Genomic DNA, 223240 nt, shown 5'->3' with positions numbered 1-223240 from the left:
TACATGCCCGACAGCGATTGTTCGCCTGACAGCAAGAGCGCGACGACTTTCGCGGTGTCCATCGGGCTGCCGCCGCCAAAGCCGATCACGGCTTCTGCGCCAAACTCCTGGCCTTCCTGCACCGCTTCAAAGACCGTGCTTTCGGGCGGGTCGGCGACCACCTTGTCATAGACATGCACCTTGAGCCCGGCGTCTTTGAGCCCCGCCAGCGCCGCGTCCGCCAACCCGGCCTTGCGCACGCCGGCGTCGGTGACGAACAGGATGCGTGTCGCTCCTTTTAGCGCAGGGGAAGCAGTTTCGGCGAGCCGCGCGCTGGAGCCGGCTTCAAAGAGGGTTTTGGGGACGGTCGTGAAGGTGAAAGCGGTGGTCATGAGGGGCTGAACTCCCGTCTGCGTGCCGGAACTGCGCGGATGCGCCGCGACTGATATATAAAGGGTCTCTTTATGCGGACCCATGAAACAGGCACAGTATGCCTGTTCTTTCCGCACAGACCAGCCTGACCGGCCAGCCAGAGGAGGCGACGATGCTCGACGAAGTTTCCACATCCATTCCGGATATGGGTCGCGCCTATTATGACCCTCTCGTGCAGGACGCCGGCAATGGTCTGACGGGGCCGGGCGGGGCGCTCTATCGTTATGCCATCCGGCCTGAAGGCTATCGTCTGGATGATGAGGATTTCATCGCCGAGAGCTGGCAGCTCAAGCGCCAGCCCGATTACACGCCCGCTGAGCATGCGCGCTGGCGCCTCCTGTTTGAGAACCAGCGCAAGATGCTGCCCGGCCGCGCCTGCAAGGACTTCATGGAGGGGTTCGAGCAGCTCGAGCACCTGTTCAAGGACGGCATCCCCAGCTTTGACGACATCAACGCCATCCTGAAACCCGCCACGGGCTGGACGGTGGTGCCGGTGCCTGAGCTGATCCCGGACAACATCTTCTTCTGGCACTTGGAAAATCGCCGCTTCCCGGCAGGCGTCTTCATACGCGGCGGCGATCCGAAGACGAAAAAGGTCAAGGAGGCCAATCAGGGCCGCGCGCCGGAGTTCGTCGAATACACGGCGGTGGAAGACGATCTCTTCTACCTGCAGGAGCCGGACACCTTCCACGACATTTTCGGTCATGTGCCGATGCTGATGAACCCGTTCTTCGCCGACTACATTCAGGCCTATGGCGCGGGCGGCCGTCGGGCGATCGAATATAACCGCCTGAAGAATTTCGGCTCGGTCTATTGGTATACGGTGGAGTTCGGCCTGATCGAGGAAGAGGGCGAGTTGCGCGTGTATGGCGCGGGCATTCTGTCGAGCCCGGACGAGACCTTGTTCTCGCTGTACTCAGACAGCCCGCACCGGATCAAGATGGTGCCTGAGCGAGTCATGCGCACGGACTATGTGATCAGCGATTTTCAGGAAACCTACTTCGTCGTGGACTCCATCAAGGCGCTCTATGAGAGCACGGCGGGCCGGGATTTCACGCCGATCTACAAGAAGCTCCCCGCGGGCTTCACCTACGCCACCACCGCTGCGCTCGACACCGATGTCATCGTCACCGAGGGCACGCAGGAATACAAATTCTGCGGCGGCAAGGGCAAACCCCGCGCGGTGGCGCACATGGAAGCCATTCGTGAGGCGCATAAGCGGTAGAGCGAGGACCGTTCTGATGGAATGTCGTTTACGGCGCTACGGAACGGTCATCGGTCGTCACTGACCAGGACCAGATAATGGCGGAAGACAGAGAGACCCGTATTCTTCAGCAAGAGTACGATCATATGTGGAGCTACTATAATAAGATCCACGAAAACAATCAGAAGCTCTATGATAATTTCTTCAGGGCCGTGTCAGTCTTCGGCGCTCTGATTGCGGTGTCTGCCGCCATCCTGAATTTTGAAGCTATTGATCTTGGCTTGCCTTTCCAGATGCTTCTGGTGGGTGTCGTCTCCTTTGGGGTGATCGGCCTGGGGCTGGTGGGTCACAATTCCCTGATCACCTTTGCCAGGGAAGTCGGGAACAGCCAGATCTATCTGGAAAACATGAAGCAAATCCGTAAGCATCTCTGGGAATCAACACCCGCCATAAAGTCCTCCGGCATAGAGCCGATACATGAGATGCGGGTTGTGAAGGCGCCGGAGCACACGGGGCGTGTCTCTGATTCTCGCATTCTCATATTTGTGGCCTTGAATTCGATCATCTTCACATCTGGAGTTTTCACGTTCTGCTATGCAGCGCTCTACTCTGCGATGCTGATCTTTGGCGATGATTCCGCTAGCGCTGCCAGTGTGGGTCGCGCCTCTCTCGGCTCCCTGGCCACCAGCGCACTCTTTTTTCCGGTCGTCTTTCTCGTGGAGCGAAACGCAACCTTCCGTGCGCGTGATGTGTATTTCCGCGAACGCATGCCTGACGCCGCTGGTCGCTAGAAGCATCGTCGCCGCGCTCCAGTTTCTGCGTGGGGAGGCGGATGTCTCAAGGCGTTTCCAAGAAAAAGCCCCGGCGGAGACGCCGGGGCTTTCGTGTTTTGGAGAGTGGGTGAACCCTACTCCATCGTCGGGATGATGAAGGCCTGGTCGGACACTTCGCCGGTGGGCCAGCGCTGGGTCACCGTCTTGATCTTGGTGAAGAAGCGCACGCCTTCCATGCCGTGCTGGTTGGCGTCGCCGAAGGAGGACCGCTTCCAGCCGCCAAAGGTGTGATAGGCGACCGGAACCGGGATCGGCACATTCACGCCGACCATGCCCACATTGACCTTGGACGCGAATTCGCGGGCGGCCAGGCCGTTGCGGGTGAAGATCGCCACGCCATTGCCGTACTGGTGTTCGCTGGGCAGCTTGGCCGCTTCTTCGAGATCCTTGGCGCGCACGATCTGCAGCACCGGGCCGAAGATTTCTTCCTGATAGGTCTTCATGTCTGCTTTGACATGGTCAAACAGCGACGGGCCGATGAAATAGCCGTTCTCATGGCCTTGCAGCTTGAAATTCCGGCCGTCGATCAACAGCTTCGCGCCTTCGTCGACGCCCATCTGGATATAGCCTTCGACCTTGTCCTTGTGCGCCTGTGAGACGACCGGGCCGTACTGGGCGTCGGGATCGGTGGAGGCGCCGGGGGTCAGCTTCTCGATCTCGGGGATCAGCTTTTCCAGCAAGCGGTCGGCGGTGTCGTCGCCCACCGGAACCGCGACGGGCAGCGCCATGCAGCGCTCGCCGGCCGAGCCATAGGCGGAGCCCACCAGATCCTGAACGACCTGATCGAGATCGGCGTCCGGCAGGATGATGCCATGGTTCTTGGCGCCGCCCATGGCCTGCACGCGCTTGGCGTTCGCGGTGCCCCGCGAATAGACGTATTGGGCGATGTCGGAGCTGCCCACAAAGCTGACCGCCTTGATATCGGGGTGATCGAGGATCGCGTCGACCGCTTCCTTGTCGCCATGTACGACGTTGAGGATGCCGTCAGGCAGGCCCGCTTCGGTCATGAGTTCGGCCAGACGCACCGGCACGGAGGGGTCTTTTTCCGACGGCTTGAGGATGAAGGCGTTGCCGCAGGCGATCGCCACGCCGAACATCCACATCGGGATCATGGCGGGGAAGTTGAACGGGGTGATGCCCGCCACCACGCCCAAAGCCTGACGCATGGAATAGACGTCGATGCCGGGGCCGGCGCCTTCGGTGTATTCGCCCTTCATCAGATGGGGTACGCCGCACGCGAACTCGATCACTTCCAGGCCGCGCTGCACGTCGCCCTTGGCGTCGGCGACGACCTTGCCGTGTTCGGTGGACAGCAGCAGCGCCAGCTCGTCCATGTTCTCTTCAAGCAATTGCTTGAACTTGAACATGACGCGCGCACGGCGTTGCGGGTTCACCGCGGCCCAGGCGGGTTGGGCCGCCTTGGCGATGGCGACCGCCTCATCCATTTCCTTGACGCTGGCGAGCGCGACCTTGGCCTGAACCTCGCCGGTATTGGGATCATAGACATCGCCAAAACGGTTTGAGCCGCCAGGTACGGCCTTGCCATTGATGAAATGGTGGATATCGCGGTGTGCGGACATAAGGCTTCCTCCATCGGCCGGTCTTGGGTGGACGCCGGCGCGTGTGGTTATGATCTGAGGCGGGTTTAACGCCCGGCGGGGGCGCTTGTCGAGCGCCCAGCAGAGGATGTGAGCGCTAGCGGGCCGAGAGGTTGGCGGGCTGGCCTTGAGCGGTCTGCCCGCTCCAGCCATCGTCGCTGAAGGCGCCTGAGAACACGCTGGCCCCGCTGGGGTCAAACAGGCTCAGGGTCTGGTCCGCATCGCGATAACTCCAGAACGCGGCGCTTGAAACGCTGGCCGGACAACTGGGCATGGCGGTCGCAAACCCGGACGCGTCGCGATGATCGAGATTGGTTTCCGGCAGGGGCGCGGCGGTGGCGTCCAGCAAGATCTCGCAGCTTTGTGACGGCGTGCTGAGCGTATAGACGCCGCCTTCGGGCGGCTCTGAGACCGCGAATGCAAGAGCAAGAAGCCCGATCTGGAGTGAAAGCATGGCGTGTTATGTCCTTCAGGGCTGAACCCAGCCGGGATGAGGGCCGTCTTCCGCCCAGTATAAACGCACCAGCGCGCCATCGCCACTCCAGCCGGCGATGGCGGTCGGCTGAATGGCGCCTGCCCGCCAAAGGACGCGGTCTTCGGCGTTGACCAAATCCAGGAGTGCGCGCCCGTCTTCCGGACGCCGCCAGCGCACGATCTCTGACCACGGGGCGTCGCATTGGTCTGGATGCACCGGCCCTTCCACAAGGCTCGCTCCATCTCGATCAAGCCGCAACGTGCACGGGGTGTCTTGCACACGCCAGGCGCCGATGAACCAGGTGGCGTCCAGTCCCTGATCGGAACGCGGCAGAACGGGCGCGGCACGGTTCGGCGGCGGTCCGGCCTGTGCCTGAAACGCCTGCGCTTGAGGCGCGGCGCAACTGCTCAACAGGCCGAGGCATGAGACAAAAATGCAACGTAAGCGCATGAAATTCCCCTCTTGCGTGTGCAAGGTGAAGGCGCGGCGTTTCCTGATGTGCCGGTCGATGTAGATTAACCTCAATAGCGACGGCGTAAAATCGCCGCCAGACGATATGTTCGGGGAACTCACATGAAAACGATCAAGGGGCCGCTGCTAGCGGCGACGTCAGCCGTCATGCTCGCCATGGCTATGGGGTCTGCAGCGCAGGCCATCCCGTTCCGCGATGATGTCGGGGATGAAGGGGCGCAGGAGTTCGCCCAGGGCTGGGACGGCGTGGTCCAGATTTACCTGTGGAACCGTGTGTCTGGCGGCATCACCTTCAATTGCACCGGTTCCATGATCAATGCTCGCACCGTGATTTCGGCCGCGCACTGTTTCGACGCCAATCCTGAGCAAGTCTACGCCAATGGTCCGGGTTCGCTGACGCCGATCATCGCTTTTGGTCCCGATACCTTCGTGCCGCTCTTTAACTGGCTCGACAACGACATCCAGTTCACCGACGATCTGAACGGCCTGACCTTCGGTGTGGATTTGATGATGCACCCCGACAGCGAAGTGAACGGCGTCAACACCTTCCCCGCCGCCGATGTGGCGATGATCGCGCTGGCCAATCCGCTCTACACCCTGCCGACTTATGGCATGCTGTTCAGCCCGATCCCCGAGGACGTCTTCAACGAAGGCGTTCTGGTCAATCAGATCGGTTACGGCACCTTCCATCCCGGTTCTGATACATCGGTGGGGTCCATCAATGGTCGCCGTCGCGCCGGTGAAAACATGCTGGGCCTGATGGCGTCCCAGAGCGATTTCTTCCAGGCGCTCGCGGGCGAAAACGCCGGCTCGCCCCTTCCAAGCAACAACCAGCTTTTGTACTGGACCGATTTCGACCTTCCGGGCCGGACGGGGACATGCGTGCGCGCTGATCTGGGCGCGACGGCGGAAGACAGCATTATCTGTGACGACAATACGCCCGGCGACGGCGTGCGTCTGGATGGCGACACCATCATTCTGCCCGGGCCGTCCATTGATTACTTCCCAGGGGGCGCCCTGCCCAATGAAGTTGCGACCGGCGGCGGGGATTCGGGCGGGCCGCTGATGGCCATGAACCTCTTCAACAACCCGCTGCTGCTCGGGGTTCTGTCCGGCGGATTTGTTGACGGATTTTTCCACCCCTCGGGCCAAAGCTATGGCGAGGTGAGCTATTACAATCCGCTGTTCACCTATCACCAGTGGATCAGTGAAAATAACCCCTACAAATACGTCAGCGCCATGGCGGGCGACGGAGTGTGGTCGGACCCTGATCACTGGGTTCAGGGCCTCGACCCGAACTATTTCATCTACAATGAGGACGGGGAGATCGTGAACGGTCTTCCTGACGGGGATGAAGGCGGGCTGGGTCAACGCCGCCCGATCAATGGCGTTGTGTTTGACACCCCGGTGGCGGACACAGACACCTCAGACAATCCTGCTGGCGCAGGCGCCGCCGACCTCATCAACTTTTCTGCTGACGGCCTGGTGGCGACCCTGCCTGAACATTTGCGCGAGGCTTTCGCCGGGTATGACTGGTCTGAAGGCGAGGCTCTAGCGCCGCAAACCGTGTCGGGCCTGATCCAGACGCTGACGGGGCCGGGTTATACCGGGTTTGTGCCTGACAATTATTATGGCGGGCTCAATGCGCCTGCGTTTGAAGATCCGGCGCAATTTTTTGACGTCACCTTGGCGGCGGCCGGCACGACCACGCTCGATCTGGACAATGTCGAGATCGACAATCTGACCCTGGCGGGCGGCGCGGCGCGCCTTGTGATCAACGAGGACGCCTTCCTGGCCAGCCTGATCGGCGTGAACGTGATTGCGGGCGAGCTTGAGGTGAATGGCGGCCTGTTCTCCCGCGAATTGATGCTCTGGAGCGGTCTGTTGAGCGGGTCGGGCGAGATCTCCCTGTTTGATCCCAACTCTTTCCTGGGCAATGGCGTTTTTCTGGACGGCGCGCTTTACAATGTGGGCGGCGTCGTAACCGCGGGCGCAATCGGCGCAACAGGAACGCTCACCCTCAACGGCGATTACATCCAGTCCGCCGGCGGCGTGCTGGGCGTTGATTGGAGCGCTTCTGGCGCGGACCTGCTTCAGGTCAACGGCGACGTGTCCCTGAATGGCGTCATCGCCGTCAATTCTGTCGGCGGGTCTCTGCCTGCTTATGGCGACACGCGCCGCATCCTGAATTTCACGGGCGAGCGCGTGGGCGAGTTCAGCGGCGACAATCTTCCGGGCGTCCTCTTCCTCACCTCCACCTATGGCGCAGACTTTGTCAGCGTCACGGTGGACGCGGCGGATTTCGGGTCGGTCACGACGTTCCAGAACCCGGCGCAATCGGGATTGGCGACGTATCTGGACGCTGTGCGGGGCGCGGACTATGGCGCTCTGTCCGAGCTTTATGGCGGTCTTGATGTGTTGTCGGGGACTGCGCTGTCAGACTCCTTTGAAGCTCTGGTCCCCCATGAGGCGTATCAGAGCCGCCGGGCCAGCCGGGCGCATCTTGAGACCTTTAACGCACAAATGCGCGACATCGCCCTCACACGGGGCGCGTCTTCAGGCTCGGCGCTGGATAACGCCGCATTCACGGCGCGTCTTATGGATGCCGACATGCGCCCCGGCCTGAGTGAAGCCTCACTGGCCCTTCAAGCCGAAGACGCCGCATCAGGTCCGGTGATGAACGACGCCGGCCGGGGTGTTCGCATCTTCGCCGCAGGCGGTCAGCTGGATGGCGATGTGCAGACCACTTCCGTCTCTGAAAGCGATCTGGAAGGGCATTTCGGCATGGTGGGCGCGGATATCCAGACCCGGGACTGGCTGCGTCTGGGCGGGGCGCTGGGTTATGCGAATTCCGAAGTGGAGTCCGTCGCCGCAGCGAACGGCGTCACCAAGACGGACGTCGATACGGTGCAAATTTCCGCTTACGCTCTGGCCGAACAGGGCCGTCTGCTCGGTATGGCGCGCGTCTCCGCCGCGTCGCACTCGGCGGATAGCCGTCGGTCGCTGGCGGTCGCCGGGCAGCCTTTGGCCGTCAACGGGTCTGAGGATGCAGACAGCCTGGAGGCTCAGATCATGGCGGCGTATCGCCTGGGGGATCTGCAGGGCCGGTTTGAGGTCACGCCGGTCGCAAGCCTGACCTGGTCGGAAACCGAGTTTGACGCCGTTCAGCAGGCGGGCTCGGTCGCTGCGCTCACCCTGTCTGACTCCATCAGCACTGAGCTGGTGGCGCGGGCCGGCCTCAAGCTGGGTGCAGGCCTTGATGTGGGTCAGGCGCGTATCACTCCGCACGCATATTTGGGGTATGCCAGTGATCTGCGTGATAGCTCGGATACGCTTTACGGGTCTTTCTCGGGCGCGTCGGGTCTGTTCGCGATCAATCCGGGTATTCGCGGCGGTGACGACTGGACGGAAATCCGCGCCGGTATGACCGTTGCTCTGCCTAACAACCTCACCCTCGCAGTGAGCTATGATGTAGTTGAAGATCGCAAGGATGTGCTGAGCACGCAGACCTTGTCAGTGGGCGCACGGCTGCGCTTCTGATCCAAAGCGAAGCGCCAGGACGAAAGGCCGCGCCGGTTTCGCCGGTGCGGCCTTCTTTTACCGGTTAGCGAACCAGGCCTGGCTGCGGTTCGCGAAGGCGACCAGCGACAGCATGACCGGCACCTCCACCAGCACGCCCACCACGGTGGCGAGCGCCGCCCCGGAGTTCAGGCCGAACAGCGAAATCGCCACCGCGACCGCCAGCTCAAAGAAGTTCGACGTACCGATCAGCGCGCATGGCGCGGCGATGCTGAACGGGACGCGGGCGACATAGGCAGCGGCGTAGGCCAGAGCGAAGACGCCATAGGACTGGATCAGCAACGGAACCGCGATCATGGCGATCACGACGGGGTGCGCGAGCAAGGTCTGCCCCTGAAAACCGAACAGGATCACCACTGTGGCGATCAGCCCTATAATGGAGAGCGGCTTGACGCGGGTTGTGAAAGCGCGGACCGCCGCATCGCCTTCCAGGGGCGGCAGAGCTCGGGTCAGGACGTGTCGCACCAGCGCGCCTGCGACCAAGGGCGCGACCACATACAGCCCGACCGAAAGCAGCAGCGTGTTCCAGGGCACGCTGACCTCGGTCACGCCCAGCAAGAGCGCCACGATAGGCGCGAAGGCGAACACCATGATCACGTCATTGGCGGCGACTTGCACCAGGGTGTAATTGGCGTCGCCCTTGGTCAGCTGCGACCAGACGAACACCATCGCCGTGCAGGGCGCCGCGCCTAGCAAGATCAGCCCGGCGATATAGGCCTGGGCGTCGGCGGGGTTGAGAAAGGGCGCGAAAACAAACTCAAAGAACACCACCGCCAGCCCGGCCATGGTGAAAGGCTTGATCAGCCAGTTCACGATCAAGGTGATGACGAGGCCTTTGGGGCGGTCGCCGATCTGACGCAAGCGCGCCAGATCGATATTCACCATCATCGGAAAGACCATCAGCCAGATCAGCACCGCCACAGGCAGGTTCACATTGGCGATCTGAAGGCTGGCGAGCCAGGCGAACCCTTCAGGAAACACGACGCCGAGACCGACGCCGCAGACAATGGCGGCGCCGACCCAGACCGATAGCCAGGCTTCGAAAAATCCGATGCCGCCCGGAGCGATTTCGGCGTGAGTCTCATCGGTGCTCATTGAGAGGCTCCGTCATGGGCGGCGTGCAAAATGGCGAGACGGTCTTTGGGTTCAACCTCTATGAGGCCGGCTTTCAGACAGGCCTGGATGCGGGATTTGAGCGCCTGGAACGTCGCTTCGAAGGCGGCTTCCGCCTGAGGGCCGTCAGGAATTGCAGCGGGGTCAGGCAACCCCCAGTGCGCTCGCACCGGCGCGCCGGGCCAGATGGGACAGGTTTCAGAGGCGGCGCTGTCACAGACGGTGATCACCACATCAATCCGGGGCGCATCCTCGCCTTCAAACTCAGACCAGCTCTTGGAGCGCAGCCCTTTCACACTGAGACCATGGTTGCGCAGGGTCGATATCGCATACGGATTTGGGGCGCCTGCGGGTTTCGAGCCGGCGGAAAATGCTGTTAGCTTTCCATGGCCAAGATGAGTCCACAGAACTTCCGCAAGGATCGAACGCGCGGAGTTGCCGGTGCAGAGGACGAGCAGATTCATGGCAGGGTCCGATTTGCGTGACGCTGGAGAGGCTTTATGATCGTCCTTCATATATTTCAGGATTGGTTGAAATGAAAGAGTCTGCCGTGAACTCAAAGGTCGCCGCCAGCCAGTTCGCCGCCCTGGCGCATGAAACGCGCCTGACAGTCTTCCGTACTGTGATGAATGCGGGGCCGGAAGGCGTGTCTGCGGGCGATCTGGCGGTCAAGGCGCAGGTGACTCCCAGCAATCTGTCCGCGCATTTGACGGTTCTGGTCTCTGCAGGTCTGCTCGATGTCCGGCGGGACGGGCGACGGCGGTACTATTTCGCGGCGGTGCCGGCGGTGCGCGGCTTGCTCAACTTCCTGATCATGGAATGCTGCGATGGCGATCCGGCCCTGTGCGGCTTGCAGGTGTCTGAACTGACGGGCTTGCACAAAGAGGCCTGCTAGACCTCCATGTCCAGATGACCGGGACTGACCTGACCCAAACCCATGTGGTGGACCAGCTGATTGAAGAGCGGGCTGTGCGCCTGTCGGCCAATCAATGGTTATGGCCATGGATCCGGCGCGTCTTCTATCCCTTGCTGGGGTATCAAAGGGCGCGCTCGATCGCCGACGCTCTGGTCGCCAAAACGGGCGAAGAGGCGATGGACTGGGCGCAGGATTTCCTCAGCATGAGCGCCAGTGTGGACGGGCTCGAACATGTCCCCGAATCCGGTCCCTGCGTGATCACGGCGAACCATCCCGGCGGTATTTCAGATGGGATCGCCGTGTGGCAGGCGCTGAAAGCGCGCCGTCCGGACATGGTGTTTTTCGCCAACCGCGATGCGATCCGGGTCTGCGAAGGCCTGGCGGATGTGGTGATCCCGGTGGAGTGGCGCGAAGGCTATCGCAACCGCGAGAAAACCCGCGACACCCTGAAACGCGCCATCACCGCCTTTCAGGAGGGGCGCTGCGTGGTGGTGTTTCCGGCGGGGCGGATGTCGATGTGGGACTGGCGCAGCCTGTCATTGCGTGATGATAGCTGGCAGCCCACCGCCGTCAGCCTGGCGCGGAAATTCAACGCGCCGATCATCTCGCTGGGCGTCAAACAGCGCATGTCGCTATGGTTTTACGGCCTGGGGTTGATCCACGAAGAACTGCGCCATATGACCGTGTTTCACGAGCTTCTGGCCAAGAAAGGCGCGCATTACCGGCTCAGATTCGGTGCGCCTCTGGATCCGCTGACACTGGCCGGTGACGAACAAGTGGCGAGCGAGACCTTGCGGCTGTGCAGCCAGGGCCTCGCGCGGCAGGCCTGAAACCCCGTTCTTTTTTGACGTGATTGGTCTAAACTCTGGCCACGAGGGGGACGGTCATGCGTGACGATAGCTATCTCAAGCGTTTGATGGCGGACCTTGATCTATGGGTCAGGGAAGGTCTCATTGATGAGACGACCGCCAAGGCGCTCTCCGCGCGCGCCCGTGAACAATCACCGTCTCCCAGCTCTTCACCCATACTGGCCAGTCTGGCCGGACTGGTCATTGGTCTCGGCGTCATCACGATCATCGCGGCGAACTGGTCGGCGCTGAACGGTGTGGTGCGGCTCGGGCTGGCGGGCCTCTTGATCAGCGCCGCCATGCTGTCAGCCGGTTATTTGCGCGACCGCGCCTTGTACCTGGCGTCCAACATCACCGCCGCCATCGCCGTCTTGCTGGCGGGCGGGGGCGTGATCGTGATCGGCCAGCTCTATCACGCCAGTTCCACCGGCTCGGCGTTTCTGAGCCTGTGGACCCTGATCGGCCTGTTGATCACACTCGTGCTGCGCGCGCCCCTGGCTGGCGCCGGGGCAGCGCTTCTGGCCTTGCTGTGGAGCCTGTTTCACTTTGGTGAAGCCGGTGAACTCACGCGCCTGCCTGAACCGATCTGGGTGATCCCTGTGCTGGCTGGTCTTGGCGGGCTGGGGTGGAAATGGCGATCTCTGGGTCTACTCAATATCATCTTCCTGACGGTGATTGTCTGGGTCAGCTGGAATGTGGTTGAGCTGTTTCTGGATGAGTTCAAAGGAGAAGACGATATCCGGGTGGCCTATGCCCTGGCGGCCCTGTGGGCGGTTTTCGCGCTCGTGGCTGAGCTGATCGCTCGCTCTACAACGGTCTTCGCCCTGAGAAGTTTCGCCGGATGGTCCGCCTGGACGGCCATGGCGGCGCTCCTGGCCGGGCTGGCGACAGAGCGGGTGCTCAACAGTGATTATATGATGGTCATCGCAGCGTTGAGCCTGGCGATCTTTTCGGGGCTGACAGCCTATGGCGCGGCCCCCGGGCGGCGCTGGTTGCGCGGCGCCGGCGTGTTCGGCTTCATCGGCGCCGCGATCATTATCTTCACCTATTCCACGAACCTGGTCACGGCCGGCTTCACCCTGATCGTGTTTGGCGGCGCGCTGGCCGCCTTGCTGATCGTCACCAACCGCATGCTCGTGAAAGCCCGGGAGCAAGCCTCATGATCAAGGTCTCTTTCCTTGCGCGCGGCGCGATTGGTCTGGCTGTGATCCTGCTGGGTCTGGGCTGGATGACCTTCAATCATGAAACGGCTCGGTCGTCAGGACGTGAAGTGGTCCTGCAGACCAATCCGGTGGACCCGCGCGACGTTTTCTTTGGCCATTACGCCATCCTGAACTATCGCGAGTTTGGGCCGCGTGATGTTCAGGTCGCCGTGTCCGATGACCCAGACCTCGCGGTGGGCGACACTGTTTATGTTCCGCTGATTCAGTCCGGCGCTTTCTATACGCCCGGCGAGGTGTTCGCAGCGCGCGAAGACGCTGCTGCGACGGGCGCGCCCATTCTCAAGGCGGAACTGATTGAAGGGTATGTCATTCGCGATGAGGACGATGACGCGCTCTGGGTTCGTTTTGACCTGCCCAGTCAGTATTTCGCTGACCCCGAAACGGCGATCGCGCTGCAGTCAGACTTTCAAACGGCGAACGCCATTCAAGGTCGACGGGATCGGTGGGAAACCTGCCGGGGTCTGCAGCAAACCGCGCCTGATCAGTTCGAGCAGTCCTGGATGTGCGAGGATTTTGACCTTGCTGATGAACCCACGTCGGACATTCCTGAATACGGCGTGATCCTGTCCGTCTCTGATCGGGGCGACGCCGTGATCAAGGGGCTCTATCTGGATGGTCAGCGTCTTTATGACAGCCTGACCGGTCCCCGACTGACGCTAGAGCGTCGTGAGTGAACGCTCCGGCCTGAGGCTGGGGTGATATCTGATCATGATGATGGTTCCTGCGGGGATCTTGTCTTCCGCCAGTAGAGCCACAATCCGGCTACGGCGAGGATAATCACCAGAAGCGTGATGACGGATTCCTCCGGTCCCGCCGCGCCGCCGCTGAGCCAGTCCGGTCCGTGAAACTCGCTGCGCAAGGGCGCGTGTTCGCGCCATTCCTCGATGCCGGTGAGCGGCAGACCGCTCAGAACGATCGTGAAGTTCCAAAGTGCATGGTTCAGCGTCGCCGCCCAGACATTGCGGGTGATCAGATAGACCAGCGTCCACAAAATCCCCAGCAGCACGCCGGTGACGAGCGAGACCCAGCCCGCCCAGTTCGGGTTGAAGAAGTGCAGCACCGAGAACAGGAGGCTGGGGAGGAGGAGCGCCGTATAGGCCCCGAAGGCGTCTTCCACTTCCGGAACGATGATGCCGCGGAACAGAACTTCCTCAAAGGCGGCGGCGGCGAGAATGGTGAGCGCGACGCTCGCCATCGGCCAGATCTGCCCTGTCCCGACCAGTTGATAGCTGCCCGTGAGAAAGAGGAGTCCCATAGGCAGTGCGATCAGCGCCGATCCCAGCCCGCCCCAGATGAGAAGCTGCGCGGGCCGTATCGCCAGCGGGCGAGCCGGGCGTCTGGCCACAAAGCGCAGATACAGCCAGAAGCTCAGCGCGAAACTCGCGAGCATGAACAGGCGGCGGATGATGGAAATCAGGGCGTCATCAAGTGCGAAGACATGCTCAAGGCCCGGGATCAGCGCCAACCGGACCACAGCCATGCCAAGCCCGACCAGAAGCGCGCCCGCCAGAATGCGGCCCGCCATGAGGGGAAGCGATTTCAGGGACATTGGGCGTCCCCCTTCAGGCGATCGGAAAGCGATCGCGCGCTCAGGGCGGCCTGAGCACGCGGGATCAAGGCATCAAGATCCGCGCCCAGCTCTTCAAAAAGCTCGAGATAGACCCGGTCCAGCTGGTCGAGGAACGCCTGAAGGGCTTGCGCTTCTTGTTTGCCGGAGTCTGTCAGGCTGACGCGCTTGCGCCGCCCATCTTCAGGGTCGGGCTCCAACTCGACCAGCCCCGCTTGCAACAGGGGCGACAGGCGCTGGGAAACAAGCTGGTGGGAGACGCCCATGCCGCCCGACAGGGCGGTGATCGTGGCGGGGCCGCTATGGTGGAGCAGGTTCAGAACGCCCGTTGTGTGCGTCTTCAGATCATGACCGGAGTCCGTCAGCGCCGTCTGAAGTTGAACGGTGAGCAGATCATGGAGCCGGCTCAATCGCAGCAGGAAGGCGGCGGGACGCTGAAAAGGGGCGGCTTCTGTCATGGGAGACCTTTTATACAAGCGATTGCGCAATTACTTGTATAAAAGCTGGGGGCTGTCAATCCACCTTGGCTTCGGACCCAAGAAAAACGCCCCGGCAAGAGACCGGGGCGTTCTGCGTCTGGCGATTGAGAGGCAACGCAAGACCAGCAGAGCACCTATCTCAGGACACGCTGGTCTGGGGATAGCGTCTTTATTGCCGGGCGCGACCAAGCCGGTTGATCGCAACGAAATTAGCGCCCTGTGAGACCGCGTAAACGATGTCGGGGCGGCCGTCCTGATCGAGATCGCCAATGCTGAGATTATAGACATCGACGGGGTCTGCGCTGATTTCGATCGTCTCAAAGGCGTCGCCGCGATTGAGGTAGACCCGATTGCGAACCTCGGAATTGGCCACGGCGATATCGAGGCGTCCATCCAGATCGAAATCAGCGATGCCGACGCCATAGACGATGTCGTCTGAAGATCCGAAGCGGCGGGCGTCTTCAAATCCTCCCTGACCATCATTCACGAACAGGACGCTTTGAGCCTGCATGCCGCCCGCGACAAGGTCTGGAAAACCGTCGCCATTCACGTCACCCATGGCCAGGGCCCGGATTTCAAGGTCGAGATCGGATCCGATCATTTCCGGTTCCGCGAAACCGCCCTCAGCACGCCCGCGATAGACGGGCAGGCCTTCGCCGCCCCGGTTCGAAAAGGCAAGGTCAAGATGGCCATCGCCATCAAGGTCGCCGACAACGACCTGAATGGTTTGATATTCGCCAGGAAGCTCGACCGGCTCCAGAAAACCGTCCGCCCCGTCGTTCAGGAAATAGCGGTTCGCCCGGCCACGTTCAGAGAGAACGAGGTCGGGATGTCCATCGCCATTCAGATCGGCCGCATCGATGTCGCGCGCTTGCGCGACAGGTCCAAGCTCGCGTGTGTCCGGGAAGCGCCCTGCGCCGTCGTTCAGCAGGAGGCGTACGGGTAAGAGGTCGCGAGCGATCGCGGCGTCCAGATCGCCATCGCCATCGAAATCAGCGAGCGCGGCCGCATAGCCGGTGTCGCGCAGCGAGCCTGCATCGTGGGCGGAGCGGAAGAAACCTCCGCCATTGTTCAGGAAGACTTCGTTTTGTTGAATCCAGTGCCGTCCGTTGACCGCGAACCCATCCAGGTCGCCGTCACCGTCGAGGTCGCCGAGGCTGATAGACGCTGTCAGCGCCGCTTCAGGGCCGAAATAATTATAGGGATGAATCCAGAAGGCTTCGTTCTGCTGCGCGGCGGCGCCGGCTGCCAGCACAGTGATCAAGGCGACCAAGGTCATGATGCGATCTTTCCCATGGCGCGGGACGGACGCGCCAGCGCTCTGCGCGTCAATCCTAGAGCACCCCTTTGAAAACAAAACCCCGCTGGCGATCACCAGCGGGGTTTGCAGTCTGGAGGCCGGCTTTTGGCCGGGCGTCTGATCGTCAGCGATGGCGCAGGCCTTAGGCCTGACGCTCGACCATCAATTCCTTGATCTTGCCGATGGCTTTGGCCGGGTTCAGGCCTTTCGGGCAGACATTGGTGCAGTTCATGATGGTGTGGCAGCGATAGAGCTTGAACGGGTCTTCAAGATCATCGAGACGCTCACCGGTCGCTTCATCGCGGCTGTCGGCGATCCAGCGATAGGCCTGCAACAGGGCGGCTGGACCCAGATACTTGTCCGAGTTCCACCAGTAGGACGGGCAGGAAGTCGAGCATGAGGCGCACAGAATGCACTCATACAGACCATCAAGCTCTTCGCGGTCTTCCTGGCTCTGCTTCCATTCCTTCTCAGGTTCCGGCGTATCGGTCTTGAGGTAGGGATTGATGGATTCAAGCTGGGCGTAGAATTGCGTCAGATCCGGGATCAGGTCGCGGACCACCGGCTGGTGCGGCAGCGGGGCGATGGTGATGGCGCCCTTGTGCTCGTCAATGCCGTTGGTGCAGGCGATGGTGTTGCGCCCGCCGATATTCATGGCGCAGGAGCCGCAAATGCCCTCGCGGCAGGAGCGCCGGAAGGCCAAAGTGGTGTCGATCTCGTTCTTGATGAAGAACAAGGCGTCCAGGATCATCGGGCCGCACTTGGAGGTGTCGACGTAATACGTGTCCCAGGACGGATTATCACCGGTCTCGGGATCGTAGCGATACACCTTGAAGGCGCGCAGGTTCTTCGGGTCGGCGTCGTCGGGCTTCGGCCACACCTTGCCCTTTTTCACCTGAGAATTTTTCGGCAGCGTCAGTTGGACCATGGGGTCGTTCCTTTACTGAGTGACATAGCGACCACCCCATGGGTCGCCGTATTTCGCATGCATAGATTTAACTTGTGTGGCGAGACGATTCCACAATTTCGACCCGCGGAATTTACGTAATATAATAGGCATACTTGCCTGATCATTTAAATAAAGTCCGTTCCAAGGGCTTGGGAAAGGGCGGTCATCCGTTTTGATTAAAAATTCATACGCTCCAAAAACCATATGCCATGTGTTCACTCCATCAAGTCGATACCTAGTTGGTGTTACTATTGCGACATGTTCTTCATCAATAAATCGAGCCCCAACAACAGAATATATATGGTCTTTTGGTGCTTCCCTGTTGCGCAGATGGCTGGCAATTCGTTCTAGGTGTGGGCCCAAATTTACTGCACGAGCCTCTGGTCTTTCCGAAGCTCCGAATCTCCAGAGAACAGACATAAAGAACAACTTTAGAAGGTTTGGGTCGTAGTCTTTAAGTTCGTAACCAAGTGGGATTTTGTCATTCCCGTAATATATTTTGCCGTTCCATCGGAGCAAGCTCTCATCTTTAACAGGCTGCTTCAGTACTTTGGCTGCATGATCGTCAAGAGTGGCAAACCAGTTTTCAGTTTCTGCTATGATGAGATTTGGGTCGTAGGTTCCGATGATTGCTGGCTTTGGGCGTTCGTCGGTATTTGAGGATATAGCTCTCAACGGAGCATCTTGTCGTATCCTATAAAAAGACTTCGGGTATAGGTGAGCTTTCCTAAGCTCACCTAATTTTCCGGTCAATTTGCAAGTACCCTCAGCCAATACTACCTCAATAGACCCGCGCCTTGGGCTCGATATAGGCGATGTCGTTGGACAGGGTGTGTTCGTGAACCGGACGGTCATCAAGTTTGACCGAGCCGTCTTCATTGATCCACGCCAGGGTGTGCTTCATCCAGTTCTCATCGTCGCGATCCGGGAAGTCCTCTCGCGCATGGGCGCCGCGGCTTTCCGGACGCGCCGCCGCGGAGTTCACCGTGACGGAGGCCTGGGCGATGAGGTTTTCAAACTCCAGCGCTTCAACGAGATCGGTGTTCCAGATCATGGAGCGGTCATTGATGCGGATGTCGCTTGCGCCTTGATAGACGTCGGCGATGCGCTTGACGCCCTCATCCAGGATGTCCTGGGTGCGGAACACGGCGCAGTTTTCCTGCATGGCGCGCTGCATGTCGAGGCGCAGGGTCGCGGTCTTGGTGCCGCCATCGGCGTGACGCATCTTGTCAAACCGCGACAGGGTGTCGGCGCCGGCGTTTTCAGACAGCTCAGGCTGGCTCGCGCCGGCTTCCACCGTCTCGCCGCAGCGCAGACCGGCGGCCCGGCCGAACACCACGAGGTCGATCAGCGAGTTCGAGCCCAGACGGTTGGCGCCGTGCACGGACACGCAAGCGGCTTCGCCCACCGCCATCAGGCCTTTGACGACCTTGTCGGGATCGCCGCCGACCTTGGTCAGCACTTCGCCATGATAATTGGTCGGGATGCCGCCCATATTATAGTGGACGGTCGGGATCACCGGGATCGGCTCCTTGGTCACGTCCACGCCTGCGAAGATTTTCGCGCTTTCTGAAATGCCCGGCAGACGCTGGGCCAGAATGGCGGGGTCAAGGTGATCGAGGTGCAGGTGGATATGGTCGCCATGCTCGCCCACGCCGCGGCCTTCGCGGATCTCCATGGTCATGGAGCGCGAAACCACGTCACGGCTGGCGAGATCCTTGGCGCTGGGCGCATAGCGCTCCATGAAGCGCTCGCCCTTGGAGTTGGTCAGATAGCCGCCCTCGCCGCGTGCGCCTTCGGTGATCAGGCAGCCTGCGCCGTAAATGCCGGTGGGGTGGAACTGGACAAACTCCATGTCCTGCAGCGGCAGGCCCGCGCGCAGAACCATGGCGTTGCCGTCGCCCGTGCAGGTGTGCGCGGAGGTGGCGGAGAAATAGGCCCGGCCATAGCCGCCGGTCGCCAGAATGGTCTTCTGGGCGCGGAAGCGGTGCAGCGTGCCGTCGTCGAGTTTCCAGGCGGTGACGCCGACGCAAGCGCCGTCATCATCCATGATCAGGTCGAGCACGAAATACTCGATGAAGAACTCGGTCGCGTGACGCAGGGACTGACCATACAGCGTGTGCAGGATGGCGTGACCGGTGCGGTCGGCGGCGGCGCAGGTGCGCTGCACCGGGCCTTCGCCGAAATTCTTGGTCATGCCGCCAAAGGCGCGCTGATAGATCTTGCCGTCTTCGGTGCGCGAGAACGGCACGCCCCAGTGCTCAAGCTCGTACACGGCTTTCGGCGCGTGGCGGCACAGATATTCGATGGAATCCTGATCGCCCAGCCAGTCTGACCCCTTGACGGTGTCGTACATGTGCCAGCGCCAGTCATCCTCCCCCATATTGCCGAGCGAGGCGGAGATGCCGCCCTGGGCCGCCACGGTGTGCGAGCGGGTGGGGAACACCTTTGAGATGCAGGCGGTCTTCAGACCTTCCTGCGCGGCGCCGAGCGCCGCGCGCAGGCCAGACCCGCCCGCGCCGACCACGACGACGTCAAAGGTATGATCAATCCATTCATATGCGGACATTGACTATCGTCCTTCTTAACTTGCGATCGCCAGCACGGCGTAAAGGGCGGCGATCCACAGGCCGGCTGCGATCAGCGTGTTCGCGCTCAGCAGAAGGGCCTTGGTCACCGGTTTATGGATGTAGTCCTCGATCAGCGTCTGCAGACCCAGGCGCATGTGGTAGAATGTCGCAGTCAGGGTCAGAAGCGTCAGGATGGCGCCGAGAGGCGAGCCGACGAAGCCGCGGGCGGTTTCATAATCAGCGCTGGGCAGGCTGGCGACGGACCAGACGAACAGCGGGATCAGAACAACCAGCGCCAGAGCGGAGACGCGTTGGGCGATGAAGTGGCCGACGCCGGATTTGGCGGAGCCAAGACCGCGAGCGCGGGCGAGCGGGGTGCGAAAATCGCTCATTAGACAATCCCTCCAGCCAGGATCCAGATGCCCACCGTCACCACGATGGCGGCGACGATGATGATCATCGAGCGCTGATTGGAGCCCTTGGGGTCAAAGCCCTTGCCCAGATCCCAGACCAGGTGACGAATGCCGTTAAACAGGTGGTAGGTCAGCGACAGGGTGAAGCCGAACAGCGCCAGCTTGACCAGAAGACCCACAGGGCCGGCCATCAGGTTTTCAAAGACGGCGTAGGCGTCGGGCCCGGCGGCCAGAAGCACCAGCCAGACCGTGACGAGAATGGCGCCGATATAATTGATGGACCCGCTGGCGCGGTGAAAGATCGAGGACGCCATGGTGGCGTGCCAGCGCCAGACTTGCAGGTGCGGCGACAAGGGTCGTGGATCGACGGATTGATTGGCCATGAAAAGGGCCCCCACTAATTTAAAGCATTAGCCCCGTCAGCTCGGAACTCGAGCGTGACAATAATCCGCACCGGGTTAACGTCAACGCACACCAAAGTGTGGAATGCTGCTGTGTTTGCAAACGGTTCTTAGTTGCGCGCCCTGTGCGTGAACTGAACTTGCCCTGCAGACCCGGCGATTGGGGAGAGAGCATGTCTGAAAACCGCAGCGTCCTGATTACAGGCGCTTCCACCGGCATTGGCTATTCTAGTGCTAAGTTCCTGATTGACCGGGGCTGGCGGGTTTATGCCGGGGTGCGCAAGCCTGAGGATTCTGCGCGTCTGAGCGCTGAGTTGGGCGATGGCGTCCATCCGGTGATCTGCGACGTCACGGATGCAGACATAATAAAATCAGCCGCTGAGCAGGTGCGGCAAGATTTGGCGGGGCAGACGCTCTCCGGCCTCGTCAACAATGCCGGAATCGCCGTCGCCGGCCCGCTTTTGCATCTGCCGCCTGAAGAGATGACGCGCCAGCTCGATGTGAACGTCACCGGGCAATTGCGCGCGACCCAGGCTTTCGCGCCGCTTCTGGGGGCAGAGAAGGGTTTCACCGGCGAGCCGGGCCGGATCGTCAACATCTCCTCGGTGGCGGGGTTTCACGCCATGCCGATCCTGACGCCCTATGCGTGTTCGAAGTTCGCGCTGGAAGCCTTCACAGAAGGGCTGCGCCGCGAAATGATGCTGTACGGGATCGACGTGGTGGCGATCAATCCAGGCCCCATCAAGACCCCGATCTGGGACAAGGCGCAGGAGCTGGATCCCGAACAATACGGTCAGACCGACTTTATCAAGGCCATCCACAGGCTGTTGAAGTTCACGCTCAACAGCGCCGAAAACGGGTTGCCGCCCGAACGGGTGGCTCAGGCGATCCATGCCGCGCTGACCGATAAAAAGCCCAAGCTCAACACGGTGGTGACCCCGACGCCGCTTCAAGGTCTGATGCTGAAGCTGATGCCCAGACGCATGGCGGACAAGATGATCACCTCGCAATTGGGCCTGAAGCGCTTGAACTGATCGCCAAGGAGCGACACTCTGCCTGCATCAATTCGGGGAGAGGTTTCACTTATGCGCCTTGTATTTGCGTCTATCGCAGCGTTGGCCCTGGCCGCGCCGGCCTTCGCCACGCCGACAGAAGACTTCCGAGAGCTGATCGCGGACTATGAGGCGTTCACCGCCGAGCGTGATCTGGGCGCTCGGGCGCGGCAGGGCGATCTGGAGGCCGCCGCCTCCTGGCCGGATATGAGCCCTGAGGCGATTGAAGCCTGGGATTCGGGCATGGCCGGGTTTGATGAACGCATCGACGCCATCGACCCTGCGGACCTGCCTGCGGATGAGCAGGCGAATTATGCTGTGCTCTCTTATGAGCTGGATAGTGCGGTCGCGGTTCCCTGGACCACTACGGCGATGATCCCGTTCACCAATGATAGCGGGTTTCATACAAACGCCAGCTTTGCAGCGCTGACCACGCGCGTGCGCTCAGTGGAAGAAGCCGAAGCCTGGATCGCCAAGCTGAACGCCTTGCCCGAATATCTCGCCGAGCAGCAAGCCTGGCTCACGCGCGGGATCGAGACCGGCTTCACCCAGCCGCGCGCCATTCTGCAAGGCGTCGCCGATCAGATCGAGGCTCAGATCACGCCTGTCGGCGAGAGCGAGCTTCTGACGCCGATCCGGAATCTGCCCGAGGCAATCCCGGCGTCTGAGCGCGAGCGCCTGATGGCGGAAGCGAGCGAGGCGGTTGAAACCAGCGCCCTGCCGGCCTTGCGTGACCTGCATGCCTTTTTCACCGAGGTCTACATGCCTGCCGCTCGTGAGAGCCTTGGCGCGCGCGATCTTCCGGGTGGTGAAGACCTTTATCGGGCGCTCGTACAGCAGCACACCACGCTCGATCTGACGCCTGAAGAGGTGCATGCGCGCGGCCAGGCCGAAGTGGCCCGCATTCGCGCCGAGATGGACGCGGTGATCGCCGAAACCGGGTTTGACGGCGACTTCGCTGAATTTCTCGATTTCCTGCGCACCGATCCGCAGTTTTACGCCCAGTCCGAGCGTGAGCTGATGATGGCGGCGTCTTATCTGGCCAAAAAGGCCGATGACGCCATGCCGGCCTTTTTCCACCATTTGCCGCGGCTGAGCTATGGCGTGCGGCCGGTGCCGGCGGCCATTGCGCCCAACTACACCACGGGCCGGTATTGGCCCGGCGATGCGGAGAGCGGCCAGGCGGGCGGCTATATGGTCAACACCTACCGGCTAGACCAGCGCCCGCTCTATGAATTGCCGGCTTTGACCGTGCACGAGGCGGTGCCGGGCCATCACCACCAGATCGCCATCGCGCAAGAACTTGAAAACGTGCCCGAGTTTCGAAAGCAGGGCTATATCACCGCGTTCGGTGAAGGCTGGGGGCTCTACACCGAGTTTCTGGGCGTCGATATGGGCATGTATGAAACGCCCTATGAGCATTTCGGTCGCCTGACCTATGAGATGTGGCGCGCTTGCCGGCTCGTCGCCGACACCGGCATCCATTGGTATGGCTGGAGCCGGGATGAGGCCGAGGCGTGCTTTCTTGAGAATTCGGCGCTGGCTCCGCTCAACATCACCAATGAAGTCAGCCGCTATATCAGCTGGCCCGGCCAGGCTTTGGCCTACAAGACCGGCGAATTGCTGATCCGCGAACTGCGCTCTGACGCTGAAAGCCAGCTGGGCGAAGACTTCGACCTCGCCGCCTTCCATGACCGCATTCTGGATGAAGGCGGCGTGCCGCTGGGCTATCTCGAAGACAAGATGCGCACCTGGATCGCGGATCAGGAGGCCTAGTCCGCCTCAGGGGGCGTTGTCGCTCGGGTCATCCGGGGTGACGCCCCCTACGCTTCCGGTTCCTTTCGGATCTGGAGGCGTTCATGCATCACCCCAAAACTCATCCCCTGAAGGCGTCGGTCATCGAGGTGACGGACGCGTCCGAATATGTCTCCGCCATCAAGACCGTGAACCGGGGTGAGGGAACGGCCATCAATGTGGTGGAGTCCTTTGCGCTGACGGCGTCCGCGCCGTCATTCACGCGGTCGGCCAAGCTCTATTCCAGCACGGGCGCCAGCATTGACGCCAAGGGCTATAGCGCTGTCGAAGTGATTGGAGAGGGCGTCAACCTCGACCTCAGCCTGACCATTGAAGGGACTGGTTTCACCCAGATTTTTCAAGGGCAGCTGACAGGCCTTGGGTGCGGACAGATCCATGACGCCCTGCTGGTCCAGGGCGGCGCTCTGAACGTGCCCAGCGGGGAAAGCTTCACCGTCACCGGGCAATTGGAAGCGGTCTCCAAGGGCGCGGTCGGGGTCGGCGGCGTGTTGAACGCGACGAACCCGCTGACGATCTCGAACGGCGGACTGCTCGTCACCCAGACGGGTCAGCAGCCGTGCGCCATCACTCAGACCATCGTCGCCGATCAAGGCACGATCGTGGGCCTGAACCCCAACTCCACCCTGACCGTGGAGGGGCTCAGCCTCAGCGATGACTGTCGGATCGAAGCGGTGGACACCAGCTCCACCATCCTGTCGACCACGCCGATTCTGCTGAAACCTGAAAACCCCTCGAAGATTGCTTGCATGGTCGCGGTCAACGCCTCGTCGGTGACCTTGAAACCGGGCGGGGTCTATCAAGGCTGCGGCGCGACGCCAGGCGGCGGCGCAGGTAAGCAGGTTGGCGTCGACACGCTCTCCAATGAGGGCGGCGTCGTTGAACTGGGCGGGCATGGCGCGCTGAAATGTAAGCAATTTGACCAGACGGATGGCCTGATATCCGTGACGCTGACCGATTGTCAGGGCGAGGGGCCGACGCTGGTCGTGGATGAGGGCGGCTCTGTCACCGGCGGCGCGTTCATCATCAAGGGGCCGGGCGCGCGGGCGGACCCGCCGGCCCAGACCGTCAAGCTGCCGCTGGTGGTGACCGTTTCGGGCAATAGCCTGCCTGACCAGCTCAAAGCCATCGCTCAGCTCAAGGCCTTTCCGACGGCTGTGACGGCGTCTTTGTCGGTTGAGTCTGAAAATGCTCTTGTGCTCACCCTCACCCCGGTCTGATCGACCTCTCCTCGGCGTTCGCCTGAGGCTGAAACAAGGGCAGAGCATCGAAATCGAACGGGCGGCGATCGAGCCAGACCAGCGCGTCATCCATCGTGTCAAAGAAGCGGATGGATAGATTGCCCTGTGAAGCCGGGAAGAATAGCGGCCAGAGTTCCAGCATGGGTTTGAGCCCAGCGGGCACATCTACAAAGGCGGACTTGATCGCGTGTTCCGGCGTGCGCTCCTGCAAGGTGCGCTGTCGCTCAATGGCGTGATCGACAAGCGCTGTATGATCGATATCCGCGCTGACGTCCGCGTCAAACAGGGTCACCAGATCATAGCTGGCTGGAAATTGAGGGTCTCGGAACAGCGTCAGCACGCTGTTGAGATCATCGCGAAACAGCTGCCCTGTGTTGTGAAACACAATCAGGTGCTGGGGATGATCTATGCGCGTCGTAAAAGGCATGGCCGTCTCATCAGCTGGGAAGTCGCTCAATTGAACGCGTATAATGATATAACCTGAGGCGGCGGGATTTGTATGCCGGCGCCAATAAAAAACCCCGGCGGATCGCTCCGCCGGGGTTTGTCGTGCTCGCGATGTAAGATCGCTTACGCCATGGCGCGCTGGCGCAGGACGTAGTGCAGGATGCCGCCATTGTTGACGTAATCGAGCTCGTTCTCGGTATCGATCCGGGCCAGCAGCTCGGTGGACTTCTTCGACCCGTCTTCAAACGTGATCTCGAGGGTCACCTTGCTGCGCGGCTTGATGCCTTCAATGCCCTTCAACGAGATGGTCTCCTTGCCGGTCAGGCCCAGCGAGGACCAGCTTTCGCCGTTCTGGAACTGAAGCGGAACCACGCCCATGCCGACGAGGTTGGAGCGGTGGATGCGCTCGAAGCTCTCGCAGATCACGGCCTTGACGCCCAGAAGGCGGGTGCCTTTGGCCGCCCAGTCGCGCGACGAACCGGTGCCGTATTCCTTGCCGCCGAAGACGACGAGCGGGGTGTCCGCCTCGGCGTACTTCATGGCTGCGTCATAGATCGGCATTTCCTCGCCGGACGGCTGCAGCTTGGTGACGCCGCCTTCCACGCCGGGAACCATCTGGTTCTTGATGCGGATATTGGCGAAGGTGCCGCGCATCATCACATCGTGATTGCCGCGGCGCGCGCCATAGGAGTTAAACTCGCGCGGTTCGACGCCTTTTTCCTGCAGGTAGAGACCTGCCGGGCTGTCCGCCTTGATCGAGCCGGCCGGGGAAATGTGGTCGGTGGTGATCGAGTCGCCGAACAGGCCCAGAATGCGGGCGCCGTCGATGTCTTTCGGCGGGGTCACTTCGGTGGTCATGCCGGTGAAGAAGGGCGGGTTGGCCACGTAAGTGGATTCCGGCCAGTCATAGGTCAGGCCGCCAGACGTCTCGATGCCCTGCCACATGGCGTCGCCCTTGAAGACGTCGGCATAGCGCTTGGCGAACATGTCCGGCGTCACCGCAGAGCGCACCACTTCGGCGATCTCGGCGGAGGTCGGCCAGATGTCCTTGAGGTAGACCGGATTGCCGTCGGCGTCTTCGCCCAGCGGATCGGTCGCCACATTGATGTTCATGGTGCCGGCGATGGCGTAGGCGACCACCAGCGGCGGGCTGGCCAGATAGTTGGCGCGGACATCCGGGCTCACCCGGCCTTCAAAGTTGCGGTTGCCCGACAGCACGGAGGTCGCGACCAGATCGCCGTCCTTGATGGCTTTGGAGATCGGCGCCGGCAGCGGGCCGGAATTGCCGATGCAGGTGGTGCAGCCATAGCCCACCAGGTTAAAGCCCAGCGCGTCCAGATCGTCCTGGAGGTTGGCTTTTTCCAGATAGTCGGTGACGACCTGGGAGCCCGGCGCCAGCGAGGTTTTCACCCACGGCTTGACCTTCAGGCCCTTCTTCAGGGCATTGCGCGCCACAAGGCCGGCGCCCAGCATCACGGACGGGTTGGACGTGTTGGTGCACGAGGTGATCGCAGCGATCACCACATCGCCATGACCGATGGAGAAGTCTTCACCTTCGACAGTGACGCGCTTGGCGGCTTCATCAGCCTTCTTGAACTCGTCCTTGAGGACATTGGCGAAGGCGTCAGCCGCGACGTCGAGCGCCACACGGTCCTGCGGGCGTTTCGGACCGGCCAGCGACGGCACGACGGTGGAAAGATCGAGCTCCAGCGTATCGGTGTAGACCGGGTCGTCCTTGCGCTCGGGGCGGAACATGCCTTGAGCTTTGGAATAGGCTTCGACCAGCTGAACGCGGTCTTCGTCGCGGCCAGTGGCGCGCAGATAGTCCAGCGCCTCGTTGTCGACCGGGAAGAAGCCGCAGGTCGCGCCATATTCGGGCGCCATGTTGGCGATGGTCGCAGCGTCTTCCAGAGACAGGGTGTCGATGCCGGCGCCGAAGAATTCCACGAACTTGCCGACCACGCCTTTTTTGCGGAGCATTTCCACGACGGTCAGCACCAGGTCGGTGGCGGTCGCGCCTTCCGGCAGCTTGCCGGTCAGCTTGAAGCCGACGACTTCGGGGATCAGCATGGAGATCGGCTGGCCCAGCATGGCGGCTTCGGCCTCGATGCCGCCCACGCCCCAGCCGAGAACGGCCAGGCCGTTGACCATGGTGGTGTGGCTGTCGGTGCCGACCAGCGTGTCGGGATAGGCGTAGGTGACGCCGTCTTCATCCTTGGTCCAGACCGTCTGGGCCAGGTTTTCAAGGTTCACCTGGTGGCAGATGCCGGTGCCCGGCGGGACGACGCGGAAATTGTCAAACGCGCTGGAGCCCCATTTCAGGAACTCATAGCGTTCGCCATTGCGCTCGTATTCACGCTCGACGTTTTTCTCGAAACTGTCGCCATGGCCGAAATAATCCACCATCACCGAGTGGTCGATGACGAGGTCGACAGGCACCAGCGGGTTCACCGATTTCGGGTCGCCGCCCAGAGAGGTGGTGGCGTCGCGCATGGCGGCGAGATCCACAACAGCCGGAACGCCGGTGAAGTCCTGCATCAGCACGCGGGCCGGGCGGTAGGCGATCTCATGGCTGGACTTGCCGGTCTTTGTCCACGCAGCGACGGCTTGGATGTCTTCCTTGGTGACGGTGCGACCGTCTTCAAAACGCAGAAGGTTTTCCAAGAGGACCTTCAGCGTGTAGGGCAGCTTGGAGGCGCCGTCGAGGCCGTTCTTCTCGGCCTCTTTCAGATCGAAATAGGTGTAGGTCTTGCCTGCGACCGTCATTTCGCGACGGCACTTGAAGCTGTCCAATGAAGCCATGTTTGGTCCTCGTTGTCGGGCCGGGCCGCCGCGAGTGAGAGGGTGCGGGCGGGCCGGGCGGAGTGTCATGCGCGATCACATGACGGAAAGGGTTTCGCGCGGGTTTTAATACTGTCTGCGCTGCGCTGCAATGCGGGCGAATGTCGGAGACGCGTCAATCTCCTTTATCGCAACGCATTCTCAATTTGCGACGGGCTGGAAACACGGTGGTGAGACGTGTGTGATGAGCTGCGACATCTCAGCCTTGGACCCATGGGCGAAGTGCGGCTAAGTCTCTCCTCATGAGTTCCACCGCCGCGGCCCCTGCACGCATTACCGTTTCTGATCTGCGCCTTGAGCGCGGAGGGAAAACCGTGCTGACCGGGTTTTCGCTCACGGTCGAGCCGGGCGAGGCGCTGGTGCTGCTGGGCCCGAACGGGTCGGGCAAGACCACGCTCTTGCGCGCGCTGGGCGGACTGGTGCGGCCGGTGAGCGGCGAAATCGGGCTCGACCCTCAGTCGGTCGCCTTTCTGGGCCATGCCGATGCGCTCAAGCCTTCTGAAACCGTCGAGCAAGCGCTTGCGTTCTGGGCGGGGCTATATGGCGGCGACGCCAGCCAGCTTGACGCCGTCATGGTGCAAATGGCGCTGGCGCATCTGGCGCGGCGCACCTGCGGCACGCTGTCGGCGGGGCAAAAGCGGCGCACGGCGCTGGCGCGGATCGCGCTGTCAAACCGCCCCGTCTGGTTGCTGGATGAACCGGCGGCGCCGTTGGATGCGCGGTCCCGCGAACGGTTGGCGGCTCTGGTCAAAACCCATTGTCAGGCCGGCGGGGTCGTGATCGCCGCCACCCATGTGGACCTGGGCTGGGCGGGCGCCCGGGTGCAGGATTTGCGCACCGCCCCCACGCAGACCGGGGCGGGCGTGGGATGAGCGCGATGGGAGCGATCTTTGCGCGCGAATTGCGTCTCGCTTTTGCGGGCGGCGGCGGGCCGGCGGGGCCGGCGGCGTTCAATCTCGCCGCTCTGGCGTTGGCGCCGCTGGCGATTGGACCGGATGCCGAGACCTTGCGCGCAGCGGGGCCGGGCGTCATCGCCTTCGCAGCTTTGCTCGCCACCCTTCAGCCTGCCGAACGGATTTTCAGCGAGGACGCCTCTGACGGCACGCTGGAGCTTTATGCGCTCTCGCCGGTCGGGTTGGCGCTCGCGGTCTTCATGAAAACCTTGGCGTTCATTCTGGCGGTGTTCTGGACCACGCCGTTGCTCGCTTTCATTGGAGGGCTCGCCTATGGGCTCGACGTCTCTTCAGCCTTCGTGCTGGCGCTGGGGCTGGCTTTCGCCGCGCCGGGCCTGGCCTTCATCGCCGCCTTTGCGGGGGCTCTGGCGGCGGGGCTGAAGCGCGCCGGACTGCTGATCGCGCTGATCGCGGCGCCTCTGCAGGTGCCGCTCTTGGTGTTCGCGTCGGGCGCGGGCCGGGCGGCGATGGACGGGACGGGGCTTGAAGGCCCCAATCTCATGATGGCGCTGGCGGGTTCGCTCGCCGCTCTGGCGCTGGCGCCGTTTGGCGCGGCGGCGGCGCTGAAAGCCCGTCTGGAATGATAATGCTTGCGGCCCAGCGCCGCATCGGCTTGCCCGACCGGGCCGGCCCGGCTAGGTGATCGGATCATGTGGAGCTATTTCGCCAATCCTGAACGGTTTGACCGTCTCGCGCGCGCTGTCCTTCCCTGGTGCTGGGGGATTGCTGCGATCCTGTTCGTCATCGGTCTGCCCTGGGCGCTGTATTTCTCTCCAGGCGACTACCAGCAGTCTGACACCGTGCGGATCATGTATGTGCACGTGCCGGCCGCCTGGCTCGCCATGTTCGCCTATGCGGGGCTGGGCGGGGCGAGCTTCATCTATTTCATCTGGCGCCATAACCTGGCCGATCTCGCCGCCCGCGCCATCGCGCCGGCGGGCGCAGTATTCGCCTTCATCTGTCTGGCCACAGGCGCGCTTTGGGGCCGACCCATGTGGGGCGCCTGGTGGGTCTGGGATGCGCGCCTGACCTCGATGCTCGTGCTGTTCTTGCTGTATCTGGGGTATATGGCGTTGCGCGCCGCGATTGAAGACGAGAAGCTCTCGGCCCGCGCGGGCGCGATCCTCGCCATGGCGGGCCTGATCAACCTGCCGATCATCAAGTTCTCGGTGGATTGGTGGAACACGCTGCACCAGGGCGCGAGCGTGTTCCGCTTTGACGGGCCGACGATCGACCCCGCTCAGCTCTGGCCGCTGGCGATCATGGCGCTGGCCTTCACCATTCTGTATCTCGCCCTCGTGCTCACCCAGATGCGCGCCATGTTGATGGAGCGCCGCGCCGATGCGCTGGAGCGCCGTCGCGAGCGGCGTCTGGAACTGGAGGCGGAGCTATGAACGCGCTCGCCGAATTCTTCGCCATGGACGGATACGCCGTATACGTCTGGGTGTCGTATGGACTGAGCTTTCTGGGCAGCATCGCGCTGGTCTGGATGACGATCGCGCGTCGCCGCGCTGCGGCAGCGCGTCTGAGACGCCTTGAAGCGCTGGAGGCGTCGGCCGCCGGGGCGCCGGCTGCAACGGTATCGGATGAGGATGCGGCATGAAAAACCTGATGACCTGGTTCCCGGTGATCGGGGTGGGGCTGCTTCTGACCCTGTTCGCGATCGCGCTGCTTCGTCCCAGCGAGGGCGGCGGCGATCCGATCATCGGTCAGCGCGTCAGTGATCTGGATCTGCCGCTGGAGGCGGTCAGCTTTACAGAAGCCGGATTTGTTCCCGGCGCCATTGATGAGGGGCCTTATCTTCTGAACGTCTGGGCGTCCTGGTGTCCGCCGTGCCGCATCGAGCATCCGTATTTTGAATACCTGTCAGATCAGGGCGTTCCGATTTATGGGATTATCTACAAGGATGAAGAGGCGGACGCCGCCCGGTTTCTGAACCAGCTGGGCGATCCGTTCGCCGGACTGGCGGCGGACCGAGACGGCCGCGCAGGGTTTGAGCTGGGCGTCACGGGCCCGCCTGAAACCTTCATCGTGGATGCAGATGGCGTTATTCGGGCGCGCTGGCGTGGGGCGGTGACCGATATTGTCTGGATACAACGCTTCGCCGGGCCCTGGGCCGAGGCGGGCGGACAGCCGATCAGCTGGACAGACGCTCAGTAAGCCGCAGAACGGCTGGCTGAGGCTTACTCGGCGGCGGCGGCTTTTTTCTTCTTCTTCTTTTTCTTCTTGTCGCCGCCCTTGGACTTGGCCTTGGCGGCCTTCTCGGCGAGCTTGGCCTTCTTGGCCTCTTCCCGCGCGGCTTCAGCGCCCAGCTCGGACGCGCGGGCGATGCGGTTGAGCGCTTCAACAAAGCTGGCGCGCTTGTTTTTGGGCAAAGCCGTCAGGATGGCGTCATCTGCGGCTCTCGCCCCGGCGATGACGGTGGCGTGCAGCTGGCGCCCTTCATCCGTGAACCGCACGGAATTGGCGCGCGCATCGCCGGGCGCCTTTTCGCGCACCAGAAGCCCTTTGGCGGCCATGCGTGAAACCAGCTCCGCGAGGGTGGAGCGGTCGATCCCGGTCGCCTGGACAAGTTGGGTCTGGGTCAGACCTTCCGCGTCATGCACCGCGCAGAGCACGGCGAACTGACGTTGTGTGATCTGTACGCCGCCCGTTGCTTCTGAAAACTGCTCCGCAGCAAATTGCTGCGCGCGGTGCATCAGATGACCGGGCGAGATATTGAGGTCGAAATCCAGTGCGTCAGCCATATTTCACCCTCCGGCGACGGAACAAAGCAACCATACCCCGGTTTAGCGACGTTTCAATAACAAGTCCTTCTTGATACGGAATGACCTCAATAAAATCTAATGCTGCAAGGGTTTTGACATGGACGCGCAAGAGCCTGATTTCCATCATGCCACACCCGAGGGTGAGGATCGTGAACGCCGGATTTGCCGGACTTGCGGCTTCATCGACTACGTGAACCCCAAGATTGTCGCCGGCGTCGTCGCGACCCATGCGGATGGACGCGTCCTGATGTGCCGCCGTGCGATCGAGCCGCGGTCGGGATACTGGACCCTGCCCGCCGGCTATATGGAGGAAGGGGAAAGCGTGGAGCAGGCGGCCCTGCGCGAAGCGCGCGAAGAGGCCTGCGCTTCATTGGAGCTTGATGGCGTTCTGGGCATTTATTCCGTGCCGCGCATCTCACAGGTGCAAATTTTCTTCCGGGCGCGTTTTGCGGCGCCGGATATCGCCGCCGGCCCTGAAAGTGAAGAAGTGGCCTTGTTTGAATGGGATCGCTTGCCGCTGAGCGAACTGGCTTTCCCCAGCGTCAAATGGGCGCTGGATGATTATCAGGCCGGGCATGGACGCGCGCTGCCGCCCTCCATGCGAACCCAGACGCCGGACATGCGCCCTGATTAGGTCGCTCCGGTTTCTCCAGGCGCTGTGATCCGGTCCAGCGTTTCGCCCAACTCGGTCAGATTGACCGGCTTTGCGAAATAGCCAAAAGCGCCCTTCGCGCGCATGCGTTCAGACGTGCCGTTTGTGGCGTCAGCCGTGACGATGACGACCGGCGTCTTGGGATAGGTGTCGCGCAAATGCGTCAGTAGATCTTCACCCGACATTCCAGGCATGTGCAGATCGAGCAAGAGGACATCCGGATCCTGAAGGGAGAGGTCGAGGATTTCCAGCGCATGCTCGGCGTTGACGGCCTGGAGGACCGACCAGCCTGCGCCTTCCAGATATTCGGTGAGCAGTTTGCGGTTGATGGTGTTGTTCTCGACGACCAGGGCGGTGAGCGCATGAGCGCGTTCTGGTGACTGAGCTTTGGAGTGTGACGGGGAGGCGGTGAGCGCCTGGACCGCGCCAGGCTTGGCCGCGGTATGGGGGAGACGCACCCAGAACCGGCTGCCGGCGCCCAGCTCGCTCTCGACGCCGATTTCACCGCCCGCCAAATTCGCAATTTCCTGCGCGATAGTCAGGCCGAGCCCGGTTCCCTCATGCCGCCGGCCTGGACTGTCATCGACCTGGTGGAAGCGTTCGAAAATGCTTGTGACGGCTTTTGGCGCGATACCGGGTCCGGTGTCGGAGACGCTCAGCTCCATCCAGCCGGGCTTGATCATGCGGCCGCTGATCGCGATGACGCCGGTTTCGGTGAACTTGACGGCGTTGCCGGCGAAGTTTGTCAGAATCTGCAAAATCCGGGTCGCATCGCCCATGGCCAGGGTTTGCAGGGCGGGCGCGACATCGAGCTCCAGGGCGAGGCCCTTCTGGGCCGCCTGACCGCTGATGGTGTCAGCCGCAGCATGCAACAGGTCGGACGGCGCATATGGAGCGTTTTCAAGCGCCAGCTCGCCCGCCTCGATGCGGGAAATGTCGAGCACATCGTCGATGAGCCCGCGCAGGGCGTTTCCCGATGAGTTCAGCGTGCGGACATAATCATGCTGCTTTGCCGTCAGGCCAGTGTGTTCCAGAAGCTGCGCCATCCCCATCACCCCATTGAGAGGCGTGCGGATTTCATGGCTCATATTGGCCAGGAAGCGTGTCTTCGCCGCATTGGCGAGCTCGGCCTTCTGTTGCGCGACGCGAATACGAAGGCTGGCGTCGCCGAACCGGCGTGCGGCCACGATGAAATGCATCAGGAACAGCAGGCCCGCGATCAGCACCAGGCCGTACTCCATATGCGGGCCGTCCGGGCCGAACATCGCCAATACCGGCAAACTGATCAGATAAGCGGCGTGGGGAAGCCCGCCCGACAGGGTCAGCGCCATATCCTGATTGGAATGAACGGCGATATGAAAAAGCGCGCCGCACAGGAATAACAGCGCGACCGCCTCGCCGGTCGCGCCCCAGGAATTCCATAACCCGATGCTGATCAGCGAATAGATCGTCGTGGCCTGCAGCATGGACAGGTTCGCAGCGAGCATCTCGCCCCTGGAGACAGGTCTTGTCCGCGAGGCCGAGAAGAAGCGGGAGAAGATCCAGCGGTCAATCAGTTGAGAGGTCAGGGAGAGAATGGCGTAGATCAGGGCGAAGCGCGGCATGCCGCCCAGATACAGAACCCCCGAGCCCAGCAAAGACAGGCCGATTCGGGTCGGCAGCTCTTTCGCGCGACTTAGCGCTACGGTCCGATAGGCGTCCAGAGTGGCGGCAGACTGCGGCATGCGAGCTCCGAAAGCGTGATGTGGCCAATCTGGATTTTAAAGCGTTTCGATATGGTGAGACGTCATGACGCTCAGGGTTCAGACTGCATCCAAAATCTGTTCAACCGGGCGCCCCAGCGCAGCGCGCGAGTCATGGATCAGAACCGGCCGCTCGATCAGCTTGGGATTGTCGGCCATGGCCTTGATCAGCTGGTCTTCATCGCTGACGTCTTTCAGCCCGAGCTCTTTATAGAGCGCGTCCTTGGTGCGCATCAGGTCGCGGGCGCTGGTCAGGCGCAACTTTGAGACAACGGAGGCGATTTCGTCAGCGCTGGGCGTGTCCTTGAGGTATTCGCGAATCGTCGGGCGGTAGCCATGCTGTTCAAGCAGCGCCAGGGCTTCGCGTGATTTCGAGCAGCGCGGATTGTGCCAGTATTCCATGTGATCGTTCCTTATTCGTCGGTCAGCGCAGCGGCCAGCAGGGCTTGGGCGGTGCGCAAATGCATATACTCCACCATCCGTCCCTTGAGCGGCACGGCGCCCTTGTTCGCGTTGGCGGGGTCTTCGAACGCGTCAACGACGCTTCGCGCCCAGTCCAGTTCAGCCGCGCTCGGAGCGTAGGCTTTATGGACAGGATAGATCTGGGCGGGATGAATCAAAGTCTTGCCGTCAAAGCCAAGCTGTCGGCCCTGGCGCGCTTCGGCCTCAAGCCCGGCCTCATCGGCATAGGCGTTGAAGACCGCATCAAGCACAACCAGCCCCATGGCGCGCGCGGCCAGCACGAGCCGCGCCAGATGGGGCTGCAGCGTATTGCGTCGCATCTCCCCCTCGGGCAGACGCAAACCCTCCGCCAGATCATTGGCGCCGGCCACCAGCGCTTCAAGCCGGTTGAGCGGCGCCTGACGGGCGATCGCCTCGACATTGAAGACGCCGCGCGGCGTTTCGATCATCGCCCAGAGCGGACCGTCATACCCGGCGTCATCAAGGCGTTTGCGCACCGCGCTCAGCTGTTCGGGGTCTTCAAGCTTGGCGATCAGGACCGCATCCGGCTTGCTCTGCGCTGCGATTGGAATGTCCGCCGCCAGATCAGGCGATCCGGGTTCGGCGATCCTTAACACCGTGAACAGATGATGGCGTTTGTATCGAACCAGCGCGTCCAGTGCATTGCGCCGGGCTTCAGGTTTGCGTTCGGGCGCGACCGCGTCTTCCAGGTCGATGATCAGGGCGTCCGCGCCCAGATCTTGCGCCTTGTCCAGCGCGCGCGGCTTGTCGCCGGGCACGAACAGGACCGAGCGGAACAGGCGGGCGTTCGCGTTTGCATGTGAGGAATCGTCTGTCATGGCGGAAAGGCTTACATAAGGCTCATGTCCAACACCACACCTCAGACCTCCGTTCTGGTGATCAGTTCGCTTGTGGCGTCCAGCCAGGTCGGCGGTCGGGTCACCAATCAGGTGCTTAACGCGGCCTCGATCCGACCGGTTTTTGTCCCGACCGTGGTTCTGGGGCGGCATCCGGGGCTGGGGGCTCCGGGGGGCGGGCCGGCGCCGACCGATCTGATGGCCTCCACGCTGGACGGGGTGAAGGCCAATGGCGTGCTTGACCGGGCGGACGCGATCTTCACGGGCTATTTTCACAATCCAGACCAGGTCCGGCTGGCTGCGGGCCTGATCGCTGAAACGCGCGCCCAACGCCCTGAGTGTCTGGTGATGGTGGATCCGATCATTGGAGACGGGGCGGCGGATGGCGGTGATGACGGGCTGTATGTGAGCGCTGAAACCGCCCGCGCCATACGCGATGAACTGATCCCGCTCGCCAGCGTCATCACGCCCAACAGGTTTGAACTCGCCTGGCTCAGCCGGTCTGAGATCAAGACGTCTGAAGACGCTGTCAAGGCGGCGCGCGGTCTGGCGCCTGTGGTGTTGTGCACGTCTGCGCCCGCCGCGCTGAATGAAGTCTCGGTGATCTGCGTCACCCCGGATGACGCCTTCAGCGCGTACATGCCCCGTATTGATCCCGCGCCGTATGGAACCGGTGACGTGTTCGCCGCCAGCGCGCTGGTGGAGCGTTTGTCGGGCGCTCGCTGGCGGGACGCGGCGGCGCGGGGCATGGCGCGGATCTCCCATGTTCTGGACGAAACGCGATTGGCGGGCGATGCGCGCGACCTGTTGCTGACTGCCCAAACCCTCCAGACGCCATTGCGCGCTCCGGCGCTACGCCGGGTCGGGGCGCAGAGACCCGCCTGGGTGATGGGACTGGACGGCTGCAAGGCGGGCTGGGCGGCGGTGATGGTCGATCTGAACGGGATCGAGGCGCCGCGGCGGGCGGTCTTCGAGCAATTCCGGGACGCTTATGACTGGGGCGCGCAAGTCATTGCGGTGGATATGCCCATCGGGTTTGAAGCGGCGCCCTCGGACCCGCCGGGGCGCGCGTGTGAGCGTCTGGCGCGACAGCGTCTGGGACCGCGGCGCAGCAGTATCTTCCCGTCGCCCCTGCGCATCGCCCTGTCGGCGTCAGATTATGAACACGCCAATCAGCTCAATCGCGCTGCGGGCGGGCCGGGCCTGTCCAAACAGGCCTATCATCTGTTTGCGAAGATCCGTGAGATTGATGACGTCATGACCCCGGACCTGTCACGCGGGGTGGTGTTTGAAACCCATCCGGAGCTGACATTCGCCGAGCTTTCCGGCGAGCCGGCTGTGCATCGCAAGAAAACCCGAGAGGGCCGTGAAGAGCGTCTGGCGCTGCTGGTCGCGCAGGGGCTGCCTGAAGCGCTGTTCGAGCCCCATCCTTTCAAGGCCGGGCTGTGCGCGCCCGACGACCTCGTTGACGCCGGGCTGTGTGTCGTGACCGCGATGCGTATTGCGGGCGGGGAGGCGTTGCGTCTGCCTGAAGACCCGCCGGAAGATGGGCAAGGCTTGCTCATGGCGCTTCATGCCTGATCGCGCTCGATGGTGCTTGAAACCCCAGGCGCGGCCCTGTACCTGAAAAGCCATGAGCATTGATATCCAGGGACATCTCGCACCCGGTTTCGAGCCGGTGGCCGAGGCATTTGAGCAAAACTTCACGGACCGCGAAGAGCTGGGCGCAGCCTTTACCCTGATCCGGAACGGTGAGGTTCTCGTTGATATTCACGCCGGTCATGCGGACCGCAAGGCGAGCCGTCCGTGGACGGAGCAGACGATTGCGCCGGTCTTTTCGACCGGCAAGGCTGTGACAGCGCTGGTCGTCGCCTGGCTGGTGGATAACGGTCGGCTCGACTATGACGCGCCCATCGCGGATGTCTGGCCCGAGTTTGCGCAAGCGGGCAAAGACGCCGTGACCCTGGCGCAGGCCTTGTCGCACCAGGCGGGACTGTCTGGCTATCCTGACGAGATGGAGCCGTCTGACTGGTTTGACCGCGATCTGATGGAAGACCGGTTCGCCGCCATGGCGCCCATGTGGCCGCTGGGAGAGGGCTCGGGCTATCACCCGATCAGCTATGGCGTCATCGCAGACGCCGTGGTGCGCCGCGCCGACGCCAAACGCCGTACGGTCGGCGCGATTCTGCGTGACGAGATCTGCGGTCCGCGCGGCATTGATTTTCACATTGGCGTGCCGGAAAGCGAGCATGATCGCGCGGCGGAGCATGTTCTGCCTCCGCGCCCGCCGCATCTGGGCTCCATGACGCCTGAGAAGGCGGCGGCCTTTCTCAAGCCCTGGTCCTCGCCTGGCCGGCGGGGCACGGCGACCTGGCGCTCGGCGGAGCTGCCGGCGGCGAACGGACATGGCACGGCGAACGCCATCGCCCGACTGATGGCGCCTTTCGCGACGCAAGGACGTCTGGATGACGAGGCGTTTGTGTCCGCTGAGGTCATAGCGGACGCGCTGAAAGAACGCGTGCATGGCCCCGATCGGGTCCTGCCCTTTGACCTGGCGTTTGCGGCCGGCGTGATGATCAACCGCGACTCCGAAGCCTTTGGCCCGGAACCGAAGGCGGTAGGCCATTACGGCTTTGGCGGGTCTTGCGGGTTCGCGGATCCCGAGCGCGGCGTGTCGGGCGCCTATGTGATGAACCGGCAGATGGATGTGCTGGTGGGCGACGCGCGCGCCAAGGCGCTGATCGAGGCCTCGTATCGCTGTCTTTGAGCGCAATGGCGGACTCTGAAACAGAAAGCGCCGCGCGATAGCTTCGCGCGGCGCTTCAGAGCAGGCATATTGAGGATGTCTAGTCCATCGCCTTGAGGTTTACGGCTTTTGGGCCTTTGCCGCGGCGATCCGGTTCGGTTTCGAACTCAATGCGTTGGCCGTCACGCAGATCTTCCAGGCCGGCGTCTTTCACAGCGGTGATGTGCACGAACACATCCTTGTCGCCTTCATCGGGCGTGATGAAGCCGAAACCCTTTTCCGTGTTAAAGAATTTAACGGTACCCGTAGTCATGGGTAGAAGTCCTTTCCCGTCAGTCCGCGCAGCGTCCCACGCCAATAGGATGTGTGCACGGCGTCCCGCGCACGGCATGCGGATTGCGGTCGGGGAAGGCAAAGGCAGAGGCGTTAGGCGCTCGGGTCTTCCATACTCTTCACCGGGCCTTGTTCAAGCCGCTCGTGCAAGGAATACTATGCCTGAAAATTCTATACTCGACAAGCAAAGCCTAGGCGTGCGCGCGCAAGTTCAAGAGGCCTGACACGTGAGTCGCCGAACCCGAAGATTCATAAGCGCAAAGTCCCGCGAGCCCCGTTCTGGCGGCGTGGATCCGGGCGGATTGATGCGCGTGTCGGGCTTTGGCGCGGCGCTGTTGGTCTTTGTGGCTGTCGGGGCGGGCTTTCATGGCGAGCGCATCACAGGGGCGGTCGCGCGCGCCCTGTCCGGGCTCGCGCCATTGGTGGAGCCTTTGATATGGGGCGTCAGCCTGCTCGAGTTCGGCGCCGGCATTCTCGTTCTGGGCGTGTTTGGCGTGACGGTCTGGCGCGGGTTCAGACGTTAAGCCGCCAGGTGCTCCATGAGAGCGCCAGGGCGAAGATCAGCCAGCCGACAAGCGGAACCATCAGAACGCCCGCGAGGCGCGAGGCGCGAAAGGCCAGAGCCGTCACCGGCAAGGACAAAATGAGTGCGGCCACGGTGACGTAAAACCCGTTGGCGACGTTCTGCAGGCCGAAATACCCCCAGGTCCAGCCCATGCAGACCAGATACTGGGCGATGACGCCTGTCCGGGCGAGATCCTTGTGGCGGTCATCGCCATAGCGGTCGATGCACCACGCCGCGATCGCCATCAGGGTGAACAATCCCACCCAGACTGCGCCGATCACCGCGCCCGAGGGCGCCCAGTCGGGATTGTCCAGCGTGCGCGACCATAAAATGCCGGGACCGGAAAAAATCCACGCGTTCAACGCCAGAGCAGCGCCGACAAAAGTGAATAGATAAAGGGCCAGGCGTCCAAGAGCGGGACGGGTTTTGCGGAAGATGTTCGTCGCCACGAATCGACTCCTCTACGCCAGGCTCTTCAGGCCTTGAGTGGACATTAACACGGTTTGCGCATCCGACCAGAGCACCCCTTTCGAGGCGGGTTTCCGGGTCACAATCGCTTGAGCGGGCGGCTTTTCGGGCGGCCAGCGCTTTCCCGGTTCGCCTCAAACGGTCATTGTCACGCTTTGCAGCCTGCAGGCAGGCGCTGCTCCAAGGATATTCGTTATGTTGCGCACGTTCCTCGTCATCCTGGCGGTCTTCAGTCTCGCCCCCATCGGCGCGTCCGCCCATGCGCAAGGCGCGCTCGAGACAGCGGCCGACGCTGCGAGCCGCTTCGGTCCCGAGGTCGGGCAAGTCGCGCCTGCTCTGGATGTGACGGATGCGGCTGGTGCGCCTCGCACTCTCGAAAGCCTGATGGGGGAACAGGGGATGGTGGTCTATTTCAACCGTTCCCTGGACTGGTGCCCGATCTGCCTGCGGCAAACCCTGGAGCTCGAACCCCACGCAGAGGCGTTCGCAGACGCGGGCTGGCCGGTGGCGGTGCTGACCTATGACGCGGCGGAGACACTGGGCCAGGTGGCTGAGCGCCGCGGCCTGAGCATGGCCTTGTTGTCTGATCCGGAAAGCCGGACCATCGACGCCTTTGGCGTCCGCGATCCGATTTATGATGATCCCGATCATCTGGCGTATGGCGTGCCTTATCCGATCACGTTCGTCATTGATCGCGACGGCGTCGTGGTCGCCAAGTTCTGGCATGAGGCGGGGCTGGGCGACCAGCGCGGCTACGCCACGCGGATTTCCGCCGAAGATGTCCTGGCGGCTGTACAGTCGCGCTAGCGCTTGTCCGTTGAACCGGTTTGCCTGACTTTCAGGCGCTAGAACCAGCCCGCTTCGCGCAAAGCGGGATAGGAGCTGCGGCTGACCGGGGCGGTGATCCCGCCTTTCAGCTCCGCCTGCCCGGACCCGCGCGAATAAGCGACCGCGGATATCGCGTCGGCGGGCGCCCACCAGGATCTGTGCAGGCGATGTCCCGGTCTTGTGGTTTCCGCCAGCACGATCGCATCCGCAAAGCGCATCAGCACCAAATGGGACCCGGCGTCGGTGTGGATCCGCACATAATGGTCTTCCGCCTGGAGAGCGACAATGTCGGCGTCGCGTAGCTGGGCCGGCAGGTGCTGCGCCAACAGGTCAGGTTCCGTCTCTTCCGGCTCCAGCTCCGATGCGGGACTGTCAGCGGACGCGGGGCGCGACAAGGCTGTCCGGGTAAGCAACATGACGCTGAGCGCTGCTATGCTGATGATGAGAACGGCGGGCAACAGGCGTACGTACAACAAAAGGGAGACAGGGTTGTTGAACACCAGCACTTCCGCTGCGATGACGACGCCGGTTTGAGGCGCGGTGATCACCGCCGCCGTCGCCAGCGCCCGCCGCCAGAGCGCCATATGCGGCAGGAGATGAGAGAAGAGCCGTTCGGCCAGTGCCAGCAATCCGCCGCCGGCGACCATCACCCCGATCCAGTACACCAGCCTCAAGGGCAGACTTTCCTGAATGGTGGCGAACGGGCCGACCAACGCCAGGAACAGCCCGGCCAGCGCCATGACGCCCAGATCGACAACGATCTGATACCCTTGGGCGTTGAGCATGCGTATGGGCGAAGCCATCTCGGTCATGCCGAACTCTATCCGCATCCGGTCGCACGGTGTCAATTCCGGCGCCGTTCGCGCATCGCCAATGGTGCGGGCGGCGCCAGTGACGTAGCCGCAGGACGGCTGGCGAAACGGCGTCTGGTCGGGGCGCGCCGACCGCGATTGAACTCCAACTCGTTCATTCCGCGGAGGTCGCCATGTCAACTTTATCGTCATCAGCCCTGAGCCGCACCAGCCATGTGATCATGGCGGTGCTGACCTTGCCGGTCGCAGCCTACGCCTCGCTCTACGTGTTTCCTGATATGCCCGGCTTGCCTGATAACATCCTGGCCAACCGGTGGGGCGCATACGGCTTGCCCCTGCACGCCGGTCTGGGGGCGGTGGCGCTGTTGATCGGCCCGCTTCAGTTCATGCAAAGCCTCCGGTCCAGGGCGCCGGGCGTTCATCGCGCCATGGGCATGATCTATGTGACGGCGTGTCTGGTGTCGGCGCTGGCGGGGTTCGTCCTGGCGACCGGCACTACAAACGGGGTCGTGGCCGGAGTCGGCTTTGCGCTGGCCGCCATCGTCTGGACGCTGTGCACGGCGCGGGGGCTGAGCTGCGTGGTCACCGGGCAGTACGCCGCGCATCGCCGCTGGATGATCCGCAGTTATGCGATGACCTTTTCCGCCGTGACCCTGCGCATCCAGCTGGGGCTGGGCACAGCGGCGGGACTGGATTTCGCCGAGTTCTATCCGATCCTGGCCTTTAGCGCCTGGATCCCCAATCTGATTGTCGCCGAGCTGTGGTTGCTGCTGCGCAACCCCTCCCGTGGCGCTCAGAACCAGCCGGCGTCCCTGAGAGCGGGGTAATAGGTGCGGCTGACCGGGGCTTCAACGCCGTCCTTGAGGACCAGAACGCCCCGGCCATCGCTTTTCCTGATGTCTTCAACGGCGTCTCTTGCGACCCACCACGACCTGTGGGTCCGTGCGCCGTCCAGTCCGTCACAGGCGGCGACGGCGTCCGACAGGCGCATGAGGATCAGGGCCTCGCCCCGGTCTGTGCGGACGCGCAGATAATGATCCTCTGCGCTCATCGAGCAGATCCGGGCGGTCTTGAGTTTGACGGGGAGCTTGTCGATCAACGCGGCGCCCGCCTGTGGGGGACGGGCGCCTTCGCCCGCTGCGTCCTCGGTCAAACGGTCGACCACATAGACGACGGCGGTTGTGAAGCCCGAGATCACCAGCACCAGGCCATAGACAAACACGACATTCACAGGAGCGCCCTGGTCGCTGGCCATGACATTGACCCAGGACACGGCCGCTGTGATCGGAATCGAGACCACGGTCGCGCTCGCCACATAGACGAGCCATTTGGGGGCCTGGGGCAGCCATACGGGCATGAAATGTCCGACGGCGTATCCGATCAGGCCGCCCAGCGCGATGAACCCGGTCCAGTAGAGCCACACCATCGGCCAGCCGAACGTGTAGCTGCCGAACGGCCCCAGAACCGCCAGGAACGTGCCGATTCCCAGCACCATTCCGACAGGTCGAGCGCAATTGCGGGCCAGTGTCAGGAGGGTTTGCCTCATCGTGCTGGTCTGCATCCCCCGTTCGCGAAGCGTGAACGGCAGGTTGGCCGCAACTCACGTACAGGTCCAGTCCGATCGCGCAGAGCCGCTTTTCTCTCCTGAATGTGGCGGGCAGAGGTGTTTCGGCGATCCCGCGCCGCCAGAGGGGTGGAAAGCGGGTCGCCAGACACCGGGAGATGACGACATGCAAGACCGTTCCTTCAAAGCCGCTGCTCTCGCGAGCGCCGCGCTGTTCGCTTTGGCCTTCATGCCTGTGGCGGAAAGCCAGGACGCCGTGGCCGCCGCCGAGCTTGAGATCACGATTGACGGACTGCGCACCAATGAGGGGCGAGTCTGGGTCGGGCTTTACGCCTCGGAAGACGATTGGGACGAACAGATCGAGTCGGCGCAAGGCTGGGCGGACGTGGACGACGGCGTGGCGCGTGTGCGACTCGCTGAGCTGTCATCGGGCGCGGTCGCGATCCAGGTCTTTCACGACGCTAACGGCAATAACGACTTTGACACCAACTTCATGGGCATTCCGTCAGAACGCTATGGCTTCTCCAATAATCCGCGCCCCAAGTTTCGCGGTGCGAACTGGGATGAAGCCGTGTTTGAGTTGAGCCCCGGCGAAACCCAGGAACTGACGATCACCTTGCACGGAGCGCGGGGATGAATATCGACGCCTTCTTGCAAGCACCCCTCCATATCCAGATACACGCCATTGCGGCGCTCAGCGCGCTGGGTCTGGGCGTCGTGCAGTTCGCCGCCCCCAAGGGTACGATCCCGCACCGCAGTCTGGGCTATGTCTGGGTCGGCTTGATGGTGCTGGTCGCAGGGACGGCCTATTTCATCCGCACCCATGAAGGACAGTTCAGCTGGATCCACCTTCTGATCCCGGTCACGCTTGTCGGCGTCGTCTGGCTCAGTTGCCTGGCGCGAAGCGGGAAGGTGAAACGTCATCGCACCTCCGCTTATGTCTTGTTTTTCGCAGCTTTGATCACGCCAGGTCTGTTCACGCTCATTCCAGGACGCCTGATGCATGCCGTGGTGTTCGGCGGATGAGGGCTGAATGCGCGGCCTGTCATTGACCTGACGCAAGGCCGCGCTACACCTGAAGCCATGAAATCCGGGCTTGGCCGGAGGGCTATTTCAGGGGGTTCTGATGACGATGCCATGGCTCAAACTTGCAGCAGCCGGGTTCAGCCTCGCCGCGCTGAGCGCCTGTTCCGAACCTGTGCCGGCGGACGTCACAGAGCCTGTGGCCCAGCCCAACCTTGTCTCCACCGACGCCCCGCGTACGCCGGTGCAAGCGTTGGCGCCGTATTACGCCCAGCTTGACTATGCGGTTCCGGTCGCGCCTGAAGGTCCGGCCTTGCCCGGGCAGGATGCGGTTCTCAGCTCCATCGCGTTTGGATCGTGCAACACCGCTCAACGAGAGATCCCGATCCTGACGACCATCGCTGACGAGCCCCACGACCTGTTCATGTATGTGGGCGACAATGTGTATGGCGATGCGCGGTCCTATAACGCTGATCTGCCAGAGCTGCGCGAGAACTACGCCGCGCTCGCCGCCCGCCCGGAGTTCCGCCTGCTTCGCTCGGCGCTGCCCATGCTCGCCACCTGGGACGATCATGATTACGGCATGAACGATATGGGCCGTGATTTCCCGTTCAAAGGGTTCGCCGAACAGCTGTTCCTGGATTTCTGGCGCGCGGCGGAGACCGATCCGCGCCGCCAGCGCGAGGGGATTTACGACTCCCATGTCTATGGCCCGGACGGTCAGCGCGTGCAGATCATCTTGCTCGACACGCGCTATTTCCGCTCCGAACTCACACCGACCGATGAACGAGGCGCGGTGGGGCGTGAACGCTATGTTCCCAGCGATAATCCGGATCAGGACATGCTGGGCGCCGCGCAATGGGCCTGGCTGGCGGATCAGTTGCGCGAACCGGCGGATCTGCGCCTGATCGTGTCGTCCATTCAGGTTCTGGCGGACGGGCATGGCTGGGAAGCGTGGCGCACCATGCCGATGGAGCGCGATCGTCTGTTCCGTCTGATCAATGACACGGGCGCGCAAGGCGTGGTGTTCGTCTCTGGCGACCGGCACTCCGCCGGGCTGTACCGCCGCGACAATGTCGCGAGCTATCCGCTCTACGAGATCACCTCCTCGGCGTTGAACATGTCCTATGCTGACGAGAATAATGAACCCGGCCCCAATCGTCTGGGGGATATGTACGCCCCGGCCAATTACGGCGTCGTCGGCATTGACTGGGATGCGGGCCAGCTCAGCCTGCAGATCAGGGACATGGACGGCGATCCCGTGCGCGAGCAACGCATCCGCCTCGACGAAATCGGGGCGGACTGACACCGTGTCCTGACGGTCACGCCTGCCTGAGACAGCGAAGCCCGGAACATTCAGGGTTTGCCTCTGGATGGACGGGCGGCGAGGATGACGGCGGGGGACGAGATGAAAGACGCAAGCACATTCGAACGCCTGTTCGTGGGCGCAGGCGAAGCCGCCGGCCCTGGCGACGGGGCTGAACCGCCAGTCGTGACCCGGGGGCTGGCGCAACGCGCCGGCTCTGGCCTGATGGATGCTGTCCTGGGTGTGGCGGTCCGGTTTGTGCTGATCGTTCAGGTGTGGAGCTGGTCGCGGGCGAACGCCGCCGCTGTGGAGGACCCCTTGTCCTGGCGATCCTGGGTGACGCCCACGGACGGTTTGGAAAACGCGGCCCGGCTGTGGACCATGGGACAGGTCGACGCCGGACTGGCTGCGGTCTTGTTATTGGCGGTCGCCAGTCTTGTCAGTCTCAGCCTCGCCGTCGGTTTTCTGACGCGGCTCACAGGCCTTGCCGTGATTCTCGGCGCGGGCTGGCACATGATGTTCATTCTGCCTGAAGCGTTCACCTCCACCGTGGCGTATCTGGCGCTGGGGCTATATCTCACGGCGCGCGGCGCGGGGCCGTTATCGCTGGACTGGGCGCTCGCCCGGCTGGCGCGACTGGCCTGATCCTGTGATCGCGGCGGTTTGCTGAGGGGCGCGGGTTGCCTTGCGCCGCCCCGCGTGATGATTTCGCAGTCCAATGTCCGCCCCGATCCGCAAAGGCCGATCCATGCTGATCTATCGCAATGTCGCCATGGTGATGGTGGCCACTTTGTTCCTGCAGGCCGCCATGGGCGCGCTGGGCGTCGCCCTGCCGCTGGCGATGAGCGGTGCGGGCTGGGGGCGTCCGGCGATCGGCGCCGTGATCGCCGCTTTTGGCGCGGGCTTCGCCATCGGCGCCTGGCTGTCGCCGGGCATGATCCGGTCTGTGGGCCATATTCGCGCCTATGCCGGATACGCCGGCGGTGCGGCTGCGCTGACGCTGCTCCTGGCGCTGGGCGATCATTTCATCTGGTGGCTGATCACCCGTTTCGGATTTGGCATGTGCGCGGCGGGCCTGTTTGCGGTGGCGGAAAGCTGGATCGCCGACGCCACGCCGAGCGAACGCCGCGGCGCCGTGATCTCGGTCTATCAGATTGTCGGTCGCGCCGGCCTGATCGCAGGGCCGTTCCTGATCGCATTGCCCGGCTTTGATGCGCGCGACGGCTTCATCATGGCGGGCGCCGCCATGGCGCTGGCCCTGACCCCTATCGTTTTCACCCGGCGCGCCCAGCCCAGCCTGCCCTCAGGCGAAACGGTTCCGGTCACGCGCCTGTTCTCCATCGCGCCTGCCGCGGCCGCCGCGGCGTTCACAGCGGGCCTTCTCAATTCAGGCGTGCTGGGCTTCATGCCGATCTGGGCGCAATCGCTCGATCCTGAATACGGCGCGGGCAGCGCGGCGTTGTTGATGGCGGTGATCTATGCGGGGTCGATGATCACGCAATGGCCCGCCGGGATGATTTCAGACCAGATGGACCGGCGCCTGGTTATCGCGGCCCTGTCGATCGTGGGCGGGCTCTTCGCTTTGATTCTGGTGGTGATGCCCAGCCCGTCGCTGGGCATGGCGGCGCTTCTGGTGGGACTGTGGGGTGCGGCGAGCCTGTCGTATTTCGCTGTCGCGGTCGCCCATGCCGCAGACCGGTCGCGGGTCGAGGAGCTGCCCGCCATCGCGTCAGGCATGTTGCTCGTCTGGGCGATCGGCTCGACGCTGGGTCCGATCGTGGCGGGCGTCGCCTATTCCGGGCCGCTGGGGCCAAGAGGACTATTTTTATTCGCCGCGATCGTCAGCTGCATTCTTGCGGCGGGCATGTTCTGGCGCCGCCGCGCCCGTGAAGCGGTGAGCGAGGATGAACGGTCTCACTTCGTCAACTTGCAGGCCACCTCTGCAGAGCTGGCCGAAATCGAGGCGCCGGAAGACGAGCTGGACCGCGTATGATGCTGGCGCTGATCGTCGCTGTGCCTGCCCTGATCGGGGCGCTGGCCGCCTTCGCCTTGCGTGGCAGGCTGCGCAGATTGGGGCTGATGGCCTGGCTGGGCTGGCTGATGATCGGGACCGGCGCGCCGGTATTGCTGGGTCAGCTGGTCGCGCTGGGTCTAACAGACGTCGCGGCGTCCATGGCGGAGGGGTGCCGGCAAGGCGGCCCGGACGCCTGTCATCGCGCCGGATTGTATCTGGTATTGCCCTTGGCGGCCGGGTTGTGCGGGGGGCTGGGATGGATCGCCGGCGCCCTGACCACGCGCTTTGCTAAGGTAAAAGACACGAACTCCCCCTTATGATAGGGGAATGGCGCGTTGCACCGGCCTCAACGGGTGTTATAACGCGCGCTGTCCGCCTAGGTGCGGGTGTTTCTCGCCCGTACTCCCCTCAGCTCTGTGCGAGAGATATTGCTCCATGAACATTCACGAGCACCAGGCGAAAGCCCTGTTGAAATCTTACGGCGCTCCGGTCGCCGAAGGTATCGCCGTGTTTTCCGTCGAAGAAGCTTCCAAAGCCGCTGACCAGCTGCCCGGTCCGCTCTGGGTTGTGAAATCCCAGATCCATGCCGGCGGCCGCGGCAAGGGCAAGTTCAAGGAACTGCCCGCCGACGCCAAAGGCGGCGTGCGCCTCGCCTTCTCCAAGGAAGATGTGGCCAAGCACGCCAAGGAAATGCTGGGCAACACCCTGGTGACCCACCAGACCGGCCCCGAGGGCAAGCAGGTCAACCGGCTGTACATTGAAGACGGCGCGGATATCGAATCCGAGCTCTATCTGTCGCTTCTGGTGAACCGCGAAACCGGCCAGGTGGCCTTTGTGGTCTCCACCGAAGGCGGCATGGATATCGAGCAAGTCGCCGAAGACACGCCCGAGAAGATCCTGACCGTCAATATCGACCCGCTGACCGGCGTCACCGCTGACGATGCGTCCGAGATCGCGAAAGCGCTCAAGCTTGAAGGTCAGGCGCGCGACGACATGCTGTCGCTGGCGCCGATCCTCTACAAGGCGTTCACCGAGAAGGATATGGCCCTTCTGGAAGTGAACCCGCTGATCGTCATGGAAAACGGCCGCCTGCGCGTGCTGGACGCCAAGGTGTCCTTCGACGGCAACGCCCTGTTCCGCCACGACGACGTGCGTGAACTGCGCGATCTGTCTGAAGAAGACGAAAAAGAGATCGAAGCGTCCAAATACGACCTCGCCTACATCGCCCTCGACGGCGATATCGGCTGCATGGTGAACGGCGCGGGCCTGGCGATGGCCACCATGGACATCATCAAGCTCTACGGCGCCGAGCCGGCGAACTTCCTGGATGTGGGCGGCGGCGCTTCGAAAGAGAAAGTGACGGCGGCGTTCAAGATCATCACGGCCGATCCGAACGTCAAAGGCATCCTCGTGAACATCTTCGGCGGCATCATGCGCTGCGACGTCATCGCCGAGGGCGTGGTCGCCGCGGTGAAGGAAGTCGGCCTGAAGGTTCCGCTGGTGGTCCGTCTTGAGGGCACCAATGTGGACCTCGGCAAGAAGATCCTCAACGAAAGTGGTCTCGACATCACCTCGGCTGACGATCTCGACGACGCCGCGAAGAAAATCACCGCTGCTGTGAAAAAGGCCTAAGCCATGTCTGTACTCGTCAATAAAGACACCAAAGTCATCGTTCAGGGCCTGACCGGCAAGACCGGCACCTTTCACACCGAACAGGCGCTGAACTATTACGGCACCAAGATGGTCGCCGGCGTGCACCCCAAGAAGGGCGGCGAAAGCTGGACGTCAGGGCTGGACGGCTCGGCCACCCTGCCGATCTTCGCCTCCGTGGGTGAAGCCAAGGAAGCCACCGGCGCCACCGCATCCGTGATCTACGTGCCGCCGGCCGGCGCCGGCGCCGCGATCATCGAGGCGATTGATGCGGGCATCGATCTGATCACCTGCATCACCGAAGGCATTCCGGTGATGGACATGGTCAAGGTGAAAGCCCGCCTTGCGAAGTCCAACTCCCGCCTTCTGGGGCCGAACTGCCCCGGCGTTCTGACCCCGGAAGAGTGCAAGATCGGCATCATGCCGGGCTCCATCTTCAAGAAGGGCTCGGTCGGCGTCGTCTCTCGCTCCGGCACCCTGACCTATGAAGCCGTGTTCCAGACCTCCAATGCGGGCCTGGGTCAGACCACGGCTGTGGGCATTGGCGGCGACCCGGTCAAAGGCACCGAGTTCATCGACGTGCTGGAGATGTTCCTGGCCGACGACGAGACCAAGTCGATCATCATGATCGGCGAGATCGGCGGCTCTGCGGAAGAAGAAGCGGCGCAGTTCCTGAAAGACGAAGCCAAGAAAGGCCGTAAAAAGCCGATGGTCGGCTTCATCGCAGGCCGCACCGCGCCTCCGGGCCGCACCATGGGCCATGCCGGCGCCATCGTGTCCGGCGGCAAGGGCGGCGCTGAAGACAAGATCGAGGCCATGAAGGCGGCGGGCATCACCGTCTCCGACAGCCCGGCCCGTCTCGGCGACACCCTGGTCGAAGTCCTCAAGGGCTAAGGCCTGCGCCAGATCTGAAAAAGCCCCCGTCCGGCGATCCGGGCGGGGGTTTTTGTATCGGTGTGGAAATCAGCGCGGCTCAGCCTAAAGTCTGATGCGATGGGGCGGTCGCCCCTGAATGTCTGAACCGCAAGGACTGAAATGCTCTGATTGCAGTAAAAAGCGGGCGCTTTTTCCGATTTGCGGCGCTTCGGTCTTCTATTTCTTAACTAACAGGCATAAATGTCGGGTCAAACCACATGCGCGCGTCCGAGACGGCGCGCGTCCCCTCAGATGCCGATTGAATGGCGCCATGGCTGACGAACGCTCCCCCCAAAATCAGACTTTCCTGGACACCTCGTTCCTGTTTGGCGGCAATGCCGTCTATCTCGAGCAAATGGCGGCGAAATACGCGGCTGATCCGGCCTCGGTGCCAGACAGCTGGCGCGCCTTCTTTGCCGAAGTAGGCGATGCGCCCGCCGACGCCAGCCAGGCCGCCAAGGGCCCGGCGTGGAAACGCAAGGACTGGCCGCGCCCCGCCAATGGCGAACTGGTGACCGCGCTCGGCGATATCGAGAGCGCGACCATGGCGCTGCCCGACGCGGTGGCTGAGCACAAAGGCGCCGGCGCGTCTGCTGAGGACGTGCACAAGGCGGTCAAGGATTCCATCGCCGCGATCATGCTGATCCGCGCCTACCGCATGCGCGGCCATTTGGCGGCGGATCTCGATCCGCTCAAGCTCACCAGCTTTGGCGAGCAGCCCGAGCTGAGCCCGGCGACCTATGGCTTTGCCGAGGATGATCTGGATCGCGAGATCTTCATCAACGGCTATCTGGGTCTTGAGACGGCGACCGTGCGCCAGATGCTCGACATCTTGAAGCGTACCTATTGCTCCACCTTCGGCGTGGAGTTCCAGCACATCTCAAACCCCGAAGAGAAAGCCTGGCTGCAAGAGCGCATCGAGGGTCCGGACAAGGAGATCGCCTTCTCCAAGGAAGGCAAGATCGCCATCCTCAAGAAGATCATCGAGACCGGCGCGTTCGAGAACTTCCTGCACAAGCGCTATCCGGGCACCAAGCGCTTCGGCATTGATGGCGGCGAGAGCCTGATCCCGGCGCTGGAGCAGATCATCAAGCGCGGCGGCGCGCTGGGCGTCAAAGACATCATTCTGGGCATGCCGCACCGGGGCCGCCTGAACGTGCTGGCCGCCGTGATGGGCAAGCCCTATCACGTGATCTTCCACGAGTTTCAGGGCGGCGACACGCTCGGTCAGGTGGATTACGCCTCGGGCGATGTGAAATACCATCTGGGCTCGTCGTCTGATCGCGAGTTTGACGGCAACAAGGTCCACCTGTCGCTCACCCCGAACCCGTCGCACCTGGAAGCGGTGAACCCGGTGGTGCTGGGCAAGGCCCGCGCCAAACAGACCCAGTTCCGCCGTGATGACGGTGACGGCTCCAATTATGTCGAGAAAGTCCTGCCGCTCCTGCTGCATGGCGACGCCGCCTTCGCCGGTCAGGGCGTTGTGACGGAATGTTTCGGTCTGTCGGGGCTGCGCGGTCACCGCACCGGCGGCGCGATCCATTTTGTGGTGAACAACCAGATCGGCTTCACCACCGACCCCAAGGACAGCCGCTCTTCGCCTTATCCCTCTGACGTGGCGCTGATGGTTCAATCGCCGATCTTCCACGTGAACGGCGATGATCCGGAAGCTGTGACCTTCGCCACCAAAGTCGCGGCGGAATATCGCCAGCGCTTTGGCAAGGACGTGGTCGTGGACATGTTCTGCTACCGCCGCTACGGCCATAACGAGGGTGATGATCCCAGCTTCACCCAGCCGATCATGTACAAGACCATCTCCAAGCATCCCACCACGCTGGAGCTCTATACCAAGCGCCTGATCCAGGAAGGCGTGACCACCCAGAAAGAGGTCGACGGCTGGGTCGAGGAGTTTGCGCAATTCCTCGATGACGAGTTTGAGAAAGCCAAATCCTACAGCCCCAACCGGGCGGACTGGCTGGACGGCGTCTGGCAGGGCCTGGGCCTGCCTGAAGAGGATGATCGTCGCGGTCAGACCGCGGTCGAGGCGAGCGTGCTCACCGACATCGCTGACAAGATGACGACGGTGCCTGAAGACATCGCCATCCACAAAACCCTCAAGCGCGTGATTGCGAACCGTCGCAAGGCGGTTCTGGACGATCAGAACGGCATTGACTGGGCGACGGCGGAGCATCTGGCTTTCGGGTCGCTTCTCAAGGAAGGCTTCCCGGTGCGCCTGTCCGGTCAGGATTGCGGCCGCGGGACCTTCTCCCAGCGTCACTCCCATGTGATCGATCAGAACACGGAAGAACGCTATACGCCGCTCAACAATCTGGGCGGTGACCAGGCGCGCTATGAAGTCATCGACTCCATGCTGTCTGAGGAAGCGGTGCTCGGCTATGAGTATGGCTACACCCTGTCCGCGCCCAATTCGCTGGTGATGTGGGAAGCCCAATTCGGCGACTTCACCAATGGCGCGCAGGTGATCATCGACCAGTTCATCTCCTCGTCCGAGCGCAAATGGCTGCGCATGTCGGGTCTGGTGATGCTGTTGCCGCACGGCTATGAGGGTCAGGGCCCCGAGCACTCCTCCGCCCGCCTCGAGCGTTATCTGCAGCAGTGCGCCGAAGACAACATGCAGGTCGCCAACTGTTCGACGCCGGCCAACTATTTCCACATCCTGCGTCGCCAGATCCATCGGGGTTTCCGTAAACCGCTGGTGATCATGACGCCGAAATCCCTGCTGCGTCACAAGCGCTGCATCAGCCCGCTCGCAGAATTCGCGGAAGGCTCAAGCTTCCACCGCGTGCTGTGGGATGATGCGGACATGACCGTGCGCGAAGGCCGCTCGGACGTGGCCACCGGCCGTGCTGAAATCCCGCTGACCTCTGACGACAAGATCCGCCGCGTGGTTCTGTGCTCGGGTAAGGTCTATTACGACCTGCTTGAAGCGCGTGAAGAGCGTAAGATCGACGACGTCTATCTGTTGCGGGTGGAGCAGTTCTACCCCTTCCCGGCCAAATCGGTGATCGACGAGCTCAAGCGCTTTGACAACGCCGATGTGGTCTGGTGTCAGGAAGAGCCCAAGAATATGGGCGCCTGGAGCTTTGTGGAGCCCTATCTGGAATTCTGTCTTGAGAAGTCCAACACCAAGAGTTCGCGCGCCCGCTATGTGGGCCGAGCGGCCTCGGCCTCCACGGCGACGGGCCTCCTGTCCAAGCACCAGGCCCAGCAAGCCGCCCTCATTGACGAAGCCCTCTCGTAAGCCGTCGCCCGCACGAAGACCTTTCTAGGAAAGAGCTAAAAATGACCGAGATCACCGTCCCCACCCTCGGCGAATCCGTGACCGAAGCCACTGTCGGCGAATGGCAGGTTTCCGAAGGCGACGCCGTGAAGAAAGACGACATCCTGGTGGAGCTGGAAACCGACAAGGTGTCGGTTGAAGTGCGCGCCGAGGAAGATGGTGTCCTCTCCAAGATCGTCGCCCAGGAAGGCGACACCGTGGAGATCGGCGCGACGTTGGCGGAGCTGGGCGCAGGCGGCGGGGCATCCGCCTCCAAAGCCTCTGACGACAAGCCGGCGAAGAAATCCGAAGCCAAGTCTGGCGACTCCAACGGGACGTCTGGCGGCGGCGATCTGATCGACGCCAAGGTCCCGGTGATGGGCGAAAGCGTCGCTGAAGGCCAGGTCGGCCAGTGGCTGGTGCAGCCCGGCGAGGCCGTCGAGCAGGACCAGGCGCTGTTAGAGATCGAAACCGACAAGGTGGCCGTGGAAGTGCCGGCTCCGGCGGCGGGTGTTCTTGAAGAACAGCTTGTGGCGGAAGGCGACACCGTCACCCCTGACCAGGTGATCGGCAAGATTCGCGCGGGCGCGTCCGCGTCTGCTGCGCCGAAGTCCGAGGATGCGCCGAAAGCGGCGGCGTCTTCGTCCTCTTCGGGCGGTGACGCCAAGGCCATGCCGTCCGCCAATCGCGTGGCGTCTGAAAACAATCTGGACCTGTCCAAGGTCGAAGGCACCGGCAAGGATGGCCGCGTCACCAAGGGTGATGCGCTGAAAGCCGTGCAGTCTGGCGGCGCGGCGCCTGCCCCGGCTGCGGAGAAATCCTCCAAGCCGCGTGACACCGGCCCGCGCGAAGAGCGCGTGAAGATGACCCGCCTGCGTCAGACCATCGCCCGCCGTCTGAAAGACGCGCAGAACTCTGCGGCGATGCTCACCACCTATAACGAAGCGGATATGAGCGCGATCATGTCCCTGCGTAAGGAAATCCAGGACGATTTCGTCGCCAAGCACGGCGTCAAGCTGGGCTTCATGAGCTTCTTCGTGAAGGCTTGCGTCGCGGCGCTCAAAGACGTCCCGGCGGTCAATGCCGAGATCGACGGCACGGACATCATCTACAAGAACTATTACGACATGGGCGTGGCCGTCGGCACCGATCGCGGCCTTGTGGTGCCTGTGGTCCGCGATGCGGACGACCTGTCGCTGGCCGGCGTCGAGAAATCCATCATGGATCTGGGCAAGCGCGCCCGCGACGGCAAGCTCGGCATTGACGACATGCAGGGCGCCAGCTTCACGATCTCCAATGGCGGCGTGTACGGCTCGCTGCTGTCGAGCCCGATCCTGAACGCGCCGCAGTCGGGCATTCTGGGCATGCACAAGATCCAGGAGCGCCCGGTCGCCATCAATGGCGAAGTGAAGATCCGTCCGATGATGTATCTGGCGCTCAGCTATGACCACCGCATCGTGGACGGCAAGGAAGCGGTGACCTTCCTCGTGCGCGTCAAGGAAAGCCTTGAGAACCCGCAGCGCCTGCTGCTCGACATCTAGTCGATCTCATAAGGTTCAAACGATCAGCCCCGGCCCGATGCGGCCGGGGTTTTTCGTTTGGGGCTGGGCGCGAGAGCCGTTTTTAGCTTAGAATACGGCCATAACCTTGGGGGAGGCACTCTGATGGCCGATGACATTGAAATTGCAACCGAGCGTCCGAAGACGCCGGTCTGGTTCTGGATCGTGGGCGTTGTGGCGTTGATCTGGAACGGCTTCGGGGCGGTGGATTATACGCTGACGCAAATGGGCAATGAGGCGTATCTGTCCGCCTTCACCGAGGAACAGCTCGCCTTCTATCTGGGCTTTCCGCTCTGGTATGAGGCGGTCTGGGCCATCGCGGTGTGGAGCGCAATGCTGGGCAGTGCGGCGCTCCTGATCCGCACACGCTTCGCCGCGCCGCTGTTTCTGGTCTCCATCGCCTTCTACATCATCAGTGCGGCCTATCTGTTCGGCTTCACCGCCGCCTATGACCTGATGGGCGGGATCGGCGGAGTGATCTTCTCGCTCGTGATCTTCTTGAGCCTGGTCGCTTTCTGGCGGGTCGCAAGCTGGGGCGTGAAAGCGGGCGTGCTTCGGTAACGGGCTTGAAAGCGTTCGGGGTTACACCGACCTGTAAACGCATAGCCGCTCTGCATCCTTCGCCGCATTGACGCGGGGGAGGGCAGGAGTAGGGTGCGGCTAACCCCTCCTTAGCGCGCTTCATGGCGCGCGTTTACCGATGACGGTGTACCCCATGGCAGATCAATATGATGTGGTGATTATCGGCGGCGGCCCCGGCGGCTATAACTGCGCCATCCGCGCAGGCCAGCTGGGTCTGAAGACGGCCTGTATCGAGTCGCGCAAGACGTTGGGCGGCACCTGCCTGAATGTGGGCTGCATTCCGTCCAAGGCGATGCTGCACGCGTCAGAGCTTTACGAGGAAGCCAACAAGAATTTCGCCGATATGGGCATCGAGGTCGGCAAGTTGTCGCTGAACCTCAAGAAAATGATGGGTCAGAAGGATGACGCCGTCGACGGTCTGACCAAGGGCGTGGAATTCCTGTTCAAGAAGAACAAGGTCGACCATGTCCGCGGCAAAGGCCGCATCGCCGGCAAGGGCAAGGTGATTGTCACCGGCGAGGACGGCAAGGAAACCGAGCTCAGCGCCAAGAACATCGTCATCGCGACAGGCTCTGAAGTCACCCCGCTGCCGGGCGTCGAGATTGATGAGGAGCGCATTGTCTCCTCCACCGGCGCGCTGGAGCTCAAGGAAGTCCCCAAAAAGCTGATCGTCATCGGCGCAGGCGTGATCGGGCTTGAGCTCGGCTCGGTCTGGCGTCGTCTGGGCGCGGACGTGACCGTGGTGGAATTCCTCGATCGCGCGCTGCCGGGCATGGATGGCGAGGTCTCCAAACAGGCCAAGCGTCTGTTTGAAAAGCAGGGCATGAGCTTCAAGCTGTCGCGCAAGGTGACCGGCATCGAAAAGCTCAAGACCAAGCTCAAGGTCACCACCGAAGCGGCCAAAGGCGGCTCTGAAGAGGTGCTGGACGCGGACGTGGTGCTGGTCTGCATTGGTCGCCGTCCGTACACGGAAGGCCTGGGGCTCGAGACGGTCGGGATCGAGATCGACAAGCGCGGCATGATCGAAAACGACCATTTCAAGACGTCTGCTGAGGGCGTGTGGGTGGTCGGTGACGTCACCTCAGGGCCGATGCTGGCGCACAAGGCGGAAGACGAAGGCACGGCGGTGGCCGAGCTGATCGCCGGCAAGGCCGGCCACGTCAATTATGACGCCATCCCCAATGTGGTGTACACTTACCCCGAGATCGCTTCGGTCGGTCAGACCGAGGAACAGCTCAAGGAAGCGGGCCGCAAATACAAGTCCGGCGCCTTCCCGTTCATGGCGAACTCGCGCGGCCGCACGAACCACACCACGGACGGCTTCGTGAAAATCCTGGCCGACGCTGAGACCGACGAAATCCTGGGCGCGCATATTGTCGGTCCGAACGCCGGCGAGCTGATCGCAGAACTGACTGTGGCCATGGAATTCCGGGCGGCGTCTGAAGACATCGCGCGCACCTGCCACGCCCACCCGACCCTGTCTGAAGCCGTGCGTCAGGCGGCCATGGGGGTCGAGGGCTGGACCATGCAGATGTAAGCCGTCCCAGACTGTCACCGGGTGCGTTTGGAACTATGTCACGAAAATGTCTGACGACATTTGCGGGGCGGTGCGCCATAACGCGCCCGGACGGGTCTTCGGAGGTTTACCGGTGACGATTTCGACTCAACAGCAGTCCAGTTCAACGCTGGAAATCCGCGGCCCACGCTTGCGGCTGGTGGCGATTGATGCGGAATTGGCGCGCCTGCAAGTGACCGACAAGGACGGCTTTTTCGCCGCTCTGGGCGCACAGCGCGAACCCGCCTGGCCGCCCATCGCGGATGATGAGCCAAAGCTGGCGGACAAGCTCGAGATTCTCAATCGCACCCCCGAAGAAGCCGGCTGGCGCGGCTGGGTCTTTCTGATGGGCTGGACGCCCGACGGCCTTGACCGGGCGGTGGGCGTGGGCGGGTTCCACGGCCCGCCCGATGAACAGGGCTGTGTTGAAATCGGCTATGCGATGCAGCCCAGCTTCCGAGAGCAGGGCCTCGCCACAGAAGCCGTGGACGGGCTCGTGGGCTGGGCGTTTGACCATCCTGAAGTCAGCTGTGTGCGCGCCCAGACCCTGCCGCACCTGACCGCCTCGATCCGCGTGCTTGAAAAAACAGGCTTCACCATCGTTGAGCAATTGACCGACGAGAGCGGCGAAACCCTTTGCCTGTTCGAGCGCAAGCGCGACTAGCCGCTGCGTTTGCGGGCTCTGGGATGGGTGGCGGCGTGGATCGCCATCAGCCGGCTTGATTCGATATCCGCATAGATCTGGGTGGTGCTCAGCGAGGCGTGACCCAGAAGATCCTGGATCGCTCGCAGATCGCCGCCATGCGCCAGAAGATGGGTCGCAAAGGCGTGCCGCAGGGCGTGCGGCGTGGCGCTGGCGGGCAATCCCAGCCGGGATCGAAGCGTCTGCATCGCCGTCTGCATGGCGCGCGGCTGCAGCGCGCCCCCGCGGCTGGCGCGAAACAAGGGGTCATCGCGCTCGATCTGATACGGACAGGCGTCCACATACGCGCTCACAGCTTGACGCACGATGGGCAGAACCGGAACGATCCGGCTCTTGCCGCCCTTGCCGGTTACGCGCAGCACATCCGGCAAAGGATGATCGCGGCCTGTCAGAGCCAGCGCTTCCGAGATGCGCAGGCCGCACCCATACAGCAGGCTGAGCACGGCGGCGTCGCGTTGGCCGATCCAGGGTTCCGCGGCGCCGAGACGGGCTTCCTTGAGCAGGGATTTGGCCGCGCTTTCGCTGACCGGGCGCGGCTGGCGCCGGGGCGCTTTGGGTGATTCCACAAGGCCGAGCGCAGGATTGTCGAGGCCCCAGCGGCGACGGCCATAACCGTAAAAGGTGCGTGCGGCGGACAGGCCACGTTGCAGCGTGCGCGGTCCGACCCCGTCCCGCCGCCGATCCGCCAGCCAGGCGCGCCAGTCGGCGCTGGTCAGCTGTGAGAGGGTTTTAAGCGTCAGCGCGCCGCCCAGATGCCCGGTGAGAAACTCAAACAAGCCCGACAGGTCGCGGTGATACGCCTCGACCGTACGCGGGCTCAGCCGACGCTCGCCCTCAAGATGGGATACAAACGCGGTGAGGGCGGCGTCCGCGCCAAGATCGGGTTCGCCTAGCTGCGCAGCCATGGCGCGATCCGGCGCTCAAGCGCCCGGGCCAGGAAATGGATGAGGTCTGCGCCCTGATCCGCCGTGAAAGCCCGTGCATCCCGACTGGCCAGGCACAGAACGCCGGGATGGCCGCCGATCTCGATCCGCGCGATGGCTTCAGAGCGCATGTTCGGGCCGAGCGGGCCGTAGAGCGCATCAGCGAATCGCCCGTTCACAAGCCCCAGGCGTTCGCTGTCATCGCCCAGCAGGCCGTCCGCCAGCTCCGGCGAGCAGCCCAGGATCGCGTCTGCGTCTTTCAGCGGGGAATGACCTTCGAGAAACACTCTGACAGCGTCCACGCTCAAGGCGCCTGCGACGCGGCCCGCGAGCTTGTGATCGAGCGCGCTGAGGTCTTCGGCTTCCAAGATCGCCAGAACAGCAGCGTGGGTCTGGGCCTGGGCGGCCATATTGGCCTTGGCGAGCGCGATCAAAGCGTCGCTGGTGGCGCGCGCCTTGCGCAAATCTTTTTCCAGTTTCTTCTGACGGCGCTGGCCCAGATCGACAACGCTGTCGCCTGAGTCTGCGGCGCGAATCGCGGCCATCAGCTCAGGGTCCCCGGTGATCACTTCCGGGCGCGCCCGCAAGGCGGTGCGCAGGGTTTCCAGATCCAGCGTGTCCAGGGCGCTCATCATTTGATCTCCATGCCAACGCTCCTTCAGTGCCAGAGCAGGCTTGTGAATGCGTTAACCCTGAGGCGTTCGGCCTGCGCTTTGTTAGACTGAACCAGAATCAAACCTTGAAAGGATCAGCCTGCCGGTGAGCGACGCCGCCCCATCCCCGCAACGCGCCTCGGTCCTGTTTCCGATGCCTTTGCCCGAACCGTTTGACTATGCGGTTCCAGAGGGCGTGCGCGTGAAGCCCGGCGATCATGTGCTGGCGCCGCTGGGCAAGCGCAGCGCGCCGGGCGTGGTGTGGGATGTGGGCCCTGATGACGGCAAGCGCACGCTGAAACCTCTCGATGATCTGCGCGGCGGGCCTCCGCTCAGCGCCTCCATGCGCGAGTTCATCGACTGGGCGGCGCGCTATCTGGTGGAGCCGCCCGGCGTCGTTTTGCGCGCGGTGCTCCGAAGCCCGGGCGCGCTCAAACCTTCACCCACCGAGACGCTCTATCATTCCACCGGCCAGACCCTCATTCGTTTGACCCCGGCGAGGCGCGCTGTTCTGGACGCTGTGGAGCAAGGCCCCGCCAGCGCTGCCGAGCTAGGGCGCCGTGCGGGCGTGTCCGCGTCCGTCGTGAAAGGGCTCGCCGAGGCGGGCGGTTTGCGGGCGGAAGAGGCGCCGGTTGATCCGCCGTTTGAGGCGCCTGATCCGTATAAGGAGGGCATCGAACTCAACCCGGTTCAGGCGGAGGCGGCTTCGACCTTGCGCCGTCTGGTGGCGGCGGGCGGGTTTCAGGCGGCGCTGCTCGATGGCGTGACCGGGTCGGGCAAGACCGAAGTGTATTTCGAGGCCATCGCCGAGCTGATGCGGCGCGAGCCCGAAGCGCAAATTCTGGTGCTGCTGCCTGAGATTGCGCTGACCCAGGCGGTGACCAAGCGGTTCAAGGACCGCTTCGGGGTCGAGCCTGCTTTGTGGCACTCAGGCCTTGCGGACAAGGAGCGTCGCCGCACCTGGCGTGAAGTGGCGTCTGGCCGGGCGAAGATCGTCGCCGGAGCGCGCTCGTCGATCTTTCTGCCGTTCACCAATCTGCGCGGCGTGATCGTCGATGAGGAGCACGATCCGACCTATAAACAGGATGAAAACCTCACCTATAACGCCCGCGATCTGGCGGTGGCGCGCGCCAAGCTGCAGGGCGCGGTCTGCGTGCTCGCCAGCGCCACGCCCTCGCTTGAAAGCCTCGTGAACGCCGAGGCTGGGCGGTATGTGCATGTGGTGCTGCCGAGCCGGGCCGGCGGCGCGGTATTGCCTGATATCGAGCTTCTGGACCTGCGTGAAAACCCGCCTGAGAAGGGCGAATGGCTGTCGCCGCCGCTGCACAAAGCCGTGGCCGAGACGCTCGCGCGTGGTGAGCAGGCCATGCTCTATCTCAACCGTCGCGGCTTCGCCCCGCTGGTTTTGTGCAAGGCCTGCGGGCACAAGATGAAAAGCCCCGAGGCGGACCGCTGGCTGGTGGAGCATCGCTATACCGGGCGGCTGGTCTGCCATGTCACCGGCTTTTCCATGCCCAAGCCCAAAGCCTGCCCTGAGTGCGGCGCGCTGGACTCGCTGATCGGGGTGGGGCCGGGCGTGGAGCGGGTGGCCGAAGAAGCGCGTCAGCGATTCCCCGAAGCGCGGGTGGAGGTGTTTTCCTCCGACACCGCCCAGAACGGCGATGATGTGCGCTCCATCGTACAGCGCATGGAAGACGGTGAGATCGACATTCTGGTCGGCACCCAGATCGCTGCGAAAGGCCACAACTTTCCTCATTTGACGCTGGTGGGCGTGGTGGATGCTGATCTGGGGCTCGCAGGCGGGGATTTGCGCGCCGGCGAGCGCACCTATCAGACTTTGGTGCAGGCGGCGGGGCGCGCCGGACGCGCAGACCGGCCGGGCCGGGCGATCTTGCAGACCTGGAATCCCGAACACGAAGCGCTGCAGGCGCTGGCCAATGGAGACCGGGACGGCTTCCTCGCCGCGGAGCGCATGATGCGCGAAATGCTGGGCCTGCCGCCCTTTGGCCGCCTTGCGGCGCTCATCGTCTCTGGTCCCGACCCGGCGCAGCTTGATGACGCCTGCCAGTTGATCGCCCGCGCTGCGCCGGTGTCTGACGGGGTGCAGGTGTTCGGCCCCGCCGAAGCGCCTTTGGGCGTGGTGCGCGGGCGCTGGCGGCGGCGGTTTCTGGTGCAGGCGCCAAGGAATGTGGATGTCTCCGCTTTCATGCGCGCCTGGATGGGCCGGATGAAACCTCCGTCTGCGGTGCGTGTCGTGCTCGATATCGAGCCGTATTCGTTTCTTTAAGGCTCTTGGCTCAGGGCGACGGTACTCGCTTGGCCATTGCGCCAAACCGTCAGGGTCTGGACGGATTGCACATTGAGTTCATCTGAGAGCCAAAGCGCGGTTTCGCATCGGGCGGCGGCGGATTGGGTCTCAAGGCTGCGTCCGTCCACGGACAGAACGACATCACCCACTTGTAGTCCAGCGTGCGCCGCTGGCGTGTCCTCGTACAGCCGGACGAGCTCGGCCTGGTCGCCCACAAGCGCGATAGAGAAGTCTTGCGGAGGGCTTGCCATCAGAGGGTCGGCCAGCGGGTTGAGGCTGATCTGGGCTCCTGGGTAATCGAGCGTCACCACATAGGTCTTCAGAAGCCCGGCGCCGAACAGCGTGGGAGCGATCGGGCGAAGATCAGACGAAATGCGGGCCAAATCATCTCCGCCCACTCTCACCCCGTCCAGATGGGCGCGTGTGAGCGGTTCAGGTTCAGACCAGCCGCCAGCGGACTCCCCGGCGCGGCCGTGCCCGGTTTCAAGACTGCCCGGAACAATGCGTTGCTGGACAGCTGGCGTTTCCGCCGCCTGTTGAAAGAGAGCGAGCTCACCGCCGAACCCGGTGTCAAAGAGCGCCTTGTCGTTCATATCACCTACGGCGTAGTCGATAACCGGCATGTGTGGATAGCCAAAGTCATGAAGCGCGCCTTCTGGTCCGGGCGAGAGCGTGGGAAAGGCGTTTGCGTCTGCGGCGATAGAGAGAGTTTGTCGCGACAGGTCGATTCGCCACGCGCTGCCTCTCAGGATTTCAGAACCGATTACGCCGTCGCGCATGAAGCAAGCGCCCTGGCTCAGCGTATTGAAGTCAAAGACCAGAACGGGGACGTCGTGAAAGACCACCTCGCCCAGCGTGATCGTGTCGAGGACAGCAATGTCCATGACGACCTCTGCGCCGTGGGCGTCCCGGCCGGTGTTCTGGCCGATGATTTCCAGGTCGAGCGATTCCGCGCGTTCTCGAGAGAGGATGGTGGGCGAACCGGTGTCGAAGATGAAGTCGCCTGACCGGCCGTTCACATCAGCCGCGATAAACAGCTTGTGGAGACGCCAGTCAAAGCCGATTTCGCTGACCTCGGCGCTACGTTCGATACGTATTTCGCGCTGGAAGGCCTCCTGGGGCGTAGCGCCCTGCATCAGGCTGGCTGTCACGGTGAGCGTCATCACGGCGACTGCGGAAAGCGTCATGATCCTCATCCTTGCATCGACGGAAGCGGGTGTAGCCGTAGACGCTAGCGGAGCATCAAGACCAGGTCCCATGAATTCGGGTTCATACAGACTCAACTTAATTTTTGGGAGCGTCCAGTGGGGGGTGAACAGAGCTTTGACGGAGGTTTGGGCTCTCTGGGGAGAGCATGCGACGCAGAAGGAGGTTATTTCACGCACTCCTTGGTGTTGCCGGGCGCGCACCCCTGTGCTAGTTCGGCGCCGGGCTGTGAGACATGCGTGGCGTTAACTCTCGTGTGTCTGACAAGAAGCCAAGTTCCTTCAAGCGTTTGGGCAATGCCGCACTGGTGGGGTCTGGACGCACATCACGAGAAGAAAGCGGCGCAGAACGGTGACCACCGTCGATAATGCGATCATGAGCGAGGCTGGCGAGCGCTATGCGCGCGCCTTGTTCGACCTGGCCGAAGAGGCGGGCGTGCAAGAAGCTGTCGAGACCGATGTGGACGCGCTTGGCGCGGTGCTGTCGGACTCGGCTGATCTTCGCGACGCCCTGAACAGCCCGCTGTATGGCGCGGCTGAAAAAGCAGCTGTGCTCTCTGCTCTGGCTGAAAAGCTGGGCGCCCAGGACCTGACCAAGAAATTTATCGCCGTCACGGCCGGTAATGGCCGTGCGGGCGATATCAAAGACATGCTGCGCGCCTTCAAGGTGCTTGCGGCGCGTAAACGCGGGGCGACTTCGGCTGAAGTCACCACCGCTGATGAGCTGACCGCAACGCAGCTGAAAGAACTGACCGCGGCCTTAAAAACCGCATTGGGCCAGGATGTGGACATTCGCACAGACGTGCGGCCCGACATCCTGGGCGGACTGATCGTGAAGGTCGGTTCGCGCATGTTTGACTCCTCCCTCCGTACAAAGCTGGAGGGGCTGCGCAACACGATGAAAGAGGCGTAGGCCATGGATATCCGGGCGGCGGAAATCTCCGCGATCCTGAAAGAGCAGATCAAGAACTTCGGCGCAGAGGCTGACGTTTCCGACGTTGGTCAGGTGCTGAGCGTGGGCGACGGTATCGCTCGTGTTTACGGTCTTGACGAAGTGCAAGCCGGCGAACTCGTGGAGTTCCCGGGCGGCGTGAAGGGCATGGCCCTGAACCTCGAGCGCGACAATGTCGGCTGCGTGATCTTCGGCGACGACCGGGGCATCAAGGAAGGCGACACCGTCAAGCGTCTGGGCTCCATCGTGGACACCCCGGTCGGCAAAGGCCTTCTGGGCCGTGTCGTGAACGCGCTGGGCGAGCCGATTGACGGCAAGGGCCCGATCGACGCCGCTGAGCGTCGCATCGTCGACGTGAAAGCGCCGGGCATCCTGCCGCGTAAATCGGTTCACGAACCGATGGCCACCGGCATCAAGGCGATCGACTCGATGATCCCCGTCGGCCGCGGCCAGCGCGAACTGATCATCGGCGACCGCCAGACCGGCAAAACCGCCATCGCCATCGACACCATCCTGAACCAGAAACAACTGAACCAGGGTGATGACGAGAGCCAGAAGCTGTACTGCGTCTATGTCGTGGTCGGCCAGAAGCGCTCCACCGTGGCCCAGGTCGTCAAGACGCTCGAGGAAAACGGCGCGATGGAATACTCCATCGTGGTCGCCGCGACCGCGTCCGACCCGGCGCCGATGCAGTTCCTGGCGCCGTTCACCGGCTGCGCCATGGGCGAATATTTCCGCGACAATGGCATGCACGGCCTGATCATCTATGATGACCTGTCCAAGCAGGCTGTGGCGTACCGTCAGATGTCGCTGCTGCTGCGCCGTCCGCCGGGCCGCGAAGCCTATCCGGGCGACGTGTTCTACCTGCACTCCCGTCTGCTGGAGCGCGCGGCGAAGCTCAACGAAAATCATGGCTCAGGCTCGCTGACGGCTCTGCCGATCATCGAAACCCAGGCCAATGACGTGTCCGCCTACATCCCGACCAACGTGATCTCGATCACCGACGGTCAGATCTTCCTGGAAACCGACCTGTTCTACCAGGGCATCCGCCCGGCTGTGAACGTGGGTCTGTCGGTGTCCCGCGTGGGCTCCGCCGCTCAGACCAAAGCCACCAAGGTCGCGGCCGGCAAGATCAAGGGCGAACTCGCTCAGTATCGCGAAATGGCGGCCTTCGCCCAGTTCGGTTCCGACCTGGACGCGGCCACCCAGCAACTGCTCGCCCGCGGCGCGCGTTTGACCGAGCTGCTCAAGCAGCCTCAGTTCAGCCCGCTGTCCATGGAAGAGCAGGCCTGCGTCATGTACGCCGGCACCCGCGGTTATCTGGACAAGATCGAAGTGTCCGCGATCGGTCGTTATGAAGAAGAGCTGCTGCGTCACCTGCACGCAGAGAAAGCCGATCTTCTGGCGGCGATCCGTGACACCAAAAAGCTGTCTGACGAGTCCGAAGCGGCGCTGAAAGCGACGCTGCAGACTTTCACGGCGAACTTCGCATAAGGGCGGGCGCGCTTCGGCGCGCCCAACCTGTCCCACGTCCTGGAAAGGTTTGACCTGACAGGACCACGCGTTTGGGCTGAGGACGAATAATGGCCAGCCTTAAAGAGCTGAAAAACCGGATCAACTCGGTCGAATCGACCAAGAAGATCACCAAGGCGATGCAAATGGTCGCCGCGGCCAAACTGCGCAAGGCGCAGGAGGCGGCGGAAGCTGCACGTCCGTACGCCGAGCGTATGGCGGCGGTGATGGCCAATCTGTCATCGGCCATGGAAGGCCCGGACGCGCCGCGTCTGCTGGTCGGCACGGGCAAGGACGATGTCCATCTGCTCGTCGTCGCCTCTGCGGACCGCGGCCTGTGCGGCGGCTTCAACACCAATATTGCGCGCCTGGCGCGTGAGCGCATCTCGGCGCTGGTCAGCGCGGGCAAGACGGTCAAGGTTCTGACCGTCGGCAAGAAGGGCTATGAAGCCCTCAAGCGCCTGCACGCCGACAAGATCGTTGATCGCATCGAGCTTAAAGATGTGAAGAAGATCGACGGCTCGACGGCGGCGATGGTCGGCGACAAGATCCGCACCCTGTTCGAGGCGGGCGAGTTTGATGTCTGTGAAGTCATCAGCTCGGAATTTGTCTCCGTGATCAGCCAGAAGCCCCGCGCTCAGGTCTTGATCCCGGCGCGCGACGCCATCGACGACACTGTTGAACGTCCCGATCTCAAAGGCGCGATCTACAGCTATGAGCCCGACGAGGAGAGCATCCTCGAGGTTCTGCTGCCGCGTTATGTGGACACGGTCATTCTCTCGGCGCTGCTGGAAAACGCCGCGGGTGAAATGGGCGCCAAGATGGCGGCCATGGATTCTGCGACCCGCAACGCCGGCGAACTGATCGACAAGCTTAATCTGCAATACAACCGCTCCCGCCAGGCGAAAATCACCAAGGAGTTGATCGAGATCATCTCCGGCGCCGAGGCGGTGTAGCGCACCACGGTTTAAACGACAGGCGACCGGGCGCGGCGCCTTGCAAGGTTTGGAAAAGAGGCTGAGACGATGAGCAAGCTCAAAGGCCGTATCGCGCAGGTGACCGGCGCCGTCGTGGACGTAGAGTTCGAAGGCGGTCTTCCGGATATCCTGAATGCTCTGGAAACCAAAAATGGTGACCAGAAGCTGGTTCTGGAAGTGGCGGCCCATCTGGGCGAGAACGTGGTGCGTACGATCGCCATGGACGCCACCGAGGGTCTGAAGCGCGGTTCGGAAGTCACCGACACCGGCTCCCCGATCATGGTTCCGGTCGGTCCGGGCACGCTGGGCCGCATCATGAGCGTCACCGGCGAGCCGATCGACGAAGCCGGCGCTGTGGACGCCGCCATGATGGCGCCGATCCACCGTTCGGCTCCGGCGTTTGAAGAGCAGTCCACCGAGGCTGAAATCCTGCCGACCGGCATCAAGGTCGTCGACCTGCTGTGCCCCTACGCCAAGGGCGGCAAGATCGGCCTGTTCGGCGGCGCAGGCGTCGGCAAGACGGTGCTGATCCAGGAACTGATCAACAACATCGCCAAGCTGTTCGGCGGCTATTCCGTGTTCGCCGGCGTCGGTGAGCGGACCCGCGAAGGCAACGATCTCTATTACGAGATGATCGAATCCGGCGTGAACGTGGATCCGAAGGAAAACAACGGCTCTGCAGAAGGCTCGCGTTGCGCGCTGGTCTTCGGCCAGATGAACGAACCGCCGGGCGCACGTGCTCGCGTGGCGCTGTCCGGCCTCGCTCAGGCGGAATATTTCCGCGATGAGGAAGGCAAGGACGTGCTGTTCTTCGTGGACAACATCTTCCGCTTCACCCAGGCCGGCGCTGAAGTGTCCGCGCTGCTGGGCCGCATCCCGTCCGCCGTGGGCTATCAGCCGACCCTGTCCACCGACATGGGCGCGCTGCAGGAACGCATCACCTCCACCAAGAAGGGGTCCATCACCTCGGTGCAGGCTGTGTACGTGCCGGCCGATGACCTGACTGACCCGGCTCCGGCCACCACCTTCGCCCACCTGGACGCGACCACGGTTCTGAACCGTTCGATCGCCGAAAAGGGCATCTACCCGGCTGTGGACCCGCTGGACTCCACCTCGCGGATCCTCGAGCCGCGCATCGTCGGCGAAGAGCACTATCAGACCGCCCGTCGCGTGCAGGAAATCCTGCAGCGCTACAAGGCTCTGCAAGACATCATCGCCATCCTGGGCATGGACGAGCTGTCTGAAGAGGACAAGCTGGTCGTGGCGCGCGCGCGTAAGATCGAGCGCTTCCTGTCCCAGCCGTTCGACGTGGCTGAAGTCTTCACCGGCTCCCCGGGCATCCAGGTGCCGATCGAAGACACCGTCAAAGGCTTCAAAGGCCTGTGCGACGGCGATTACGATCACCTGCCGGAACCGGCCTTCTACATGGTCGGCACCATCGAAGACGCCGTCAAAAAGGCCGAGAAACTGGCCGCTGACGCCGCGTAAGACTGTTCAGCTGGCGCGTCCTCTTGGATGCGCCAGCGACCAGCTCGCTTTCGGGCGAGCGTATTTGACGCAAGGATCGGCCCATGGCTGACAAGCTGCACTTTGACCTCGTTTCGCCTGAGCGCCGCGTGTTCGCGGGCGAGGTGGACATGGTCGTGGTTCCGGGAACCGAAGGCGACTTTGGTGTGCTGGCGAACCACGCGCCCTTCATGTCGACCATCCGCACCGGCGCGATCGCGGTTCATTCCGGGTCTGACGTCACCCGCACCTTCATCCGCGGCGGGTTTGCGGAAGTCACCGCGAACGGCCTGACCATTCTGGCTGAAGAAGCGATTGATCTGGCGGATGTGGATGCGGACGCGGTCTCAAAATCGCTGACCGAAGCGCGGGAAGATCTGGGCCAGGCGCGCAATGACGAAGAGCGTCACGAGGCTGAAGCCCGCATCGAGAAGTTCCAGGCGTTGCTGAGCGAGCTGTCTCACTAAAGAGTGAAGCCCTGTCATTAGAGGCTTTGGGAAACCCTGTGCACACTGTGCGCAGGGTTTTTCTTTTAGAGGACTGATGATGACGCGTTCTGCTTGTCTGTCTTTCGCCGCACTGGCGCTCACTGCGTTCAGCGCGCCGGCCTGGGCGATCCAGGATGCAGACCCGAATGCATTGGCCAACCAGATGATCGCGTTGTGTGAGACCGCGTTGGGACCTCAGGGTCTTGAGGGCGCCGCCGAAGAGATCGGCGTGACGTTGGCGGACTTTGATTTCCCCGTGGACGGGCGGGACATCACGGTGTCCGAGCAGGCCTTGGTCCTGGCTCACGCAGGGGGCCTGTCTCTCTGGACGGGCCAGCGTGATGGCGAGACGGTCTGCGTCATGGGCGCCTGGAACGACAATCTGCGCGTGGTGCGAGAGGTGGAGACGCGCTTGCGGGCCGAGGGGCGCGCTGTGGTCCACAACACCGTCAACGTCTCCTTCGGTCTGTTCCGGCGCGGGAACTCCGTGCGTGTTGTAGAGCTGGCGGCGGGTGACTAGGCGCTGAACGCGGCGAACGCTTCCGCCACACGCTCATACACATCCCGCTTCCACGGAATGATCAGCTGCGGGGTGGTCTCAAGGGCCACCCAGCGAAACTCGGAGAACTCCTGCGGCGGCACGGCCGTAAGATCAAACTCGGCGTCTGTTCCCAGATAGCGATAGGCGAACCAGCGCTGTTTCTGGCCCCGCCAGCGGTTCTTTTTCCGCTGCGCCAGAACCTCGGGCGGGAAGTCATAGGTGAGCCAATCACCGATGCTGCCCAGCGGCTTAATGAGGTCGGTGGTTACGCCGGTCTCTTCATAAAGCTCGCGCAAGCCGGCTTCTTCAGGCGTCTCGCCTTCATCCATGCCGCCTTGGGGAAACTGCCAGCACCAGGGCTCGTCCGCGCCATAGCGCTTGCCTAGCCAGACCTTGCCCTCGGCATTAAACAGGACGAGGCCCACATTGGGGCGGTGCTCGGGATACGCGGCGCTCATGATCAGTGCGTGTCCCCATGCGGGTCCGCATGGTCATTTGCCGCGCCGTGATCTTCGGAAGCTGCTGGACTGCTGGTCTCGACAGGGCTGCGGATCCCCATGACGAAGCTCGCCGGGGCCAGCTGGTACCCACGGCCTTCCAGACCGTCCGCCCAGGCCGCCACGGTGTCGACTGTGGCCGGATAGGCGAAGCCTGAGCCCAGGGCGGTCCCGTTTTGCAGGGCGAGCGCTTCAAGCTCCAGAAGGCGACCGTCAATGGCGCGCGGGGTGGGATCTGAATCCACAACGCGGTCGGCGATGGTCATGCGGGCGCGCGCCTGCCGTCCGGCCTGGCTGAGAATGGCGCGGCGTCCAGCGCCGTCATGGAAAATGCTCAAACCGCGATCTTCCAGGGCGGTGAAGATTTCAGTCAGCGGACCTTCTGCGGCGCCCAGACGTGCGCCGAGATAGTTGGCGACACCCACATATCCGGCTGTCCGGGACAACAGCCAGGTCAGACGCCGTGAGTTCTCCGTCGTACTGGCGTCCACCAGAAGCGTGTGCGGGCCCGGATCGTTATTGGGATAGTCGAACGGCTCCATGGGCAGTTCGAGCAGCACTTCATGACCATCGGCCCGGGCGCGATTGATCCAGGTCTGCAGATCATCGGCATAGGGCGCAAAGCTGAGCGTCACTTCGGCGGGCAGCACTTCGATGGCGCGCGCGGTCAGGCTTTCAGACAGGCCCAGCCCGCCCACGATGACCGAGACGGTTGGCACGTCCGCAGCGCCATCAAAATCAAGAGCGTAGGCTTGATCCGGGCGCACGCCGCTGGCGTTGATGATCGGCAAGGGACCGCCAGGACCGTTCTCATAAAAGCCTTCAAGCGGAGCCGGGGGCGCGACAGGCTCGGCACGGTGAGACGCGCTGGCGGATTCTTGCGTGCTCAGGGCGTCTGCGGTGTCGCGTACGCCCGGCAGGCTGACTTCTTCGGTCTGAGCGTCGCTGAAGGGAGCGTGGCCGTCTCCATGCCCGCCTGCAATATCAGCGGAAGCCAGAACGGCGGGCTGACCATTGATATCCGCGCTCGCGCTGACAGTCGGTGCAGGACCGCCAGCGAGCCAGGTCAGGGCGGCCACGCCTGCGATCAGCGCAGCCGCGACCCCGAGCCCCGCCAGGAGCGGGGCTTTGAGTGGAAAGCGATCAGATTGCAGTCGGGCCATGTACGCGTGCCGCTTGCTCAACGCCGGAAGAGGACGATTCGCCCCGACCCTGCGTGAGGTTGCGGTAAAGAAGCGTTAACGAAGCCGCCCTGAGGCTGTGTTGATTATTGCAGCTGGGCTTGCTCGCGGCTCATCATGGCGTTCAGGATTTCGATGGCGCGGTGCAGCTGGTAATCTTCGCCGTCTTCCCAGTCTTCGGGCGGCATTTCGGTGTGCGACAGCTCGTTTTCCAGCTCTTCTCGCTCGGCGCCGGTCTCGTTTTCCAGCGCGTTGCGCAGACTGGCTTCGGCGTAGGTGTTCACACCCTCCACCTCTTCCTGCTCCACGCGGCGCGGCGCGATGGCGATGTCGGGCGCAATGCCGGTGGCCTGGATGGTGCGACCTGCCGGCGTGTAATAGCGCGCCGTGGTCAGGCGCAGGGCGCCGTCGCGGCCGCCGCGCAGCGGCACCACGGTCTGCATCGAGCCTTTGCCGAAGCTGGTCATGCCCACGATCGTCGCGCGCTCACGGTCCTGCAAGGCGCCGGTGACGATTTCAGACGCCGAAGCCGAGCCTGAATTGATCAGCACCACGATCGGCGCGCCGTTGAGCATGTCGCCCAGCTCGGCGTTATAGCGGCGCGTGTCGCGCGGATCACGGCCGCGGGTGGAGACCACTTCGCCGCCATCCAGGAACAGCGAGGACACGGTCACCGACTGATCCAGCAAACCGCCCGGATTGGAGCGCAGATCCAGGATCAGACCCGGCAGCGGCCCGCCATAGGCTTCGGTCAGGTCATTGAGCCCGGTGATGGCGTTGGCGGTGGTGTTCTCGTTAAAGGTCGTGATGCGCAGATAGGGCGTGTCGCCCTCTTCCATACGCCAGTAGGCGGCGCGGACCTCGATGAGGTCACGGACGACCGTCACGTCAAACGGGTCTTCCTCGCCTTCACGCAGGATGGTCAGAACGACCGGATCACCGGCCAGGCCGCGCATGCGCTCGACCGCGTCATCCATGCTCGCGCCGATCATGCTCTCGCCGTCCACCGCGATGATCTGGTCATTGGGTTCAAGGCCGGCGCGTTCGCCCGGCGTCTCGGCGATGGGAGAGATGATGGTGATCAGATCGTCGCGAATGGTGACCTCGATGCCGACGCCGCCATATTCGCCGCTCGTAGTGACCTGCATGTCCTGAAAGTCGTCGGGCGACAGATAGCTCGAATGCGGATCAAGCGCCTGCATCATGCCGTCAATCGCGCTCTCGATCAGCTCGGCCTTGTCGGGCTCCGTGACGTAATCGGCTTCGATCCGGCTGAGCACATCGCCAAACAATTCCAGCTGACGGAAGGTGGCTTCGCGGCTGTTTGTGTCTTCGCCCTCGGCGGACACCGCCAGGGTGGCGGCGCCGATGCCGAACAGAACAGCTGAAGCAATAATGTGCAGACGCATGGTGGTCTTCCTTAGAGCGCGGCGGTCGAGGACTTAGCCTCTGCGAAATTCGGGCCGAAGCCAATCCTCAGGGTCAGCAGCTTCGTCAGTGCTGCGTCTTATCTCCAGATAGAGCATTGGCGGCGGATTTGCACGGTCTGACATGGCGCCGACAGGCTCACCTGCCAATAAAGACTGTCCCTCTACGGCGTAAATAAGACCCAAACCGCCTAAAATAAGCGTGTACCCATCGGGCGTATTGATCATCAAAACACCGTCAAATCCCTGAAATGGCCCGGCATAGACCACAACGCCGTCAAACGGGGCGGTCACTTGCGCGCGTGAGCCGGTCTCAAACCAGATACCCTCACGGCGCACCCCGTCAGGGCCGCGATCGCCGGCGCTGACGGTCAGCTCACCGCGAACCGGCGGGCTCAGGCGGCCCCGTGTGTCGCTGAAGCGCAAGGTTTCTACAGGGCCGGAAACAGGGCGCGCCTCCACCAAAGACGCCATGGCGATTGCAGGCGTCTGTTCCGGTCTGAGACGCGGGACAGGGATGCCCGGCGCCGGTTCGGGACGGGGGTCAGGGCGCGGCGCCAGTCTGGGATCAGCGGCGGCGAAACGGCGGATGTCGGCGAGCAGTTCGCGCAGAGAGCCGGCTTGTTCGGCGATCCGCGCGGCGCGTTGGGACAAGTCATCGGCCTGGGCGCGCAATGCGGCTTCGGCGGCCCGTCGCTCTTCGATCAGGGCGGTGACTTCCTCACGGGTGACCCCAAGCGCTTCGCGCGCCTGGATCAGGGCGCGGGTTTGCTCCTGCAGGGCGAGCCGCAAGGCTTCGAGCTCCGCCAGCCGTTCTCGCACCGCCGAGACGCGCGCATCCAGTTGCGGAGCGATCTGCGCCAGCAATCCGGCGGCGCGCGCGGCGGATGCGGCGTCGTCCGGCGTCACCGCCAGCGCGGGCGGGTCTGACATTTCGATGCGCTGCAAGGCGGCGAGGACGCGGGCCAGGTCCGCGCGTTCCGCCCGCAAACGCGCCAGAAGATCGGCCTCTTCGCGCTCCAGCGCCCGCAGACGCTCGGTCGCGGCTTCAACCTCGGCCTCGCGGGTCGCGACCCGGCCGGCGGCCTCGACAAGGCGTTGTTGCAGGCGGACGATAGCGATCTGGGCGGCCTCAGCCTCTTCTGCGCGCGCCTGCGCCTGCTCACGCAGTTCAGCCGCCTCTTGCTCAAGCGTATCTACCTCGCCTGGTTCGGGCGCGGTCTGCGCCTGAAGGGCGAGGCTCAGAGCCAGGAAGAGCAAGGAGGACGCCATCACCCCTCCCGATGATAGGGCGCGCCCGCCAGAACCGAGGCGGCGCGGTAGAGCTGTTCCGCCAGCATCACCCGCACCAGCTTGTGCGGCCAGGTGGCCTTGCCGAAACTGAGCATGCGCGCGCCCTGGGGCAGGGCGGGGCGGTCATGACCGTCCGCGCCGCCGATCAGAAACACCAGATCACGTGCGCCGTCATCGCGCGCAGTTTCAACCGCGCGCGCGAAATCGAGCGAACTCATGGGTTTGCCGGTTTCGTCCAGGGCGAAGACCAGAGCGCTGGCGGGCAGGTCCGCGATCAGCGCCTGGGTTTCGGCCGTCTTGTCCTTGAGCGTGCGGGGATCAAGCTCGCGCTCGATCACCGGACCCAGGCCGACAGATCGGCCAACGCCGTTGGCGCGGTCCATATACTGGTCCACAAGCTCGCGCTCGGGCCCGGCCTTGATCCGGCCGATCGCACGAATCTCAACGCGCATGGGACGCTTTCAGATACAGACGGATTAAGACGCTCCGTCCGGCGAGACAGACCACATCTTTTCCAGATCGTAGAAGCTGCGCACTTCGGGACGGAACAGGTGAACGATCACGTCGCCGGCGTCGATCAGCACCCAGTCGCAGGTCTTCAGGCCCTCAATGGCGACATTGCCATGGCCGGAATCCTTGAGTTTGCGGACAAGATGGTCAGCCATCGCGCCCACATGGCGGTTGGACCGGCCCGTGGCGATGACCATCACATCGGTGACGGAGGATTTGCCCGTGAGATCGATGGCGACGACATCTTCAGCCTTGTCGTCATCCAGCGCGTTCAACACCAGCGCTTCAAGATCCTGCGTGCTCTGGGCGAGTTCGCCAGAGTCGCTGTCAGCGTCGCCATGGGGGCGGCTGTGCAATTCGGTGGACAGAGTCCTTGCTCCCTTAATTGACCAAACCGCACCCTAGCACGTTTCGCCGCCACGTTCGAGCCAGTGAATGGAGAAGGCGCAGGCGCCGTCTTCAGTCCACACATGGGCCGGGACCAGGCCTGCTTTGACCGCGAGATCCTGGAAGGTCTCAACAGTGAATTTATGAGAGTTTTCCGTGTGGATGGTCTCATGTTCACGCAGCACGAAGCGCTCCCCCGCCACGGTAAAATGAAGATCTCGCAGAGCTTGCAGATACATTTCCACCCGTGAGCGGTACGGGTTCCAGAAGGCGCGATAGGCCAGCGCAGACGGGTCGATATCGCCGTTCAGTTCAACGTTGATGCGCCGGATCAGATTGAAATTGAAATCCGCCGTGGCGCCGCCTGCGTCGTCATAGGCGGCCTCCAGCACGGACGGGTCCTTGCGCAGGTCCACGCCGATCAGAAGGGCGTCGCCGGGCCTGAGCCAGTCGCGCAGGGTCTTGAGCAGATGCAGGGCGTCAATCAGCTCGAAATTACCGATCGTGGAGCCGGGGAAGAAGACGATCCGGCGGCCTTCGGGGATGATCAGCGCGCCCAGATCCAGCGTCTGGGTGAAGTCATGGCAGACCGCGCCGACCGTCAGGTCGGGATGATCAGACGCGATATCGGCGCAGGCGGCTTTGACATGGTCGCCCGAAATATCCATGCCGACGAAGCCCGCCGGATGGTCAAGCGCATCCAGAAGCTGACGGATCTTCACGCTTGATCCAGCGCCAGGCTCCAGCACGACTGCGCCGGACCCGGCGAGCGTGTTCAGCTCCGGACCGATCCGCTCCAGCAAGGCCAGTTCGGTGCGGGTGGGATAGTATTCGGGCGCTTGCGTGATCCGGTCAAAGATCGCCGAGCCCGCTGCGTCATAGAAATACTTCGGCGAAATCGCCTTCTGGGGTTTGCGCAAACCTGCGAGAACATCCGCGCGAAAATCAGCGGCGGAAGGCTGCAAGTCTTTGAAAAACGCCAAGGCGCCAGCCTTGACTAGGGTCTCATTGGACATGGTCTCAAGGCGTGGCGGCTGCGGGTCAGGATGAAGCATTTGCACGCATGACGCGTGAAGCTTCAGGATGTAATGGCTCAGTAAGGTAAGTCCACCCCGGAGGATTACCTAGGACCAGTGTTTTCGCGCGCCTGTCACATTTGCGCGAGGGTGCAAGATACCGCGCCGCAGGAGAGAGCCGCGCCTTTATCGCATCGCCGGGTCGCGCGATGACGCAAATAGGGATGCGCTTGGCGATGGCGCGCCAGTTTTTCCAGCGATGAAAGTCCTTGAGCCCGTCAGCGCCCATGATCCAGACGAAATGCACCCGCGGATAGCGGGTCTGCAATTGCGTGATCAGGTCGATGGTGGTGCGGGTGTGCAGTCGCGCCTCCAGCGTCGAGATCACGTGTCGGGGCTCAGGCATGGCCTGCTCGATCGCGGCGACGCGGTCGTCAAGACTGGCGGGCGCATGCGTTTTGAGCGGGTTGCCGGGGCTGACCATCCACCAGATGCGATCCAGGTTCAGCCGTTTCAGCGCCGTCCGCGCCACATGCCGGTGCGCTTTGTGGACGGGGTCGAAACTGCCGCCGTAAAGCCCGACGCGCATGCCGTCATGCAGCAATTCGGATTTCAGCGCCCGGCTCACCTTGACGCCCCGTCTTTCAGGTCAGGCACAAGATCTGACGCATGGACCAGAGCCGCCCCGCGGCGATAGCCCAGTAGGCCTGTGATCTCGTCAGACTGGCGGCCTGCGATCTGGCGCGCTTCATGATCGTCATATCCGACCACGCCGACGCCAAGGCGCTGACCCGATTGGCTGATCAGGCGCACTGCAGCGCCACGCTCAAACCGGCCCTGCACGTCCACGACGCCTGCGGGGAGAAGGCTGCGGCCTTTGTTGATGGCGATCGCTGCGCCCTCATCCAGCACCAGCGCGCCGTCCCGCGCCAGGCTTCCCAGAATCCAGGCGCGGCGCGCGCTTTCAGGATTGCCATGGGCGTGAAACCAGCTGGCGCGCGCGCCGTTCGCAATCGCTTGAACCCGATAGGGATGATCGCCACGGCAGATGATCATGTCACACCCTGCAGCCGTCGCGATGCGGGCGGCGGCGATCTTGCTGGCCATGCCCCCCGTGCCGGCGCCTTCGCTGCGCGCCGGACCGGCCAGCGCCTCGATATCGGCGGTGATGGCGGTGATTTCGGGGATGTGCGCGGCGCCATCTTCGCGCGGATCGCGGTCATACAGCCCGTCCACATCCGACAGGATGATCAGGAGCTGCGCGCCCACCAGCTGGGCGGTGCGCGCCGCCAGCCGGTCATTATCGCCAAAGCGCAGTTCTTCGGTGGCGACGGTGTCGTTCTCGTTGATGACGGGTACCGCGCCCAGCTTGAGCAAGGTTTCAAGCGTGTTGCGGGCGTTCAGCCAGCGCGGGCGCGATTCAATGTCGGCAGGCGAGACCAGGGCTTGGGCGGCCGGAAAGCCGTGCCGCGCGAACGCCCGGTCCCAGTGCTGGATCAGCAAGGCCTGTCCCGCGGCGGCGGCGGCCTGTTTTTCTTCCAGGGTCAGGGTCTGGCCTGGTTTCAGACCCAGGCGCGGGCGGCCCAGCGCCACGGCGGCGGAGCTGACCAGAACCACATCCTGACCCGCCTGACGCAGGCGGGCGATGTCGTCGGCCAGTGCGTCAAACCGGTCTTCACGCGGCGCAAGGCTGGCGGGGTCGATCAACTGGGCCGACCCCACCTTGATGACGACCCGTCGGGCCGCCGCCATGCGCGCGCTCAGGCTCAAGGCGTCCAGCCGCTTTCGCCGCGCGCTTCGCGTTCCGCTTCGTCCTTGAGACGCTTTTCTTCCTCACGACGGGCGTGGACGGCGTCCCAGATGGCTTTGAGCACCTCTTTGAGGCCTTCCCGCGTGGCGCCGGACAAGTGATAGGGCGTGACGCCGAGCTTCTCCTTGAAGGCGGCGTCCAGCTCAGCGACCGTGTCCGCATCGGCGGCGTCGAGCTTGTTGAGCACGACGATCTCGCGTTTGCCGGTGATGCCGGCGCCATAGGCGTCCAGCTCGTGGCGCACAGTGTCATAGGCGCCGATCGGATCTTCGCCGGTGGCGTCGATCAGATGCACCAAGAGCGCGCACCGCTCGATATGGCCCAGGAAACGGTCGCCAATGCCGGCGCCTTCATGGGCGCCTTCGATCAGGCCGGGAATATCAGCCAGCACAAAGCGGTTGCCGGTGCCCATCTCCACCACGCCAAGATTGGGGTGAAGCGTGGTGAACGGATAGGACGCGATCTTGGGGTGGGCCTTGCTGGCCACCGAGAGGAGCGTGGATTTGCCTGCATTGGGCAGACCCACAAGGCCGGCGTCCGCGATCAGTTTCAGGCGCAGCCAGATGGCGCGTTCCTCGCCCGGCTCGCCGGGTTGGGAGATGCGCGGGGCCTGGTTGCGGCTCGATTTAAAGTGGGCGTTGCCCTTGCCGCCAATGCCGCCCTTGGCCAGAAGGGCGCGCTGGCCGGGCACGGTCATGTCCGCCAGCAGCGTCTCCTTGTCCTCGTCAAAGACCTGTGTGCCCACCGGCACGCGCAGAACGACGTCTTCGCCGCCCCGGCCCGTGCGGTTGCGCCCGGCGCCGTTCAGGCCTCGCTCGGCCTTGAAGTGCTGCTGGTAGCGATAGTCGATCAAGGTGTTCAGCCCTTCCACGGCCTCCACCCACACATCGCCGCCATCGCCGCCATCGCCGCCGTCAGGGCCGCCGAACTCGACATAGGCTTCACGCCGGAATGACACGCATCCCGGGCCGCCCCAGCCGGACTTCACATACACTTTGGCTTGATCAAGAAACTTCATGGCTTGCTTTTTATCTTTGTCTTGAGGGCTCTGCTAGCCCGCCATTTTCATCTGGCGGACACGGCCCTTGGCCATGCGGCCGAAAGAGAAGGCGTTTTGGGTTTCGCCGGTATAGGCGAAGCCGATTTTTTCCAGCACCCGGCCAGAGGCCGGATTGTCGTCAAAGTGTCCGGCGGTGACCGGCGACAGAGCGTGTTCGTCCGCCCAGGCGCACATCCCCTGCGCGGCTTCCGTCGCATAGCCCTGCCCCCAGGCGGCAGGCATCAGCCAGTAGCCCAGCTCCCAACCCGCATCATGGGGGTGCAGCCCGATCACGCCCACCGCGCTGCCGGTCTCGGCTTCGCAGATAGCGCGCACAAGGTCGCCTGTGATCTGTTCCCGTGCGCGCATGATCAAGATGAACGCTTCCGCGAACAGCGGCGGGTTCTGCGCCGGAACCCGGCTCGTCATGCGGCACACTTCAGGGCGGGCGCTTTCGGGGCCGACCCAGGCGGCGTCTTCGATCTTGAGCGGACGCAGAACAAGGCGCTCGGTGCGGATGTCCGCAAAGGCCGCCGGTGTGTTCACTGCGCCCGCTTCATGCTCGGGCGTCTCTTCAGGTTCTGGCTGCATGTCTCTCATATCGGCCTCCTCGGGCGCGAATACTGGGCGGGGAGAGACGTCAAACGTAAAAAGGGGAGACGGCGATCCGTCTCCCCTTGAAACTTGGCCGTCCGGCCCGGATCGCCCCTCATCGGGATGGGCGATCACGAGGTCGGTGTCGCCCTATTCAGCTGCGTCCGCGAGCGGAGCGACGGACACGAAGGTCCGGTTGAGCTTTTTCTTCTGGAAGGTCACACGACCTTCGGTCAGCGCGAACAGGGTGTGATCCTTGCCCATGCCGACATTCTCGCCCGGATAATACTTGGTGCCGCGCTGGCGGATGATGATGTTGCCCGGAATCACGGCTTGTCCGCCGGATTTCTTGACGCCGAGGCGCCGGCCTTCACTGTCGCGACCGTTACGTGACGAACCGCCTGCCTTTTTGTGAGCCATGGTGCTCTCCTTCTCAGGTTCTGTTGTCGCGTGGCTTAGCCAGCGAATCCTTTGGCTTCAGCGACCCAGTCGCCTTTTTCTGCTTTGGTCTTCAGACCAGAGATCTCGCCATCGAGGTGCTCGATCTCGGCGTCGGTCCAGGCTGCGATCTGGGCGAAGCTGGTCACGCCGGCTTCGTTCAGCTTGGCGGCGTAGGCGGGGCCCACACCGGTCAGCTGGGTCAGGTCGTCGGAAGCGGCGGCCGCAGCCTTGGCTTTCGGCGCAGCTTTCTCAGCTTTCGGCGCAGCGGCTTTCTTGGCCGGAGCGGGCGCTTCGTCAGCCGCCACTTTGGCCGGCTTGGCGTCCAGCTTGGATTTCGTGCCCGGCTTCAGGATTTCTGCGACCGAGATGACCGCGATCCACTGGCGGTGGCCCTTGGTGCGGCGATAGTTCTGACGGCGGCGCTTCTTGAAGACCTTGATCTTCTTGTCCTTGCGGATGTCCAGCACGTTCGCGGTCACCGAAGCGCCGTCCACGGCCGGAGCGCCGACGAGGGAATCGCCTTCGCCGCCGATCATCAGCACTTCGTCAAACGCGACGACATCGCCGGTTTCTGCGCTGAGTTTCTCGACGCGCAGGATGTCGCCTTCGGAGACGCGGTATTGCTTACCGCCGGTCTTGATCACTGCATACATGATCGTGTTCCTTTGTTTCGGAGCCGTATCCGCGAAAGCCGCGAGACCGGAGCCCTTTTTCTTCGCCGGTTCTTGGTGCGAGCCAGCGTTGTTTCACAAGCAAAGCCCCGCATCGGACAGGTCCGTGCGGGAGCAGAGCGCGCGATATAGACAAAAGAGTGTGCAAGAGTCAACGCAGCAAGGCGCTGGGCCGGGTCTCAAACTGCATGAACGTGCTCTTCGGGTTCAGGCCCCGGCGCCCAAGAGACTTGATTTTGCCCCCAGCCTTTGCGACACCGCGCATCCCTGAGTTCGGAGAGGTGCCGGAGTGGTCGAACGGGGCGGTCTCGAAAACCGTTGAGCGCGCAAGCGTTCCGAGGGTTCGAATCCCTCTCTCTCCGCCAGTTTTCTTTCGAGCTCCGCCCAGACCCTCAGAACACCGACAGATTGGTTTCGTTCGCGAACACTTCGAGCGCGCGGGTTCCGGCCAGAGAGTTGCCCAGCTCATCCAGCTCGGGCGACCAGACGCAGATCGCAAAATGGCCGGGGATGACCGCGGCGATGCCGCCGCCCACCCCTGATTTGGCCGGAATGCCGACCCGGAACGCGAAATTGCCGACCCCGTCATAAAGCCCGCATGTCAGAAGCAGGGAGTTGATGCGTTTCGCCCGGAGGGCGGGCATCACGGTTTCACCCGTCAGCGGATGCCGTCCGCCAGCCGCCAGCGGCAGGAACGCCCGAGCGACGTCGCGGCAGGTCATGGCGATGGAGCATTGGCGATAATAGGCCGCCAGGACATCCTCGACGCTCGCTTCCAGATTGCCTTGGCTTTTCAGCAGATGCGCGATCGCCGCATTGCGGTGCCCGCTTTCCGCTTCGGACCGGGCCACCTCTTCATCGATATAGATCTGTTCGCAGTCGGCGTATTTGCGGATCAGTCCCAGGATCTGAAGCACGGGGCTGACGAAATGGCTGGTGATCACATCGGTGACGACGATCGCCCCGGCGTTGATGAAGGGATTGCGCGGCAAGCCCCGCTCTGATTCCAGGAGCACGAGGGAATTGAACGCCGTACCGGACGGCTCGCGTCCGACCCGGTCCCAGACCCCCGCCGCGCCGGGCGACTGCAGCGCCAGAGCCAATGTGAACACCTTGGAGATGCTCTGGATCGAAAACGAGGTGTCGCTGTCTCCGGTGGACCATTCCGTCCCGTCGACGCCGCACACTGCCATGCCGAACTGGTCAGGGTTTATCCGCGCAAGGGCGGGGATGTAATCGGCGACGCGACCCTGTCCGATCTGCTTTCGGGCTTCGCTCGCGCACTCTTCAAGAATGGACGAGAGATCAAGATCGGGGTGTGTCATGTGCGATCACTCTTTCGGCGTGGCTCCAGGGGGGTGCGATAGTCGATCGACAGGAATCTCAGAACACGGTGTCCGGATCATCGCGCCCTGTCCGATCTGGCGTGCGCCTGTATGGACCCGGCCGCTGAGTCAGATGCTCAGAATTTGTAATCGGGCAAGGCCTTGATGGAGTCCTTGATGGAGTCTGACCAGGCTTCGGCGATGGTCTGGAAATATGGATCGTCGCTGGTGATGCGGCGTTCCTGACCCAGGGTCAGCCTGTCCGTTTCATACGTCAGCAAGTCCAGCGGCATGCCGACGGAGAGGTTGGCGCGCAGCGTGGATTCAAAGGACAGCATGAGCAGTTTCACGGTGTCGGTGAAGTCCATCTGAGGCTCGTATCCGCGCAGCAGGATCGGGCGGCCGTATTTGGTCTCGCCAATCTGGAAATAGGGGTTTTCATCGGTGGCTTCGATGAAATTGCCTTCCGGATAGACCAGAAAGAGGCGCGGTTCGGAGCCGGCGATCTGTCCGCCGACAATGATCGTGGCGCTGAAGGCGGAATCCGCCACAGGACCCTGTCCGGATTGCGCCGCCACGACTTCCTTGAGCGTGTCGCCCACCAGTTTTGCGACCTGAAACATGGTGGGAACTTCAAGAATGCCCGGATTGCGGTCCGCCGGGGCTTTCATGCGCTCTTCAAGCAGGCTGATGACCGCCTGCGTGGTCGCCAGATTGCCCGCTGTCTGGATCACGATGACCCGTTCTCCGGGCGTTGACCAGGCGAACATCTTCTTGAAAGTCGAGACGTTGTCGATACCTGCATTGGTGCGGGTATCCGACATGAAAACAAGGCCCTTATCGATGCGCATACCCACGCAATAGGTCATGTTGATTCGGTTCCTGAGAGGAGATTGCTCACTTGGGTTACTGCTGAACCTGTACGCTGACAATCATGAATTCTTCGCTGCCCCCGTAGACGAAACCGGCGATGGGCGCGGCTTCCATGGAATCCAGTCCGGTCGCGATGCGAACATATTTGTCATCGGGCGAAATCTGGTTGGAGACGTCAAACCCGACCCAGCCCAGCCCGTCCACATGCACTTCCGCCCAGGCATGGCTGGCCTCTTGCTGGGTGCGATCCGTCATCAGCAAATAGCCGCTGATATAGCGCGCCGGGAACCCCATCGCCCGCGCAATGGCGATGAAGATCTGGGCGTGGTCCTGACAAACGCCGCTGCCGGTGCTGACCGCGATTTCGGCGGTCGTGCCCGCATGCGTCGAACTGGTGTCATAGGCCACATGCTCGCCGATAAAGCCCAGCAGATCATGAAACCGCGTCAGGGCGTCTGTTCCGGACGGGCTGAACTCGGCGATCAGTTGCGTCAGCGCAGGGCCCGGGCGGGTCCGCTCGGTCTGGGTGAGGTAATACCATAGCGGGACATGGCCGATATGCGGCCCGAACACGCCTGATGTGTTGGTGGTCTCGACTTCGCCCGTACTGATGATTTCAACGAACTGCGTGTTTCTTTCCACGCTGAGCAGTCGCACGTCATTGCCGTGCTGGTCGGAGAAGCAGGCTTCTGTCGACGCTCCACCGAGATCGAGCGACCAGTCGAGTACGGTCTGCGTCGGCCCGGAATGCGGGTTCAACCGGATTTGCTGCAGGGCGTATGGGACCGGACGGCTATATTCATACCGCGTCGTGTGGCTGATCTTCAGTCGCATGGATTACTCGTTAAATCTGAAATCGATTTCAATCTGACGCCCGATCGCATTGTTCTTGCTCATGAATTCGCCCAGAAATTCATGAAGACCGCTTTTGAAAATCGAGTTGATCTCCTCCGCCTCAAGCGATTCAAGCAGCGGTCGCGCCAGGCCCTGGGCCGTGTTGGGCTCGCCATACATGCGGGACAGATCATCGAGAATGCGCACACTGTCCCAGCAGCAATACAGGAGCGAGCGGGGCAATTGCTGATTGAAAATCAGAAACTCGGCGATCTTGCTTGGCGAGGTGTCGCCGCCATAAAGCAGATTGAACGCGCGTGCGGCCGAGGCTGAGCGCAAGATGGTCTCCCACTGCACATTGTCGAGCGATGAGCCGACCGCTGCTGAAGAGGGTAAAAGCACGAAGTATTTCACGTCCAGGATACGCGCCGTATTGTCGGCACGTTCGATGCGTGTGCCCAGACGGGCGAACAGAAATACGTCGTTTCTCAACGCCGTGCCATGCCAGGCGCCGCGCACCAGTGCGCTCGATTTGCGAATGGCGCCCAGAACGTTGGGCAATTCGCTCATGTCCACAGGCTGCGCCAGCAGGTCCTGCAAGGCCAGCCAGGCTTCGTTCGTGCTCTCCCAGACTTCGCGCGTCAGGGCGGTGCGGACCGAGCGGGCGTTGGTTCGCGCAGCCTTGAAGAGCGACAGAACGCTGCCGGGATTGCCCGGATCACGCAGCAGAAAATCGATCACGTTTTCCGCATTGAAGGCGTCATGCCGCTCTTGAAACGCAGCCTCGCACCCGGCGGTCCGGACAACTGAAGCCCACTCATTCTGCCCGGACGCTTGCCGGGTCAACGCCATGCGGAATCCGGTCTCGATCAGTCGAGCGGTGTTTTCGCTGCGTTCAAGCTGGCGAAACATCCAGAACAGGCCGTTTGCGGTCGATCCCAGCATGGGCCTAGTCCTCCAGTATCCAGGTGTCTTTTGTGCCGCCGCCCTGGCTGGAATTGACCACAAGGGACCCTTCCTCCATGGCCACGCGCGTCAGACCGCCCGGCGTGATGTCGACCCCGTTCGGCGAGACCAGCACAAAGGGGCGCAAATCCACATGGCGCGGCGCCAGCCCCGCTTCGGTCAGGATCGGCACGGTGGACAAGGCGAGCGTCGGTTGCGCGATATAGCCTGCGGGATTCGCCTTGAGCTTGTCTCTGAAGGCCGCAATTTCGGCCTTGCTCGCCGCCGGTCCGACCAGCATGCCGTACCCGCCCGAGCCGTGCACTTCCTTGACGACCAGCTCTTCAAGATTGTCGAGGACATGGGCGAGGGAGTCCGGTTCCGAGCAGCGCCAGGTGGGCACATTGTTGAGCAAGGGGCTCGCGCCTGTATAAAACTCAATGATGTCAGGCATGTAGGAATAGAGCGCCTTGTCATCGGAAATGCCGGTGCCGGGCGCGTTGGCGATGGTGATCCCACCGGCGCGATAAATGTCGAAAATGCCCGGAACGCCGAGCATGGAGTCGGGATTGAAGTTCAGCGGATCCAGAAACTCGTCATCGACCCGGCGATAGATCACGTCGATGGGCGTGTAGCCGCGCGTGGTGCGCATGGTGACGCGGCCGTCGACCACTCGCAAATCATGCCCCTCCACCAGCTCCACGCCCATCTGGTCAGCCAGAAAGGCGTGCTCGTAATAGGCGGAGTTGTGAATGCCGGGGGTGAGGACGGCGATGACCGGCTGACCCTTGCAGGCTGCGGGCGCGCAGCGAGACAGCGAACGGCGCAGATTGCGCGGATAATCGCTAATCGACGCAACATTGATGTTGGAGAACAACTCGGGAAACATGTGCAGCATGGTTTCCCGGTTTTCCAGCATGTAGGAGACGCCAGAGGGCGTACGAGCATTGTCCTCAAGAACGTAGAAGTCGTTTTTCCCCGTCCTGACCAGGTCGACCCCCACGATATGAGTGTAGACGCCGCCAGCGGGCTCAACCCCCATCATCTGGGGCAGAAACGCTTCATTGTTGGCGATCAGGCTTTGCGGAAGCCGTCCGGCCTTCAGGATTTCCTGATCGTGGTAAATGTCGTGAAGGAAGGCGTTGAGCGCGATGACGCGTTGCTCGATGCCCTTTGAGAGCCGCGTCCACTCCTTGGCCGAAATGATCCGGGGCACCTGATCAAAAGGGATGAGACGCTCATCCGCCTTTTCCTCGGAATAGACGTTGAATGTGATCCCGGTCCGACGAAAAAACTCATCCGCTTCTTTTGACTTGTCCCTCAGTGAATCGAGGTTTCGGGTCTGCATCCATTTGACGTAATCTTTGTAAGGTTCCCGAGGCTCGCCAGCGTCAGACTGAAGTTCGTTGAAAAACACGGCGTCTCCTTCGAAGAATCCAAATCCCTACTAAAACTCCCAAAACTGATTTTTGTTCCTTGTAGAGATTTCTAAGACGACATTTAGCGTAACAGAAAATTAATTGATCTGGCTAGAGCGCACTGATGACCAAGAGCCATTCTGTATCAATCAAGTGGGTTTTGATTGCGCCCTAAGGCTTGATTTCTGTCCGCGCCAGAGATGAAAGCCCTTTGCGGGCGCCATGCGCTGAGCCGATCATCCGCGCCCTGATGATAACCGGACATGACGCCGGGGCGGCTGGCCTTGGCGCGTCGATGGCGCCGGTCTAGCTTGCTCCCCAATTGGGTCTGAACGGGCCGACAGGGGAGAAATCATTATGCGGATTGTCATGGGCATGGTTCTGGCGGCGGGCCTGACCGCGGCGTCAGGCGCACAGGTGGCGCCGCCGTCTGAAGTGCTCGACGTGCATGATTATGTGGCGGCGGTTTCGGCGGACCGCATTGAAGCGGACATCACCACGCTCGTGAGCTTCGGCACGCGTCATACGGCGTCGGAGACCGAAAGCCAGACGCAAGGGATCGGCGCGGCGCGTCGCTGGATCCATGACGAGTTCCTGCGCATTTCAGCCGAGTGCGGCGGGTGCCTTGAGGTCATGTATGTCTCCGAAACGATCAGCGGAGAGCGCCGTATCCCCGACCCTGTGGACGTGGTCTCCGTGATCGCCATTCAGCGCGGGGCGTCAGACCCGGACCGCATGGTGGTGATGTCTGGCGATATCGACAGCCGCGTGTCGGACGTGATGGACGCGACGAGCATCAGCCCCGGCGCCAATGACAACGCCTCGGGGGTCGCGGGTGTGCTGGAAGCCGCGCGAGTGCTCAGCCAGGACACGTTTGCGGGCTCCATCATGTACGCCGCGCTCGCAGGGGAGGAGCAAGGCCTGTTCGGCGGGCGGATCGTCGCTGATTACGCGCTGGAACAGGGTTGGCGGATCAAGGCCGTGCTCAATAACGACATGATCGGCAACAGCGCCGGGATTGACGGCGTGGTGGACAACTCAACGGCGCGCGTATTCTCAGAAGGCACGCGTGCGACCGAAACGCCTGAAGAAGCCCGTATTCGTCGCTTCACGGGCGGCGAGGTGGATTCGCCCTCCCGTAATCTGGCGCGGTTCATTGACCGCACCGCGGACCAGTATGTGCCCAATCTGGATGTGATGATGGTCTATCGCCTCGACCGGTTCGGCCGCGGCGGCCATCATCGCCCGTTCAATGACGCCGGCATGCCGGGCGTGCGGATCATGGAGACCCATGAGGACTATAACCGCCAGCACCAGGACATACGGGTCGAGGACGGCATTGACTATGGCGACGTGTTGGAGGCCGTCGATTTTGACTATGCCGCCAAACTCACTGGTCTGAATATCGCAACGCTGGCCCAGCTGGCGGGCGCGCCGCCGTTTCCGGCGGATGTGACGATTTCGGGCGCTGTGCAGCCCTCCACAACGCTGAGCTGGTCGCGTCCTTCGGGCGCGCCGGCTGAAAACCTGATGGGCTATCGTGTGTACTGGCGCCTGACCGATGCGCCTCAATGGACCTATAGCCGCTTTGTGGGCGACGTGACCGAGTTCACGCTCGAGAACATTGTCATCGACAATTACTATTTCGGCGTGTCGTCGGTGGCGACGGACGGGTCGGAAAGCCCGGTCGTCTTCCCTGGCCCTGCGGGATCGTTTGGCGGTTATTAAGGCCTGCTGACGGATCAGTCCCGAATGGAGAAGCCCGCCGGATTGCGGCGGGCTTCTCTGTCTAAAAGGAACAGCGCCACAGAGGCGCCGATGCTGAAATCACGCCAGGCCGGGCTGCGACGACCGGGTATCCGCTTGCGATGATCGTTCAAGTCGACAACGACGCCCTCACAGGTCAGGGCGCGTCAGCGCGGACTGGATCGCGCTCCGGCGGCAACTGTGGCTGCGCATGAATTTTCGTATTCAACGGCTTGTATTTGAGGGTCGATCTGGCCTTAATCAACTCAGGGAGAACAAGGGGCGTTAGGGCTCGCCTCAGGGGGGATTGCATCGTGAAGCGATTAGCGATGGCGTCGGCGTGCGCCTTGATTCTTGGCGCGTGCGGGGGCGGCGGCAGCGGGGATTCAGGCGGCACGCCTCCTTCAACGTCTTCAAACTCTGCGCCAACGGCGAATGCCGGAGCGGATATCACCGCCTCTCTGGACGCTTCTGGCGTCATCCTGAATGGCGCTGCTAGCAGCGATCCGGATGGCGATCACCTGAGTTTCGGCTGGGTCATCACCCAACAGCCGACAGGGGCTGGCGCGTCGCTTGTGGATGCAAACACGCCGCGACCGCGACTGAAGACTCTGGCGCCGGGACAATACGCGGTCGAGATGACGGTGAATGACGGCAGAGGCGGGTCTGCGCGGGACACGGTCGAGCTGAGCCTGAGCAATGACGCCCCCAATCTGGTGATTGATTCCATGCCGTCTCAGACGGCTGTGGGTTTGCCGGTGACTCTGGATGCGTCGGGATCAAGCGACATAAATGGCCAGCCTCTGGGGTATACATGGACGCTGATCGCCTCTCCGTCCGGCACCCGTCTGCGCGAGCGTCTGACCGGGCCTGTCCATACCGTGGAATTTGACGTTGCGGGCGACTACACCTTCGAGCTGGAGCTGGATGACGGCTATGATCCCGTGACCTCCACGGTGTCGGTTGCTGTCAGCACCTACAGCCAGACCGCTTTGGCGAATGGCTTTGATTATCTCGAAGCGAGCGCGACGGGTGAACTGATCGTCTCGTCACGTGAGCGCACAGTGCGTGTGGTCGGCGAGGACGGGACCAGCACTCATACCTTCACCCTGCCTGCGACCGTGCTCATGCTTGCTGTTTCGCCCAATGGCCGATGGATCGCGGCCGGGCATCAGGACCGGATTTCCTTCATCGATATGTCCAGCGCAAGCCTGGTCGCGACCTGGGACGTGACGAACGAGCCGGGCGACCTGATCGTTGATAATGATGGCAACGCGCATTTCATCTCGCGAAATCGAAGTGAGAGCTTGAATTCCGTAAATCTGGAAACGGGCGTTCAACACGCGACATGGAGCTTGGCCTACCCAGGCACCAGAATGCAGATCCACCCCAATGGGATGAAGGCGTATGGCGCAGACCGTGGCCTATCGCCCAGTGATGTGGAGCGTTACGACATCACGGATGGGGTTGCGACGCTAGTTTATGACTCGCCTTACCATGGCGACTTTCCATTTTGCGGCGACCTCTGGATTGCCGATAGCGGGACTGAAATCCTCAGCGCATGCGGCGTAATCGTCCGTGCGACCGATGACCGGGCCACGGATCTGACGTACCGCACCCAGCTAGATCGCACCGGTCTGATCATTGACGCCGAACAGCAAACGGAAACCGGTTACTGGTATGTTATTGAGACGGTCTCCGGCGCCGCGCAGCTCAATGTCTATGACGGCTCCGGTGGTCAGCGGGTCCAGACGCTGGAGCTGCCGGATATGGCTGCAGGTCGTCCGGCGACGCCTCTGAAGGTGGTGATGGGCGATGATGAGTTCATCCGGATCTACGCTGCCGATCACCCCACCAATCCTCAGAACTATGCGGTCTTCACCCGCGCTATGGTGGACCAGAGCAATCTCAATAATCCGCCGGTCACGATAATCGCCAACAGCAGCGCCGGTCATGTGCGTCAGTCGATCCGGCTGGATGCAAGTCGCAGCTATGACCCCGAAGGCGAGTCGCTCAGCTATAGTTGGGCCCTGATGAGCGAGCCGCAGGACAGTTCGCTGATCTTGACCGATGCCGATCAGGCCGAGTTGAGGTTCACCCCGAACTTTGAGGGGACCTACCGGTTCAGCCTTGTGGTGAGTGATGGCGAAAAGTCTGCGCCCGCCCAGACGATCGAAGTCCATGTGGTCAGCGCGGGCGAGGCGCTTCAGGTTCGGCTTGACGGTCGGCCGACCGACATCATCTACAACAAGGTCAAGAACCAGATCCTCTACGTCCAGTCAGACCGAAGCCAACTGCGCATCCGGGATCTGGATGACTTTTCCGAGCAAGTGGTTGAGCTGCCACAACCGGGCTATGCCGTTGATGTCTCGCCTAGCGGGACCCACGCCGCCGTCTCGCACAAGGGGCTGATCTCTCTCATCGCCTTGAATGAAGACGGGGCTGAGTTAAGCGACACCCAGGCCGTTGATGCGGATTGGGGCGATGTCGTCATCGATGATCGCCGGGTCGCCTATACGGTTCCCGTCCGGGACCAGTGGGTCAGCTTTCTGGCGGCGGATTTCCTGTCCGATACGGTTCACGCCGGATGGGGTGCACGCGCGGGCACGCAACTGCGCATGCGGTCGTCAGGGGGGGCGGTCTATGGCGCGAACAGGGGTTTGTATCCGAGCGATATCGAGCGGTATTCTGTGAGCAATCTCAGCCAGATAACTTCGAGGGATTCGCCCTATCATGGCGATTACGCCATGTCCGGAAATCTCTGGATCAGCGAGGACAGCACCCGCATTCTGGTGGCTGGAGGGCATGTATTCCGGGCTTCGGACGATCCCTCGTTCGACATGAACTATGTGGAATCGCTGGCGCCCCGCCAAACCGTCCTGTGGGCGGATCATTCCGAGGAGGAGTCGCTCTGGGCGGTCGTCAGCAGTAACCAGGTCCGTCTGTTCAGCGACAGCTCGTATCTCGATAGCGGAGCTATTGACGTCTCGCCCTTGTACTTCGATGCGACGGGCGCTTCACCGAGACTGGATCAGGTCTTCTATTCCGATGACGGGCGTGCGCTTATCGTCGTGGCGCATTCTGACAGCGTGACGGAAGATACCCACGCCATCCAGGTCATCCAGTAAGTGTTGAGCGGTGCGGCGAGAGGGCGTCTCTCACCGCACCGTGCGTTTTATCGATCTTCGCCCAGATACTGCACCAGCGCCCGCGCCGCGGTTTGCGACAGAGCGGTGATGCGGTCGCGGTCGGTGTCGTCGCCATATTCCACCGTCACGCCCGGCGCGGCGTAGGTGTCCGCAAACCAGGTCTTGGAGGTGGGCATGCCGACATTGTGGCTGGGGCCGCGATCAAAGGCGGGCGTCTCGCTGCCCCATTCCTCTTCGATCAGGGCGATCCAGTCCTCGCTGAATGCGAACGGCGTCAGCTCGGCCGCGTCCGGCGGGGTGTAGAGCACATCGCGCCGCGTGGCATGAAAATCCAGAAGCAGATAGGGCGCATGCCCGTCCGTGATCTGAGCCTGGATCGCAGCGAAGGCGGCGGCGGTTTCCGGCTGGGTGAACGGGCCCCAGTCCCGGTTCAGATCCAGCCCGCCCGTATTGTGCCGCCAATGACCGTTCTCGACGCCATCGGGATTGAGGTCGGGGATGATCAGCCATTGATAACCGTCGAGCACGGACGGATTGGCCTCAGCTCCGAACAGCGCGTCCAGAAACACGCGCAGACCCAGAACGCCCGGCACTTCAGGCGGATGCTGGCCGCCCAGAATGATGATCAGGGGCGCGCCGGGCGAAGCCGCAGGACGTGACAGCGCCTCGATGGGGCGGCCTTGTCGGCTCTCACCGATCACGCGGCGGGTCATCCCGGTCCGATCCGCGAAGGCGGCGCGCCACATCGCCCGCGCTTCAAGAGAGATCACTTCCTGCGCGCCGATCCGGGTTGCGCCGGGGGCGATGTCCAGTGTGAGCGTGGCGTGTTGGCGGTCTTCGGACACCATGACGGCGTCTTCTGGCAGGGCGACCCAATGCCCGTCTTCGATCTCGATGCGCGGCTGATAGCGATGGCGGTATTGCGGATATTCGAGCGCGACCTGCGCTTCGCCTGCCCGCTCGGCGTGAAGATCGAACGCGTACCACGGGCTGGGATTGATGTCGGGGTCTTCAGGGATGACGACCAGCTCAAAAGCGGCGTCCCCCGTGCGCTCACACGCATAATCAGGCGCGGTGGAGAAGTCCTGGGTCAGGCGAACGGCGCCGGTCTCACAGCTGGCGCGCTGGGCGTCAGAGAGCGTGTCCGGGGTGGCGCAACCCGCCGCGGTCAGGGCCGCGCCGAGCATCAGGAGGCGGAGCAGGGGCTTGGGGGTCATGGGGTCTCCGTTCGGACCGGATCGGTCTCTCTGGCGGCGCGGGCCTGGGCGATCACTTCATCCACCAGTTCAGCATCAAGGCCGAGATAGGTGCGTGGGTTCAGCAGCTCATCAAGCTCACCTGGCTGAAACAGGGCCGACAATTCAGGGTCGCTTTCAATGGCCTCGCGCAGGCTGGCGCCGGTCCCTGTTGAGGCGGTCGCCAGATCCCGTAATCGGTGTTCGGCGCCGTCACGGCCCAGATCGTCCTGCACGGCGAAGACGATGCGCTGGGTCAGAATCCAGCCCCGGCTCAGTTCGAGGTTTTCCGCCATGCGCGCCTCATTGATCCGCAAGCGCGAGATCAGACGGCTGGCGTCGCCCAGCATGTCTTCCGTGGCGAGCGCGATGTCAGCGACGGCCCTGTTGGGGCGTGAGGTGTTGTCGCGTTCAAAGACATTGATCATGTCGTCTTGCACGATCTCGGCGAGGCGCGGAATGGACCGGCCCTGCTGGATCAGCGCTTCAGACAGGGATGGGTTCACCTTGTGCGGCATGGTGGACGAACCCACGGCGCCGCCGGGGCGCTCTTCCACCAGTGCGCCGATATCGGTCATCTGAAGCAGGAACACCTCCTGCCCGAGCCGCGCCCAGCTGTGGGCCATCATGGACTGGACGAGAGCGAACTCTGCGAACACGTCCCGGCTGGCGTGCCAGTCATCGGGATAGGGGGCGGGCAGGCCCAGTTCAGACGCCAGGCGCGCCTCGACACGCTGGCCTTCGGGGCCGAGCCCCAGATAGCTGCCCACCGCGCCTTTCATGATGATGGAGCGCTCGATCCGGTCGAGCAGGTCGCTCAGCCGGTCGATATGGCGCCGGTTCTCGCCGATATAGCCGCTGATCTTCTTGCCAAAGGTGATCGGCAATGCGTGCTGGCCGAGCGTGCGCCCGATCATCGGCGTGGTCTTGTACTGATCGGCCAGCTCGATGAGCTGCAGCTCGATGACGCGCAAATCCTCGATCAGGGCGAAGACCGCCTCGCGCATCTGCAGCATGGCGGCGCTGTCATAGAGGTCTACGGTGGTCGCGCCGTAATGCAGATAGTTCGCGCTGTCTTCATCCAGCGACCGGCGCAGCACGTTCAACAGCGCCACCATGCGATGGCGCACGATGTCGTATTCGGCGTCGATTGCGTCCTGGGGAATGTTCTCGGGAATGGCGGCGGCGGTGATGGCGTCTGCAGCGCTTTGGGGAATGACGCCTTCCGCCGCCTGGGCGCGCGCCAGCGCGGCTTCCAGACGCAAGACCTGAGCGTTCAGGGCTGCGGTTGAAAAGACCGCTTCGATCTCGCGATTGGGTGAAAGCACCGGGCTTTGCGGGACGAAGCTCGGGGCGGCCGCCTCATGCTGGCGCTCTGCGAGGGTCGCGCTGAGGTCAGTCTCGGGCGCAGGATTGGTGTTCGCCTCCGGCTCGGAGCAGGCGGCCAGCACGATAAACATGAAAAGGAGACTTCGAGCTTTCATGGGCGCGCCGCCAGACCGTACAGCAGGACATGCAGGAAATCATTGGTCGCCGAGAGGGGGCTTTGGCTCATGCGCCAGTCATTCATGGTGCTGGAAGCGGCGAGGGTGAAGCCGCTATTGATGAACATCACGCCCGTCAGAAGGGATTCCACGATCGAGGCGTCGTGCGGGCGCGCCTCGCCTGCGCTGACGGCGGCGTCATAGGTGTCGCCCAGGCGGCGGGTGATGTTGCGCAAGCGGGCCTGATGGCGGTTGCGCCGCGCCGCGGGCAGGGCGGCCATCAACTCCAGCCGGATGATCGGCGACATGCCGGTGGCCTGCATGTAGATCAGGTCAAAGACGGCGCGACGGATGAAGGCCAGCCCGTCCGTGCTTTCAGCGGCGGCGTCCAGCGTGGTCTCCACCGCTTGCAGGGAGTGCTCCAGACACTGGTCCAGAAAACTCTCCTTGTCCGGAATATGATAATAGAACGCCCCGCGCGTGACCCCCAGCGAGCCTGCGACCTCGGCGAGGGAGACGCCTTCAACGCCATACAGATTGAAAAAGCGGATGCCGGCCTTGAGGAAGGCTTCCCGCTTCATGCGGTTGCGGGCCTTGCGGTCGAAAATCTGCGGCAGCTCGCCTGAAGAGACGAAATGCGGCGTGATCTCATTGAAAACCGGCCCCTCCGCCGTCAGTCCTTGCAGCAGGATGTCGTGCAAGGCGTCGGCGGAGCTGGAGAATTGCGCGCCGCTCTCTTCGCCCGCGCGCACGGTCAGCCAGTCCAGCAGACCGAACAGGCAATAGGTGACCGGTTCGGCCCGGCGGGCGGTCAGATCAGACTGGCTCAGCCAGTCGCTCGTCATGGCGTTGACGCGGTTGACCGCCTCTCCCAGCCGCGAGGTGATCCGCGCTTGGACCTCCTCAGACAGGGTGTCGAGCTCCTGAAGGCGCGCCGGGAAGGGGCGTTGATCTGCAATGGCGTCAGACAATTGCTCGGCATAGGCCTGAAATAGCGCCAGCACTTTCAGACCGGGCGCGTCATTGGCCGCTTCGGCGCGTTTCACCGCCTCCAGCAAGAAGTCGACCGAGGAGAGGAAGACCGCTTCGGCGAGCTCCTCCTTGGACGCGTAATAGTATGAAATGCTGGTCTTTGTGAGGCCGAGATCGGCGGTGATGTCTTCGAGTCGCGCTCCCAGAACCCCGTGTGCATTAAAGCGGCGCGACGCGGCGGAGCGGATGGCGGCTGTCTTGCGATCGCGTTCCTGGCTGCGAGAGAAAGCAGAGCTGTGATCGGGGAAGTCAGGTCTGAGTACAGTCATCGTCGAGGTCCCCCCTCAAAATTCCAGTCCGCTACGGCTGGTCATAGTAGCTTTGGCGCCACGGCTGACAATTTACAGCGGGCAGTCCGTACGGAATTTGAACCGAGTGTATAATTTTCATTGACAGTGTCCAGAACCATTGCTCTCGTCGGGAAAACAAAAACGCATGGGAGGGACACATGACTTTCAAAACGATTCTCCGTTCCGGAATCGCTTTCGGCGCGCTTGGCGCTCTGGCGCTGGGCGAAGCCGCACTCGCACAAGCTGTCGAGACGACGCAGCAAGAGACAGCTGAACGGCCCGCCACGGCGGATGTGATCATCGTCACCGGCACCAATATCCAGGGCGCTCGCGTCAACGAAGCCCTGCCGGTCACCATTCTCACACAGGAAGATCTTGCGAGCATTGGCGGCGTGGACGGTGAAGACCTGATCCGCTCCTTGCCGGCCCAGGGCGGCGTTGCGTTCCGCACCGACAACAACACCACAAACAACAATGCGCGCGGCGATGTGGCCTCGATCAACCTGCGCTCCATCGGATCGAGCGGCACGCTGGTGCTGCTGAACGGGCGTCGCGTCGTCAACCACCCCTCCACCCAGGCGGAGCTGTCGACGCCGGTGACCACCACCAACGTCAACTCGCTGCCGGTCGCCGGGATTTCCCGCGTCGAAGTGCTCAATGACGGCGCGTCCGCGATTTACGGCACAGACGCCGTCGCCGGCGTGTTCAACACCATCCTTGATGATGATTTCGTGGGTTTTTACGCGCGCGGCCGGCACCTTTACGCCACCGGCAATGGTCTGAATGAGCAGACCGTGACGATCCGGGGCGGGCAGGATTTCAATGAGGGCCGCACCAACGCCTCGCTGGCGGTGCAGTATTCGCGCCGTGAGGGGCTGATGGCCTCCGAGATCGAAGTCGCCGCAAGTGAGGACCGTCGCCCTTTCCTTGAAGGGACCAGCTTTGAAGGCGATGTCTCTTTTGACAACCGCGCCACTCAATCTCCCTGGGGGCAGTGGACGCTGAACACCACGTCCGCCACGCGGGTTCGTCAGAACGGCAATATCCTGACCAATTCGTCAGGACGCTTCCACTTCCAGCCGGACAGCTTTCCGGGGTGCCGGGCGGATGTCCTGTCCACGCCTGGACTGTGTATTGATGACAGCACGCAGGATCGGGATCTGAGGTTTGACGGCGCTTATGAGCGCTCGATCATCTCTGACCGGGATCGCTTCAACGCCTTCGGCTTCTTCAACCACGCCATGGACAATGGCGTGGAGTTGTATGGCGAGCTGGGCGTGTATTACGCCGAGACGCGGTCCACGAACGAGCCGCGCAACGGCATTTCCGCAACAGGCATCTCGGTGCCGGCGAGCTATTACTACAACCCGTTCGGTCCGGTCACGTTCTCGGATGGTTCGGTCAATCCCAACCGCCTGCCGGGCCTGTCCAATGTGCCGGTTGAAGGCCTGCCGGTCTTTACGGATGCGGGTCGCTATCGCTTCGTGGATGTGGGTTTCCGCGACATTGAAGTCGTCAACACCCAGTACCGCATTCTGGGCGGCGCCCGTGGCGAGTTCGGCGATTCCGGTTGGGACTGGGATAGCGCAGCGCTCTATAACCGTGGCTATGCGCGGGACACCGCGAACAATTCCATCTCGCGCACCTTGTTCCAGCAAGAGCTCTTCAAGGAAGGGCCGGACGTCTACAATCTGTTCAATGGCGGTGATCCCAACAATCCCTCCATCGGTGACGCCACGCCGAACCCGCGCAATCTCATCGAGCCTTTCCTGATTGATGTCGAGCGTGAGAGCACGTCGGAATTGGCGCTGATCGATTTCAAGGTCAGCAATGGTGATGTCTTCCAGCTGCCGGGCGGACCGATCGGTCTCGCCGCCGGTGTTGAAGCGCGTTACGAAGCCTATGATGAAAACCGCGATGACCGTCTGGACGGCACCATCACCTTCACTGACATGGTGACGGGCGAGGTCAGCCAGAGCGACGTTTACGGCACCAGCCCGACGCCGGATTCCAGCGGTTCGCGTTCCGTGTATGGCGTGTTCGCCGAGGCGTCCGTGCCGATCGTCAGCCCGGACATGAACATTCCGCTCGTCGAAACCTTCGACGTTCAGCTTGCGGCGCGTTACGAGGACTATTCTGATTTTGGCGGAAGCGGCGTGAAACCGCGTGTGGCGGCGGCCTGGATCCCGTTTGCCGGGCTGAAGCTGCGCGGCGCGTATTCGGAGGGCTTCCGGGCGCCGAACCTGATCGTGGTCAACGAAGGCGTGGACCGTTCAAACTCCCGCCGTGACGGCTATGCCTGTGAAGCGGGCGTGCGCAATGGCACGTTCGCCACGTTCGCCGATTGTACGGGCTTCACGGAAGGCCGCACCGAACGTCGGTCCGTGGCGGACGATATTGGTCCGGAAGACGACACCAACATCACCTACGGATTCGTCTTCGAACCGAGTGGTCTGCAAGGGCCTTTGAGCTTCCTGAATAATCTGACGGTCACCGTCGATCGCTGGGAGATCGAACGCACGGATGTGGTCGGCGTGTTCGGCGCAGCCAACCATATCAGTCTGGATTACCTGCTGCGCCTGCAGGGGTCGTCGAACCCGAATGTGGTGCGGGCCGATCCCAACCAGGACGATATTGATTTCTACAATGCGGCGGGTCTGACCCCTGCCGGTGAAATCCTGTTCGTTCGCGACACCTACGACAATAACGAGGATATCGACGTCGAAGGCACCGATTACGGTGTCTACTATTCGCTGGATGACACGCCGATCGGCGATTTCGACTTCAAGGTGAACGCGTCCTATCTCGACACCTACTTCATCGCCCTGTCGCCAGGCGCGCAACAAATCGCTGACGCGGTTGAGAGCGGCTTGATCTCTGACGAGATCACCGTGTCCCAGGAAGGCGACATCATCTTGCAGAACGGTCAGCCGGAATGGCGGGTCTCAGGCTCTGTCACCTGGCGCCATCGCAGTGGCTGGGGCGCAGGCGCCCGGGCAAACTACACCAGCGAGTTCATCGACACCGGCGCCGGGCTTGATCCCAATGGCGATCCGTTCTTCGTCGACGCCTGGACCCAGACCAACGCCTATGTCCAGTATGACATTGACGCAGAGGGCCTTCTGGACGGCATGCGGATCCGCGTCGGCGCGAACAACATCTTTGATGAAGATCCGCCCCTGGCTGATGAAACCAACGGATATGACGCCGCGTATCACAGCATTCGCGGACGTCAGGTCTATTTCGACGTTCGCAAGCGCTTCTAGGCAGAGGCAGGCCGGGCGCCGTCCAGACGACGGCGCCCGGACGCTCTCATGATGCGATTTCTCATCTCTCTGATCGTCCTTCTGACGACGTCGTTCAGCCTCGCGCGCGCCGAGGACTGGCAGGCTGGCCAGTTCGTTTTTTCGGACTGGGCGGGACCGCCGCTCCGCGTCTTCTATCTGGAGCCGCCGACCGGGCTCTTGCCCGACGCGCCGGTGGTGATGGTCATGCATGGCGTGAACCGCAACGCCGATGACTATCGCGACAATTGGCGGGAGCTGGCGCAACAGTATGGGCTACGGGTCTATGCGCCAGAGTTCTCCGCGGCGGATTTCCCCGGCGCCGCTCTGTATAATCTGGGCGGCGTGGGGCGGGACGGGCCATCGGCCTACGCGGCGCTTGAGCCTTTGTTCAGCGCCATCGCCCGGCGCGGCGGTGAAGCTTCCGGATATTATCTGTTCGGGCATTCCGCCGGTGCGCAGTTCGTCCACCGGGCGCTGTTGTTTGAAGACCTGCCGCATCTGATCACGGCCTATAGCGCCAATGCGGGTTGGTACACGCTGCCGGACGCCAGCCGGGCCTGGCCTTACGGGACGGGCGGCACATCGGTGAGCGAGGACGATATCGGTCGCTGGGTGGGCATGCCGCTGACCATTTTGCTGGGCGAGAGAGATGTCGACCCCCGTCACCAGCATCTGCGCCATACGCCCGAGGCTGAGGCGCAAGGCCCGCATCGCTATGCGCGCGGCGTTTATTTCGCCAACGCCGCCCGCGCCCGAGCGGACGCGCTGGGCGTGACCTATGGCTGGCGCGTAGGCAGCGTGCCCGGAGTGGCGCATGACAACGCCGGCATGGCGGAGGCCGCGGCGTGGATGATCGCGGCGGAGATACGCGAGCAGGCGGGAGACGTTGAATGATGATCGCGCGCCCCGCCATCGCAGCCCTACGCCTATTCAGATGACCGAACTCGTGATGCGGCGACCCTCAGACAGCGGCGTGTCTGCGAGCGGGATCTATGTCGCGCGCCTCTGAAACGACAAAACCTCAAGACAGGCGAACGCAATGATCGCACAAGAAACTTCCGGCCCGGCTCTTTATCAGCGCGTAGGTCTTGTTCTGGGGCCGATCGCCGCCCTGATCACGGCTTTGACCTTTTCGCCTGAAGGTTTGCCGCAACAGGCCACAATCGTCGCCGCCATCGGCGTTCTGATGGCCATCTGGTGGGCGACCGAAGCCATTCCGGTGGCCATCACCGCCTTCTTGCCGCTGGTCGCGCTGCCGATACTGGGCGTTGTGTCCACGCGTGAGATCGCGGCGCCGTATGCGCACCCCATCATCTATCTCTTCTTTGGCGGGTTCGTGGTGGCGTTGGCGATCGAGCGGTGCGGCTTGCACCGGCGCATTGCTTTGGGCGTGTTCGCCATCGCCGGCGCCGACGCACGGGCTCTGGTCGCCGGTTTCATGGGCGCAGCGGCGTTTGTGAGCATGTGGATCTCCAACACCTCGACGACGCTGATGCTGCTGCCCATCGCGGTTTCGGTCTTCACGGTGATCAACGAGACCATGCCGACACTCGCGCCGCGCCAGCGTGAGAATTTTGGCGTCTCCTTGCTGCTGGGCCTGGCCTATGGCGCCACGCTGGGCGGGGTCGCCACTTTGGTGGGCACGCCGCCGAACGCCTTCATGGTCGGGTTCATGGCGGACAATTACGATGTCCAGATCGACTTTGCGCGCTGGATGATGGTCGGCGTGCCGGTCTCGCTGGTGATGCTGCCGCTGGCCTGGCTGGTGCTGACACGCTTCATCTATCCGATCAATTTCAAGGCCTCGGACGAAGCCGTCCAGCATATCCGCGCCATGCGCGAAGGGCTCGGCGCCATGAGCAAGGCGGAGGTGCGCACTGCGCTTCTGTTCGGGTTTCTGGTGTTCGGCTGGCTGTCGCGCAGTTGGCTGAGCAGCCTGCCTTTCCTGGGTGAGCTGACGGACACCGGCGTCGCGATGACGGCCGCGGTCGCCGCCTTCCTGATCCCCTCGGGGAAGAAAGGCCAGGCGTTGATGACCTGGGACGCCATGTCCAGACTGCCCTGGGGCGTCTTGGCGCTGTTCGGCGGCGGGCTGGCGCTCGCGACCGCCGTCACCAGCTCAGGCCTGGCCTTGTGGATGGGGCAACAGCTGGTCGGCGTCGGGACCATCAACGCCATCCTGCTCGTGGTGACGGCGACGGCGTTGGTGATCTTCATCACCGAATTGACCAGTAATCTCGCGACCACGGCGACCTTCCTGCCGGTGATCGCGGCCATCGGGGTCGAGACCGGTCAGGACCCGCTGATCTATGTCATCCCTGTCACGCTGGCGGCCAGTTGCGCCTTCATGCTGCCGGTGGCCACGCCGCCCAACGCCGTGGTGTTCAGCTCAGGGCTTGTAGCCATTCCGGCCATGGCCCGGGTGGGGCTGGTGCTGAACATCATCGCTGTCGCGGTGTTGAGCGTGGTCGCCTTGCTGCTGGCGCCCGCCGTGTTTCCAACCTGATCGCATAGAACAAAGCCCGCCGGAGACCGGCGGGCTTTTAGTCGTCTCAGGGCTTGAGCGTTAAGCGGCTTTCTTGAGCGCTTTTTTCGCTTTTTTCAGCTTGGTTTCCTGATTTTCGATCTTCGCCTTGCGGGTTTTGATCTCTTTTTTCAGCTCTTTGACTTTTTTCGACGCCATGTCGGGTCTCCTTGATGAGTGAGGCGCGTCTTTTGAGGTCATGCGCTCTCTTCAGATGTGTGGCGGGCGATGAAGCCCCTGATGAAGAGGCGCAATTCCCGGGCGGCGCTGGTATCCAGATCATCGCACAGCTGAACGAATTGATCGCGCTGGTCCTTGTTCAGGCGAATGACAAGCTGGCTGTCTTTTTTCTTCTTCGCCTTTTTGTCGTCAGCCATGGACCGGATCCAATCTCGCATCTGCTATGCAACGGCTATGCAATGTATATACGTTTTGAGGAAAGTCCAGTGTTTAAGACGGTTTTATGACGTTGCCCGCGAGGCGCCCTGGCGCGCTCATGCTGCACCGCACAGCGGCTTTTCATTGCACCGCGCGCTGTGACGGTTACACCGCCCCCATGCTTACGATCTCAAATCTCGATTACCGTATCGGCGCCCGCTCGCTGTTTGAAAACGCCTCGGCGCAAATCTCCAGCGGCTGGAAGGTCGGTCTGGTGGGCCGCAACGGCACGGGCAAGTCCACCTTGCTCAAGCTGATCCGAGAGGAGATCGATCAGCCGTCGCCGGATGCTGCGATCCGCCTGATCAAGGGCGCGCGCATGGGCTGGGTGGCGCAGGAGGTCGCGGCGTCTGACGACACCATCCTCGACGTGGTGCTGGCCACCGACGAAGAACGTCACGCCCTGATGCAGGAAGCGGAAACCGCGACCGACCCCGACCGCATTGGCGAGATCCATATGCGGCTGGCGGATATCGACGCCTGGTCAGCGGAATCGCGCGCCGCGGAAGTCCTGATGGGGCTGGGGTTCAGCGATGCGGACCTCTACCGGTCGACGAAAGAGTTTTCAGGCGGCTGGCGCATGCGCGCCGCCATCGCCGGGGTGTTGTTCTCAGAGCCTGACCTGTTGCTGCTCGATGAGCCGACCAACTATCTCGATCTGGAAGGCGCGGCCTGGCTTGAAAGCTATCTGAAGAAATACCCCCACACCGTGCTGATCGTCAGCCACGACCGCGAAATGCTGAACCGGTGCGTCACCCATACGATGGCGCTGGAGCATCAACAGCTTTCGGTGTCGCCGGGCGGCTATGACGCCTGGCTGAAACTGCGTGCGGCGAAGACCGCGCTGTTGGAAAGCCAGCGCGCCAAGCAAGAGGCTGACCGCGCGCACCTTCAGTCTTTCATCGACCGGTTCGGCGCCAAGGCCTCCAAGGCCAGCCAGGCGCAATCACGGGTCAAGCGACTGGAAAAGATGCAAGAGATCAGCATTCCGATCGCCGAACGCACCACGCCCTTCTCCTTCCCCAGCTCGGCCGACAAATTGTCTCCGCCCTTGCTGCAATTGCGCGACGCAAAAGTGGGCTATGGTGAAGAGGCGGTAATCCTTCGGGGTGTGGATCTGCGGCTGGATCCCGAAGACCGCATCGCCATTGTCGGCGCCAATGGCCAGGGCAAGACGACTTTGGTGAAATCCATCGCCGAACGCTTGCCGCTTCTGGCGGGTGATCGCACGGCGCCGCGCGCCTTGCGCATCGGTTATTTCTCGCAAGACCAGATGGATGAGTTAAGGCCGGGCGAGACGGTGCTGCAGCACGTGCAGGACGCCTTGCCTGCGGGCTCGCCTGAATCAAAGCAGCGCGCCGCCGCGGCTGCGATGGGCTTCGCCCATGAAAAGGTCGGCACGAATATCGAGAAGCTGTCAGGCGGCGAGAAAGTGCGTCTGCTGCTGGGCCTGATGGCGATGGAAAAACCCCATGTGCTGATCCTCGACGAGCCGACCTCGCACCTGGATATCGACAGCCGGGAAGCGCTGATCTACGCGCTCAACGATTATAAGGGCGCCGTCATCCTGATCACCCACGATGTCTATCTCGCCGAAGGCACCGCCGATCAGCTCTGGCTGGTGAATGACGGCAAGGCGTCGCGCTATGACGGCGATCTCAATGATTACCGCAAGCTGATCCTGCAGGCGGACCGCGGCACGATCAAACTCTAGGCGCGGCGTCGCGCGCGGCTTTGATCCTGGCGTGCTTGCTGGCCCGGCCCGACACGCGTTTACGCCAGAGCCGGAAGCTTGAGGGCTTTAACGACCGCCGCATGATCGCGATGACCTGAGGCTCGCTAAGCCCTGTGTCTTTTTCGATCGCCTCAAAGCTCACATCGTCCGCCCAGGCCAGGGCGATGATTTCGCTGATCTCTTCGGGCGCCATGGCTCACTCGTCCTGTTCGCGTCAGAGACACTGAGCTAGGGCGGGCGTCGAGCCTGACGAGGGGTGAAGCGCGCCTCAGTCTTGAGCGGCTGCCGAGACGAACAGATCGTGCTTGGCCATGATCCGGGCGAAGCGCTCCGAAGCCAGATGCCCCGCCAGCCAGGCTTGCAGGTTTGGCCAGCTCTGAGCGTCAAACCAGTCCCGATCCGTGTTGGCGAACTGGCGAATGAACGGGAAAATCGCGATATCAGCCAGACAAGGCGCATCACCGCACAGCTGTGAGGATGTGCTCAAGCGTGCTTCAAGCGCGTCGATGATTTGAGATGCGGCGGCGCGATGGTCGTCGGAGACCGCGCCCTCATAGCGATTGGCGTATTTGTAGCGATCAAGATGATGCTTGAAGTCGCCGTCATTGCGCGCGATCAGAGCCTGGATGTCTGACCGTAGCTCGGCGTCGTCCGGCCACCAGTTTTCGGGATCGTTTTGAGCTAGAGCCCAGTGCATCACATCGAGGCTTTCCTCGATCACCTGGCCGTCCGGCAGTACCACCACCGGCACTGTGCCCTTGGGCGACGCCTCAAGCATTTCAGCGGGTTTGTCTTTCAGCAGGATTTCGCGGTGCTCGACTGCGATCTGCGCGGCGTCCAGCGCCATCCGCCCGCGCATGGCGTAGGGGCAGCGCCGGAAGGAGTACAGGACGGGCAGGGCTTCAGTCATTGTCCGCGTCAGCATCCAGTATGGCGCCCACATGGCGTTCGCCGCGTTCGGCGGCGCGCGCTTCCTGGCGCTGACGCTCGGCATAGCGCTGGCGCTGTTCTTCGCTGCGGGCCTCATGGCAATGCGGGCAGCTGACGCCGGCGACGAAGTGCGGGGATTTGAGATCTTCCGGTCCCAGCGGTTCGCGGCAGGCGTGGCAGGTGGTGTAATCGCCCAGCTCCAGCCCGTGACGCACGGCGACCCGGCGGTCAAAGACGAAGCAATCGCCTTCCCACAGGCTCTCTTCCTCGGGCACGGTTTCGAGATATTTCAGAATGCCGCCCTTGAGGTGATAGACCTCGTCCAGCCCTTCGGTCAGGGCGAAGGCGGTGGATTTCTCGCAGCGTATGCCGCCTGTGCAATACATGGCGATCCGCGCATTGGGGCGGGTCTCGCGAAACTTTCTGAACCAGTCGGGAAACTCGCGAAAGCTCGTGGTTTCGGGGTTCACCGCGCCCTTGAACTGGCCGATGCGCACTTCGTAATCATTGCGCGTGTCGATGGTGACCACGTCCGGCGCCGAAATCAGCTCATTCCAGTCTTCCGGCGCCACATAGGATCCGACGGCTTTCTGAGGGTCCACGCCGGGCACGCCCAGCGTCACGATTTCCTTTTTCAGCCGCACCTTCATGCGCAGGAAGGGCTGTTCGTCGGCGAAGGAATCCTTGTGTTCGATATCTGCGCAGCCAGGCAGGGACCGGATCACGTTCAGAACAGCCTCGATGGCGTCTGATGATCCGGCGATGGTGCCGTTGATCCCCTCGCTGGCGATCAGCAAGGTGCCGTAGACATCGTGCTCGCGGCAGGCGGTCAGAAGCCGGTCCTGCAGCGCCTTGTCGGCGACGAGCGGTGTGAATTTATAAAGTGCGGCGACGCGAAACTGGGTCATGACGCCCTTATGCCAAAACCGGCGCGCCAAAAACACCATCAGATCGCAGGCCGGGGCGCGGTGAAACGCCCCGGCCCTTGCGGCCTAGTTCAGCCCTAGCCGATCCCCGCTATCGCAATGGAAACACCCATCCGCCCCGATCGGGCTGCCCGGCGGGATGTCCGTGCTCGGGATCGACAGGGTGCGGCCCTCGTCAATCGCTTGAAGTCCGGCTTCGATTTGCGCTCTCAGAGCGACGGCCTGACTGTCGCTGACGTGTGTGCGGCGACCGGAGACTTCCGTCAGCAGGTCCGTGAGCGCTGACCGCGCCAGCCTGGCGGCGCTGGGCGTCGAGCCGCCGGCCACGCGCAGGAGCTGACTGACATACTCGTCCTGCAGCGCCGCGCGCAGCGGCGCCAGACGCGCCGCCTCGTCACGTGGCGCGTCAAACAGGACGCCCTCGACCCGCGCCAGAACCGCCTGAGGGCTCAAGGCGTCGCGGTTGCGGGCGGCCTGTTCCTCCAGACGCGCCAGCCGGGCCGGAGCCAGCATGGCGGACAGACTGATCCGGCCCGCCGCGGCGGCGGCGTTGGCGCGGCTGAAAGCGGGATACTGGTCGGTCTCAAACTGTTCGCGCTGGGCGATGGCGTCGTAATCTGAAAAGGGCGAGGGGGTGAGAAGCCGCAGCGTCGCGTCTGCAATGTCGAGCCTTGAAGGCTCCAGCGTCCGCGCCAGGGCGTCGAGCGCCCGCCGCTGCTGGGCCGGGTCGTAATCGGTGACGCCGGACACGTCCGGGCCATTGACCTCATAGGCGAACATCACGCCGCCCAGCGCCTTGGCCGCGGCCTCCACCTGATAGCGGTGATAGAGATAGATCGGTGGGAACACATTGCGGATCTCGCTCAGCGGCAAGCCCTGGGCCAGCACATCGGTCCCGAAGCGGTTCAGCGCTGCGGCGCGCACCACCAGCGTGTCATTCAGCGCGTCCACCGGGTCTGATCCGTTATCCCACAGATTGGCCAGCGGGTGGCCGGAGCTGTTGCCGCGGGAATGACGGTCGGAAATGTACAGAAGGCCGTCTTCGCGGGCTTGCTGCAGGATCGCTTCCAGCCCGGCGGCTTCTGCGGCTTCGTCCGGATACTGGCTGTAGAGCCAGGAGATCGAGGCGATATCCCATTCGCCGATCCCCACATCATACGCCTGTGACGCGTCAAAGCCCGTGGCCTCGTCAAACCGGATCAGCGGCGCGGGGTAATCCATCACCGAGGCGCGATCATTGGTGCTGGCGGCGAAATTGTGCATCAGCCCCAAAGTATGGCCGATCTCGTGGGCGGAGAGCTGGCGCACGCGCGCCAGCGCCAGCTCCAGCGGATCATCCGCCGCGCCGGTCCCGGTCTGCTCCACGCCCATCAGGCCCTCAAAGATAAGCCGGTCATGGCGCACGCGCTGGCTGCCCAGGATCACATGGCCTTTCAGGATTTCGCCGGTGCGCGGATCGGTGACGGATGCGCCATAAGACCAGCCGCGGGTCTGACGATGCACCCATTGGATGACATTGTAGCGCGCATCTAGCGGATGCACGCCCTCTGGCAAAAGCTCCACGCGATAGGCGTCTTCAAAGCCGGCGGCCTCAAACGCCTCCGCCCACCAGTTCCCGCCCTCGATCAGGGCTTGCTGGATCAGCTCGGGCGCGCCGCGGTCCACGTAATAGACGATGGGCTCGACCACCGGGCCGGACGCGGCGTCCGGATCAATCCGTTCCAGCCGGTGCCGGCGGGCATAGCCGCGCTGCAAGGGCTCATCGAGCGGCGTCGCCATGTCATAGCGTGTCAGTTCGAACGCGCCGCTGCGTGGATCCGAAGCGCGGGATTCATAGCCGTCTTCTGGCAGCGCGATGAAGGAGTGATGCACGGTCAGGGTCACAGCTTGCGCATAGGGCGCGGTGGCGCGCACTTCCGCGCCGGGCTCGGACGCGCTGAGGGTCAGAAGCGTGTCGATCTCGATGTTTTCAGGAAAGCTCAGAACGCTGTCCGCCAGCGGGGCGCTGCGGTCGGCGTCGACCGAGAACGACCCTTGGCCAGCATTGTCCAGGGCGCCGACCGCGTTGATCGGATCGCGCTTGAGAAAGCCGGACAGGTCGATCAGCACTTCGCCGTCCGCGCTTTCAGACAGGATGTCGGTGCGCCAGATGACGGACCGGGCGAAGGATTGCGCCGTGGCGGCGCTTTCATCCGCGCCCGCGCCCAGGGCGGCGTAGCGCGTGTTTTCAAACTCGGCGAAGACCGCATCGCCCACCCGGCTGAAGCGCAGGATCCAGGTGTCGGTCCCCAGGCCCCGGTCAAGCCCCACAGGATTTGATCCCAGCCCCGAGGTCAGGCGCGCCGTGTAGATCATCCGGCCCAGCACGCCGTCCTCAGCCGGGGAGAGCGCAGCCAGCACCCGGCCCTTGGCGGGGTCGGGATAGAGCGTGATCAGCCCGTCCTGACGGCTCAGCCCTTCGACGGTTTCTGTAAAGCTGGCTTCGTCCTGAGCCAGCGCTTGTGCGCCGGACACGGCCAGACACAGCGCCAGGGCGCCGGTGATCGCTCGCAACATGGTCAGTCTCCCCTTGGCGCGTTTCGCGCTCTTGGGAGGAGGCTAGCCAGACCAGGCGGGTTTGAACAGGGCCTGCAATCCAGAGGTCTGGGATTATGACGCTTCAGCGACCGGGCGGTTTTTGCGTTGAGCGCCGCGCGCTGGCATGGCCTTCTTGTTCGGGAGATTTTGAAAGAGGGGGCGTTGATGCTCAGCCTTGTTGTGTCGCTCATCCTGTCTGTCAGTCATCCTTCGCTGGAATGCCCGGCGGGTGTTGATCTGGACGCCGAAGCGGGGCGCGCCTTTGATGCTTTGCCGATCACCGCGCTTCAGACCATCGGCACGCATAACAGTTACAAGCAGGCGATTCCGCCCGCCGAGCTGGCGGCGCTGATGGCGCAGAACCCCGATGTGGTGGGGCTCGATTACGCGCATCCACCGCTCGCAGACCAATTGGACGCCGGGATGCGCAATCTCGAGATCGACATTGTCTATGACCCTGAGGGCGGGCGCTTCGCCACTCCGATGATGCCCGCAATGATGGCCGGTCAGCCCGGCGCGGCGCCCTATGAAGCGACAGACATGGACGCGCCGGGCTTCAAGGTGCTCCATATTGCCGATATCGATGTGCGTTCAAGCTGTTCGACGCTGGTCGCCTGTATGAACGAAATTCGCGACTGGTCGCTGGCCCATCCGGCCCACGCGCCGATCATGGTGATGTTTAACGCCAAGACCGGCGGGATCGATGCGCCGGGGGCGGTCGAGACGCTTGATTTCGACCGCGAAGCCTTTGCGGCGCTCGACGCCGAATTCGCAAGCGTGTTCGCGCCAGACCATCTCATCATTCCAGACGCGGTGCGCGGCGATCACGCCAGCTTGCGCGACGGCGTTCTGGCGGGCGGTTGGCCAAGCCTGGGCGACGCGCGAGGCCGGATCATGCTGGTGCTCGATGAGCGCGGGGAGAAAGCAGAGGCTTATCGCGGTGACGCGTCATCCCTGGAAGGGCGGTTGATGTTCACCCTGTCAGAAAGCGTGGAGGCGGATCATGCGGCGGTCTTCATCCTCAATGATCCGGTCGCGGACGCCCAGATGATCGGGCATGCGGTGAACGCGGGCTTTCTGGTGCGCACGCGCGCCGACGCCAACACGGTGGAAGCGCGGTCGGGGGATGTCAGTCGCCGGGACGCGGCGATTGAGTCCGGCGCGCACTGGGTCAGCACCGATTACCCGCAGCCGCGCACCGAGTGGAGCGGGTATCAGGTGGGCCTGCCTGGCGGTCTGGCGGTGCGCTGCAACCCGGTGACGACCTCGCCGGCAGCACAATAAGAAACGGGCGGCCGCGATGCGGCCGCCCGTTCGTCGTCCGGTAAGGGCGGGGGGAGACCCTTACGCTGCAAGGGAAGGGGGAAGCCCTTACAGCTCGGACGCTGCGGTGTGCTCGATTTGGGTCCAGTTGGTTTCGGCGCGCGCCAGCGTGCCCGCTTCGTCATTGAGGAAGTTGCGCAGGATTTCCTCGTTCACGAAGACATAGAGCTGGCCGTCGCGCACGGCGGAGAAGCGCGGATCACCGTCCAGTTTCTTGCCAAGCGCCACGCCGAGCGCGCAGAAGCCGCCATAGGCCGGGATGTAAGCTTCGGGGCTGCGGCGGAAGGTGCGCAGATTGGCGCGCGTGCTGAAGTAATAGGCGACGCCTTCATGCACGTGGGCGAACTCGGCGCTGCCATCAAGGCGGATGCCGGTCTCGATCAGCGCGACCGGATCAGAGCCGTGCAGGCCCAGCGGGGCGCCGGCCAGGGTGTAACCGGACGTGACGTTGTTTTCGTCTTCGGCCAGGGCGATCGGGGCGGTGGTGGCGACCAGCGCAAGGCCGATCAGAGTGGTGGAAATCAGGGTTTTCATGGTCTCTCTCCGAGTTGGCGCGCTGGAGGTCAGCGAGCGGAAGTGAAGGCGCAGCGCCTTCGGTCAGCTCGGGTAAAAGAGACAAAACTGAACCTGGTTTGTAGACGGAATTGTCCTTAATGGGTTTTACGGTCGGGGAAGTCCCGTATGCGGTCAGGCGTTTGCGGTTTGCGCCTGATCAAGCTGGTTGAGATACTCAAACAGCTTGGCGACCGCGGCGGGCGCGGACTGGCGCATGCCCTGCAACAGCGCGACCTTTTCACTGTCTTCAGGGTCGATATCGCTGACGAGTTTGCTGAAACCGTCCAGCCGGTTGGCTCTCAGCCAGGCGCGCAGCTCGGGAATCTGGCTCCAGTTGTACTGGTTCATCATGAACGCGACGGTGAAGCGGATGAAATCGGTGTCGTGATTGGGCAGCGGCACCACCCCGCACAGCCGGTTTTGCTCGGCTTCATCCGTATAAGCGGCCTCGATATGGGCGATGAAAGCGGCGCTGAACACGGGCTGATAGGAGCGCACCATCTGCAGCACGATCTTCTCGCCCTGAAAGACTGGCGCGATGGCGTCATTGCTGACCGCGCGGGCCGAGCAATCGATCAGCACATGATCGGGGCTGATGGCGATCTCGCCGCCGTCCAGCACGATTGTATCTGCGCTGATGGTCTTCACGCGGCCTTTGCGGATGATGGTTTTGATCGACTGCAACGCCTCCAGCTCCATGCGCGAGACGGTCGCCCCGTGAAACATGGAAGGCCGGACATCGGGGTCGATCCGCAGGAAATACCCCGCCGCTTCCAGCCGGTCGAACATGTCTTCAATGCTGGTGGAGTTGGCGATGGCGTCGAACTGGCGCGCCTGCGCGCCGATGGTGTCAAAGAAGAATTCAGGATCGGTCTGGGTGTTGCGCCGGTCCAGCAACCAGCCGTCGCGCGGCATGATCCACTGGATGAGATTGGGGTCGACTCGCTGTTTCAGCAGCCAGAGACAGGAATCGATCGCGGTCTTGCCCGCTCCGATGATCACATAGCCCTTGGGCGTACGGTCGATCTTGGGCAAGTCATTGGGCGGCATGAACCAGGCGTCTGGCGAGACTTCAAAGCTTGGCGTGTGGGTCGAAGGGACGCTGGTTTTCAGATGCGTGGCGTCCACGGTCTTGCGCCGGACCGTCACCTCGAACACCTCCCCGGTCAGGATGTGCTCAAATCGCCCGTCGCCGAACCAGCGGCACATCGGGAAGAACCGCACCCGGCCCGAGGGCAGGAAAGTATGGTCCATCACCTGCTCGTAATAGGCCAGCACTTCGTTTCCGCTGGCGAGATCGCCCATCCCCTTGTTCAGCCCCACCTGATCGCGCTGCCCGCGGCTGAGCTCCTTGGAAGACACGCCGTAAAAGCTCGACGGCTGGTGAAGCGTCACGAACGGATAGGCGTGGTTCCAGTGTCCGCCCGGCTTGGCGTTCTGGTCGACGATGATCAGCTCGGCGTCGGTTTCAGTCAGGATGGTGTCGGTGAAGGCCAGGCCCATGGCGCCGCCGCCAATGACCAGATAATCAGTCTCAAGTGATGTGATCGCCATGAGTCGCCTCCCCGCGACGGCTCGCCCTTTTGTCTTTGCATGCGGGTTGAGCCTGATCATAACAGTGTTATAGGAGTGTCAGGGCCAATCCCCGACCCGTCAAGGCTCAAACCATGTCTGATGCGAAAACCAAGATCATGCAGGCGGCGTCGAAGCTGTTTTTGCAAGCGGGCTCAAAAGCGTTGAGCGTGCGCGCGATCGCGCGCGAGGCCGGGGTCTCGACCATCGGGATTTACAGCCATTTTGACGGCAAGCAGGGCATTCTGGACGCGCTGTATATTGAAGGGTTCGAACAGGTCGAAGCCACAACCGCCTTGCCTGAGGGGGCGATGGAGCGTGACGCCGCGATTGAGACCGTGGTGCGCCAGTACCTGCGCAGCGTACAGGCTCATGAAGCGCACTACCGGCTGATCTTCGGTGAGCAAGCGCCCGATTTCACACCGTCAGACGCCGCACGTCAGGCGGCGGGGCGGGCCTTCGCCAGCCTGCTTGGGCGGGCGGCGGATTTCCTCCCCCGCCACAGCGAGGCGGAAACGCGAGACGCTGCGCTTCAGATCTGGGCGCTGATCCATGGCTTTGTCAGCCTGCGCCATCATGTGGCGATGCTCAAACAGGATGACGAGGCGTGGGAGGACCAGGTGGTCCGCGCCGTGATCGTTCACATCAAGGCGCTGGACGAACCTGAATCCTGATCCTCGCATCAGTCGAACGGGAAACTCGTCACGGCGCCGTCTGAGGCGGAATGGACGAGCTTGGCGTATTTGGCGTAGGCGCCATGGCGGTATTTGGGCTCGGGCGGGGTGAAGCCCTTGGCCATGCGCGCCTTGAGATCGGCTTTCACGTCAATGCGGCGGTTCTCGATGTCGATGGTGATGACGTCGCCGGTTTCAATAAAGGCGATCGGCCCGCCATGGGCGGCTTCCGGCGCCACATGACCGACCATGAAGCCATAGGTCGCGCCCGAAAAGCGGCCATCGGTCATCAAAGCCACATCATCGCCGAGGCCTGCGCCCTGAATGGCGGCGGTGACCGCCAGCATTTCGCGCATGCCCGGCCCGCCGGCGGGACCTTCATTGCGGATGACGACGATGTCGCCCTTCTCGATCTCGCCTGCATTGACGGCGGCGAAGCAATCCTCCTCGCAGTCATAGACCTTGGCGGGACCTTCAAAGAACAACCGATCATGCCCGGCGAGCTTGGCCACACAGCCATCCGGCGCCAGATCGCCATAGAGCACGCCGAAGCCGCCGCGTGATTTCAGCGGCTTGTCGGCCGACAGGATCACGTCCTGACCCGGAGTTTCTGTGGCGAGCCCGGCTTCTTCAAACAGGGACTTGCCGGTGACGGTGGGCGCATCCTCGATCAGCTTCGCGGCCTGCAAGCGTTGCAGCAAAAGGCGCGCCCCGCCAGCCGCCGCCATGTCCGGCGCCATATAGCGACCGCCGGGCTTGAGGTCGGCGATCACAGGCGTTTTGCGGCTGACCGCGTCAAACACGTCGATATCAAACTGGTCCTGACTGATCCCGGCCTCGCGCGCGATGGCCAGAAGGTGCAGCACGGCGTTGGTTGAGCCCGCAGTGGCGGTGACGGCGGCGGCGGCGTTCTTCAGGCTTGTCGGCGTGATGATGTCGCGCGGACGACGGTTCGCTCTGAGCGCATCCACGACGGCTTCGCCCGCTTTGCGCGCGGCGTCGGGTTTGTCGGGATGGACGGCGGGAATGTCATTGAGCCCCATGGGCGACAGGCCCAGCGCCGACAACGCCAGCGCCATGGTGTTGGCGGTGAACTGGCCCCCGCAGGCGCCCGCGCCGGGGCAGGCGGCTTTCTCGACTTCAACCAGCTCGTCTTCGCTGATCTTGCCCGCGGCGCACGCGCCCACGGCCTCGAACACGTCCTGAATGGTGACCGCCTTGTCGTGCAGCTTTCCGGGCATGATCGAGCCGCCATACAGCACGACGCTGGGCAGGTTCATCCGCGCCGCCGCCATGGCCGCGCCAGGCAGGGTCTTGTCGCAGCCGACCAGAAACAGGACCGCATCCAGAGAATGACCGCGCACCGCCAGCTCGGCGGAATCCGCCACGCAATCGCGGCTCATCAGGCTGGCGCGCATGCCTTCGGTGCCCATGGAGATGCCGTCAGTGACGACAATGGTGTTGAAATCCACCGCCGTGCCGCCCGCCGCTTCAATGCCGGCGCGGGCATGATCGGCCAGGCCCTGCAGGTGCATGTTGCACGGGGTGACGCTGGTCCAGGTGTTGACGATGGCGATCATGGGCTTGGCCATGCGTTCATCATCATAGCCGGCGGCGCGCAGCATGGCGCGAGCCGGAGCGCGGGCGGGCCCCTGGATCAGTGTGTGCGAGGGGCGTTTGTTATCGGTCATGTCAGATCAGGCCGTTTCGTTCAGGGCGTTCAGATGATGGCGTAAAGCGTCGAGGTCCGCGCCGCAGGGCTCTGAGCGTGTGGGACGGTCCAGCACGTCTGCGAGGGCTTCAGAGGGTTCAAGGGTCTGTCCGATCAGGGGCTCGACCACATCGGCGAACTTGTAGGGGTGGGCGGTCGCCGCGATCACCCAGGGCCGCGCATGCAGGTCAAACTCACGCATGCGCGACAGGGCTTCGGCGGCGGTCGCCGAATGGGGACACCAGACATAGCCCGAGCGCTCAAAATCGGTCTTGATCCGCGCGCGGATGGCCCGGTCCTCCACCAGCTCGACGCTCAGGCGCGCCGCGTCGTCGGGCAGGGCGTTCAGGCGCTCGAAATTGCTGGGCGCGCCCACATCCATGGCGTTTGCGAGGGTGGCGATGGAGGCGCGCGGCTCGTACCGGCCCGAGATCGCCCAGTCCGCCAGCGTTCGGTTGGCGTTCGTCGCCAGCACGATCGGCCCCCACGGCGCGCCCATATGGCGGGCCCAGATCGCGGCGACGCCATGGCCGAGATTGCCGGTCGGGATGATCAGGCCGGGTTTGACGCCGTTCTTCTCATACGCCTGCCTTGCCGCCCACGCCATATAGGCCGCCTGGGGCAAGAGCCGGGCGATATTGATGGAATTGGCGCTGGTGAGGTTGTGGCGGCGGCTGAGTTCAGCATCCGCGAAGGCGGCCTTGACCATGCGCTGGCAGGCGTCGAAATCGCCATCGACTTCCAGCGCCGTCACAGGCGCGTTCCAGCAGGTCAGCTGGCGTTCCTGAAAGGCGGAGATACGACCCTTGGCGTACAGGATCACCGCCCGCACGCCCTTGCGGCCTTCCGCGGCGCAGCCCACGGCGCCGCCGGTGTCGCCAGAGGTGGCGGCGAGCACGGTGAAGGGGGCGTTCGGATCGCCCAGCTTGTCCAGACAGCGCAGCAAAAAGCGCGCGCCCACATCCTTGAACGCGCCAGTGGGGCCGTGAAACAGCTCCAATGCGAACACGCCGGGGCGCCCCGGATGCGGGTTCACCAAGGGCACGTCAAAGTCATAGGTCTCTTCGACCAGTTCGGGCAGAACGCTTTCCAGCTGATCGCCCTTGAAGAAGGGCGCAAAAAGCGTGAGCGCGGTTTCTTTCAGGCTGGTGTCGGCATTGAGGCCGCTCAACAGCCCTTGCGGCAGCGTATCGGGGATGAACAAGCCGCCATCGCCCGCCAATCCCACGCGGATGGCTTCGGAAATGGAGCTGGCGCTGGCGCCGTTGCGAGTGGAGATCAGGCGCATGCTTCTTGCTCCTCGAGGGGTTCGAGACGCACGCCGGCGCTCTCGAGCGGGGCGCGATAGACGCGCGTTCCGCGGCCTGCGGTTTTGAAGGCGTTCGCCATCGCCTGCTGGACGGCGTCGGCGTCCTCATCGCTCGCCCAGGCGAAGATGGAGGGGCCGGAGCCCGAGAACGAGCATCCCAGAGCGTTTGCGCTCAAGGCTGCAGCTTTGACGTCGCGCATTTCCGGCAACAGGAAAGCGCGCTGGGGTTCGATCAATATGTCATCCAGTCCCGCCCGGATCAGGTCGAGATCGGAAACCGCGCAGCCCAATGTGAAGGCGCCGAGGCGACGGGCGTGCTCGACCGCCGTGTTCAGCGGCGTTTCGGGCTTGAGCACGTCGCGTGCGGCCTGGGTTTCAGTCTTGGCGTCGGGGTGAAACAAAATGGCGCTGACGCCCTTGGGGACGGGCATCGGTTTGACCAGAGCGGGATCAAGCTGCGCGGCGATCACCAGCCCGCCCAAGAGCGACGCCATGACATTGTCCCACGGGGGCGGGTCGGCGCTGGCGCGCTCGCCTTCCAGGGCGAAAGCCAGCAAGTCCGGCGTTGAAAACGGTTTGTCGAGCAAGGCGTTGACGGCGGCGGCAGCCGCCACGGCGCTGGCGGCGGACCCGCCCATGCCGGCGCTGATCGGCACGCCCTTGATGACGTCCAGACGCACGCCGAAGGGCGCGTTCACAGCCTTGAGCACTGCTTGGGCGGCGCGCAGGGCGGTGTTGCGCATCGGGTCTTCGGGCAGGCGCGTCATCAGGCCCGAGACCTGACCCAGACGCACGCCTGTCATTTCTTCCTTATGGGCGACAACCTCATCACGGACAGCGTCAAACGCCTGTCCCAATACATCAAATCCAACCCCGACATTGCCAATGCTGGCCGGGGCGCTGGCGCGCGCGGATGCAGTCATGAGAAATACTCGTCCTTTCCGTCAGGCGCTGCGCAACGCATCGTCCGCCCGAAGGGGGGAGCGAACGGACGATGCGTGCGCTGGGGCGGCGCCATCACACGCCCAAGCCCGTCGGATGTCCATCATGTCGCCGAAAACGGCTGCAGCGGTCGGCCAGCGTCCGGCGCCCTTGCCTTGCAGGGTGCAGACTTCGCCATTGGCCAGGGTGAGCAAGAAGCGGTTCTCTTCATTGCGGGCGCCCGCCAGCGGGTGGTCCTGAGGGACGGCGCGGACCTGAATCTCGGCGTCCACAACCCCGCCTGCGCCCAGCTTGCACTGGCCGATCTGCTTATAGACCTGCCCGTTGGCCAGCGCCTCTTGCGCCTGCTCGGCGGAAACCTCGCTCAGTGATTGTTTGGCGATCTTTTCGGGCGGCAAAGTCACGCCGAACGCCTCGCGGATCAGAATGGACAGCTTGTCCGCCGCGTCATGGCCGTCCACATCCGCGCTGGGATCAGCTTCAGCGAACCCCATGCGCTGGGCGGCGGCGACCGCATCTTCGAAAGCGACGCCCTGACCGAGCTGGTCGAGGATGAAATTGCCGGTGCCGTTCATGACGCCTTCCACCGCGACCACGCCCTGCTCCTTGAGGTCGGACAGGCGCTCGAGCACGACGACGCCGCCCCCGACGGAGGCCGAGAACATCAGCTGCGCTCCGCTTTTTCGAGCGGCGTCATGCAGGGCGTCATAATGTTTGGCGACCGCGGCCTTGTTGGCGGTGACCACATGCTGCCCGTTGCGCAGGGGAGGCAGCATCAATTCAGCGGGGCCGTCGGCGCCGCCGGTCATTTCCACCACCAGATCTGGGTCCCCTGCGAGGGCGGAATGCGGATCGGAGGTGAAGACCGCGCGGCGATCATCGGCGCGCGAGCCGACATTGCGCACCAGCACCGGGTTCAGCTCGAACAATTCAGGATGGCTCAGCACATGGTCGAGCACGCCCGACCCCACGGCGCCGCAGCCCAGAAGCGCCACTTTCATCGGGCCGCGATGACGCGGACGACCGATCACAGAGGGGCCCGAGGCGATGCGGGTGGCTTCACGCGCGCCCATGGCGGCGACTTCAACCACCAGATTGGCGGCTTTGGCCGCTTCGATCGCCTTGGGCTGGATCAGGCCGCGGCTGGCGTCCATCGCCTGATCGTAATCGAGCGCGTCATAACGCTGGGCATGCGGGTCTTTCGCCGGATCATCGGTGTAGACGCCGTCCACATCCTTGATCAGCCGCACCCGGTTTGCGCCCGCCTTCACAGCGAAGAACACCGCCGTCAAATCCGTGCCGCCCCGACCCAGCGTTGCGGCGCCATGTTCTGAATGGCAGGCGGTGAAGCCGGGGAGAACAACCGCGTCGGCCTCCGCCAGCGCTGCGGCCATGGCGTCCTTATCGAGCTCGCTGAGGTTGGAATCCATGGGATCTCCCTCCGCCATCAGCCCGATCTCGTGCGGGTCGAGCACCTTGGCGCGCAGGCCCAGCCGCGACAGCGCCAGCCCCATGAGCGCGGCGGACCGGAACTCGCCCAATCGCGCCAGACGCGCGGTGATGTGGGGGAAGGCGCCGCCGCCATTGGCGTCAGCCTGGGCCAGAAGGGTGTCGGTTTCCCCTTTCAGCGCAGACACGATCACGATGGTTTTTTCCCCCGCCCGGACATGGCGATAGATCTCTGCGCCAGCAGCGGCGTAGTCCTCTTCCGATGTCAGCACGGAGCCGCCGAATTTGAGGACGCACAAGCCTTTGGGGGCGGGGGAGGCGTTAAGCTGGGGATCCATCGGATCAGTCCTTTTTCAGTCGTTGGGTCGTGGCGGCTGGTTTGAGGCATGAAAAAACCCGCTCGCCGGTTTCGGGGAGCGGGTTGGTGTGGGGTTGAATGTTTCGCGTGTGTCGCGCTCAGCCCGTACCGTCCCGCCCTCGAGTAAGGGTGGTGGTAATGGTGATAATGGTGGTGGTGAGCGCGGTGGAGGTGAGGCAAGCGCCAGTGATCGCGGCGGTCGCCACGGTCATTCCGGCTTCAAGCTGGACCTGCGATGTGCGGGTCATTTTCATCTCCACAGTGTGCTGCATCTGCGCAGCATCGACCTTACCCTGACCGGCTTTTCCACACCCCGTCAACCGGGGCTATGTGGCTCAAAAACCACAAAATGTGTCCAGACAAATAAAAAACATCATTTATCTTGTTGATATATATAGGGGAATATTTTTCTCAAGTTGTTCGGACATTTTGGTGTTGCGCAACGCAGCATTTCCGCCGTACGGTTTTTGCACAGCCCGGCGAGACGAAAGCAGTCGCATCGCCGGTCACTTTTCGCGTGCCGTTTCACCCGACAAACCGGGCGGGCGGCGCAAGTTGAAACCGGGAGACAGCGCCATGCGCGACGTGAAGACCCAGACCCTGACCCAGGACGCTCAGCGTATCGCTGCGCTGACCGGCTCGGTCGTCCTTCTTGTCGTCGTACTCCTTATTACCACCCTCGGTGGAGCGGCGGCGCCTGTCTGACGGAGTTTCAAACCTCAGACCCAAGCAACCCCCGCTCCACACCGGAGCGGGGGTTTTTCTTTGCCTAAACCTTGAACGCCAAACCCGAGCCAGCCTCAAACGCTACGGAAAGACCAAACCCCATGACCCGCATCTACACCGACGACGACGCCAATGCAGACGCTTTGAAACCCGGCTCCATCGCCATTATCGGCTATGGCAGTCAGGGGCGCGCCCATGCCCGGAACCTGCGCGATTCCGGCCAGCAGGTGATCGTGGGCGCCCGCCCGGGCGGCAAGGCCGAGGCCAAGGCCAAGGATGACGGGTTTGAGGTTTTCACCCCCGCTGAAGCCGCCAAGAAAGCCAGCTTTGTGGCGCTCCTCACCCCCGATATGAGCCATAAGGACGTGTATGAGTGCGATATCGCCGCGCAGCTTTCGCCCGGCGATACGCTGATGGTGGCGCACGGCTTCTCGATCCATTACGGCCAGATCCGTCCGCGCACCGATATCGACGTGGTGCTGGTCGCGCCCAAAGGGCCGGGCGATCTGGTGCGCCGCGAGTTTGAGATCGGACGCGGCGTCCCCTCCCTGTTCGCCATCCACCAGGACGCCTCGGGCAAGGCGCGCGACAAGGCGCTGGCCTATTGCAAGAGCAATGGCGGCACCGCCGGGGGCGCGATCGAGACCACTTTGGCTGAAGAGACCGAAACCGATCTGTTCGGCGAGCAGGCGGTGCTGTGCGGCGGCGCGTCCGAACTGGTCGCAGCCGGGTATCAGACCCTGGTGGATGCAGGCTATCAGCCTGAAATCGCTTACTTTGAATGCCTGCACGAGCTCAAGCTGATCGTGGATCTCATGTATGAGGGCGGCATTTCGCGCATGCATGACTTCATCTCCGAGACCGCCAAATATGGCGATCTGGTCTCTGGGCCGCGCGTCATAAATGACGAGACCAAAGAGCGGATGCGCGAAGTGCTGACCGACATCCAGACGGGCAAGTTCGCCCGCGACTGGATCCTGGAGAACCAGGCCGGCAAGCCGCAATACGACGCCTTGCTGCGCGCCGATCTGGAGCAGGACATCGAGAAAACCGGCGCCCGTCTGCGCGCTCGCATGGCCTGGCTGCAACCCGGCGCCAACGCCGGCCAAGCCTAGCGCGGATCGCAGGAGCACGCTCATGACCGCCCAGCCTCAAACCGCACCCGCCCAAAACCGGACCCGCACCGGCGCCCATCTGGTCGTCGAGGCGCTACGGGCTGAGGGCGTCACCAAGGTGTTCGGCTATCCCGGCGGCGCGATCATGCCCGTCTATGACGCCCTGCCGGGCTCGGGGCTGGAGCATGTTCTGGTGCGCCATGAGCAAGCGGCGGCGCTGGCGGCGGACGCGTACGCCCGGGTGTCGGGCGAGGTGGGCGTGTGCCTGGCCACCTCCGGCCCCGGCGCGACCAATCTGGTGACCGGAATCGCCAATGCGTTTCTGGATTCAGTGCCCATGGTGGCGATCACCGGCCAGGTGGCGACGCCCTTGATGGGCACGGACGCCTTCCAGGAGATCGACGTTTTCGGCGTCACCTTGCCGATCGTGAAACACTCTTTCCTGGTACGGGATGCGGCCGACATCCCCAAAATCTTCGCCGAAGCTTTCGAGCTGGCGAAGCGCGGGCGGCCCGGACCGGTTCTGATTGACTTGCCAAAAGACGTCACACAGGCGTCTGCGGCGTTCCCCTCGGTGGATCAGACGGTTCGGGCCCCTGCCAGAGGCGTGCCTTCAGACCCGGCAAGCATGGCGCAGGCGGAAGCCCTGATCGCCCAGGCCGAGCGGCCCGTCCTGTATATCGGCGGCGGCGTGTCCCTGGCCAAGGCGGAAGACGCCTTGCGGCGGTTTTTCGCGCGGACGCAAATCCCGGCGGTGGCGACCTTGAAGGGTCTGGGCGCTCTGCCCACTGAAACGCCGGGCTTTCTGGGCATGCTGGGCATGCACGGCACGAAAGCGGCCAATCTGGCGGTGAATGAAAGCGATCTGCTGATCTGTGTCGGCGCGCGGTTTGATGACCGCGCGACCGGCAAGCTCGACACGTTCGCGCCCCAGGCCCGGATCGTTCACTTTGACGCCGACCCGTCTGAAATCTCCAAACTGCGCGATGCGGATGTGGGGCTGACCGGCGATCTGGCCGAAACGCTGGACCGGATGGAGCCTGGCGTTCTGAGCATCGCCCCCTGGCGGCAACGCTGTTCAGAAGCCGCCGAGCGCTGGGCCATGCGCTATGACGCGCCGGGCTCGGGCATCTATGCGCCCAAGCTTTTGAAAGACATCTCCGAGCAGGCGGGCGACAAGGCCATCATCACGTGTGATGTGGGCCAGCACCAGATGTGGGTCGCCCAGCATTGCCGTTTCTCACGTCCGCAAGCGCATCTGACGAGCGCCGGTCTGGGGACGATGGGCTATGGCCTGCCGGCCGGCATCGGCGCCTTGATGGCGGAACCGGACGCCACGGTGATCACCGTGTCGGGCGATGGCTCGATCATGATGAACATCCATGAGCTGGCGACCCTGCGCCGCTACCGCCTGCCGCTGAAGATCGTGCTGCTGGACAATTCCCAGCTGGGCATGGTGCGGCAATGGCAGGAGCTGTTTTACGACGAGAATTTCTCCGAGGTGGATCTCTTTGACAATCCCGATTTCGCCGCCGTGGCGCGCGCCTTCGGTGTTGAAGCCTTCACCCTGGACCGCCGCGAGGACGCGCCCGCCGCGATTGACCGGCTGCTGAGCACGAACGGGCCGATCCTGTGCCATGTGCGCATCGACCCGCGTGAAAATGTCTGGCCGCTGGTGCCGCCGGGCAAATCCAATGCTGACATGATGGAGGCCTGATCCATGACAGACCGGATCGAGATCGAATTCCGCCCCAGTGAAGGCGCGATCCTGCGTCTGATCGGGCTCGTCGAACGTCGCGGCTTTGAAGTCCGGGGCGTCGATCTGCCCCAGATGCCGACCGCTGGCGACGCGCGCATGGACCTGACCGTGACGCCGCGTGATGCGGGTCGCAAGATGAACACGCTGTGCGCCCAGATCGCCAAGGTTTACGGCGTCCACGCCGTGCGCTCGGCCTCGATGGCGCCTGCGTTTGAGGCTGTGTCATGACCCGTCAGATCACGATTTTCGACACCACGTTGAGAGATGGCGAGCAAGCGCCGGGCTTTTCCATGTCCGAAGCGGGAAAGCTGAGCGTCGCTCGCGCTTTGCAGGCCTTGAAAGTGGACGTGATCGAAGCGGGTTTCGCCGCAGCGAGCCCGGGCGATTTCAAGGCGGTCGAGCGGATCGGCCAGGAGATTGAAGGCCCGGCCATCTGTTCCTTGGCGCGCACCACGCCGGGCGATATCGACGCCGCGGCGCGGGCGCTGAAGAACGCGCCGAACAAGCGCTTGCACATCTTTCTGGGGACGAGCCCGCTGCATCGCGAGTTCAAGCTGAACATGACCCCGGATGAGGTTCTGACCCGCATCAAGGACATGGTCGAGCTGGCGCGGACGCATTTTGATGATGTGGAGTTCTCCGCCGAGGACGCCATCCGCACCGAGCGGGGCTTTCTGGTCGAAGCGCTGTCCATCGCCGCAGAAGCGGGCGCGAAGACGCTGAACGTGCCCGACACCGTCGGCTATTCCACGCCGGACGAGATCTACCAGCTGTTCAAGCACCTGACGGAGAAGGTCTCCAAGGCGAACGAGGTGATTTTCTCCGCCCATTGCCATGACGATCTGGGCATGGCGGTCGCAAACTCCCTGGCCGCGGTGCGTGGCGGCGCGCGGCAGATCGAGTGCACGGTGAACGGCATTGGTGAGCGGGCGGGCAATTGCGCGCTGGAGGACGCCGTTATGGCGATCCGCACCCGCCGCGATGTCTTCAGCCTGACCACAAATGTCGACAGCCGCCAGATCATGGCCGCCAGCCGCGCGCTGAGCAAAGCCACAAACACCCATCCGCCCCGCAACAAGGCCATCGTCGGCGCGAACGCCTTCGCCCATGAATCCGGCATTCATCAGCATGGCGTTCTGAAAAACCGTGAAACCTACGAGATCATGAAACCCGAAGATGTGGGGCTCAGCTCCAACCAGATCGTGCTGGGCAAGCACTCTGGAAAACACGCTCTGGCCGCCCGCGCGAAAGAGCTGGGCTGGAGCCTGGAGGGTGAACGCCTGCAAGCCGCATTCGACGCCTTCAAGGCGCTGGCGGACGAGATCGGCCTGGTGGATTCCGGCCAGCTGTCTGCGCTGCTGGAGCGGCTGGAAAGCGGGGCGCAAGGCGATGCCGAATTGTGGACGTTGAAGCGGATCGACATCCGCTCGCCGCTGTCGCCCAAGGATCATCCGGTGGCCCGTATTGAGATGGACCATGGCCGCCGCGGTCAGGTGACCGACATCGCCAGCGCGCCCGGCGCTCTGGATGCGGCCTATCGCGCCGTCAGCCAGATCATGGAGACCCCCGCGCGAGTCGAGGACATCGAGATGCAATACGTGGCCGCCGACGCCCATGACGCCGGCGATGACGGGCAAGGCGCGGACGTGCTGGTCGACCTCAAGGCCGATGTCGGGGGCGAAGTGTTCTCCGGCCGCGCCCGCGCCCGCGACATCATTCCCGCCTGCGTCTCCGCCTATATCGACGCGCTCAATAACGCCTGCGCCGTGCGTCGCCGACGCAACGCCAATGCACATGCCGCCTGAAGGACTTAATACTCATGTCGATCCAACAAGTTGATCATATCTGGCGCAATGGCGCGCTGATTCCGTGGGCGGATGCGCAGGTGCATGTTCTGTCGCACGCCCTGCATTACGGCACCTCTTTCTTCGAGGGCATCCGCAGCTATGACACGCCGTCTGGTCCTGTGGTGTTTCGCCTGACCGACCATGTGAAGCGCCTGGTGGATTCCGCCCGGATCTATTCTGTTGATCTGCCGTACAGCCCCGCCGAGCTGGCCGAGGCCTGCAAACAGGTGCTGCGCGCCAACAAGCTGGGCTCGGCCTATCTGCGGCCGGTCAGCTTTATCGGCTATGGCTCGATCGGCGTCGTGCCCGCCAAGGACACCCCGATCGACACCTATATCGCGGCCTTCCCCTGGGGCGCGTATCTGGGTGAAGAGGCCCGCACCAAGGGCGTGGATGTCTGCGTGTCGAGCTGGAACCGGATGGCGCCGAACACCGCGCCGACGGCGGCCAAGGCCGGCGGCAATTATCTGTCGAGCTATCTGATCAGCCGCGAAGCCAAATCGCGCGGTTACGCCGAAGGCATCGGTCTGGATGTGGACGGGCGTCTGTCGGAAGGGGCGGGCGAGAACCTGTTCCTGGTCAAGGACGGCAAGCTGATGACGCCGCCCGCCAGCTCTTCGATCCTGCAAGGCATCACCCGTGACAGCGTGATCCGGCTGGCGAAACGCGAAGGCCTCGAAGTGATCGAGCAGGCCCTGCCGCGCGAGATGCTTTATCTGTGCGACGAGGCGTTTTTCACCGGCACCGCCGCTGAAGTCACCCCGATCCGCTCGGTCGATGACAAGACCACCCGCGCCGCTGGCGCTGGGCCGATCACGCGCCTGATCATGGATCGCTTTTTCGGACTGTTTGAAGGCCGCACCCAGGATGACTGGGGCTGGCTGGAGCCTGTTCACGCCCAAGCTGAGGAGACTGGTCATGAAAACGCCGTCGCCGTCTGACGCTTCACCCAAAACCCTGTTCGAGAAGGTCTGGGAGACCCACCAGATCCAGGCTGAGACCGATGCGGCGCCGGCGCTGGTTTATATCGACCTGCACCTCATCCACGAGGTGACGAGCCCGCAAGCCTTCACAGCGCTCGAGCAGCGCGGCCTGACGGTGCGCCGCCCCGACCGGGTGTTCGGCACGCTGGACCATTCCACGCCGACCACGCCGCGCACGCCGGGCTCCAAGCCGATCTACATCAATGCAGCGGCGAAAAAGCAGGTGGAGACGCTCGAGGATAATTGCCGCCGCCATGGCATTCGCCTGGCGGGTTGGGACAGTCCTGATCGCGGCATCGTCCATGTCATCGGGCCGGAGCTGGGTCTGACCCAGCCGGGCATGACCATTGTCTGCGGCGACAGCCACACCTCCACTCATGGCGCGTTCGGCGCTTTGGCGTTCGGCATCGGCACCACCGAAGTGGGCCATGTGCTGGCGACGCAGGCGCTGTTGCAATCCAAGCCCAAGACCATGCGCGTCACCGTGGATGGGCGCTTGCCCCATGGGGTGGGCGGCAAGGATCTGATCCTCGCCATCATCGCAGAGCTGGGCGCCGGCGGCGCGTCGGGACATGTGATCGAATACGCCGGCGAAGCCATTGAAGCGCTGTCGATGGAAGAGCGGATGACGGTCTGCAACATGTCCATCGAAGCGGGCGCCCGCGCGGGCATGATCGCGCCGGACGCCACCACCTTCGCATGGCTGGAAGGCCGCAAACACGCCCCCAAGGGCGCGGCCTTTGAAGCGGCGAAGCAGCGCTGGTCTCAGCTGAAATCTGATCCCGACGCAAAATTCGACGCCGAAGTGCATCTGGACGGATCGAAACTCGCCCCCATGGTCACCTGGGGCGACAGCCCGGACATGGCGGCGCCGATTGACGCCTCTATCCCCCGCGCCCCCGAAGGCCCCGCCGCCGAGGCGCTCGCCTATATGGGGTTCAAGGCCGGGGAAGCGCTGATGGGTGAAACCATCGACGCGGTCTTTATCGGCTCCTGCACCAATGCGCGTTTGTCTGATCTGCGCGAGGCGGCGGCGGTCATCGCCGGCCGTCATGTCAAACCGGGCGTGCGCATGCTGGTCGTGCCGGGCTCTGAAGCGGTGAAACGCCAGGCGGAGGCTGAAGGGCTCGACGCGATTTTCCGCACCGCAGGCGCAGACTGGCGCGAGCCGGGCTGTTCCATGTGCATCGCCATGAACGGTGATACCGGACTGTCGGGCGAGCGCATCGTCTCCACCTCGAACCGCAACTTCGCCGGCCGTCAGGGTCGTGGCGTGCGCACCATTCTGGCGAGCCCGGCCACGGCGGCCGCCTCCGCCATCGCCGGCGCCATCGCCGATCCGCGCCGTATCCTGGAGGCGTCTCATGCTCAATGAACCCATTACCAAGGTCACCTCACGCAGTTTCGTGATCAAGGACGCCAATGTGGACACCGACCAGATCATTCCGGCTCGGTTTCTGACCACCACCGAACGCGGCGCGCTGGGCGAGGCGTGTTTTCATGACTGGCGCTTCACCGCCGACGGCGCGCCCACTGATCACCCGCTCAATCAGGTGAACCGCGATGAGCAGCGCATCCTGATCGCGGGGGATAATTTCGGCTGCGGCTCCTCGCGCGAACACGCGCCCTGGGCCCTGCGGGATTTCGGCGTGGACGTCGTGATCACGTCGCGCGCCGCGGACATCTTCAAGTCCAACGCGCTGAAGAACGGCCTTGTGGTTTGCGAGATCGACGAGGCGGCCCATGCCGCTTTGCTCGACCGTGAAGACCTTGAAGTGACCGTGGACGTGGTCAATCAGACCGTGACGGCGGGCAATATCACCGCCAGCTTCAAGCTCGATCCGTTCGCACGCACCTGCCTGATCGAGGGCGTGGATCCCTTGGGCTTCATCCTCAACCAGTCTGACGCCATTGCTCGCTTTGAGCAGGAGACCGCGGCATGAGCCAGTCCATCCTGATCCTGCCCGGCGACGGCATCGGCCCGGAAGTCGCGGCGGCGGCGAAGGCCTGCTTGCAAGCGGTCGCCAAGCTTGAAGGGCTGGAATTCACCTTTTCCGAAGCCCCGTTCGGCGGGGCGGGAATCGATGCCTGCGGCGAGCCCTTGCCCGAAGACACGCTGAAAGCGGCTGAGGCGGCGGACGCGATCTTCCTGGGCGCTGTGGGCGGACCTCAATGGGATCACGCGCCGAAACGCCCTGAACAGGGCCTTCTGGGTTTGCGCAAGGCGTTGGGCCTGTTCGCGAATTTGCGTCCGGTGAAAGTCTTCAAAGGGCTCGAGCATCTGTCGCCGCTCAAGGAAGACCGGGTTGCGGGCGCGGATGTGCTGATCGTTCGGGAGCTGACAGGCGGGCTGTATTTTGGCGAGAAGCGCGAAGGCGATGAGGACGCCTTTGACGGGTGTTCCTATTCGCGGGCGGAAGTCAGCCGCATCGCCGAGATCGGTTTCAAGGCCGCGCAAGGCCGCAAAGGCAAGCTTACCAGCGTGGACAAGGCCAATGTGCTCGCCACCTCGCGGCTGTGGCGCAAGACGGTGAATGATCTTTCCAGTCAGTACCCTGATGTGACGGTCGACCATCTGTATGTGGACGCCGCCGCCATGGCGCTGGTCACGCACCCCGCGCGCTTTGACGTCATCGTCACTGAAAATCTGTTTGGCGATATCCTGTCTGATGAAGCCGCCGTGGTGGCGGGCTCAATCGGGCTTCTGGGTTCAGCGTCTCTGGGCGCCTCGGGGCCGGGCCTGTTTGAACCGATCCATGGCAGTGCGCCGGACATCGCCGGGCAGGACAAGGCCAATCCGTCCGGCGCCATCGCCAGCGCGGCGATGCTGCTGCGCTATGGGTTGAACCAGCCCAAGGCGGCGGACCGTCTGGAGGCGGCGCTGGAATCGGCTTTGCAGCACGAGGAGCGTACGGCGGATCTGGGCGGGACGGCCAAAGGCTCAGCCTTTGCGCATTCCGTCCTCGCTCATATCCATAAGGAACAGGTGATGGAGCCGGCGCAATAAGCCGGCTCTAATCCGCCTGCCGGCGCGCGACCCGCTTTTTGATGAAGTCCCAATAGCGGATCGGGAAGACCCGCTCCATGATCGCCAGCGTGTGGGCGTCGCGGCCCACCAGCACGCGCGGGCGGCGACGCTCGACGCCGCGCAGGATGATCTCGGCGGCCTCTGGCGGCGGCATGACCAGGCCTTCCTTGGCCATTTTCTTCACCGCTTTCAGCTCGGCCTCGGTCATGTCGGCGGGCTTTTTCGCATCCTCGGCGATGCGGGTGTTCACTCCGCCCGGATGGATGGTCGTCACCCCGATGGAGGTGCCTTCAAGCTCGTGCATCAAGGCGTTTGAAAAGCCGCGCACGGCGAACTTGGCCGAGGAATAGGCGGTCTGGCCCGCGGGCGCGACAATGCCGAAAATCGACGAGACATTGACCAGCTGGGCGGTGTCGGCCTGCTGCATCAGGGGCAGGAAGGCGCGGGTCATGCGCACCACGCCATAGAAATTGATGTCGATCAGCCATTCAAAATCATCGTCGGTGACCCGGTCGAACGTTCCGCCCAGCGCCACGCCTGCATTGTTGAACAAGGCATGCACGGCGCCATGCTCGGCCTCGACCGCTTTGGCGAAGTCGGCGATCTGGGCTTTGTCGGCCACATCCACCTTATGGGTGGTCACCTTGATTTCATTACTTTTCAGGGCGTCCGCCACCTCAGCCAGGCGATCCTCCTGAATATCGGCCAGCGCCAGATTGGCGCCGCGCGCGGCCAGAGCTGCGGCGAGGGCCGCGCCAATGCCGCTGCCGGCGCCGGTGATGACCGCTGTGCGGCCTTTGAAATCGAGCGGTTGGGTCATGCTCTCCCCTTTGGATTTTTATTGCCGGATCGAATGTGAACGCTGTTCACTCCGGGATTTGCCGCAGGATTTCAGAGTTTTTCGCCCCTGTCCATTCTGACCGTTCAGGGTGCGGCGCTGAGTCTGACTTGTCACCGAAATCAAATGCGATCACATTTGAATACACACAATAATTATAGGGAGGCGTTCACATGGTTACGCTGGAAAAAGTGCGTCGGGATGCGCCCTGGGCCTGGATCAAGGGCGCGATCGACGACATGGCCGCCGCCCCGTTTCTGTCCATCGGCTATGGCGTGGTGTTCACCGTCATTGGGCTCGCCATTACGGTCGGGCTCTGGTCACTAGGCCAGGGTGCGGTCGTGCCGGTGATGATGGGCGGTTTTGCGCTGGTGGCGCCCGCCTCGGCCATCGGCATTTACCGGATCAGCCAGATGCGCGACCAGGGCAAGACGCCGGGCCTGTGGGATTTCTGGTCGATTCCCAAGGGACGCTTCACCCAGCTCGCTCTGCTCAGCGTTCTGATGCTGGTCTTCTTCCTCACCTGGGCGCGGCTGGCGCAGATGATGTTCGCGCTGTTCACGCATGAGGCTGACTTTCGCCTCGACAGCTTCCTGCCCTTCCTGTTCACCGATGTGCAGGGTGTGATGCTGATGGTGATCGGAACCCTGGTCGGCGCCGCTCTGGCGCTGGTGGCGTTCATGATCTCCGCGCTGTCCTTCCCCATGATGGTGGATCAGGACGTAGACGCCGTGACTGCGGTCGTCGCCTCGATCAAGGCGGTGAAGGATCAGCCTGACGTGATGCTGGTCTGGGCGTGGCTCATCGCCTTCGCGACCGGGGCGGGCCTTGCCTTGTTCGGCATCGGCATCGCCATCACCTTCCCGCTGATCGCCCACGCCAGCTGGCGCGCGTACAAGGATTTCAATCCGCGACCCTCGCCGAGCGCCAAGGAAGTGGAAGCGCGGTTGGCGGAGAAGAACCAGACCTGAAGGCTCACGCTGAGCGCAAAGAAAAGCCCCGGCTCTCTGGCCGGGGCTTTTTGTTGGCTTGAACGAGAGCTAGCGCTCGTCGTCATCCACAATGGGGCCGTCATCATCAATGAGGATGCGTTCGGCGGCGCCGTCGAGGTCATCGTACTGACCTGACTTCATCGCCCAGAAAAACCCGAGAAGGCCCATGGCGCCGAGCACCAGGGCGGCAGGGATCAGCCAGAGTAAAGCGGTCATGCGCGCCAGAGCCTCAATGCGTTGGCCATCACCACGAGCGAGCTGGCGGACATGGCGATGGCGGCCACAAGCGGCGTGACCAGACCAAACACCGCCAGCGGCACGGCGATGACGTTATAGATGTTGGCGAGCGCGAAGTTTTCCATCATTCGCGCCCGCGCCGATTTGGCGATGTCTATGGCGCGCGGCAGCGCCGCCAGACGGTCGCCCTGAATGACCAGATCCGCCGCCGAGCGGGAAATATCCGCCGCCGAACCCATGGAGACCGACACATGCGCTGCAGCGAGCGCGGGGGCGTCATTGATGCCGTCACCCACCATGATCGGGTTCTCGCCCGCCTCCTTCAGCGCGTTGATCCGGTCGATCTTGCCTTGGGGTTTCAACCCCGCCTGATAGCGGTCAAGGCCGAGCGCACGGGCGGCGGCGGCCACCGGCGCCTCACGGTCGCCGGACAAGAGTTCAATCGGCAGGTCATGGGCCTTGAGGCCCGAAATCGCGGCGGAGGCGTCCGCCCGCAAACTGTCTGAAAACACGAACCGCACGGGCGCTTCGCCCTCCACCAGAAGCCAGGCTTCCAGAACGGACGGGTCCGTATCCTGGCTCTGTTTTTCAAGGCCAAGCCAGGCGGCGGACCCAAACTGGATCACCGCGCCATCGGCCGTGCCCGTCAGTCCGCCGCCCGCGATTTCCTGAAGGTCATCCGCCAGCGGGCCCGGCCCGGCGGCGTCCGCCAGAGCGCGCGAGATCGGATGGCGTGATCCGCGCGCCAGACGGGCGGCGAGATTGAGCGCGCGCGGCGAAATCTCGTCTGCATTGATCAATGTGGGGCGCCCCAGCGTCAGCGTGCCGGTCTTGTCAAAGACCACCGATTTCGCTTCGGCCAGCCGTTCCAAAGCGTCGCCGGATTTGAGCAAGACACCTTCGCCATAAAGACGGCCTGACGCCACCACCTGCACCGCCGGGGTCACCAGCGCCAGCGCGCACGGGCAGGTGATGATCAGCACCGCGATGGAATTCATCACCGCGTCATGGACATCACCGGTGATCGCAAGCCAGCCGACCAGCGTGATCAGCGCCATGGCGAACACGCCCGGCACATAGGCGCGCGCGGCCTTGTCGGCATAGCGCACATAGCGCGAGCGACCCTGTTCGCCGGCTTCGACGAGACGTGAGATTTCCGCCAGCAGGGAATCGTCGCGCGCGGCGCGGGCCTTCACCGTCAGCGGCGCGTTGAGATTGATCATGCCTGAATAGACCAGCGCGCCAGGCTCCAGCGTCTGAGGCTGGGTCTCGCCGGTGACGAGGGCCGCGTCCACATCGCCGCGGCCTTCGATCACCTCGCCATCCACCGGCAGGCGGTCGCCGGGCGCAATGCGCAGCAGGTCGCCGGGACGCACATCGCGGGCGGGAATGGCTTTGATGGCGCCATCGGGTTCGATGCGGTGCGCGATGCGGGCCTGCAGCGCCGCCAGATCGCGCGCCGCCTGTCCGGCGCGGGCGCGCAGGCGCACATCCAGAAACCGTCCGATCAGCAGGAAAAAGAGCAGCATGACCGCGGCGTCGAAATACGCGGCCCCATGCCCAAGCGCCGTCTCGTAGATGGATAATCCGCACGCCAGCAGCACCGCCAGCGAGATCGGCAGATCCATGTTCACCGTCCGGGCGCGCAGTCCGGTCAAGGCGTTCTTGAAGAACGGCCAACCTGAATAGGCGACGGCGGGCAGGGCGATCAGGCCGGAGATCCAGTGCATCAGGGTGACGGTGGCCAGACTCATCTCGCCTTCGCCTGCCCAGACCGAGATCGACAGCAGCATCACATTGGCCGAGGCGAAGCCCGCCACGCCCAGAGCGCGCAGCAGGCGTTTTTCCTCGTCAGACCTGGGATCGTCCGCCGTTTCAGGCTGATAGGGCTTGGCGCGATATCCCAGATAATCAAGCCGGTGGACGATCTCCTCGGCTGTGCTGTCAGGGCCTGTGAAACTCACCGCCAGACGTCCGGTCGAGAGGTTCAGCCGGGCGCGCTTGACGCCGTCCATCTTTTGCAGCCCGTCCTCGATCTTGACGATGCAGGCGGCGCAATGGGCCCCTTCGACGGCGAGGTCGATGGCTTTACTGTCATCGGTCTGGCGTACGAAGGCGGTGATCTCGTCGCCAGATGCGGAAGACGCGTCGCCGAACGCCGAGCTTGGGGCGTTGATAGCGGGCTCTAGCGACGCCACAGCTCGCGCTCCAGCACGAACGGGGCGTCCGCGTCGACGGCTTCGGCGTGCAGCGTCCAGCTTCCCAGCGGCAAATCCTCGACCGGGGCGGAATAGACGCCCGGCCGGGCTTCGCTGAACACCAAAACATGATCGAGATCGGTGCTGGCGGGGTGACGCAGAACGCCGTCCAGCGCCAGCCCCATGACGGGCGCGTCCTCGGCGTCGGTGACGCGGATCAGCACCCGGTCCTCGGCCAGATTGACCGCCGCCGTCCAGCCAAGCGCCGCCTGGGCGCGACGCTGGGCGATGATGTCGTTGTATTCCAGACCCTGCACATAGGAGCGGCGCTGGTCTTCACCGGGGAAGGAGCGCATGGCGAGGGTGATGAACACCGTATTCACCCCGATGATGACCGAGAAGAACATGATCATCGCCGCCAGCACGTGCCAGCCCTTGATGCGGAAGCCCGGAGCGGCTTCGGTCGCTGAAAGGTCGGTCATCGGGTTTCTCCGGTCTGGAAGGCGGAGCGGGTCTGCGCCTGCTCGCCGGTCTCGGTATCTGTGACGATAAAGGTCAAGGCTTCAGACGGCGCATCCACCGCGTCACGCGGCAAGGTGACATAGAGCCTGAAATCCTGCGTCTGGTCCGCGCCGACTTCAAGCTGACGCGATGTCTCATCCGCGCCCAGCACCCGTACGCTCATGGCGGGATCGCCCTCAATCGTCAGTTCATAGGTGCGCGGCTGGCTCGACTTGTTCAGAACCGTCAGCGTGTAGCCGTTGCGCACAGCGCCGTCTGACAGACGCACATAGTTCGGATTGCGATCGCGTGAGGCGTTCAACTCCAGAACCGAGCGGTTCATCAGGCCGAACAGCATGATGCCGCTCACCGCCGCCAGCAGAACAGCGTACAGCACGGTGCGCGGGCGAATGAAGCGATAGCGCGGTTTCTCGTCGCGCGCGCGGCGCTCCACATTGTCCTGGCTGTCATAGGAGATCAGGCCTTTTGGGCGTCCGATCTTGCCCATGATGTCGTCGCAGGCGTCGATGCACAGCGCGCAATTGATGCATTCCAGCTGGTCGCCGTCGCGAATGTCGATGCCCATGGGGCAGGCGGCGACGCAGGCCTTGCAGTCGATGCAATCGCCGCGGCCTTCCCAGCTTTCGCCCTTCTTGTGACGGCCGCGCGGCTCGCCGCGATCGACGCGATAGGTGACGCTCAGCGCTTCCTTGTCGATCAGGGCGCCCTGAATGCGCGGCCAGGGGCACATATAGGTGCAGACCTGCTCACGCATGGAGCCGGCGAGGATATAGGTGGTGAAAGTCAAGACCGCGAAGAAGATGTAGCTCGTCAAGGCAGCCTGGCCGGTGACGAAATTGTTCACGACCGCAAACGCGTCGTGGAAATACAGGATCCACGCGCCGCCCGTGGCCGCTGCGATCAGGATCCACACCGCGTGCTTGGCGATTTTGCGCCAGGCCTTGTTCAGGCTCCAGTCGGCGCGGTTGAGCATGATGCGTTTGTTGCGGTCGCCTTCAAACAGGCGCTCGACCGCGATGAACAGATCAGTCCAGACGGTCTGCGGGCAGGCATAGCCGCACCAGACCCGGCCAAACAGCGCGGTCACCAGGAACAGGGCCAGCGCCGACAGGATCAGCAAGCCCGTGATGTAATAGACTTCCTGGGGCCAGATTTCGATGAAGAAGAAGTAGAAGCGGGCGTTGGCGAAATCCACCAGCACCGCCTGATCGGGCGCGCCCGGACCACGGTCCCAGCGCAGGAAGGGCGTGATGTAATACGCAGCCAGCGCCAGGGCCATGAAGACCCATTTGCTGAAGCGGAACTTGCCGTGCACCAGCTTGGGGTGGATCGGTTCGCGTTTCTTGTAGAGCTCGCGTGAATGAGCGGCGTTGACCGCGACCGCATCATGGGCTTCCACCCCTTCTGCGGCCTGTTCCCGGTCTGCGGGACGGTTTTTAATTAGATTCATAGCCTTTTCCGGCTTTCAGCCGTTGTTCGGACGGTTGCGCCACCTGGCTCGCCCCAGTGTAGCCAGATGGCGCAATATCGTCAGACTTGTGGCGCGTGAGACCGTCCTAGCGGCCCGCCGCGTCCAGCGTGTCCATGGCGTCGGCCGCACTGGCCTCGGTGTAAGCCCCATCGCTTTCACCGCCGCCCAAGAGATAGACATAGGCGGCCAGCGCCGTGATCACTTCTTCATCCAGACGCCCTTCCCAGGCTGGCATCATGCCGTAGGGACCGCGCCAGATCGTGTTGGAGATCTGCTCACGCGTGCCGCCATAAAGCCATTCCTGGTCGGTCAGGTTGGGCGCGCCCTGCATGCGGTCGCCCATGCCGTTGGGGCCATGGCAGGCCGAGCACTGGAATTCGAAGATTTCAGCGCCGGTGGTCTGGCCCGCCTCGGTGGGTTCGATCATGTCAGACAGGGTCATGACGTAATCGGTGACCGCCGAGATTTCCTCACGGCTCAAGAGCTCGTCGCGGCCATAGGCCGGCATTTGCGAGAAGCGGGTGTCGGGATTGTTCTCCCAGCGAATGCCCACATGCAGGGTGTGACGGATATCGTCGAACGAACCGCCCCACAGCCACACATCGTCATTGAGGTTGGGATAGCCGATAAAGCCCTGACCGCCCGCGCCGTGACAGGTGGCGCAGTTGTCGCCGAACGCCGATGAGCCTGCGGCCAGCGCAAAGTTCAACAGGTCCGGATCCGCTTCAATGGCGCTGATGCCGCCCGTGTCCGCCGCCTCGGTGAGACGGGTGAACATCGGCGCGCGGCTTTCTTCAAGCTCGGCGATCGCCACGGCCACATTGGCGCGTTCAGAGTGATCGCGGACGCCGCGCAAATGGCCGTCCATGCCCGGCAGGCCCGGCCAGGACGGCATGAAGACCCAATAGATCACCGACCAGACGATCGAGGCGTAAAACACCCACACCCACCAACGCGGCAGCGGGTTGTCCAGCTCCTTGATGCCATCCCATTCATGGCCCGTCGTGTCCACGCCGCTATAGGCGTCGACGTCTTTCTTGTGCTCGTCAGACATGAGTGTCCTCCGTGTCCGAGGCGGCCGCCGGGCGTGCGTCGTCTTCAAGCGGCACGCGCGCGGCGTCGTCAAATTTATCCTGATTTTTCGGCCAGAGGGCGTAGACCAGCACCGTGGCGAAAATCACCACGAAGCCGATCAGCCCCCAGGTCTGTGCGAAGCTTGACAGCATTTCGTACATGACGACCTACCTCAGGTTCTCGTCGGCGTCGGCCTGATAGGTGGAGAAGTCCACCATCGTGCCGAGCACCTGCAGATACGCGATCAGGGCGTCGAGCTCGGAGACCATCTCCGGGTTGCCGTCGAAATCGCGGATCGGCGCGCCCGGATATCGGGCCACGAAGGCGTCATAACTGGCCGAATAGGGATCGAGCTGGGCCTCCAGATCGGACTCCGCGTTCTCGATCATCTCGTCGGTGTAAGGCACGCCCAGCCGGCGCAGGGCCCGCAAACGGCCTTCCACCACTTCGGTTTCAAGCTCGGTGTTCTCCAGGAACGCATAGGGCGGCATGATGGATTCCGGCACCACCGAACGCGGATCGCGCATGTGGTCGCGGTGCCATTCATCAGAATATTTGTTCCCCAACCGGGCCAGATCCGGCCCGGTGCGTTTGGAGCCCCACTGGAAGGGGTGGTCATACATGCTCTCGGCGGCCAGCGAGTAATGGCCGTAGCGCTCCACCTCGTCGCGCAGCGGGCGGACCATCTGGGAGTGGCAGTTATAGCACCCCTCCCGGATGTAGATGTCGCGGCCCATCAGCGCGAGCGGTGAGTAGGGACGCACGCCCTCCACTTCCTCGATGGTCTCATCGAGATAGAAGAGCGGAGCGATCTCCACCAGGCCGCCAATGGAGACGACAGCCAGCACGCCCACGGTCAGCACCAGCGAGTTCTGCTCGAGAACCTTCTTGTGCCAGCCCCAGATCGGATTTTCTTTTTTCGCCATATCCGCCTCCCTATTCGGCCGGTTGGATAGCGGCGGACTGCGGGTTCACCGCGTCCTCGGTATCTGCGACGTCGCCCTTGATGGTCTTGTAGACGTTCCACGCCATCAACAGAGCGCCCGCCAGGTACATCAGCCCGCCCAGGGCGCGAATGATGTAGGACGGATGCATGGCTTCAACGGTCTCGACGAACGAGTATTCCAGGAAGCCCAGCGAGTCATAGGAGCGCCACATCAGGCCTTGCATGATGCCCGACACCCACATGGAGGTGATGTAGAGCAGGATGCCCAGGGTCGCGATCCAGAAGTGCCATTCGATCAGGGCGCGTGAGAACATGCCCTTGCGCTTCCACAGCCAGGGAACCAGGCAGTAGATCGCGCCGAAGGAGATGAAGCCCACCCAGCCCAGAGCGCCCGAATGCACGTGGCCGATCGTCCAGTCGGTGTAGTGCGACAGCGAGTTCACCGCGCGGACCGACATGACCGGGCCTTCAAAGGTCGACATGCCGTAGAAGGCCACCGAGACCACCAGCATGCGGATCACCGGGTCGGTGCGCAGTTTGTCCCATGCCCCTGACAGGGTCATCAGACCGTTGATCATCCCGCCCCAGGACGGCATCCACAGCATGATCGAGAAGGTCATGCCCAGCGTCTGCGCCCATTCCGGCAGCGCCGTGTAGTGCAGGTGGTGAGGCCCCGCCCAGATATAGATGAAGATCAGCGCCCAGAAGTGGATGATCGACAGGCGGTAGGAATAGACCGGCCGTTCAGCCCGCTTGGGGATGAAGTAGTACATGATCGCCAGGAAGCCGGCGGTCAGGAAGAAGCCCACGGCGTTGTGGCCGTACCACCACTGGGTCAAAGCGTCCTGCACGCCCGAGAAGGCGGAATAGGAGCGCGAACCCAGCAAAGACGCCGGCATGGCCAGATTGTTGACCACGTGCAGCATCGCCACGGTGACGATGAAGGCCAGATAGAACCAGTTCGCCACATAGATGTGCGGCTCTTTGCGCTTGGCCAGCGTGCCCAGGAACACCAGCAGATACACCACCCAGACGAGGGTCAGCCAGATGTCGGCGTACCATTCGGGTTCGGCGTATTCTTTCGACTGGGTGATGCCCAGCAGATAGCCCGTGGCCGCGACCACGATGAACAGCTGATAGCCCCAGAAGACGAACCAGGGCCACACGCCGCCGGCGAGGCGGGCGCGCGTTGTGCGCTGGACCACATAGAAGCTGGTGGCGATCAGCACATTGCCGCCGAAGGCGAAGATCACCGCGCTGGTGTGAACCGGACGCAGACGACCGAAGTTGAGCTGCGGAAGCGCGTCAAATGAGAGCGCCGCCGGCCAGGCCAGTTGCGAGGCGATGATCACGCCGACCAGAAGGCCTGCAATCGCCCAGAACATCGAGGCGATGACGCCGTATTTGACGATGTTTTCATTGTATTCGGCGGGGTCGCGTTCGACGCCGCCGTTTGAATACACGCCCACCATGCCGAACAGGCCCAGCACGAAGCCAGCCCCGATCACCCAGGCGTGAAGTCTCATATTCGCGTCTGCGCCATTGGCGGCTGCGAACAGCGACCAAAGGGCGCCAAGCAGCAGTATGCCGCCGACAATCATAGCGTTGGCGTCTAAGCCGGTTTTGGGTCGCTCCGCGTGCGCGGTCATTTCGCCCCTCCCTGATGTAGGCAATGTCCGGAACTCTCTTGGCGGGGAAATGCTGAAGATGAAACTATGGCAATATGCCTCAGCACCTTTTCTTCGCGGCCCGCCATACAGTCCGCTGCGTCGAGATCACCTTGTTTCCCACAGTATTTCAAGGGTTTTAACGCGCTGCGCAGCGCAAGTTCTTAAGGAGGCGACACGTTGACACACCCCGGCATGGATGTGGGGCCGCTTCTGGGCGGCCGGGTCGAGATTGATTTCCTGGCGGGATTGATCGCCGGCCTGTCCACCAGCGCCCATTGCCTGGCCATGTGCGGGGGCATCGCCGCCGTGCTGGCGCTGGGCGGGGGCGAGGGGGCTTCGCCTGTCCGCCGCGCCTCGCGTTTGCTGCAGGCTCAGCTGGCGCGGATTGCGCTCTATGTGGGGCTGGGCGTGATCGCGGGGTTTATCGGCTGGGGCTTGCAGGATTCACGTCCTCCCGCGGTCTTTCATGACATTGCACGGTATCTCTCTGCGCTGGTGTTGATGGCGGCCGGGTTCTCGGTCATGGAAATCCCGATCTTCGGCGGTCACGCCGGACGCCTTGGCGCGCGCCTGGCGGCGCCGATCACCAAGCGCTTGCACCATTTACACCGCTTCGGTCCGGTCGGTCTGGGTCTTGTCTGGGGGTTGATGCCCTGCGCCTTGATTTATCTGATGACCTTTTACGCCGGGCTGACCGGATCGCCTGTTCAGGGCGGCCTGGTCATGGCCGGGTTCGGTCTTGGAACCGTGCCCGCCCTGATGGCGGTCGGGCTCGGCGTGGGCGCCCTGCAAGCTTTGGCGCGTCAGCTCTGGCTGCGGCTTCTGGCCGGCGGCGCGTTGATCGCCCTTGCAGTCTGGACGGTGCTCGATCACGGCATGTGAAAAAGGTCTGGACAGGATATAAACATATCCTTATATCCATATTTGCGCCGATTTGAGCTTCAGCTTGCGGGCGCGGAATAAGTGCGGCTAAAGCGAAGCGTCGAGATTGTTTGAACCAGACATCCCCCCGTCCGCCTTGGACAGCCTCGACGCACCGCTCTCTGGCTTGTTCCGCTCCGGCTTCACGTTCGGCGCGTGAGAGAACCTAAGGAGAGCATCATGACCTATCCGGCCTTGCTGGATCGCCCCGCACAGTCCTCACCGACCCATCCGCCGGTTCGCCGCATGCGCGCGATCATGCTGGGCTGCGGCGTGGTGGGCGGCGGCGTGATCGAGCGCTTGCCGGATGGAATTGAACTGTTGGGCATTCTCACCCGCACCCCGCGTCCTGAAGGCGTTTCGGGCTTTCCTGTCTTCACGGACGCCGACGCCATTTTCGCGCTTCGGCCAGAGCTGGTGATCGAAGCGCTGCCCGGCGGCGAAGTCGCTGAAGCGCTGGTTGAGCGTGCGGTGAATGAGGGCTGTCATGTGGTGACCGCCAACAAAGATGTGGCCGCACGCCGTCCGGATCTGGTCGAGGCTACCCGCGCAGCGGGCCGTGTCTTCGCCTGCTCGTCCGCAGTGGGCGGCGGCGCGCCGGTTCTGGAAACCGTGGCGCGTCTGCGTGACAGCGGCGTCAAAGTGGGCCGGGTGCGCGGCGTCTTGAACGGCACATCCAATTTCGTGCTCGACCGTCTGGCCTCGGGCCGCAGTCTCGCGGCGTCTGTTAAAGAGGCGCAAGACGCAGGCTTCGCCGAAGCGGATCCGAGCGCGGACCTCGATGGTCTCGACGCCGCCAACAAGCTGGCTTTGATCGCGCGGGACGCCTGGGGCGTCGATCTGGACCCGGCCGCCATCCCTAAAGCCTCGATCCGGGATCTGCCCGCCCATGTGCTGGAGGCGGCGCGACAGGATGGTCGCCGCATCCGCCAGATCGGGTGTTTGTCGCGCTCGGCGTCGGGCGTCAGCGCGCAAGTGCGCCTGGAGGCGCTGCCGCTCAATGATCCGCTGTCGCGGGCGCGGGCGGAAGGCAATGTGGTCGTTTTGCTGCCAGAACGCGGCGCGGAAGTGATTGTGGCCGGCAAGGGCGCAGGGCGTCTGCCGACCGCCGGAAGTCTGATCGGCGATCTCAACCGTCTTCTGAAAGCTCAACGCTCATGACGGCGCTGGCGTCAGAAACCGGCCTATGTCGACCCTCTCATTGGCGTGTGCAGGAATATAGCTGCGGCTTCGAACGCCCGAATGGCGGCGGCTGGTCGGATGTGCGCGGCCGGGTGGTCGGTCCCGATGACGGGGCCGCCACGCTTGTTCTGGGCGGCATTTCTGCGGACCGGCGACTGGTCGACGATGATGAGGGGCCGGGCTGGTGGCCGGGCGTGGCTGCGCCTGGCGGCGCGCTTGATCCCACGCGGCGCCGTCTGGTGTCGATGGATTTTCTGGACGACGCCGCCGAGCCTTTTCCCAGCGTCGAGGATCAGGCGGCGGCGGTGCTGATGCTGGCGGACGCCGCCGGGATCGAGCGGTTCTCGCTGGTGGGCGCCAGTTATGGCGGCACGGTGGGGCTGACGCTGGCGACCCTGGCGCCGGACCGGGTCAGTCGGCTCGATCTTCTGTGCGCCAGTGCGGGCGTGCATCCGATGACCCAAGGATTGCGGTCGATCCAGCGTGAAATCCTCAAACTGGCGATCGACGCCGGGCAGGGCGCGCGCGGCGTCGACATCGCCCGCCGTCTCGCCATGACCACGTATCGTACGGCTGAGGAATTTGCTCAGCGCTTCGGCCCGGACGGCGAGACGGGCGGGGTTGAGGCCTATCTGGCCGCCCGCGGCTCGGAATATGCCCGCACCGTCACGCCAGAGCGTTTCCTGTCACGGTTGGCGTCCATGGAGGCCGCCGCCCCGGACCTGTCTCAAATCCGCTGTCCGGTGCGCCTTCTGGCGTTTTCCTCAGACACGCTCACGCCGCTGGCTCAAATTCAGGCCACACGCGACGCCCTGACGGGGTGCGAGGCGCAGCTGGTCGTTCGCGACAGCCTTTACGGTCATGACGGATTTCTCAAAGAGGCCGCGTTGGTGAACGCGTTTCTGGAGGGGCGAGATGACTGAGTTTCGCACGCGCGCGGTTCGCGCCGGGATCAATTGCGACCCCGGTCATGGCGCGGTTGTCGCGCCCATACAGGTATCCAGCGCCTATCGGCGGGCCGATCCGGCCCAGCCTGGCGCGTTTGACTATGCCCGTACTGGCCAACCCGGTCGGGCGGAACTGGCCGCCGCCCTTGCAGCGCTGGAAGGGGCCTCCGGCGCGGTGGTGGCCAGTTCGGGAATGGCGGCGATTGATCTGGTGCTCAATCTGCTGCCCAACGGGGCGCGCATCATCTGCGCCCATGATTGCTATGGCGGCACGCGGCGGTTGATGGATGCGCGCAGCCAGCAGCGCGGCTTTGACCTCGTCTATGTGGACTGCACGGATGACGCCGCGCTGGAAGAGGCGTTGTGGGACGGGGTGGATCTGGTGTTTTTCGAGACCCCGTCCAATCCGCGCTTGCGCCTGACCGATCTTCAGACCGCTTGCGTGCGAGCGAAAGCGGCGGGGGCGCTGGCGGTGGTGGACAACACCGTGCTGTCGCCCGCCCTCCAGCGCCCGATCGCGCTGGGCGCGGATCTGGTGGTCAGCTCGCTCACCAAGATGATCAACGGGCATTCCGACATGGTGGGCGGCGTGGTCTGCGCCCGGGACCCCGACCATGTGGAGCGCCTCGGCTGGTGGGCGAACGCGGCGGGCGCCGTGGGCGGGGCGTTTGACGCCTTTCTGGCCCTGCGCGGGCTGCGCACCTTGCCGGTGCGGGCGAAAGCCCAGTCTGAGTCAGCGCTGGAAATCGCCCAGCGCCTCAAATCCCACCCCAAGGTGGTCCGGGTCGACTATCCCGGCCTTGAGGATCATCCCGGCCATGCCATCGCCAAGGCCCAGCAAGACGGTTTCGGCCCGCTGATGAGCCTGGAGCTGACAGGCGGTGAAGCGGCGGCGCGCCAGTTTGTGCAATCGCTTGAGCTGTTCATCCTCGCTCAGTCGCTGGGCGGGGTGGAAAGCCTGTGCGCCATCCCCGCCACCATGACTCACGCCGCCATGACGCCCGAAGCGCGGCAAGAGGCGGGGGTGACGGACGGTCTGGTGCGTTTGTCAGTGGGCCTGGAAGCGCCGACCGATCTTTGGGCGGATCTTGAACAGGCGCTGGACGCGCTTTAGCGCCCCCGCGCCTTGACCCCTGAGCATACAGGGGGTACCGCCGCATGTTGACTGTACTTATCTGGTGCAGGCTTTCCTCCGCGAATGGCATTGTCATCTGACGCGCCAGCTTAAAGGCGTGGGGAAGCCGTCAGAAACATGTGAGACGAGGATTGATATGGCCGACGCGACCAAGAGCGACGCCAACAAGGCTGAAGGTGCATCCGAGCGCCGTTTTCCCACGGTTCCCGGACCGTCGGAGCTGCCCAAGATCGATTCAGACATTCTCGCCTTCTGGAAACAGGACGGCACCTTCCAGGCGTCCATCGACGAGCGCCCCGAAGACGACCAGTTCGTGTTTTATGACGGCCCGCCCTTCGCCAATGGCCTGCCGCACTACGGGCACCTTCTGACCGGCTTCGCCAAGGACGTGATTCCGCGCTTCCAGACCATGAAGGGCAAGCGCGTCGAGCGCCGCTTTGGCTGGGACACCCATGGTCTGCCCGCCGAGCTGTCCGCGGAGAAGGATCTGGGCATTTCCGGGCGCAAGGCCGTGCTGGAAATGGGCATCGACAAGTTCAACGCCGCTGCGCGCGCCGGCGTGATGAAATATGCCGGCGAGTGGGAGGACTATGTCACCCGCTCGGCGCGCTGGGTCGATTTCGAGAACGATTACAAAACCCTCGACACCAGCTTTATGGAAAGCGCGCTGTGGGCGTTCAAACAGCTCTGGGACAAGGGCCTGGTCTATAAAGACTATCGGGTCGTGCCCTATTCCTGGGCCGTGGAATCCCCGCTGTCGAACTTCGAGACCCGGCTCGATAACTCCTATCGCAACCGCACCGACCCCGCCGTCACCATCGGCTTTGAGCTCAAAGAGGGCCAGGGCGAGCTGTCGGGCGCGAAGATCCTGATCTGGACGACGACGCCCTGGACCCTGCCCTCCAACCTTGCCGCTGCTGCGGGCGCGGACATCACCTACGCCATCATGCAAAAGGGCGAGGAGCGCTTCATTCTGTCCGTAAACGGACTGGAGAAATACAAGAAGCAGCTTGAGGGCGCCGAGCAGGTAGGCACGGTGAAGGGGTCAGAGCTTGCGGGCCTGAAATACCACCCGCCGTTTGATTATTTCGTCGGCCGTGAGAACGCGCACCAGATCCTTCTGGAAGACTTCGTCGTCGATGAGGACGGCACCGGCATCGTTCACATGGCGCCGGGCTTTGGCGAGGATGACCTGAACGCCTGCCGCAAGGCGGGCATCGGCGTGGTCGTGCCGGTTGATCAGGCGGGCCGCTACACCAGCGAAATCCCTGATTACGAAGGCCTGCTGGTGTTTGACGCCAACAAGCCGATCATCCAGCGCATGAAGGAAGAGGGCAAACTCTTCCGCCATGACACCTATGATCACAACTATCCCCATTGCTGGCGAACCGACGAGCCGCTGATCTACAAGGCGGTGGACAGCTGGTATCTGAAAGTCTCGAACTTCCGCGAGCGGATGGTCGAACTCAATCAGGAAATCAACTGGTCGCCGGCTCACGTCAAGGACGGCATTTTCGGCAACTGGCTGGCTGGCGCGCAGGACTGGAACATCTCCCGTTCGCGCTTCTGGGGCACGCCGATCCCGGTCTGGGTGTCCGATGATCCCAATTATCCGCGCGTCGACGTCTATGGCTCCATCGAGGAGCTGGAGGCGGAGTTCGGCGTCAAGGTCACCGATTTGCACCGGCCCTATATCGACGAGCTGACCCGTCCGAACCCGGATGATCCCACCGGAAAATCCACCATGCGCCGCGTCGAGGACGTCTTCGACGTCTGGTTTGATTCCGGCTCCATGCCCTATTCGCAGGTCCACTACCCCTTTGAAAACAAGGAGTGGTTCGAGGCGAACTTCCCGGCCGACTTTATCGTTGAATATGTCGCCCAGACGCGCGGCTGGTTCTATACGCTGATGGTGCTGTCGACGATGCTGTTTGACCGACCGCCGTTCAAGAACGCGATCTGTCATGGCGTGGTGCTCGACGAGAACCGCCAGAAGCTGTCCAAGCGCCTGCGCAATTATCCCGACCCGATGGAGTTCTTTGACCAGTACGGCTCGGACGTGATGCGCTGGTTCCTGATCTCCTCACCCGTTCTGACGGGCGGCGACCTGCTGGTGCCGAAAGAAGGCCGCGAGATCGCCAGCGTGCAGCGCGAAGCTATTGCGCCGCTTCTGAACGCCTATTCCTTCTTCTCGCTCTACGCCAATCTCGAAGAGCGCCAGCCGCAGATCATCACCTCGGCCGATGATCCGCTGGACCGCTATATCCTGACAAAGACCGGTGAGCTGGCGAGCGCGGTCGAGGCGGCGCTTGACGGCTATGACGTGCCGCGCGCCTGCAAGGAAGCGACGGCCTTTTTCGACGCCCTGACCAACTGGTATATCCGCCGCTCGCGCGCCCGGTTCTGGGGCTCTGAGGACGAGGCGGCCAAGAACGCCGCCTTTGACACGCTCTACACGGTGCTGGTGAAGGTCTGCCGCGTGCTTGCGCCGCTGCTGCCGATCGTGTCGGAAAAAGTCTACAAGGCGCTGACGGGCGACCGCTCCGTGCATCTGGCGCTGTGGCCCAAGGCGGAGGAGTTTCCCTCTGACCACGCGCTGGTGCGCTCGATGGATCTGGTGCGTGATGCGTGTTCGGCGGCTTTGGCCGTGCGCGAGCGCTCGCGCCTGCGGGTGCGCCTGCCGCTCAAGACCCTGACCATCGTGCATGCGGACAGCGCAGCGCTGGAGCCGTTTGCGGATCTGATCCGTGACGAGGTGAATGTGCGCGCCGTGGCCACGTCCACCGATCTCGACGCTTATGGCCGGGTGGAGCTGAAACCCGATCCGCGCATCGGCAAGCGCCTGGGCAAGGCCATGAAAGACGTGATGGCGGCCTCGCGATCTGGCGATTTCATCCTCAATGATGACGGCACGGCGAGTGTGGCGGGCCAGACCCTGGCCGCGGAAGAGTTCACCATGCGCGTGGTCACCGACGAGGGCTCGGACGCCGAGCCGTTCGCGGGCACCGGCGCCATCGTGCTCGATACGTCTGTGGATGAAGATCAGGCGCGTGAAGGCCTGGCGCGCGATCTCATCCGCGCCATCCAGACCGCCCGCAAGGATGCGGGGCTGGATGTGTCGGACCGGATTGCGCTGGGCATTTCCGGCGGCGACGCGGTGGCGGCGGCGATTGCAGAGCATGGTGATTTCATCCGTGATGAAACCCTCGCTGTCAGCTTGTCGACCGAGGCGGGCGCAGGCTTTGTCAGCGAGACCGATGTTCAGGGCGATGCGGTGCGCATCAGTGTAGAGAAAGCGGCGGCGTAGGCCGTCCGGGACGATATTTGATGACCGAACAGACCGCATACGAGTTCAACGCCCTTGAGAAGAAGTGGCGCGCGTACTGGACGCTGGCGAAGACGAACGCCACGCCGGACCCCAAGCCGGGCGACAAGACCTTCTACGTGCTCGACATGTTTCCCTATCCGTCGGGTGCGGGTCTGCATGTGGGTCACCCGGTTGGATATCTGTCTACGGACATTGTCGCCCGTTATAAGCGCATGGCCGGCTATAAAGTGCTGCACCCGATGGGCTGGGACAGCTTCGGCCTGCCCGCCGAGCGCTACGCCATGAAGACGGGCGTGCATCCGGAAGTCTCCACCCAAGCCAACATCGCCAATTACAAGCGCCAGATGGATCTTCTGGGCCTCGGGTATGACTGGGATCGCGAGATCCAGACCTCGAGCCCGGACTATTATCACTGGACCCAGTTCATCTTCACCCGGCTCTATAACGCCTTTTACGATGCGGAGGCCGATGCGGCGCGCCCGATCAGCGAGTTGCCGATCCCGGCTGAGATCGAGGCGCAGGGCAAGCTGGCGGTTCAGGAGTATCAGGACGCGCGTCGGCTTGTGTATTACGAGACCGCGCCGGTGAACTGGTGCGCGGAGCTGGGCACGATCCTCGCCAATGAAGAGGTTTTCGACGGCAAGTCCGAGCAGGGCTATGAGGTTATTCGCGTCCCGCTCAAACAGGTGAAGATGCGCATCACCGCCTATGCCGAGCGCCTGATCAGCGATCTGGACGCGCTCGACTGGCCTGAAGGCATCAAGGATTCCCAACGCAACTGGATTGGCCGCTCTGAAGGCGTGCAATTGCGCTTCAAGGTGCAGGGCTCGGATCTGGACGTCGAGACCTTCACCACCCGCGTGGATACGCTGGGCGGGGTGACCTTCCTGGCCGTGGCGCCCGAACATGAACTGCTTGATGCTCTGACGACGGATGATCAGAAAGCCACGGTGAACGCCTATCGCGACGAGGCCGCGCGCAAATCTGATCTGGACCGCACCAAGGACGCCGAGAAGACCGGCGCGCCCACGGGCAGCTGTGCGATCAACCCGGTGACGGGACGCGCCGTGCCGATCTTCGTCGCCGATTATGTGCTGCCTGATTACGGCACGGGCGCGGTGATGGGCGTTCCGGCCCATGACGAGCGCGATTTCGCCTTCGCCAACACCTATGGCCTCGACATCGTGCCTGTGATTGATCCGGGGGCGGATGCGCCGGAGCGCGACGCCGTGCTGGCGGGGCAAAAATGCTGGACCGAGGACGGCGTCATGCTGGCGGCGCCTGATGATTCAGGGCTTTATCAGGCCGGCGTGCGCTGGCGTGACGCGCGTGAGGCGGTCGCCGATCATCTTGAAGCGCAAGGCGTTGGCCAGCGCGTCATCAGCTATAATCTGCGCGACTGGATTTTCGCCCGTCAGCGCTATTGGGGCGAGCCGATCCCGATCATTCATTGGGAAGACGGCACCCGCACCACTGTGCCTGAGGATCAGCTGCCGCTGACCTTGCCGCATATCGACAATTACAAGCCGACCGGTCACGCCGAATCCCCCGTCGCGCGCGCCGAGGACTGGGTCGAGGTCACCGATCCCGAAACCGGGATGAAAGGTCGCCGCGACACCAACACCATGCCGCAATGGGCGGGGTCGTGCTGGTATTATCTGCGCTTCAAGGATCCCAGGAATGACACGGCCATGGTCGACCCCGCGCTCGAAAAAGCCTGGGGTATGGTCGATCTGTATGTGGGCGGCGCCGAGCATGCGACGCTGCACCTGCTGTATGCGCGCTTCTGGCATAAAGTACTGTTTGATCTGGGTCTGGTCTCCACCAAGGAGCCCTTCCAGAAGCTGGTGAACCAGGGTCTGCTGACCAGCCACGCCTTCAAGAACGCCCGCGGCATCATCCTGCCGGTCGACGAAGTGGTCGAGCGCGAGGACGGTACGTTTGTGCACGAGCCTTCTGGCGATGTGGTCGAGCGCGTGGGCGCGAAGATGTCGAAATCGCTCCACAATGTCGTCACCCCAGACGATGTGGTCGAGCGCTTCGGCGCGGACGCCTTCCGTGTGCACATGATGTTCATGGGCCCGGTCGAGGCGATGCGTGAATGGGAGACAGAGAAGGTCTCAAGCGCGCTGAAATTCCTGCGCCGGGTCTGGCGGTTTGCGACCGAAGGCCTCGCCAATCCGTCGTCTGAAGAGAGCAAGCCTGTCAACCTGGCGCTCACCAAGCTGGTGCTCGCGGTCACCGAAGACCTCGACAATCTGCGTCTGAACACCGGCATCGCCGAGCTGATGAAATTCCTCAACGCGGTGGAAGGTCAGCCGGTCAGCAAGGCCGTGCTGGATCAGTTCATCACCGTGCTCGCGCCGTTTGCGCCCTTCATGGCGGAAGAACTGTGGGAGAAGGCCGGTCACAATCCGTCCGTCTTCGACGCCCGATGGCCGACCGCGAACGAAGCGGATCTGGACGCCGCGATCGAGGAGATCGAAGTGGTGGTGCAGGAAGGCGGTAAGCGCCGCGCCACCATCACCCTCGCTCCGGACGCGGACGACCAGACCGTGCGCGATGCGTCGCTGGCGCGTCTCGCCGAGATGGGCAAGCCGATCGACGGCGTCGACATGAACCGCGTCATCGTGGTGCGCGACAAGAAGTCGGGCCGGGTGAAGCTCGTGAATGTGCCCAAGCTGGGCTAATCCCCGGCGTACGAATGAAGAAAGCCCCGGCGGTTCCGCCGGGGCTTTTTATTGGGCCTAGGTGGCCCGTGCTTACTCCACGTCAAGCGGAGCGCCGTCTACCGTGATTTGCGCTTCCATCACCTCTGCAGCGTGGCTGAAAGCGGTGTCCGCGTCCTGTTCGCCATCAAGCAGGGCCTGTCCTTCGTTCAGGACCGGCATGTAAAGCATGGAGCCTTCCGCATCGTCTTCGGCGGTGAAGCGATCTGCGGTTTCCAGAATCTCGTCCCAGACCGCACGCACATCCGCCCAATACGCTTCGGTGCCGTCCCAATAGGTTTGCGCGGCGTGATCGCCCTCAAGATCGTAACGGCGATAGGTGTTGATGCCGTGCTCGCGGACTAGCTCGCGTGCCTGCCCGTCGCGCAGCACGACTTTCGAATTGTCCTGTTCATGGGTCCAGCCCCAGCTCAGGATCGTGTGCCGGTTCACCGCCTCGATGACGTCGTAATCATCACGCGTGGTGGCGTCGCGGCGCGGCAACGGGCGCCAGCTGCGCGCCGGCTCCCAGGTGGAGGCCTCGTCCGCATGCTCCCAGCGGGCGATCCCGGCATAGCGCGGGCTGTCATCGACCTGGTAGACGGTTTGCGACCAGGCGCCGCGTGACTGGTCCGGGCTCAGAACGTCCATGGTCCACTCGCCGAAGCCTTGATAGGCCATCAGGCGCGAAGGCTCGTACGCCCAGTCCTGACGCCAGTGCTTGACCACGAACGGGTCTTCCAGATCGCCGACCAGCAACAAATGCTGCAGCGAGATGAAGTCGCCGTCATCGGCGATCACATAAACCACTTCGCGGGCCGGGGTGACTTTCGGGTCGGCCAGCTCATACCCAGCCGAGATCGGCAGGAATTCGGTGAAATCAAACGTCACCTCGTACTCGCCCGCCATGGCGAGGATCGCCTGACGGTCCGCTTCCAGGTCCGCCTGTAGATGACTGTGCGTGTACGGCGCTTCGGCGAATGACGCGTTGTGTTGGGCGCCGGTGCTGGCGCAGGCGCTGAGCGATGCCGCGGCCAGGCTGGCGGTGGCGAGCGTCATGAAACGAAGTTTGGTCATCTGTGTCCCCCTGTCTGGGTCGCCGCCGCAGAACGGCGAGCGGATCGTGGTCAGGCGTGTATCGCCAATCTGCGATCTGCATAATGCGAAAGATTCTTACTTGCAATCGCAAATGACCTGCGCCATTCAGTCGCGTAATGAGAACGGTTCGCAATCAGGGGCGAGACATGAGAACAATGATTTCCAAATTCGACGGGCGCGGCTGGCTGGCGGCCAGCGTCTCGCTTCTGGCGCTGACAGCGCCGGCGCTGGCCGAGGCTGACGCCGGACAGGGCGCAGAAGCCAGAGATGTGATCGTGGTCACCGCGACGCGCACCCAGCTGACCAATTTTGACTATCCGGGCCTGACCAGCGCCATCTCGCTGCAGGCGCTGGATGAGAACCGCCCGACCGATCTCATTGAACTGTTGGAAGATATTCCGGCGCTGGAGGTTTCGGGCGGGCCGCGCCGGACCGGTCAGACCCTGAGCTTGCGGGGGCTGGGCCGGGAAAACGTCACCTTGCTGATTGACGGCGCGCGTCAGAATTTCAACAGCGCCCATGACGGCGTCTTGTTTCTGGACCCCGCCTTGCTGGGGCGGGTGGAGAGCGTGCGCGGGTCCGCCTCCTCCTTGTATGGATCGGGCGCTGCGGGCGGCGTGATTGCTTTCGAAACCCTGGAGGCTGACGATCTTCTGGACGACGGCCAAAGCTTTGGCGTGCGCGCTTCGGCGGGGTATCGGTCTGTGAATGAAGAGAGCCGCGGATCGGTGGCTCTGGTCGGCGATACAGGGGCGTTTGCAGGCGTCGCCGCTCTCAGCTTGCGTCAGTCCGGCGATATCGAGCTGGGCTCGGGCGACGCCTTGACGGTTGAGGACGACATCGTTTCGGGCCTTTTGGGCGGGGAGTGGCGGATCAGCGAGGCTGTCGAGCTGGAGCTGGGCTGGCTGAGCTTCCGCAATGACAGCGTCGAGCCCAATAACGGGCAGGGCGCGGCGGGCGTGGACAGCCTGAACCCCTTGATGAACAAGGACGTATCCTCTGACAGCCTGCGGGCAACCCTGCGCGTCGCCCCGTCCAATCCGCTGATCAATCTTGAGACGACGCTCTATCACAATATCGGTGCGGTGGATGAAACCGATGAGAGCCTCAACCGCTTCATCGAGCGCGATCTGACGACCACCGGCATCCGGGCCGAGAACCGCGCTGAGTTCGCACTGGGCGGTCTCGACATGGCGCTGGTGACGGGCGTGGAATGGTATGAAGACGAACAGGAGGGGACGGATTCCGCCACAGCTGACGGTGTGCGCGGCGGCGTGCCCAGCGGTTCGACCCGTTTCACCGGCGTCTGGGCGCAGCTTGAGAGCACGCTCGACCTGGGCGCGGCTGGTGAGCTGATTGTCCTGCCCGGCGTGCGGTTTGACCAGTTTGAGAGCAAGTCAGACCAGGCCGACAGCAATGATGACGACGCGGTCTCCCCGCGCATCGCGGCTACCTGGGCGCCCAATGACAATGTGCGCGTGTTCGGCAGCTGGGCCGAGGCGTTCCGGGCGCCGTCGCTGAACGAGCTCTATCTCAGCGACACGCACTTCTCCCTGCCGCACCCGATCCTGGGGGCGCCGGTCTTCATCACCAACAGCTTCATCGCCAATCCGGATTTGAAGCCCGAGCAGACCGAAACCCTCGAGATCGGCGCCGCCTTCAGCCATCAGGGCCTGTTCACGAGCGATGATCGGTTTGAAATCAAGGGCGCCTGGTTCCAGACGGACGCTGAAGACCTGATCAATCTCAATGTAAACTTCGCCTTCAACCCGACCTGTTTCGCACCGCCTTTCCAGCCCTGCTCGGCGGGGACGACGTATTCGGAAAATCTGGCGGAAGCGGAACTGGAAGGCTTCGAGATCGCGGCGGCCTATTCGGTCGGAGCGTTCGAGCTGTCGGGCTCGGTCTTTGAAGTGGATGGCGAGGACAAAGCCACGGGCGAGCCGCTGGGCGCGCTGCAGCCGGTGATGGGGTTTGTGAACGCGCGCTATACGTTCGAACCCCAGCGTCTCTCCCTTGGGGGGCGTGTGGCCTTTGCGGCTGATTTCGACAAGGCCGACAGCGCCGCTGAGGCGCGTGACGGCTATGCGGTGCTGGATCTGTATGCCGGGTGGACGCCGCTGGCGGATCAGCCGCTTCGCATCAATCTCGGCGTCGATAACGTGTTTGACGAAGACTATGAGCGTGTGTTCGCGGGCGTGTCCGAAGCCGGCCGCAGCGTACGCATCGACCTGACCTGGACAGGCGCCTGGTAGAGAGGGCCGACGCCTGCCCCAAAGGGCGCGTCCGGACGCGGGCGCGCCCTTTTTTCTTGTCTTTCCGGCTTGTTATGACAGCGCAGACAGGACACTCTGCCGGCGCGAATGCAGGGAGAGCGCTCATGTCACAGGTGAATTTCAAGGCGTTGTGCGCCGCGGTCATGGTCAGTGTGTTGGGCGCGTGTGCGTCTGAACCTCCCGCGCCGCAAGCCGATGACAGCACCCTGCGCCAGATCTCGACCGGCGAGGTGGTCGGTTATGTGAATGAGAGCGGCGCCCAGTCCTGGCTGGGCCTGCCCTATGCCGCCTCGACGGCGGGCGAGAACCGCTGGCGGGCGCCGCAACCGGTCGAGTCCTGGTCCGCCCGCTTTGAAGCGCTGGAGCATTCAGACCCCTGCCCGCAGATCGTCAACGCTCTGAGCGCGGAGGCGACAGGCCGCGAGTCCGGCTCGCTCTTCGGCTCCGAGGACTGCCTGAAACTTGATGTGTATGCGCCTGCGGGCGCGGGACCAGACTCCGCTGATCGCCCGGTGATGATGTGGATTCATGGCGGATCGAACACTTGGGGCTATGCCAGCCATTATGACGGCGCCACGCTGGCTCAGGAGCAGAATGTGGTCGTGGTCGTTATCCAGTACCGGCTCGGTCCGCTCGGTTTCTTCGCCCACCCTGCAGCCGATACGGGAGAGGGGGCGAACTTCGCTTTGCTGGACCATGTGGCGGCGCTGAACTGGATCCAGCGCGAAATCGCCCAGTTCGGCGGCGACGCCTCCAACGTCACAATCTTTGGCGAAAGCGCAGGCGGGCACAATGTCGCCGCGCTGCTGGCGTCGCCCTATGGCGCGGACCTGTTTGACCGCGCGATCATCCAGTCCGGCATTTTCGACAGCGCCCCGCTCGATCATGCGCAAAACGCGGCGATGGCGGCGGCGGGCCGCATGGGGGCGAGCGAGATCACCGGTGAAAGCCTGCGCACCCTGTCAATGGATGAGGTCTTTGCGGCCTATGAAGGCGAGTTCTCCGACGAAACCCTGCCGCGCGTCATCGCCGATGGCGTGACCTTGCCGGCCGAGGGTTTGACGAGCGCCTTCACCTCTCTGGACGCCTTCAACGCCGTGCCGGTCATCACAGGCACCAATCGCGACGAGATGAAGCTCTTCAACGCCATCAATCCCGAGCTGACCACCCGCCGTTTCGGCATCCTGATCGCACCTGAGGATCCCGTCTATTATGACCGTCTGAGCGTGTATCAGTCGCGGATCTGGCGCCTTTTGGCGGTTGAGCAGGCCATTGACGACTTCGCCGCAGCCGGGCTTGAGGATGTGTGGACCTACCGGTTTGACTGGGATGAAGGGGGGCGGCTCCTGACCACGGACTTCTCCGAAATCTTCGGGGCGGCGCACGCCATGGAAATCCCGTTCGTGTTCAACAATTTCGATTTCTTCGGAAAGCTCGATCCTTTCCTGTTCCATCGCAAGAACGCTGAAGGGCGCGAAATTCTGGCGCACTCCATGGGGGCGTATTGGGCGGAGTTCGCCCGCACTGGCGCCCCCGGTGATGCGGGGGGGCCTGTCTGGCCGCGGGCGACCCGTGACGCCGCAGTGTTGCGCTTTGACTCTCTCGGCGCCGAAGTCATTGAGGGGGGAGACAGCCTGGACGCCTTGCTTCAGGATCTGAACGCCGATCCAGAACTGACGCCGGCGCAATCCTGCGCGGTTTCGCGAGCGCTGGCGGACTGGCGCCCCGGGCTGGCCGATCCGATTCTCGCGGCTTCAACCTGTTAGGACGCTCAGGGGATTTCACTTGCAGACCTGAAGAGAACGGTGTTCACTACCTCTCTAATGAGCGGCGAAGCCGCCGGGGAGGAACACATGTCTGCAACCCTTTCGACGCCCGTCGAGGCGGAACTTGATGTGCTGATTGTCGGCGCTGGCCTGTCCGGCGTCGGGACGGCCTGGCACCTGCAACACCGCTGTCCGGATCAGTCCTATCTGATCCTGGAATCACGTCAGGCGTTAGGCGGCACATGGGATCTGTTCCGCTATCCCGGCATTCGGTCTGACAGCGACATGTACACGTTTGGCTACGCCTTCCGCCCCTGGACGGACGGCAAGGTATTCGCGGACGGCCCCTCCATCCGCAACTATGTCAACGACACGGCGGAAGAAGCGGGCATCTCCGAGCACATCCGGTATGGCCACAAGGTGGTCGGCGCGCACTGGAGCACTGAGGACGCGCGCTGGACGCTGGAGGTGGCGGTTGACGGGTCTGACGAGATCAAGCGTTTTCGCTCGAAATTCATGGTGCTGTGCTCGGGTTATTACCGCTATGAGCGCGGCTATATGCCGGACTTTCCGGGCATGGCGGATTTCAAGGGCGATATCATCCACCCCCAGCTCTGGCCCGAAGGCTATGATTACTCGGGCAAGCGCGTGGTGGTGATCGGATCGGGCGCGACCGCGATCACGCTGGTGCCCTCTATGGCGGAGAAGGCGGCCCACGTCACCATGCTGCAGCGCTCGCCAAGTTATGTCGCGGCGCGGCCTTCGGTGGACAAGACAGCGGACTTCCTGCGCAAAATCCTGCCGTCCAAAGCCGCCTACTCGCTGACGCGGATCAAGAATGTGCTGCAGGCCATTCTGGTCTTCCAGCTGTCGCGGCGCTGGCCGGACTGGGTGAAAAAGGGCGTGCTCAAGGCCATCCAGGACGAGCTGGGCGAAGACTTTGACGTCGAGAAGCATTTCTCGCCCAGCTATCGCCCGTGGGATCAACGCTTCTGCCTGGCGCCGGAAGGCGATTTCTTCGACGTTCTGAAATCGGGCGAGGCCGATATCGTCACCGATCAGATCGTGCGCTTCACCGAAACGGGCATCGCGCTCAAATCGGGCGAAACGCTGGAGGCGGATCTGATCATTCCCGCCACGGGGCTTGATATGCTGGTGGGCGGCGGCATCGACATCAGCGTGGATGGCGAGGCCTTCAACGCGCCCGAGCATGTCACCTATCGCGGCATGATGTTGTCAGGCGTGCCCAATGCGGCTCTGGCCTTCGGCTACACCAACGCCTCGTGGACGCTGAAAGTGGACCTGACGGCGGAGCGTGTGTGCCGGCTGATCAACCACATGAAAACGCGCAATCTCGATTATGTGGTGCCGGTCCCGCCTGCGGATCTTGAGACCTTGCCGCTGCTCGATTTCTCGTCCGGCTATGTCCAGCGGGCCTTGCCGACCCTGCCGCGTCAGGGGGCGACGACGCCGTGGCGGACCTATCAGAACTATATCCAGGACATGCTGGCGATCCGCTTTGGCAAGCTGGCGGACGGCCATGTGCGCTTTGGCACCGCGGGCGATCAGGTGTTTGACGCCAAAGAGCCGTTCCGCGAGGCGGCGGAGTAGCCTATTCAGTCACCCGCTCCACCGGGGGCATCTCCCAGGCGCCGTTCAGGGCGTCAGGTTGGGGTGAGTAGAGCCGGGCGGTGATCGCAAAGGGCTCGCCTGCACGGACGGGCAGCCAGTTGCTCTGTCTTGTCATCGGGGGTTCGGCGCTGAACGTCAGGGTCAATCCGCCGTCAGCATCGCGCACAAGGTCTGACTGGCTGTGGATCGCATACCGATCGGAAGGCGTATCCATCAGATAGCCTTGCGCATCATAGACGGTGACGGACCAGAAGGCGTCCACGGGCGGCATTTGATCCGCTCCAAAGTGAATCTGATAGGCATGATCGCCTGTTAGCGGCGCGCCCTCGCTGTCGATGTCCGTATTGGGATAAATCGCATCCTCGGCGCGGTTCGCCCCAAGGCCGATCAGGGCGACCCCCGCGCGCAGCGCATAATCCTCACCATACTCACCGACGCCCTCTCGCAAGGTGCGCCAGTGTGTGGGGCCATAAGGGCGGTCGCGCAATCCCTCCTCAAGACGCTGTCGGGCGATGGAAACGCCGCGGCTCACCGCCCAGCGCGCCAGCGGCCCCAGCTTTCCAGGACTGTTTTCCGACTGCGGTCCATAGCCCAGAGGTGTGAGCGCATTGAGGGCGTCCGTGTCAGGGTCAGAGGCGGAGATCACCTCCGCCATACGGGTGAAAAACGCGTCAGCGTTCAGGGCGTTCACATACTCAGGCGGCAAGCCGTCGATGGGCGCCGGTTGCGAGAGAGGGGCGGCGCCGGTCAGGCGCACAGCATCTTGCAGCGCATGAACCGGGCTGAGGTCTTCGTTGGGCGCAATGGCGATCCGTCCGATCAGCCAGGCCGTACGGGTGGGCAGCTGCATCACCGCCCTGTCCGGGTCATCGGGTAGGGCCTGGTCCGGGCCGAGGATCAGGACGTCATGCGGGCCTGACCCATTCAGCCGTCGGCTGGGCGCGCCTGCGACCTCGGTCCAGGCGTCCAGCACCTGAAACATCCAGTCGCGCTCGCCAAAGTCCGGCGTGCTCAGCAGGACGGGGCCTTCAGACAGGTCGAGAAAGGCCAGCGTGTACAGCGTATCCAGATTGGGGCGGACGACGGTTCGGTCTTCATGGGTTGGCCGCGTGCGTCGGTGATAGAGCGTGTTCAGAGCCGGCGTCTCGGCGCGCGCCAGAAAGGCCTGACGGGTGACATCGCTGAGCACGAGGGGATAGCCATAAATATAGGCGTGGCCGGACCGCTCGCCGAGCGCACGCAAGTCCAGCTCGTCAGGGTTTTTTGTCAATATGGGCCATGCGCCGATCATGATGAGCCCCATCACGATCACCAGTCCCGCCAACACGATGATCTGTCGCATGTCTCGCCCTCCGCCCGGAGCTGATCAGCCTTGCGCGGTTATCCGACACGCGCAAGGCTGAAGCCATGGACAAGGATAGTTATAAAGCCGAGCTCTACCCGCTTCAGGTCAATCTGGTGGCGCTTCAGCGTCATCTGATCGCTGATGACCGCAAGCTTCTGGTGATCTTCGAGGGGCGAGACGCCGCCGGCAAGGATGGCGTGATCAAGCGCATTGTGCAGCACCAGTCGCCGCGCGAAACGCGCGTGGTCGCGCTGGGCAAGCCGTCTGACCGGGACCGGGCGAGCTGGTATTTCCAGCGCTGGGTCAACCATTTGCCGTCAGCGGGCGAAATGGTTCTGTTCAACCGCTCCTGGTATAATCGCGCCGGGGTCGAGCGGGTGATGGGGTTCTGCTCCGAGCAGGAGTATGTGCGCTTCCTGCGCGATGTGGACCCGTTTGAAACCTTGCTCGTGGATGATGAGCTGATTGTGCTCAAATACTATCTCGACCTGTCCCGCATCGAGCAGGCGGACCGGCTTGAGGCGCGCAAGAACGATCCGCTGAAGACGTGGAAAATCTCGCCCGTGGACGCCGTGGCGATGGAGAAGTTTGACGCCTATTCAGAGGCGCGCAACGCCATGTTGGCCGCAACCGGCGACGCCGCCCCCTGGCGGGTGGTGAAGGCTGATGACAAGCGCGCCGCCCGGCTGGCGGTGATCCGTGATCTGCTGTCAGCCGTTCCCGGCATCGAGTATCCTTATCCGCTGACGCCGGTGGACCCGGGTGTGCTGCGGATCTGGTCAAAGGGTGACAGAGCGACAGACTTTCTGGAACATTAGTGCTTAACTAACATTCGATGAGGCGGATCACCGCCCGCGCAATTTGGGGAGGACGCCATGGGTTGGGCCCTGGCCATCAATAAAGCTGATATTTCCGACGCCAAGCTGGTGGACACCCAGCCGCAGCCGCTGAGCGACGGGCAGGCGCGGCTGGCGATCAAACGCTTTGCGCTGACGGCGAACAATATCACTTACGCCGCGTTCGGCGCGCCCATGCGCTATTGGGATTTCTTCCCGGCGGAAGACGGCTCAGGCCGCCTGCCGGTCTGGGGCTTCGCCGATGTGGCGGAAAGCAAAGCGTCCGGTCTTGAAGTCGGCGAGCGGGTCTATGGCTATTGGCCGGCGGCGGACGAAGTGATCCTGACCGTGGATGCGGTCAAACCGGGCTCGTTTCAGGATGTCTCGCCGCATCGCGCGGACCTGCCCGGCGCCTATAACCGTTATGTGCGTTGCGCGGGCGATCCGGGTTATGCGCCCGAGCGTGAAGCCGCGCAGATGGTGCTGCAGCCATTGTTCATCACCTCCTTCCTGATTGACCTGCATTTGCGCGACCATGATTTCCTGGGCGCCGGTCAGATCACGCTGACCAGCGCCTCGTCCAAGACGGCGCTGGCCCTGGCGCATCTGCTGCATGCTGATCATCCCGAGGGCGTGAAAATCGAGGCGCTGACCTCGGCGCGCAACAAGGGCTTTGTCGAGCGCACCGGCTATTACGATGTCGTCAGCACCTATGACGAGATCGAAGACTTCAAGCCTGAACCGCGACGCCTGGTTGTGGATTTCGCTGGTGATTCCAAGGTGAACAAGGCGATCCATGAAACGCTGGCTGATGATCTCATCGGCAATATTCGCGTCGGCGGCGCCCATTGGGAGAACTCCGCACCGCCTGGCGCCATGCCGGGGCCGAAACCGGTCTTCTTCTTTGCGCCTGACCATGTGCGAGACCGGATGAAAGCCTGGGGCAGCGAGGAGTTCGGCCGCCGCTATGGCGCGGCCTGGATGAGTTTCGCCGAGGCCGGTCAGAAACTGTTTGAAGAGCAGGAGCTGGAGGGCGGCGAAGGGGCGCTTAAAGCCTATGACGCCCTGATCGGTGGCCAGTTCGACGCCGCCGCCGCCATGACGATCAAGCTGGGGTAGGGTCTGGTTTACCCTCTCCCCCTTGAACAAGGGGGAGAGGGACGCTCACAAGCGTGGTGTTGTTTTCTGCGCTCAGCCGCCCTCGATCTCTTCGCGCAGCATTTCAAGCTCCAGCCAGCGTTCTTCCTTGGCGGCTTTGTCTTCAGTGAGCCTGGCATGCTCTTTCGTGGCGGCGTTGAAGCGATCAGGGTTCTTCATGAACAGATTGGCGTCCGCCAGCTCGGTTTCGAGCTGAGCGAGACTCGCTTCGATTTTCTCGATCTCGCCGGGCAGGGTCTCAAGGGCGTGCTTGTCCTTGAAGCTCAGCTTGCCGCTGGACTTGGTTTTGGGCTTGTCGGTTTTCGCCTTGCTGGCCTTGGCGGCTTTCTCTTCAGCCTTGCGCGCTTTCACGCCTTCGCCGCGCTGGTCGATCATGTCCGAATACCCGCCGGCATAGACCTGCCAGACGCCGTCGGATTCCCAGGCGATGGTCATGGTGGCGGTACGGTCGATGAAGTCGCGATCGTGACTGACCAGAAGCGCGGTGCCGTTATAATCGCCGATCAGTTCTTCCAGAAGATCCAGCGTTTCCAGATCAAGATCGTTGGTCGGTTCGTCGAGCACCAACAGGTTGGACGGCAGCGCCAGGGCGCGCGCCAGCATCAGGCGGGCGCGTTCGCCGCCGGACAAAGCGTGCACCGGCGTGCGGGCCTGTTCGGGGCTGAACAGGAAATCCTTCATATAGGCCTGAACGTGCTTGGTCTTGCCCGCCACCTCGATGCGCTCGCCGCCGCCCGGCGCGATGGCTTCGGTGACGGTCCACTCCGGCTTCAGCGCCGCACGGCGCTGGTCCAGGCTGGCGATCTCAAGATTGGTCCCCAGCTTCACGCTGCCCGAATCCGGTTCGATCTGACCGGTCAGAACCTTGATCAGCGTGGTCTTGCCCGCGCCATTGGGCCCCACAAGGGCGATCCGGTCGCCGCGGGCGATCTTGATGGAGAGGTCCGTGAAGATCGGGCGCCCGTCATAGACCTTGCTGATATGCTCGGCCTCGATCACCAGCTTGCCTGAGCGGTCCGCCTCGCTGACCGACAGGCTGGCGGCGCCTTGCGGGCCGCGCCAGTTCTTCAGATCTGACTTCATGGACTGCAGCTCGCCCACCCGGCGCACATTGCGTTTGCGGCGCGCGGTGACGCCATAGCGCATCCAGTCTTCTTCGCGCGCGATCTGACGTTCCAGCTTGTGACGCTCCAGCTCTTCGGCCTCAAACACCTCGTCGCGCCAGCTTTCAAAATGCGCAAAGCCGCGATCGAGGCGGCGGGTCGTTCCGCGATCGATCCAGATGGTTTGCCGGGTCAGGTTCTCCAGAAAGCGCCGGTCGTGGCTGATCAGAACCAGCGCGCCGCGATGGGCGTTCAGCTCGCCCTCCAGCCATTCAATCGCCGGCAGGTCGAGGTGGTTGGTCGGCTCGTCCAGGAGCAGGATGTCAGGCTGGGGCGCCAGGGTGCGCGCCAATGCCGCCCGGCGCGCCTCACCGCCGGACAGGGTGGCGGGATCGGCCTCGGGATCAAGACCCAGATGCTCGGCCAGGTAATCAGCGCGATAGGCGTCGTCCCCAGGCGCCAGACCGTCGCGGATATAGGCGATGACGCTGTCATAACCCGTCAGGTCAGGCTCTTGCGGCAGATAGCGCAAGGTGGAGCCGGGATGCACGAACCGCTCGCCGCTATCGGCCTCGATGATTCCGGCGGCGATTTTCAGGAAGGAGGACTTGCCCGATCCGTTCCGGCCCACAAGGCCGATACGCTCATTCTCGCGCACGATCAGATCGGCGCCGGTGAGCAGGGGCGTCGCCCCGAAGGTGAGGCGGGTGTCGGTGAGGGTCAGGAGCGGTGCAGACATGACTTAGCCGTTAGCGGAGGGGCGCAGCGCTGTCACCCTTGCAGATCAGGATGCAAAGGGATTGTGGAGCACGCCCGAGAAGTTGCTTGAGTCAGATGTGCAACCTGAAAAGAAAAATTCATATAAATATACTGGAAAATGAAAAAGCGATTTGAAGTTAAAGATTAAGACCATGAAATGGATTCCGCGATCGTTTCCGTTTATAAGTAATCGCATCGGTAACTTTTGGAGAAAAAAGCCGTGAAATCTGAAAATGAGATTCTTGACCGGATCTACAACTTGAGTGGCGATCCCGAAGAGTGTCGAGATGCTTACAAGGATTGGGCTCAGAACTACGACACCGATACGGTGGAAGGCATGGGCTATGTGGCGCCGGCGATCGCCAGCGACAAGCTCGCATCGCTTCACCCCGACACGTCCATCCGCATTCTGGATGCCGGTTGCGGCACGGGGCTCGCAGGTCTCGAGCTGAACAAGCGTGGCTACGCTCATGTGGACGGCATGGACCTGTCCCCCGACATGCTGACCCTGGCGCGTCGCAAGGAGGTCTATGAGGACCTGCGCGAAGCGGACATGACCGAAACGCTCGACTATCCCGATAACGCCTATGACGCGATCATCTGCGTCGGCGCGTTCACCCACGCTCATGTGGGTCCGCAAGGCTTTGACGAGTTGGTGCGCATTACGCGTCCCGGCGGCAGCATTGTCGCGACGGTGCATGAGGATGTCTGGGACGAAGACAAATACCCGGCTCACCTTAAGGCGCTGGAAGGGACGGGCAAGGTCAGGATCCGCGAAGCAGATGAAGCGGACTATCACGTCCACAAATGCCGCCTTGTGGTGCTGCAGCCCGTCTGAGGGCTCAGTCCAGCGGCAGGGCTGTCGTGCGTTTGACCGTGCCGAAGGCGAAGCTCGTTTCTATGGCGGCGATGCCCGGCACCGGGTGCAGACGTTCGCGCATGAAGCGCTCATACCCCGCCTGGCTGTCGACCACGACCTGCAGCAGATAATCCTCCGCCCCGGAGGTGAGGTGGCATTCCAGAACCTCGTCGAGCCTCAGTATCGCCTTTTCAAAGCCGCTGACCGTGGCGGGGGCGTGGTTCGCCAGCTTGATGCGCAGGAAGGCCGTGATCGGCAGGCCTGCCTTTGTGCGGTCCAGAAGGGCGGCATATCCGGTGATCAGCCCGCGCTCTTCCAGCGCCCTCACGCGTCTCAGGCAGGGTGAGGGCGACAGGCCGATCTGGTCGGCCAGAGCCTGATTGCTGATGCGTCCATCTTGCTGGAGCGCGGTGAGAAGGCGTCGATCAGTGCTGTCCATGGGCGCATATTAGCAGAATCTGCCAAATTGAACACAGTGCGGGGCTGAAATGGCAAGCCTCTGCTTGTTCTTCCCCTGTAGTCTGCCGCGTGTCAGTCAGGGAGGACGACGACGTGGACGGATCAGCGCCAATCACCCGCCAACCCGGTTTTTCCACCCGCGCCATTCATGCGGGGTATGAGCCGGCCCAAGAAGGTGGTGCGCTGGTCCCGCCACTGCATCTGTCATCAACGTTCGCGTTCGAGACCGTCGAGGACGCCGGCGCCGCGTTTTCCGGCGAACGACCTGCCCATTTCTATACCCGCATCTCCAACCCGACGCTGGATCTTCTGGAACGGCGCATCGCTGATCTTGAAGGCGCGGCGGCGGGGGTGAGTTTCGGGTCGGGCATGGGCGCGATCACGTCCGTGTTGTGGAGCTTGCTGGAGCCGGGCGATGAAATCCTCGCCGACAAGGCGCTTTATGGCTGCACGTTTTCGTTCCTGAATCATGGGCTCGCCCGGTTCGGGATCAAGGTGCGCCATGTGGATATGAGCGATATTGACGCCGTGATCGCCGCCTTCAGCGACAAGACCCGCGTCGTCTATTTCGAAACCCCCGCCAACCCCACCATGACATTGGTGGATATCGCCGCCGTGTCAGCGGTCGCGCGCGCCCATGACGTGCTGACGGTGATCGACAACACCTACGCCACGCCGCTGATCACCCGGCCGATCGAATTGGGCGCCGATGTGGTGGTGCATTCGGCCACCAAATATCTCGGCGGTCATGGCGATCTGGTGGCCGGGATCGCCGTGGGCTCGGTCGAGGTGATGGAGCGGGTGCGCCTTTATGGTCTGAAGGATATGACGGGCGCCGCCCTGTCGCCGTTCAACGCCATGTTGATCCTGCGCGGGCTGAAAACCCTGTCCTTGCGGATGGAGCGCCACAGCCAGACCGGCCTGGCCGTCGCGCGTTGGCTGAAGGCGCATCCTCAGGTGCGCACCGTCGCCTATCCGGGGCTCGAAGACGGGCCTCAATACGCGCTCGCCAAGGCCCAGATGCGCCATTTCGGCGGCATGATCGCGTTCGAGCTTGAGGGCGGCTATGAGGCGGGCGTCACGATGATGAACGCCATGAAGCTGGCGCTGCGCGCCGTGAGCCTTGGGGATGCGGAAACCCTGATCCAGCACCCGGCCTCCATGACCCATTCCGCCTACAGCCCCGAAGAACGCGCGTTGCACGGCATTTCAGACGGGTTGGTGCGCCTGTCGGTGGGGCTTGAGGATGCAGACGACATCCTCGCTGATCTTGAACAGGCGCTGATGGCTTAGGGCCTACTTCACGACCCGCAGGAACCCGCCGATACGATTGAGCGTGTCGGTGATCTCGGGAAACTCGGCGGCGGATTCCGCCGCGATGCCGGCCGGCACGTCATGGGTTTCCGCGATGGCGTGCAGCGACTTGTAAGCGGCTACGGTGGCGGGATCGTTCGCTGCAATGTCCTTGGCCAGTGAGGCTACGGCGTCGTCCAGCGCGTCCTTGCTGTCATGACTGGCGTTGGCGAGCCCCCACGCCGCGGCGTCCTGGCCTGAAAAGGTCCGCGCCGAGTATGAGATTTCCTTGGCGCGGCGCAGCCCCACCGCATCCACCAAAGTCTGGCTCATCCCCCATGTGGGGCGAATGGCGAATTTGGCGTGGGTGTCGCCGAATTTGGTGTCGTCTGTGGTGTGGATGAAGTCGCAATGCAGGGCGAATTCCAGCGCCCCGGTGAAGCAGGCGCCGTGCACTTTGGCGATGACGGGTTTGGAGCTGGCGCGCACGGCCTGCATGACCCGGCTGGCGGGTTCGTCAAACACCGAGCCGACCCGGCCCGCTTTCGGCTGGGCGCCGGAGAGCACTTTCAGATCCACACCGGCGCTGAAGGCGCGCCCTGCGCCCTCGACGATGATCACCGAGGGACCGTTTGCGTGTTCGGCGCGATGAAACGCGTCGATCAGTTCTTCGAGCATGGGCGGGATCAGCGCGTTCATCGCATCGGGACGGTTCATGCGGATGGTCAGAACGGCGTCGTCACGGAGGGTTTGGATATAGTCGTAAGTCATCATCATCTCTTCATGCGCGCCGGATCGGTTTGCTGTCCCTCCGACCCTGTCGCGAGCGCGGCGCCATCGGTTCGTGTTGCGATCTTGCTCGGTTTCCTGGGTGATGGCGCCACGCTAGCTGTGCTCGCCTTTTGCGTCAGCAAAAAATCGTCTAAGACCAGCCACCCTTCCGCTTTCTCTCCAGACATATCGGTCCGCCCTCATGAAACCGTTTCCCAACAAGTACGACGCCAAAGCTTCCGAAGCCGCCCTGCGCGCCCGCTGGGCCGAGGACGACGCCTTTGTCTGGGATCCGAGCGCGCCGGCGGACTCTGATTACGTGATCGACACGCCGCCGCCGACCGTGTCGGGCGCGCTGCATGTGGGCCATGTCTATTCCTACACCCAGACCGACATCATGGCGCGCTATATGCGGATGAGCGGCCGCAACGTGCTTTATCCGATCGGCTGGGATGATAACGGCCTGCCGACCGAGCGCCTGGTGGAGAAGGTGAAGAAGGTGCGCGGCGGCACCATGTCGCGTGAGGATTTCGTGGCGCTCTGCAAAGAGGTGATCCCGCCTTACGAGCAGCAATTCCGCGATCTGTTCTCGCGTCTGGCGTTGTCTGTGGACTGGAGCCGCGAATACCAGACCATTTCCGACGAGAGCCGGACGGTCAGCCAGATGTCCTTCCTGGACCTCTTTCACAAGGGCCTGCTGGAGCGCCGCCTGGAGCCGACCCTGTGGGATCCGGCGGATCGAACCGCCATCGCCCAGGCCGAGGTGGAAGAGACCGAGCGCGAAGGCAAGCTCAACTATATCCCGTTCGAGATCGAGGGCGGCGGGCTGGAGCCTGCGATCATCGCCACCACGCGCCCTGAACTGATCGGCGCCTGCGGCGGCCTGATGATCCACCCTGATCACCCGCGCGCGGGTGAGCTGATCGGCAAGCGCGCCATCAGCCCGCTCTATAACGTGCCGGTCGAGATCTACGCCGAGGACACGGTGGACCCTGAAAAGGGCACCGGCATCGTGATGTGCTGTACGTTCGGCGATGTCACCGACATCCAGTGGTATCGCACCCACAAACTGCCGCTGCGTCTCGTCATCGACCAGGCCGGCAAGATGATCGACACGCTGCCGCTGGGGACGGACGACTGGCCGTGCCTGGACCTTGAGAGCGCGAAAGCGACCATGGAGGCGCTGGCGGGACTGAAGGCCGCCAAAGCCAAGGAGGCCATCCTTGAGCGGCTGATCGAAAAAGATCTGGTGATCAAGCAGGAAGCCACTCATCAGGTGATCCCCATCGCGGAACGCTCCGGCGCGCCGCTCGAGATCATCGTCACTCCGCAATGGTTCATCCGCACCCTCGATTTCAAGGAGCAGATCCTTGAGAAGGGCCGCGAGATCACCTGGCGTCCTGAATATATGCGCCAGCGTTTTGAAAGTTGGGTGGACGGGCTGAAATGGGATTGGTCCATCTCGCGCCAGCGCCATTTCGGCGTGCCGCTGCCGGTCTGGTATTCCAAGCGTCCGGGCGAAGAAGGCAAGATCCTGATCCCGTCCAAGGACCAGCTGCCGGTCGACCCGACCTCTGATCTGCCCGAAGGCTATGAGGCCCATGAGGTCGAGGGCGAGCGCGATGTGATGGACACCTGGGCGACGTCATCCGTCAGCCCCCAGCTCAACACCCGCTCGATCAATGAAGACTATGCGCTGGATATCGAGTCCCATCGTCGTCAGTTCCCGATGGCGCTGCGTCCGCAGGCGCATGAGATCATCCGCACCTGGGCGTTCTACACCATCGTCAAGGCGCTGCATCACGAGAACAAGGTCCCGTGGTCCAACATCGCCATTTCGGGTTGGTGTCTGGCGTCTGACGGTTCGAAAATGTCCAAATCCAAGGGTAATGTGATCGATCCGATCAAACTGCTCGACGAATATGGCTCCGATCCGGTGCGCTACTGGACCGGCACGTCGCGCCTCGGCCAGGACACGGCTATGTCGCCCAACACCCTTAAACAGGGCAAGCGTCTGGTCACCAAGCTGTGGAACGCCTCAAAGCTTGCCGCGATGAGCCTTGAAGCCGCTGACGCCGCGGGCGCCTTGAAGCCGACGACGCCGAAAACCGATATCGAGAGCGGTCTGATCAGCCATCCGCTGGATCAATGGCTGTTGGGCGAGTTGTCCCAGACCATCGCCAAGGCGACCAAGGCGTTCGAGAACTACGAGTACGCCGCGGCTCAACGCGATATCGAGGATTTCTTCTGGCGCACCTATTGCGACAACTATCTGGAAATCGTCAAACGCCGCACCCGGTTTGAAGGCCAGCCCAACGCCGAGGAAATCTCGGCGGTGCATACGCTGTGGCATGCGACCGACGCCCTGATCCGGCTGTTCGCGCCGTTCATTCCCTATGTGACCGACGCTTTGTACGAAGTTCTGATCGGGGACCGCGAGGGCGCGCCGTCCACGGTTCATGCGCGTGGCATGTGGCCCAAAGCGGACGCGCAGGCGCCAGCGGGCGTCTTTGCTGAAGAAGGCGAGGCGTTTGTCCAGATCCTCGCCGCGGCTCGCAAGGTGAAGTCTGAAGCGCAAGTCTCGATGAAGACGGCCGCGAACACGCTGACGATTTCCGGGCAGGGCGCTGGCTCGGTCGCCGCGCTGATCGGCGAGACGGCCGAAGACCTGATGGCCGTCACGAGCGCAGGCGAGATCGTACGGGCGGAAACCGCCCCGGCTGGCGTCGCCTCCGTCCCCTCGCCGGACGAGCGCTTCACCGTGTCCATGGACCTGATCATTGAGGAGAAGAAGGCGGAGGGCTGACCCTTCGCCTTCCGGGGCGCGGCGCTGCTGGGCCGTGCGGCGCCGAGCGCGCTGGCGTTGAGACGCGCAGCAGCTATTGTGCAGGACTTCCCATAGAAGTCTCTGCCTCTGGAGCCACCGTTTTGACTGCCAAAGCTGCGCCGATCTTTCAGGTATCCGACCTTAATGTGCGTTTTGATACGCCCGATGGCGAAGTCCACGCCGTGCGCGGGGTCAATCTGGAAATCTCGCCAGGCGAATGCCTCGCTGTTGTGGGCGAGTCCGGATCGGGCAAGAGCCAGACCTTCCTGGCGGCCATGGGGCTTCTGGCCTCAAACGGCAAAGCGGAAGGCTCGATCAAATACGCCGGTCAGGAAATCCTGAATCTGCCGCCCTCCAAGCTCAATGCTGTGCGCGGCAAGTCCATGACGATGATTTTCCAGGACCCGCTGACCTCGCTGACCCCGCACATGAAAGTGGGCTCCCAGCTTGAGGAAGTTCTGAAGATCCACACCGATCTGCGCGGCGACGCCGCCACCAAGCGCTGCCTGGACTGGCTGGAACGGGTCCGCATTCCCGAAGCCGCGCGGCGTCTCAAGCAATTCCCGCACGAGCTGTCGGGCGGCATGCGCCAGCGCGTGATGATCGCCATGGCGATGCTGTGCGAGCCTGACCTTCTGATCGCCGACGAGCCGACGACCGCGCTTGATGTGACCGTTCAGGCCCAGGTTCTGGACATCATGGACGAGCTGAAGGCGGAGACCGGCGCGGCGATTGCGCTGATCACCCATGACATGGGCGTAGTGGCGCGCATGGCCGACCGGGTGCAGGTCATGAAACACGGCGAGTATGTGGAAGGCGGCGATGTCTATGACATTTTCAACGCCCCCTCGCACGCCTACACCCAGATGCTGCTGGACGCCATGCCGCGCATCGACCAGCCCGACAAGCCCGGTCATGAAGCCCTGCCGCCGCATGAAGCCATCGGCGACGACAAGGCGCTGCTTATGGCCGATGACGTCAAGGTGCATTTCCCCGTCGTGGTCGGGGGCGGCCTGTTCCCCAGGACCAAGCCCCTGAAGGCTGTGGACGGGGTCAGTTTTGAACTCAAAGAGGGCGAGACCCTAGGCATTGTGGGCGAGTCCGGATGCGGCAAATCCACCCTGGCGCGTGCGGTCTTGCGTCTGGTGCCCGCCAGCGCCGGCTCGGTGAGCTGGATCGGCAAGGATTTGCTCTCGCTCAAACCCAAAGAGCTGCGTGATGCGCGCGAAGATCTGCAGATCGTCTTCCAGGACCCGCTGGCGTCCCTGAACCCGCGCATGAGCATCGGCGCCTCCATCGCCGAACCCATGCTCACCTTCCGTAAGGGCATGTCGTCTAAGGAGCGCGAGGTCGAGGTGAAGGCGATGATGGAGCGGGTCGGCCTCGATCCGAACATGATCAACCGCTATCCGCACGAATTGTCCGGCGGCCAGAACCAACGCGTGGGGATCGCCCGCGCCATGATTTTGAAGCCGAAACTGGTGATCTGCGACGAGGCGGTGTCCGCGCTCGACGTGTCCATCCAGGCGCAGATCATCGAGCTGCTGATCGGACTTCAGAAGGATTTCGGCCTGTCCATGCTGTTCATCTCCCACGACCTGTCGGTCGTGCGCGAGGTGTCTCACCGGGTCATGGTGCTGTATCTGGGCCGCATTGTTGAGCTGGCGGACCGTGAGGCGATTTATACCGACGCACGCCATCCCTACACCCAGGCCCTGATCAGCGCGGTGCCGATCCCGGATCCCGAGATCGAGAAAAATCGCGAACGCCTGGAGCTGACCGGCGACCTTCCCAGTCCGCTCGACAGCCGCGCCCAGCTGCGTTTCATGAAATCCAAGCGGATTGATGATCCGGATGCTGAGCAATACCGCCCGCAGCTGATCGAAGTGGCGCCAGGCCATTGGGTGGCCGAGCACGATCCGATCAAATAAGTCGCAGTCTGGGATGAATCCCAGCTTTTAACGGGAATTCATTTGCCTGTGATCGCGCTGTCCTTATTTTCGCCCTAATTGGCAAACGCCCGAAACTGAGGTTCCTGATCATGGTAAAGCTCCATCCACGCGGTCTCGCCTGGTGTCTGATCCCAATCGCCGCCATGGCGTTGTGGGCTTGCTCTGATCGCGGGGCGCTCGAGAGCGGGGAAGATCAGGCGAAACTCGCCGCGGCTTTTGAAGCGGCGAGCTTTCCGCATGAAGCCAGCGATATCGCGGCCCAGTCTGATGTGCGCTATGGCGTGCTTGAGAACGGGTTGCGCTACGCCATTCTGGAGAACGACACTCCGACCGGCACGGCGGCCCTGCGTCTGGTGTTTGATGTAGGGTCTCTGGCTGAAGAGGATGACCAGCGCGGTCTGGCGCACTTCATCGAACACATGGCGTTCAACGGCACCACGCATGTGCCCGAAGGCGAGATGGTGCCGCTTCTGGAGCGTTACGGCCTGGCGTTCGGCCCGGACACCAACGCCTTCACGGGCCGTGAAGTGGTGGGCTATCAGCTGGACCTGCCCAGCAATTCCGAAGACATGCTGAATGTGGGCCTGTTCCTGTTGCGGGAGACCGCCTCGGAAATGGTGTTCGACAGCGAGGCGATTGATCGTGAGCGCGGCGTCATTCTGGGCGAAGAGCGCTTCCGCAATACGCCGATCCGCCGTTTCTTCAACGCCTATTACACCTTCCTGTATCCTGACACGATCATCACCGAGCGCGACGCCATTGGTACGGTGGAGGTGATCGAGACCGCACCGGCGGAACGGCTGGAAGCGTATTATCGCGATTATTATACGCCCGAACGCGGCATGCTGGTCGTTGTCGGCGATGTGGACGCGGATCTGGTGGAAGAAAAAATCCGCAATGGCTTCGCCATCAACCTGGCTGGGCTGGACGTGGACGCCGTGGAGAGCTTCGCAAACTGGGAGCAACCGCAACCGGCTGCGCCTGACCCCGACATCGGCACGGTCGAAGATCCGCAAGCGCCTGCCTTCGGCTTTTTCTACGATCCGGACGTGTTCACCTTGATCACGGTGGATGTGGTCGAGCCCGGCCCGGCTGCTTATGACACCAAGGCCGCCCGGTTCGAGGATTTGTTGCGTCGTTTGGGGGACGGCATCGTTCAACGCCGGCTGCAAAGCGAGATCAATCGCGGCGCCTCGCCGCTGGTTCAGGCCAGCCTGTCTTATGGCAATGAATTTGGTCTTGTGAACAAGGCGGGCCTGTTCGCCGTCTCAAGCCCGGCGCGTTGGCGCGAAGGCGTGGCGGTTCTGGAACAGGAGCTGCGCCGCGCCCAGGAGTATGGCTTCACTCAGGCCGAGCTGGACGAACAGCTGGCCAATCTGCGCACCAGCCTTCGCAACGCCGTGGACCAGGCGGATACGCGCGAAAGCGGCGATCTGGCGGACGGCCTCTGGTCGAGCTGGATCGAAGGCCAGGTGTTTTCCTCTCCCCAGGATGCGCTGGCGCGCTTTGAAGCGCAGGAAGACCGCATCACGGTGGAAGCCGTGGAAGACGCCTTCAGCGCCATCTGGAAAGCCTCGCCGCCCATGGTGATGGTGGCTGTCAATCAGGACCTGGCGGACGGCGAAGCGGCCGTGCGCGAAGCCTGGCTCGCCGCTTCCGCTGAACCTGTGGAGCCGGTGGAAGATGCAGGCTCAGCCGAGTTCGCCTACACCGAGTTCGGCCCGGCGGGCGACGTGATCAGCACGGATCGGGTCGAGGATCTCGGCGTTGACCAGATCGTTTTTGACAATGGCGTGCGCCTGAACGTCAAAACCACGGATTTTGAAGACAATGTCATCCGCGTCCGGGTGGATTTCGGCGCGGGTGACCTGACCCCGCAGCCCAGCCCGGCGGCGGGCACCATTCTGGGCGCCGTGTTTGGCGGCGGCGGGCTTGAAGCCCATGACCGAGACGAGCTGCAACGACTGCTGGCTGGCCGTTCAGTGGGCTATGGCCTGAATGTGGGGGCTGACACCTTCTCTTTCGCCAACGCCACGACGCCCACCGATTTCGAGCTGCAGATGCAGGTTCTCGCGGCGTTCATGACCGCTCCGGGCTGGCGTGAAGACGGGCTCAACCAGTTCCGCGCCATCGCCGAGGAAATCCGCCGTGGCCAGAACGCGCAAGCCGTTCAGGTGGCGGTGAACCGCGTGGGCCGCATGCTGCGCAGCGGCGATCCGCGTTGGGGGTTCCCGACCGCAGAGGAAGTCAGCGCTTTCACCATGGAGCATGCCCGCACCATGCTGGAGCCGGCGTTGAACAGCGCGCCGATCGAGATCACCATCACCGGCGACGTGACCACCGAGCGCGCCATTGAAGTGGTGGCTGAAACCTTCGGCGCCCTCGATGACCGTGACGCGAGCTGGCCCGCCTATGAAGACAATGCGCGGGTCCGCTTCCCCGAGGCGACGGAACAGCCCGAGATCGTGACCTTCAACGGTCAGGATTATCAGGGCATGGCGAACGTGTACTACCCGACCACGGACGGCATCGATCCGCGCCAGCGCCGGGCCTACGACCTGCTGCGCGCCGTCTATAACCTCAAGGCGATCGACCGCTTCCGGGAGCAGGAAGGCGCGACCTATTCCGCCATCGTCTCCAGCCAGCAGTCGCGCGTCTCTGAAGGCTATGGCTTCTTCTGGGTCGGTCTGGACGTGAATGTGTCCGAAATTGACCGCATGTATGGCATCGCTGACGAGATCTCCCTGGCCATGGCCGGCGGCGACATCACCGAGGATGAGCTGCAGCGCGCACGTCAGCCGATCCTTGAAAGCCTGGAAGAGAATCTCGAGCGCAATCCGTTCTGGGTGAACGCCCTGGCGCGGTCGCAGACGCGTCCCGAGACCCTCGACCATATCCGTTCGGTGCAAGACGATTATCGCGCCGTGACGGTGGAGGAGCTGGTCGCGCTGGCCGCTGACTCGCTCAAGCCTTCAGAGGCCTACCGCGTCACGATTCTGCCGCAAGGGATGTCTGAAGACGCTGGTGAATAATCGGATGGCCCACTTCAGGGCTTCACCGATGTGCTAGAGCTCGACGAGCTGCTTCACACACCCACTCGACGCACGGCGCGGGCCTGATAAGCTCGCGCCGTTTCGCGTTCAGGCCAGGCCTGACACTCTGCGCCCGTCGGCGCGTGAGGACTTAGGGGAGTTCACCATGAACCGTATTGCGCTTTTGACCACCGCCGCGCTTGTCAGCCTGGGCCTCGCCGCCTGTGGCGCGCCGTCCGCCGAAGAGCCCGCCGCCGATACGGGCGGTGAAGAGGCGCTGAGCGAGAGCGAAGCTCAGGTCAACGACATCCTTGAAGCCATGGCGGGCTCGGCCGAAATGTCAGAAGAAGCGTCCATCGTCGCCGAGGCGCGCCAATGCCGCGTCGAGGGTGACGATCCTGAATTCACCGCCCCTGACCGCGCCGAAGATCAGGCGCTCGCTGATTATAACGCTGAAGTGGGCGCGGCCTATCTTGAACAGAACGCCTCAAATCCGTGCGTGTTCACCTTGCCGTCGGGTCTTCAGTTCCGCATCAACCGCGCCCGAGACGGCGTTTCGCCCGATCCGCGCGGCGAAATGGTGGAAGTCGATTACGAAGGCACGCTGATCGACGGCACGGTGTTTGACAGCTCCTATGCGCGCGGCCAGTCCGCCACTTTCCCCTCCAACCGCCTGATCGCAGGCTGGGTGGAAGCGCTGCCGCTGATGCATGTGGGCGAGGAGTGGACGCTGTTCATTCCCTCAAATCTCGCTTACGGCCCCACCGGCACCCCCGGCGGTCCGATCGGCCCGAACGCCACGCTGATCTTCCGCATGGAGCTGATCAGCCTGCCCAACCGTCCGATCGACGAGCAGTAAAGCTGATGCGCACCGCGACCGACTGGCTGGCCGAGCTGGTGTCCTTTGACACCACGTCTCGCAATTCCAACCTGGCTCTGATCGACCAGGTGGAGGACTATCTGGCCGGTCTGGGCGCGGTGTGTCATCGCATCGCCAGCCCCGACGGCAAGAAAGCCAATCTGCATGCGGTTCTGGGGCCGGACGTGGATGGCGGCGTCGTGCTGTCCGGCCATACCGATGTGGTGCCTGTGGACGGTCAGGACTGGAGTTCTGATCCGTTCACGCTGGCAGAACGCGACGGCAAGCTCTATGCGCGCGGCTCATGCGACATGAAGGGCTTCATCGCCTGCGCCTTGGCCCAGGCCCCGAGCTTCGCCAAGGCCGGTCTCAAGCGGCCTGTGCATTTCGCGTTTTCCTATGACGAGGAAGTCGGGTGCCTGGGTGCGCCGGACATGATCGCTCAGATGGCGGGCCATACGCCGCGTCCGTCATGCGTGATTGTGGGCGAGCCCACCGAGATGGCGGTGGTGACAGGCCATAAGGGCCTGTTCTCGGTGCGGGTCGAGGTGTTCGGCAAGGAAGCGCATTCGAGCCTTGTCGAGGACGGCGCCTGCGCCGCGACCAATGCCGTGCGCCTGATGAACTGGATCGTCGAGGAAGCGGACGCCCTTAAAACCAAAGCCCCGGCGGACAGTCCGTTCAACCCGCCCTATGGCACGATGACCATTGGTCAGATGGCGGGCGGCACCGCGATCAATATTCTGGCGCGCCATGCGTGGTTTGAATCCCTGATGCGCCCGGCGCCCTGGGATGACGGACCAGGGTTGGGCCGACGCCTGGCGGAGCGGGCGCGCGCGCTGGAAGCGGAGATGCGCAAGACGGCGCCGGACGCGAAGATCACCATCGAGATCCTGTCGGACGTGCCCCCCCTGCGACCTGAAGAGATGGGAGAGGCGGAAACCCTCGCCCGCGCCCTGACCGGCGATAACAGCCCGCGCGTGGTCGCCTACGGCACCGAAGGCGGTCAGTTCCAGGAAGCAGGCTTTTCAACCGTGATCTGCGGACCCGGCTCGATCGAGCAAGCCCACCAGGCCGATGAGTTCGTCGCCATCAGCGAGCTGGACGCCTGCATGGCCTTTCTGAGAAAGCTCGAACAGCGCCTGAGCGCTTAGGCGGGACTAGCCGCCCGTGCGGGTGATCGTGCCGTCTTCACCGATATGGATGCCGCACTCGGTCTTGTCCTGACCCGCCCAGCGTCCCGCCCGCGGGTCTTCGGCCGGGTCTGAGACTTGCGTGGTGCACGGCAGGCAGCCGATGGAGGGATAGCCGTCCGCCACCATGGGGTGAGGCGGCAGGTCATGCGCTTTGAAATAGGCGTTGATCTGATCGCGTGACCAGTCAAAGAGCGGGTTGAGCTTGAGCTTGCCGTCCTGGATCTCGACCCGCGGCAGGGCGGCGCGATCCCCGCCATGATGGCGTTTGCGCCCTGAAATCCAGACCTTGTACGGGCGCAGCGCGCTGATCAGCGGCAAGGTCTTGCGGATATGACAGCACAGATCAGGATTGGTCTTGTGCAGCACGCCGTCGGGATCATCGGCTTTCAGATGATCTTCATTGGGCGACAGGGTCCGCACATCGCTGAGGCCCAGACGCTCAGACAGCGCGTTGCGATAGGCGAGCGTCTCGTCAAACAGCTGCCCGGTGTCCATGAACAGAACCGGCGTGTCGGGTTTGGCCTGGGCGACGAGATGCAAGATCACCGCGCTTTCCGCCCCGAAGGACGACACCACGCAGGATTCGCCCGGATAAATGCCCGCCAGCACCCGGCGCACCGCGCCCGCGGCGTCGAGCCCGTCCAGCGCCGCGTCGAGCGCTTGCGCGCCCGCTTCCAGCGCCAGCCTGTATTCAGATTTCAACGCCGACATGGGTCACCTGTGCTCGGACCTGGCAGGGTGAGCGGTCAGAGCGCCCGCTTCAAGAGGTGGTGTGCGCAGGGGGTGAGAAAAAAGGCCGGAGACAAAGCTCCGGCCTTTGATCGTCTGGCTCGGATCAGAGCGCTCAGCCTTTTTCGGACTGGGCGGCTTCACGATCCTTGTTCCAGTAAGACACCGATTTGACTTTGGAGCGGTCACAGCGATCGGAATATTTCTTCGCGATCTCGGTGACTTCCTCCATCAGGCCCTCGGCCAGGGTGATCGGCTTCAGACCCATGGACAGGAAGGTGTCGTTCTCCACGTGAAGCTCGTTTTCATCGGCTTCATTGCGCGGATTGGGCAGATAGGCCACTTCGGTCTTGGAGATGTTGGCGATCATCTCGGCCAGTTCGCGGACCCGGTGGGTCTCGGTCATCTGGTTCATGATGCGGGTGCGCTCGCCATGTTCGGGCGGGTTCTCGACCGCCAGCTGGATGCAGCGCACCGTGTCCTGGATATGGATGAAGGCGCGGGTCTGACCGCCCGTGCCGTGCACGGTCATCGGGAAATCGATGGCGGCCTGCATCAGGAAGCGGTTCAGCACGGTGCCGTAATCGCCGTCATAATCGAAACGGTTGATCAGGCGCTCGTCTTTTTTGGTTTCTTCAGTCTGGGTGCCCCAGACGATGCCCTGGTGCAGGTCGGTGATCTTCACCTTGTCGTTCTTGTTGTAGAAGTGGAAGAACAACTGATCCTGCGTCTTGGTCATGTGGTAGATCGAGCCCGGATTGGCCGGGTACAGGATCTCCTGATCCTTCAGGCCTTCGCGGGTCTCAACTTTGACCTTCAGATAGCCTTCGGGGATTTTCATGCCCGCGGTGCCGTAGCCGTACACGCCCATGGTGCCGAGGTGAACCAGGTGGATGTCCAGCCCGGTGTCCACGATGGCGGCCAGCACGTCGTTGGTGGCGTTGAGGTTATTGTCCACGGTGTAGCGCTTGTGGCGCGCGGACTTCATCGAGTACGGCGCAGCGCGCTGTTCGGCGAAGTGAATGATGGAGTCCGGTTTCTCTTCCAGGATCAGGTCGACCAGTTCCTGATAGTCCTTGCCTATGGTGAGATCCTTGAAGCGAATCTCTTTGCCGGACACCTCTTTCCAGGCCTGCAGGCGTTCGCCCATGGGGCGGATCGGCGTCAGAGAGTCGACTTCCAGCTCGATATCGATCTTGCGACGAGACAGATTGTCCACGATTACAACGTCATGGCCACGCGCAGACAGATGCAGCGCAGACGGCCAGCCGCAGAAACCATCACCGCCGAGCACGAGTACTTTCATCTCAATCCCCAAAAAAGACTGTCCTGACCCTGTCAGAATTTTGACGAGGTTTCTTGCAGTTCATGGGCTCCGATGCAAGGGCGGGACGCGGTCCCGGCGCCCGGCGTATGGACGGACGGTCGGGAACCGTCTAAACCGCGCGCGATATCTCTCAAGGCCGCAAGCGCTTGGCTGCGCCCGGCTCAAACCGATAAAAAGGAGCGGATCATGGCGCTGCGTGTGGCGATCAACGGATTTGGCCGGATCGGCCGTCTGGCTCTGCGGGCTCTGGTGGAGCACCAGCAGGCTGGCGAGATCGAGGTTGTGGCCATCAATAATTCGGGCACCGCTGAAGCCATCGCCCATTTGTTCGCGTTTGACAGCGTGCATGGCCGCTATCGCGGCGATCTGACCACCGGCGAAGACTGGATGGATCTGGGTTTCGGCAAGATCACCAAGGTCAATGAGCGCGACCCCTCCAAGCTGCCCTGGGCGGATATGGGCATTGATCTGGTGATGGAATGCACCGGCCAGTTCAATGACAAGGCCAAGGCCATGGCCCATATCGAGGCGGGCGCCAAACGTGTCCTGTGCTCGGCGCCGGCCAAGAACGCCGACAAGACCATTGTTTATGGCGTGAACCATGATCAGCTGACCGCAGACGACATCGTCGTCTCCAACGCGTCGTGCACCACCAACGGCTTGGCGCCCGTGGCCAAGGTGCTCAATGACGCGGTCGGCATCGAACGCGGTCACATGACCACCATCCACGCCTATACCGGCGACCAGCCCACGCTCGACCGCAATCACAAGGATTTGCACCGCGCCCGCGCGGCGGCGATGTCCATGATCCCCACCTCCACTGGCGCGGCCAAGGCTGTGGGTCTGGTGCTGCCGGAGCTGGCGGGCAAGCTCGACGGTTCGGCTGTGCGCGTGCCGACCCCGAACGTGTCGCTGATCGACCTGGTGTTCACGCCGGGCAAGGCCACGTCGGTTGAAGAGCTGTCATCGGCGATCAAGGCGGCCGCAGACGGACCGATGAAGGGCATTCTCGGCTATGACACCGCGCCGCTCGTCTCCATCGACTATAACCATGACAGCCGCTCGTCGGTGGTGGCGCTCGACAAGATCAATGTGATCGACGAACGCCTGGTCCGCGTCATGACCTGGTATGACAATGAGTGGGGCTTTGCGTGCCGAATGCTCGACACCGCCAAGGCCATGGGCCGCTTCCTCTAAGCTGACGGACCTTGAAGGGACGCTGACATGATCCGCCGTATCGAAGACGCCGACATCGCCGGCAAGCGCGTTCTGGTCCGCGTGGACTTCAACGTGCCCATGCAGAACGGGAGCGTCAGCGATGACACCCGTTTGCGCGCGGCGCTGCCGACCATCGCCTTCCTGCGCGAGGCGGGGGCGAAAGTGATCCTGATGGGGCATTTTGGCCGCCCCAAGGGGCAGCGCAATCCGCAGATGAGCCTGGCGCCGATCGCGACGCCGCTGGCGGATCTGATCGGCCATCCGGTGAAGTTCGTCTCTGATTGCGTCGGCGAAGATCCGAAAGGCGCGATCTCCTTGATGAAGGCGGGCGATGTGCTCTTGCTCGAGAACACCCGCTTTCATGCGGGCGAAGAGAGCAACGACCCGGCGTTTTCCGCCCAGCTGGCCGACCTCGCGGATGTGTATGTGAACGACGCCTTCTCCGCCGCCCACCGCGCGCATGCGTCCACCGAAGGCGTGGCCCGGCTGTTGCCGGCCTATGCCGGTCTGGCGCTCCAGCGCGAGATCGACCATGTGACGGCGGCGCTCGACAACCCCAACCGTCCGGTGCTGGCGGTGGTGGGCGGAGCCAAGGTCTCAACCAAGATCGAGTTGTTGAAAAACCTCGTCAAAAAGGTGGATCGCCTGTTTGTGGGCGGCGCCATGGCGAACACTTTCCTGGCCGCGCGCGGTCATGATGTGGGGGCGAGCCTGTACGAAGTCGATCTGATCGACACCGCCAAGGCCATCGACGAGGCGGCGGGGGCGGCGCAATGCATGTTGCTGCTGCCCACCGACGTGGTGGTGGCCAAGGAGTTCAAACCCCATGCCGACCGCCGGGTCGTCCCGGTGGAGGAGGTCGCCGCGACCGAGATGATCCTGGATTGCGGTCCCGAGACGGTTGATCAGCTCGCCGACGCCATCGCCGCGTCGCGCACGCTGGTCTGGAATGGCCCGCTGGGCGCGTTCGAAACGCCGCCCTTTGACACCGCCACGGTGGAGGCGGCCCGCTATGCCGCGTCGCGCTGCAAAGATCATGGCCTGACGGCTGTGGCGGGCGGAGGCGATACGGTCGCCGCGCTCAACCAGGCGGGCGTGTCGAGTGATTTCACCTTCGTCTCGACGGCTGGCGGCGCGTTTCTGGAATGGCTGGAAGGCAAGGCTCTGCCCGGCGTGGAAGCGCTTCGGGACTAGGTCTTGACCATTCGCCCGCTCGGGGCGAAACACACACTCAATTCGGCGATGCTCGCCACTTATCATCTTACGGGGGACGACGGTCATGGACATCGATCAGCTCAACGAAATCGCGATCCGCATGACGGCGCCGGGCAAGGGCCTTCTGGCCGCCGACGAATCCACGCGCACCATCGGCAAGCGTTTTGACGGCATCGGCCTTGAAAACACCGAGGATAATCGCCGCAACTGGCGCGAGATGCTGTTCCGCACCACCCCCGCCATGACCGACCATGTCTCCGGCGTGATCCTGTTTGATGAAACCCTGCGCCAGAAAGCCGCCGACGGCACGCCGCTGGTGAAGCTGATCGAAGACGCCGGCGCAGTGCCGGGCATCAAGGTCGACGCGGGCGCCAAGGCGCTTGCGGGCGCCGAAGGCGAGACCATCACCGAGGGCCTCGATGGTCTGCGCGAGCGTCTGGCCGAGTATCATGATCTGGGCGCGCGCTTCGCCAAATGGCGCGCCGTCATCGACATCAATGGCGAGGACATTCCCTCCCAGTACGCCGTGGATGTGAACGTGCACGCGCTGGCCCGCTACGCGGCGCTGTGCCAGGAAGCCAATATCGTCCCCATCGTCGAGCCCGAGGTTCTGATGGATGGCGATCACTCCATCGAGCGCTGTTATGAAGTGACCGAGTTCACCCTCAAGCGTCTCTACGCCGAGCTGTTTGATCAGGGCGTGATCCTGGAAGGCACGGTCCTGAAGCCGAACATGGTGATCGCGGGCAAGAAGTGCGCCGATCAGGCCAGCCGCGAGGAAGTGGCCGAGATGACGGCGCAATGCCTTCTGAACACGGTTCCGGCCGCGGTTCCGGGCATCGCCTTCCTGTCGGGCGGTCAGTCCGATCTGGACGCCACCGCGCACCTCAACCTGCTCAATGAAGGCTTCGACATGCCCTGGCCGCTGACCTTCTCCTATGGTCGCGCGCTGCAGGCCGCCCCGCTGAAAGCGTGGAACGGCTCTGATGTCGCCGCTGGTCAGAAAGCCTTCAACCACCGCGCCCGCATGAACGGCCTCGCCGCGCTGGGCGAGTGGAATGAGGGTCTGGAAAGCGAAGGCTAAGCCTCGCTCATGACATGGCTTGAACCGACCGCCGCTGGGCTCGGCGTGCTTTGCCTGTTCTTTTTGATCCGGCAGAGCATGTGGGCCTGGCCGGTCGGCATCGCCATGACCAGCCTTTATGCGCTGATCTTTTTTGACGTTCGGCTGTATTCCGACTTCGGCCTGCAGCTCATTTTCTGCGTCCTGCAGGCCTATGGCTGGTGGTTCTGGTTGTCTCACCGCGACAAGGCCGAGGCTGACAGTCAGGCGCCTGTGATCTGGCTGGGCCTTCGGAAACTCCTGCCCTGGCTGGCGGTTGGCGCTGTGGGCGCGTTGATCCTGGGCCTTGTGATGGACCGCTTCACCGATGCGGACTTGCCGTATTGGGATGCGATGACCACGAGCTTCAGCCTGGTCGCCCAGTTCATGCTGGCGCGCAAATACCTTGAGAACTGGCTGGTCTGGATCGGCGTCGATGTGGTCGCCATCGGGGTCTACGCTTACAAGGGCCTCTTGCTCACCAGCGGGCTCTACGCCCTGTTTCTGGTGATGTGCATCTGGGGTTTCTGGCAATGGCGCCGGGATTCACGCGCGGAGCCCGAAGCCGCGCCGGCCCAATGACCCGGCCCGTCCATGGATTTGTTCTGGGCAAGTTCATGCCGCCCCATGCCGGGCATATGTATCTGTGCGATTTTGCGGCCGGGCTCTGCGATCAGCTGACCATTCTTGTCTGTTCGCTCGATCGTGAGCCCATACCGGGCAAGCTGCGTCATGAGTGGATGAGCGCGCTCTATCCCGACGCCCGTGTGCTGCATTACGACCGTGACGTGCCTCAGGAGCCTTCCGAGAGTCCTGAATTCTGGGACATCTGGCGCGAATTGGTCCGCAGCGTTCATCCCGAACCCATTCACCGTGTCTTTGCGTCCGAGGATTATGGTTTGAGGTTGGCCAAGGAGCTGGGCGCAGAGTTCTGGCCCGCGGATATCGCGCGCGTCTGCCGTCCGGTCAGCGGCACGCAGATCCGGCAAAAGCCTATCGCCCACTGGTCGATGATCGCGCCGACCGCCCGTCCCTGGTTCACCCGTACGATCGTCATGCATGGCCCGGAAAGCACCGGCAAGTCCGTGTTGGGGCAGGAGCTCGCTCAGGCGCTGGGCGGCGCCTATGCGCCTGAATTCGGCCGCGCCTGGTGTGAGCTCTACGGGACCGATTGCAGCGCGCAGGACCTGCGCAACATTGCTGCGGGACAGACCGCAGCGATCGAGGCGGCCCGGCGCACGGCGGAAGGCTTCGTGATATCGGACACGGACGGACTTCTGACCGAGGTCTGGTCGCAGATGATGCTGGGCGGTTCGGTGTTCGATCCGCCGCCGGACCCGGACGGCGATCTCTACCTTCTGACCGATATTGATCAGCCCTTCGTGGATGACGGCACGCGGGTCTATGGCGATCCGGCGGATCGCCAGCGCTTTTTCGAGCTCTCCGTTGAGGCGCTGGAGCGGCGCGGCGTTGATTATGTGCGCCTGTCCGGGAGCTGGGAGCAGCGGCGCGTCACGGCGCTTGACGCCATTGCACAGCGCTTCGCGCAGTTGACCCGAGACGCGTGACCTTTCGGGCTGTCGCGGTATCGTGCTTGCGTGGACACCGCAGACCGGAGGACCTTCATGACAGCCAACCCCTTTGATCAAGGCGGCGCCCGTTACGCCGCCGGTCGTCCGATCTATCCGCCACAGCTCGCCTTCACGCTGGAAGGGCTGGTCAGCACCCACAAGCTCGCGGTCGATGTGGGCTGCGGCACGGGGCAGTTATCCGTGCTGCTGGCGGAGTATTTTGATGAGGTGCGGGCCTTTGACCCCAGCGACAGCCAGCTCGCCCATGCGCGCCCCCACCCCAAGGTCAGCTACGCGAAATCCCCCGCCGAGGCCCTGCCGGTGGCGAGCGGCAGCGCGAACCTGATTACGGCGGCGCAGGCGGCGCACTGGTTTGACCGCCCGCGCTTTTACGCCGAAGTGCGCCGGATCGCGGCGCCGGGCGCGGTGCTGGCGTTGATCACCTATAACAACGCCGAGGCGAATACGCCCGCCATGAAGCCCATTGGCCAGCTTTATCATGCGCTTGATCCGTGGTGGCGGCCCGAGCGCGAAGATGTCGAGACCGCCTATGCGCGGTTTGACTTCCCCTTTGACGAGATCGCCGTGAAAGGTGGCGCGATCGTCCATGACTGGACGTTTGATGAAATGGCCGCCTATCTCGAAAGCTGGTCCGCCCTGCGCGGCGCGCGCGCTGCGGGCGAGGATGCTTTGGTGGACGGCTATCTCGATCAGGCGCGCGAGGCTTGGGGCGACGGCGAGGTCCGGGTGCGCTGGCCGATCACGGTTCGCGCCGGTTTCGTCCACACGCCGCCTAACCTCTAATCCGCCCCCCGATCCGGCGCCGCGATACTGAGACCCGTTTTATCAAAGGGGTGTCAGATGACCGGAAACGATCTTGTCCGTATCGCCAGCGCGCATATCGGCGAAGCCTATCACTTGGGCGCTGTGGCGGAGATGGACAACAAAGACTATGCCGGGCCGTGGGATTGCGCCGACTTTGTCAGCTGGTGCGTTTATCAGGCCTATGGGGTCAAGGCGGGGGTGACGTCGGCGGGGCATCCGTATTCAGGCGCCTGGATCACCCATGCCGAAAACCCCGCGCACGCTCTGACCGTCGAAGCAGCGTTTGAGACGCCGGGCGCCGTGCTGGTGCGCCGTCCCCATCATTATGGCGCGGGCCATGTGGCGATCAGCGACGGGCAGGGGGGCACGATCGAGGCGCGCGGCCAGCGCTATGGCGTGGTGCGGGCCAAGGGGCAGGGGCGGGTCTGGGATCTGGGCAGCACGATTGCGGGCGTTGCGTATCAGGGGCCGCCCTGAGCGCGACCGATACAGATTGTTCCTTTTCAGACTGCGCCGGGTTAGGAGAAGGGCATGGCCGAGCTTTATCTTCTGACCCCGCCCAAAATTGATGCTGACTTTGCGGACGTGCTGGCGCGCACGCTGGATGCGGGACGCGTCTCCGCCTTGCAGCTGCGCCTCAAAGAGCATTCGGACGCTGAAATCGAGGCGCTGGCGCCGAAACTGATCGAGATCGCGCATCAGCGCGGCGTGTCCGTGATCCTGAACGATAACCCGGCGCTGGCGGCGAAGCTGGGCTGCGATGGCGTCCATATCGGCCAGGAAGACGGCTCGATCCGTGACGCCCGCGCCGTCCTGGGCCCCAAAGCCATCATAGGCGTGACCTGTCATGACAGCCGCCATCTGGCGATGACGGCCGGGGAGCAGGGCGCGGATTACGTCGCTTTTGGCGCTTTTTTCGACACCGCCACGAAATCGCCCAAGACGCGCGCTGATCTGGACATACTGGTCTGGTGGACCGAATTGTTCGAACTGCCCTGTGTCGCGATTGGGGGAATAACCTTGGAGACCGCCTCCGGGGTGATCGCAGCCGGGGCCGATTATATTGCAGTATGCGGCGGGGTCTGGTCGCATCCCGATGGACCGGAGGCCGCATGCGCGGGCTTGTCTCAACTCTTGGACTGATCCTGTGCCTGGGCGGTTCCGCCTGGGCCGTGCAGGAGGCGCCGACCGTCCCGACCGCTCAGGAGGTCCAGGGACCGCCCGCGGCTGACACGGCCTTGCCGCCCCTGCCTGAAGGCCTGGCGGAAGACTTCGCGCGTGACGCCAGCGGCGACGCCGTCGAGGGCCGGTCGCTGACCAATTCAGCCATGGCGAGCGCGTCAGCGGCCTATCTGGTCGGTGATTATCAAGGCGCCTTGATCCACGCCCAGCGGGCGGCTGCGGGCGGTGAAGCCCGCGGCGCGACCTTGGCGGGACATATCCTGCTGCATGGCTTGTCCGCTGAGGCGAGCGATGAAGACGCTGTGCGCTGGTTCCGCCGGGCGGCGGATCTGGGCGAGCCGGACGCGCTGATCATCCTGTCGCGGCTGGCGGAAGAAGAACGCGGCGGGCTTCAGGTCTGGCAATCGCGCGAGTATCTCGCTCAGGCCGCTGAAGCCGGCGATGCGCGCGGCGCCCATGAATATGGCCTGTATCTGATGGAGCGCGGCGATCCCGGCGCGGCTGAAGAGGCGATGAACTGGTTGCAGCTTGCCGCGCAAAGCGGGCGCCCTGAAGCGTATGGCGATTACGCGTACGCGTTGGCGGACTGGGACCACGGACCGCATGATCTGAGCGCGGCGCGCACCTGGTATGTGCGGGCAGGCGAAGCAGGTGATCCCAGCGCGGCTCTGATTGCGGGCCTGATGATGATGCAGGGCGAGGGTGGCGAGCCTGATGAGGCAGGCGGCGCCCGGATGATCCGCATGGCCGCTGAATACGGTCTGCCCGCCGCCATGGGCCAGCATGCCTTGTTGTTGTTTCAGGGTGTCGCCGGCCAGCCGCCCAACCCGTCCGGCGCCGTGGACTGGGCGCGTCAGGGCGCTGACGCCAACGATCCCGACAGCCAGTTCCTGCTCGCTTATGCGCTGGCGAGCGGCGATGGCGCGCCGCAAAATCTTGAGCGCGCCTATTACTGGGTGCTGCGCGCGGCTGCGCCACGGGGCGGCCGCACGCCGGAGGATTTTGACCGGGATCGTCTGGAAGCGTCGCTGGAGACTGCGCTGCCGGAGGCGGTGCAAGAGCGTGTTCGGGTCGAAGCGGCGGTGCATTCGAGCCCGTTTTAACTGTGTCAGGCCCGTCCGTGCGGGCCTCGCGTCAGACGTGCAGCTTGCCCGTACTGGGCGGCCCTGTTAAACGAGCGCGGCTGAATTCATGGGCGGCGCTGAAGGTTTGTGCGGCGCGCCTGTTCCAGAAACGGACCTTCCGATGAAAATCAACGGCAATGAAATCAAGCCTGGCAACGTGATCAAGCATCAGGACACCCTGTGGGTGGCGGTGAAAGCGGATCACGTGAAACCGGGCAAGGGCGGCGCGTTCGCCCAGGTCGAACTGAAAAACCTGCTCGACGGTCGCAAGCTCAATGAACGTTTCCGCTCGGCGGACAAGGTTGAGAAGGTGCGCCTTGAGCAAAAGGACCATCAATTCCTCTATCCCGAGGGTGAGATGCTGGTGTTCATGGACACCGAAAACTACGAGCAGACCAGCCTGCCCGTCGATTTTGTCGGCGAAGAGCGCGCGGCGTATTTGACTGACGGCATGATGGTCGTTCTGGAAATCTACGAAGAGAAGCCCATCGGCATCGAGCTGCCCAAGCATGTGGAGCTTGAAGTGATCGAGACCGAGCCGGTGGTCAAAGGGCAAACGGCGGCGAACTCGTTCAAACCCGCCTTGCTCACCGGAAATATCCGCACCGCCGTGCCGCCTTTCGTGGGTGTGGGCGAGCGTATTGTCGTGGCCACGGAAGACGGCTCCTATGTCCGTCGGGCGGAGTAAGTCTTGGCTCAAATTTCTGCACTGATGCAAGTCATGACCGACGCGGTCCGCAAGGCGGGCCGCCGTCTGGCGCGTGACTTTGGCGAAGTCGAACACCTTCAGGTGTCCAAGAAAGGCCCGGCGGACTTCGTCACCCAGGCCGACATGAAATCTGAAGAGATCCTGTTTGACATCCTGTCCAAGGCGCGGCCCGGTTATGGCTTCGTCATGGAAGAGCGCGGCGTCGTCGAGGGGACTGACAAGTCCCATCGCTGGATCATTGATCCGCTGGACGGCACGTTGAACTTCATGCACGCCCAGCCCCATTTCGCCATTTCCGTGGCGTTGGAGCGCGAAGGCGAGCTGATGGCGGGCGTGGTCTATAATCCCGCCACCGACGAGTTGTTTCATGCTGAAAAAGGCCGCGGCGCGTTCATGAACGACCGTCGCCTGCGGGTGGCCGAACGCCGCGACCTGCATGACTGCGTGATCGCCACCGGCATGCCGTTCTTCGGCAAGAAGGGGCATGCCCAGTTCCTGAAGGAATTGCACCAGATCATGCCGATGACGGCCGGCGTGCGCCGCTATGGCGCGGCCTCGCTCGACCTGGCCTGGACCGCGGCGGGCCGGTTTGACGGCTTCTGGGAACGCAATCTGAAATCCTGGGACATCGCCGCCGGTCTTGTGCTGGTGCGAGAAGCGGGCGGCTATGCCGGCGCGATCGATCCCGGCACGGACGTGCTTGAAACCGGCCATATCGCGGCCGGTAATGAGTTCGTCATCAAGGAACTGCGCGAAAAACTGGCGAGCGTCGCCGGTTAGGCTTGCGCATTTTGACCGCTCTGCGTGGCGCGATGGCTTTCAGGCCAGGCGCCGCGCGGAACGTCCAGTGTGCCTTTCATGGCCCGATCCGGCGCGGGCACTGCAACGCCATAGGCCCAGAGCTCTGAATGCACGCTTAGAAAACCCGGCGTGACGATAGCCCTGAGCGGCATGGGCGGTTGCGCGCTGGCAACTCGGCTTTCAAGCGCGAGCGGCACGATGCGGCACCCGTTCTTTTGGGTCAGAACATCGCCATCGACCGACAGGCGCGCCTGCGCCCATCCCCACAGCGTGTAGCCGCACTCCAGCACGATGTCGTGCTGGTTGATCCGATAAATCCAACGCTTCAGTCTGAGCGGCATGACGGATCCGGTGCTGCAGTGCAACATTTGCAGTTATATGGTTAATCCAGGTTCAGGTTTCAGGCAAGATGAAACTGGCGATTGCGACGGGCGCCAGAGAAGCGCTGAGGGTCTTCACCCGGCCCCATCACCGCCTCATTCCCGCCAAGACCCTTGCGTTTGATAGCGGCGTAGGCCAAGCCTGCAGGGAAGCTGACGCGTCAGATGAGGGAGCCGCATCGCATGGCTGATCCGAAAGAACCGCGCCGTAAGGCCCGTTTCACCGGACCGGGAAACTACATTCTCTGGATGGTGGTGTTTCTCGCCGTAGTGCTGGCGCTCGCCGCCGCGCTGAACCAGCCCCTGATCCTGGCGTTTGAAGCCAATCCGGCCATTAACGGCCTGATCCTGGGTGTCCTCTTCATCGGCATTCTGTACACCTTCCAACAAGCGCTCGCCATCGGGCCGAGCGCGCGCTGGCTGGTGCGCCTGAATGAAGCCGATCACCCCGACCAACTTCCCAATCCTCCCGCTCTGATTGCCCCCATGGCGGCGTTGATCACCGATGCGGCGGACGGCCGGTCGCGCCTGTCGGCGGCGTCGGCGCGCGTGGTGCTGGATTCCGTCGCGGCGCGGATGGCGGAAAGCGGCGCCTTCACGCGCTATTTCGGCCGGCTGCTGATCTTTCTGGGCCTGCTGGGCACGTTCTATGGCCTGCTGCTGGTGGTGTCGGATGTGGGTGATGCGGTGCGCGCCGTTTCCGCCACGTCGTCTGGCGCAGGCGAGACTGACGCCATGGCGCTGATGAGCGCCATCGAAGAGCCCATCGCAGGCATGGGCACGGCCTTCGCCTCATCCCTGTTCGGTCTGGCCGGGTCTCTGATCATCGGGTTTCTGGAATTGCAGGCGAGCCGGGCTCAGAACCGGTTTTATAACGAGGTCGAGGAATGGCTCTCCACGATTTCGCGCCTGTCCAACGCCGGCCCGCAAGGCGCCAGCCCGGACGAGGCGGGCGGTTCCGGCGCCTATGTGGGCGCCTTGCTTGAGCAGAGCGCGGATGCGCTGGACCGGCTGACCCACACGCTGGAGCGCCATACCCGCCAGCTTGAAACCATCATGACCCGCTTTGCGGACGACGCGGCGGAAAGCCAGCGCGAGAGCGCGCGTCTCCTGCGCGACGAGATCAAGGTTCTGGTGCGGGCGCTGGAAGCGCAGGCGCGCCTGAACCGTGAACGCGGCTCGGATCGGAACGAGTAGACCATGTCTCTGCCCCGGCATCTTCAGTCCAGCCAGAGCGATTCCGGCGATTACTGGCCGGGATTCGTTGATGCGCTTGCAACCTTGCTGCTGGTCATCGTTTTCTTGCTGGCGGTGTTCACAGCGGGACAATTCGCGTTGTCCCAGGCGCTGACCGGACGCGATGAGCAATTGGCCGAGCTGAATGGACGGCTAGCCACCCTGGCGGAAGAACTCAACCTTGCGCAGAGTGAGAATGAGCGTTTGAGCTTGCGGGTCAGCGTGCTCAATCAGGAAAACGGCGCGCTGCAAGAAACCAATGCCGGGCTCAGCTCCCAGATCGCAGGCTTGCAGGAGGGTCTCGCCGCAGCGCGCGCGAGCCTGGCGGAAGAAGAGGCCTTGTCTGAGGAGGCGCAGGCCACGGTCGCGCTTCTCAATAACCAGATGGCGGCCCTGCGCGAAGAGCTGGCGCGGCTCAATGAGACGCTGAACGCCTCTGAAGCGCGTGAGGCGGAGCTGGAAGCCGAAGTGGTCAATCTGGGCCGACGTCTCAATGCGGCGCTCGCCAGCGAAGTGGCGCGGCTGGCCCGCTATCGCTCGGAATTCTTCGGACGGTTGATCGAGGTTCTGGGCGACCGGTCCGGCGTTCGCGTGGTGGGCGATCGGTTTGTGTTTGAAACCGATGTTCTGTTCGCCTCCGGCTCGGCCGAGTTGAGCGAAGAAGGCCGCAGCTCGCTTGCGCCCATCGCGGATGCGATCATCCAGCTGACGGATGAAATCCCCGATGACCTTGATTGGGTGCTGCGGGTGGACGGGCATACCGACCGGGTGCCGTTGGGCCCCAACGCGCCGTTCGAGTCCAACTGGGAGCTGTCCACAGCGCGTTCTTTGTCGGTTATTTCCTATTTTGAAAGCCGGGGCGTGCCGCCTCGCCGCCTGCTGGCCGCCGGTTTTGGACAGCATTACCCCATTGCGGAAGGCCGCACCCAGGAGGCCTATGCCCGCAACCGCAGGATCGAGCTGAAACTGACCTCGCGTTAGGGGTTTGTGAACCATAAATGCAGCTCATCGGCGATTAAGTTTTCGGTAAGTCCTTGTATTTGCGCTATCTGACTCAGGGCGCTTGAAACAGTCGATTTCGGGGTGTATACACCGCGCCTCAATTCATGCAGATTTCCACTTGTGGGCGGCTCTAACGGCCGCCTTCAAGCGTAAAGAGGGCCGGAGCGGCACGATGAAACAGGACATTCACCCCGACTATCACTTCATCGAAGTGGTGCTCCCGAACGGATCGCGCTTTAAGACTCGTTCTACCTATGGTAAAGAAGGCGCAGTGTTGCAACTGGACATTGATCCGTCCACGCACCCGGCCTGGACTGGTGGCAACCAGACCCTGCTGGACCGTGCGGGTCGCGTGTCCAAGTTCAAAGACAAGTTCAAAGGCTTCGGCGTCTAAGGCCCTATCCCCCCTCGATCGGGCAGAGCTTGGCTCCGTTGAAGTCTTTCGAGGAACGCCCGCAGTCTCCCCTCGGCTGCGGGCGTTTTTCTCGCCTGCTCGATACGCCTTGAGGGTGTGTTGAACAAAAAACGGCCGCTCCGAAGAGCGGCCGTTTTTTTGTCTCTGAATGCAGCTCGGCTCTTAGCTGTCCGAGAAGGCGGCGCTGAGCTGAGAGAGCTGGTTGGCGACCGGATTGTCCGCCAGTTTTTGCTCGGCTTCAAACAGGGAATCGTCAAGACGCATCAGGCGTTCATGCAATTCACGCGCGCGCAGGGCCAGATCGCCCAGCCGCGGCGGGCAGGGATCATCCCCGGCGGGCCAGCTCGGCGGGCTGAACTTGTTGGGGGACAGACGGTAGCGCTCTTCGGCGGCTTCATCAGCGTTCATATCGCCTTCGGCGACGGCGCGCTGGGTTAGCAGCCAGGAGGCGCATTGCATCAATTGTGTGGTCAGCCCCATGGATTCAGACGCATAGGCCAGCGCGCCCGACCGACCCAGGCGCCTGGCGTCGTCGCGGCCCGGCCCGTCCAGATAGCTGGCGGTTTCCTCCACGAGATCCATGCCGTCGCGGAACAGGCGACGGAACATTTCAGAATCCGCAAAATCGGAAACTCGGGCGGCAGTGCTGGCGGCGTGAGGCGTGACCGGGGTCATATCGTTATCCGTGCTGTCTCGTTACGCATCATCTCAAGAATGTATAGGAACTCTTAAGCAAGGCTGAGGCCAGACGCTCATCATGAGGCGCCAGGCGGGCTGAAAAAGGCCTCTGCAGCCGACAGGCCGGCCTTCTTGTCCTTGATCGCGCTTTCTGTCCGGGCCATCTCTTGGCGCAAGGTTTCGAGCCGCTCGGTCAGTTGTTCGACACCCAGATCGCTCAAATCCTCGCCCGGGGTGATAGCCTCGGTGCGGGAGGTCAGCGGTTCATCTTGAAACATCAGCGCTCTCCTCTCTTGCAGACAAGGCGGCTGATACTAGTGCATTCACCCTTCGGAGTCCCGTTCATGGTTGAGAATTCCTCGCGCATCGTCGTCGCTCCCGAACCGGGCGGGCCAGACAAGCTGGTGGTGAAAACCATCAATCTGGCGCCGCCTGCGCCGGGCGAGGTGCTGATTGATGTGGCCGCCGCCGGTGTGAACCGACCGGACGTATTTGAGCGCATGGGGTTTTATCCCGCCCCTGAGGGCGCGCCTGAGGGGCTTGGGCTTGAAGTCTCCGGTACAGTCCGGGCGCTGGGCGAAGGCGTGGCAGGCTTCGCCATCGGCGACCCGGTCGTGGCCCTGGTGTCAGGCGGCGGCTATGCCGATGTGGCGCGCGCCAAGGCGGGCAGCGTCCTGCCCGCACCAGACGGGATGGAGCTGACGCAGGCCGCGGGGCTGCCGGAAACCGTCTTCACCGTCTGGACCAATGTGTTTGACGCCGGGGCGCTGAAACCCGGTGAGCGGTTCTTGGTGCATGGCGGCGCCAGCGGCATCGGCACCACGGCGATCCAGATGGCCAAGGCGCACGGGGCCCATGTGATCACCACGGCGGGCGGCGCGGAGCGGGCGCAGCTTTGCCGCGATCTGGGCGCGGATCGCGCGTTTGACTATCACGCCGAGGACTGGTCCGCCGCGATCAGCGCGGAAGGCGGCGCCGATGTGATTCTGGACATGGTCGGCGGTGATTATGTGCAGAAGAATCTCAACTGCCTGAACCGGAAGGGGCGTCTGGTGATGATCGCCTTCCTGAAGGGCAGCCGGGTGGAGGTGGATCTGATGGGGTTGATGCTCAAACGCCAGACCCTGACCGGCTCGACCTTGCGCGCCCGGCCCGATGCGGAGAAAGCTGCGATTGCTCAGGCGGTTCACACCCATGTCTGGCCCTGGATCGAAGCAGGCAAGGTGCGCCCGGTCATTGATTCCACCTTTGCGCTTGATGAGGTCGCCAAAGCCCATGCGCGCATGGATGCAGGCGGGCATGCCGGCAAGATCTTGCTGGTTCCCTAGCGCCTGACGGCGGCGTGTCAGGGGTGTTTCCAGCGCGCCACAAGCGCGCTATAAGGAGGAACACACTTTCCCTCTTCTATCGTGAACGGCGTGATGAGGGGCGGTCGACGGCGACAACCCGGCGGTCCGCGCCGGGTTTTCTTTTGTTACGTGTACGAGGACTGACATGGCCGAGATTCTCATGCCCAAGGCGACGGCGGTTTGGCTGGTGGACAACACCGCGCTGAGCTTTGAACAGATCGCCGACTTCACCGGCCTGCACCATCTTGAGATCAAGGGCATTGCAGACGGCGATGTGGCCGCTGGCGTGCGCGGCGCGGATCCGGTCGCTTCAGGTCAGCTGGACCGTGAAGAGCTGACCAAGGCGGAAAAGGATCCGTCCTACCGCATGAGCGCGTCCAAGCCGAAATACGCCGAGTTCCAGGAACGCAAGAAAGGCCCGCGCTACACCCCGCTGTCGCGCCGGCAGAACCGTCCGGACGCCATCGCCTGGCTGGTGCGCAATCACCCTGAGCTGACCGATCCGCAAATCTCCAAGCTGATCGGCACCACCAAGACCACCATCGAGGCGGTGCGTGAGCGCACGCACTGGAACTCGCCCAACATCAAGCCGACCGATCCGGTGACGCTGGGTCTGTGCACCCAGATCGATCTGGACGCCCAGGTCTCCAAGGCGTCCGCCCGTCGCAAGCAGATGGAAGAAGACGGTCAGGTGATCATCGAGGAAGACACCCTCAAGCCGGCTGACGATCAGGACGGTGAAACCTCAAACTCGCCGACCACGCTGGATGAGCTGTTCGGCAAGCCCAAGGGCGACAGCGATTAATCTCGGCCCTGCGCCGTTCGCAACAGAAAAAGCCCGGCTCTCAGAGCCGGGCTTTTTTGTGGGCGCTGGCAGCGCGCTCAGTCTTCGTAGTCCTCGGGCCGCATGGTGTAGTTGAGCGCCAGGCGTCCGCCGTCGGCGTAAATGCATTCGCCGGTGACATAGCTGGCGTCCTTGCTGGCGAGGAACCAGGCGACGCCGGCGATTTCGTCAGGATCGCCCAGACGGTTCAGCGGCGTGCGCGACAGGATGCGCTTCATCGCTTCACGGTCGTCGGCCACAGCCTTGAGAATGTCGGTGTTGATGGAGCCCGGCCCGATGGCGTTCACCCGCACGCCCCAGGGCGCAAGCGCCAGGGCCATGGACTTGGTCATCTGGTTGAGCGCGCCTTTGCTCATCGTATAGGCGAGCTGGTCAGGCAGGGAGACCACGGCGTTCACCGAGCTCATATTGATGATGGCGTAGCGTTTGCGGCAATCCTCTGCGCGCGCCTGCTCTTCCTCGATCTGTTCGACCATCTGCTTGGACGCGGCCTTGGCCACCAGAAAGGCGCCGCGCACATTGACCTTCATCACGGCGTCAAAATCATCCGCCGTCAGATCCATCACATCGCCCTTGGCGAGCGTGGCGGCGTTGTTGACCAGGATGTCCACCCGGTCAAAGGCGGACCGGGTCTCCGCCATCAGATTGGCGACAGCGAGTTTGTCGGACACGTCGCAGCTGACGAACAGCGCGCGTTCCTTGCCGGCGTTGAGGGTCTCAACAAGGGCTTCCCCGGCATCGTCATCAATGTCGGCGACCACGACCCGCAGGCCTTCTTCGACAAAGCGCCGGGCGCAGGCTGCGCCGATGCCTTTGGCGCCGCCAGTGATGATGGCCACACGATCCGAGACCGCCATGGGTATGCTCCATTTCCAATATGTCGCCGGCGATCAAACAGATGCGCGAGAGCCCTGTAAACCGCTCAGTCAGCCTTTGTGTTGAAGGCTTTAGGGCGTGGCGCCGAAGACGCGCTCATAATCTTGGGTGATTTCAGGGTCGTCAGGGGATTGCGCGTAGGCGCGGGCGTACAGGGCATGCGCCTCTTCCGTTTCGCCGATTTGTTCCAGCGCAGCGGCGAGCGAATGCGTGATGGAGCCTTCTTCCGGCGCGGCTTCGGACGCGGCGCGGCAGGTCGTCAGAGCATCGGCGGCCCGTTCGGCCCGCACCAGCGCCCAGCACAGCGCGTTCAGCGCGCCCGGATCGTCAGGCTGCAGGCTCACCGCTTCACGCGCATCCTCGATCGCCAGCGTGCTCATGCCGAGCTCGACGAAAGCGGCCGAGCGACCGATCCAGGCCGCAGCGTAGGACGGTTCGGCGCGCACGGCGGCGTCAAAAGCGGCGACAGCTTCGGCGTCGCGGTCCAGATCAAGATAGGCGGAGCCCGCCAGCACGGCGGTGAAGCCGTCTTCGGGAATGCGCGCCAGGGCGATTTCGAGATCAGGCAAGGCGTCTTCAGGGCGGTCCAGCTGCAGATAGGCGGCGGCGCGATTGCGGCGGATCAGCGGATTGTCCACATCGCCGTCATTGGCCTCCACCAGGGCGAAAATCTGGTTATAGGCGATCAGCGCCTCTTCGGAGCGTCCGGAAGCCAGATAGGCGGCGCCGAGCCGTGTGCGCAGTTCGGCCTCCTGCGGCCAGTCGTAAAACTGCTCGGCGAGACAGGCCTGGAAGGCGGTGATTGCGGCGTCCGCTTCATTCTCGGAGAGCGCAGCGTATCCGTCAGGGCAGAGTTGCTGACGCGCGCTTTGGGCGTAACCGGCCTGGGAGAACAGTCCCAGCATCGCAGAAATCGTCAGCAGGCGGAGAAGATGAGGCACGACCGTACTCGATTGTCAGCGGATCAAAAGAAAAGGGCGGACGCGTGGTCCGCCCTTTCCGGTCAGGCTAGCAGGATGTCTGGTTATTGTCGTCGCCTGAGGGCTTCAATCTCTTCTTTAAGTTTAAGCTTTTGTTTTTTAAGGGTGGCGACCGCGAGGGTGTCGGTGGAGGGGCTTTTCATCTGCTCGACAATCTGATGATCCAGCTTGTCGTGGCGGGCGTCCAGTTCACGAATACGCGCGTCAGTGGCCATATATGCCTCCCTTGCTCTAGGACTCACATTGAACCATCTGATAGCGCCAGATGACAATTCAAAATCGGTTGCGACATTTTATCGGAGTTAATCAGCAGTGACGGATATGACCCCAGATCGGCTTGTGGTCGGGATTTCCGGCGCGTCTGGCGTGGTTTACGCCATGCGTGCGCTTGAGGCGCTGAAAACCTTAGGTGTGGAAAGTCATGTGGTGGCCTCCAAGGCGGCCGAGATGACCCTGTCCTACGAGATGGGTGAAAAGCCCAGCGTGCTGCGTGAAAGCGCCGACATGCTCTACAAACAGGCGGATGTGGGCGCGCCGATCGCGTCAGGCTCGTTCAAGACCCGCGGCATGCTGATCGCGCCGTGTTCGGTGCGTACGATGAGCGAGATCGCCACGGGCGTGACGTCCTCTTTGCTGACCCGCGCGGCGGATGTGGTGCTCAAGGAGCGCCGCCTTCTGGTGCTGATGGTGCGTGAAACCCCGTTTCATCTGGGCCATCTGCGCACCATGACCCAGCTGGCGGAGATGGGCGCGGTCATCATGCCGCCGCTGCCCGCATTTTATGCGCATCCCAAAAGCGTTGATGACATCGTCAATCAGTCGGTGGGGCGGGCGCTCGACCTGTTCGGACTGGATTGGGACGGCACAAAGCGCTGGGGCGAGGATCTGGAGCAGGGGCGCCGCCCGCAAGCGCGGACGCGGGCGCCGTCCGAATGAGCGCTTTCTGGACTTTCTCCGTCAAACTCTATGGCAAGGACGGGGTCAAACCCGCCTGCCTGGCGCTGCAGGCGGCGGGCATGGACGTGAATGTGGGGTTGTGGATCGTCTGGACGGTGATGAACGGGCGCGATCCGGGACCGGCCCTGGGGCAGGCCGTGGAGCTGTCTGCGCTGTGGAGCGCGCGCGTGGTCAAGCCGCTGCGCACATCGCGTGACCACCTCAAGCAACCGTTTCAGGGCGTCGAGGAAAACGCAGCCCTCGCCTTGCGTCAGAAGGTTCTGGCGGCCGAGCTCGAGGCGGAGAAACTTGAGCAATATGCGCTTGAATCGCTGGCTCAGGCCTGCCCGGAAAACCGCGAGGAGGATCGCCGCACTCTGGTCCTGCGCCGGCTGGATGAATATGCCGCCCGTTGCGGCGCGGCGGGCCAAACTGCGACCGCCTTTGTGGAAAACATTTTCGAGACGAGCAAAAATGTGTAATATGGGCGTCCTCGAAATGAAGTGAGCGCAAGCGACACGCTTTTTGCGCCCGAGGTCTTTTCGATAATCTACTCAGCCGGATATGACCGGCCTGTGTCTGATTGAAAGGGTCGATCTGGACAATGGATGGCGAGTTCGACGAAACCGCGCTCAAGCGCCAGCTTGAGGATTTACAGCTTGAGCACCGGACACTGGACGAGGAAGTCTCGGCGCTCGCAGCCTGCGGCGTCGCCGATCAGCTCAAACTGGTCCGCCTCAAGCGTCGCAAGCTGTATCTGAAGGACGAGATTTATCGTCTGGAAGATATCCTGAACCCCGACATCATCGCCTAGAAGCGCTTTGCGGGCGCGCGTCCTAGCTGGCGGCGCGATCCTTGGCGGCTTGTTTGTGCGCGTACATGGCCGCATCCGCCGCCGCGATGGCGTCTTCCACCGCTATGCCTGATGAGAGCGGGTGCACGCCCCAGGCGGCGCCCAGGTCAAGCTTTTGCCCTTTGTGGGTGATGGCGCTGTCCGAAATCGCCTTTGAGAGATCGCGCGCCTTCTCCTTGGCGGCGCTTTCAGGCGTCAGGGTCAGCACGATGCCGAATTCATCGCCGCCCAGCCGTCCGACGGCGTCGGTTTCCCGCACATGATCGGTGATCAGAGTTGCGACCTGTTCCAGTGCGGCGTCGCCAGCGGCGTGACCATGCTGGTCATTGATCTGTTTGAAGCCGTTGAGATCGAGATAGATCAGGCTGGAGGGCGCGTCATGGCGCTCCGCCAGCGACAAGGCCTTTGAGACTTCGCGCAAAAAGGCGCGGCGGTTCAGCACCGGCAGGAGGGCGTCCCGGTCCGCCAGGCTTTCCAGCTCGCGCATGCGTCCGCGCAAGGCCTCGGTCTCACGACGCAGCTGGTCGACTTCACCCATCAAGGACAATAGGGCGCGCTGGACATTGGGCGTCAGCTCGGCTTCCGGTACGCCCATGATGGAGGCGCTGTCGCTCGGCGCGCTCGTCCCCCGCGGCGCAGCCTCGCTGCGCCGGGTCTCCTCGCGGCGACCCACAGGGCCGGCGCCGGCGAGCGGACCGCCGGATCGTATTCGCATGTCGCGGGCTCCATTACACGGGTCTTTCATCCTAAGCCTCGGCGCGTGTGGTAAAAAAACCGTTCATTCCTGAGTGGGCGGACCGAGTTTCAATCGGGCCGGGATCAGGTTTCGGCGCGCTTCAACCCAAGGTCATTGCACCGGGGCGGGACGCGGGCAGAGCGCATGACAGCTCATAGTCATTTCAGAATGCCTTGAAGTTCTCAGCAGGTTCTTTTATTTCAGATTATCCTGAAGTTTTGAGCGATTTAAAGCGGAGAGCCTGCGTGTCTGATGTCCAAACTGGGGATATTCCCAATCTGGCGCCTGATAGCGTCGCGCCGATCCAAACAGACGTTCTGGCGCCGCGCGGGCGTTTCACGCACAAGCCGCGCATCTTGCTGATGTATGGCTCGCTTCGAGAGCGCTCCTTCAGCCGTCTGGCGGTTGAGGAAGCGGGGCGCCTGCTCGCGATGTTCGGCGCAGAGACCCGCATGTTCCACGCAGACGGTTTGCCGCTGCCCGACGACGCCGGGGCTGACCATCCCAAAGTGGCGGAGCTGCGTGATCTGGTGACCTGGTCTGAGGGCATGGTCTGGTGCAGCCCCGAACGCCATGGCGCGATGACGGCGGTGATGAAGGCCCAGATTGACTGGATCCCGCTGGCGCTGGGCGCCGTGCGTCCCACCCAGGGCAAGACCCTGGCCTTGATGCAGGTGTCAGGCGGCTCGCAAAGCTTCAACACCCTCAACCAGATGCGGGTTCTGGGGCGCTGGATGCGGATGATCACCATCCCCAACCAGTCCTCGATCCCCAAGGCGTTCCTGGAGTTTGACGAGGCGGGCCGGATGAAACCCTCGGGCCTTTATGACCGCATTGTCGATGTCATGGAGGAGCTGGTGAAGTTCACGCTCCTGACCCGCGAAACCGCCGACTATCTGGTCGACCGCTACTCAGAGCGCAAGGAAACCGCCGAGGAATTGATGGCGCGGGTGAATCAGGCCGCGCTCTGAATACAGTGCAGAATGGGGTTTTGCTTGACCGAAAGCGCGCCACAGTTAAGTTGACGTGCTTTCCAATCGCCTGTCAGGCAAGGCTATTATGAGCGAAAGCAATTCGAGCGGCGCACAGGCCGCTCCCATCTCCATCATCATGGGTTCGCGTTCGGACTGGCCGACCATGAAGGCCGGCGCGGATCTGCTGGATCAGCTGGGCGCGGCGTATGAGACCAAAGTGGTCTCGGCGCACCGGACGCCGGACCGTCTGGTGGAGTTCTCCAAGTCTGCAGCCGATCGCGGCGTGAAAGTGATCATCGCGGGCGCGGGCGGCGCGGCGCACTTGCCGGGCATGGTGGCGTCGATGACGCATCTGCCGGTGCTGGGCGTTCCGGTGCAATCGCGCGCCCTGTCGGGCCTGGATTCGCTTTTGTCGATCGTTCAGATGCCCGGCGGCGTGCCGGTGGGCACGCTGGCCATCGGCGAGGCGGGCGCCAAGAACGCCGCCATTATGGCCGCCTCCATAGTGGGCCTGTCTGATGACGCCCTGATGGACCGCCTGAAAGCCTATCGCGCGTCACTGACGGAGTCGGTGGCTGAGAGCGTCGAGGACTGACCATGGCTGACGCGCTCGCGCCTTGCGCCCGGATCGGCATTCTGGGCGGCGGCCAGCTGGGCCGCATGCTGGCGCTGTCTGCGGCGCGGCTGGGGCTGGACGTGGTGATTTTCGATCCCGAGCCTGATTGCCCGGCGAGCCGGGTGGCGGTGGAGACCATCACCGCGGCTTATGATGATCTGGACGCTGTGGCGCGCTTCGCCGCCAGCGTCGACGCCGTCACCTATGAATTTGAGAATGTGCCCGCCGCCACCGCGGCGGCGGCGGCCGAGCATGCGCCCTTGCGTCCGGGGGCGATGGCGCTGGACGTCGCTCAGGACCGCGTGACGGAAAAAACCTTCCTCAATGAGCATGGGGCCCAGACTGTGGCGTTCCGGCCTGTGAGCACGCTTGAGGAGCTGCAAACGGCGATTTCAGAGCTCGGCCTGCCGGCCATTCTGAAAACCCGGCGTTTTGGCTATGACGGCAAGGGCCAGGCCGTGATCCGCGAGATGTCGGACGCGGAAGACGCCTTCGCCGCCATGAACGGCCAGCCCGCCATTCTGGAAGCCTTCGCGGATTTCACGGTGGAGCTGTCCATCATCGCCGCCCGCGGGCTTGATGGCGAAGTCGCCGCCTATCCCTTGTCCGAAAACCGGCATTCCGACGGCATTCTGCGCGAAAGCTTTGCGCCTGCCGAAATCAGCGATGAGCTGTCCGGCCAGGCCTTCGCCATGGCCGCCAGCGTGCTCAAGGCGCTTGAGTATGTGGGCGTGATGGGGATGGAGCTGTTCGCGCTGAAAGACGGAACGCTGCTGGTCAATGAGATCGCGCCGCGTGTGCACAATACCGGTCACTGGACCCAGGACGCCTGTCATGTCTGCCAGTTCGAGCAGCATATTCGCGCCGTGGCCGGCTGGCCGCTGGGCGATACGGCGCCGCATTCGTCAGCGCAGATGATCAATCTGATCGGACATGACGCGGATGGCTGGAAGCACTGGCTCGTCAGCCGCAAGGCGGTGCTGCATCTCTACGGCAAGCGCGAAACCCGCGCCGGCCGCAAGATGGGCCATGTGAACGTGCTGGGGCCGCTTAGGAATATTAATCACTTACTTTGAGCTTGGCTCAAAATTCCTAGTAATGTTTCGTCCCACTGTATAGCAGTAGAGCGCGCTTGGAACGATTTCCATATTAATCCCATTGAGTGTTTCTATTGATGAATGAGATTTGGTTGTGAATGAGAGACTTTCTATGGAGCCATGTTTTGAAAGAAGGTGTCGAACGTTTTTAACGCTATCATTAAATGAAGACTGTATTCTGTCAGACCATTTTATTTCTACTATCCATGAGGGTTTCTGGTCTTCCTTAGCAAGGTATACCACATCGACTTCTCCTTCATTCTTCCAGCGAGCATAACGCAATCTAGAAAAGCTAGGTGAATGTTGCCACTGTGAGAAAATCGCTGCTTCCGCGAGATGACCTATGCGAGTTGAATCGTCTTCTTGTACTGGAGCAAAAAGTGCTGCTCGCATTGAGGGATTGTTCAGGTATATCTTGAAGTTTCGTTCTCTTTGTAGAGACCTGCAATTTTCGTCTACGGTTGGTAGTTTTATGATTAAAAATGCGCTCTCTAAATATTCCATGTAACGCTTGATAGTGGGTTTGCTGATCCCACTGCTCTGGGAGAGCTTTTCGTAATTCGCCTCTGAACCTGTGTTATAAGCAATAAATGAAAATAGTTTATTTAACTCCTGAATGTTGCTAATGCCATATAGATTGGGTAAGTCCTTGAGTAGAACTTTGTCAATTATGTCATTCTTAACAAACTGATCGACGTTGCTTCGAATGCTTTCGTTTATAACTACCTCTGGGTAGCCACCATAATTCAAATACTCTATAAAAGATTTATTGAGCTCCTGAATATTTGAGCACGTATATCGGTGGTGGCCATAATCTTCGTCGAAGGTTTCTGTAATCAGCTCGTCATTTCGACCTGTGAAAACAAGAAACTCATGGAATGTAAGGGGCGGAAGAACAAAGTCAGTAAACCTGCCAGCGCCGGATTCTTGGCTCTTCAGCTTTAATGCGGCGGCTGCGGATCCTGTTGCAACAAATTTTACATTCGGATACGCATCAACTAAATCTTTTAAATGCCTCTCCCAATCCTGCAGATATTGAATTTCGTCGAATATAACAATAAAGTTTTCAGTATGATTGTAGTCGATATATTTTAGAAACTTTTCTAGTGCCATTCCCGCGTATACAGGTGCATCAATACTAACATATAAAATATTTTTTTGCGGAAAAGACTCGTCTAGTGCTTTGGATACTAACTGTTTTGCTATGACTGTTTTCCCCACTCTTCGTGGGCCTAGAAGTACGGATGCTCTTCTAATTGAAAAATTTAAAGCTTGGTCTGAGAAGCTCTCAAAGTATACACGTCGACCATATGCAGCCTCCGGTATGGCATTTTTCCCGCCATGCCACCAAGGGTTGTCACGTGATATTCTTGCAGCGATGTCATCTTCAGAAATTTCTAGCATGCAATAAGTAAAGTCAACTTTATCAAACCGTCAACTCACAAAATATGATATATTTATCATGTACTTAATCTGTGTGATTTGGAATCACGTTGACGGGCTCTAACGCGCCCGCCGCATCCCGTAGCGCAGATCGCCCATCATCGCGGTCAGGTCAGGGAAGTTCTTGGTGATCTTTCGGACCTGACCCTTCGCCTTTTCAAACTGCATGATGTTGTCGATGCGGCGTCCAAGAAATTCAGCCGTCTTGGCGCGGTCCTCGCTGTCGTCTTCCAGCCAGATGGCGAAAGTGGACGCGTAAACGCCAGAGAGAATCGCCCGTTTGGAATAGAAGTTTCCGTCCGTGCTCGTATCCCCGATCGCGCTCCAGATCATGTGCGATGTGGCCCAGACCAGACGGGCGCCGCGATCAATCCCATCCGGCAATAGAAGGCGGGCGCGGGCGCGGGCTGCGGCCTCTTCCTCACCGTCATACTGCGCCAGTCGGACCAGAACGCCCTGGCTGACCTTGTCGCGAATCCGGTTGGCCGGGTTGGCCTCGATCTCGGCGCGGGCGGCGTCGTCACAGCGCCGCGTCCAGGTCTCGATCACGTCGAGAATCCCTGCCGGGCAATAGAGTTGCACCTCGCCTTCGCTCAGGCCTGCGTCCCTGGCGGCCTGGGCGAGGGTGGCCTCGCTCCAGCCGTCAAAGGCGGCGTTAGGCAGGGCGGCGTCCACCAGGGCGTTGCGGGCGGCCTGGGCGCGGGAGGGTGCGGAGTTTTGTGCTTTTGTGGTCATGATGGTATATCTAGTGCGCTCTAAGCCTGACGTCACGGGGCGTTTCGCCGCGCTCTGTGCTGGACAGGGGCTTTCATACCCGGTATATCGCCCGCCTCTGTTGGAAGCGATCCGGCGCGGACGTGGAGCCACGCGGCTCTTTGTGTTCGCGTGAGCTATACGTTTCAAAGTCCGGAGCGGGCTTTGAGCACCTATTCGAAGGGAGAGATTACCATCGTCCAGATCGTCGTGCGCGATAACAACGTTGAGCAAGCGCTCAAAGCGTTGAAAAAGAAGATGCAGCGGGAAGGTACTTTCCGCGAGATGAAGCGCCGCAACCATTACGAAAAGCCGTCTGAGAAAAAAGCGCGCCAAAAAGCGGAAGCGATCCGTCGCGCCCGCAAACTGGCTCGCAAGCGCGCCCAACGTGAGGGCCTTCTGCCCAAGCGTGGCGGCAGTGCTCGCCGCTAGGACGCTGCGCCGGGCTTAACCGCTCCAAAGCAGACACGAAAAACCCCGTACGCATCGCGTACGGGGTTTTGCTGTATCTGAGCATGCCTGAGAGAGCGGCGAAGCCTGGGCGTTTCCGCTCAGGCCTTTTTCTTGCCGCCCATCTTCAGGAGTTTGCGCACCGAGTCCGCATTGGCGTGGCCGAGCGCGCCCTGACGGAACACCGCTGCGGCGCCCCACAACACCAGGACAGTGGTCGCCACCATCAGCGCGCACGCGGCTGCGAGCTCCCAGAAGGGCGGATCGGTGGGCAGGCGCGCCATCATCACGAACGGCGTCCATAGCGGCACCCAGGAGCCGATCTGGATCACCATGGAATCAAGCGCATTGATCGAGAACACGATGATCAGCATGGGCAGCATCAGGATCCAGATCACCGGGCCCATCAGCGTCTGGGCGTCCTGCAGCGTGTCGCACAGCGACCCCATGGCCAGGAAGATCGCGCCATACATCAGATAGCCGCAGGTGAAGAAGAACAGACCCGCGAGCAGCAGGCCCGGATCAAATACGGACGTCAGAAGCTCGAGAAGGTCAGGATCCACGGAGGCGAGGGCCGAGCCGCCGAGCGTGCTCAAACCGACGCCCACCCCGCCCCAGACGGCGAACAGCGTGACAGAAACGCCGGCCACGCCCACCAGTTTGCCTAAGAGGATGTCTTCCAGGCGTGCGGTGGAGAGCAGCAGCTCGATGATCTTGCCGCCTTTCTCCTCGATCATGGAGGTGAGCAGCATGTTGGCGACTGAGAACACCGCCATCCACAGGATGAAGGCGAGGCCCAGCGCCACGAAGAAGGGCGCACGATCGGCGAAGGTCACTTCTTCCTCTTCGCCTGCATCGCTGTTGACATCGAGGCTGGTGACCAGAGGCCGGATATCGAGAATGGCGTTGATCTCGTCAGGGTCGAGCCCTTCGCTGACCAGTGCGGTCTCACGCATATGGGCGCGCAAGATATTGCGCACATCGCTGCGCAAATCATTGTTTGTCAGGTTGGCGGACAGATAGACCAGCTCCAGACCCTGCTCGGGATGGGGGCGAATGAAGAAGGCTGCGAACAGCGATTTCGGCCCTTCCGGGGTGTCCACGGTCTGATCACCCGACAGATAGGCGCGCAGGGCCTCGACAGTCTGCGCAGGCGGGTCGACCTGCACCGCCTTGGTGCGGCCGGCCTCAAGCGCGCTGGCGGCGTCTGACAGCCCCACAGCCTGCAAGGCGTCCTCGGCCCGACTGACGCCGTCAGGGTCTTCATCGAAAATGGCGAGCGCCCGCGCGGCGGCGTCATCGCCGCCCATGCCGCGGGCCATCATCTCGATGGCGCCCCGGACGCGCTCGCGGCGTTCTTCAAACCGGGTCTCTTCGATCAATTGATCCAGGCCCTGGCCGGTCTCGTCGATGACGGTGAAATAGCGCACCGGCTGGCTCGACTGGATCAGGGCCGGGGTCAGACCGCCGATGGCGGCGAAGATCGGCACGGCCAACAGCGACAGCCAGAAGCCCCAGGTGGCGACATAAGAGAGGTATTCGCGGCGGGCGATCAGGTATGCAGCGCGCATGATCAGGCCTCTTCGCTGACGGTTTCGACCGCATCCTCGCCCACCAGGGCGACGAAGGCGTCGTGAAGATGGGGGCGACGGGGCTCGAACCGGGTCAGCGGCACGCCCGCCTGCACGCAAGCGCGCAGCACGTCCTGCGCGTCCACGCCGGGCTTGAGCGTCAGGTGCAGGTTGAGGGCGCCGTCGGGATCGGCTTCCAGCGTCTCCACCTCGCCCATATCGGCGATGACTGAGGCGAGATCAGACCCTGCCGCGGCGCCCAGCGTCACCTGACGCGGCACGCGCGCGAGGGCTTCGTCCACCCGGCCGTCAAAGACTTTCTGGCCGCGCGCCATCAGGATGATCCGGTCACACAAGCGCTCGGCATGCTCCATCACATGGGTGGAGAACAGGACGGTGCGGCCCGCTTCGGCCTGCTCGCGGATAACCTGTTCGAGCATGGCCTGGTTCACCGGGTCGAGGCCCGAAAACGGTTCGTCGAGAATGATGAAGTCGGGCTCGTGAATGATGGCGGAGATGATCTGGATCTTCTGGGCCATGCCCTTGGAGAGTTCCTTGATCTTCTTGGTCGCCGCATCCTTGAGGCCGAAGCGTTCAAGATAAATCAGCGCCCGGCGGCGGGCTTCGGCGGCGGACAGGCCTTTGAGACGCGCAAAGAACACGATCACGGCTTCGGCGGTCATCTTGCGATAGACGCCGCGCTCTTCTGGCAAAAAGCCGACCCGGTCCATGCTCATGGCGGTGGGCGCGCCGCCAAACAGCGTGACGCTGCCTTCATCAGGGGTGATCACCCCCAGCGACATGCGCAGCGTGGTGGTCTTGCCGGCTCCGTTCGGACCCAGAAAGCCGGTAATGTCGCCTTTACGGGCCTTGAACGACACATTGCGCACGGCGGGCTTGCCGGCGAAAGTCTTGCTCAGACCGTCCACCTCCAGGGCGTATTCAGTCATCAGATTGGATGCTCCCGAAACACATTTCCTCAAGGTTTAGGGTGATGCGCAGGGGTAATCCAGCTATGAATATGCGAAGTGAATCGTACGCGATGGTGTCGCGCAGGATGGAGTGAGCCATGGCCGACCGAGCTTTCCCGCTGGATTTTGCGACCCTGGTCCCCGATGCGCGACCGCGGCGCTGGCTGGTGCTGCCGCCGGGGTTTGACGCGGCCGCCTCGCCTGATCAGGACTGCCCGGTCTTTGAGCAAACGCCAGAGGCGCTTCTGGAGGCCTTCAAGGCCGTCGCCCTGGCTGCGCCGCGCGTGACCCTGGTGCGCGAAGAGGCTGGCCAGGTCGAGCTGGTGCAGCGCTCGAAACTCTTTCGCTTTCCCGATTACATCACGGTCCAGGCCTTTGAGGCGCAAGGCGGCGCCGCGCTGGCGATCTATTCGCGCGCTGTGATCGGCTATTCCGATATGGGCGTGAACCGCAAGCGCATCAAAGGCTGGCTTGAAAGCCTGCAGGCGGCGCTGACCTAGGCGGTCGGCAGGGCGAAATACAACAGGTCGAGCGAGGGCGGCTCGGCCACGCCCAGCTGGCGCAGGATGTGGGTCGCCTGTCCGCGATGATGGGTCTGGTGGTTGAACACATGGGTCAACACCACGCCCAGCGGCAGGGCTTTGGCCTCGCCGCGCGTGTTGACGTATTCCAGCGTGTCATCAAGCTGATCGGCGCGCACTTCGGCCGCATAATCCATCAGCCGCTTGTCCTCGACCTCGCGCGCTTCGCGCAGATCTGAGAACTGGTCAAACAGCGTGGCGTCCAGACGGTCGGGCGCATCGCCTTCGCCGGTCAGGCGCTTGAGCCAGATCCGGTCCGCCGTCAGCATGTGATTGAGCGTGCCGTGCAGGCTGGTGAAATAGGCTTTCACATCCCGTTTGCGCTCAAAATCATTCAGCGCCGTGGCTGCGTCATACAAGCGGGCGTTCGCCCAAGTGTTGTAGGCCGCCATGCGGGAGGGGTGGCTGTAAAGCATTGCTCTATGACGTCACTTCTGCAGACGGCCCATCAGGATGCGGCCAGGGAGCCTAAGTGTAAGCAGGCTGCTCCACTTGGGGCCAGAGCGGTTTCAGAACGCTGACCTAGCACTTTGTTATTGATGGATCATCGCCCTGTAAAGACGAACCATCGGCGCATGGACACGCCCGATTAGCGCAACCTGGCCGCCCCGGCATAGTTGAAGCTGGCGAATTTCGGGCTTTTGGGGAGATAGTCCGCCGTCATGTCCGTGATCGAAAACCCAGCCGCTTCGATCAGCGCATCCGGACGCCGGGTCAGATGGCATCCGCCGCCAATGGGTTTCCACACCGGTTCGATGATCTTTTGCCAGCGCTGCACGCCCGGATCTGGCGCGAGGCCGTGCTCGGAGAACAGCAGGCGCCCGCCCGGTTTCAGCACCCGGCGCATTTGCGCCAGAGCCGCGTCCACATCGGGGATGGTGCAAGCGGTATAGGTGAGCACCACGGTATCCACGCTGTCATCATCCAGCGGGATTTCTTCACCCGGCAGGTCAATCAGCTCCACCTCGACCGGGCAGGCGTCAATCGCCGCAGCGGCCTTGCGGCGCATACCTTCCGAAGGTTCCAGCGCGAAGACGCGGCTGACCTTGCCTGGATCGTAGAACTCCAGATTGGGACCGGCGCCGAAGCCCACCTCCAGCACGCGCCCTTCGGCTTTGGGGACCAGAAGCGAGCGCTGTTTCATGATCTGCGGCGCGCCGCAGGCGCAGCCGATCAGATGGGGCAGGATGTGGTTTTCATAAAAGGACATGCGAAGAAGGCTAGCGCGCTTTCGGGACGGTGGAAACGCGGCCTTTCGTCAGCTCGGGCCTTGCGTCCTCACGCGGCAGGATCGGGTCAATGACGCTCATCTCATGCTTAGCGGACACTTGCCCGCCCAGACAGGCGCAGCTTTCAGCGAAGAAGCGGATATGCTGGTTGAAAACGGCCTGGGTGTAGATGCCGAAATGGTTCGCCCCTTTCACAAGGGCTGCATATTTCGTCGACAGGGCCGCGTCATACAGCCGACGCCCGCGTCCCTGGGGGATCACCCGGTCCTGATCGCCATGAATCCAGAGCAGGGGCGAGGTCACCCGGCCAATCTGGCGGATGGAGTCGTAGCGCTCGCGAAAGATCGCCCGCGGCAACAGCCAGGCCGTGCGCGAGCGGACAAATTCGCGAAAGCTGTCATAGGGCGCATGAAGGATCAGCCCGCCCACGGGCCGCGCGGCGGCCAGCTGCACGGCGGTGCCCGAGCCCAGGCTCTCGCCATAGACCACGATCCGGCCCGGCTGGACCCCGTCTGTGACCAGGGCGTCAAAAGCATGGATGGCGTCCGCCACGTTCGCGGGCTCGCTGGGGCGGCCGGTCGAGCCGTTAAAGCCGCGATGGGCGAGGGCGCTCAGCCCCCAGCCAGACGCGATGAACAGACGAAAGAACCGCGCCCGTCGCCACAGCGCCCGGCGATTGCCATGCAGATAGAGGATATGGGGCAGGTCGTCCCTGTCCGCTTCGGCCCGCCAGATGATCAGGGTCTGGCCGTCCGGCGTGCGCAGCTCGGCTTCTTCGGTGCGATCGAGTTCGCAATCAGAGGGATGAATGCGTGTGGGGTCGGTGAAATAGAGGATGCGGCGCTGGGTGAAGAACAGGATCAACCACAGGCCATACACCCCGATCAGGGCGAGGAGGGCGTAGCGCATCGGCCCCGGCGCGTCTTGCCAGACATGCCAGGCGGTCTCGCTCCAGCGCAAGACGCGATCCATCCCTGTTTCCATCCCCATCACGCCTGTCCCCTGTGGCGTTTGTGACAGGAAGGCGGAGCAGGCGGGCAGAGTCCAGCGCCAAGCCGGACGACAGGTCGGGAAAGAAAGCCGGGTGCGGCGCTAAAGCCTCACTCCGGCGCGTCGGGCGCCTCGAAGCTCGCGAGCCAGGCGCGCAGGCCCTCTTCAAAGCCGGGGCGCAGGGCGTCGGGGAGTTGAGCGATCAGCCGATGCTGGTTGGCCACATGCTGGTCGATCACCCGGTCAATCAGAGCGAACCCCTGAACGGTGAGCGCGACGACGCTGCTACGGCCATCCTCGGGATTGGGGCGTCGCTCGATCAGGCCTTGCTCTTCCAGACGGTCAATCCGGTTGGTCATGGTGCCCGAGGTCACCATGGTCCATTTCACAAGATCGGACGGGCTGAGCGCATAGGGCGCGCCGGATCGGCGCAGGGTCGCCAGAACGTCAAAGGCTGCGAAAGTCAGCCCGTTTTCGGCATAGACCGCGCCGATCTCGGCCTGCAGATGGTCGGCCAGCCGTTTGAGGCGCCCGAACAGCCCCATCGGCCCCACATCGAGGTCGGGGCGTTCGGCATGCCATTGGGCGAGAATGCGGTCGACCTGATCCATGAAGACAAAAGCTAGCGCGATTTATCTTGACGTCAAGACAGTGCGGTATTATCTCGACGTCAAGATAAATAGGAGGCGGCCATGTCCCGCACTGTCGATCTCGCTTTGACGGCCACCGCGCCGATGATCTGGGGCACCAGCTATCTGGTCACGACGAACCTGCTCCCCGACGGATACCCGCTCACGGTGGCCGCGTTGCGGGCCTTGCCGGCCGGCTTGCTGCTGATGCTGCTGACGCGCAGCCTGCCGCCCGTCCGCTGGCTGGGCCGGCTCTTCGTGCTGGGCGGTCTGAATTTTTCCGTGTTCTGGGGCGCGCTTTTTATCGCCGCCTATCGCCTGCCGGGCGGGGTGGCGGCGACGCTGGGGGCGATCCAGCCCCTGATCGTTCTGTATCTGTCGAGCCTGCTTCTTGGAACGTCGCTGACCGCGCGCAATCTGACGGCGGCGGTCGCCGGGATCGGCGGCGTGGCGCTGCTTGTGCTGGGGCCTGAGGCCCAGCTGGACTGGACAGGCGTGCTCGCCGCACTTGTGGGGGCGGTCGCCATGGCGATGGGGTCAGTGCTGACGCGCCGCTGGCAGCCGCCGGTCTCGGCCCTGACCTTTGCCGGTTGGCAACTGACTGCGGGCGGTGTGCTGCTGCTGCCCGTTGCTCTGATTTTGGAGCCGGCTCTGCCGCCGCTGACGCTGGCGAATACGGCGGGCTTTGTCTGGCTGGGCCTGGTTGGTGCGGCCTTCACCTATTTCGTCTGGTTCCGGGGCATTGCCCGGCTGGGGCCGACGGCGATCACGCCCCTAGGTTTTCTCAGCCCGTTGACGGCGGTGGTGCTGGGTTGGCTCGTGCTGGATCAGGCGCTGAGCCCGCTTCAGATCCTGGGCGCGCTGATCGTGCTGAGCTGCGTGGCGTTGGGCGGAAGCTCCGGCAAGCCGGCTCAGGCGCCGGTCACTGTGAAACCTTGATGCAAAACGCCCCGCCGCGGACATCCGGGCGGGGCGTTTTGCCGTATCCGTCGAGACCGTTTAGTCGAGCGCCTTGACGATGCTTTCGCTCATCTTCTTGGCGTCGCCGAGCAGCATCATGGTGTTGTCGCGATAAAACAGCGGGTTCTCGATGCCGGCATAGCCCGAGGCCAGCGAGCGCTTGACGAAGAAGACGGTTTTCGCCTTCCACACCTGCAGCACCGGCATGCCGTAGATCGGGCTTGAGGGATCATCCTCGGCGGCGGGGTTGGTGACGTCATTGGCCCCGATCACGAACGCCACGTCGGCTGTGGCGAACTCGGAGTTGATGTCTTCAAGCTCGAACACCTCGTCATAGGGCACCTGGGCTTCGGCCAGCAGCACGTTCATATGCCCCGGCATGCGGCCCGCCACCGGATGGATGGCGTAAGACACGTCCACGCCCTCTTCCTTGAGGGTGTCGGCCATTTCCTTGAGCGCGTGTTGGGCCTGGGCCACCGCCATGCCGTAACCGGGCACAATGATGACCTTGCCGGCGTTCTTCATGATGAAGGCCGCGTCATCGGCCGAGCCTTGCTTGACCGAACGATCCACATCCGATGCTGCAGCGGCGGCCGTGGTGTCGGCGCCGAACCCGCCCAGGATCACCGAGATGAAGGAGCGGTTCATGCCCTTGCACATGATGTAGGACAGGATTGCGCCCGAGCTGCCCACCAGCGCGCCGGTGATCAGAAGGGCGGTGTTCTCCAGCGTGAAGCCCAGAGCCGCCGCCGCCCAACCTGAATAGGAGTTGAGCATGGAGACCACCACCGGCATGTCCGCGCCGCCGATCGGGATGATCAAAAGCACGCCCAGCACCAGCGCCAGAACGGTGATGATCCAGAACGCGATCTTGGCGTCCCCGCCTGACGCGGTCAGGAAGGTGATGAACACGGCGATGGCGATGCCCAGCGCCAGGTTCAGCCAATGCTGGCCCTTGAAGACGATGGGCGCGCCGCTCATCAGGCCCTGAAGCTTCATGAAGGCGATGACCGAGCCCGAAAACGTGATCGCGCCGATGCCGACGCCCAGCGACAGCTCGACCAGCGACAGGCCCTTGAGCTTTCCGGTGGCGGTGGCGATGTGGAAGGCTTCCGGCTCATAGAGCGCGGCGGCCGCCACGAGCACGGCGCACAGGCCCACAAGCGAGTGGAAGCCCGCGACCAGCTGGGGCATGTCCGTCATCGGAATGCGGCGGGCGATCACCGCGCCGATGCCGCCGCCAATGGCGACCGCGCCCAGGATCAGAATGAGACCCAGGCCATCCAGCTGGACGTAGAACAGGCTGGTGCCGATGGCGATCGCCATGCCGGCCATGCCCAGATAATTGCCCTGGCGGGCGGTTTCCGGGCTCGACAGGCCGCGCAGGGCCATGATGAACAAGATGCCCGAAGCCATGTAGAGAAGTGCGGCGAGATTGGCTGACATGTCTTAGCCCTCCGCCTTCGGCTTGGCCGCCGGCTTTTCTTTTTTCTTGTACATGGCGAGCATGCGCTGGGTGACCAGAAAGCCGCCAAAGATGTTGATGCTGGCGAGGATCACCGCGAGCACGCCGACGCCTTTGGAGAACTGCCCGGCCTGGTCCATCGCCGTGGCGCCTGCTGCGATCAGGGCGCCGACAATGATCACCGAGGAGATGGCGTTGGTCACGCTCATCAGCGGCGTGTGCAGGGCCGGAGTGACCGACCAGACGACGTAATAGCCCACGAAAACGGCGAGGACGAAAATCGCCAGGCGAAAGATAATCGGATCAACGGCTTCCATATCAGGCTCCGTATGCGAGGGCGGTCAGGAAAAGAGAGGCGGGGCGGGGGGCGAGCGTATCCATCACGCGCCGCCTGTCAGGCTGGGATGGATCACCGCGCCGTCCTTGGTCAGCGCCATGCCGACAATGACTTCATCCTCCCAATGGGGGGCGAAGCCGCCATCCTCGCCCACCAGAAGCGGGAAGAGATTGACGAGGTTCTTGGCCAGAAGCTGGCTGGAATCCGCAGCAAGACGCGCAGGCAGGTTGGTGAAGCCGGCGATTTTCACGCCGTTATGCTCGACAACCTTGTCGGGCTCGCTCAGCTCGCAATTGCCGCCATTGCCAGCCGCGATGTCGATGATCACCGAGCCGGGACGCATGCTCTCGACCATGGCCTTTGTGATCAGGCGCGGCGCGGGGCGGCCCGGGATCAGGGCGGTGGTGATGACGATGTCCTGCTTGGCGATATGGCTGGCGACCAGCTCGGCCTGCTTGGCCTTGTAGGCGTCGCTCATCTCCTTGGCGTAACCGCCGGCGGTTTCCGCTTCCTTGAACTCGTCATCCTCGACCGCGATGAATTTCGCGCCCAGCGAGCCCACCTGCTCCTTGGCGGCGGGACGCACATCATTGGCCGACACCACAGCGCCCAGACGGCGCGCGGTGGCGATCGCCTGAAGCCCCGCCACGCCGGCGCCCATGACGAACGCCTTGGCCGGGGCGATGGTGCCCGCAGCGGTCATCATCATGGGGAAGGCGCGGCCATAGAGCTCAGCCGCCTCGATGACGGCGCGATAGCCCGACAGGTTCGATTGGCTCGACAGCGCATCCATGGATTGCGCGCGGGTGATTCGCGGCGTGTATTCCATGGCCAGGGCGTTGACGTGAGCGTCGGCGCAGGTCTGGGCGAAATCGGTCGCGCCATGAGGCTCCAGAAGCCCGATCACCAGCGCACCGTCCTTGAGGCGCTTGAGCGTCTCGTCATCGGGACGGCGGACGCAGAACAAGGCGTCCGCGCCTTTGACCGCTGCGGCGCGTGTGGCGAGCTTGGCCCCGGCGGCCTCATAGGCTGCGTCGGTATAGGCGGCGCGCTCGCCGGCCCCCTTCTGAACCGTCACCTCGGCTCCGGCCTTGATCAGCGCCTTGACGCTATCGGGCGTGGCGGCGACCCGGGATTCTCCATCCCGGGTTTCGGCGAGTACGGCGATGTGCATGCAAAGACCCCGTCGTCCGGTCGTTAACGTTGTGCGCAGTCTGCGACAAACGTCTAAGCCCGGAAAGGGGTTAATTTGGCTTGTACGGACAAAACCCCGTCAACAGGCGGTGAACCGGCCGTGAGATCGGGGTTGAGGTCTAGCCCAGAAGGGTGACGAGGCCGCCGGTGATGAAGCCGATGATGGCCAGAACCACCAGGGTCGCCCAATAGCCGGCGCCTTGCTTCGTGAACACGCCGCCCAGACCGCCGACGATGGCGGCGACGAACATGGCGGTCAGCCAATGAAAATGTGCGCCGAAGACGAGGATCACGCACAGCAGCGTGGTGACGATGACCAGGGTGGAATACACCGACACGCCGATAAAGCCGTCAAAGGAGGCTTTATGCTCGGAGATGTCCATCTCTCCACGGGTGTATTCTTCAGCCATGATCGTCCTCATCTGAAAAAGAAGTCCTGTGAACGCGCATGTATCACGCTCCTCGGCTCTCGCCAAGACATCCAAGCGGTCTAGACTGGCTTGCGCGCCCAACCCTCGATCAAGGCGTCCAGCGCCGCGGTCACCGCCAGCGGGGCGTCAAGAATCAGATGGTGCTGGGTGTTCGGTATGCTGACGAAGGGCGAGCGGGTGAAGGTCGCCTTCATGTACGCCCAGGTCTCCGCCCCCATCAGCACGGAGTTTTCGCCGCGGATAAACGCCAGCGGGCATTTGAGATTGGCTGCGGCGGCTTCGGGATCGCGACGCTGATAGGTAAGCTTCGCCCACAGATCGGGATCGAACAGCCATGTATAGCCTTCATCGACAGCTTTCAGGCTGCCGCGGGCGATATGGTCGATGATCCACAGATTGTCGCACTCTTGCTCAGGCAGCAGCCGGAAGCGCGCCAGGGCTGCGGTTAGATCAGAATAGACGCGGCCCCCGCGCCGGGGCGGGCTGCCTTCGCGTTGCTTTTCAGGTTTGCGGATCGGGCTGTCGAGAATGATCGCCGCTTCCAGCTGATCGCCGAGCATGGTGGCGGCCTGAAGCGTGACGAAACCGCCAAACGAATGCCCGATCATGATGGGCTTGCCGGCGTCACAGGCGCCGCCTGCCTCAGCCGCGACCAGCATGTCCCGGGCGTGCTCGTCCATGGTGTAGACGTCGCGCCAACCGCTTTCGCCCATGCCCGATAGGTCGGCGGCGACGACGCGGCGTCCGCCGCCTTCCTTGGCGAGAAAAGGACCGATGGCGTCCCACCAGCCTTTATGGGCTGTGCCGCCATGCACCAGCAGCACGCCCGGCTTGCCGCGTTCGCCCCAGGCTTTCCAGGCGAGGGAGACGCCATCGCGGTCCGCCGCGCCGGTCTCAACCTCGGTTTCAAGCGCGTGGTTGAACCAGTCAGGCGCTGTCACAGGCTGTCCGTCGAACGGGGCGAGGGGCGGGGGCAGGCGGTCGGCTTTGGTCATGATCGGACCTTGGGTCTCTTATACTTAGGAGCTTCAGGGGTAGACCGCGCAGGGCCGACCCGTCAAACGGCAGAGTCTGAGCGGAGCCTTAAGAACAGACTAACCCTCTATTTACCCTAATAATTTCTGAGTCGCCTCTACACCTCATCTTTACGCCGGGTGTCCCATAAAGGGTCACACAACAGGTGGGAGGGCGGTTTGGGCCGGCACGGGGAAAACCCCGGTCGGCCCGCACAAGAACCGCCCCGATAAATAAGCGACCGAAAAGGCGTGGGTGTGATGGCCAAGACCGTACTGATTGTCGATGACGATCCGACTCAGCGCCGCCTGATGCAGGCGGTTCTGGAAAAACAGGGGCATCTGGCGGAGACCGCCGAAGATGGGGAGGCCGGCCTCGAGCGCGTCAAGCGCGGCGGGGTGGATGTGGTCATGCTCGACATGGTCATGCCGGGCATGGACGGCATTGAGACGCTGGAAGCGATCAAGGCCCGAAATCCCGACCTTCCGGTCATCGTTCTGACCGCTCATGGCGGCATTGAAACCGTGGTGAAAGCCATGCGGGCCGGGGCCGTGGATTTCTTTGTGAAGCCCGCCAGCCCGGAACGTATCGCGGTGTCGATCCGAAACGCCCTCAAGGTCAAGGATTTGTCGGGCGAAGTCAGCCGCCTGAAGAAGAAAACCTCCGGCGCGCTGGGCTTTGCCGACATGATCGCCGGGGCCCCGTCCATGCGCCAGGTGGTGCGGCTCGGCGAACGTGCGGCCAAGTCCAATATTCCGATCCTGGTCACCGGGGAAAGCGGCGTGGGCAAAGAGCTGGTGGCGCGCGCCATTGCGGCGGGCTCTGACCGGGCCGGCCGTCCCTTCGTGGCGGTCAACTGCGGCGCCATCCCTGAAAACCTTGTGGAATCCACCCTGTTTGGACACGAAAAGGGCTCGTTCACGGGCGCTGTGGCCAAGCATCTGGGTAAATTCCAGGAGGCCGATGGCGGTACGCTGTTCCTTGATGAAATCGGCGAACTGCCGCTCGACATGCAGGTGAAACTGCTGCGCGCCCTTCAGGAAGGCGAAGTGGACCCGGTGGGCTCCAAACGTCCTGTGAAGGTGGATGTGCGCATCGTGTCGGCGACGAACCGCGATCTGGCCGAACAGGTGAAGACCGGCGCTTTCCGCGAAGACCTGTTTTACCGGTTGAACGTGTTCCCGATCGAGGTGCCGTCCCTGAAAGAGCGGACCGAAGACATTCCGGCTCTGGTGCGCCATTTCATTGCGCGCTTCAACGCCCAGGAAGGCAAGTCGGTGCTCGATGCGACGGCTGAGACCATGCACATGCTCTCCAGCCATCACTGGAAAGGCAATGTGCGCCAGCTGGAGAATGCGGTGTTCCGTGCGGTGGTTCTGTCAGACACCGATTATCTGACCGAAGAGGACTTCCCGCAGATCTCCGGTCTCGCGCCAACCCTGCGCGATGCGCCCGCCGCGCCGTCAGCTCCGGTCGCCAGCGTGCAGGCCGTGCCGGCGGCTGCGCCGAGCTTGCCGGCCGAGCAGTTTGAAGGCTCTGCCGCTCATGGGGCTGAAGATGAGCAATTGCCGGTCGACATCATGGATGAAGGCGGACATTTGCGGTCGCTCGAGAGCATTGAACGCGATCTGATCGCCTTCGCCATCGAGACCTATTCAGGCCGTATGGCCGAGGTCGCACGGCGTCTCGGCGTGGGCCGCTCCACACTCTATCGCAAGGTGCGTGAATACGATCTCGACGTGGATAATTTCCGCGAAGCGGGCTGATTGATCATGGCTGGACGCCCAGCACGGCGTCCAGGTTTTGAGCCAAAACTTCATCGCGGTTCAGGCGTTCAGCCTGGGCCGCGATTTGTTGTTGGATGCGGGTGAAGACCGGCTCCGCTGCGCCGCTCTCGATAAGCGCAGACAGGAACGGCGAATGGCGCAGCGCGCCTGCATCGCGCCAGCCCAGGCTGACGGCGGTCTGCAAATCCTCTAGCGCGCGATCAAGTTCGCCCTGCGCACAGGCCAGTTCAGCCCAGCGCACATGCTCTTCGGGCCATTGCCCCCTGTCTGCAGTTTGAAGGGGAGCGAGGCCTAGCGCGGCCCGTTCAAACCGGGCGTCGTCGCCCGCCGCCTCAAACAGGGTGATCGCCTGGGCCTCGTCTCCGTCAAGCAAGACGAGCCGACCCAGGAGATGCTGGATGGACCCGGTCCTCTGGTCGGGGGGCAGACGGGTCAGAAAATCATAGGCCACGTCGTTTTCGCCACGCGCCAAAGCGGCTTTCGCCAGGCCTGACAGCACGACGGGTTGATCGGGATTGAGCAGCTGCGCGCGCGCCTCGAACCGCCGCGCGCGTTCCTCGTCCCCAAGCAATCTCAACACGTTCGCCACTTGCAATTCGGTGTAGACCCGACCGCGACCCAGCTCCAGCGCGCGCACATCCGCCCTGAGGGCTTCATAGAGCCGTCCCTGAACACTGAGCAGATAGGCCATGGAGGACAGGGCGGCGCCGTTATCGGGATCATAGCTCAGAGACTGGCCATAGGCGGCCAGGGCTTCGTCAGTGCGGGACTGGGCGTCCAGCGAATAGCCGAGCGCGCTCCAGGCCTGGGCGTTCTCGGGTTCACGATCCAGCGCGGACCGCGCCAGCGCTTCAGCCTCGGCGATGCGGTCGCCGCCATATTTGGTGGCGTCTGTGCTCAGGGCGACGGCGAGCAGAACCTCGACCCGGGGGTCTTCGGGCGCCAGCGTGCGGGCGTCTTCCAGAAGCGCAATGGCGCGGCGGGTGTCGTCTTCGTCCTGCAGCGCGATCATCGCGCCCGCCCGGCTGAGAAGCGCGTCAACGGGGCGGACGGGGCCGCCTGTCTCTGCAAGGGGTCGGGGTGAGGCATCCGTTCGGACATCGATCATCCAGTTGACGCTCAACCCCAGGATGGCGGCGACCAGCACCCCGCCGAGCGCCATCAGCTCAAGCGGCCAGCGGGCGCCGTCAGCCGCGCCCGTCTCCATTTGCACGGCTTCAACAGGCGCGATCAGGGCATAGCCTTCTCCGCGCAGGGTGCGGATGAATTCAGGCGCGCGCGGATTGTCGCCGAGCGCTTTTCGAAGCTGGGCGATGCGCTGGGCCAGCGTGTCCTCGCTGAGATGGGCCTGCCGCCAGGCTTGCTCCGCGAAGGTTTCAAGACTGACAGGCCCTGGCGCATGCGCGATCAGCACGTCCAGCGTCCGCGCCGTCAGGCCGGTCAGCTCGGCCTCAGCGTCCAGAGACGTCAGACGTCCGCTGGACGGCTGATAGGTCCAGTGTTTCAGGTGGAACGCAGTCTGGGGCACGGCGGGGTCCGTTGAGTTCAGGTTTCTTCAGACAGATTCAGGTGACTTCACACAGACAGCAAGCCCATCGCTATGGCCGTGTTCCTGCGATCATGGAGGTTATCGCAATGCGGCTCAAATCCGTTCTTCTTCTGGGGGCGCTCGCCTGTGCTCTCACTGCTCCGGCCCGGGCTGATTGGGTCTTTTCAGACGAGACTGCTGAAACCCTCACAGCCGCCATCCAGGAGGGGCTCTATGGCCCCGTCACCAGCGCCCTGATCCTGCGCGAAGGCGAGGTGGTCTATGAGGGCTATTTCAACGGAGCGGATGCGGAAACGCTGCATGACACCCGCTCGGCGGCGAAGACCGTGACCGGCATGCTGGCGGGGCTTTTGGTGGATCAGGGCGTCATGACGCTCGATCAACCGCTCGCGCCCCTGTTTGAGGACATTCAGCCCTTCGCCTATCCCGATCCGCGCAAGCAGGCGATCACGCTTGAAGATCTTCTGACGATGAGCGGTCCGCTCGATTGTGATGACTGGAACCAGTTTTCGCGCGGCAATGAAGAGCGGATGTACACGATGGAGGACTGGGGCCGGTTCTTCTGGGACCTGCCCGTGCGGGGTTATCCGTCCTGGACCACGCCGCCGCGCGACGCCGCCTATGGCCGAAGCTTTTCTTACTGCACCGCCGGCGTTCAGATCGTCGGCGAAGCGTTGGGGCGGGTGCTGGGCGAGGATCTGGACGCCTTTGCAGAGCGCGAGCTGTTCACGCCTGTCGGGATCGAGACCCATGACTGGCCGCGCACCGGCTCGGGGCGCCTGCATCTGGGCGGCGGCTTGCGCCTCGCCACACGCGATTGGGCGACGCTGGGCGAGCTGCAACGCAATCATGGCCTGCACGACGGTCAGCAGGTGTTGAGCGAGAGCTGGACCCGCGCCTCTGTGACGCCGCACGCCGCCATGGAGGGGCAGGATTATGACTATGGCTATCTGTGGTGGCTGGGTCAGGCCGAGAGCCCGGCAGGCGAGGTCAGCTTCGCCATGATGACCGGCAATGGCGGCAATCGCGTCTGGGTGATCGAGGATGAGGGGCTGACCGTCGTCCTCACCAAGACCGAATACGCCACGCGCGGCATGCATGAGCGGGCCGATCAGTTCCTGACCGACGCCGTGCTTAACCATCTGCAATAGCGCATGGACACGACTTTGTGCGGGTAGAGAATGCGGGCTGCCGTATTCGGCAGCGTGCCTCATCATCAAAGGAGGACTGCATGCTTAGTCACGTCATGGTCGGCTCGAATGATATCGAGCGATCCAAGCGCTTTTACGACGCCGTTCTGGGCGTTCTGGGCGCCGGCGAACCTGTCCGCAATGAAGCCGCCACAGGTCATGTCCGGCTCTTCTACATGCACAACGGCCATATTTTCTGTGTCAGCGAGCCGATCAATGGCGAAGCGGCGACAGGCGGCAATGGCTCCACGATCGGTTTCGGGTGCGACTCCCTTGATCAGGTGAAGCAATGGCACGATGTGGCGGTCGCCCATGGCGGCAAGTCCATCGAGGACCCGCCCGGCCCGCGCCAGAGCCAGATGGGTGAGATCAATCTCGCCTATGTGCTCGATCCGGACGGCAACAAGCTCTGCGCCATCCATCGCGCGGGCTAAGGGCTTCAGAAGAGTCGGGCGATAGCCCGCCTCTTTCCGTTCCGGTTGAGATGGGGCGTCAGTCCTTGCCGCCCTCGATCACCCGGAAACCGCGACGCGGCGGAGCGGGCGGGTCTGATTGCGCCGTGTCAGACGACGGGGCCTCATCCGGTTCAGGCGCGTCCTCAGGCGCATCCGGCGTCTCGATCACTTCAGGGGTGAAGCCCTTGCGGATCAGACCGGACTTGCGCAGCTCGGACACCGGATCAGGCGCGGTCTCCTCGACCGGAGCGATGACATCGTCATGGATGTCGCGATCCCTTGAGCGGCGTTCGGGCCCTTTGCGCTTGAAGCCCGCGCCCTTGTTCTTGAAGCTCGATCCGCCGCCGCGCGCGAAGCCCTTGGGCGCTTTGCCCTGGGCCTTCTTCTCGATTTCCTTGAGCTTGGCGAGCTGCAGCCGGGACAATGCTTCACCCTCAGATCCCAGGGATGGATCGGCGTAGGCGGAGCCGAACGTGTTCAGGCGCTCCTCGACAGAGGCCATGAACTCGTCCTCCCAGTCGGTCAGCTCGACCCGGGCGGCGTCGGCGGCGTCAGGATTGTCCGCTTCAGCCTTGGCGATGGCGCGCTCAACAGCGGCCTTGGCCCGACGAATGCGGGCCAGGGCCTTGCGGGTCGATTTATCCTCAACCTCACGCGCCATGATCAGACTTAGTGCTCGCCGACCGCGCCCAGATACAGCTCCAGGAGCGCTTCCATTTCCTGACGCTCATGAGCGTCCTGTTTGCGCAGGGAGATCACCTTGCGCAGAACCTTGGTGTCATAGCCCATGGATTTGGCCTCGGCGTAGACCTCCTTGATGTCGGCGGCGACGCCGGCCTTGTCTTCTTCAAGGCGCTCGATGCGGGCCACCAGGGCGCGCAACTGGTCACGCGCGGCGGCGCCGATGGCGTCGGATTCGTCTTTTTCAGGCGTGGAAGCGGCAAAGTCGGCCATGAGGGTCTCCTGGCGGGGGATTTACGATCTTGCCCTCTTCGATAGGCGAGGGGGGCGGGGCGGGGCAAGCCGCTCGTGACGCCCAAAGCGCAGATCATGCAGACGCGTTGCATGCTTTCCTTCCGGCCCGGAAGCGATTAGAGCCCTTGCCAGCATGACAACAGGAGACTGACATGACCACGCTCTGGCGCATTGAAGGCCGCGGGCCCATGGCGATCATTCGCGCGGCGAATGCGCGTCTGGATGATGAGCTGGAGCCCTTGCCGGTCAGCTGGTCGGTGTTTGAGGACGGCTCGCCTGAAGCAGGCCGGATCGACATTCTGTTTGACCATCAGCCCGATGCGGACGCGTTCGTCGGAGACATCGGTCTCGAGCATGATGATGTGGAGATCCTGTTCGCGCCGCTGCCCGATGAAGACTGGATCGCCATGTCGCTCGAAGGTCTGCCCAGCGTCGAGGCTGGCCGCTTCCTGGTCTATGGCGAGCACACCTCAGGTGATCTCGCCGAGGGACAGATCGGTCTGTGGATTGAAGCCGGGCCTGCTTTCGGCACCGGTCATCACGGCACCACCAAGGGCTGCCTGGAAGCGCTCGACAAGATCGACCGCTCGGGCTTTCGCCCCGAAACCGTGCTGGACCTTGGGACCGGCACCGGACTGCTCGCCATCGCCGCCGCGAAAATCTGGCCCGAGTGTGAAATCCTCGCCACCGATATCGACGAGGAATCGGTGATCGAAACGGTGGAGAACACCGCCAAGAACGGCGTCAAACCCCGCATCGAAGCGGTGGTGGCGGACGGCTTCCATCATCCTGTTCTGGAGGCGCGCTCGTTTGACCTGATCTTCGCGAACATTCTGGCCGGTCCGCTGATCACCCTGGCGCCCGGCATTGTCAGTCGTCTTGAAAAGGGCGGGCGCGTGATCCTGTCCGGTCTGCTCGAGGAGCAGTCTGACAAAGTCGAGGCCGCCTATGACGCGCTGGGCCTCAAGCGGATCGACAAGGCGATCCTCGATGGCTGGGTGACGCTGGTTTACGCCGGTTAGTCCGCGCAAGCCTGACAAGAAAAAAGCGCGCCAGCTGTGAGGCCTGGCGCGCTTTTAATAAAGCCGGTGAGGGGACCGGCTCAGAGTTTGCGGGCGCGGCCGCCGAGGCCGATTTTCTCAAACAGAGAATTGGCGTCGGTGTTGCGCGGACGGGCGCGCACGCCTGCGGTTTCGGCGCGGCGAACAGAGCGCAGGCCGTCGCAAGCGCTCAGGCGAAGATAGGCGTCATGATGAAACATGCGGGGCTCCGTTGCGAGCTGAGATTTCGTAACGGGGATATGAACTTGTAGGGTTATTTGCGCCATAACCATTTGTGCAGGCCCGCTCTGCAGAAATGCAAGGCGGACGAATTCGCTGCGCACTGTCGCACGGATGAGATTGATAAGGCGCGGGCGCGGGCCTAGCTTTGCCCCATGACCCATCAGATCCAGCAATTTCACGTGAAGGGCGGGCCTCAATACGGGCGCGAAAACCTTCCCAAGCTCCGCGCCAGCCTGGCACAAGCCGGCCTGGACGGGTTCCTGATCCCCCATGAGGACGAGTACAACAACGAGTACTTGCCCGCCAATGCAGAACGCCTCGCCTGGGCGACCGGGTTCACCGGCTCCGCCGGCGCTGCGGCGGTGCTCGGCGATGTGGCGGCGGTCTTTGTGGACGGCCGCTATACCGAGCAGGTCAAATCCCAGGTCGATCATAGCCTTTTTGACTATGAAGACCTGGTCAAGACCGGCATGGCGGGCTGGATCCGCAAGACGGCCAAACCCGGCCAGACCATCGGTTATGATCCGCGCCTGCATTCGCCGGACGCGCTGACCAAGCTGCAGGAAGCCGCCGACAAGACCGGCGCCAAGCTGGTCGCGGTTGAAACCAACCCGATCGACGCCGCTTGGGAAGACCGTCCCGCCGCTCCGCTCGCGAGCGTGCATCCCCAGCCGCTGGACGTCGCAGGCGAAGCCCATGGCGACAAGCGCAAGCGGATTGGCGAGGATGTGAAGGATGACGGCGCGGACGCCGCCGTGATCACCGATCCCGCCTCCATCGCCTGGCTGTTCAATGTGCGCGGCGGCGATGTGGCGTGTACGCCGCTGCCGCTGTCCTCGGCGATCATCGAGCCGTCCGGTCAGGCGACCTTGTTCATCAATGAGGCCAAGCTCACTGACGCCACCCGCAGCCATCTGGGCAATGAAGTGGCGATCCGGCCCGAGACCGAATTTGCGGACGGGCTGAAAGCGCTCTCTGGCAAGACGGTGCGTGTGGACCCGGCCACCGCGTCGGTCTGGGTCGTGCAGCAACTTGAAGGCGCCAACGCCAAGGTTCAGCGCAAGCCCGATCCGGTGGCCCTGCCGAAAGCGTGCAAGAACCCGGTCGAGGTGGAAGGCAGCCGTCAGGCGCATATCCGCGACGGCGCGGCCATCGCGCGCTTCCTGCACTGGCTCGACACCGAAGCCCAATCGGGCGAGATGGACGAGATCCGGGCCGCGATGAAGCTCGAAGAGTTCCGGCACATGTCGCCGCAGCTGAAAGACATCTCGTTCGAGACGATTTCCGCCGCCGGTCCGAACGGGGCTTTCCCGCACTACCGGGTGAACACCGATTCCAACCGGACGCTGGAGAAGGGCTCGCTCTTCCTCGTGGATTCCGGCGGTCAGTATCCTGACGGCACCACCGACATCACGCGTACGGTGCCGATTGGCGAGCCGACCGCGCAGATGCGCCGTCATTTCACGCTGGTCCTGAAAGGGCATATCGCCCTGTCGCGAATCCGTTTCCCCGAAGGCACGTCGGGCCATGCACTGGACGCGCTGGCGCGTCAGCCGTTGTGGATGGCGGGTCTCGATTATGATCATGGCACCGGTCACGGCGTGGGAAGCTATCTGGGGGTCCATGAAGGCCCGCAGCGCATCTCCAAGGCGCCGAACGCCATTGCGCTGGAAACCGGCATGATCGTGTCCAATGAGCCAGGCTATTACCAGGTCGGCGATTACGGCATCCGGATCGAGAATCTGCAGGTCGTCACCGCGGCCGAGCCGGTTCCGGGCGGCAATCGCTCCATGCTCGGGTTTGAAACCCTGACCATGGCGCCCATGCACCAAAGCCTGCTGGACACCTCGCTGCTGAGCAAGGACGAGCTTGTCTGGCTGGACGCCTATCACGCGGATGTACGCAAGAAGGTCCTGCCGCTTCTGGACGGCGAGGCGGCGGCCTGGCTGGCCAAGGCGTGCGAGCCCATTCTGGGCGCGACGCCCTGATGCGCGCACACGCGCGACGTTTTGTGAAAGCGAGCCTGCGCATCAGCGCCGGGCTCGCTTTTGCTTTGGCCCTGTCAGCGTGTTTCGCCAGCGAGACAGAGCTCGTGGGGTATTGGGGGGCGGACCGGCCTGTGGCCGAAGGTGTTTATACGCACACACCCACCCATCCCGATGGCCTTGAATGGGATCGGCCGACCTGGTCAGGGTCGATCGGTTTGTCGCAGCGCCGGTATGTCTCGGACGCCGAGAATTTTCCCCATCAGAACGCGCGGTTCCATGTGCTGTTTGACAATGTCTATATTGTCCAGTCCCCGCGTGAGGATGGCGTGGGCTATGGCCTCGCCTTCGTCTATGAAGACGGCGCACTGGTCACTTATCACCAGCCCTCGTGCAGCGATGTGTCCGAGGCTGTTTTAGAAAGCGCCAATGTGGTTCTGGATGCGGAAGGCTATTGCCCGATCCACGATCTCGATCAGCTGACGACCCTGATGCAGGCGCTGTATGTGGCTCAGGACGGGCAATTGCGCATTGATGGCGTGTATCGCCGGGTGGGGGATTAGGGTTTTTTGTGGTCGCCTTCGCGTCCGCTCAGTCGATCCTCGTTGCGCTGAGGGCGGCCTTTGGCCTTGCGAACCTGCGGTTCGGCATTGCCTGTTGGTCCTCGCTTCGCTGCGCCGCCTTTTAGCGTTTGCGCGCGACCACGTCGGCGATCGCTTGCGTCACCTCGTGAGAGTACGCGTGATGAAGATTGTGACCCGCTTTCGGCAGCAGCCGTAACTCGCCGCGCGGCAAGGTCTTGGCGACCGGCTCGGCGTGACGGCTGGTGCGCACAACCGTATCCTTGGGACCGGCGAGGAGGATCACCGGCTGGGTGATCTCGCCATATCGGGTCTCTTGCTCGGCCAGATGCGTGTTGACGCGCGCCATGTCCGCGGCGTTCGCCTTCCAGACAGACGGCGAGAACAAGCGGTCGAGCCGGGCGGTCTCGATATAGCCGGTCGGGACCGGCTCGGGGTGAAAGGCGCTCGCCACCCCTTTGGCTAATTGCCCGGGACCGAGGAGGGGCGCGACCACATGGCTGATCAGCGGGCCGATCACCGGCCAGCCGGTCATCTTGTTATAGCCCGCCGCTTCGCCCACCCAGGCGCGCGCCGCCGGGCTGACCAGAACGCCGCCGCCTGTGCGTTGTGGAAAGTCCATCAACAGGCGCAAGGCGATGGCGGCGCCCCAGGAATGGCCCAGCACGGTCACGCGCGGCACGCCGATCGCGGTCAGGAAATGCTCGATCAGTTCCGCTTCACGGCCTGGCGACCAGGGGCCGGCGGGGCGCTCGCTCCACCCTAGGCCCGGCCGGTCCAGCCAGATCACGCGATAGGCTTCCAAAGCCATCGAGAGCGCCATGAACGGCTCAAGATAAGAGGTCGACGCGCCGTGCAGCACCAGCACAGCAGGGGCGTTCTCAGGGCCTGTGATGTGATGGTGCAGTTTAACGCCGCCCAGGTCGATGAAACCGCCGTTCATGAAGTCATCCCCATACGGTCGGTATCCTCTGCGAACCTAGAGCGCGCGACCGGCGAGCTCACGCTCCAGCCGGGCCAGGGCGGGGCCGGCGGCGGGATGCAGCGGATACAGCGCCAGCGCTTCTCGATAGGCTTCCATCGCGGCTTCACGCGCCTGCGCCTGCTCCAGCGCCCGGCCCAAGAGCGCCCAGGCGTCATACCGGCGCGCATCGAGCGTCACGGCCTGGTTCAGCGCCTCAAGCGCGAAGTCCCAGTCTGTCTCTTCGATCGCGAGTTCGGCGGAGACGACCCAGCCTTCGGCATAGTCAGGCTCCAGCGTGCGCAAATGGTCATAACTGCGCCAGGCTGTGCTCTGGTCGCCGATCTCACGCGCCTCAGCGCCGCGCTGCAGGAGAAGGTCAGCGGTCGGGCCGGCCTGTTGCCGCCACAAAGAGCGCACTTCGCTGGCGAGCTCCGCTGCGGTCTCTTCGTTTTCGGCTTGGGCGAGCGCTTCAAGGCGTTCAGACAGGCGTTCATCCAGGCTCTGATGCGATCGCTCAGCCAGGGCGCTGGAAGCGAGGTCCAGCTCCAGCGGCGGTGCGCTCAGGGCGAGGGTCAGGAACAGGGCGATGAACATGGGAGTGAGGATAAGCGTGCTGAGTGTACGAGCAAGCTCAGGCTGCAAAGAAAGTCTGCGCCAAGTCCTTAGATCGCGAAACCGTGATCCTTGAGGGCTCTGACAGCGCCCTCTGCGCCGTTGAAGACATGGCCCTTGAAGCCCGCTTCGATCCCGGCGCGGATATTGTCCTCGCGGTCATCGATGAACAGCACGTCTTCAGGCGCATGGCTGATGCGCGCGATGGTCAGCTGGTAGAGGCGGGGATCGGGTTTGACCATCTTCTCGGCGCCCGAGACCACCACAGCGTCAAACGCGGCGATCTTGGGATAGGTCTCTTCGATATGAGACCATTTCTCGGCCGGCAGATTGGTCAGGGCGTATTGCGCGACGCCAAGATCATTTAGGCGGTCGACCACCGCCTCCATGCCCGTGATCCAGCCGTCAAACATGTCCGGCCAGCGCGTCTCCCAGGCCGTGATCAGATCGGCCTTGTCGGGATGCGCCTCGATCAGGGGCTTGCGGTTGTCCGCCATGGACACGCCGCGATCATGCTCGGTGTGCCACGCCATAGTACAAACACCGCCGAGGAATTGCTCCACGGCGGCGTCGTCAGGCATAAGCGTTCTGTAGACCCGGCGCGGGTCCCAGTCGACCAGGGTATGCCCCAGGTCCCAGAGAACCGCGCGCGACACGGCTGTCTAGCCGGCGCGGGCTTTGAAACGCGGGTCGGTTTTGTTGATCACGTAGACCTTGCCGCGGCGACGCACGACTTGGCAGTCGCGGTGGCGGTTCTTCAAGGACTTCAGGGAGCTGCGCACTTTCATGGTCGTCGCCCTAGCTTAATTAGGTGTGAGGACGCAAATGGCCCCCGGAAAAATCAGGAGGGCGGGATTTACGCAAAGCTTAGAGCAGAGTCAACGCTTCTGGCGCCTCGCATGTGCGTGCGAGCAGCGCTATCATACAGCTTCGGTGAGGGGCGCAAGCATATAGTCAGGATCGTCATGACGCTAAGCACACTGTTCAAGGGCCTGGGTCTGGCCCTGGCCATTTTCATGACCGCAGCGGCAGGCGCGCAGGAGATGAGCTTTGAGGACTGGGCGGACAGGTTTCGCCAGCGTCTGGCCGAGCATGGCGCAGAGCCCGCCACAATCGCGATCATGATGGACGGGCTGGAGCCTGATTCGCGGATCATTGATCGCGACCGCTCCCAGCCTGAATTCGTGCGACCGGTCTGGGTGTATCTCAATGGCGCGGCCTCTGACGCGCGCACCCAGAACGGGCTCAACGCTCAGGCGCGCCATCGCGAGGCGCTTGATACGGTCGAGGCGCAGTTCGGCGTCGATGCGGACATCCTCACCGCGATCTGGGGGCTGGAAAGCGCCTATGGCGTCATCATGGGCGATTTTGACATCGTGCGTTCGCTGGCGACTTTGGCTTGGGAAGGTCGTCGCCGTCAGTTCGCGGAAACTCAGCTCCTGGCGGTCGCTGACATGCTCGAGCGCGGCTATGCGGACCGTGATCAGCTCCTGGGCAGCTGGGCCGGCGCCATGGGGCAGACCCAGTTCATCCCCACCACCTATCTTGAACGCGCCGTGGACGTGCATGGCGACGGTCATCGCGACATCTGGACGACTGAAGCCGACGCCCTGGGGTCGGCGGCGAACCTGCTCGCCCGCGCAGGCTGGGAAACCGATGCGCCTGTGGTGACCGAGGTGACTCTGCCTGACACGTTTGATTTCGCCGGCTGGGAGGAGCGCGATCGCCGCGCCGTCTCCGCCTGGGCGATGGATGGGGTGCGGCCTGTTCAGGGCGAGTGGAGCCCGGATGATCTGTACCGCCCGGCCCGCATTGTCCTGCCCTCTGGCGCGCAAGGCCCGGCCTTTATGGCGTTCTCAAACTTTGACGCCCTGATGCGCTATAATAATTCCACCGCCTATGCGCTGGGGGTCGGGTATCTCGCGAAAAGGCTTGCGGGGATTGATGCGCTGCCGGACGGCTGGCCGGAAGACAATCCGCCGATCAACCGGTCCCAGTCGCGCGAATTGCAGCAGGTGCTCACTGATCTCGGCCATGATACGCGCGGCGTGGACGGCATTTTCGGGGCGAACAGCCGCCGCGCGCTGAAATCCTTTCAGGCCGCCAACGGCATGACGCCCGACGGTTATGCCGGCCAGCTGACCTATGAAGCGGTGATGGCGCGGGCGCGCTAGGCGGTTCAGGCGGGCGGCGTATCTTCGATGGTCGGACTTAGGACAGCGTCGGCCGCCCGCACCCTGGGGTGCAGCAGCGCCAGTGCGAAGCCGACCACGGCGAGCGCGGCGTTCAGCTCGAACGGGGCTGCGGGCGCAACGCTTTGATAGAGCCATAAGCCGGTGATCGGGGCGATCATGAAGCCCATTCCGGCGGTGGCGGTGGTCAGTCCCGCCGCCCGGCCTTGCTCTTCAGGCTCGACCGCCAGCGAGGCGCCGGCGGTGAAGCCTGAGCGGGCCAGGCCGAAGCCGAAACTGTTGAACACATAGCCGATCACGATGACCAGATAATCGGGCGCGAAGACCATGGTGACATTGCCCAAAACCACCATCACCGCGCCAATGGCCATCAG

The 223240-nt window shown here is 63.0% G+C and carries 214 protein-coding genes and 1 tRNA gene (2 of these 215 running past the window's edge); 110 read left to right on the top strand and 105 right to left on the bottom strand.

The features are described from left to right. A protein-coding gene (locus ACTIGF_RS05630) for an iron-containing alcohol dehydrogenase (protein ID WP_439635932.1) crosses the window boundary here: on the bottom strand, positions 1-371 show its beginning. The gene continues 772 nt to the left of window position 1, outside the view; the window shows 371 of its 1143 coding nt (coding positions 1-371); its start codon is at positions 369-371; the stop codon falls past the left edge of the window. Positions 372-523: 152 nt separating this feature from the next. Between ACTIGF_RS05630 and ACTIGF_RS05625 the strand changes: the two genes are divergently transcribed. Next, complete coding sequence (locus ACTIGF_RS05625; protein WP_439635931.1) at positions 524-1636, top strand: phenylalanine 4-monooxygenase; 1113 nt, start codon at positions 524-526, stop codon at positions 1634-1636. Positions 1637-1713: 77 nt separating this feature from the next. Further along, complete coding sequence (locus ACTIGF_RS05620) at positions 1714-2406, top strand: hypothetical protein (protein WP_439635930.1); 693 nt, start codon at positions 1714-1716, stop codon at positions 2404-2406. Positions 2407-2522: 116 nt separating this feature from the next. Here the strand turns inward: ACTIGF_RS05620 and ACTIGF_RS05615 are convergent, their stop codons facing one another. From ACTIGF_RS05615 to ACTIGF_RS05605, 3 genes are all read right to left on the bottom strand, one after another. Beyond that, positions 2523-4028: a CoA-acylating methylmalonate-semialdehyde dehydrogenase gene (locus ACTIGF_RS05615; protein ID WP_439635929.1), complete on the bottom strand. Its 1506-nt coding sequence runs from the start codon at positions 4026-4028 to the stop codon at positions 2523-2525. Positions 4029-4143: 115 nt separating this feature from the next. Further along, a complete protein-coding gene (locus ACTIGF_RS05610) occupies positions 4144-4500 on the bottom strand; it encodes a hypothetical protein (protein WP_439635928.1) in 357 nt (118 codons plus the stop codon). A 15-nt stretch (positions 4501-4515) separates the two neighbouring features. Continuing rightward, entirely contained in the window at positions 4516-4971 is a 456-nt protein-coding gene (locus ACTIGF_RS05605; protein WP_439635927.1) for a hypothetical protein, read from the bottom strand. Between the two features lie 123 nt (positions 4972-5094). On the opposite strand from ACTIGF_RS05605, the gene ACTIGF_RS05600 reads away from it, so the two are divergent. Then, positions 5095-8532 carry an autotransporter domain-containing protein gene (locus ACTIGF_RS05600; protein ID WP_439635926.1) on the top strand — a complete coding sequence of 1146 codons (3438 nt, stop codon included), beginning with the start codon at positions 5095-5097 and terminating at the stop codon, positions 8530-8532. A gap of 57 nt (positions 8533-8589) precedes the next feature. Here the strand turns inward: ACTIGF_RS05600 and arsB are convergent, their stop codons facing one another. Together arsB and ACTIGF_RS05590 are read right to left on the bottom strand one after the other, a co-directional pair. Further along, entirely contained in the window at positions 8590-9666 is a 1077-nt protein-coding gene (gene arsB, locus ACTIGF_RS05595) for an ACR3 family arsenite efflux transporter (RefSeq protein WP_439635925.1), read from the bottom strand. Next, on the bottom strand, positions 9663-10148 hold the full coding sequence (locus ACTIGF_RS05590) for an arsenate reductase ArsC (RefSeq protein ID WP_439635924.1): 486 nt from the start codon (positions 10146-10148) through the stop codon (positions 9663-9665). The genes arsB and ACTIGF_RS05590 overlap by 4 nt, the downstream gene beginning before the upstream one ends. A gap of 71 nt (positions 10149-10219) precedes the next feature. Here ACTIGF_RS05590 and ACTIGF_RS05585 point away from each other — a divergent pair, with 71 nt between their 5' ends. The 4 genes from ACTIGF_RS05585 to ACTIGF_RS05570 are packed head-to-tail and all read left to right on the top strand — an operon-like array spanning position 10220 to position 13345. Further along, positions 10220-10579, top strand: coding sequence for an ArsR/SmtB family transcription factor (locus ACTIGF_RS05585; protein ID WP_439635923.1), 360 nt, complete (start codon positions 10220-10222; stop codon positions 10577-10579). A gap of 14 nt (positions 10580-10593) precedes the next feature. Continuing rightward, the gene (locus ACTIGF_RS05580) at positions 10594-11430 is read left to right on the top strand and encodes a 1-acyl-sn-glycerol-3-phosphate acyltransferase (protein WP_439635922.1); all 837 of its coding nucleotides are present in this window, start codon (positions 10594-10596) and stop codon (positions 11428-11430) included. A 56-nt stretch (positions 11431-11486) separates the two neighbouring features. Further along, positions 11487-12611, top strand: coding sequence for a DUF2157 domain-containing protein (locus ACTIGF_RS05575; RefSeq protein WP_439635921.1), 1125 nt, complete (start codon positions 11487-11489; stop codon positions 12609-12611). After that, complete coding sequence (locus ACTIGF_RS05570) at positions 12608-13345, top strand: GDYXXLXY domain-containing protein (protein ID WP_439635920.1); 738 nt, start codon at positions 12608-12610, stop codon at positions 13343-13345. The genes ACTIGF_RS05575 and ACTIGF_RS05570 overlap by 4 nt, the downstream gene beginning before the upstream one ends. A gap of 32 nt (positions 13346-13377) precedes the next feature. On the opposite strand, the gene ACTIGF_RS05565 is transcribed toward ACTIGF_RS05570, so the two are convergent. From ACTIGF_RS05565 to sdhC, 8 genes are all read right to left on the bottom strand, one after another. Beyond that, positions 13378-14220 (bottom strand): lysostaphin resistance A-like protein, encoded by an 843-nt coding sequence (locus tag ACTIGF_RS05565; RefSeq protein ID WP_439635919.1) that lies wholly within the window; start codon positions 14218-14220, stop codon positions 13378-13380. Continuing rightward, positions 14211-14696: a MarR family winged helix-turn-helix transcriptional regulator gene (locus ACTIGF_RS05560; protein WP_439635918.1), complete on the bottom strand. Its 486-nt coding sequence runs from the start codon at positions 14694-14696 to the stop codon at positions 14211-14213. Before ACTIGF_RS05560 ends, ACTIGF_RS05565 begins: the two co-directional genes overlap by 10 nt. A 190-nt stretch (positions 14697-14886) precedes the next feature. Continuing rightward, positions 14887-15996: an FG-GAP repeat domain-containing protein gene (locus tag ACTIGF_RS05555; protein WP_439635917.1), complete on the bottom strand. Its 1110-nt coding sequence runs from the start codon at positions 15994-15996 to the stop codon at positions 14887-14889. A gap of 163 nt (positions 15997-16159) precedes the next feature. Beyond that, entirely contained in the window at positions 16160-16945 is a 786-nt protein-coding gene (locus tag ACTIGF_RS05550) for a succinate dehydrogenase iron-sulfur subunit (protein WP_160092775.1), read from the bottom strand. A 12-nt stretch (positions 16946-16957) separates the two neighbouring features. Next, entirely contained in the window at positions 16958-17740 is a 783-nt protein-coding gene (locus tag ACTIGF_RS05545; protein WP_439635916.1) for a hypothetical protein, read from the bottom strand. A 7-nt stretch (positions 17741-17747) separates the two neighbouring features. After that, positions 17748-19535, bottom strand: a complete 1788-nt coding sequence (gene sdhA / locus ACTIGF_RS05540) for a succinate dehydrogenase flavoprotein subunit (protein WP_439635915.1) — start codon at positions 19533-19535, stop codon at positions 17748-17750. A 15-nt stretch (positions 19536-19550) separates the two neighbouring features. After that, positions 19551-19928 carry a succinate dehydrogenase, hydrophobic membrane anchor protein gene (sdhD, locus tag ACTIGF_RS05535; protein ID WP_439635914.1) on the bottom strand — a complete coding sequence of 126 codons (378 nt, stop codon included), beginning with the start codon at positions 19926-19928 and terminating at the stop codon, positions 19551-19553. Continuing rightward, entirely contained in the window at positions 19928-20332 is a 405-nt protein-coding gene (gene sdhC / locus ACTIGF_RS05530; RefSeq protein WP_439635913.1) for a succinate dehydrogenase, cytochrome b556 subunit, read from the bottom strand. The genes sdhD and sdhC overlap by 1 nt, the downstream gene beginning before the upstream one ends. Before the next feature lie 191 nt (positions 20333-20523). On the opposite strand from sdhC, the gene ACTIGF_RS05525 reads away from it, so the two are divergent. The 3 genes from ACTIGF_RS05525 to ACTIGF_RS05515 all read left to right on the top strand — a co-directional run bounded on the left by ACTIGF_RS05525 (position 20524) and on the right by ACTIGF_RS05515 (position 24434). Continuing rightward, on the top strand, positions 20524-21384 hold the full coding sequence (locus ACTIGF_RS05525; RefSeq protein WP_439635912.1) for an SDR family oxidoreductase: 861 nt from the start codon (positions 20524-20526) through the stop codon (positions 21382-21384). A gap of 51 nt (positions 21385-21435) precedes the next feature. Next, a complete protein-coding gene (locus ACTIGF_RS05520) occupies positions 21436-23178 on the top strand; it encodes a DUF885 domain-containing protein (RefSeq protein WP_439635911.1) in 1743 nt (580 codons plus the stop codon). An 83-nt stretch (positions 23179-23261) separates the two neighbouring features. Beyond that, positions 23262-24434 (top strand): hypothetical protein, encoded by a 1173-nt coding sequence (locus ACTIGF_RS05515; protein ID WP_439635910.1) that lies wholly within the window; start codon positions 23262-23264, stop codon positions 24432-24434. Here the strand turns inward: ACTIGF_RS05515 and ACTIGF_RS05510 are convergent. Continuing rightward, positions 24421-24882, bottom strand: a complete 462-nt coding sequence (locus ACTIGF_RS05510) for a hypothetical protein (RefSeq protein WP_439635909.1) — start codon at positions 24880-24882, stop codon at positions 24421-24423. The two genes, ACTIGF_RS05515 and ACTIGF_RS05510, sit on opposite strands and share 14 nt — an antisense overlap. 143 nt (positions 24883-25025) lie before the next feature. Beyond that, on the bottom strand, positions 25026-27704 hold the full coding sequence (acnA, locus tag ACTIGF_RS05505) for an aconitate hydratase AcnA (protein ID WP_439635908.1): 2679 nt from the start codon (positions 27702-27704) through the stop codon (positions 25026-25028). 281 nt (positions 27705-27985) lie between these two features. Here acnA and ccmA point away from each other — a divergent pair, with 281 nt between their 5' ends. The 5 genes from ccmA (at position 27986) to ACTIGF_RS05480 (ending at position 30856) form a co-directional block, all read left to right on the top strand. Then, positions 27986-28615, top strand: a complete 630-nt coding sequence (gene ccmA / locus ACTIGF_RS05500) for a heme ABC exporter ATP-binding protein CcmA (RefSeq protein WP_439635907.1) — start codon at positions 27986-27988, stop codon at positions 28613-28615. Beyond that, positions 28612-29280 (top strand): heme exporter protein CcmB, encoded by a 669-nt coding sequence (locus tag ACTIGF_RS05495; protein WP_439635906.1) that lies wholly within the window; start codon positions 28612-28614, stop codon positions 29278-29280. The genes ccmA and ACTIGF_RS05495 overlap by 4 nt, the downstream gene beginning before the upstream one ends. A 66-nt stretch (positions 29281-29346) precedes the next feature. Further along, positions 29347-30090, top strand: coding sequence for a heme ABC transporter permease (locus ACTIGF_RS05490; RefSeq protein WP_439635905.1), 744 nt, complete (start codon positions 29347-29349; stop codon positions 30088-30090). After that, positions 30087-30299 (top strand): heme exporter protein CcmD, encoded by a 213-nt coding sequence (ccmD, locus tag ACTIGF_RS05485; protein WP_439635904.1) that lies wholly within the window; start codon positions 30087-30089, stop codon positions 30297-30299. The genes ACTIGF_RS05490 and ccmD overlap by 4 nt, the downstream gene beginning before the upstream one ends. Then, complete coding sequence (locus tag ACTIGF_RS05480) at positions 30296-30856, top strand: DsbE family thiol:disulfide interchange protein (RefSeq protein WP_439635903.1); 561 nt, start codon at positions 30296-30298, stop codon at positions 30854-30856. The genes ccmD and ACTIGF_RS05480 overlap by 4 nt, the downstream gene beginning before the upstream one ends. Before the next feature lie 23 nt (positions 30857-30879). Here the strand turns inward: ACTIGF_RS05480 and ACTIGF_RS05475 are convergent, their stop codons facing one another. Then, positions 30880-31443, bottom strand: a complete 564-nt coding sequence (locus tag ACTIGF_RS05475; protein ID WP_439635902.1) for a MarR family winged helix-turn-helix transcriptional regulator — start codon at positions 31441-31443, stop codon at positions 30880-30882. A gap of 118 nt (positions 31444-31561) precedes the next feature. Between ACTIGF_RS05475 and ACTIGF_RS05470 the strand changes: the two genes are divergently transcribed. Continuing rightward, positions 31562-32098 (top strand): NUDIX domain-containing protein, encoded by a 537-nt coding sequence (locus ACTIGF_RS05470; protein ID WP_439635901.1) that lies wholly within the window; start codon positions 31562-31564, stop codon positions 32096-32098. On the opposite strand, the gene ACTIGF_RS05465 is transcribed toward ACTIGF_RS05470, so the two are convergent. The 3 genes from ACTIGF_RS05465 to ACTIGF_RS05455 all read right to left on the bottom strand — a co-directional run bounded on the left by ACTIGF_RS05465 (position 32095) and on the right by ACTIGF_RS05455 (position 35159). Then, positions 32095-33840, bottom strand: coding sequence for an ATP-binding protein (locus ACTIGF_RS05465; protein WP_439635900.1), 1746 nt, complete (start codon positions 33838-33840; stop codon positions 32095-32097). The two genes, ACTIGF_RS05470 and ACTIGF_RS05465, sit on opposite strands and share 4 nt — an antisense overlap. Before the next feature lie 78 nt (positions 33841-33918). After that, positions 33919-34260 (bottom strand): arsenate reductase (glutaredoxin), encoded by a 342-nt coding sequence (gene arsC, locus ACTIGF_RS05460; RefSeq protein ID WP_439635899.1) that lies wholly within the window; start codon positions 34258-34260, stop codon positions 33919-33921. Positions 34261-34271: 11 nt separating this feature from the next. Beyond that, on the bottom strand, positions 34272-35159 hold the full coding sequence (locus ACTIGF_RS05455) for an HpcH/HpaI aldolase/citrate lyase family protein (protein ID WP_439635898.1): 888 nt from the start codon (positions 35157-35159) through the stop codon (positions 34272-34274). Between the two features lie 24 nt (positions 35160-35183). Between ACTIGF_RS05455 and ACTIGF_RS05450 the strand changes: the two genes are divergently transcribed. Continuing rightward, positions 35184-36758: a PfkB family carbohydrate kinase gene (locus ACTIGF_RS05450; RefSeq protein WP_439635897.1), complete on the top strand. Its 1575-nt coding sequence runs from the start codon at positions 35184-35186 to the stop codon at positions 36756-36758. A gap of 52 nt (positions 36759-36810) precedes the next feature. After that, entirely contained in the window at positions 36811-37944 is a 1134-nt protein-coding gene (locus ACTIGF_RS05445) for a serine hydrolase domain-containing protein (protein WP_439635896.1), read from the top strand. A 79-nt stretch (positions 37945-38023) separates the two neighbouring features. Here ACTIGF_RS05445 and ACTIGF_RS05440 read toward each other — a convergent pair whose 3' ends face one another. Then, positions 38024-38236, bottom strand: a complete 213-nt coding sequence (locus ACTIGF_RS05440) for a cold-shock protein (RefSeq protein WP_107712163.1) — start codon at positions 38234-38236, stop codon at positions 38024-38026. Between the two features lie 325 nt (positions 38237-38561). On the opposite strand from ACTIGF_RS05440, the gene ACTIGF_RS05435 reads away from it, so the two are divergent. After that, entirely contained in the window at positions 38562-38780 is a 219-nt protein-coding gene (locus tag ACTIGF_RS05435) for a hypothetical protein (RefSeq protein ID WP_439635895.1), read from the top strand. On the opposite strand, the gene ACTIGF_RS05430 is transcribed toward ACTIGF_RS05435, so the two are convergent. After that, positions 38770-39270, bottom strand: a complete 501-nt coding sequence (locus ACTIGF_RS05430) for a TspO/MBR family protein (protein WP_439635894.1) — start codon at positions 39268-39270, stop codon at positions 38770-38772. The two genes, ACTIGF_RS05435 and ACTIGF_RS05430, sit on opposite strands and share 11 nt — an antisense overlap. Positions 39271-39484: 214 nt before the next feature. Between ACTIGF_RS05430 and ACTIGF_RS05425 the strand changes: the two genes are divergently transcribed. Next, positions 39485-40096, top strand: coding sequence for a peroxiredoxin family protein (locus tag ACTIGF_RS05425; protein ID WP_439635893.1), 612 nt, complete (start codon positions 39485-39487; stop codon positions 40094-40096). 38 nt (positions 40097-40134) lie between these two features. Here the strand turns inward: ACTIGF_RS05425 and ACTIGF_RS05420 are convergent, their stop codons facing one another. Further along, on the bottom strand, positions 40135-40929 hold the full coding sequence (locus ACTIGF_RS05420) for a LytTR family DNA-binding domain-containing protein (protein ID WP_439635892.1): 795 nt from the start codon (positions 40927-40929) through the stop codon (positions 40135-40137). 173 nt (positions 40930-41102) lie between these two features. Here ACTIGF_RS05420 and ACTIGF_RS05415 point away from each other — a divergent pair, with 173 nt between their 5' ends. Next, a complete protein-coding gene (locus tag ACTIGF_RS05415; RefSeq protein WP_439635891.1) occupies positions 41103-41756 on the top strand; it encodes a DUF2306 domain-containing protein in 654 nt (217 codons plus the stop codon). Here ACTIGF_RS05415 and ACTIGF_RS05410 read toward each other — a convergent pair. Further along, positions 41723-42475, bottom strand: coding sequence for a LytTR family transcriptional regulator DNA-binding domain-containing protein (locus tag ACTIGF_RS05410; protein ID WP_439635890.1), 753 nt, complete (start codon positions 42473-42475; stop codon positions 41723-41725). The two genes, ACTIGF_RS05415 and ACTIGF_RS05410, sit on opposite strands and share 34 nt — an antisense overlap. A gap of 184 nt (positions 42476-42659) precedes the next feature. On the opposite strand from ACTIGF_RS05410, the gene ACTIGF_RS05405 reads away from it, so the two are divergent. From ACTIGF_RS05405 to ACTIGF_RS05345, 13 genes are all read left to right on the top strand, one after another. Beyond that, positions 42660-43130: a DUF2141 domain-containing protein gene (locus ACTIGF_RS05405; RefSeq protein WP_439635889.1), complete on the top strand. Its 471-nt coding sequence runs from the start codon at positions 42660-42662 to the stop codon at positions 43128-43130. Further along, complete coding sequence (locus tag ACTIGF_RS05400; RefSeq protein ID WP_439635888.1) at positions 43127-43519, top strand: DUF2306 domain-containing protein; 393 nt, start codon at positions 43127-43129, stop codon at positions 43517-43519. The genes ACTIGF_RS05405 and ACTIGF_RS05400 overlap by 4 nt, the downstream gene beginning before the upstream one ends. Positions 43520-43619: 100 nt before the next feature. After that, the gene (locus ACTIGF_RS05395; RefSeq protein WP_439635887.1) at positions 43620-44822 is read left to right on the top strand and encodes an alkaline phosphatase D family protein; all 1203 of its coding nucleotides are present in this window, start codon (positions 43620-43622) and stop codon (positions 44820-44822) included. A 102-nt stretch (positions 44823-44924) separates the two neighbouring features. Beyond that, positions 44925-45467 (top strand): hypothetical protein, encoded by a 543-nt coding sequence (locus ACTIGF_RS05390; RefSeq protein ID WP_439635886.1) that lies wholly within the window; start codon positions 44925-44927, stop codon positions 45465-45467. Positions 45468-45540: 73 nt separating this feature from the next. Continuing rightward, positions 45541-46815, top strand: coding sequence for an MFS transporter (locus tag ACTIGF_RS05385; RefSeq protein ID WP_439635885.1), 1275 nt, complete (start codon positions 45541-45543; stop codon positions 46813-46815). Further along, positions 46812-47156 (top strand): hypothetical protein, encoded by a 345-nt coding sequence (locus ACTIGF_RS05380; RefSeq protein WP_439635884.1) that lies wholly within the window; start codon positions 46812-46814, stop codon positions 47154-47156. Before ACTIGF_RS05385 ends, ACTIGF_RS05380 begins: the two co-directional genes overlap by 4 nt. Positions 47157-47271: 115 nt before the next feature. Then, positions 47272-48468, top strand: a complete 1197-nt coding sequence (gene sucC, locus ACTIGF_RS05375) for an ADP-forming succinate--CoA ligase subunit beta (protein WP_022700641.1) — start codon at positions 47272-47274, stop codon at positions 48466-48468. A 3-nt stretch (positions 48469-48471) separates the two neighbouring features. Further along, positions 48472-49380: a succinate--CoA ligase subunit alpha gene (sucD, locus tag ACTIGF_RS05370; RefSeq protein ID WP_439635883.1), complete on the top strand. Its 909-nt coding sequence runs from the start codon at positions 48472-48474 to the stop codon at positions 49378-49380. A 292-nt stretch (positions 49381-49672) separates the two neighbouring features. Further along, on the top strand, positions 49673-52663 hold the full coding sequence (locus ACTIGF_RS05365; RefSeq protein WP_439635882.1) for a 2-oxoglutarate dehydrogenase E1 component: 2991 nt from the start codon (positions 49673-49675) through the stop codon (positions 52661-52663). 41 nt (positions 52664-52704) lie between these two features. Next, on the top strand, positions 52705-54222 hold the full coding sequence (gene odhB / locus ACTIGF_RS05360) for a 2-oxoglutarate dehydrogenase complex dihydrolipoyllysine-residue succinyltransferase (RefSeq protein WP_439635881.1): 1518 nt from the start codon (positions 52705-52707) through the stop codon (positions 54220-54222). 123 nt (positions 54223-54345) lie between these two features. Next, positions 54346-54801 carry a hypothetical protein gene (locus ACTIGF_RS05355; RefSeq protein ID WP_439635880.1) on the top strand — a complete coding sequence of 152 codons (456 nt, stop codon included), beginning with the start codon at positions 54346-54348 and terminating at the stop codon, positions 54799-54801. 154 nt (positions 54802-54955) lie between these two features. Next, positions 54956-56359 (top strand): dihydrolipoyl dehydrogenase, encoded by a 1404-nt coding sequence (gene lpdA, locus ACTIGF_RS05350; protein ID WP_439635879.1) that lies wholly within the window; start codon positions 54956-54958, stop codon positions 56357-56359. Positions 56360-56471: 112 nt separating this feature from the next. Then, entirely contained in the window at positions 56472-57041 is a 570-nt protein-coding gene (locus ACTIGF_RS05345) for a GNAT family N-acetyltransferase (RefSeq protein WP_439635878.1), read from the top strand. Here ACTIGF_RS05345 and ACTIGF_RS05340 read toward each other — a convergent pair. Beyond that, positions 57038-57985, bottom strand: coding sequence for a tyrosine recombinase XerC (locus tag ACTIGF_RS05340; protein WP_439635877.1), 948 nt, complete (start codon positions 57983-57985; stop codon positions 57038-57040). The genes ACTIGF_RS05345 and ACTIGF_RS05340 overlap by 4 nt on opposite strands. Further along, on the bottom strand, positions 57970-58638 hold the full coding sequence (locus tag ACTIGF_RS05335) for a DUF484 family protein (protein WP_022700633.1): 669 nt from the start codon (positions 58636-58638) through the stop codon (positions 57970-57972). Before ACTIGF_RS05335 ends, ACTIGF_RS05340 begins: the two co-directional genes overlap by 16 nt. Before the next feature lie 124 nt (positions 58639-58762). Between ACTIGF_RS05335 and ACTIGF_RS05330 the strand changes: the two genes are divergently transcribed. After that, positions 58763-60943: a primosomal protein N' gene (locus ACTIGF_RS05330; RefSeq protein ID WP_439635876.1), complete on the top strand. Its 2181-nt coding sequence runs from the start codon at positions 58763-58765 to the stop codon at positions 60941-60943. On the opposite strand, the gene ACTIGF_RS05325 is transcribed toward ACTIGF_RS05330, so the two are convergent. Beyond that, positions 60940-62151: an aspartyl protease family protein gene (locus ACTIGF_RS05325; RefSeq protein ID WP_439635875.1), complete on the bottom strand. Its 1212-nt coding sequence runs from the start codon at positions 62149-62151 to the stop codon at positions 60940-60942. The genes ACTIGF_RS05330 and ACTIGF_RS05325 overlap by 4 nt on opposite strands. Positions 62152-62521: 370 nt before the next feature. Here ACTIGF_RS05325 and ACTIGF_RS05320 point away from each other — a divergent pair, with 370 nt between their 5' ends. The 6 genes from ACTIGF_RS05320 (at position 62522) to ACTIGF_RS05295 (ending at position 68124) form a co-directional block, all read left to right on the top strand. Then, positions 62522-63082: a F0F1 ATP synthase subunit delta gene (locus tag ACTIGF_RS05320; protein ID WP_439635874.1), complete on the top strand. Its 561-nt coding sequence runs from the start codon at positions 62522-62524 to the stop codon at positions 63080-63082. A 3-nt stretch (positions 63083-63085) separates the two neighbouring features. Further along, positions 63086-64615 (top strand): F0F1 ATP synthase subunit alpha, encoded by a 1530-nt coding sequence (atpA, locus tag ACTIGF_RS05315; protein WP_160092749.1) that lies wholly within the window; start codon positions 63086-63088, stop codon positions 64613-64615. Positions 64616-64704: 89 nt separating this feature from the next. After that, complete coding sequence (locus ACTIGF_RS05310) at positions 64705-65589, top strand: F0F1 ATP synthase subunit gamma (RefSeq protein WP_439635873.1); 885 nt, start codon at positions 64705-64707, stop codon at positions 65587-65589. Positions 65590-65658: 69 nt separating this feature from the next. Then, positions 65659-67098: a F0F1 ATP synthase subunit beta gene (atpD, locus tag ACTIGF_RS05305; RefSeq protein WP_439635872.1), complete on the top strand. Its 1440-nt coding sequence runs from the start codon at positions 65659-65661 to the stop codon at positions 67096-67098. Between the two features lie 83 nt (positions 67099-67181). Continuing rightward, on the top strand, positions 67182-67583 hold the full coding sequence (locus ACTIGF_RS05300) for a F0F1 ATP synthase subunit epsilon (protein ID WP_273020255.1): 402 nt from the start codon (positions 67182-67184) through the stop codon (positions 67581-67583). A gap of 79 nt (positions 67584-67662) precedes the next feature. Next, positions 67663-68124 (top strand): hypothetical protein, encoded by a 462-nt coding sequence (locus ACTIGF_RS05295; RefSeq protein ID WP_439635871.1) that lies wholly within the window; start codon positions 67663-67665, stop codon positions 68122-68124. On the opposite strand, the gene ACTIGF_RS05290 is transcribed toward ACTIGF_RS05295, so the two are convergent. The 13 genes from ACTIGF_RS05290 to ACTIGF_RS05230 all read right to left on the bottom strand — a co-directional run bounded on the left by ACTIGF_RS05290 (position 68121) and on the right by ACTIGF_RS05230 (position 78993). Further along, entirely contained in the window at positions 68121-68606 is a 486-nt protein-coding gene (locus ACTIGF_RS05290) for an RNA pyrophosphohydrolase (protein WP_439636650.1), read from the bottom strand. The genes ACTIGF_RS05295 and ACTIGF_RS05290 overlap by 4 nt on opposite strands. Next, the gene (locus ACTIGF_RS05285) at positions 68606-69805 is read right to left on the bottom strand and encodes a divergent polysaccharide deacetylase family protein (RefSeq protein ID WP_439635870.1); all 1200 of its coding nucleotides are present in this window, start codon (positions 69803-69805) and stop codon (positions 68606-68608) included. The genes ACTIGF_RS05290 and ACTIGF_RS05285 overlap by 1 nt, the downstream gene beginning before the upstream one ends. Positions 69806-69909: 104 nt before the next feature. Then, positions 69910-71232 carry a S41 family peptidase gene (locus ACTIGF_RS05280; protein ID WP_439635869.1) on the bottom strand — a complete coding sequence of 441 codons (1323 nt, stop codon included), beginning with the start codon at positions 71230-71232 and terminating at the stop codon, positions 69910-69912. 33 nt (positions 71233-71265) lie between these two features. Further along, complete coding sequence (locus ACTIGF_RS05275) at positions 71266-72522, bottom strand: murein hydrolase activator EnvC family protein (protein ID WP_439635868.1); 1257 nt, start codon at positions 72520-72522, stop codon at positions 71266-71268. Beyond that, entirely contained in the window at positions 72522-72995 is a 474-nt protein-coding gene (rlmH, locus tag ACTIGF_RS05270) for a 23S rRNA (pseudouridine(1915)-N(3))-methyltransferase RlmH (RefSeq protein WP_430430873.1), read from the bottom strand. The genes ACTIGF_RS05275 and rlmH overlap by 1 nt, the downstream gene beginning before the upstream one ends. A gap of 24 nt (positions 72996-73019) precedes the next feature. Then, a complete protein-coding gene (rsfS, locus tag ACTIGF_RS05265) occupies positions 73020-73409 on the bottom strand; it encodes a ribosome silencing factor (protein ID WP_022700620.1) in 390 nt (129 codons plus the stop codon). 45 nt (positions 73410-73454) lie between these two features. Then, complete coding sequence (gene egtD, locus ACTIGF_RS05260; protein ID WP_439635867.1) at positions 73455-74423, bottom strand: L-histidine N(alpha)-methyltransferase; 969 nt, start codon at positions 74421-74423, stop codon at positions 73455-73457. Positions 74424-74481: 58 nt separating this feature from the next. Continuing rightward, entirely contained in the window at positions 74482-75084 is a 603-nt protein-coding gene (locus ACTIGF_RS05255) for a nicotinate-nucleotide adenylyltransferase (protein WP_439635866.1), read from the bottom strand. Beyond that, complete coding sequence (gene proB / locus ACTIGF_RS05250; protein WP_439635865.1) at positions 75081-76208, bottom strand: glutamate 5-kinase; 1128 nt, start codon at positions 76206-76208, stop codon at positions 75081-75083. Before proB ends, ACTIGF_RS05255 begins: the two co-directional genes overlap by 4 nt. A 14-nt stretch (positions 76209-76222) precedes the next feature. Beyond that, a complete protein-coding gene (obgE, locus tag ACTIGF_RS05245; RefSeq protein WP_439635864.1) occupies positions 76223-77284 on the bottom strand; it encodes a GTPase ObgE in 1062 nt (353 codons plus the stop codon). A gap of 33 nt (positions 77285-77317) precedes the next feature. Further along, positions 77318-77905: a GNAT family N-acetyltransferase gene (locus tag ACTIGF_RS05240; RefSeq protein WP_439635863.1), complete on the bottom strand. Its 588-nt coding sequence runs from the start codon at positions 77903-77905 to the stop codon at positions 77318-77320. A 144-nt stretch (positions 77906-78049) separates the two neighbouring features. Further along, positions 78050-78319 (bottom strand): 50S ribosomal protein L27, encoded by a 270-nt coding sequence (gene rpmA, locus ACTIGF_RS05235; RefSeq protein ID WP_022700614.1) that lies wholly within the window; start codon positions 78317-78319, stop codon positions 78050-78052. A 35-nt stretch (positions 78320-78354) separates the two neighbouring features. Next, on the bottom strand, positions 78355-78993 hold the full coding sequence (locus ACTIGF_RS05230; protein WP_439635862.1) for a 50S ribosomal protein L21: 639 nt from the start codon (positions 78991-78993) through the stop codon (positions 78355-78357). Between the two features lie 293 nt (positions 78994-79286). Between ACTIGF_RS05230 and ACTIGF_RS05225 the strand changes: the two genes are divergently transcribed. Beyond that, a tRNA-Ser gene (locus tag ACTIGF_RS05225) sits at positions 79287-79376 on the top strand. A 27-nt stretch (positions 79377-79403) separates the two neighbouring features. Here ACTIGF_RS05225 and ACTIGF_RS05220 read toward each other — a convergent pair. From ACTIGF_RS05220 to ACTIGF_RS05200, 5 genes are all read right to left on the bottom strand, one after another. Continuing rightward, positions 79404-80336 carry a glutaminase gene (locus ACTIGF_RS05220; RefSeq protein ID WP_439635861.1) on the bottom strand — a complete coding sequence of 311 codons (933 nt, stop codon included), beginning with the start codon at positions 80334-80336 and terminating at the stop codon, positions 79404-79406. Positions 80337-80473: 137 nt separating this feature from the next. Next, positions 80474-81205: a peptidase gene (locus ACTIGF_RS05215; protein WP_439635860.1), complete on the bottom strand. Its 732-nt coding sequence runs from the start codon at positions 81203-81205 to the stop codon at positions 80474-80476. Positions 81206-81242: 37 nt separating this feature from the next. Then, the gene (locus tag ACTIGF_RS05210) at positions 81243-82043 is read right to left on the bottom strand and encodes a transglutaminase family protein (RefSeq protein WP_439635859.1); all 801 of its coding nucleotides are present in this window, start codon (positions 82041-82043) and stop codon (positions 81243-81245) included. A 3-nt stretch (positions 82044-82046) separates the two neighbouring features. Continuing rightward, complete coding sequence (locus ACTIGF_RS05205) at positions 82047-82988, bottom strand: alpha-E domain-containing protein (RefSeq protein WP_439635858.1); 942 nt, start codon at positions 82986-82988, stop codon at positions 82047-82049. A gap of 4 nt (positions 82989-82992) precedes the next feature. After that, on the bottom strand, positions 82993-84405 hold the full coding sequence (locus ACTIGF_RS05200) for a circularly permuted type 2 ATP-grasp protein (RefSeq protein WP_439635857.1): 1413 nt from the start codon (positions 84403-84405) through the stop codon (positions 82993-82995). Between the two features lie 358 nt (positions 84406-84763). Between ACTIGF_RS05200 and ACTIGF_RS05195 the strand changes: the two genes are divergently transcribed. Both ACTIGF_RS05195 and ACTIGF_RS05190 read left to right on the top strand, forming a co-directional pair. Beyond that, positions 84764-86134 carry a M28 family metallopeptidase gene (locus ACTIGF_RS05195; RefSeq protein WP_439635856.1) on the top strand — a complete coding sequence of 457 codons (1371 nt, stop codon included), beginning with the start codon at positions 84764-84766 and terminating at the stop codon, positions 86132-86134. 332 nt (positions 86135-86466) lie between these two features. After that, the gene (locus ACTIGF_RS05190; RefSeq protein ID WP_439635855.1) at positions 86467-89280 is read left to right on the top strand and encodes a PKD domain-containing protein; all 2814 of its coding nucleotides are present in this window, start codon (positions 86467-86469) and stop codon (positions 89278-89280) included. 47 nt (positions 89281-89327) lie between these two features. Here ACTIGF_RS05190 and ACTIGF_RS05185 read toward each other — a convergent pair whose 3' ends face one another. From ACTIGF_RS05185 to ACTIGF_RS05175, 3 genes are read right to left on the bottom strand one after another with little or no spacing between them, the layout of a single operon-like run. Next, positions 89328-90518: a M14 family metallopeptidase gene (locus ACTIGF_RS05185; RefSeq protein ID WP_439635854.1), complete on the bottom strand. Its 1191-nt coding sequence runs from the start codon at positions 90516-90518 to the stop codon at positions 89328-89330. Next, positions 90515-91996 (bottom strand): lyase family protein, encoded by a 1482-nt coding sequence (locus ACTIGF_RS05180; protein ID WP_439635853.1) that lies wholly within the window; start codon positions 91994-91996, stop codon positions 90515-90517. Before ACTIGF_RS05180 ends, ACTIGF_RS05185 begins: the two co-directional genes overlap by 4 nt. 20 nt (positions 91997-92016) lie before the next feature. Beyond that, complete coding sequence (locus ACTIGF_RS05175) at positions 92017-93321, bottom strand: TetR/AcrR family transcriptional regulator (protein ID WP_439635852.1); 1305 nt, start codon at positions 93319-93321, stop codon at positions 92017-92019. Positions 93322-93500: 179 nt separating this feature from the next. Here ACTIGF_RS05175 and ACTIGF_RS05170 point away from each other — a divergent pair, with 179 nt between their 5' ends. The 3 genes from ACTIGF_RS05170 (at position 93501) to ACTIGF_RS05160 (ending at position 99135) form a co-directional block, all read left to right on the top strand. Continuing rightward, positions 93501-96608: a TonB-dependent receptor domain-containing protein gene (locus ACTIGF_RS05170; protein ID WP_439635851.1), complete on the top strand. Its 3108-nt coding sequence runs from the start codon at positions 93501-93503 to the stop codon at positions 96606-96608. A 48-nt stretch (positions 96609-96656) separates the two neighbouring features. Continuing rightward, complete coding sequence (locus ACTIGF_RS05165; protein ID WP_439635850.1) at positions 96657-97523, top strand: PHB depolymerase family esterase; 867 nt, start codon at positions 96657-96659, stop codon at positions 97521-97523. 145 nt (positions 97524-97668) lie between these two features. After that, on the top strand, positions 97669-99135 hold the full coding sequence (locus ACTIGF_RS05160; protein WP_439635849.1) for an SLC13 family permease: 1467 nt from the start codon (positions 97669-97671) through the stop codon (positions 99133-99135). 215 nt (positions 99136-99350) lie between these two features. On the opposite strand, the gene ACTIGF_RS05155 is transcribed toward ACTIGF_RS05160, so the two are convergent. Beyond that, complete coding sequence (locus ACTIGF_RS05155) at positions 99351-99530, bottom strand: hypothetical protein (protein ID WP_439635848.1); 180 nt, start codon at positions 99528-99530, stop codon at positions 99351-99353. A 179-nt stretch (positions 99531-99709) separates the two neighbouring features. On the opposite strand from ACTIGF_RS05155, the gene ACTIGF_RS05150 reads away from it, so the two are divergent. Next, positions 99710-101305 carry an ABC-F family ATP-binding cassette domain-containing protein gene (locus ACTIGF_RS05150; protein WP_439636649.1) on the top strand — a complete coding sequence of 532 codons (1596 nt, stop codon included), beginning with the start codon at positions 99710-99712 and terminating at the stop codon, positions 101303-101305. Here ACTIGF_RS05150 and ACTIGF_RS05145 read toward each other — a convergent pair. The 4 genes from ACTIGF_RS05145 to ACTIGF_RS05130 form a co-directional block, all read right to left on the bottom strand. After that, positions 101295-101519 (bottom strand): TIGR03643 family protein, encoded by a 225-nt coding sequence (locus ACTIGF_RS05145; RefSeq protein WP_439635847.1) that lies wholly within the window; start codon positions 101517-101519, stop codon positions 101295-101297. The two genes, ACTIGF_RS05150 and ACTIGF_RS05145, sit on opposite strands and share 11 nt — an antisense overlap. Positions 101520-101594: 75 nt before the next feature. Continuing rightward, entirely contained in the window at positions 101595-102236 is a 642-nt protein-coding gene (locus ACTIGF_RS05140; RefSeq protein WP_439635846.1) for a glutathione S-transferase, read from the bottom strand. Beyond that, the gene (gene trhO / locus ACTIGF_RS05135) at positions 102229-103164 is read right to left on the bottom strand and encodes an oxygen-dependent tRNA uridine(34) hydroxylase TrhO (RefSeq protein ID WP_439635845.1); all 936 of its coding nucleotides are present in this window, start codon (positions 103162-103164) and stop codon (positions 102229-102231) included. The genes ACTIGF_RS05140 and trhO overlap by 8 nt, the downstream gene beginning before the upstream one ends. 84 nt (positions 103165-103248) lie before the next feature. After that, positions 103249-105738: a zinc-dependent metalloprotease gene (locus ACTIGF_RS05130; RefSeq protein ID WP_439635844.1), complete on the bottom strand. Its 2490-nt coding sequence runs from the start codon at positions 105736-105738 to the stop codon at positions 103249-103251. A gap of 186 nt (positions 105739-105924) precedes the next feature. Here ACTIGF_RS05130 and ACTIGF_RS05125 point away from each other — a divergent pair, with 186 nt between their 5' ends. Next, positions 105925-107043: a phosphatidylinositol-specific phospholipase C1-like protein gene (locus ACTIGF_RS05125; RefSeq protein WP_439635843.1), complete on the top strand. Its 1119-nt coding sequence runs from the start codon at positions 105925-105927 to the stop codon at positions 107041-107043. An 87-nt stretch (positions 107044-107130) separates the two neighbouring features. Here the strand turns inward: ACTIGF_RS05125 and ACTIGF_RS05120 are convergent, their stop codons facing one another. Both ACTIGF_RS05120 and ACTIGF_RS05115 read right to left on the bottom strand, forming a co-directional pair. Continuing rightward, positions 107131-107616 (bottom strand): YHS domain-containing (seleno)protein, encoded by a 486-nt coding sequence (locus ACTIGF_RS05120; protein WP_439635842.1) that lies wholly within the window; start codon positions 107614-107616, stop codon positions 107131-107133. 153 nt (positions 107617-107769) lie between these two features. Then, complete coding sequence (locus ACTIGF_RS05115; protein WP_439635841.1) at positions 107770-109191, bottom strand: NAD(P)/FAD-dependent oxidoreductase; 1422 nt, start codon at positions 109189-109191, stop codon at positions 107770-107772. 113 nt (positions 109192-109304) lie between these two features. Between ACTIGF_RS05115 and ACTIGF_RS05110 the strand changes: the two genes are divergently transcribed. Continuing rightward, complete coding sequence (locus ACTIGF_RS05110; protein ID WP_439635840.1) at positions 109305-109883, top strand: TetR/AcrR family transcriptional regulator; 579 nt, start codon at positions 109305-109307, stop codon at positions 109881-109883. An 8-nt stretch (positions 109884-109891) separates the two neighbouring features. Here ACTIGF_RS05110 and ilvD read toward each other — a convergent pair whose 3' ends face one another. From ilvD to ACTIGF_RS05085, 5 genes are all read right to left on the bottom strand, one after another. Next, positions 109892-111574, bottom strand: a complete 1683-nt coding sequence (gene ilvD / locus ACTIGF_RS05105; RefSeq protein WP_439635839.1) for a dihydroxy-acid dehydratase — start codon at positions 111572-111574, stop codon at positions 109892-109894. Positions 111575-111580: 6 nt separating this feature from the next. After that, complete coding sequence (gene thrC / locus ACTIGF_RS05100; protein WP_439635838.1) at positions 111581-112882, bottom strand: threonine synthase; 1302 nt, start codon at positions 112880-112882, stop codon at positions 111581-111583. Beyond that, a complete protein-coding gene (locus ACTIGF_RS05095) occupies positions 112873-113826 on the bottom strand; it encodes a homoserine kinase (protein WP_439635837.1) in 954 nt (317 codons plus the stop codon). Before ACTIGF_RS05095 ends, thrC begins: the two co-directional genes overlap by 10 nt. Before the next feature lie 21 nt (positions 113827-113847). Continuing rightward, positions 113848-115632 (bottom strand): homoserine dehydrogenase, encoded by a 1785-nt coding sequence (locus ACTIGF_RS05090; RefSeq protein WP_439635836.1) that lies wholly within the window; start codon positions 115630-115632, stop codon positions 113848-113850. Between the two features lie 118 nt (positions 115633-115750). Next, on the bottom strand, positions 115751-115924 hold the full coding sequence (locus ACTIGF_RS05085) for a hypothetical protein (protein WP_439635835.1): 174 nt from the start codon (positions 115922-115924) through the stop codon (positions 115751-115753). Between the two features lie 304 nt (positions 115925-116228). On the opposite strand from ACTIGF_RS05085, the gene ACTIGF_RS05080 reads away from it, so the two are divergent. The 9 genes from ACTIGF_RS05080 (at position 116229) to leuB (ending at position 125089) form a co-directional block, all read left to right on the top strand. Further along, a complete protein-coding gene (locus ACTIGF_RS05080) occupies positions 116229-116357 on the top strand; it encodes a hypothetical protein (RefSeq protein WP_439635834.1) in 129 nt (42 codons plus the stop codon). 122 nt (positions 116358-116479) lie between these two features. Further along, positions 116480-117493, top strand: a complete 1014-nt coding sequence (ilvC, locus tag ACTIGF_RS05075) for a ketol-acid reductoisomerase (protein ID WP_439635833.1) — start codon at positions 116480-116482, stop codon at positions 117491-117493. Positions 117494-117515: 22 nt separating this feature from the next. Beyond that, positions 117516-119210: an acetolactate synthase 2 catalytic subunit gene (gene ilvG / locus ACTIGF_RS05070; RefSeq protein ID WP_439635832.1), complete on the top strand. Its 1695-nt coding sequence runs from the start codon at positions 117516-117518 to the stop codon at positions 119208-119210. Between the two features lie 3 nt (positions 119211-119213). Next, positions 119214-119480, top strand: coding sequence for an ACT domain-containing protein (locus ACTIGF_RS05065; RefSeq protein WP_439635831.1), 267 nt, complete (start codon positions 119214-119216; stop codon positions 119478-119480). Further along, complete coding sequence (locus tag ACTIGF_RS05060; protein WP_439635830.1) at positions 119477-121057, top strand: 2-isopropylmalate synthase; 1581 nt, start codon at positions 119477-119479, stop codon at positions 121055-121057. Before ACTIGF_RS05065 ends, ACTIGF_RS05060 begins: the two co-directional genes overlap by 4 nt. 14 nt (positions 121058-121071) lie before the next feature. Continuing rightward, positions 121072-122040 (top strand): branched-chain amino acid transaminase, encoded by a 969-nt coding sequence (locus ACTIGF_RS05055; protein WP_439635829.1) that lies wholly within the window; start codon positions 121072-121074, stop codon positions 122038-122040. After that, positions 122018-123457 carry a 3-isopropylmalate dehydratase large subunit gene (leuC, locus tag ACTIGF_RS05050; RefSeq protein WP_439635828.1) on the top strand — a complete coding sequence of 480 codons (1440 nt, stop codon included), beginning with the start codon at positions 122018-122020 and terminating at the stop codon, positions 123455-123457. Before ACTIGF_RS05055 ends, leuC begins: the two co-directional genes overlap by 23 nt. Further along, the gene (gene leuD / locus ACTIGF_RS05045; protein ID WP_439635827.1) at positions 123447-124025 is read left to right on the top strand and encodes a 3-isopropylmalate dehydratase small subunit; all 579 of its coding nucleotides are present in this window, start codon (positions 123447-123449) and stop codon (positions 124023-124025) included. The genes leuC and leuD overlap by 11 nt, the downstream gene beginning before the upstream one ends. Continuing rightward, positions 124022-125089, top strand: a complete 1068-nt coding sequence (leuB, locus tag ACTIGF_RS05040) for a 3-isopropylmalate dehydrogenase (RefSeq protein ID WP_439635826.1) — start codon at positions 124022-124024, stop codon at positions 125087-125089. The genes leuD and leuB overlap by 4 nt, the downstream gene beginning before the upstream one ends. A 7-nt stretch (positions 125090-125096) precedes the next feature. Here leuB and ACTIGF_RS05035 read toward each other — a convergent pair whose 3' ends face one another. Then, positions 125097-125930, bottom strand: a complete 834-nt coding sequence (locus ACTIGF_RS05035) for an SDR family NAD(P)-dependent oxidoreductase (RefSeq protein WP_439635825.1) — start codon at positions 125928-125930, stop codon at positions 125097-125099. Positions 125931-126121: 191 nt separating this feature from the next. Here ACTIGF_RS05035 and ACTIGF_RS05030 point away from each other — a divergent pair, with 191 nt between their 5' ends. Continuing rightward, positions 126122-126919 (top strand): DUF2189 domain-containing protein, encoded by a 798-nt coding sequence (locus tag ACTIGF_RS05030; protein WP_439635824.1) that lies wholly within the window; start codon positions 126122-126124, stop codon positions 126917-126919. 69 nt (positions 126920-126988) lie between these two features. On the opposite strand, the gene ccoS is transcribed toward ACTIGF_RS05030, so the two are convergent. The 8 genes from ccoS to ccoN form a co-directional block, all read right to left on the bottom strand. Further along, the gene (gene ccoS, locus ACTIGF_RS05025) at positions 126989-127156 is read right to left on the bottom strand and encodes a cbb3-type cytochrome oxidase assembly protein CcoS (RefSeq protein WP_420331740.1); all 168 of its coding nucleotides are present in this window, start codon (positions 127154-127156) and stop codon (positions 126989-126991) included. Beyond that, a complete protein-coding gene (locus ACTIGF_RS05020) occupies positions 127153-129375 on the bottom strand; it encodes a heavy metal translocating P-type ATPase (RefSeq protein WP_439635823.1) in 2223 nt (740 codons plus the stop codon). The genes ccoS and ACTIGF_RS05020 overlap by 4 nt, the downstream gene beginning before the upstream one ends. Beyond that, positions 129363-129857 (bottom strand): FixH family protein, encoded by a 495-nt coding sequence (locus ACTIGF_RS05015; RefSeq protein WP_439635822.1) that lies wholly within the window; start codon positions 129855-129857, stop codon positions 129363-129365. Before ACTIGF_RS05015 ends, ACTIGF_RS05020 begins: the two co-directional genes overlap by 13 nt. Further along, on the bottom strand, positions 129854-131347 hold the full coding sequence (gene ccoG, locus ACTIGF_RS05010) for a cytochrome c oxidase accessory protein CcoG (protein WP_439635821.1): 1494 nt from the start codon (positions 131345-131347) through the stop codon (positions 129854-129856). Before ccoG ends, ACTIGF_RS05015 begins: the two co-directional genes overlap by 4 nt. Positions 131348-131453: 106 nt before the next feature. Continuing rightward, positions 131454-132422: a cytochrome-c oxidase, cbb3-type subunit III gene (ccoP, locus tag ACTIGF_RS05005; RefSeq protein WP_439635820.1), complete on the bottom strand. Its 969-nt coding sequence runs from the start codon at positions 132420-132422 to the stop codon at positions 131454-131456. After that, positions 132415-132603 carry a cbb3-type cytochrome c oxidase subunit 3 gene (locus ACTIGF_RS05000; RefSeq protein ID WP_439635819.1) on the bottom strand — a complete coding sequence of 63 codons (189 nt, stop codon included), beginning with the start codon at positions 132601-132603 and terminating at the stop codon, positions 132415-132417. Before ACTIGF_RS05000 ends, ccoP begins: the two co-directional genes overlap by 8 nt. Positions 132604-132609: 6 nt before the next feature. Beyond that, a complete protein-coding gene (gene ccoO / locus ACTIGF_RS04995; protein ID WP_439635818.1) occupies positions 132610-133368 on the bottom strand; it encodes a cytochrome-c oxidase, cbb3-type subunit II in 759 nt (252 codons plus the stop codon). Positions 133369-133378: 10 nt separating this feature from the next. Then, entirely contained in the window at positions 133379-134860 is a 1482-nt protein-coding gene (gene ccoN / locus ACTIGF_RS04990; protein WP_439636648.1) for a cytochrome-c oxidase, cbb3-type subunit I, read from the bottom strand. Positions 134861-135235: 375 nt separating this feature from the next. Here ccoN and ACTIGF_RS04985 point away from each other — a divergent pair, with 375 nt between their 5' ends. The 6 genes from ACTIGF_RS04985 (at position 135236) to leuS (ending at position 145261) form a co-directional block, all read left to right on the top strand. After that, positions 135236-135940, top strand: a complete 705-nt coding sequence (locus ACTIGF_RS04985) for a sulfite exporter TauE/SafE family protein (protein WP_439635817.1) — start codon at positions 135236-135238, stop codon at positions 135938-135940. Between the two features lie 219 nt (positions 135941-136159). Then, positions 136160-137140: a homoserine dehydrogenase gene (locus ACTIGF_RS04980; RefSeq protein ID WP_439635816.1), complete on the top strand. Its 981-nt coding sequence runs from the start codon at positions 136160-136162 to the stop codon at positions 137138-137140. Continuing rightward, positions 137137-138084 carry an alpha/beta fold hydrolase gene (locus ACTIGF_RS04975; RefSeq protein ID WP_439635815.1) on the top strand — a complete coding sequence of 316 codons (948 nt, stop codon included), beginning with the start codon at positions 137137-137139 and terminating at the stop codon, positions 138082-138084. Before ACTIGF_RS04980 ends, ACTIGF_RS04975 begins: the two co-directional genes overlap by 4 nt. Next, positions 138077-139222 carry a trans-sulfuration enzyme family protein gene (locus tag ACTIGF_RS04970; protein WP_439635814.1) on the top strand — a complete coding sequence of 382 codons (1146 nt, stop codon included), beginning with the start codon at positions 138077-138079 and terminating at the stop codon, positions 139220-139222. Before ACTIGF_RS04975 ends, ACTIGF_RS04970 begins: the two co-directional genes overlap by 8 nt. A 157-nt stretch (positions 139223-139379) precedes the next feature. Then, positions 139380-142550, top strand: coding sequence for an isoleucine--tRNA ligase (gene ileS / locus ACTIGF_RS04965; RefSeq protein WP_439635813.1), 3171 nt, complete (start codon positions 139380-139382; stop codon positions 142548-142550). Between the two features lie 20 nt (positions 142551-142570). Beyond that, the gene (gene leuS, locus ACTIGF_RS04960) at positions 142571-145261 is read left to right on the top strand and encodes a leucine--tRNA ligase (protein WP_439635812.1); all 2691 of its coding nucleotides are present in this window, start codon (positions 142571-142573) and stop codon (positions 145259-145261) included. 72 nt (positions 145262-145333) lie between these two features. Here the strand turns inward: leuS and ACTIGF_RS04955 are convergent, their stop codons facing one another. Then, positions 145334-146356 (bottom strand): DUF6607 family protein, encoded by a 1023-nt coding sequence (locus tag ACTIGF_RS04955; protein WP_439635811.1) that lies wholly within the window; start codon positions 146354-146356, stop codon positions 145334-145336. Between the two features lie 167 nt (positions 146357-146523). On the opposite strand from ACTIGF_RS04955, the gene ACTIGF_RS04950 reads away from it, so the two are divergent. The 3 genes from ACTIGF_RS04950 to ACTIGF_RS04940 all read left to right on the top strand — a co-directional run bounded on the left by ACTIGF_RS04950 (position 146524) and on the right by ACTIGF_RS04940 (position 152030). After that, positions 146524-148632 (top strand): TonB-dependent receptor domain-containing protein, encoded by a 2109-nt coding sequence (locus ACTIGF_RS04950; RefSeq protein ID WP_439635810.1) that lies wholly within the window; start codon positions 146524-146526, stop codon positions 148630-148632. A gap of 125 nt (positions 148633-148757) precedes the next feature. Beyond that, positions 148758-150419, top strand: a complete 1662-nt coding sequence (locus tag ACTIGF_RS04945; protein ID WP_439635809.1) for a carboxylesterase/lipase family protein — start codon at positions 148758-148760, stop codon at positions 150417-150419. Positions 150420-150506: 87 nt separating this feature from the next. Continuing rightward, on the top strand, positions 150507-152030 hold the full coding sequence (locus ACTIGF_RS04940) for a flavin-containing monooxygenase (RefSeq protein WP_439635808.1): 1524 nt from the start codon (positions 150507-150509) through the stop codon (positions 152028-152030). Position 152031: 1 nt separating this feature from the next. Here the strand turns inward: ACTIGF_RS04940 and ACTIGF_RS04935 are convergent, their stop codons facing one another. Beyond that, on the bottom strand, positions 152032-153393 hold the full coding sequence (locus ACTIGF_RS04935; protein WP_439635807.1) for a DUF1254 domain-containing protein: 1362 nt from the start codon (positions 153391-153393) through the stop codon (positions 152032-152034). Positions 153394-153458: 65 nt separating this feature from the next. Here ACTIGF_RS04935 and ppk2 point away from each other — a divergent pair, with 65 nt between their 5' ends. Together ppk2 and ACTIGF_RS04925 are read left to right on the top strand one after the other, a co-directional pair. Beyond that, a complete protein-coding gene (ppk2, locus tag ACTIGF_RS04930) occupies positions 153459-154214 on the top strand; it encodes a polyphosphate kinase 2 (protein ID WP_439635806.1) in 756 nt (251 codons plus the stop codon). Between the two features lie 57 nt (positions 154215-154271). Continuing rightward, on the top strand, positions 154272-155351 hold the full coding sequence (locus ACTIGF_RS04925) for a DUF2855 family protein (protein ID WP_439635805.1): 1080 nt from the start codon (positions 154272-154274) through the stop codon (positions 155349-155351). Positions 155352-155423: 72 nt separating this feature from the next. Here the strand turns inward: ACTIGF_RS04925 and ACTIGF_RS04920 are convergent, their stop codons facing one another. Beyond that, a complete protein-coding gene (locus ACTIGF_RS04920; RefSeq protein WP_439635804.1) occupies positions 155424-157232 on the bottom strand; it encodes an ABC-F family ATP-binding cassette domain-containing protein in 1809 nt (602 codons plus the stop codon). 240 nt (positions 157233-157472) lie between these two features. On the opposite strand from ACTIGF_RS04920, the gene ACTIGF_RS04915 reads away from it, so the two are divergent. Continuing rightward, on the top strand, positions 157473-158090 hold the full coding sequence (locus ACTIGF_RS04915; RefSeq protein ID WP_439635803.1) for a class I SAM-dependent DNA methyltransferase: 618 nt from the start codon (positions 157473-157475) through the stop codon (positions 158088-158090). A 4-nt stretch (positions 158091-158094) separates the two neighbouring features. Here ACTIGF_RS04915 and ACTIGF_RS04910 read toward each other — a convergent pair whose 3' ends face one another. Then, positions 158095-158550 carry an Lrp/AsnC family transcriptional regulator gene (locus ACTIGF_RS04910; protein WP_160092689.1) on the bottom strand — a complete coding sequence of 152 codons (456 nt, stop codon included), beginning with the start codon at positions 158548-158550 and terminating at the stop codon, positions 158095-158097. A gap of 113 nt (positions 158551-158663) precedes the next feature. Here ACTIGF_RS04910 and ACTIGF_RS04905 point away from each other — a divergent pair, with 113 nt between their 5' ends. Further along, on the top strand, positions 158664-159863 hold the full coding sequence (locus ACTIGF_RS04905) for a methionine gamma-lyase (protein ID WP_439635802.1): 1200 nt from the start codon (positions 158664-158666) through the stop codon (positions 159861-159863). A 3-nt stretch (positions 159864-159866) separates the two neighbouring features. Here ACTIGF_RS04905 and ACTIGF_RS04900 read toward each other — a convergent pair whose 3' ends face one another. Beyond that, complete coding sequence (locus ACTIGF_RS04900) at positions 159867-160634, bottom strand: enoyl-CoA hydratase/isomerase family protein (protein ID WP_439635801.1); 768 nt, start codon at positions 160632-160634, stop codon at positions 159867-159869. A gap of 202 nt (positions 160635-160836) precedes the next feature. On the opposite strand from ACTIGF_RS04900, the gene ACTIGF_RS04895 reads away from it, so the two are divergent. The 5 genes from ACTIGF_RS04895 to argE all read left to right on the top strand — a co-directional run bounded on the left by ACTIGF_RS04895 (position 160837) and on the right by argE (position 170458). Then, positions 160837-163440, top strand: coding sequence for a valine--tRNA ligase (locus tag ACTIGF_RS04895; protein ID WP_439635800.1), 2604 nt, complete (start codon positions 160837-160839; stop codon positions 163438-163440). 122 nt (positions 163441-163562) lie between these two features. Then, on the top strand, positions 163563-165392 hold the full coding sequence (locus ACTIGF_RS04890) for an ABC transporter ATP-binding protein (RefSeq protein ID WP_439635799.1): 1830 nt from the start codon (positions 163563-163565) through the stop codon (positions 165390-165392). A 110-nt stretch (positions 165393-165502) separates the two neighbouring features. Then, entirely contained in the window at positions 165503-168445 is a 2943-nt protein-coding gene (locus ACTIGF_RS04885; protein ID WP_439635798.1) for a M16 family metallopeptidase, read from the top strand. A 166-nt stretch (positions 168446-168611) separates the two neighbouring features. Further along, positions 168612-169304, top strand: coding sequence for an FKBP-type peptidyl-prolyl cis-trans isomerase (locus ACTIGF_RS04880; RefSeq protein WP_439635797.1), 693 nt, complete (start codon positions 168612-168614; stop codon positions 169302-169304). Between the two features lie 5 nt (positions 169305-169309). Further along, positions 169310-170458 carry an acetylornithine deacetylase gene (gene argE, locus ACTIGF_RS04875; RefSeq protein ID WP_439635796.1) on the top strand — a complete coding sequence of 383 codons (1149 nt, stop codon included), beginning with the start codon at positions 169310-169312 and terminating at the stop codon, positions 170456-170458. A gap of 6 nt (positions 170459-170464) precedes the next feature. Here the strand turns inward: argE and ACTIGF_RS04870 are convergent, their stop codons facing one another. Together ACTIGF_RS04870 and ACTIGF_RS04865 are read right to left on the bottom strand one after the other, a co-directional pair. Further along, complete coding sequence (locus ACTIGF_RS04870) at positions 170465-171211, bottom strand: phosphoadenylyl-sulfate reductase (RefSeq protein ID WP_439635795.1); 747 nt, start codon at positions 171209-171211, stop codon at positions 170465-170467. Between the two features lie 133 nt (positions 171212-171344). After that, the gene (locus tag ACTIGF_RS04865) at positions 171345-172535 is read right to left on the bottom strand and encodes an NAD-dependent epimerase/dehydratase family protein (protein WP_439635794.1); all 1191 of its coding nucleotides are present in this window, start codon (positions 172533-172535) and stop codon (positions 171345-171347) included. A gap of 207 nt (positions 172536-172742) precedes the next feature. Between ACTIGF_RS04865 and gap the strand changes: the two genes are divergently transcribed. The 11 genes from gap (at position 172743) to ACTIGF_RS04810 (ending at position 182282) form a co-directional block, all read left to right on the top strand. Then, the gene (gene gap / locus ACTIGF_RS04860) at positions 172743-173753 is read left to right on the top strand and encodes a type I glyceraldehyde-3-phosphate dehydrogenase (protein WP_439635793.1); all 1011 of its coding nucleotides are present in this window, start codon (positions 172743-172745) and stop codon (positions 173751-173753) included. Positions 173754-173780: 27 nt separating this feature from the next. Next, positions 173781-174968: a phosphoglycerate kinase gene (locus ACTIGF_RS04855; RefSeq protein ID WP_439635792.1), complete on the top strand. Its 1188-nt coding sequence runs from the start codon at positions 173781-173783 to the stop codon at positions 174966-174968. A gap of 85 nt (positions 174969-175053) precedes the next feature. Next, the gene (locus ACTIGF_RS04850) at positions 175054-176073 is read left to right on the top strand and encodes a class I fructose-bisphosphate aldolase (protein WP_439635791.1); all 1020 of its coding nucleotides are present in this window, start codon (positions 175054-175056) and stop codon (positions 176071-176073) included. 9 nt (positions 176074-176082) lie between these two features. Further along, positions 176083-176673 carry a nicotinamide riboside transporter PnuC gene (pnuC, locus tag ACTIGF_RS04845; protein ID WP_439635790.1) on the top strand — a complete coding sequence of 197 codons (591 nt, stop codon included), beginning with the start codon at positions 176083-176085 and terminating at the stop codon, positions 176671-176673. Beyond that, entirely contained in the window at positions 176670-177659 is a 990-nt protein-coding gene (locus ACTIGF_RS04840; protein WP_439635789.1) for an AAA family ATPase, read from the top strand. Before pnuC ends, ACTIGF_RS04840 begins: the two co-directional genes overlap by 4 nt. Positions 177660-177716: 57 nt before the next feature. After that, positions 177717-178466, top strand: coding sequence for a class I SAM-dependent methyltransferase (locus ACTIGF_RS04835; RefSeq protein WP_439635788.1), 750 nt, complete (start codon positions 177717-177719; stop codon positions 178464-178466). Positions 178467-178523: 57 nt separating this feature from the next. Next, the gene (locus ACTIGF_RS04830; protein ID WP_439635787.1) at positions 178524-178964 is read left to right on the top strand and encodes a CHAP domain-containing protein; all 441 of its coding nucleotides are present in this window, start codon (positions 178524-178526) and stop codon (positions 178962-178964) included. 54 nt (positions 178965-179018) lie between these two features. Beyond that, entirely contained in the window at positions 179019-179630 is a 612-nt protein-coding gene (thiE, locus tag ACTIGF_RS04825) for a thiamine phosphate synthase (protein ID WP_439635786.1), read from the top strand. Beyond that, positions 179600-180772, top strand: a complete 1173-nt coding sequence (locus ACTIGF_RS04820; protein WP_439635785.1) for a tetratricopeptide repeat protein — start codon at positions 179600-179602, stop codon at positions 180770-180772. The genes thiE and ACTIGF_RS04820 overlap by 31 nt, the downstream gene beginning before the upstream one ends. A gap of 142 nt (positions 180773-180914) precedes the next feature. Beyond that, positions 180915-181481 (top strand): elongation factor P, encoded by a 567-nt coding sequence (gene efp, locus ACTIGF_RS04815; protein WP_439635784.1) that lies wholly within the window; start codon positions 180915-180917, stop codon positions 181479-181481. A 24-nt stretch (positions 181482-181505) separates the two neighbouring features. After that, positions 181506-182282, top strand: coding sequence for an inositol monophosphatase family protein (locus ACTIGF_RS04810; RefSeq protein WP_439636647.1), 777 nt, complete (start codon positions 181506-181508; stop codon positions 182280-182282). Here the strand turns inward: ACTIGF_RS04810 and ACTIGF_RS04805 are convergent. Further along, positions 182279-182644, bottom strand: a complete 366-nt coding sequence (locus ACTIGF_RS04805; RefSeq protein ID WP_439635783.1) for a hypothetical protein — start codon at positions 182642-182644, stop codon at positions 182279-182281. The two genes, ACTIGF_RS04810 and ACTIGF_RS04805, sit on opposite strands and share 4 nt — an antisense overlap. Positions 182645-182866: 222 nt before the next feature. On the opposite strand from ACTIGF_RS04805, the gene ACTIGF_RS04800 reads away from it, so the two are divergent. The 3 genes from ACTIGF_RS04800 (at position 182867) to rpmE (ending at position 185315) form a co-directional block, all read left to right on the top strand. After that, positions 182867-183880, top strand: coding sequence for a hypothetical protein (locus ACTIGF_RS04800; RefSeq protein ID WP_439635782.1), 1014 nt, complete (start codon positions 182867-182869; stop codon positions 183878-183880). A 3-nt stretch (positions 183881-183883) separates the two neighbouring features. Beyond that, the gene (locus tag ACTIGF_RS04795; protein ID WP_439635781.1) at positions 183884-184900 is read left to right on the top strand and encodes a peptidoglycan -binding protein; all 1017 of its coding nucleotides are present in this window, start codon (positions 183884-183886) and stop codon (positions 184898-184900) included. 193 nt (positions 184901-185093) lie between these two features. Then, positions 185094-185315 (top strand): 50S ribosomal protein L31, encoded by a 222-nt coding sequence (gene rpmE / locus ACTIGF_RS04790; protein ID WP_107712276.1) that lies wholly within the window; start codon positions 185094-185096, stop codon positions 185313-185315. 183 nt (positions 185316-185498) lie between these two features. Here the strand turns inward: rpmE and rcdA are convergent, their stop codons facing one another. Together rcdA and ACTIGF_RS04780 are read right to left on the bottom strand one after the other, a co-directional pair. Next, complete coding sequence (gene rcdA / locus ACTIGF_RS04785) at positions 185499-186011, bottom strand: protease adaptor protein RcdA (protein WP_439635780.1); 513 nt, start codon at positions 186009-186011, stop codon at positions 185499-185501. Between the two features lie 80 nt (positions 186012-186091). After that, positions 186092-186292, bottom strand: coding sequence for a DUF1192 domain-containing protein (locus ACTIGF_RS04780; RefSeq protein WP_375548109.1), 201 nt, complete (start codon positions 186290-186292; stop codon positions 186092-186094). 66 nt (positions 186293-186358) lie between these two features. Between ACTIGF_RS04780 and ACTIGF_RS04775 the strand changes: the two genes are divergently transcribed. Continuing rightward, positions 186359-187342: an NAD(P)H-quinone oxidoreductase gene (locus ACTIGF_RS04775; RefSeq protein WP_439635779.1), complete on the top strand. Its 984-nt coding sequence runs from the start codon at positions 186359-186361 to the stop codon at positions 187340-187342. Positions 187343-187508: 166 nt separating this feature from the next. Further along, positions 187509-188168: a DUF1013 domain-containing protein gene (locus ACTIGF_RS04770; RefSeq protein ID WP_439635778.1), complete on the top strand. Its 660-nt coding sequence runs from the start codon at positions 187509-187511 to the stop codon at positions 188166-188168. A 77-nt stretch (positions 188169-188245) separates the two neighbouring features. Here ACTIGF_RS04770 and ACTIGF_RS04765 read toward each other — a convergent pair whose 3' ends face one another. From ACTIGF_RS04765 to ACTIGF_RS04755, 3 genes are all read right to left on the bottom strand, one after another. Then, positions 188246-189064 (bottom strand): SDR family NAD(P)-dependent oxidoreductase, encoded by an 819-nt coding sequence (locus ACTIGF_RS04765; protein ID WP_439635777.1) that lies wholly within the window; start codon positions 189062-189064, stop codon positions 188246-188248. 90 nt (positions 189065-189154) lie between these two features. Beyond that, positions 189155-190024, bottom strand: coding sequence for a tetratricopeptide repeat protein (locus ACTIGF_RS04760; protein WP_439635776.1), 870 nt, complete (start codon positions 190022-190024; stop codon positions 189155-189157). Between the two features lie 83 nt (positions 190025-190107). Next, positions 190108-190278 (bottom strand): DUF465 domain-containing protein, encoded by a 171-nt coding sequence (locus tag ACTIGF_RS04755; protein WP_375548114.1) that lies wholly within the window; start codon positions 190276-190278, stop codon positions 190108-190110. A gap of 106 nt (positions 190279-190384) precedes the next feature. Between ACTIGF_RS04755 and ACTIGF_RS04750 the strand changes: the two genes are divergently transcribed. The 3 genes from ACTIGF_RS04750 (at position 190385) to ACTIGF_RS04740 (ending at position 191813) form a co-directional block, all read left to right on the top strand. Next, the gene (locus tag ACTIGF_RS04750) at positions 190385-190999 is read left to right on the top strand and encodes a UbiX family flavin prenyltransferase (RefSeq protein ID WP_439635775.1); all 615 of its coding nucleotides are present in this window, start codon (positions 190385-190387) and stop codon (positions 190997-190999) included. Continuing rightward, the gene (locus ACTIGF_RS04745; RefSeq protein WP_439635774.1) at positions 190996-191481 is read left to right on the top strand and encodes a TIGR02444 family protein; all 486 of its coding nucleotides are present in this window, start codon (positions 190996-190998) and stop codon (positions 191479-191481) included. The genes ACTIGF_RS04750 and ACTIGF_RS04745 overlap by 4 nt, the downstream gene beginning before the upstream one ends. Before the next feature lie 122 nt (positions 191482-191603). Next, entirely contained in the window at positions 191604-191813 is a 210-nt protein-coding gene (locus ACTIGF_RS04740; protein ID WP_439635773.1) for a YdcH family protein, read from the top strand. 22 nt (positions 191814-191835) lie between these two features. Here the strand turns inward: ACTIGF_RS04740 and ACTIGF_RS04735 are convergent, their stop codons facing one another. After that, positions 191836-192567 (bottom strand): GGDEF domain-containing protein, encoded by a 732-nt coding sequence (locus ACTIGF_RS04735; RefSeq protein WP_439635772.1) that lies wholly within the window; start codon positions 192565-192567, stop codon positions 191836-191838. Positions 192568-192833: 266 nt separating this feature from the next. On the opposite strand from ACTIGF_RS04735, the gene arsH reads away from it, so the two are divergent. From arsH to ACTIGF_RS04720, 3 genes are all read left to right on the top strand, one after another. Continuing rightward, a complete protein-coding gene (arsH, locus tag ACTIGF_RS04730; protein WP_439635771.1) occupies positions 192834-193559 on the top strand; it encodes an arsenical resistance protein ArsH in 726 nt (241 codons plus the stop codon). An 88-nt stretch (positions 193560-193647) separates the two neighbouring features. Beyond that, positions 193648-194157 carry a 5-(carboxyamino)imidazole ribonucleotide mutase gene (gene purE / locus ACTIGF_RS04725; protein ID WP_439635770.1) on the top strand — a complete coding sequence of 170 codons (510 nt, stop codon included), beginning with the start codon at positions 193648-193650 and terminating at the stop codon, positions 194155-194157. A gap of 2 nt (positions 194158-194159) precedes the next feature. Next, positions 194160-195254, top strand: coding sequence for a 5-(carboxyamino)imidazole ribonucleotide synthase (locus ACTIGF_RS04720; RefSeq protein WP_439635769.1), 1095 nt, complete (start codon positions 194160-194162; stop codon positions 195252-195254). Here the strand turns inward: ACTIGF_RS04720 and ACTIGF_RS04715 are convergent. Both ACTIGF_RS04715 and ACTIGF_RS04710 read right to left on the bottom strand, forming a co-directional pair. Continuing rightward, positions 195246-196679, bottom strand: a complete 1434-nt coding sequence (locus tag ACTIGF_RS04715; RefSeq protein WP_439635768.1) for an ATP-binding protein — start codon at positions 196677-196679, stop codon at positions 195246-195248. The two genes, ACTIGF_RS04720 and ACTIGF_RS04715, sit on opposite strands and share 9 nt — an antisense overlap. A gap of 99 nt (positions 196680-196778) precedes the next feature. Beyond that, positions 196779-197453, bottom strand: a complete 675-nt coding sequence (locus tag ACTIGF_RS04710) for a COQ9 family protein (RefSeq protein ID WP_439635767.1) — start codon at positions 197451-197453, stop codon at positions 196779-196781. Between the two features lie 183 nt (positions 197454-197636). Between ACTIGF_RS04710 and rpsU the strand changes: the two genes are divergently transcribed. After that, positions 197637-197903, top strand: coding sequence for a 30S ribosomal protein S21 (rpsU, locus tag ACTIGF_RS04705; RefSeq protein ID WP_439635766.1), 267 nt, complete (start codon positions 197637-197639; stop codon positions 197901-197903). Between the two features lie 119 nt (positions 197904-198022). On the opposite strand, the gene ACTIGF_RS04700 is transcribed toward rpsU, so the two are convergent. Both ACTIGF_RS04700 and ACTIGF_RS04695 read right to left on the bottom strand, forming a co-directional pair. After that, positions 198023-199492 carry an ABC transporter permease gene (locus ACTIGF_RS04700; RefSeq protein ID WP_439635765.1) on the bottom strand — a complete coding sequence of 490 codons (1470 nt, stop codon included), beginning with the start codon at positions 199490-199492 and terminating at the stop codon, positions 198023-198025. 2 nt (positions 199493-199494) lie between these two features. Then, positions 199495-200442, bottom strand: a complete 948-nt coding sequence (locus ACTIGF_RS04695) for an ABC transporter ATP-binding protein (protein ID WP_439635764.1) — start codon at positions 200440-200442, stop codon at positions 199495-199497. 119 nt (positions 200443-200561) lie between these two features. On the opposite strand from ACTIGF_RS04695, the gene ACTIGF_RS04690 reads away from it, so the two are divergent. Continuing rightward, on the top strand, positions 200562-200963 hold the full coding sequence (locus tag ACTIGF_RS04690; protein ID WP_439635763.1) for a DUF1499 domain-containing protein: 402 nt from the start codon (positions 200562-200564) through the stop codon (positions 200961-200963). On the opposite strand, the gene ACTIGF_RS04685 is transcribed toward ACTIGF_RS04690, so the two are convergent. The 4 genes from ACTIGF_RS04685 to ACTIGF_RS04670 form a co-directional block, all read right to left on the bottom strand. After that, the gene (locus ACTIGF_RS04685) at positions 200960-201460 is read right to left on the bottom strand and encodes a DinB family protein (protein WP_439635762.1); all 501 of its coding nucleotides are present in this window, start codon (positions 201458-201460) and stop codon (positions 200960-200962) included. The genes ACTIGF_RS04690 and ACTIGF_RS04685 overlap by 4 nt on opposite strands. Positions 201461-201633: 173 nt before the next feature. Continuing rightward, positions 201634-202254 carry a class I SAM-dependent methyltransferase gene (locus tag ACTIGF_RS04680; protein ID WP_439635761.1) on the bottom strand — a complete coding sequence of 207 codons (621 nt, stop codon included), beginning with the start codon at positions 202252-202254 and terminating at the stop codon, positions 201634-201636. A 10-nt stretch (positions 202255-202264) separates the two neighbouring features. Beyond that, on the bottom strand, positions 202265-203263 hold the full coding sequence (locus tag ACTIGF_RS04675) for an alpha/beta hydrolase (RefSeq protein WP_439635760.1): 999 nt from the start codon (positions 203261-203263) through the stop codon (positions 202265-202267). A gap of 110 nt (positions 203264-203373) precedes the next feature. Continuing rightward, a complete protein-coding gene (locus ACTIGF_RS04670; RefSeq protein ID WP_439635759.1) occupies positions 203374-203874 on the bottom strand; it encodes a MarR family winged helix-turn-helix transcriptional regulator in 501 nt (166 codons plus the stop codon). A gap of 81 nt (positions 203875-203955) precedes the next feature. Between ACTIGF_RS04670 and ACTIGF_RS04665 the strand changes: the two genes are divergently transcribed. Continuing rightward, positions 203956-204831: an EamA family transporter gene (locus ACTIGF_RS04665; protein ID WP_439635758.1), complete on the top strand. Its 876-nt coding sequence runs from the start codon at positions 203956-203958 to the stop codon at positions 204829-204831. Between the two features lie 60 nt (positions 204832-204891). On the opposite strand, the gene ACTIGF_RS04660 is transcribed toward ACTIGF_RS04665, so the two are convergent. The 5 genes from ACTIGF_RS04660 to ACTIGF_RS04640 form a co-directional block, all read right to left on the bottom strand. Beyond that, on the bottom strand, positions 204892-206298 hold the full coding sequence (locus ACTIGF_RS04660; protein WP_439635757.1) for an NAD(P)(+) transhydrogenase (Re/Si-specific) subunit beta: 1407 nt from the start codon (positions 206296-206298) through the stop codon (positions 204892-204894). 3 nt (positions 206299-206301) lie between these two features. Continuing rightward, positions 206302-206634: a proton-translocating transhydrogenase family protein gene (locus tag ACTIGF_RS04655; protein WP_439635756.1), complete on the bottom strand. Its 333-nt coding sequence runs from the start codon at positions 206632-206634 to the stop codon at positions 206302-206304. Positions 206635-206697: 63 nt separating this feature from the next. Then, complete coding sequence (locus ACTIGF_RS04650; protein WP_439635755.1) at positions 206698-207828, bottom strand: Re/Si-specific NAD(P)(+) transhydrogenase subunit alpha; 1131 nt, start codon at positions 207826-207828, stop codon at positions 206698-206700. A 139-nt stretch (positions 207829-207967) separates the two neighbouring features. Continuing rightward, complete coding sequence (locus ACTIGF_RS04645) at positions 207968-208258, bottom strand: aa3-type cytochrome c oxidase subunit IV (protein WP_439635754.1); 291 nt, start codon at positions 208256-208258, stop codon at positions 207968-207970. Positions 208259-208338: 80 nt separating this feature from the next. Then, positions 208339-209274 (bottom strand): alpha/beta fold hydrolase, encoded by a 936-nt coding sequence (locus ACTIGF_RS04640; RefSeq protein WP_439635753.1) that lies wholly within the window; start codon positions 209272-209274, stop codon positions 208339-208341. A 279-nt stretch (positions 209275-209553) separates the two neighbouring features. On the opposite strand from ACTIGF_RS04640, the gene ACTIGF_RS04635 reads away from it, so the two are divergent. Further along, complete coding sequence (locus ACTIGF_RS04635; protein ID WP_439635752.1) at positions 209554-211059, top strand: sigma-54-dependent transcriptional regulator; 1506 nt, start codon at positions 209554-209556, stop codon at positions 211057-211059. 4 nt (positions 211060-211063) lie between these two features. On the opposite strand, the gene ACTIGF_RS04630 is transcribed toward ACTIGF_RS04635, so the two are convergent. After that, entirely contained in the window at positions 211064-212608 is a 1545-nt protein-coding gene (locus tag ACTIGF_RS04630; RefSeq protein ID WP_439635751.1) for a winged helix-turn-helix domain-containing protein, read from the bottom strand. A gap of 107 nt (positions 212609-212715) precedes the next feature. Between ACTIGF_RS04630 and ACTIGF_RS04625 the strand changes: the two genes are divergently transcribed. Both ACTIGF_RS04625 and ACTIGF_RS04620 read left to right on the top strand, forming a co-directional pair. After that, complete coding sequence (locus ACTIGF_RS04625; RefSeq protein WP_439635750.1) at positions 212716-213780, top strand: serine hydrolase domain-containing protein; 1065 nt, start codon at positions 212716-212718, stop codon at positions 213778-213780. An 80-nt stretch (positions 213781-213860) separates the two neighbouring features. After that, positions 213861-214253: a VOC family protein gene (locus tag ACTIGF_RS04620; RefSeq protein WP_439635749.1), complete on the top strand. Its 393-nt coding sequence runs from the start codon at positions 213861-213863 to the stop codon at positions 214251-214253. A 58-nt stretch (positions 214254-214311) separates the two neighbouring features. Here ACTIGF_RS04620 and ACTIGF_RS04615 read toward each other — a convergent pair whose 3' ends face one another. Both ACTIGF_RS04615 and ACTIGF_RS04610 read right to left on the bottom strand, forming a co-directional pair. Continuing rightward, positions 214312-214935 (bottom strand): hypothetical protein, encoded by a 624-nt coding sequence (locus ACTIGF_RS04615; RefSeq protein ID WP_439635748.1) that lies wholly within the window; start codon positions 214933-214935, stop codon positions 214312-214314. 8 nt (positions 214936-214943) lie between these two features. After that, on the bottom strand, positions 214944-215228 hold the full coding sequence (locus tag ACTIGF_RS04610; RefSeq protein ID WP_009801976.1) for a DUF2312 domain-containing protein: 285 nt from the start codon (positions 215226-215228) through the stop codon (positions 214944-214946). A gap of 173 nt (positions 215229-215401) precedes the next feature. Here ACTIGF_RS04610 and ACTIGF_RS04605 point away from each other — a divergent pair, with 173 nt between their 5' ends. Beyond that, a complete protein-coding gene (locus tag ACTIGF_RS04605; protein ID WP_439635747.1) occupies positions 215402-216271 on the top strand; it encodes a 50S ribosomal protein L11 methyltransferase in 870 nt (289 codons plus the stop codon). A gap of 80 nt (positions 216272-216351) precedes the next feature. Here ACTIGF_RS04605 and ACTIGF_RS04600 read toward each other — a convergent pair whose 3' ends face one another. Continuing rightward, on the bottom strand, positions 216352-216510 hold the full coding sequence (locus ACTIGF_RS04600) for a hypothetical protein (protein WP_375548139.1): 159 nt from the start codon (positions 216508-216510) through the stop codon (positions 216352-216354). A gap of 174 nt (positions 216511-216684) precedes the next feature. Here ACTIGF_RS04600 and ACTIGF_RS04595 point away from each other — a divergent pair, with 174 nt between their 5' ends. Then, positions 216685-218520, top strand: coding sequence for an aminopeptidase P family protein (locus ACTIGF_RS04595; protein WP_439635746.1), 1836 nt, complete (start codon positions 216685-216687; stop codon positions 218518-218520). Next, positions 218520-219080: a hypothetical protein gene (locus ACTIGF_RS04590; protein WP_439635745.1), complete on the top strand. Its 561-nt coding sequence runs from the start codon at positions 218520-218522 to the stop codon at positions 219078-219080. The genes ACTIGF_RS04595 and ACTIGF_RS04590 overlap by 1 nt, the downstream gene beginning before the upstream one ends. A 121-nt stretch (positions 219081-219201) precedes the next feature. Here the strand turns inward: ACTIGF_RS04590 and ACTIGF_RS04585 are convergent, their stop codons facing one another. From ACTIGF_RS04585 to ykgO, 4 genes are all read right to left on the bottom strand, one after another. After that, positions 219202-220041 (bottom strand): alpha/beta fold hydrolase, encoded by an 840-nt coding sequence (locus ACTIGF_RS04585; protein ID WP_439635744.1) that lies wholly within the window; start codon positions 220039-220041, stop codon positions 219202-219204. A 36-nt stretch (positions 220042-220077) separates the two neighbouring features. Then, a complete protein-coding gene (locus ACTIGF_RS04580; protein ID WP_439635743.1) occupies positions 220078-220656 on the bottom strand; it encodes a hypothetical protein in 579 nt (192 codons plus the stop codon). Between the two features lie 68 nt (positions 220657-220724). Further along, a complete protein-coding gene (locus ACTIGF_RS04575) occupies positions 220725-221330 on the bottom strand; it encodes an HAD family hydrolase (protein ID WP_439635742.1) in 606 nt (201 codons plus the stop codon). Positions 221331-221336: 6 nt separating this feature from the next. Beyond that, positions 221337-221462: a type B 50S ribosomal protein L36 gene (ykgO, locus tag ACTIGF_RS04570; protein ID WP_009801967.1), complete on the bottom strand. Its 126-nt coding sequence runs from the start codon at positions 221460-221462 to the stop codon at positions 221337-221339. Positions 221463-221639: 177 nt separating this feature from the next. On the opposite strand from ykgO, the gene ACTIGF_RS04565 reads away from it, so the two are divergent. Further along, positions 221640-222848, top strand: coding sequence for a lytic murein transglycosylase (locus ACTIGF_RS04565; protein WP_439635741.1), 1209 nt, complete (start codon positions 221640-221642; stop codon positions 222846-222848). A gap of 5 nt (positions 222849-222853) precedes the next feature. On the opposite strand, the gene ACTIGF_RS04560 is transcribed toward ACTIGF_RS04565, so the two are convergent. After that, positions 222854-223240 carry the end of an MFS transporter gene (locus ACTIGF_RS04560; RefSeq protein ID WP_439635740.1) on the bottom strand. It continues 900 nt past the right edge of the window, so only the last 387 of its 1287 coding nucleotides appear in the window; its start codon lies beyond the right edge, outside the window — the gene reads right to left on this strand; it ends in the stop codon at positions 222854-222856.

The sequence above is a fragment of the Oceanicaulis sp. genome (genome assembly GCF_051859625.1).
Classification (GTDB): domain Bacteria; phylum Pseudomonadota; class Alphaproteobacteria; order Caulobacterales; family Maricaulaceae; genus Oceanicaulis.
Note: the sequence above shows the minus strand (reverse complement) of the source record. Positions and strands in the feature narration are given on the sequence as shown.

Coding starts and splice junctions, on each gene's coding strand:
- ACTIGF_RS04895 (WP_439635800.1), top strand. CDS start 160,837: ATGAAACCGTTTCCCAACAAGTACGACGCCAAAGCTTCCGAAGCCGCC.
- ACTIGF_RS04950 (WP_439635810.1), top strand. CDS start 146,524: ATGAGAACAATGATTTCCAAATTCGACGGGCGCGGCTGGCTGGCGGCC.
- ACTIGF_RS04900 (WP_439635801.1), bottom strand. CDS start 160,634: ATGACTTACGACTATATCCAAACCCTCCGTGACGACGCCGTTCTGACC.
- ACTIGF_RS05580 (WP_439635922.1), top strand. CDS start 10,594: ATGACCGGGACTGACCTGACCCAAACCCATGTGGTGGACCAGCTGATT.
- ACTIGF_RS05150 (WP_439636649.1), top strand. CDS start 99,710: ATGCTTACGATCTCAAATCTCGATTACCGTATCGGCGCCCGCTCGCTG.
- ACTIGF_RS04885 (WP_439635798.1), top strand. CDS start 165,503: ATGGTAAAGCTCCATCCACGCGGTCTCGCCTGGTGTCTGATCCCAATC.
- ACTIGF_RS04805 (WP_439635783.1), bottom strand. CDS start 182,644: ATGCCGCTCAGACTGAAGCGTTGGATTTATCGGATCAACCAGCACGAC.
- ACTIGF_RS04850 (WP_439635791.1), top strand. CDS start 175,054: ATGGACATCGATCAGCTCAACGAAATCGCGATCCGCATGACGGCGCCG.
- ACTIGF_RS04750 (WP_439635775.1), top strand. CDS start 190,385: ATGACCCCAGATCGGCTTGTGGTCGGGATTTCCGGCGCGTCTGGCGTG.
- ACTIGF_RS05120 (WP_439635842.1), bottom strand. CDS start 107,616: ATGAAAACCCTGATTTCCACCACTCTGATCGGCCTTGCGCTGGTCGCC.
- ACTIGF_RS04615 (WP_439635748.1), bottom strand. CDS start 214,935: ATGGCGCGTGAGGTTGAGGATAAATCGACCCGCAAGGCCCTGGCCCGC.
- ACTIGF_RS05080 (WP_439635834.1), top strand. CDS start 116,229: ATGCGCGACGTGAAGACCCAGACCCTGACCCAGGACGCTCAGCGTATC.
- ACTIGF_RS05055 (WP_439635829.1), top strand. CDS start 121,072: ATGTCGATCCAACAAGTTGATCATATCTGGCGCAATGGCGCGCTGATT.
- ACTIGF_RS05340 (WP_439635877.1), bottom strand. CDS start 57,985: ATGGCTGCGCAGCTAGGCGAACCCGATCTTGGCGCGGACGCCGCCCTC.
- ACTIGF_RS05615 (WP_439635929.1), bottom strand. CDS start 4,028: ATGTCCGCACACCGCGATATCCACCATTTCATCAATGGCAAGGCCGTA.
- ccoP (WP_439635820.1), bottom strand. CDS start 132,422: ATGTCTGACGAGCACAAGAAAGACGTCGACGCCTATAGCGGCGTGGAC.
- thiE (WP_439635786.1), top strand. CDS start 179,019: ATGGCCGAGCTTTATCTTCTGACCCCGCCCAAAATTGATGCTGACTTT.
- lpdA (WP_439635879.1), top strand. CDS start 54,956: ATGGCAGATCAATATGATGTGGTGATTATCGGCGGCGGCCCCGGCGGC.
- ACTIGF_RS04665 (WP_439635758.1), top strand. CDS start 203,956: ATGTCCCGCACTGTCGATCTCGCTTTGACGGCCACCGCGCCGATGATC.
- ACTIGF_RS05185 (WP_439635854.1), bottom strand. CDS start 90,518: ATGACCCCCAAGCCCCTGCTCCGCCTCCTGATGCTCGGCGCGGCCCTG.
- ACTIGF_RS04970 (WP_439635814.1), top strand. CDS start 138,077: ATGACTGAGTTTCGCACGCGCGCGGTTCGCGCCGGGATCAATTGCGAC.
- ACTIGF_RS05240 (WP_439635863.1), bottom strand. CDS start 77,905: ATGAGAGACATGCAGCCAGAACCTGAAGAGACGCCCGAGCATGAAGCG.
- ACTIGF_RS04980 (WP_439635816.1), top strand. CDS start 136,160: ATGACCTATCCGGCCTTGCTGGATCGCCCCGCACAGTCCTCACCGACC.
- arsC (WP_439635899.1), bottom strand. CDS start 34,260: ATGGAATACTGGCACAATCCGCGCTGCTCGAAATCACGCGAAGCCCTG.
- ACTIGF_RS04565 (WP_439635741.1), top strand. CDS start 221,640: ATGACGCTAAGCACACTGTTCAAGGGCCTGGGTCTGGCCCTGGCCATT.
- ACTIGF_RS05600 (WP_439635926.1), top strand. CDS start 5,095: ATGAAAACGATCAAGGGGCCGCTGCTAGCGGCGACGTCAGCCGTCATG.
- ACTIGF_RS04740 (WP_439635773.1), top strand. CDS start 191,604: ATGGATGGCGAGTTCGACGAAACCGCGCTCAAGCGCCAGCTTGAGGAT.
- obgE (WP_439635864.1), bottom strand. CDS start 77,284: ATGAAGTTTCTTGATCAAGCCAAAGTGTATGTGAAGTCCGGCTGGGGC.
- ACTIGF_RS05310 (WP_439635873.1), top strand. CDS start 64,705: ATGGCCAGCCTTAAAGAGCTGAAAAACCGGATCAACTCGGTCGAATCG.
- ACTIGF_RS05220 (WP_439635861.1), bottom strand. CDS start 80,336: ATGACACACCCCGATCTTGATCTCTCGTCCATTCTTGAAGAGTGCGCG.
- ACTIGF_RS05165 (WP_439635850.1), top strand. CDS start 96,657: ATGATGCGATTTCTCATCTCTCTGATCGTCCTTCTGACGACGTCGTTC.
- ACTIGF_RS05280 (WP_439635869.1), bottom strand. CDS start 71,232: ATGCGTCTGCACATTATTGCTTCAGCTGTTCTGTTCGGCATCGGCGCC.
- ACTIGF_RS04775 (WP_439635779.1), top strand. CDS start 186,359: ATGGTTGAGAATTCCTCGCGCATCGTCGTCGCTCCCGAACCGGGCGGG.
- ACTIGF_RS05475 (WP_439635902.1), bottom strand. CDS start 31,443: ATGGCTGACGCACTGGATTTCGACCTCAATATCTCGCCCGGTCATCTG.
- ACTIGF_RS04840 (WP_439635789.1), top strand. CDS start 176,670: ATGACCCGGCCCGTCCATGGATTTGTTCTGGGCAAGTTCATGCCGCCC.
- ACTIGF_RS04595 (WP_439635746.1), top strand. CDS start 216,685: ATGACCCATCAGATCCAGCAATTTCACGTGAAGGGCGGGCCTCAATAC.
- ACTIGF_RS05170 (WP_439635851.1), top strand. CDS start 93,501: ATGACTTTCAAAACGATTCTCCGTTCCGGAATCGCTTTCGGCGCGCTT.
- ACTIGF_RS05495 (WP_439635906.1), top strand. CDS start 28,612: ATGAGCGCGATGGGAGCGATCTTTGCGCGCGAATTGCGTCTCGCTTTT.
- ACTIGF_RS05015 (WP_439635822.1), bottom strand. CDS start 129,857: ATGACCGACCTTTCAGCGACCGAAGCCGCTCCGGGCTTCCGCATCAAG.
- ACTIGF_RS05510 (WP_439635909.1), bottom strand. CDS start 24,882: ATGCCTTTTACGACGCGCATAGATCATCCCCAGCACCTGATTGTGTTT.
- ACTIGF_RS05030 (WP_439635824.1), top strand. CDS start 126,122: ATGGTTACGCTGGAAAAAGTGCGTCGGGATGCGCCCTGGGCCTGGATC.
- ACTIGF_RS04655 (WP_439635756.1), bottom strand. CDS start 206,634: ATGGAAGCCGTTGATCCGATTATCTTTCGCCTGGCGATTTTCGTCCTC.
- ACTIGF_RS04700 (WP_439635765.1), bottom strand. CDS start 199,492: ATGCGCGCTGCATACCTGATCGCCCGCCGCGAATACCTCTCTTATGTC.
- atpA (WP_160092749.1), top strand. CDS start 63,086: ATGGATATCCGGGCGGCGGAAATCTCCGCGATCCTGAAAGAGCAGATC.
- ACTIGF_RS04735 (WP_439635772.1), bottom strand. CDS start 192,567: ATGCGAATACGATCCGGCGGTCCGCTCGCCGGCGCCGGCCCTGTGGGT.
- ACTIGF_RS05440 (WP_107712163.1), bottom strand. CDS start 38,236: ATGACTACGGGTACCGTTAAATTCTTTAACACGGAAAAGGGTTTCGGC.
- argE (WP_439635796.1), top strand. CDS start 169,310: ATGCGCACCGCGACCGACTGGCTGGCCGAGCTGGTGTCCTTTGACACC.
- ACTIGF_RS05215 (WP_439635860.1), bottom strand. CDS start 81,205: ATGACCTATTGCGTGGGTATGCGCATCGATAAGGGCCTTGTTTTCATG.
- ACTIGF_RS05560 (WP_439635918.1), bottom strand. CDS start 14,696: ATGACAGAAGCCGCCCCTTTTCAGCGTCCCGCCGCCTTCCTGCTGCGA.
- ACTIGF_RS04835 (WP_439635788.1), top strand. CDS start 177,717: ATGACAGCCAACCCCTTTGATCAAGGCGGCGCCCGTTACGCCGCCGGT.
- arsB (WP_439635925.1), bottom strand. CDS start 9,666: ATGAGCACCGATGAGACTCACGCCGAAATCGCTCCGGGCGGCATCGGA.
- ACTIGF_RS05565 (WP_439635919.1), bottom strand. CDS start 14,220: ATGTCCCTGAAATCGCTTCCCCTCATGGCGGGCCGCATTCTGGCGGGC.
- ACTIGF_RS05355 (WP_439635880.1), top strand. CDS start 54,346: ATGGCCGATGACATTGAAATTGCAACCGAGCGTCCGAAGACGCCGGTC.
- sucD (WP_439635883.1), top strand. CDS start 48,472: ATGTCTGTACTCGTCAATAAAGACACCAAAGTCATCGTTCAGGGCCTG.
- sdhC (WP_439635913.1), bottom strand. CDS start 20,332: ATGGCCAATCAATCCGTCGATCCACGACCCTTGTCGCCGCACCTGCAA.
- ACTIGF_RS05620 (WP_439635930.1), top strand. CDS start 1,714: ATGGCGGAAGACAGAGAGACCCGTATTCTTCAGCAAGAGTACGATCAT.
- ACTIGF_RS05210 (WP_439635859.1), bottom strand. CDS start 82,043: ATGCGACTGAAGATCAGCCACACGACGCGGTATGAATATAGCCGTCCG.
- sucC (WP_022700641.1), top strand. CDS start 47,272: ATGAACATTCACGAGCACCAGGCGAAAGCCCTGTTGAAATCTTACGGC.
- ACTIGF_RS04680 (WP_439635761.1), bottom strand. CDS start 202,254: ATGTCCTTTTATGAAAACCACATCCTGCCCCATCTGATCGGCTGCGCC.
- ACTIGF_RS05465 (WP_439635900.1), bottom strand. CDS start 33,840: ATGCCGCAGTCTGCCGCCACTCTGGACGCCTATCGGACCGTAGCGCTA.
- ccoN (WP_439636648.1), bottom strand. CDS start 134,860: ATGGTGGGCGTGTATTCAAACGGCGGCGTCGAACGCGACCCCGCCGAA.
- ACTIGF_RS05605 (WP_439635927.1), bottom strand. CDS start 4,971: ATGCGCTTACGTTGCATTTTTGTCTCATGCCTCGGCCTGTTGAGCAGT.
- ACTIGF_RS05480 (WP_439635903.1), top strand. CDS start 30,296: ATGAAAAACCTGATGACCTGGTTCCCGGTGATCGGGGTGGGGCTGCTT.
- ACTIGF_RS05065 (WP_439635831.1), top strand. CDS start 119,214: ATGACAGACCGGATCGAGATCGAATTCCGCCCCAGTGAAGGCGCGATC.
- ACTIGF_RS05035 (WP_439635825.1), bottom strand. CDS start 125,930: ATGACCCAACCGCTCGATTTCAAAGGCCGCACAGCGGTCATCACCGGC.
- ACTIGF_RS05140 (WP_439635846.1), bottom strand. CDS start 102,236: ATGACTGAAGCCCTGCCCGTCCTGTACTCCTTCCGGCGCTGCCCCTAC.
- ykgO (WP_009801967.1), bottom strand. CDS start 221,462: ATGAAAGTGCGCAGCTCCCTGAAGTCCTTGAAGAACCGCCACCGCGAC.
- ACTIGF_RS05470 (WP_439635901.1), top strand. CDS start 31,562: ATGGACGCGCAAGAGCCTGATTTCCATCATGCCACACCCGAGGGTGAG.
- ACTIGF_RS04865 (WP_439635794.1), bottom strand. CDS start 172,535: ATGAAAGTACTCGTGCTCGGCGGTGATGGTTTCTGCGGCTGGCCGTCT.
- ACTIGF_RS05110 (WP_439635840.1), top strand. CDS start 109,305: ATGTCTGATGCGAAAACCAAGATCATGCAGGCGGCGTCGAAGCTGTTT.
- ACTIGF_RS04660 (WP_439635757.1), bottom strand. CDS start 206,298: ATGTCAGCCAATCTCGCCGCACTTCTCTACATGGCTTCGGGCATCTTG.
- ACTIGF_RS05415 (WP_439635891.1), top strand. CDS start 41,103: ATGTCAACTTTATCGTCATCAGCCCTGAGCCGCACCAGCCATGTGATC.
- ACTIGF_RS04795 (WP_439635781.1), top strand. CDS start 183,884: ATGTCTCTGCCCCGGCATCTTCAGTCCAGCCAGAGCGATTCCGGCGAT.
- ACTIGF_RS05380 (WP_439635884.1), top strand. CDS start 46,812: ATGATGCTGGCGCTGATCGTCGCTGTGCCTGCCCTGATCGGGGCGCTG.
- ACTIGF_RS05400 (WP_439635888.1), top strand. CDS start 43,127: ATGAATATCGACGCCTTCTTGCAAGCACCCCTCCATATCCAGATACAC.
- ACTIGF_RS05625 (WP_439635931.1), top strand. CDS start 524: ATGCTCGACGAAGTTTCCACATCCATTCCGGATATGGGTCGCGCCTAT.
- ACTIGF_RS05285 (WP_439635870.1), bottom strand. CDS start 69,805: ATGGCCCGACTGCAATCTGATCGCTTTCCACTCAAAGCCCCGCTCCTG.
- ACTIGF_RS04590 (WP_439635745.1), top strand. CDS start 218,520: ATGCGCGCACACGCGCGACGTTTTGTGAAAGCGAGCCTGCGCATCAGC.
- efp (WP_439635784.1), top strand. CDS start 180,915: ATGAAAATCAACGGCAATGAAATCAAGCCTGGCAACGTGATCAAGCAT.
- leuC (WP_439635828.1), top strand. CDS start 122,018: ATGAAAACGCCGTCGCCGTCTGACGCTTCACCCAAAACCCTGTTCGAG.
- rlmH (WP_430430873.1), bottom strand. CDS start 72,995: ATGCGCGTTGAGATTCGTGCGATCGGCCGGATCAAGGCCGGGCCCGAG.
- ACTIGF_RS04685 (WP_439635762.1), bottom strand. CDS start 201,460: ATGCTTTACAGCCACCCCTCCCGCATGGCGGCCTACAACACTTGGGCG.
- ACTIGF_RS05585 (WP_439635923.1), top strand. CDS start 10,220: ATGAAAGAGTCTGCCGTGAACTCAAAGGTCGCCGCCAGCCAGTTCGCC.
- ccoG (WP_439635821.1), bottom strand. CDS start 131,347: ATGAATCTAATTAAAAACCGTCCCGCAGACCGGGAACAGGCCGCAGAA.
- ACTIGF_RS04675 (WP_439635760.1), bottom strand. CDS start 203,263: ATGGGGATGGAAACAGGGATGGATCGCGTCTTGCGCTGGAGCGAGACC.
- leuD (WP_439635827.1), top strand. CDS start 123,447: ATGCTCAATGAACCCATTACCAAGGTCACCTCACGCAGTTTCGTGATC.
- ACTIGF_RS05295 (WP_439635871.1), top strand. CDS start 67,663: ATGACGCGTTCTGCTTGTCTGTCTTTCGCCGCACTGGCGCTCACTGCG.
- ACTIGF_RS04755 (WP_375548114.1), bottom strand. CDS start 190,278: ATGGCCACTGACGCGCGTATTCGTGAACTGGACGCCCGCCACGACAAG.
- ACTIGF_RS04770 (WP_439635778.1), top strand. CDS start 187,509: ATGGCCGAGATTCTCATGCCCAAGGCGACGGCGGTTTGGCTGGTGGAC.
- ACTIGF_RS05435 (WP_439635895.1), top strand. CDS start 38,562: ATGCGCGTGTCGGGCTTTGGCGCGGCGCTGTTGGTCTTTGTGGCTGTC.
- ileS (WP_439635813.1), top strand. CDS start 139,380: ATGGCCGACGCGACCAAGAGCGACGCCAACAAGGCTGAAGGTGCATCC.
- ACTIGF_RS05130 (WP_439635844.1), bottom strand. CDS start 105,738: ATGTTGCGAGCGATCACCGGCGCCCTGGCGCTGTGTCTGGCCGTGTCC.
- ACTIGF_RS04650 (WP_439635755.1), bottom strand. CDS start 207,828: ATGCACATCGCCGTACTCGCCGAAACCCGGGATGGAGAATCCCGGGTC.
- ACTIGF_RS04870 (WP_439635795.1), bottom strand. CDS start 171,211: ATGTCGGCGTTGAAATCTGAATACAGGCTGGCGCTGGAAGCGGGCGCG.
- ACTIGF_RS04695 (WP_439635764.1), bottom strand. CDS start 200,442: ATGACTGAATACGCCCTGGAGGTGGACGGTCTGAGCAAGACTTTCGCC.
- purE (WP_439635770.1), top strand. CDS start 193,648: ATGAGCGAAAGCAATTCGAGCGGCGCACAGGCCGCTCCCATCTCCATC.
- ccmA (WP_439635907.1), top strand. CDS start 27,986: ATGAGTTCCACCGCCGCGGCCCCTGCACGCATTACCGTTTCTGATCTG.
- gap (WP_439635793.1), top strand. CDS start 172,743: ATGGCGCTGCGTGTGGCGATCAACGGATTTGGCCGGATCGGCCGTCTG.
- ACTIGF_RS04600 (WP_375548139.1), bottom strand. CDS start 216,510: ATGTTTCATCATGACGCCTATCTTCGCCTGAGCGCTTGCGACGGCCTG.
- ACTIGF_RS04880 (WP_439635797.1), top strand. CDS start 168,612: ATGAACCGTATTGCGCTTTTGACCACCGCCGCGCTTGTCAGCCTGGGC.
- ACTIGF_RS04635 (WP_439635752.1), top strand. CDS start 209,554: ATGGCCAAGACCGTACTGATTGTCGATGACGATCCGACTCAGCGCCGC.
- ACTIGF_RS04625 (WP_439635750.1), top strand. CDS start 212,716: ATGCGGCTCAAATCCGTTCTTCTTCTGGGGGCGCTCGCCTGTGCTCTC.
- ACTIGF_RS04715 (WP_439635768.1), bottom strand. CDS start 196,679: ATGCTAGAAATTTCTGAAGATGACATCGCTGCAAGAATATCACGTGAC.
- ACTIGF_RS05160 (WP_439635849.1), top strand. CDS start 97,669: ATGATCGCACAAGAAACTTCCGGCCCGGCTCTTTATCAGCGCGTAGGT.
- ACTIGF_RS04810 (WP_439636647.1), top strand. CDS start 181,506: ATGCAAGTCATGACCGACGCGGTCCGCAAGGCGGGCCGCCGTCTGGCG.
- ACTIGF_RS04690 (WP_439635763.1), top strand. CDS start 200,562: ATGGCCGACCGAGCTTTCCCGCTGGATTTTGCGACCCTGGTCCCCGAT.
- ACTIGF_RS04670 (WP_439635759.1), bottom strand. CDS start 203,874: ATGGATCAGGTCGACCGCATTCTCGCCCAATGGCATGCCGAACGCCCC.
- ACTIGF_RS05205 (WP_439635858.1), bottom strand. CDS start 82,988: ATGCTGGGATCGACCGCAAACGGCCTGTTCTGGATGTTTCGCCAGCTT.
- odhB (WP_439635881.1), top strand. CDS start 52,705: ATGACCGAGATCACCGTCCCCACCCTCGGCGAATCCGTGACCGAAGCC.
- ACTIGF_RS05115 (WP_439635841.1), bottom strand. CDS start 109,191: ATGGCGATCACATCACTTGAGACTGATTATCTGGTCATTGGCGGCGGC.
- ilvD (WP_439635839.1), bottom strand. CDS start 111,574: ATGACCGATAACAAACGCCCCTCGCACACACTGATCCAGGGGCCCGCC.
- ACTIGF_RS05410 (WP_439635890.1), bottom strand. CDS start 42,475: ATGAGGCAAACCCTCCTGACACTGGCCCGCAATTGCGCTCGACCTGTC.
- ccoO (WP_439635818.1), bottom strand. CDS start 133,368: ATGGCGAAAAAAGAAAATCCGATCTGGGGCTGGCACAAGAAGGTTCTC.
- ACTIGF_RS04910 (WP_160092689.1), bottom strand. CDS start 158,550: ATGGACAGCACTGATCGACGCCTTCTCACCGCGCTCCAGCAAGATGGA.
- pnuC (WP_439635790.1), top strand. CDS start 176,083: ATGACATGGCTTGAACCGACCGCCGCTGGGCTCGGCGTGCTTTGCCTG.
- ACTIGF_RS05145 (WP_439635847.1), bottom strand. CDS start 101,519: ATGGCGCCCGAAGAGATCAGCGAAATCATCGCCCTGGCCTGGGCGGAC.
- ACTIGF_RS05090 (WP_439635836.1), bottom strand. CDS start 115,632: ATGGATCCCCAGCTTAACGCCTCCCCCGCCCCCAAAGGCTTGTGCGTC.
- ACTIGF_RS05610 (WP_439635928.1), bottom strand. CDS start 4,500: ATGCTTTCACTCCAGATCGGGCTTCTTGCTCTTGCATTCGCGGTCTCA.
- ccoS (WP_420331740.1), bottom strand. CDS start 127,156: ATGACCGCTTTACTCTGGCTGATCCCTGCCGCCCTGGTGCTCGGCGCC.
- thrC (WP_439635838.1), bottom strand. CDS start 112,882: ATGCGCCTGATCTCCACTCGCAACGGCGCCAGCGCCAGCTCCATTTCC.
- ACTIGF_RS05300 (WP_273020255.1), top strand. CDS start 67,182: ATGGCTGACAAGCTGCACTTTGACCTCGTTTCGCCTGAGCGCCGCGTG.
- ACTIGF_RS05180 (WP_439635853.1), bottom strand. CDS start 91,996: ATGTTTATCGTGCTGGCCGCCTGCTCCGAGCCGGAGGCGAACACCAAT.
- ACTIGF_RS04820 (WP_439635785.1), top strand. CDS start 179,600: ATGCGCGGGCTTGTCTCAACTCTTGGACTGATCCTGTGCCTGGGCGGT.
- leuB (WP_439635826.1), top strand. CDS start 124,022: ATGAGCCAGTCCATCCTGATCCTGCCCGGCGACGGCATCGGCCCGGAA.
- rcdA (WP_439635780.1), bottom strand. CDS start 186,011: ATGACCCCGGTCACGCCTCACGCCGCCAGCACTGCCGCCCGAGTTTCC.
- ACTIGF_RS04765 (WP_439635777.1), bottom strand. CDS start 189,064: ATGGCGGTCTCGGATCGTGTGGCCATCATCACTGGCGGCGCCAAAGGC.
- ACTIGF_RS05455 (WP_439635898.1), bottom strand. CDS start 35,159: ATGACAGACGATTCCTCACATGCAAACGCGAACGCCCGCCTGTTCCGC.
- ACTIGF_RS04920 (WP_439635804.1), bottom strand. CDS start 157,232: ATGTCTGCACCGCTCCTGACCCTCACCGACACCCGCCTCACCTTCGGG.
- ACTIGF_RS05395 (WP_439635887.1), top strand. CDS start 43,620: ATGACGATGCCATGGCTCAAACTTGCAGCAGCCGGGTTCAGCCTCGCC.
- proB (WP_439635865.1), bottom strand. CDS start 76,208: ATGGCGGCGGCCCGACGGGTCGTCATCAAGGTGGGGTCGGCCCAGTTG.
- trhO (WP_439635845.1), bottom strand. CDS start 103,164: ATGACCCAGTTTCGCGTCGCCGCACTTTATAAATTCACACCGCTCGTC.
- ACTIGF_RS05230 (WP_439635862.1), bottom strand. CDS start 78,993: ATGTATGCAGTGATCAAGACCGGCGGTAAGCAATACCGCGTCTCCGAA.
- ACTIGF_RS04585 (WP_439635744.1), bottom strand. CDS start 220,041: ATGAACGGCGGTTTCATCGACCTGGGCGGCGTTAAACTGCACCATCAC.
- ACTIGF_RS05385 (WP_439635885.1), top strand. CDS start 45,541: ATGTCCGCCCCGATCCGCAAAGGCCGATCCATGCTGATCTATCGCAAT.
- ACTIGF_RS04800 (WP_439635782.1), top strand. CDS start 182,867: ATGGCTGATCCGAAAGAACCGCGCCGTAAGGCCCGTTTCACCGGACCG.
- ACTIGF_RS04580 (WP_439635743.1), bottom strand. CDS start 220,656: ATGTTCATCGCCCTGTTCCTGACCCTCGCCCTGAGCGCACCGCCGCTG.
- ACTIGF_RS05095 (WP_439635837.1), bottom strand. CDS start 113,826: ATGACTGCATCCGCGCGCGCCAGCGCCCCGGCCAGCATTGGCAATGTC.
- ACTIGF_RS05425 (WP_439635893.1), top strand. CDS start 39,485: ATGTTGCGCACGTTCCTCGTCATCCTGGCGGTCTTCAGTCTCGCCCCC.
- ACTIGF_RS04975 (WP_439635815.1), top strand. CDS start 137,137: ATGACGGCGCTGGCGTCAGAAACCGGCCTATGTCGACCCTCTCATTGG.
- ACTIGF_RS05125 (WP_439635843.1), top strand. CDS start 105,925: ATGCTCAGCCTTGTTGTGTCGCTCATCCTGTCTGTCAGTCATCCTTCG.
- ACTIGF_RS04645 (WP_439635754.1), bottom strand. CDS start 208,258: ATGGCTGAAGAATACACCCGTGGAGAGATGGACATCTCCGAGCATAAA.
- ACTIGF_RS05490 (WP_439635905.1), top strand. CDS start 29,347: ATGTGGAGCTATTTCGCCAATCCTGAACGGTTTGACCGTCTCGCGCGC.
- leuS (WP_439635812.1), top strand. CDS start 142,571: ATGACCGAACAGACCGCATACGAGTTCAACGCCCTTGAGAAGAAGTGG.
- ACTIGF_RS05555 (WP_439635917.1), bottom strand. CDS start 15,996: ATGACCTTGGTCGCCTTGATCACTGTGCTGGCAGCCGGCGCCGCCGCG.
- ACTIGF_RS05405 (WP_439635889.1), top strand. CDS start 42,660: ATGCAAGACCGTTCCTTCAAAGCCGCTGCTCTCGCGAGCGCCGCGCTG.
- ACTIGF_RS04605 (WP_439635747.1), top strand. CDS start 215,402: ATGACCACGCTCTGGCGCATTGAAGGCCGCGGGCCCATGGCGATCATT.
- ACTIGF_RS05525 (WP_439635912.1), top strand. CDS start 20,524: ATGTCTGAAAACCGCAGCGTCCTGATTACAGGCGCTTCCACCGGCATT.
- ACTIGF_RS04955 (WP_439635811.1), bottom strand. CDS start 146,356: ATGACCAAACTTCGTTTCATGACGCTCGCCACCGCCAGCCTGGCCGCG.
- ACTIGF_RS05060 (WP_439635830.1), top strand. CDS start 119,477: ATGACCCGTCAGATCACGATTTTCGACACCACGTTGAGAGATGGCGAG.
- ACTIGF_RS05195 (WP_439635856.1), top strand. CDS start 84,764: ATGCGGATTGTCATGGGCATGGTTCTGGCGGCGGGCCTGACCGCGGCG.
- ppk2 (WP_439635806.1), top strand. CDS start 153,459: ATGGACAAGGATAGTTATAAAGCCGAGCTCTACCCGCTTCAGGTCAAT.
- rpmA (WP_022700614.1), bottom strand. CDS start 78,319: ATGGCTCACAAAAAGGCAGGCGGTTCGTCACGTAACGGTCGCGACAGT.
- sdhA (WP_439635915.1), bottom strand. CDS start 19,535: ATGTCCGCATATGAATGGATTGATCATACCTTTGACGTCGTCGTGGTC.
- ACTIGF_RS04710 (WP_439635767.1), bottom strand. CDS start 197,453: ATGACCACAAAAGCACAAAACTCCGCACCCTCCCGCGCCCAGGCCGCC.
- ACTIGF_RS04620 (WP_439635749.1), top strand. CDS start 213,861: ATGCTTAGTCACGTCATGGTCGGCTCGAATGATATCGAGCGATCCAAG.
- ACTIGF_RS05175 (WP_439635852.1), bottom strand. CDS start 93,321: ATGACTGTACTCAGACCTGACTTCCCCGATCACAGCTCTGCTTTCTCT.
- ACTIGF_RS05390 (WP_439635886.1), top strand. CDS start 44,925: ATGAAAGACGCAAGCACATTCGAACGCCTGTTCGTGGGCGCAGGCGAA.
- ACTIGF_RS04925 (WP_439635805.1), top strand. CDS start 154,272: ATGGGTTGGGCCCTGGCCATCAATAAAGCTGATATTTCCGACGCCAAG.
- atpD (WP_439635872.1), top strand. CDS start 65,659: ATGAGCAAGCTCAAAGGCCGTATCGCGCAGGTGACCGGCGCCGTCGTG.
- ACTIGF_RS04855 (WP_439635792.1), top strand. CDS start 173,781: ATGATCCGCCGTATCGAAGACGCCGACATCGCCGGCAAGCGCGTTCTG.
- ACTIGF_RS05365 (WP_439635882.1), top strand. CDS start 49,673: ATGGCTGACGAACGCTCCCCCCAAAATCAGACTTTCCTGGACACCTCG.
- ACTIGF_RS05570 (WP_439635920.1), top strand. CDS start 12,608: ATGATCAAGGTCTCTTTCCTTGCGCGCGGCGCGATTGGTCTGGCTGTG.
- ACTIGF_RS04940 (WP_439635808.1), top strand. CDS start 150,507: ATGTCTGCAACCCTTTCGACGCCCGTCGAGGCGGAACTTGATGTGCTG.
- ACTIGF_RS05520 (WP_439635911.1), top strand. CDS start 21,436: ATGCGCCTTGTATTTGCGTCTATCGCAGCGTTGGCCCTGGCCGCGCCG.
- ACTIGF_RS04640 (WP_439635753.1), bottom strand. CDS start 209,274: ATGACCAAAGCCGACCGCCTGCCCCCGCCCCTCGCCCCGTTCGACGGA.
- ACTIGF_RS04720 (WP_439635769.1), top strand. CDS start 194,160: ATGGCTGACGCGCTCGCGCCTTGCGCCCGGATCGGCATTCTGGGCGGC.
- ACTIGF_RS05445 (WP_439635896.1), top strand. CDS start 36,811: ATGAGCATTGATATCCAGGGACATCTCGCACCCGGTTTCGAGCCGGTG.
- rpmE (WP_107712276.1), top strand. CDS start 185,094: ATGAAACAGGACATTCACCCCGACTATCACTTCATCGAAGTGGTGCTC.
- ACTIGF_RS05275 (WP_439635868.1), bottom strand. CDS start 72,522: ATGGCGTCCTCCTTGCTCTTCCTGGCTCTGAGCCTCGCCCTTCAGGCG.
- ACTIGF_RS04945 (WP_439635809.1), top strand. CDS start 148,758: ATGTCACAGGTGAATTTCAAGGCGTTGTGCGCCGCGGTCATGGTCAGT.
- ACTIGF_RS05000 (WP_439635819.1), bottom strand. CDS start 132,603: ATGTACGAAATGCTGTCAAGCTTCGCACAGACCTGGGGGCTGATCGGC.
- ACTIGF_RS05550 (WP_160092775.1), bottom strand. CDS start 16,945: ATGGTCCAACTGACGCTGCCGAAAAATTCTCAGGTGAAAAAGGGCAAG.
- ACTIGF_RS05155 (WP_439635848.1), bottom strand. CDS start 99,530: ATGGCTGACGACAAAAAGGCGAAGAAGAAAAAAGACAGCCAGCTTGTC.
- ilvC (WP_439635833.1), top strand. CDS start 116,480: ATGACCCGCATCTACACCGACGACGACGCCAATGCAGACGCTTTGAAA.
- sdhD (WP_439635914.1), bottom strand. CDS start 19,928: ATGAGCGATTTTCGCACCCCGCTCGCCCGCGCTCGCGGTCTTGGCTCC.
- ilvG (WP_439635832.1), top strand. CDS start 117,516: ATGACCGCCCAGCCTCAAACCGCACCCGCCCAAAACCGGACCCGCACC.
- ACTIGF_RS04745 (WP_439635774.1), top strand. CDS start 190,996: ATGAGCGCTTTCTGGACTTTCTCCGTCAAACTCTATGGCAAGGACGGG.
- ACTIGF_RS05325 (WP_439635875.1), bottom strand. CDS start 62,151: ATGACGCTTTCCGCAGTCGCCGTGATGACGCTCACCGTGACAGCCAGC.
- ACTIGF_RS05590 (WP_439635924.1), bottom strand. CDS start 10,148: ATGAATCTGCTCGTCCTCTGCACCGGCAACTCCGCGCGTTCGATCCTT.
- ACTIGF_RS04610 (WP_009801976.1), bottom strand. CDS start 215,228: ATGGCCGACTTTGCCGCTTCCACGCCTGAAAAAGACGAATCCGACGCC.
- ACTIGF_RS04830 (WP_439635787.1), top strand. CDS start 178,524: ATGACCGGAAACGATCTTGTCCGTATCGCCAGCGCGCATATCGGCGAA.
- acnA (WP_439635908.1), bottom strand. CDS start 27,704: ATGGCTTCATTGGACAGCTTCAAGTGCCGTCGCGAAATGACGGTCGCA.
- ACTIGF_RS04780 (WP_375548109.1), bottom strand. CDS start 186,292: ATGTTTCAAGATGAACCGCTGACCTCCCGCACCGAGGCTATCACCCCG.
- ACTIGF_RS05085 (WP_439635835.1), bottom strand. CDS start 115,924: ATGCAGCACACTGTGGAGATGAAAATGACCCGCACATCGCAGGTCCAG.
- ACTIGF_RS05515 (WP_439635910.1), top strand. CDS start 23,262: ATGCATCACCCCAAAACTCATCCCCTGAAGGCGTCGGTCATCGAGGTG.
- ACTIGF_RS05575 (WP_439635921.1), top strand. CDS start 11,487: ATGCGTGACGATAGCTATCTCAAGCGTTTGATGGCGGACCTTGATCTA.
- ccmD (WP_439635904.1), top strand. CDS start 30,087: ATGAACGCGCTCGCCGAATTCTTCGCCATGGACGGATACGCCGTATAC.
- ACTIGF_RS05335 (WP_022700633.1), bottom strand. CDS start 58,638: ATGATGAGCGCCCTGGACACGCTGGATCTGGAAACCCTGCGCACCGCC.
- ACTIGF_RS04935 (WP_439635807.1), bottom strand. CDS start 153,393: ATGCGACAGATCATCGTGTTGGCGGGACTGGTGATCGTGATGGGGCTC.
- ACTIGF_RS05420 (WP_439635892.1), bottom strand. CDS start 40,929: ATGACCGAGATGGCTTCGCCCATACGCATGCTCAACGCCCAAGGGTAT.
- ACTIGF_RS05450 (WP_439635897.1), top strand. CDS start 35,184: ATGTCCAACACCACACCTCAGACCTCCGTTCTGGTGATCAGTTCGCTT.